At 39.1% G+C, this 230,686-nt stretch carries 174 protein-coding genes, 2 tRNA genes and 6 pseudogenes (1 of these 182 cut by a window edge); 90 read left to right on the top strand and 92 right to left on the bottom strand.

Annotated features, from left to right (window positions below; genetic code table 11):
• Positions 1-237 precede the first annotated feature (237 nt).
• The 3 genes from V7O67_RS11330 to V7O67_RS11320 all read left to right on the top strand — a co-directional run bounded on the left by V7O67_RS11330 (position 238) and on the right by V7O67_RS11320 (position 4,354).
• Positions 238-1,518, top strand: a complete 1,281-nt coding sequence (locus V7O67_RS11330; RefSeq protein WP_406670028.1) for a hypothetical protein — start codon at positions 238-240, stop codon at positions 1,516-1,518.
• A gap of 106 nt (positions 1,519-1,624) precedes the next feature.
• The gene (locus V7O67_RS11325) at positions 1,625-3,157 is read left to right on the top strand and encodes a hypothetical protein (protein ID WP_342304734.1); all 1,533 of its coding nucleotides are present in this window, start codon (positions 1,625-1,627) and stop codon (positions 3,155-3,157) included.
• A 15-nt stretch (positions 3,158-3,172) separates the two neighbouring features.
• On the top strand, positions 3,173-4,354 hold the full coding sequence (locus V7O67_RS11320) for a glycosyltransferase family 4 protein (RefSeq protein WP_342304735.1): 1,182 nt from the start codon (positions 3,173-3,175) through the stop codon (positions 4,352-4,354).
• Positions 4,355-4,541: 187 nt separating this feature from the next.
• On the opposite strand, the gene V7O67_RS11315 is transcribed toward V7O67_RS11320, so the two are convergent.
• From V7O67_RS11315 to rfbA, 8 genes are all read right to left on the bottom strand, one after another.
• Positions 4,542-5,729, bottom strand: coding sequence for a TDP-N-acetylfucosamine:lipid II N-acetylfucosaminyltransferase (locus tag V7O67_RS11315; RefSeq protein WP_342304736.1), 1,188 nt, complete (start codon positions 5,727-5,729; stop codon positions 4,542-4,544).
• A gap of 80 nt (positions 5,730-5,809) precedes the next feature.
• Complete coding sequence (locus tag V7O67_RS11310) at positions 5,810-7,261, bottom strand: lipopolysaccharide biosynthesis protein (protein WP_342304737.1); 1,452 nt, start codon at positions 7,259-7,261, stop codon at positions 5,810-5,812.
• 150 nt (positions 7,262-7,411) lie between these two features.
• Positions 7,412-8,668, bottom strand: coding sequence for a hypothetical protein (locus tag V7O67_RS11305; protein ID WP_342304738.1), 1,257 nt, complete (start codon positions 8,666-8,668; stop codon positions 7,412-7,414).
• 21 nt (positions 8,669-8,689) lie between these two features.
• The gene (locus V7O67_RS11300) at positions 8,690-9,547 is read right to left on the bottom strand and encodes a hypothetical protein (protein WP_342304739.1); all 858 of its coding nucleotides are present in this window, start codon (positions 9,545-9,547) and stop codon (positions 8,690-8,692) included.
• Between the two features lie 265 nt (positions 9,548-9,812).
• Positions 9,813-10,529: a WbqC family protein gene (locus V7O67_RS11295; protein ID WP_342304740.1), complete on the bottom strand. Its 717-nt coding sequence runs from the start codon at positions 10,527-10,529 to the stop codon at positions 9,813-9,815.
• Positions 10,526-11,599, bottom strand: a complete 1,074-nt coding sequence (locus V7O67_RS11290; protein WP_342304741.1) for a DegT/DnrJ/EryC1/StrS family aminotransferase — start codon at positions 11,597-11,599, stop codon at positions 10,526-10,528. The genes V7O67_RS11295 and V7O67_RS11290 overlap by 4 nt, the downstream gene beginning before the upstream one ends.
• Complete coding sequence (gene rfbB / locus V7O67_RS11285) at positions 11,568-12,653, bottom strand: dTDP-glucose 4,6-dehydratase (RefSeq protein ID WP_342304742.1); 1,086 nt, start codon at positions 12,651-12,653, stop codon at positions 11,568-11,570. The genes V7O67_RS11290 and rfbB overlap by 32 nt, the downstream gene beginning before the upstream one ends.
• Positions 12,643-13,512, bottom strand: a complete 870-nt coding sequence (gene rfbA, locus V7O67_RS11280; protein ID WP_342304743.1) for a glucose-1-phosphate thymidylyltransferase RfbA — start codon at positions 13,510-13,512, stop codon at positions 12,643-12,645. Before rfbA ends, rfbB begins: the two co-directional genes overlap by 11 nt.
• A gap of 326 nt (positions 13,513-13,838) precedes the next feature.
• Between rfbA and V7O67_RS11275 the strand changes: the two genes are divergently transcribed.
• On the top strand, positions 13,839-16,541 hold the full coding sequence (locus V7O67_RS11275) for a putative Ig domain-containing protein (protein WP_342304744.1): 2,703 nt from the start codon (positions 13,839-13,841) through the stop codon (positions 16,539-16,541).
• Positions 16,542-16,896: 355 nt separating this feature from the next.
• Here V7O67_RS11275 and V7O67_RS11270 read toward each other — a convergent pair whose 3' ends face one another.
• A complete protein-coding gene (locus V7O67_RS11270) occupies positions 16,897-17,877 on the bottom strand; it encodes a glycosyltransferase 4 family protein (protein ID WP_342304745.1) in 981 nt (326 codons plus the stop codon).
• Between the two features lie 335 nt (positions 17,878-18,212).
• Between V7O67_RS11270 and V7O67_RS11265 the strand changes: the two genes are divergently transcribed.
• The 3 genes from V7O67_RS11265 (at position 18,213) to V7O67_RS11255 (ending at position 20,025) form a co-directional block, all read left to right on the top strand.
• Positions 18,213-18,359, top strand: a complete 147-nt coding sequence (locus tag V7O67_RS11265; RefSeq protein ID WP_342304746.1) for a hypothetical protein — start codon at positions 18,213-18,215, stop codon at positions 18,357-18,359.
• Between the two features lie 120 nt (positions 18,360-18,479).
• The gene (locus tag V7O67_RS11260) at positions 18,480-19,379 is read left to right on the top strand and encodes an NAD-dependent epimerase/dehydratase family protein (protein WP_342304747.1); all 900 of its coding nucleotides are present in this window, start codon (positions 18,480-18,482) and stop codon (positions 19,377-19,379) included.
• Positions 19,380-19,428: 49 nt separating this feature from the next.
• The gene (locus V7O67_RS11255) at positions 19,429-20,025 is read left to right on the top strand and encodes a VanZ family protein (RefSeq protein ID WP_342304748.1); all 597 of its coding nucleotides are present in this window, start codon (positions 19,429-19,431) and stop codon (positions 20,023-20,025) included.
• 21 nt (positions 20,026-20,046) lie between these two features.
• Here the strand turns inward: V7O67_RS11255 and V7O67_RS11250 are convergent, their stop codons facing one another.
• From V7O67_RS11250 to V7O67_RS11215, 8 genes are all read right to left on the bottom strand, one after another.
• Complete coding sequence (locus V7O67_RS11250) at positions 20,047-21,480, bottom strand: nucleotide sugar dehydrogenase (RefSeq protein ID WP_406670026.1); 1,434 nt, start codon at positions 21,478-21,480, stop codon at positions 20,047-20,049.
• A gap of 5 nt (positions 21,481-21,485) precedes the next feature.
• Positions 21,486-22,424 (bottom strand): UDP-N-acetylglucosamine 3-dehydrogenase, encoded by a 939-nt coding sequence (locus V7O67_RS11245; protein ID WP_406670024.1) that lies wholly within the window; start codon positions 22,422-22,424, stop codon positions 21,486-21,488.
• On the bottom strand, positions 22,418-23,503 hold the full coding sequence (locus V7O67_RS11240; protein WP_342304751.1) for a DegT/DnrJ/EryC1/StrS family aminotransferase: 1,086 nt from the start codon (positions 23,501-23,503) through the stop codon (positions 22,418-22,420). The genes V7O67_RS11245 and V7O67_RS11240 overlap by 7 nt, the downstream gene beginning before the upstream one ends.
• 56 nt (positions 23,504-23,559) lie before the next feature.
• Positions 23,560-24,225 (bottom strand): DapH/DapD/GlmU-related protein, encoded by a 666-nt coding sequence (locus V7O67_RS11235; protein ID WP_342304752.1) that lies wholly within the window; start codon positions 24,223-24,225, stop codon positions 23,560-23,562.
• 130 nt (positions 24,226-24,355) lie between these two features.
• Positions 24,356-25,477, bottom strand: coding sequence for a response regulator (locus tag V7O67_RS11230; RefSeq protein ID WP_342304753.1), 1,122 nt, complete (start codon positions 25,475-25,477; stop codon positions 24,356-24,358).
• Positions 25,478-25,489: 12 nt separating this feature from the next.
• Complete coding sequence (locus V7O67_RS11225) at positions 25,490-28,522, bottom strand: PAS domain S-box protein (protein WP_342304754.1); 3,033 nt, start codon at positions 28,520-28,522, stop codon at positions 25,490-25,492.
• A 195-nt stretch (positions 28,523-28,717) separates the two neighbouring features.
• Entirely contained in the window at positions 28,718-29,245 is a 528-nt protein-coding gene (locus tag V7O67_RS11220) for a metal-dependent hydrolase (protein ID WP_342304755.1), read from the bottom strand.
• A gap of 93 nt (positions 29,246-29,338) precedes the next feature.
• Entirely contained in the window at positions 29,339-30,703 is a 1,365-nt protein-coding gene (locus V7O67_RS11215) for a transposase (protein WP_342304756.1), read from the bottom strand.
• 247 nt (positions 30,704-30,950) lie between these two features.
• Between V7O67_RS11215 and V7O67_RS11210 the strand changes: the two genes are divergently transcribed.
• Both V7O67_RS11210 and V7O67_RS11205 read left to right on the top strand, forming a co-directional pair.
• Positions 30,951-31,535, top strand: a complete 585-nt coding sequence (locus V7O67_RS11210) for a metal-dependent hydrolase (RefSeq protein ID WP_342304757.1) — start codon at positions 30,951-30,953, stop codon at positions 31,533-31,535.
• 919 nt (positions 31,536-32,454) lie between these two features.
• Entirely contained in the window at positions 32,455-32,988 is a 534-nt protein-coding gene (locus V7O67_RS11205) for a hypothetical protein (protein ID WP_342304758.1), read from the top strand.
• A 207-nt stretch (positions 32,989-33,195) separates the two neighbouring features.
• Here V7O67_RS11205 and V7O67_RS11200 read toward each other — a convergent pair whose 3' ends face one another.
• Positions 33,196-33,900 carry a DUF6293 family protein gene (locus V7O67_RS11200; RefSeq protein ID WP_342304759.1) on the bottom strand — a complete coding sequence of 235 codons (705 nt, stop codon included), beginning with the start codon at positions 33,898-33,900 and terminating at the stop codon, positions 33,196-33,198.
• 134 nt (positions 33,901-34,034) lie between these two features.
• Here V7O67_RS11200 and V7O67_RS11195 point away from each other — a divergent pair, with 134 nt between their 5' ends.
• Positions 34,035-35,186 (top strand): metallophosphoesterase, encoded by a 1,152-nt coding sequence (locus V7O67_RS11195; RefSeq protein ID WP_342304760.1) that lies wholly within the window; start codon positions 34,035-34,037, stop codon positions 35,184-35,186.
• A gap of 468 nt (positions 35,187-35,654) precedes the next feature.
• Here V7O67_RS11195 and V7O67_RS11190 read toward each other — a convergent pair whose 3' ends face one another.
• The 9 genes from V7O67_RS11190 to hdrA2 form a co-directional block, all read right to left on the bottom strand.
• Positions 35,655-37,058 carry an ATP-binding protein gene (locus V7O67_RS11190; protein WP_342304761.1) on the bottom strand — a complete coding sequence of 468 codons (1,404 nt, stop codon included), beginning with the start codon at positions 37,056-37,058 and terminating at the stop codon, positions 35,655-35,657.
• Between the two features lie 104 nt (positions 37,059-37,162).
• Positions 37,163-37,519, bottom strand: a complete 357-nt coding sequence (locus tag V7O67_RS11185; protein ID WP_342304762.1) for a hypothetical protein — start codon at positions 37,517-37,519, stop codon at positions 37,163-37,165.
• Positions 37,520-37,646: 127 nt separating this feature from the next.
• Positions 37,647-38,828: an argininosuccinate synthase gene (locus tag V7O67_RS11180; protein ID WP_406657215.1), complete on the bottom strand. Its 1,182-nt coding sequence runs from the start codon at positions 38,826-38,828 to the stop codon at positions 37,647-37,649.
• 23 nt (positions 38,829-38,851) lie between these two features.
• Complete coding sequence (carB, locus tag V7O67_RS11175) at positions 38,852-42,070, bottom strand: carbamoyl-phosphate synthase large subunit (protein WP_406670023.1); 3,219 nt, start codon at positions 42,068-42,070, stop codon at positions 38,852-38,854.
• Positions 42,070-43,167: a glutamine-hydrolyzing carbamoyl-phosphate synthase small subunit gene (gene carA / locus V7O67_RS11170; RefSeq protein ID WP_406670022.1), complete on the bottom strand. Its 1,098-nt coding sequence runs from the start codon at positions 43,165-43,167 to the stop codon at positions 42,070-42,072. The genes carB and carA overlap by 1 nt, the downstream gene beginning before the upstream one ends.
• Positions 43,168-43,261: 94 nt before the next feature.
• A complete protein-coding gene (locus tag V7O67_RS11165) occupies positions 43,262-44,335 on the bottom strand; it encodes a TolB family protein (protein WP_406670021.1) in 1,074 nt (357 codons plus the stop codon).
• Positions 44,336-44,345: 10 nt separating this feature from the next.
• Positions 44,346-46,247 carry a Glu-tRNA(Gln) amidotransferase subunit GatE gene (gatE, locus tag V7O67_RS11160; protein ID WP_406670020.1) on the bottom strand — a complete coding sequence of 634 codons (1,902 nt, stop codon included), beginning with the start codon at positions 46,245-46,247 and terminating at the stop codon, positions 44,346-44,348.
• 113 nt (positions 46,248-46,360) lie between these two features.
• Positions 46,361-47,695 carry a 4Fe-4S binding protein gene (locus V7O67_RS11155; protein ID WP_406670019.1) on the bottom strand — a complete coding sequence of 445 codons (1,335 nt, stop codon included), beginning with the start codon at positions 47,693-47,695 and terminating at the stop codon, positions 46,361-46,363.
• Positions 47,692-50,046, bottom strand: coding sequence for a CoB-CoM heterodisulfide reductase HdrA2 (gene hdrA2 / locus V7O67_RS11150; RefSeq protein ID WP_406670018.1), 2,355 nt, complete (start codon positions 50,044-50,046; stop codon positions 47,692-47,694). The genes V7O67_RS11155 and hdrA2 overlap by 4 nt, the downstream gene beginning before the upstream one ends.
• A gap of 690 nt (positions 50,047-50,736) precedes the next feature.
• On the opposite strand from hdrA2, the gene V7O67_RS11145 reads away from it, so the two are divergent.
• The 8 genes from V7O67_RS11145 to V7O67_RS11110 all read left to right on the top strand — a co-directional run bounded on the left by V7O67_RS11145 (position 50,737) and on the right by V7O67_RS11110 (position 57,261).
• On the top strand, positions 50,737-50,940 hold the full coding sequence (locus V7O67_RS11145) for a hypothetical protein (protein WP_406670017.1): 204 nt from the start codon (positions 50,737-50,739) through the stop codon (positions 50,938-50,940).
• A gap of 39 nt (positions 50,941-50,979) precedes the next feature.
• A complete protein-coding gene (locus V7O67_RS11140; protein WP_342304772.1) occupies positions 50,980-52,113 on the top strand; it encodes an Ig-like domain-containing protein in 1,134 nt (377 codons plus the stop codon).
• 343 nt (positions 52,114-52,456) lie between these two features.
• Positions 52,457-54,142 carry a hydroxylamine reductase gene (gene hcp / locus V7O67_RS11135; RefSeq protein WP_406657206.1) on the top strand — a complete coding sequence of 562 codons (1,686 nt, stop codon included), beginning with the start codon at positions 52,457-52,459 and terminating at the stop codon, positions 54,140-54,142.
• Positions 54,143-54,201: 59 nt separating this feature from the next.
• Positions 54,202-54,540, top strand: coding sequence for a cupin domain-containing protein (locus V7O67_RS11130; RefSeq protein WP_406657205.1), 339 nt, complete (start codon positions 54,202-54,204; stop codon positions 54,538-54,540).
• A 225-nt stretch (positions 54,541-54,765) separates the two neighbouring features.
• The gene (locus V7O67_RS11125) at positions 54,766-55,044 is read left to right on the top strand and encodes a ferredoxin-thioredoxin reductase catalytic domain-containing protein (RefSeq protein WP_406657203.1); all 279 of its coding nucleotides are present in this window, start codon (positions 54,766-54,768) and stop codon (positions 55,042-55,044) included.
• Between the two features lie 73 nt (positions 55,045-55,117).
• A complete protein-coding gene (locus tag V7O67_RS11120; RefSeq protein WP_406657202.1) occupies positions 55,118-55,579 on the top strand; it encodes a (Fe-S)-binding protein in 462 nt (153 codons plus the stop codon).
• 36 nt (positions 55,580-55,615) lie between these two features.
• On the top strand, positions 55,616-56,857 hold the full coding sequence (locus V7O67_RS11115) for a formylmethanofuran dehydrogenase subunit B (RefSeq protein WP_406670016.1): 1,242 nt from the start codon (positions 55,616-55,618) through the stop codon (positions 56,855-56,857).
• Positions 56,857-57,261: a molybdopterin dinucleotide binding domain-containing protein gene (locus V7O67_RS11110; RefSeq protein WP_406670014.1), complete on the top strand. Its 405-nt coding sequence runs from the start codon at positions 56,857-56,859 to the stop codon at positions 57,259-57,261. Before V7O67_RS11115 ends, V7O67_RS11110 begins: the two co-directional genes overlap by 1 nt.
• Positions 57,262-57,308: 47 nt before the next feature.
• On the opposite strand, the gene V7O67_RS11105 is transcribed toward V7O67_RS11110, so the two are convergent.
• Positions 57,309-57,515, bottom strand: coding sequence for a hypothetical protein (locus V7O67_RS11105; RefSeq protein ID WP_342304779.1), 207 nt, complete (start codon positions 57,513-57,515; stop codon positions 57,309-57,311).
• Between the two features lie 362 nt (positions 57,516-57,877).
• On the opposite strand from V7O67_RS11105, the gene V7O67_RS11100 reads away from it, so the two are divergent.
• On the top strand, positions 57,878-58,309 hold the full coding sequence (locus V7O67_RS11100; protein ID WP_342304780.1) for an SRPBCC domain-containing protein: 432 nt from the start codon (positions 57,878-57,880) through the stop codon (positions 58,307-58,309).
• Positions 58,310-58,322: 13 nt separating this feature from the next.
• On the opposite strand, the gene V7O67_RS11095 is transcribed toward V7O67_RS11100, so the two are convergent.
• Positions 58,323-59,420, bottom strand: a complete 1,098-nt coding sequence (locus tag V7O67_RS11095) for a citrate/2-methylcitrate synthase (protein WP_342304781.1) — start codon at positions 59,418-59,420, stop codon at positions 58,323-58,325.
• A 173-nt stretch (positions 59,421-59,593) separates the two neighbouring features.
• Complete coding sequence (gene acnA / locus V7O67_RS11090) at positions 59,594-62,377, bottom strand: aconitate hydratase AcnA (RefSeq protein WP_406670012.1); 2,784 nt, start codon at positions 62,375-62,377, stop codon at positions 59,594-59,596.
• A gap of 434 nt (positions 62,378-62,811) precedes the next feature.
• On the opposite strand from acnA, the gene V7O67_RS11085 reads away from it, so the two are divergent.
• The 4 genes from V7O67_RS11085 to V7O67_RS11070 all read left to right on the top strand — a co-directional run bounded on the left by V7O67_RS11085 (position 62,812) and on the right by V7O67_RS11070 (position 67,734).
• A complete protein-coding gene (locus V7O67_RS11085; RefSeq protein ID WP_342304783.1) occupies positions 62,812-63,249 on the top strand; it encodes a hypothetical protein in 438 nt (145 codons plus the stop codon).
• A gap of 165 nt (positions 63,250-63,414) precedes the next feature.
• Positions 63,415-63,870: a hypothetical protein gene (locus tag V7O67_RS11080; RefSeq protein ID WP_342304784.1), complete on the top strand. Its 456-nt coding sequence runs from the start codon at positions 63,415-63,417 to the stop codon at positions 63,868-63,870.
• 206 nt (positions 63,871-64,076) lie between these two features.
• Positions 64,077-66,092 (top strand): sodium-translocating pyrophosphatase, encoded by a 2,016-nt coding sequence (locus V7O67_RS11075; protein ID WP_406657604.1) that lies wholly within the window; start codon positions 64,077-64,079, stop codon positions 66,090-66,092.
• Between the two features lie 733 nt (positions 66,093-66,825).
• The gene (locus V7O67_RS11070; protein ID WP_342304786.1) at positions 66,826-67,734 is read left to right on the top strand and encodes a hypothetical protein; all 909 of its coding nucleotides are present in this window, start codon (positions 66,826-66,828) and stop codon (positions 67,732-67,734) included.
• On the opposite strand, the gene V7O67_RS11065 is transcribed toward V7O67_RS11070, so the two are convergent.
• Positions 67,728-68,648: a TIGR00269 family protein gene (locus V7O67_RS11065; RefSeq protein WP_406670011.1), complete on the bottom strand. Its 921-nt coding sequence runs from the start codon at positions 68,646-68,648 to the stop codon at positions 67,728-67,730. The genes V7O67_RS11070 and V7O67_RS11065 overlap by 7 nt on opposite strands.
• Before the next feature lie 294 nt (positions 68,649-68,942).
• Between V7O67_RS11065 and V7O67_RS11060 the strand changes: the two genes are divergently transcribed.
• Positions 68,943-69,020 (top strand) — tRNA-Glu (locus tag V7O67_RS11060).
• A gap of 238 nt (positions 69,021-69,258) precedes the next feature.
• Here V7O67_RS11060 and tnpC (V7O67_RS11055) read toward each other — a convergent pair.
• Complete coding sequence (gene tnpC, locus V7O67_RS11055) at positions 69,259-70,707, bottom strand: IS66 family transposase (RefSeq protein WP_406671457.1); 1,449 nt, start codon at positions 70,705-70,707, stop codon at positions 69,259-69,261.
• 291 nt (positions 70,708-70,998) lie between these two features.
• Between tnpC (V7O67_RS11055) and V7O67_RS11050 the strand changes: the two genes are divergently transcribed.
• Positions 70,999-72,225 (top strand): tripartite tricarboxylate transporter permease, encoded by a 1,227-nt coding sequence (locus V7O67_RS11050; protein ID WP_406671465.1) that lies wholly within the window; start codon positions 70,999-71,001, stop codon positions 72,223-72,225.
• A gap of 1 nt (position 72,226) precedes the next feature.
• Here V7O67_RS11050 and V7O67_RS11045 read toward each other — a convergent pair whose 3' ends face one another.
• From V7O67_RS11045 to V7O67_RS11035, 3 genes are read right to left on the bottom strand one after another with little or no spacing between them, the layout of a single operon-like run.
• Entirely contained in the window at positions 72,227-72,592 is a 366-nt protein-coding gene (locus tag V7O67_RS11045) for a cupin domain-containing protein (RefSeq protein WP_342304788.1), read from the bottom strand.
• Between the two features lie 13 nt (positions 72,593-72,605).
• Positions 72,606-73,376, bottom strand: a complete 771-nt coding sequence (locus tag V7O67_RS11040) for an AAA family ATPase (protein ID WP_406670010.1) — start codon at positions 73,374-73,376, stop codon at positions 72,606-72,608.
• A 46-nt stretch (positions 73,377-73,422) separates the two neighbouring features.
• Positions 73,423-74,139, bottom strand: coding sequence for a hypothetical protein (locus tag V7O67_RS11035; RefSeq protein WP_342304790.1), 717 nt, complete (start codon positions 74,137-74,139; stop codon positions 73,423-73,425).
• Between the two features lie 132 nt (positions 74,140-74,271).
• On the opposite strand from V7O67_RS11035, the gene V7O67_RS11030 reads away from it, so the two are divergent.
• Both V7O67_RS11030 and aroC read left to right on the top strand, forming a co-directional pair.
• Positions 74,272-75,153 (top strand): cation diffusion facilitator family transporter, encoded by an 882-nt coding sequence (locus V7O67_RS11030; protein ID WP_342304791.1) that lies wholly within the window; start codon positions 74,272-74,274, stop codon positions 75,151-75,153.
• A 25-nt stretch (positions 75,154-75,178) separates the two neighbouring features.
• Positions 75,179-76,276 (top strand): chorismate synthase, encoded by a 1,098-nt coding sequence (gene aroC, locus V7O67_RS11025; RefSeq protein ID WP_406670009.1) that lies wholly within the window; start codon positions 75,179-75,181, stop codon positions 76,274-76,276.
• A 153-nt stretch (positions 76,277-76,429) separates the two neighbouring features.
• Here aroC and V7O67_RS11020 read toward each other — a convergent pair whose 3' ends face one another.
• Entirely contained in the window at positions 76,430-77,587 is a 1,158-nt protein-coding gene (locus V7O67_RS11020) for an LL-diaminopimelate aminotransferase (RefSeq protein WP_342304793.1), read from the bottom strand.
• A gap of 185 nt (positions 77,588-77,772) precedes the next feature.
• Between V7O67_RS11020 and V7O67_RS11015 the strand changes: the two genes are divergently transcribed.
• Complete coding sequence (locus V7O67_RS11015; RefSeq protein WP_406670008.1) at positions 77,773-79,719, top strand: ATP-binding protein; 1,947 nt, start codon at positions 77,773-77,775, stop codon at positions 79,717-79,719.
• Here the strand turns inward: V7O67_RS11015 and budA are convergent.
• Both budA and V7O67_RS11005 read right to left on the bottom strand, forming a co-directional pair.
• Complete coding sequence (gene budA / locus V7O67_RS11010; protein ID WP_342304795.1) at positions 79,659-80,501, bottom strand: acetolactate decarboxylase; 843 nt, start codon at positions 80,499-80,501, stop codon at positions 79,659-79,661. The two genes, V7O67_RS11015 and budA, sit on opposite strands and share 61 nt — an antisense overlap.
• 248 nt (positions 80,502-80,749) lie before the next feature.
• Positions 80,750-81,223, bottom strand: coding sequence for a chemotaxis protein CheW (locus tag V7O67_RS11005; RefSeq protein WP_342304796.1), 474 nt, complete (start codon positions 81,221-81,223; stop codon positions 80,750-80,752).
• A gap of 106 nt (positions 81,224-81,329) precedes the next feature.
• On the opposite strand from V7O67_RS11005, the pseudogene V7O67_RS11000 reads away from it, so the two are divergent.
• The 7 genes and pseudogenes from V7O67_RS11000 to rpiA form a co-directional block, all read left to right on the top strand.
• Positions 81,330-81,570, top strand: a pseudogene (locus V7O67_RS11000) (ISNCY family transposase); the annotation flags it as partial.
• A gap of 201 nt (positions 81,571-81,771) precedes the next feature.
• Positions 81,772-82,710 (top strand): transporter substrate-binding domain-containing protein, encoded by a 939-nt coding sequence (locus tag V7O67_RS10995; RefSeq protein ID WP_406670007.1) that lies wholly within the window; start codon positions 81,772-81,774, stop codon positions 82,708-82,710.
• Positions 82,711-82,924: pseudogene (locus V7O67_RS10990) on the top strand (ISNCY family transposase); the annotation flags it as partial.
• A 158-nt stretch (positions 82,925-83,082) separates the two neighbouring features.
• Positions 83,083-84,567, top strand: a complete 1,485-nt coding sequence (gene argH / locus V7O67_RS10985; RefSeq protein ID WP_406670006.1) for an argininosuccinate lyase — start codon at positions 83,083-83,085, stop codon at positions 84,565-84,567.
• 25 nt (positions 84,568-84,592) lie between these two features.
• On the top strand, positions 84,593-85,879 hold the full coding sequence (gene gatD, locus V7O67_RS10980) for a Glu-tRNA(Gln) amidotransferase subunit GatD (protein WP_406670004.1): 1,287 nt from the start codon (positions 84,593-84,595) through the stop codon (positions 85,877-85,879).
• Positions 85,880-86,007: 128 nt separating this feature from the next.
• Positions 86,008-87,339 (top strand): aspartate--tRNA(Asn) ligase, encoded by a 1,332-nt coding sequence (gene aspS, locus V7O67_RS10975; RefSeq protein ID WP_406657498.1) that lies wholly within the window; start codon positions 86,008-86,010, stop codon positions 87,337-87,339.
• 22 nt (positions 87,340-87,361) lie between these two features.
• The gene (rpiA, locus tag V7O67_RS10970; protein ID WP_406657497.1) at positions 87,362-88,057 is read left to right on the top strand and encodes a ribose-5-phosphate isomerase RpiA; all 696 of its coding nucleotides are present in this window, start codon (positions 87,362-87,364) and stop codon (positions 88,055-88,057) included.
• A gap of 8 nt (positions 88,058-88,065) precedes the next feature.
• Here the strand turns inward: rpiA and V7O67_RS10965 are convergent, their stop codons facing one another.
• The 3 genes from V7O67_RS10965 to V7O67_RS10955 are packed head-to-tail and all read right to left on the bottom strand — an operon-like array spanning position 88,066 to position 90,516.
• Positions 88,066-89,283, bottom strand: a complete 1,218-nt coding sequence (locus tag V7O67_RS10965; RefSeq protein ID WP_406657496.1) for a potassium channel family protein — start codon at positions 89,281-89,283, stop codon at positions 88,066-88,068.
• A 55-nt stretch (positions 89,284-89,338) separates the two neighbouring features.
• Positions 89,339-89,896: a magnesium transporter gene (locus V7O67_RS10960; RefSeq protein ID WP_406657495.1), complete on the bottom strand. Its 558-nt coding sequence runs from the start codon at positions 89,894-89,896 to the stop codon at positions 89,339-89,341.
• Positions 89,893-90,516: a magnesium transporter gene (locus V7O67_RS10955; RefSeq protein WP_406670003.1), complete on the bottom strand. Its 624-nt coding sequence runs from the start codon at positions 90,514-90,516 to the stop codon at positions 89,893-89,895. The genes V7O67_RS10960 and V7O67_RS10955 overlap by 4 nt, the downstream gene beginning before the upstream one ends.
• Positions 90,517-90,644: 128 nt before the next feature.
• Between V7O67_RS10955 and V7O67_RS10950 the strand changes: the two genes are divergently transcribed.
• From V7O67_RS10950 to V7O67_RS10925, 6 genes are all read left to right on the top strand, one after another.
• A complete protein-coding gene (locus V7O67_RS10950; protein ID WP_406670002.1) occupies positions 90,645-90,947 on the top strand; it encodes a Dabb family protein in 303 nt (100 codons plus the stop codon).
• A 69-nt stretch (positions 90,948-91,016) separates the two neighbouring features.
• Positions 91,017-91,640: an NAD(P)H-dependent oxidoreductase gene (locus V7O67_RS10945; protein ID WP_342304806.1), complete on the top strand. Its 624-nt coding sequence runs from the start codon at positions 91,017-91,019 to the stop codon at positions 91,638-91,640.
• Positions 91,641-91,902: 262 nt separating this feature from the next.
• Positions 91,903-91,979 (top strand) — tRNA-Val (locus V7O67_RS10940).
• Positions 91,980-92,493: 514 nt separating this feature from the next.
• Positions 92,494-95,250 carry a DEAD/DEAH box helicase family protein gene (locus V7O67_RS10935; RefSeq protein ID WP_342304807.1) on the top strand — a complete coding sequence of 919 codons (2,757 nt, stop codon included), beginning with the start codon at positions 92,494-92,496 and terminating at the stop codon, positions 95,248-95,250.
• Positions 95,251-95,283: 33 nt separating this feature from the next.
• The gene (locus tag V7O67_RS10930) at positions 95,284-96,798 is read left to right on the top strand and encodes a restriction endonuclease subunit S (RefSeq protein ID WP_342304808.1); all 1,515 of its coding nucleotides are present in this window, start codon (positions 95,284-95,286) and stop codon (positions 96,796-96,798) included.
• Positions 96,799-96,881: 83 nt separating this feature from the next.
• Entirely contained in the window at positions 96,882-98,372 is a 1,491-nt protein-coding gene (locus tag V7O67_RS10925; RefSeq protein ID WP_342304809.1) for a class I SAM-dependent DNA methyltransferase, read from the top strand.
• 98 nt (positions 98,373-98,470) lie between these two features.
• Here V7O67_RS10925 and V7O67_RS10920 read toward each other — a convergent pair whose 3' ends face one another.
• The 5 genes from V7O67_RS10920 to V7O67_RS10900 all read right to left on the bottom strand — a co-directional run bounded on the left by V7O67_RS10920 (position 98,471) and on the right by V7O67_RS10900 (position 103,009).
• Positions 98,471-99,439 (bottom strand): GNAT family N-acetyltransferase, encoded by a 969-nt coding sequence (locus V7O67_RS10920; protein ID WP_342304810.1) that lies wholly within the window; start codon positions 99,437-99,439, stop codon positions 98,471-98,473.
• A 9-nt stretch (positions 99,440-99,448) separates the two neighbouring features.
• The gene (locus V7O67_RS10915) at positions 99,449-99,655 is read right to left on the bottom strand and encodes a hypothetical protein (RefSeq protein ID WP_342304811.1); all 207 of its coding nucleotides are present in this window, start codon (positions 99,653-99,655) and stop codon (positions 99,449-99,451) included.
• On the bottom strand, positions 99,652-99,927 hold the full coding sequence (locus V7O67_RS10910; protein WP_342304812.1) for a hypothetical protein: 276 nt from the start codon (positions 99,925-99,927) through the stop codon (positions 99,652-99,654). The genes V7O67_RS10915 and V7O67_RS10910 overlap by 4 nt, the downstream gene beginning before the upstream one ends.
• 107 nt (positions 99,928-100,034) lie before the next feature.
• A complete protein-coding gene (locus V7O67_RS10905) occupies positions 100,035-102,698 on the bottom strand; it encodes a phage/plasmid primase, P4 family (RefSeq protein WP_342304813.1) in 2,664 nt (887 codons plus the stop codon).
• Between the two features lie 101 nt (positions 102,699-102,799).
• Complete coding sequence (locus V7O67_RS10900; RefSeq protein WP_406670001.1) at positions 102,800-103,009, bottom strand: hypothetical protein; 210 nt, start codon at positions 103,007-103,009, stop codon at positions 102,800-102,802.
• A gap of 177 nt (positions 103,010-103,186) precedes the next feature.
• Here V7O67_RS10900 and V7O67_RS10895 point away from each other — a divergent pair, with 177 nt between their 5' ends.
• The 4 genes from V7O67_RS10895 (at position 103,187) to V7O67_RS10880 (ending at position 106,510) form a co-directional block, all read left to right on the top strand.
• The gene (locus V7O67_RS10895) at positions 103,187-103,813 is read left to right on the top strand and encodes a hypothetical protein (RefSeq protein WP_342304814.1); all 627 of its coding nucleotides are present in this window, start codon (positions 103,187-103,189) and stop codon (positions 103,811-103,813) included.
• 43 nt (positions 103,814-103,856) lie between these two features.
• Entirely contained in the window at positions 103,857-104,120 is a 264-nt protein-coding gene (locus V7O67_RS10890; RefSeq protein WP_342304815.1) for a hypothetical protein, read from the top strand.
• Positions 104,121-104,445: 325 nt separating this feature from the next.
• Positions 104,446-105,891: an AAA family ATPase gene (locus V7O67_RS10885; RefSeq protein ID WP_342304816.1), complete on the top strand. Its 1,446-nt coding sequence runs from the start codon at positions 104,446-104,448 to the stop codon at positions 105,889-105,891.
• Position 105,892: 1 nt separating this feature from the next.
• Positions 105,893-106,510: an HNH endonuclease gene (locus tag V7O67_RS10880; protein WP_342304817.1), complete on the top strand. Its 618-nt coding sequence runs from the start codon at positions 105,893-105,895 to the stop codon at positions 106,508-106,510.
• A gap of 261 nt (positions 106,511-106,771) precedes the next feature.
• Here the strand turns inward: V7O67_RS10880 and V7O67_RS10875 are convergent, their stop codons facing one another.
• The 7 genes and pseudogenes from V7O67_RS10875 to V7O67_RS10845 form a co-directional block, all read right to left on the bottom strand.
• Positions 106,772-107,599, bottom strand: coding sequence for an integrase (locus tag V7O67_RS10875; RefSeq protein WP_342304818.1), 828 nt, complete (start codon positions 107,597-107,599; stop codon positions 106,772-106,774).
• 312 nt (positions 107,600-107,911) lie between these two features.
• Positions 107,912-108,040: pseudogene (locus V7O67_RS10870) on the bottom strand (IS5/IS1182 family transposase); the annotation flags it as partial.
• Positions 108,041-108,139: 99 nt separating this feature from the next.
• A complete protein-coding gene (gene ltrA / locus V7O67_RS10865; protein ID WP_342304721.1) occupies positions 108,140-109,672 on the bottom strand; it encodes a group II intron reverse transcriptase/maturase in 1,533 nt (510 codons plus the stop codon).
• 211 nt (positions 109,673-109,883) lie between these two features.
• Positions 109,884-110,027 carry a hypothetical protein gene (locus V7O67_RS10860; protein WP_406669888.1) on the bottom strand — a complete coding sequence of 48 codons (144 nt, stop codon included), beginning with the start codon at positions 110,025-110,027 and terminating at the stop codon, positions 109,884-109,886.
• A 177-nt stretch (positions 110,028-110,204) separates the two neighbouring features.
• A pseudogene (locus V7O67_RS10855) lies at positions 110,205-110,990 on the bottom strand (IS5 family transposase); the annotation flags it as partial.
• Between the two features lie 348 nt (positions 110,991-111,338).
• A complete protein-coding gene (locus V7O67_RS10850; RefSeq protein WP_406669998.1) occupies positions 111,339-114,368 on the bottom strand; it encodes a lectin-like domain-containing protein in 3,030 nt (1,009 codons plus the stop codon).
• Between the two features lie 164 nt (positions 114,369-114,532).
• On the bottom strand, positions 114,533-115,672 hold the full coding sequence (locus tag V7O67_RS10845) for an integrase (RefSeq protein ID WP_342304820.1): 1,140 nt from the start codon (positions 115,670-115,672) through the stop codon (positions 114,533-114,535).
• Between the two features lie 253 nt (positions 115,673-115,925).
• On the opposite strand from V7O67_RS10845, the gene V7O67_RS10840 reads away from it, so the two are divergent.
• The 10 genes from V7O67_RS10840 (at position 115,926) to V7O67_RS10795 (ending at position 133,141) form a co-directional block, all read left to right on the top strand.
• The gene (locus V7O67_RS10840; protein ID WP_342304821.1) at positions 115,926-116,357 is read left to right on the top strand and encodes a DUF6326 family protein; all 432 of its coding nucleotides are present in this window, start codon (positions 115,926-115,928) and stop codon (positions 116,355-116,357) included.
• Between the two features lie 631 nt (positions 116,358-116,988).
• Positions 116,989-117,834, top strand: coding sequence for a DMT family transporter (locus tag V7O67_RS10835; RefSeq protein WP_342306495.1), 846 nt, complete (start codon positions 116,989-116,991; stop codon positions 117,832-117,834).
• Between the two features lie 1,229 nt (positions 117,835-119,063).
• Entirely contained in the window at positions 119,064-122,231 is a 3,168-nt protein-coding gene (locus V7O67_RS10830) for a PKD domain-containing protein (RefSeq protein ID WP_342304822.1), read from the top strand.
• 459 nt (positions 122,232-122,690) lie between these two features.
• Positions 122,691-122,834 carry a hypothetical protein gene (locus V7O67_RS10825; RefSeq protein ID WP_406669888.1) on the top strand — a complete coding sequence of 48 codons (144 nt, stop codon included), beginning with the start codon at positions 122,691-122,693 and terminating at the stop codon, positions 122,832-122,834.
• Positions 122,835-123,045: 211 nt separating this feature from the next.
• Positions 123,046-124,578, top strand: coding sequence for a group II intron reverse transcriptase/maturase (gene ltrA, locus V7O67_RS10820; RefSeq protein WP_342304721.1), 1,533 nt, complete (start codon positions 123,046-123,048; stop codon positions 124,576-124,578).
• Between the two features lie 18 nt (positions 124,579-124,596).
• Positions 124,597-124,809 carry a hypothetical protein gene (locus tag V7O67_RS10815; RefSeq protein WP_342306544.1) on the top strand — a complete coding sequence of 71 codons (213 nt, stop codon included), beginning with the start codon at positions 124,597-124,599 and terminating at the stop codon, positions 124,807-124,809.
• Positions 124,810-125,424: 615 nt separating this feature from the next.
• On the top strand, positions 125,425-126,714 hold the full coding sequence (locus tag V7O67_RS10810; RefSeq protein WP_406669997.1) for a M1 family aminopeptidase: 1,290 nt from the start codon (positions 125,425-125,427) through the stop codon (positions 126,712-126,714).
• A 421-nt stretch (positions 126,715-127,135) separates the two neighbouring features.
• The gene (locus V7O67_RS10805; RefSeq protein ID WP_342304825.1) at positions 127,136-129,688 is read left to right on the top strand and encodes a PAS domain-containing sensor histidine kinase; all 2,553 of its coding nucleotides are present in this window, start codon (positions 127,136-127,138) and stop codon (positions 129,686-129,688) included.
• A gap of 336 nt (positions 129,689-130,024) precedes the next feature.
• Complete coding sequence (gene tnpC / locus V7O67_RS10800) at positions 130,025-131,473, top strand: IS66 family transposase (RefSeq protein ID WP_406671410.1); 1,449 nt, start codon at positions 130,025-130,027, stop codon at positions 131,471-131,473.
• 255 nt (positions 131,474-131,728) lie between these two features.
• Positions 131,729-133,141 (top strand): PAS domain S-box protein, encoded by a 1,413-nt coding sequence (locus V7O67_RS10795; protein ID WP_342306496.1) that lies wholly within the window; start codon positions 131,729-131,731, stop codon positions 133,139-133,141.
• Positions 133,142-133,500: 359 nt separating this feature from the next.
• On the opposite strand, the gene V7O67_RS10790 is transcribed toward V7O67_RS10795, so the two are convergent.
• From V7O67_RS10790 to V7O67_RS10780, 3 genes are read right to left on the bottom strand one after another with little or no spacing between them, the layout of a single operon-like run.
• Entirely contained in the window at positions 133,501-134,607 is a 1,107-nt protein-coding gene (locus tag V7O67_RS10790) for a DUF3179 domain-containing protein (protein WP_406669996.1), read from the bottom strand.
• On the bottom strand, positions 134,604-135,305 hold the full coding sequence (locus V7O67_RS10785) for a cytochrome c biogenesis CcdA family protein (RefSeq protein WP_406656384.1): 702 nt from the start codon (positions 135,303-135,305) through the stop codon (positions 134,604-134,606). Before V7O67_RS10785 ends, V7O67_RS10790 begins: the two co-directional genes overlap by 4 nt.
• 1 nt (position 135,306) lies before the next feature.
• Positions 135,307-135,831 carry a TlpA family protein disulfide reductase gene (locus V7O67_RS10780; protein WP_406669995.1) on the bottom strand — a complete coding sequence of 175 codons (525 nt, stop codon included), beginning with the start codon at positions 135,829-135,831 and terminating at the stop codon, positions 135,307-135,309.
• Positions 135,832-136,111: 280 nt separating this feature from the next.
• Here V7O67_RS10780 and V7O67_RS10775 point away from each other — a divergent pair, with 280 nt between their 5' ends.
• Positions 136,112-138,199 (top strand): cache domain-containing protein, encoded by a 2,088-nt coding sequence (locus V7O67_RS10775; RefSeq protein WP_342304829.1) that lies wholly within the window; start codon positions 136,112-136,114, stop codon positions 138,197-138,199.
• An 85-nt stretch (positions 138,200-138,284) separates the two neighbouring features.
• Here V7O67_RS10775 and V7O67_RS10770 read toward each other — a convergent pair whose 3' ends face one another.
• A complete protein-coding gene (locus V7O67_RS10770) occupies positions 138,285-139,694 on the bottom strand; it encodes an ATP-binding protein (RefSeq protein WP_342304830.1) in 1,410 nt (469 codons plus the stop codon).
• A 355-nt stretch (positions 139,695-140,049) separates the two neighbouring features.
• Here V7O67_RS10770 and V7O67_RS10765 point away from each other — a divergent pair, with 355 nt between their 5' ends.
• Positions 140,050-140,505, top strand: coding sequence for a hypothetical protein (locus tag V7O67_RS10765; RefSeq protein WP_406669994.1), 456 nt, complete (start codon positions 140,050-140,052; stop codon positions 140,503-140,505).
• 128 nt (positions 140,506-140,633) lie between these two features.
• On the top strand, positions 140,634-143,702 hold the full coding sequence (locus V7O67_RS10760) for a PAS domain-containing sensor histidine kinase (protein ID WP_342304832.1): 3,069 nt from the start codon (positions 140,634-140,636) through the stop codon (positions 143,700-143,702).
• Between the two features lie 76 nt (positions 143,703-143,778).
• Here the strand turns inward: V7O67_RS10760 and V7O67_RS10755 are convergent, their stop codons facing one another.
• From V7O67_RS10755 to V7O67_RS10730, 6 genes are all read right to left on the bottom strand, one after another.
• Positions 143,779-144,549 carry a multiheme c-type cytochrome gene (locus V7O67_RS10755; protein ID WP_342304834.1) on the bottom strand — a complete coding sequence of 257 codons (771 nt, stop codon included), beginning with the start codon at positions 144,547-144,549 and terminating at the stop codon, positions 143,779-143,781.
• A gap of 174 nt (positions 144,550-144,723) precedes the next feature.
• Positions 144,724-146,043: a hypothetical protein gene (locus tag V7O67_RS10750; RefSeq protein WP_342304836.1), complete on the bottom strand. Its 1,320-nt coding sequence runs from the start codon at positions 146,041-146,043 to the stop codon at positions 144,724-144,726.
• A gap of 63 nt (positions 146,044-146,106) precedes the next feature.
• Complete coding sequence (locus tag V7O67_RS10745) at positions 146,107-146,739, bottom strand: CDP-alcohol phosphatidyltransferase family protein (protein ID WP_342304837.1); 633 nt, start codon at positions 146,737-146,739, stop codon at positions 146,107-146,109.
• Positions 146,736-147,854: an aminotransferase class I/II-fold pyridoxal phosphate-dependent enzyme gene (locus tag V7O67_RS10740; RefSeq protein ID WP_342304838.1), complete on the bottom strand. Its 1,119-nt coding sequence runs from the start codon at positions 147,852-147,854 to the stop codon at positions 146,736-146,738. Before V7O67_RS10740 ends, V7O67_RS10745 begins: the two co-directional genes overlap by 4 nt.
• Positions 147,826-148,782 carry a phosphocholine cytidylyltransferase family protein gene (locus V7O67_RS10735; RefSeq protein ID WP_406669993.1) on the bottom strand — a complete coding sequence of 319 codons (957 nt, stop codon included), beginning with the start codon at positions 148,780-148,782 and terminating at the stop codon, positions 147,826-147,828. The genes V7O67_RS10740 and V7O67_RS10735 overlap by 29 nt, the downstream gene beginning before the upstream one ends.
• A gap of 146 nt (positions 148,783-148,928) precedes the next feature.
• A complete protein-coding gene (locus tag V7O67_RS10730; protein WP_342304840.1) occupies positions 148,929-149,576 on the bottom strand; it encodes a metallophosphoesterase in 648 nt (215 codons plus the stop codon).
• A gap of 385 nt (positions 149,577-149,961) precedes the next feature.
• Between V7O67_RS10730 and V7O67_RS10725 the strand changes: the two genes are divergently transcribed.
• A complete protein-coding gene (locus V7O67_RS10725) occupies positions 149,962-150,858 on the top strand; it encodes an ISH3 family transposase (RefSeq protein WP_342306497.1) in 897 nt (298 codons plus the stop codon).
• 11 nt (positions 150,859-150,869) lie between these two features.
• On the opposite strand, the gene ltrA (V7O67_RS10720) is transcribed toward V7O67_RS10725, so the two are convergent.
• The 3 genes and pseudogenes from ltrA (V7O67_RS10720) to V7O67_RS10710 form a co-directional block, all read right to left on the bottom strand.
• Positions 150,870-152,402, bottom strand: a complete 1,533-nt coding sequence (gene ltrA, locus V7O67_RS10720) for a group II intron reverse transcriptase/maturase (protein ID WP_342304721.1) — start codon at positions 152,400-152,402, stop codon at positions 150,870-150,872.
• A gap of 211 nt (positions 152,403-152,613) precedes the next feature.
• Positions 152,614-152,757 carry a hypothetical protein gene (locus tag V7O67_RS10715; protein WP_406669888.1) on the bottom strand — a complete coding sequence of 48 codons (144 nt, stop codon included), beginning with the start codon at positions 152,755-152,757 and terminating at the stop codon, positions 152,614-152,616.
• Between the two features lie 178 nt (positions 152,758-152,935).
• Positions 152,936-153,755, bottom strand: a pseudogene (locus tag V7O67_RS10710) (IS5 family transposase); the annotation flags it as partial.
• 506 nt (positions 153,756-154,261) lie between these two features.
• On the opposite strand from V7O67_RS10710, the gene V7O67_RS10705 reads away from it, so the two are divergent.
• On the top strand, positions 154,262-155,470 hold the full coding sequence (locus V7O67_RS10705; protein WP_406669992.1) for an ABC transporter substrate-binding protein: 1,209 nt from the start codon (positions 154,262-154,264) through the stop codon (positions 155,468-155,470).
• Between the two features lie 595 nt (positions 155,471-156,065).
• On the opposite strand, the pseudogene V7O67_RS10700 reads toward V7O67_RS10705, so the two are convergent.
• Positions 156,066-156,747 (bottom strand): annotated as a pseudogene (locus V7O67_RS10700) (IS1 family transposase).
• Positions 156,748-157,001: 254 nt separating this feature from the next.
• Here V7O67_RS10700 and V7O67_RS10695 point away from each other — a divergent pair.
• From V7O67_RS10695 to V7O67_RS10675, 5 genes are all read left to right on the top strand, one after another.
• The gene (locus V7O67_RS10695) at positions 157,002-159,116 is read left to right on the top strand and encodes a methyl-accepting chemotaxis protein (RefSeq protein ID WP_406669991.1); all 2,115 of its coding nucleotides are present in this window, start codon (positions 157,002-157,004) and stop codon (positions 159,114-159,116) included.
• 17 nt (positions 159,117-159,133) lie between these two features.
• Entirely contained in the window at positions 159,134-159,646 is a 513-nt protein-coding gene (locus V7O67_RS10690) for a chemotaxis protein CheW (protein ID WP_406657469.1), read from the top strand.
• A gap of 168 nt (positions 159,647-159,814) precedes the next feature.
• The gene (locus tag V7O67_RS10685; RefSeq protein ID WP_342304844.1) at positions 159,815-165,937 is read left to right on the top strand and encodes a PAS domain S-box protein; all 6,123 of its coding nucleotides are present in this window, start codon (positions 159,815-159,817) and stop codon (positions 165,935-165,937) included.
• Between the two features lie 254 nt (positions 165,938-166,191).
• The gene (locus tag V7O67_RS10680) at positions 166,192-166,341 is read left to right on the top strand and encodes a hypothetical protein (RefSeq protein ID WP_342304845.1); all 150 of its coding nucleotides are present in this window, start codon (positions 166,192-166,194) and stop codon (positions 166,339-166,341) included.
• A gap of 124 nt (positions 166,342-166,465) precedes the next feature.
• The gene (locus V7O67_RS10675) at positions 166,466-169,942 is read left to right on the top strand and encodes a PAS domain S-box protein (RefSeq protein ID WP_342304846.1); all 3,477 of its coding nucleotides are present in this window, start codon (positions 166,466-166,468) and stop codon (positions 169,940-169,942) included.
• A gap of 1,410 nt (positions 169,943-171,352) precedes the next feature.
• Here V7O67_RS10675 and V7O67_RS10670 read toward each other — a convergent pair.
• Positions 171,353-171,484 (bottom strand): hypothetical protein, encoded by a 132-nt coding sequence (locus V7O67_RS10670; protein WP_406669990.1) that lies wholly within the window; start codon positions 171,482-171,484, stop codon positions 171,353-171,355.
• 519 nt (positions 171,485-172,003) lie between these two features.
• Between V7O67_RS10670 and V7O67_RS10665 the strand changes: the two genes are divergently transcribed.
• Complete coding sequence (locus tag V7O67_RS10665; RefSeq protein WP_406658323.1) at positions 172,004-173,305, top strand: phenylacetate--CoA ligase family protein; 1,302 nt, start codon at positions 172,004-172,006, stop codon at positions 173,303-173,305.
• A gap of 96 nt (positions 173,306-173,401) precedes the next feature.
• Here the strand turns inward: V7O67_RS10665 and V7O67_RS10660 are convergent, their stop codons facing one another.
• Positions 173,402-173,920: a PaaI family thioesterase gene (locus V7O67_RS10660; protein ID WP_342304848.1), complete on the bottom strand. Its 519-nt coding sequence runs from the start codon at positions 173,918-173,920 to the stop codon at positions 173,402-173,404.
• A 484-nt stretch (positions 173,921-174,404) separates the two neighbouring features.
• Positions 174,405-175,853: an IS66 family transposase gene (gene tnpC / locus V7O67_RS10655; protein WP_406671462.1), complete on the bottom strand. Its 1,449-nt coding sequence runs from the start codon at positions 175,851-175,853 to the stop codon at positions 174,405-174,407.
• A gap of 500 nt (positions 175,854-176,353) precedes the next feature.
• On the opposite strand from tnpC (V7O67_RS10655), the gene V7O67_RS10650 reads away from it, so the two are divergent.
• Positions 176,354-178,744, top strand: coding sequence for a PKD domain-containing protein (locus tag V7O67_RS10650; RefSeq protein WP_342304849.1), 2,391 nt, complete (start codon positions 176,354-176,356; stop codon positions 178,742-178,744).
• A 326-nt stretch (positions 178,745-179,070) separates the two neighbouring features.
• Here the strand turns inward: V7O67_RS10650 and V7O67_RS10645 are convergent, their stop codons facing one another.
• Positions 179,071-179,511, bottom strand: a complete 441-nt coding sequence (locus V7O67_RS10645) for a pyridoxamine 5'-phosphate oxidase family protein (RefSeq protein WP_342304850.1) — start codon at positions 179,509-179,511, stop codon at positions 179,071-179,073.
• 223 nt (positions 179,512-179,734) lie between these two features.
• Complete coding sequence (locus V7O67_RS10640) at positions 179,735-180,136, bottom strand: Mov34/MPN/PAD-1 family protein (protein WP_342304851.1); 402 nt, start codon at positions 180,134-180,136, stop codon at positions 179,735-179,737.
• A 98-nt stretch (positions 180,137-180,234) separates the two neighbouring features.
• Between V7O67_RS10640 and V7O67_RS10635 the strand changes: the two genes are divergently transcribed.
• Positions 180,235-181,467 (top strand): NADP-dependent malic enzyme, encoded by a 1,233-nt coding sequence (locus V7O67_RS10635; protein ID WP_342304852.1) that lies wholly within the window; start codon positions 180,235-180,237, stop codon positions 181,465-181,467.
• Positions 181,468-181,581: 114 nt separating this feature from the next.
• Here the strand turns inward: V7O67_RS10635 and V7O67_RS10630 are convergent, their stop codons facing one another.
• Positions 181,582-182,982: a TIGR00297 family protein gene (locus tag V7O67_RS10630; protein WP_342304854.1), complete on the bottom strand. Its 1,401-nt coding sequence runs from the start codon at positions 182,980-182,982 to the stop codon at positions 181,582-181,584.
• A gap of 335 nt (positions 182,983-183,317) precedes the next feature.
• On the opposite strand from V7O67_RS10630, the gene V7O67_RS10625 reads away from it, so the two are divergent.
• From V7O67_RS10625 to tnpC (V7O67_RS10590), 8 genes are all read left to right on the top strand, one after another.
• The gene (locus V7O67_RS10625; RefSeq protein ID WP_342304856.1) at positions 183,318-183,872 is read left to right on the top strand and encodes an XRE family transcriptional regulator; all 555 of its coding nucleotides are present in this window, start codon (positions 183,318-183,320) and stop codon (positions 183,870-183,872) included.
• Between the two features lie 9 nt (positions 183,873-183,881).
• Entirely contained in the window at positions 183,882-185,558 is a 1,677-nt protein-coding gene (locus tag V7O67_RS10620) for an AMP-binding protein (RefSeq protein WP_342304857.1), read from the top strand.
• A gap of 116 nt (positions 185,559-185,674) precedes the next feature.
• On the top strand, positions 185,675-185,905 hold the full coding sequence (locus V7O67_RS10615; RefSeq protein WP_342304858.1) for a ferredoxin family protein: 231 nt from the start codon (positions 185,675-185,677) through the stop codon (positions 185,903-185,905).
• Between the two features lie 20 nt (positions 185,906-185,925).
• Positions 185,926-186,987 carry a 3-methyl-2-oxobutanoate dehydrogenase subunit VorB gene (locus V7O67_RS10610; RefSeq protein ID WP_342304859.1) on the top strand — a complete coding sequence of 354 codons (1,062 nt, stop codon included), beginning with the start codon at positions 185,926-185,928 and terminating at the stop codon, positions 186,985-186,987.
• 2 nt (positions 186,988-186,989) lie between these two features.
• Entirely contained in the window at positions 186,990-188,411 is a 1,422-nt protein-coding gene (locus V7O67_RS10605) for a 2-oxoacid:acceptor oxidoreductase family protein (protein ID WP_342304860.1), read from the top strand.
• 112 nt (positions 188,412-188,523) lie between these two features.
• Positions 188,524-188,916 (top strand): thioredoxin domain-containing protein, encoded by a 393-nt coding sequence (locus V7O67_RS10600; protein ID WP_342304861.1) that lies wholly within the window; start codon positions 188,524-188,526, stop codon positions 188,914-188,916.
• Between the two features lie 196 nt (positions 188,917-189,112).
• Positions 189,113-190,561: an IS66 family transposase gene (gene tnpC / locus V7O67_RS10595; RefSeq protein WP_406671410.1), complete on the top strand. Its 1,449-nt coding sequence runs from the start codon at positions 189,113-189,115 to the stop codon at positions 190,559-190,561.
• Positions 190,562-190,700: 139 nt separating this feature from the next.
• Positions 190,701-192,149: an IS66 family transposase gene (gene tnpC / locus V7O67_RS10590; RefSeq protein WP_406671461.1), complete on the top strand. Its 1,449-nt coding sequence runs from the start codon at positions 190,701-190,703 to the stop codon at positions 192,147-192,149.
• 34 nt (positions 192,150-192,183) lie between these two features.
• Here tnpC (V7O67_RS10590) and V7O67_RS10585 read toward each other — a convergent pair whose 3' ends face one another.
• Positions 192,184-192,864 carry a 2,3-bisphosphoglycerate-dependent phosphoglycerate mutase gene (locus tag V7O67_RS10585; protein ID WP_342304862.1) on the bottom strand — a complete coding sequence of 227 codons (681 nt, stop codon included), beginning with the start codon at positions 192,862-192,864 and terminating at the stop codon, positions 192,184-192,186.
• 104 nt (positions 192,865-192,968) lie between these two features.
• Here V7O67_RS10585 and nudC point away from each other — a divergent pair, with 104 nt between their 5' ends.
• Positions 192,969-193,823, top strand: a complete 855-nt coding sequence (gene nudC / locus V7O67_RS10580; RefSeq protein WP_342304863.1) for an NAD(+) diphosphatase — start codon at positions 192,969-192,971, stop codon at positions 193,821-193,823.
• Between the two features lie 204 nt (positions 193,824-194,027).
• On the top strand, positions 194,028-195,968 hold the full coding sequence (locus V7O67_RS10575; RefSeq protein WP_342304864.1) for a DUF2341 domain-containing protein: 1,941 nt from the start codon (positions 194,028-194,030) through the stop codon (positions 195,966-195,968).
• A gap of 49 nt (positions 195,969-196,017) precedes the next feature.
• On the opposite strand, the gene V7O67_RS10570 is transcribed toward V7O67_RS10575, so the two are convergent.
• The 3 genes from V7O67_RS10570 to V7O67_RS10560 are packed head-to-tail and all read right to left on the bottom strand — an operon-like array spanning position 196,018 to position 198,681.
• Entirely contained in the window at positions 196,018-197,652 is a 1,635-nt protein-coding gene (locus V7O67_RS10570; RefSeq protein WP_342306501.1) for an AMP-binding protein, read from the bottom strand.
• Between the two features lie 19 nt (positions 197,653-197,671).
• Complete coding sequence (locus V7O67_RS10565; RefSeq protein WP_342304865.1) at positions 197,672-198,088, bottom strand: thioesterase family protein; 417 nt, start codon at positions 198,086-198,088, stop codon at positions 197,672-197,674.
• Positions 198,089-198,102: 14 nt separating this feature from the next.
• Complete coding sequence (locus V7O67_RS10560) at positions 198,103-198,681, bottom strand: cupin domain-containing protein (RefSeq protein WP_342304866.1); 579 nt, start codon at positions 198,679-198,681, stop codon at positions 198,103-198,105.
• 399 nt (positions 198,682-199,080) lie between these two features.
• Between V7O67_RS10560 and V7O67_RS10555 the strand changes: the two genes are divergently transcribed.
• The 4 genes from V7O67_RS10555 to V7O67_RS10540 all read left to right on the top strand — a co-directional run bounded on the left by V7O67_RS10555 (position 199,081) and on the right by V7O67_RS10540 (position 205,538).
• Positions 199,081-200,025 carry an IS5 family transposase gene (locus V7O67_RS10555; RefSeq protein ID WP_342303665.1) on the top strand — a complete coding sequence of 315 codons (945 nt, stop codon included), beginning with the start codon at positions 199,081-199,083 and terminating at the stop codon, positions 200,023-200,025.
• Positions 200,026-200,651: 626 nt separating this feature from the next.
• Positions 200,652-202,991: a hypothetical protein gene (locus V7O67_RS10550; protein WP_342304867.1), complete on the top strand. Its 2,340-nt coding sequence runs from the start codon at positions 200,652-200,654 to the stop codon at positions 202,989-202,991.
• Positions 202,992-203,048: 57 nt separating this feature from the next.
• On the top strand, positions 203,049-203,927 hold the full coding sequence (locus V7O67_RS10545; protein WP_342304868.1) for a hypothetical protein: 879 nt from the start codon (positions 203,049-203,051) through the stop codon (positions 203,925-203,927).
• Between the two features lie 21 nt (positions 203,928-203,948).
• Positions 203,949-205,538 (top strand): hypothetical protein, encoded by a 1,590-nt coding sequence (locus V7O67_RS10540; RefSeq protein ID WP_342304869.1) that lies wholly within the window; start codon positions 203,949-203,951, stop codon positions 205,536-205,538.
• A gap of 723 nt (positions 205,539-206,261) precedes the next feature.
• On the opposite strand, the gene V7O67_RS10535 is transcribed toward V7O67_RS10540, so the two are convergent.
• The 6 genes from V7O67_RS10535 to V7O67_RS10510 form a co-directional block, all read right to left on the bottom strand.
• Positions 206,262-206,912: a hypothetical protein gene (locus tag V7O67_RS10535; protein WP_342304871.1), complete on the bottom strand. Its 651-nt coding sequence runs from the start codon at positions 206,910-206,912 to the stop codon at positions 206,262-206,264.
• Positions 206,893-207,084: a DUF6884 domain-containing protein gene (locus V7O67_RS10530; RefSeq protein WP_342306502.1), complete on the bottom strand. Its 192-nt coding sequence runs from the start codon at positions 207,082-207,084 to the stop codon at positions 206,893-206,895. Before V7O67_RS10530 ends, V7O67_RS10535 begins: the two co-directional genes overlap by 20 nt.
• Before the next feature lie 330 nt (positions 207,085-207,414).
• Positions 207,415-209,754 (bottom strand): nitric oxide reductase activation protein NorD, encoded by a 2,340-nt coding sequence (locus tag V7O67_RS10525; protein ID WP_406669989.1) that lies wholly within the window; start codon positions 209,752-209,754, stop codon positions 207,415-207,417.
• Positions 209,755-209,763: 9 nt separating this feature from the next.
• A complete protein-coding gene (locus V7O67_RS10520) occupies positions 209,764-209,883 on the bottom strand; it encodes a CbbQ/NirQ/NorQ C-terminal domain-containing protein (protein WP_342304873.1) in 120 nt (39 codons plus the stop codon).
• Positions 209,884-209,979: 96 nt separating this feature from the next.
• A complete protein-coding gene (gene tnpC, locus V7O67_RS10515) occupies positions 209,980-211,428 on the bottom strand; it encodes an IS66 family transposase (RefSeq protein ID WP_406671409.1) in 1,449 nt (482 codons plus the stop codon).
• Between the two features lie 222 nt (positions 211,429-211,650).
• Positions 211,651-211,947 (bottom strand): hypothetical protein, encoded by a 297-nt coding sequence (locus V7O67_RS10510; protein WP_342304874.1) that lies wholly within the window; start codon positions 211,945-211,947, stop codon positions 211,651-211,653.
• 122 nt (positions 211,948-212,069) lie between these two features.
• On the opposite strand from V7O67_RS10510, the gene V7O67_RS10505 reads away from it, so the two are divergent.
• Positions 212,070-214,004 (top strand): hydantoinase/oxoprolinase family protein, encoded by a 1,935-nt coding sequence (locus V7O67_RS10505; protein ID WP_342304875.1) that lies wholly within the window; start codon positions 212,070-212,072, stop codon positions 214,002-214,004.
• Here V7O67_RS10505 and V7O67_RS10500 read toward each other — a convergent pair.
• Entirely contained in the window at positions 213,982-216,501 is a 2,520-nt protein-coding gene (locus tag V7O67_RS10500) for an ATP-binding protein (RefSeq protein ID WP_406669988.1), read from the bottom strand. The two genes, V7O67_RS10505 and V7O67_RS10500, sit on opposite strands and share 23 nt — an antisense overlap.
• Before the next feature lie 569 nt (positions 216,502-217,070).
• On the bottom strand, positions 217,071-218,015 hold the full coding sequence (locus V7O67_RS10495; protein ID WP_342303665.1) for an IS5 family transposase: 945 nt from the start codon (positions 218,013-218,015) through the stop codon (positions 217,071-217,073).
• Positions 218,016-218,200: 185 nt separating this feature from the next.
• Here V7O67_RS10495 and V7O67_RS10490 point away from each other — a divergent pair, with 185 nt between their 5' ends.
• Complete coding sequence (locus tag V7O67_RS10490; RefSeq protein WP_342304878.1) at positions 218,201-218,935, top strand: NAD-dependent protein deacylase; 735 nt, start codon at positions 218,201-218,203, stop codon at positions 218,933-218,935.
• On the opposite strand, the gene V7O67_RS10485 is transcribed toward V7O67_RS10490, so the two are convergent.
• The 3 genes from V7O67_RS10485 to V7O67_RS10475 form a co-directional block, all read right to left on the bottom strand.
• The gene (locus V7O67_RS10485; protein ID WP_342304879.1) at positions 218,917-219,171 is read right to left on the bottom strand and encodes a TfoX/Sxy family protein; all 255 of its coding nucleotides are present in this window, start codon (positions 219,169-219,171) and stop codon (positions 218,917-218,919) included. The genes V7O67_RS10490 and V7O67_RS10485 overlap by 19 nt on opposite strands.
• A gap of 14 nt (positions 219,172-219,185) precedes the next feature.
• Entirely contained in the window at positions 219,186-219,887 is a 702-nt protein-coding gene (locus V7O67_RS10480) for a pirin family protein (RefSeq protein ID WP_342304880.1), read from the bottom strand.
• A gap of 195 nt (positions 219,888-220,082) precedes the next feature.
• Positions 220,083-220,592, bottom strand: a complete 510-nt coding sequence (locus V7O67_RS10475) for a hypothetical protein (protein WP_342304881.1) — start codon at positions 220,590-220,592, stop codon at positions 220,083-220,085.
• A gap of 223 nt (positions 220,593-220,815) precedes the next feature.
• On the opposite strand from V7O67_RS10475, the gene lysA reads away from it, so the two are divergent.
• Together lysA and V7O67_RS10465 are read left to right on the top strand one after the other, a co-directional pair.
• Positions 220,816-222,075 carry a diaminopimelate decarboxylase gene (lysA, locus tag V7O67_RS10470; protein ID WP_406669987.1) on the top strand — a complete coding sequence of 420 codons (1,260 nt, stop codon included), beginning with the start codon at positions 220,816-220,818 and terminating at the stop codon, positions 222,073-222,075.
• Positions 222,076-222,599: 524 nt separating this feature from the next.
• Entirely contained in the window at positions 222,600-223,070 is a 471-nt protein-coding gene (locus V7O67_RS10465; protein WP_342304883.1) for a VTT domain-containing protein, read from the top strand.
• Positions 223,071-223,246: 176 nt separating this feature from the next.
• On the opposite strand, the gene V7O67_RS10460 is transcribed toward V7O67_RS10465, so the two are convergent.
• A protein-coding gene (locus V7O67_RS10460; protein WP_342303728.1) for an IS1 family transposase occupies positions 223,247-223,929 on the bottom strand; the annotation gives its coding sequence in 2 pieces (ribosomal slippage) (positions 223,247-223,600 and positions 223,603-223,929; 681 coding nt in all).
• An 86-nt stretch (positions 223,930-224,015) separates the two neighbouring features.
• Between V7O67_RS10460 and V7O67_RS10455 the strand changes: the two genes are divergently transcribed.
• Entirely contained in the window at positions 224,016-224,528 is a 513-nt protein-coding gene (locus V7O67_RS10455; protein WP_342304884.1) for a nitroreductase family protein, read from the top strand.
• A gap of 760 nt (positions 224,529-225,288) precedes the next feature.
• Positions 225,289-227,694, top strand: coding sequence for a CO dehydrogenase/acetyl-CoA synthase complex subunit alpha (gene cdhA / locus V7O67_RS10450; protein ID WP_406669986.1), 2,406 nt, complete (start codon positions 225,289-225,291; stop codon positions 227,692-227,694).
• A 552-nt stretch (positions 227,695-228,246) separates the two neighbouring features.
• Here the strand turns inward: cdhA and V7O67_RS10445 are convergent.
• Positions 228,247-228,447, bottom strand: a complete 201-nt coding sequence (locus V7O67_RS10445; RefSeq protein WP_342304886.1) for a transcriptional regulator — start codon at positions 228,445-228,447, stop codon at positions 228,247-228,249.
• Positions 228,448-228,533: 86 nt separating this feature from the next.
• Positions 228,534-228,950 (bottom strand): HIT family protein, encoded by a 417-nt coding sequence (locus V7O67_RS10440; protein ID WP_342304887.1) that lies wholly within the window; start codon positions 228,948-228,950, stop codon positions 228,534-228,536.
• A 589-nt stretch (positions 228,951-229,539) separates the two neighbouring features.
• Between V7O67_RS10440 and V7O67_RS10435 the strand changes: the two genes are divergently transcribed.
• Entirely contained in the window at positions 229,540-229,962 is a 423-nt protein-coding gene (locus V7O67_RS10435; protein ID WP_342304888.1) for a hypothetical protein, read from the top strand.
• 112 nt (positions 229,963-230,074) lie between these two features.
• Positions 230,075-230,443, top strand: a complete 369-nt coding sequence (locus V7O67_RS10430; RefSeq protein WP_406669985.1) for a transcriptional regulator FilR1 domain-containing protein — start codon at positions 230,075-230,077, stop codon at positions 230,441-230,443.
• Between the two features lie 68 nt (positions 230,444-230,511).
• On the opposite strand, the gene V7O67_RS10425 is transcribed toward V7O67_RS10430, so the two are convergent.
• Positions 230,512-230,686: the 3' portion of an EthD family reductase gene (locus V7O67_RS10425; RefSeq protein WP_342304890.1), read on the bottom strand. 134 nt of this gene lie beyond the right edge of the window; only the last 175 of its 309 coding nucleotides appear in the window; its start codon lies beyond the right edge, outside the window; it ends in the stop codon at positions 230,512-230,514.

The raw sequence follows: 230,686 nt of genomic DNA, 5'->3' as shown, positions 1-230,686 counted from the left end.
ATGTCAAAGTCGCAAAAAATTCTATTATTATTTTTGATTGTAGTTTTGAACATAGTTATTCGGCTTCAGGCAATTTCATTGGAAATAGGTATTGATTCATTTTTCATCCATTTGATGACAAATTCTCTTTCCGAATTTGGATCTGCTAAATGGTGGCTTCATCCATTGTCAGTCCCTGGATTATACCCGTATTCCTATACAAGTACTCTTCAATATCTGTTATCTGGTGTTCATCAGATGACAGATATGAGCATGAATAGTGTTATTTTACTATATGGGATGTCTGTTGGCTTACTTGGAATCTTTTCAGGTTACCTCATCGGCTTTGCTATTGATCCAGATGACGATTTATACAAAATATTATGTGCGTTTGCCTTTTCTTTTGCTCCGTCTGTAGTTGGTTATTCGACTTGGACAATACCTACTAGAGGTCTATTAATAGTATTTGGCCCACTCTTTTTTTATATGTTAGTAAAATCTCTTATAAGCAAGAAATATATCTTTCTAACATTAGTTATTTGTCTATTTCTTTTTGTAACACATCATTTATTTTATTTCCTTCTACCTCCTCTTTTAGGTTATGCTTTACTAAGAATTCTTAATTTGTACAGTAAATACAAAGGTGCAGTATTTATTGACGAGAGGTTTCATGCAGTTATTTATTTATTTGGTTTCATATTAATGTTTTCGATTCCTTTTGTCACAGGAAAGTTTGTTGAACAATCCCGATATATGTTTTTTGATGTTCATTATATTCGATATATCGGTGTCCCAATTATTTTTGTATTTGGTGGTATAGTTTCTTTGATTTTTAAACCAAATAAAAAGTTCACTGAAAAATTTTTATTACTATCGCTTGTGTTACTTACTTTCTTTATCTTTCAATTGACTTATATGAAAATGTTTGCTCCTGTTATTGCTATTCCTTTTGCAATACTTGGGCTAAATAATGCTTATAAGACAATTCCTAAAAAAAAGTATTCGGCCATATTGCTTGCTTTTTTCTTAATAAGCAGTACCATTTTTGTAGGATATTTCCAGTTCTTGCACGAATATAGTTTTTCTAGAAGGCAAATGGATGAGAACACGTATATCACTGGAACATGGATGAAAAATTATTGTAATGGATCAGCAATTTCAAACGATGATTTGTTAGGAATGAGGTTATTTACAGTTTCAGAACACGTACATTTTTTAGTTATGTCTTCAGTTATTGATCATATCTACGGGTTTATAGGCTCAAATGTTTCAGAGTTCAAGCGTTTCCCGTTAACTTCTGATAATTTTTGGCTTAATGGGTATGAAGGTCCTGATCCTGGTAATTATTTATGGGCAGATCTGAACAGAATGCAGAAAAATCCTATTGATTATAACATAAGTTATGTAGCTGAGAATGACCGTGCTTATGGACAAATTGTTTGGTCTCATAGCCCTAGAGCTTCCGATCTTATTGCTTACTCAGAAAATAACGCTGATAATATATATAGTAGTGGAGAAATTTCAATTTGGTACCTTTAAGGTAGGCTTCCTATTAAAAGTAACATTTGTTATTGCTTTTTAGTAAAGATGCTAAAATATAAATGAATTAATGGTGACATTATTTATTATTGTTCAATGGTGGAGTATGAATTACTTAAATATCTATGTAAAAAAATTAAGACGTAACATTTGTAGATATGTGCTTCGTTTCAACCTTAAAAGAAAGTCTCCACATTCTCTTAAAACAGGTTTCAACGGTAAGAACATTATAATACCTTTTCCAATGACTATCACAATTGATGATGTAGGCAGAAAAAAAAGCTGGAGGATGGACAATTCTGATCATATCTTAGATGATTATCTTAATCTTATTTTCATAGGGAAAAGTGTAGGTACTCGTTTAATGTGTGCATTTATGATTGCTCAATTTGATAAAAATAATAGCTGTGCTAAATATCCATCAACAACTATTGATGGAGATAATTGGGATAACGGTACAGAATTTACTTTTCAAGATCAAATAATGGATGTAGTTAAAAACAACAGTGCTTTTATTGAATATGGTTTGCATGGTGTTGACCATCGTATGTACTGGGATTCTGAATTGGTTCCAGATGGTCTGGGAGGTCCAAACAAAGATGCATTTGCACACTATGGTGAATGGTATGATGCAGGTGGATTAAAACCATGGAATAAAAAAGCTGTGAAGGAACATCTTAAGTGCTTTTATGAAATTTCGTCTGGGTACAATATTTCTTTTCCAATTAGTATGATTCCACCACATAATGCTTATTATTTCAACCCAAAAAGTGATGAATCTACTGGCTTCATGATGGCAGAATATGGTATTAAATACGCCACAACTGATTTTTTTAAAATTGCAAACCTACTTCCAAAAGAAGGTCTTTTAGATAGGGTTTTGCTTTTACATCGTGATTCGGGCAATATACCTCATGATGCAGTAGGTAAAGTTGCAGAAGAATTTGTAAATACTACTTCAATTATGACACATTTTGGAAATTTCTATTCAGAAGATTCTTTATCTAATAGACAAGTTGCAGAGGAATGGATTCAATGGTTTGATATTGTCAAGGGATCAAGCAGTCGATATATTCCAAAAAATACAAAACAACTGAATTCTCAATGGATATATTGTAAGTACGCTAAGTTAGACATACACAATAATTACATCATAATAGATACCTCTTCAGTTCCACAAATGTATTATGATGATGGTTTCGTGGGTAATTTGCTTCTGAAAATATGTCTGGATAAAGGGATGCATATTTCTGATGCACAAATCGATGACAATTTGATAGTTGGTTATTACGAAGAAAGGGGATACGCTCACATTATATTACCCCCATTAAATCGGGGAATTCATAAATTAAATTTAAAGTTTTCGAATGATTATCCTTCTATAGCTGTTTTGAATAATGGCACTTATAACGTTCTTTCCTTTACTTTTGGTAAAGAAGAATGTTCCTTTTGTTTGGAGACATATGGGACTCAAGATGTTACTATCAAAATTCCGCGAAGTCCAAAAGAAGTTATCTCATCAAATAAAAATGTTATAATTAATTCCTTTTTATATGATGAAGAGTTACAGCTTTTAACTATAAACATAACTGCAATTAATATTCAAGGGAATGAAGCTCTTGTAATTGTAAAATTATAAGTTGGATTTGATTATATGAAAATAGCATATTTAATTAATTATCAATTGTCTCTTGATCTGCCAAGAGGTGATGCAATTCACATCAATAATGTTGTTCGAAATATATCTTTCTATGGGAATGATGTTTTTATTGTCAAAAAAGATGTATCCTCTACTTCATATATTAGCAATCAAAAGAAAATCTATTATGTAGGTGCTGTTCCAGGATTTGGTTTATTTTCCCATTTATATTATAGCTTAAAGTTCTTTAGAGATTTTTTCTCGATAATCAGAGAAGAAAAGCCTGATGTCATTCATGAAAGAGAAGTTAGCTGGAGAACATATTTTAATTTAGGAGGATTAGCAGTTGCAGCTATCTGCAAAATTCCATATTTTGTGGAAGTAAATGCTCCTATATGTTATGAGAGGGGTATCCACCATTCAGCGATCTCACGGAAATTAGAAGGGCTTTCGGAAAAGTTCATTTTCAAATTAGCAGACAGGGTAATTGTAGTTTCAACGGTTTTAAAGAATTATATTGTTTCTTCTTATGGAATAAATGAAGAAAAGGTAGTTGTGGTTCCGAATGGATCGGATGAGAACATTTTCAATCCAAATATTGATGGAAATCACATACTAGATAAATATGGTCTCAAGAATAAAACAGTTGTTTGTTTTTCGGGCTCTCTTGAACAAGAATGGCAGGGGATTGATATTTTGTTGAAAGCTGCAGCTTCGATTGAAGCTATAGATCCTAACATTAAATTTTTGATAATAGGTGATTATTCTAATGTTATTGATTTAGTTGAAGTGGCACCAAAAAATGTTGTTTTCTCAGGAAGGATCAAGCATGCAGATATTAAATTTTACCTTGCTGCATCTGACATACTTTTGGCACCATATATATTGAAGAATGAATTTGCAAATGTTGGTTTCTATAATTCTCCAATCAAATTATTTGAATATATGGCAATGGGAAAGTCAATTATTAGTTCAAATATGGGACAGATAGCAGAAATCATTCAGCATGGTGAAAATGGTTTATTAATTGAACCTGGCGATTCCGCTCAATTAGCAGAATATATCCTTAAATTGGCAGATGATTCTGCTTTGAGATTCAAGCTGGGATATAATGCACGCATGGCGCTTGAAGATAAATATACCTGGAAAGTGAATGCTAAGACTATAATGAAATTGTACGAAGAAGTAAATTTATAAATAAATTTATGAAATAGACTGGTTAAGAAATTGTAGGATAATGTAATCTAAAGATAAATTCATTATTAAATCCTTTGATAAGTCTTTTCCAAGAATTGGTGTGATGAAAAGAATATTTCAATCGGATATTTTCTCTTTATTATCCTCCAATTCACGACCGATAAATCTGTTTTGTAAATGTAAAATATTAATAATCATTAGTGTTTTTTTGTGAAGATGACATTATACTAGTTATCAACTTTCCGGTTTTCTCAATTCCATGTTCTTCACGATACATTGACTTTATAACTCGCTTATTATTTTCAATATCCTTTTTCGATAAAGATAAGTCCAACAGCGAAGGATTATTATATAATTCATCGATAGTGAATAATACTGCTCCTTTTTCTTTATAGTGCATATATATTGGATTCATTTTGTTTAAATATATTTTAGCACCCATATACATCATAGCTGTAATGTTACCTAATGCCTGTTGTCTATGATGATTCATTATTACATTTGAGCATGAGCTTATTAAATGCATGTATTCTTCATATGGCATAAATTCTTCAACACTATAAAATTTTATCCCAAAGTAACATTTGCCTTTGTTTTTTAAGATAGTCGCATAAAAGCGATCACCATAACTTAATGGGCATATTATTTTTTTCCCTTTCAAATCTTGATTATTAAGAAAATCAAAGATTTCTATATGGTTATTTGTGGGTGTAGCACTATTTCCCACTAGTATATTGTTACTGTTTAGATTTATGTTTTCAATTTTACCTTCAATTAGTTTAGATGTACTTCCATAGTTCCACTCAATAAAAATTGGAAACTTGGAGTTAAAATTCTGGGCAACCATAAAATACTCATTTTTTAGAACAGGTGAAAAAAAAGCAATTTTGCTAATGACCTGTTTTTTACCCATATTCATATAAAGTTTATTTTTGACCCAGTGTTTAAACTTGAGAAAGATATCATCTTTTGTATTATCCATCTTGCTTATAATTAATTTTGTCTTCTCTTGATATAAGCTATCTTCGCTATCACATATAAGGTCATAATAATCATAACCCATTCCAATCCATAGAAATTTTAATTTAGGATTTGCATGTGCTACTAGTTCTTGGTTGTATTTGTTAAGGGAATGAAGAACGATAAAATTGTATTTTTCTAGTTTTTTCATGAAATAGGGATTTTTAAATGAAAAAGGATCGATAAAAGTAACCGGTGTTTTTTTGATATAATCTAATTTTTTCGTCCTTGATGGTAAAAAAAATGTGTTACAAGATGGAGCTACCAATTCAAAAAAATAGTATGCAGAATCTATGAATTTTTCATCTGGTACAAGATGAAGAATGCTAATATCATTGTATGCTTTAGTAACCATGTTCTAATCAAATTCCATATGGTTCGTGTTATAATATGTATGATTCTATACTATATTTATTATATCATTTAAATTGTATCCTATTTTCTATTTGATAATTTTAAATTTTGTTTAAATACTTGTTTGATTATTTTAAATGACTCAAATTTAAGAATACAACTGGCTGATAGGTATGTAATAATTGCCAGAGTCGATAGCAGTATTAGTTCAGCACATGCTGGTAGGATTGATAGGGATACAGCAAAATAAATACAAATGCTAATAGTAAAAGACAGTACCAATTCTGGGAGAAAATCAAAAATTTGTTCATTGATTGAATAGTTGATTAATTTGCCTGAATAGTAACTATTCGGGATATAGACTAAATATGAAGATATTACTTGGCCTATGAGAATTCCTATTACTCCATATTTTATACTTGGTAATAGAATTATTATAACAATTGCTTTTTTAACGAGTTCTATGTAAAGAAAAAGATCAGATCGCCCTTTCACTTTAAGAATATTTAAGTTTATTGAATGCAATGGATACATTACTCCTCCAATACAAAGGAGCTGTAAATAAGGTACTGCAGGCAACCATTGTTCATTCAATAATATTCTGAAAAGAGGTTCTGCTAAAGCTGCCATAAAAGTCATTAATGGAAATAAAAGATAAACAGTGCTTTTAATTATTTTCTTATATCCCATTTTCAATTTAAGCTCATCTTTTTGTAATGTTGACAAAGCAGGATATGTAACGGTTTGTATGGATCTAACAATCTGATTAAGAACTAATTCTCTTATCTTTTTGGCAAAGTAGTAGTATCCTGCAGTTGAAGCTAAAAATAATTTTGCAATTACAATTATGTACAAATTCTGAAATATAATATCAATTAAGCCAGATGCAAACAACTTTGATCCAAAACCAAACATTTCTTTAAATGAGTTTCTACTGACTTTTCTTGTTGGCTTCCAGAGCTTCAATGACCACAAAAAAAATGTCACTAAGAGTGAGTAAACTATCATCTGGGTAATCAATGCCCATACACCAAAACCCATTGCTGCCATAGTAATGGCAATTATTCCTGATATGATTGTTGCAGGTAAAGTTGCCTTAAGTTTCAATTTAAACTTAAAATCACGACTGAGGGCAGATATTTGAACGATTTGGAACGAATTTATAATTATTGTTATTCCTACTACACGAATGAGAGGAATAAGCCTTGCTTCTTCATAGAATGCAGCTACAAATGGGGCTGATGAGAACAAAAATATATAAGCCAATATACCCAGTAAGATATTTGCATAAAAGGCTGTATTAAAATCTTCTTGTGTGATATCCAACTTTCGAATAAGTGATTGATCAAACCCCGACTCCATTAATTGATTAGCTATGGCAATGAACACAGCCATCATTCCAACCAAACCATAATCATCGGGTGTCAAAAACCGAGCAAGAAGAAGAGTTATTACTACTCCAATTCCTCTTTTACTCATCTGTTCAGCAAAGTTCCAGATGACTCCGATTGTAGTTTTATTTGAGAGTGACATGTATAGTTATCTTAGTTTAAAACGTACTGTTGAATTATCTTGTACGAGAGGAATCTCACAGCTTCATGAAGAAATGTATAATTTTATCTATTTTTATGGAATCTTTTATTACTGATGCCAAATGTAGAATTATTTATAGAATGTTTTTGATTAAAATGAATATGGATTAAAAGGTTCAAGAAGCATATTTTCATTGTTTTCATCTTCAACTTTAATAGTTGAATTTATTAATTCAATGACTCTTGCTAAATCGTTTTTAGTTTTAGCTTTAATAAATATTCTACTAATTAGTTGATCGAGTGTTCCTATGTTATTAATAGTGTCTCCTTCAAGATGTACATGAGTTATGTCAAACACTTCCGGAATGTTTGCTATCTTATCAAACCCCTCGATATTTGATATTTTTCCATTTCGAGCAATTGGAGTCAGTTTGCAGGCCCACATATCAAACACTGGTTTCTCTAAATCTTTTATTTTCTGTCCTTTCATTTCTCCGGTAAGAGCATATCTTATCATCAATTCAACAGCATCAATTTCTGTCATTTCCTTTATAATTTTATGACCTTGAGCACCAGCAAATCTGAAACCAGGTTCATAAATATGTGCTCTTCCATTATGCATGAATGCTTGCAGAAACAGTACACCGTTGGTTATGTTCATCGATTTAATCAGATTTACCACTTTTTGGTGGTCCCCATTTATAAATGTGGATGAATATTTAGAAGGAAAAATATATGCTGTTGGAATTTGTGCGACTCCTCTTTGATTTTTATTAGTGTATCTGTCACACATTGCACACAAACCGATATGACCGTCTTGTATAATATAATACATAACAACTTCTTCAGTTGTCATGTACTCTTCAATAAGCACATTCTGACTTTTTGAAAAAGATAAGGATTCATGATAATTTTGTAGAAGTTCTTTTTCATTATAGCAGATAAATATACCCTTTGAACCTCCAGAATCAACAGGTTTAACAATAACAGGATATTGAATATCACCAATATCTCCATTATTCATTTCATACTCTTTAACTACCTTCAACCCATTTTGAGCACAGATATTTTTGAATTTATCTTTATGAGTCATAATATCAATTTGTTCTGCAGTTGCATAGAATGGAACATTGAGCTTTTCGCATACTTTCTGACAATAAGATAACATAGAATCCAGATATGCAGTGAACACACCATCAACTTTTAATTCATTAGCTAAATCTACCACTGCATCTACATCGGTTGTGCTAACAAGATAGCTTTCATCAGCTATTTTTTTTGCAGGAGAATCGATTAAATAATCTGTCACAATAACATAAACACCAAGTTCTTGTGCTCTCTTTATAACATTAATTGAATCTCTTACTCCACCCATCAACAATAGTTTTTTTCCTTTTAGATCAGACATATTCATCTCTCTATTAAGATTTTATTTTATTAAAGATATAAGTGCATTGTACATATAATCAATATCTTCCTTACAATACCTTTGATCACAAGGTAAAGGTAGTATATTCGCAGCATATTGGTACTCAACACTATTTTGTGGAGTGTTTTGTAGTACATTTGGCCACAATGTAGGTATATATATTTGCATTTCTGCTAATTCTTTGCGAAGTTCAATCCCATTATCAATATAAAGTGGATATGCAAAAGCCCCATTTGGAGCTACACACCTCAATCTGTTAATATGGTTTAGACTATGTTCAAGATATTTGTAATTATCATTCCTTATTTGTATAACTTTATTAAAGTCAATTGCTCCAATGATGTTTTTGCTGATTTTGGACATATTCTTTAGAGGCTCAACTTTATAAGATAACTCTGTTTTTTGGAAATCATTGTAATATTCAAAAGCATTTCCTTCAAAACGGCCGAGCAAGTGTTTCATCCGGTCTTTAGAGCTAGCAAAATCTAATTCTTCGTTAAGTAGTGTATCAGTGGATACATATGCTCCATCTGGAACTCCAAAAAATTTTCTACACGAATATATTGTATCTATATTTTTTAAAGGTCTCTGGAAAAAAGCCATAACATTATCCAAAATGATGTTTCTATATTTTTTCTTTAAATGGATAATTTTTTCATTTTCCAGTTGTCCAAAATAATTAACAATGTAAAGGTATTCATCCTCGTCTAACTCTTTATTAAAAATAGGAGTTAAATCAAGATTAATATTATAATACTCATATTCGTATCCGTTATTGCTTAACATAAAGCCGATTGAATCGCATAAATAGTAGGGGATATAGATTTTTTTAATTTTCTTTGCCTTGAGGATATACAATAATGCATTTCGAGCTGTATTTAAGGCTATTAAATCTTTATAGTATTCGTTACTTACAAGTTGCTCTAAGCTAAAATAGCCACCAATTTCTTTAGAATAAGAATTACTACTAAGAAATTTATACTTTATAGAATCACTACCTGAATAATATAGTTAATAATTAGCATAATATATTCACGTTCTTAGTTCTTTCAATTTTAGTCATACAATCTATAATGATATATCCAACCTCCTCATTTACCCTATCGGCGAAGAATTAAAAATATTACTTTTTAATTAACTGATTTGTTCCCTTTATTAGATTGTAACAGCTTAAGTAGCGCCTTATTACATCAGGGGAATTAAACATCATAACATCAATTATTGATAAATTTGGAATGAATACATTATTGAATTGAGAGTATTCAATTTGTTTTGAACGTATAAATTTAAGAATTATGCCATTTTCTTCAAATAAACTCTCTTGATAGAGTTTTTGACCACCTATTGAATTTATATAACATTTTGCTCCAGTTTTTTTGCATATATCAATAACTTTATCTTGTGATTTTAGATTATTATTTTTTTCAATATTACTTGAATAAACGAATTGAGTATCAATGCCTAAATAACTCGAAATTTCTTTTAATGAATAAGCTAAAAACACAGCTAAGTTTTTTTCATTATTTTTTAGGATATGCATTAATAGTGGGAAAACTTCTTCAAAATAAGGTGCTTTTGAATAAGCATATCTTATGGTTTTCATTAATTTTTGAGCATTATTTCCAACATTAATTTGGTTTATTAATTTATTTGAACTTGCTCCTATTACTTCTAAGGTAATACGTTTTTGTTCACTGCCTACTAATATAATATTTCTGTTTATGTATCCTTGCTTTATATATGCTACATCATCGTAAATAACAAAGCAATCAACAGCATTAATTAGTTGCCAATAGCCTAGATATGGAAATAAATATGGCTGCATAATGGCTAATTTCATAAGAATCTCCATATAATTTCAATTATTTTTTCCTGCTCTTTATCTTTCAAGTATGGATAAATGGGCAAACACAGAATTCTACTAGCAATATCTTGTGATATTTTTTTGTTCTGCTGCAACTGTAAATAATCAATTTTATCCAAAGATGGGTAAAAATACCTTTTTGGGTATATTTGATTTTTATTCATTGCATCCTTAACCATTGAAAGCATATGCTCAGTGGTAAATATTACTGGAAAATAGCTATAATTATTGCTAGCATTGCTATTAAGATGTTGCAGCTGCAAATGCCCAGTAAATGCATTTTTATATTGATTCCATATTTTAGAACGTTCTTCTATGATTAGGTCGATTTCATCAAGAACACACAATCCCATCGCTGCTTGGAATTCATTCATTTTAGCGTTTATACCCAATTCAACTATTGAATCTGATTCGTCAATGCCAAATTTAATCATTAACTTGGCTCTTTCATAATCTTTTTTATTCTTAAAGATAATTGCTCCGCCTTCAATTGTATGAAAAAGTTTGGTAGCATGAAAGCTTATTGTTGTTGCATCACCAAAAGATAAAATACTTTTTCCTTTATATTTTACTCCAAAAGCATGTGCACCATCATATATTACTTTTAAGTTGTGTTGGCGTGCGATAGTTTCAATTTTATCTATTTCGCAGGCATTCCCAAATACATGCGTGGGTACTATTGCTGTAGTTTGCGATGCTATGGACTCTTCTATCTTAGAAGGGTCAATACAGAATGTTTCAGGATCAATATCTATAAAAACGGGTTCAATTCCTTCCCATACTAGGGAGCTGGTAGTAGCTACAAAGCTGAAAGGAGTTGTTATTGCCTGACCACTTACTCCGAGAACCTTATATGCGATTTGCAAAGCTAATGTTCCATTAGCTACTAAAAGGAGGTTTTCAACACCTAGATAATTTTCTAATCTCTTTGTTAGTTCCTGCACCAAAGGGCCATTATTAGTTAACCGGGCTGTTTCATAGATTCTATTAATATATCTGTTCAGGTTACCTCTGTCAGGCAGGTAGGGTCTGGTTACATTTATCATTATTTGTGCCTTCGTATTCGTTCAGGTACCATTTTATGGTTTTCAATATACCGCTTTCAAAATTCTCTTCTGCTTTCCATCCAAGATCATTTTCTATTTTACTTGCATCGATAGCATATCTTCTGTCATGTCCTGCTCTGTCTTCGACGTATATGATCTGGTTCTTGTAACTTCCTTTTTGCTTTGGTTCAAGTTTATCTAATATCTGGCATATTTGCGTGGCAACATAATTATTATCTTTTTCATTTCTTCCACCTATATTATATGTATCACCAGCTTTTCCATTATGATAAACAAGATCAATTGCCTTACAGTGATCAAGTACATAGAGCCAATCGCGAACATTCTTACCATCGCCATATATTGGAATTGGACTACCCTTTATAGCATTACGAATTATATTAGGGATTAATTTTTCATCATGCTGTTTTGGTCCATAGTTGTTTGAACAATTTGTAATTACAGTATTCAATCCATAAGTATGATGGTAGCTTCTAACTATCATATCACTGCCTGCTTTGCTTGCACTGTATGGTGAGTTTGGGGCATATGGGCTTTTTTCAGTAAAAAAGCCTGTTGAACCTAATGTACCATATACCTCATCTGTTGATATATGGTGAAAACGTGGAATTTTAATTGATTGAACGTCAGATGATTCAGAGTTGGTGTATTTTTGTTTATATACAAATGGTTTTTTCATCCAGGTATTGTAAGCTACATCAGCAAGAGTATGTGTTCCGTTAATGTTTGTTTTAATAAAAATATCTGGTTGCTTAATAGAATTATCTACGTGAGATTCAGCAGCGAAATGGATTACACCATTAATTTCATATTCTTTGAATATGAACTCAACCAATTCACGATTACAGACATCCCCTTTTATGAATTTATATCTCGTGTTATTTTCGATATCTTTCAATTTTTCCAGATTACCAGCATATGTCAATAAATCAAGATTTATAAGGTTGTATTCTGGGTATTTTTCCAAAAAATATGGTATGAAGTTACTACCTATGAACCCTGCACCGCCTGTGAGTAAAATATTAGCTTTCATTCAGCACTCCTTCCAGATATGCACCATAATCTGTTTTTTTAAGTAAATCTGCAATCATGCGAACCTGTTCAGCGTTTATCCATCCATTATTATAGGCAATTTCTTCCAAACAAGCTATCTTATATCCTTGCCTTTGTTCAATAGTTTGCACAAAATGACTGGCTGCAATAAGACTATCATGTGTGCCGGTGTCAAGCCAGGCGAATCCACGTCCTAGAAGCTCAACTTTCAGTTTTTTTCTTTTTAGGTATTCTTGGTTTACAGATGTAATTTCAAGCTCACCTCTATCCGATGGCTTAACGTTTTTAGCAATTTCAATCACATCATTATCATAAAAGTACAAACCAGTCACAGCATAATGGGATTTTGGACTTTTTGGTTTCTCTTCTATACTAATAACATTTTTATCTTTGTCAAATGCTACCACTCCAAACCTTTCAGGATCTTTGACCTGGTATCCAAAAACGACCGCTCCTTCATCTATATTTGCTGATTTTTTTAATAAGGGAGAAAATCTTGGACCGTAAAATATGTTGTCACCAAGGATTAGACAAACACTGTCTTTCCCTATGAATTCTTCCCCTAGAATGAAGGCTTGGGCTAATCCGTCTGGGGTTGGTTGGGCTTTATACGATAAGTTCATTCCCCATTTAGAACCATTTCCAAAAAGTTTTTCAAATAATGGGAGGTCATTTGGTGTAGAAATAATTAGTATCTCTCTTATGCCTGCCAGCATAAGTACGGACAAGGGGTAATATATCATCGGTTTATCGTATATTGGCAAAAGCTGTTTGCATGTTGGTAAAGTAACTGGATAAAGCCGTGTCCCACTACCGCCCGCTAAGATCATACCTTTCATGTTTTTTCCCTATGTTCTTTTGTCCTCTTTAAACTTTCTATTTTTTGAATAGATTCTTTTTTTTGGATTGCAAAAGTAATAAAAATATTCTTAATAGAAAGTATATATATCATTATGTATATGAGAGTGCAAACTACAATTTTAATATTATTATTATTCGTTAGGATATTATATTGTTTTTCATTCATATAAAATTAACAAAATGGCGTAATAAGTTTGATGTGTATGTTGGGTGTCTGGAATTTAATTATGAACACATTTTCATTTGTTTATGAACATAGTACTTATTTGCTTGTACAATGAGTAAAACAGATTGAGGAATTAAAATGAATCAGCTTGAGAAAAACGGAAATTTTGCAAATAAGTTCTCTCTTAACTTTGATAGCAAAACTCGGCTTTTAAGAAACTTAAAAGTATTATTATTATTAGCTTTCACTTTATTCATACTAACATCGAGTACCTGTTATGCTTCTGAATATTATGTTGCAGATTGGGGCAGTGATGACAACGAGGGCAGTTTCGAAAATCCATGGGAGACACTTAATAAAGCGGCAGCCTATATGATTGCCGGTGACACTACCTATGTCATGGATGGTACTTATTATCCAGTTAATGATGTAGATTTCAGAAATAGTGGGACTCAATCAGAACCTATAACTTTAGTTGCTTTCAACGGTAGGCCAAAGGTTGTAGGGACGCAATCTATAATAGGGATGATTAATTTCAATGGACAACAGTTCATTAATGTTAGTGGGTTTGAAATAACTGGTGCAAAAAGGCAGATTCAAGTTATAGGTTCTAATAATACTCTACATAATTGTGTGGTGCATGGTTCTTATCAAGAAAATACTATTCATATATCTAGTGGATCATCTAATCTCCTCATTGATAATAATGTTTTTTACAATCAATCTGGTGGACATAATCTAATGGATATTTCAAGTAGTTATTCCTATGGACGTCCAATTCATGATGTTACGATTTCAAACAATGAATTTTATAATGTCACAGGTCACAATGTTATTAATATTAAAGATAGGGACAATTTGATAAACACCAAAACTATCTACAATCTCACGATTATAAACAACATAATTCATGATGTTGATAAGGATAATCCGAGTGCAAATTCGTTCCCAATAGCAACAAATCATATTAATCTTTATACAAGCAACATTTCTAATAATTTGATATATGATTGTGGTAAAGGTGTATCGTTATATCTAGTGGATAGTACTGTGAAAAATAATACGATGTATAATATTGCAAATGGTTTAGATTTAGGTACAAATGATAGAAAAATCTATAATACTACTTATGAAGGAAATAGTGCTACTTTAGTACTTTATGGTGAAGGTATTGTTGTAAAGAATCCCAGTTCAAGAAGTATTGTTGTCTCGGGTGAATCCTCAAGTGTAACTGTAAATGATATGGTGGGTGCAAAAAGAATTATTCTGAAATACAAAGGCTCAATCACTTTTGAAGGTGATAGTGGGCAGGAATTTGAAGTTCTAAAAATAAGTGGTTCTGATCAATTCGACTTATCTTCTAATACTCTGAAATTGAATGTAGATTCATCAACTATATTTTTGGTAACTCCGACTGATATTTCTGAAGAATCACCGGTCTCATCCGGCACAGGCCTTTCATTCACCCCATCTGCAACCTCACTCACAGCAAACACAGGTGAATCAACAACATTCACCGTAGACTCCGGTCAGGAATTCACCAGTGCTCTCTGGTATCTTGATGGCAGCCTTGTGGAAAGCGGCACAACAAACCATGTAGAAAACTGGGAAACCGCAGGTACACACACAGTTAAGTTTGACGGTATTGCTGCTGCAGGAACTATCTCAAGGACGTGGACCGCAGTAGTTTCCGAACCTGTGGAATCGGTATATTCATCCATCAGCATATCCCCATCCACTACAACAGTAGCACCTGGTGAATCATTCAGCCTTGACGTGTACATAGATCCGGCACAATCTCTCACAGGGTCACAGTTCGATCTTCACTACAGCCAGCTTGCAAGTATCTCTTCAGTGAATGAGGGTGGTCTGTTCTTGCCAGACATATTTGCTACAACCTTTGAGTATGGTAGTATTGACAATACATTTGGTATTCTAAGCCATGTGTACTCTGCAATAGTAGGTACAGGTACAATTTCACAAGCAGGGGTCATGGCCACAGTGGATATGGTTGCAGGTAGTGACTCTGGTATCCTTGAACTTGAATTAGCTAATGTTATATTGAGTGATGCCAGTTCAAACCCTGCAGCATACACAGTTTCTTCTGCTACAGTTCTGGTTGATACGGCTCCAGAGTTCACATCTATTTCTGCAAAGTCCGTGGATGAGGCACAGAGCCTCAGTTTCATAGTAAGTGCAATAGATGCTGACGGAGATGACCTTACATATACAGCCACTTCACTTCCTACAGGTGCATTCTTTGATACAGGAACAGCCACATTCAGCTGGACCCCATCAGAAGGGGATGCAGGAAGCTATGAAGCAGCTTTCGAGGTTACAGATGGTTATCTCACGGACACAGTAAGCGTAAGCATCATAGTAACTCCGCTGAACCATTTGCCTGTTATGACTCTCTTTGAACCTGCAGATAATTCTGTCTTTGAGGAAGGTTCCACAATCAATGTGAACGTGGTTGCAAGCGATGAGGACGGGCAGAGCCTTGGTTATATAATAAAGATCGATGGTTCACAGGTCAGCACAGCTTCAAGCTATGCATGGAACCTAGACTACGAGTCTGCAGGAACCCACACCATAGAGGTAATAGTAAGTGATGGTATCGATGAAGTAAGCTCTTCAAGCACTGTGACTATCACCGATCTGCAGCCAAGATGGGATGTCAATGAGGATGGTATCGTAAACGTACTTGACATCACTCTCATAGGCCAGAACTACGGTCAAAGCTACACCAGTGATCTGCCTCGCTGGGACGTGAACCAGGATAGTACTGTGAACATCCAGGATCTGTCAATAGTAGCAGGTCACTTTGGTGAAACAGTATAATCAGGAAACAACATGGCCCCTTTTCGAGGGGCTAAGCTCTTTTTTTGTTTTTCATTCGGGATTAATTCCCAAAATCAGATATCTACCACTTCTTTTCCTTGTTTCAGACGATGAAAGCTAAACGGTTCATGAACTAGAACTGATGCATCCACCCGCCGCAGGCGGCACATTGCATAAATATTAATAGAAATTATACGCTAAGCAATTAGTTACATAAACCCAAAGGCTTTTGTTTCTCCTTAATCCGTAGTTCTAAAAAGGTAAGTAATGAACAGATCTAATAGCACACACATGTATGTGGTTCACCATTCTACATTTACTCACCCATACTTCAAAAAAGTAAAGGAAAAGAATCTCACATCCTTCCAGGTAACAATATCCCAAGCACACAGAAGAGCCCTGTTAAAGCGTACATTGCCCATGTAGCCTGTCTCTCTGTGACCCTGTGATAGTAGGGCAGTATCCATTTAAGTGTAAGCGCATTAGGTACTTCCAGAGTACCATCTTCCCTTTCCTTCCCAAATTTTGCTTCCGGGAATTTCATAACTCTCCAGTAGACGTACATCAGGAAATTAACGGTGTGCGGAATCAGCATAATAAAACCACTGATTATGAACCCCTGTATAACGATCATAGTTCCTATTGCAGCCCCTATGGTAAGCGAACCAATATTACCCCAGAATATATTCGAAGGATACTTATCGTACATGTAGTAACCAAAGGTCGCTCCGGTTATGCTCACCACTGCAAAGATGTTGTCAACATCTCCTATGAGAACTGATTTTATAATGAGAGCTATAAGGACTATCACTGAAAGTCCTGAGGAAAGGCCATTGAAGCCGGAATGCATGTTCACTAGATTAGATGCTACCAGAACGTAAGTAGGTACTATGAACTGCAGATAAAGGATACCTAGTTCAATGTCACCTACACTGGGTAGTGTGAATGCAGTATGGGTTGCATATTGTATCAAAGGATAGGAACAGTAGTACATAAGAAGGAGTTTTGTAACCCTTCCGATGTCTATCATATCATCAAGTATACCAAACAGCCCGAACATGGCTATTACTATGAGGACAACATAGTTTGTTGTGGAAAATTTGAAGAACAGCGTGTTCAATGAAAAGCACACCATTGCAACCAGAAGAATGGCAATGCCTCCCCTCTCCGGGATCATGGTCACCTCTCTTTTGTAGTAGTCTCTGGCAATGACTCCTTTTTCTGTCAGTTTTTTTATGAAATACGGCATTGAAATAAAAGTCACTATAAATGGTGCCAAAAAGGTGCTTGCAAGAACTAAGGCCACTAACGTTGATGGTGCTTCCAAATCCAGCATAATTAAATCCTCTGTTATCTATAAAATAATTGTTAAAAATATATTCATTTAATGCTTTGACATTATATATGAATTTACCGCAAACACTAAGCATTTTCCTTTTTGATATCTTATCTGCTGTTTGCGATATGTTCCTTATCTATTATAATAAGCTTTTTCCTCTTGAGGATTTCTTATTTTCTAATCATCATAATGAGCATCACTAATTGCATCGAACATAAATTTATATAGTATTATTCATCTAAATAAAAATGACAATTGGGTTATTGTCACTATATACAATAGTTAATGCTTTGGTGTGGACACTATACATCGGGCATTTTAAGGTGGTACAAATGAAATTAGTAGAGAAAGAATGCGCAATGTGCGGTAGTCCTATATATGTTTATGAGAACGTTGTCCGTGAGGTAATGTTCTGCACTCTTCATTGTATGGAGCGTGCGACCTTTGTGAATGCTTCCGGGGGTTTAGTTTTAGGTTAAAAATGTTCTCCAGGTTCTGATATTTATTACTGAACTTGGACACATATCTTTTTTAGATAGTATCATATTGATTATTAAGTACAGGGTAGTTTAATATACTTATTTTACAGTCATAGACTCATGAAAAAAGTACTTATTACTGGCGGCATTGGCCAGGTTGGCAGTTATCTTGTCGACTTCATGCAAAATAATTATAAGGTCACAGTCCTCGATAACCTTTCCTCTGGCAAAGACCCTGAATTACCAGATCATGTACATTTCATAAAAGAAGATGTCAGATCCCCTACAGCAAAAGAATTAGCTGGTAAGCATGATATTATTATTCATACGGCAGCCCAGATAAGCGTGGCAAAGTCTATGGATGATCCGTTATTCGATGCTGACAATAATGTCTTCGGAACTCTCAATCTTCTTGAAGGTGCCCGTTCTGGAAATCCAGAGAGGTTCATTTACATCAGTTCAGCTGCTGTTTATGGCAATCCTGAGTATCTTCCTGTTGATGAGAAACATCCTCAGAATCCCATGTCACCATATGGTGCCAGCAAATTATGTGGTGAGAAGTATTGCAGTATGTATCACAAAGCCTACGGAATGCCAACGGTTTGTATAAGACCTTTTAACATATACAGCCCCAGACAGGACCCTTCAAATCCTTATTCAGGTGTCATATCTAAATTCATAGGTCGTGTAAGGGAAAATCTATCTCCTGTTATCTTCGGGGATGGTTCCAACACAAGAGATTTTGTTTCCGCACACGATGTAGTGAACATGATAATGCTGCTGGCCGGTGGTCGGGGAGACAATGGTGAGGTCTACAATGTAGGCACCGGCAGGGTCACACGCATAGACGAGCTTGCACAGATCGTCCTTGATATCTTTGGCAAGGAAATGGATATAGAGTTCAGAGACTCAATGCCGGGTGACATAAAGGACAGTTACGCTGACATTTCAAAGGCAAGGAATATAGGGTTTAAACCTGAAATTGACCTCTACAAAGGTCTCGAGGAGATAGTAGGCTGAAAGGCCGGATAGCTATTTTAACTTTGATTAGCATTATATTAATTGAAATATGAAAAACTTCAGCAAAAACAAATATGTCGCGTATCTGGCATTTTATGCTCTCTATTTTTTGCAGTTCTTACTTGATGTTTTCTCCCGTATACAGCATTTCGATTACAAGAGGAACAAGAAAAACATTTTGATCGCCCTTACAATACTATACGCAGGATTCATATTCTATCTGTCATCCCAATCCAATCTGAGTGTTCCTTCCTCAATGTTCAAGATACCTATCATGTATGAGCTGGCAACTCTTTTCAAAAGTCTGGGTCTTGATTTTATTGTTGATATTGCAGAATACGCGTATAGTAACATGGATAAAGTAGCCCACATGTTCCTGTACTTTGGACTTGGTATACTACTGCATCTTACGTTCAAAAACTCTGACAACACCATATTGAGTAAATATGCAGCCATCTTTGCGGTGCTGCTTGGTGTAATCTATGGAATTTCAGACGAATTTCACCAATCATTTGTACCAGGCCGTACATCCAGTTTGCATGATCTGTTGGCTGACGGGATCGGGGTGACAATTGCACAGATGATTTTCGTTATAGTGATAATTGTAAATCTGCAACGAAAAAAGAGAAAGGATGACCAAGAATAAACCTGGTTTTGCTTCAAATGTTTATTTTATGATCTCGTGACCATTCTTGTCACCACGTCCAATTCCCTTGTAGATGAAACCAGCTTCAATAAACTTATCCGGTTCTATTACGTTTCTTCCGTCAATGATCACAGTAGTTTTCATGCCGGTCATTTTCTTTATGACATCAGGTTTCAGATTAAAGTATTCTTTGTGGCCAGTAAAAATAACAACTGCGTCAGAGCCTGAAATTACTTCTTCCATACCCTTCAATATATCTACATCGGGATATTGGAGTACATGTGGATCATGGATAAGAATCTCCGCACCAGCATCAACAATCATATCCCTGTATGGCTCCGAAGGGGGATTGCGTGCGTCATCAGAATCATTGATAAAAGCCCAGCCCAGCATGGCTATTTTTGAGTCTTTGATATCCTTATTAATTCTCTGAAGGGCAGCTTGTGTCAGGTTATACATGTGTACTGGCATGAAGTCATTTACTCTCCTTGCAAGTACGTAGATAGATTCCGCATTTTCAGGGTAATCCAGGTTTTCATTTCCTAACTTTACTCCACGCTCAAGATGGTATGTATCCTTGGTAAGGCAGTGACCACCAACCCCTGCTCCGGGCCAGAGCATTGCTCTTGTTATGCCTTCACCTTTGAGGCTGTCAATACCTGTCCTTACGTCATATACGTTTATTCCCATAGACTCGCAGTAGAGTGCAAGCTGGTTCACAGCTGCTATTTGCAGATCACGGAATGTGTTTTCAGCAGTCTTTGTTACCTCTGCTGCAGTTGCTGTCATGGGAATGACATTTCCTTTTGTCAGAACAGGAGAGTACAACTCGACAGCTCTGTCGGTACTAGCTTCGTCGATACCACCAACAATACGGTCGTGTTCCTGAATATTACGCAGTAGTCTTCCAACCATCACCCTTTCAGGGGCATGGGCCAGTGCGAAGTCCTCTCCTGCCACAAGACCGGATTCTTCTTCCAGTATCTTCCTAGCCATGTCATCGGTTGTTCCAGGTGTGATAGTCGACTCAAGGACCACCAGCATACTCGGCTGAAGATACCTTCCTGCATTGCGGATGCCCTCCTTCAGCGCTCCAAAGTCCGGTTCAAGTGCTTTTGAGTCTGCAAAAGGCGTCTGGATAGCAAGGGTTACAGCATCGAGTTCCGCAATCCTTGAGAAATCAGGTGTGCATTCGAATTTACCTGCTTCAACAACCTTTTGCAGGAGTTCTTCAAGACCCGGTTCTTCTCCCTTAAGAGGACTCTCTCCCCGGTTCAGCATATCTATCTTATAACCGGATGATGGAGAATTCCTCTGGAATCCCAACACATGGTCAAATCTGTCCGAATCGGCAAAAAGTGCAGCAGCGGGAATTCCCACATAGCCCATACCTATGACACCTATCTTTTTTATAGGGCCTTTCTCTTTTAGTATGTCCTCAAGTTTTTGGCTCATGATAATCACTCTTTAATCTCTATTAATTTTTCATTTTTGTAGGACTCGATGGCAGCAAGGCTGACATTAAGTGCATGAATGCCATCCTCTCCGGCTGGTTCCGGTTGCCTCTTGTTATCTATACAATCAATAAAATGCTCAAGTTCGTTCCTGAGAGGCTCTTTTTGTTCAATCTTGGCTTTTCTCACCCAGCTATTGTCATGAAGCTCGACTGTCTGGTCTATATAATCAAGATAAGCAACACCTTTTACGCCTACAGCAGTAAGTTTCCTTACTTTGTGTGGTGTAAGCCAGTTGACTTCTACAAGTCCTGAAAATTCATGGTCAAAACGCATGTGTATGGTGGCGTGATCTTCCATGGAATGGATGTCGGCTCCGGCGACTGCATAAACCTGATTCACATGCCTGCCGTAGAGGAAAGATATGACATCGATATCATGAACGCCGATGTCGAGGATTACTCCTACATCCCTTATTCTCGGATTATATGGTCCGACTCTTGTTGTAGAGATGGATACGATTTTCCCGAGCAGGCCGGAATCTATTATTTCTTTAAGTCTCATGATCGCAGGATTAAACCTTTCGATATGTCCAACCATTACACAGCGGTCAACTTCCTTTGCCGTATTGAGAATCGTTTCTGCATTTTCAATACTGTCGGCAATTGGCTTTTCTACAAGTACATTTGCCCCTGCCCTTAAAGCATCGATCGCTACATCTTTATGCATTTTAGTAGGAACCACAATGCTCACAGCATCAAGTCCTTCCGCAAGCAATTCTTTATAGTCTGTGAAAGGTCGAGTATTATGCTGCTTCGCAAGTTCCTCTACAAGCTCGGCATCAATATCCGAAATACCCACAAGCTCTACACCTGGCATTTCGCTATAGATGCGTATGTGGTTTTTTCCCATTGATCCTGCGCCGATAACTCCAACTTTCAACATTTCAGATCACTCCAGTCTTTTATGGCATCACTTATAGTAACAATGTCTTCATCCGTAACTCCCGGGTGTACCGGCAAGGAGAGCACTTCCCTGGAAGCTTTCTCTGTCACCAGCAGATTATCGTTGTATCCAAGTTCCTTGTAATATGGCTGCTTATGAATGGGGATGGGATAGTAAATACCTGTCCCGATTCCTTTGTTCTTTAGGTGCTCCGCCAGTGAATCCCTGCTATGAGTGCGAATCGTGTACTGATGAAATACGTGTTTGTACTTATCGCGTATTGTGGGGCATTTTATTCCCTCTGTATCTCCGAGGCTTTCAGTAAGCAGTTTTGCATTGTGCTGCCTTCTGGATGTGTATTCTGGAAGCTTTTTGAGTTGTACCAGTCCGATGGCTGCTGAGATGTCCGTCATGCGCAGGTTGTACCCAAGTGTCTCATGCAGATACCGTTGTTTTGAACCATGCGAGCGTATCATACGTGCTCTGTCTGCCACATCCTTTTTGTTTGTGGTGATTATGCCACCCTCACTGGTAGTCATGTTTTTGGTGGGATAAAAACTGAAGGCTCCGGTACCAAAAGAACCAACTTTTTTGCCATTGTAAGCAGCCCCGTGTGCCTGACAGGCATCTTCTATCAGGACCAGATGATGGTCCTCTGCTATTTCTTTCATGAGTTTCATATATGCAGGATGACCGTAGAGGTGCACAGGCATAATAGCCTTTGTCGCAGGGGTTATGTTCTCCTCAATAAGCTGAGGATTAAGGTTGAATGTGTCGGCTTCGATATCTGCAAATACCGGCTTTGCACCAGTAAAAAGTATAGAATTTGCAGTGGCTATAAAACTAAAAGAACTGGTGATAACTTCGTCACCTTTGCCTATTCCATGGGCAAGTAAAGCAGCATGAAGGGCTGCAGTGCCGGAATTAACGGCAACGGCGTGTTCCATACCTGTGTATTCAGCGAAAGCCTGCTCAAACTCAGCTACTCGCTTCCCTTCAGCTATTATTCCTGAGCGTAGCACATCGCTGACTGCCTGTACCTCAGCATCATCGAGCTGTGGTTTTGCAATGGGTATCATGATAATACGGGTCTCCATTATTTAAAAAGTATAATTTTATATCCTATTTTTCGTGATCAGATGTTATTTAAAAATTCCAGTTTATCCGGGAGATCAACTATCTTTGCAGGACAACCGATTGCCAGTTTCCACGCAGGCACATCTTTTGTAACCAGAGCCCCGGCAGCCACCATTGCTCCCTCCCCAATCTCAACTCCTGGTATGAGGGTAGCATTTGCCCCGATGGATGCTCCTTTTCTAAGTATTGGTCCTTCCGGGTGGTACTCTCCTCTTATGGGGTATCTGTCATTGGCAAGCACGGCACAGGGTCCGATGAATGCATTATCCTCTATGGTCACATGTGTGGGAATATACACATTTCCCTGGATACTGACATTGTTTCCTATACTTACATTACCGTCAATGATAACATTGGTACCAATGAGTACATTGTCCCCTATTACAGTATTTTCCCGGATCATGGCATTATGTCCTGTCTTAAAATTATTCCCGGTCCGGACGTTGCTGAAGATCGTGCTTCCGGCTCTTATGAATGCATTGTTCCCTATAAATGATCCTGGAAAGTCATATTCATCTATTTCAATGCCGGCTTTTGTTATCTCCATCAGGATGCTATGCTGTGGATATCCCAGCATGACATTCTCAAGGACCACCGAGCTATCACCTATGCTACTGGAACCATAAAGGTTTACAGTTTTGTGAATGTATGTGCTGTTTTGCATGTTCCCACCCATATTCACATCATTTAAGAGTTTTAGTTTATATAAATTTATTCAGGTTTTATATTCTCATCATGATGATGGGATTGTGCGAATGTTTTATTATTTTGACGGATGCATAGGGAAATATGTATCAAAGGTTTAGAGACATATTTCGTTCTGTTTGTTCAAAGTAATCTCTCAGATAATCGATTTCAATTCTCATCTTTTCCAATAATCCGGTAGTACCTGTATGATCCATATCCGCTGCTTTTTCGAGTTCAACACAAAGGTTTGCCAGATAGTTGAAACCAATATTGAGAGCTGTACCTTTTGTGCGATGTGCGATACCCTTTATAGTATCCATATCATTTTCTGAAAAAGAATCCATGATATCTTTAAAATCACGAGTAAAAGATGCTATTGCCATGGATATAAGACGGTCATATAATTCTTTGCTGCCACCTACATTGTTCATGAGTCGTTCCCTGTCGAAATGAGAGTTTTTTCTTGTTTCAGAACATTTATACATAGTTTTTGAACTTTCAAATCCAGGCAGCCATTTATTCAAAATATGACGAATGTTGTCTGTTACTATTGGTTTAGTGACATAATCATCCATTCCTGCCTCAAAGCATCGCTCTTTTTCGCCCTTGAGAACGCCAGCATTCAGGGCAATAATAGGGGTATGTTCTCCGTCTCCTTTCTCAAGGTCCCTTATCATTAATGTAGCATCATATCCGCTTACTTCGGGCATCTGTATATCCATGACAATAAGATCAGGCTTTTTATCAGTGAACATACGGACTGCTTCCTTTCCGTCCTTTGCCTGTATTATCGTTGTTTTAGGTAAAAGATTGGAGATGATAGTTGATGCAAGAAGCATATTTGTTTCATTGTCCTCGGCAATGAGTATACTATACTGGTGGACATCAGGAGAATTAGATGAAACCGTTTTTTTGATTATGATGCTATTATTTTGCGGTCCTTTTGCAGAATCTATATAAGTAATCATTTCGAAAAGCTCTGTCATTCTGATCGGTTTCATGATACTGGCACAGTTCTTATGATCGTATTGTCTGTGTATTGGGGAAATGTCTGTAGAATCGTGTAACAGGATCACAGGGGTACTTTTTTGGGATATACTGTTCTCCTCACGTATGATGAGAACCATTTCATCTCCATCCATTGTAGGCATATTCTTATCGGCAATTATCAGATCGTAATCCCGGTCTTTGTGAAGCATGTCTATGGCTTTCATGCCGCTGGCTGCCATGTCAACTTTGAGTTACCTCGTCTGAAGCATGTTCTGTAAGATCAAGCGGTTAGTGCTGTTGTCATCTACAATGAGGACTTTTTTGATGTTTTCCAGACTATCAATAGTAATAGTTTCGCTCTGTTCTGCAGGAAGACTTACAGTAAAATAGAATCTGCTTCCTTCACCTTCTTTACTTTCAAGTTCGAGTCTGGAATCCATCTTCTCCAGCAATTCATTAGAGATACTAAGGCCAAGTCCCGTACCTCCATATTTTCGGGTAATTGATCCGTCAGCCTGTGCAAATGAATTGAATATCCTTGCTCTTTTATCTTCAGCAATGCCAATTCCCGTATCCCTTACAGAGAATGTGAAATCCATTTCACCGGGATGGCCGGCAGTAGCTTCAACTTTAAGTTCGATCTCTCCGGTTTCGGTAAACTTTGTTGCATTTCCTAAAAGATTGACCAATACCTGTCTTAATCTCACACGGTCCGCTATGGCATATTGTGGTAGATGAGGAGAGATGTTCAGCAACAGTTCAAGGCCTTTCTCATGGATCTTGTACTTTAGCATATCTGCGATCTGCTCACACAGTTCTACTAAGTCGCTAGTTTCTGTATCCAGTTCAAGTTTACCTGCTTCTATCTTTGAGATGTCCAGTACATCGTTGATGAGGTCAAGCAGTGAATTGGCAGATGCGTGTATCGTTTGCATGTGCTGCAATTGCTGCTCTTCGAGTTCTGAGTGCATCAGCAGGTCGGAAAAGCCAATGATGCCATTTAGTGGGGTGCGTATCTCATGGCTCATATTGGCAAGGAACTCAGATTTTGCCCTGCTGGCAGCTTTCGCTTTTTCTTCAGCTACCTTACTTTCATTGATGCTGATATGTGTGCCGTACATGTTGAGAGGAGTGCCTGCATCATCGTACCTTGCAATCCTGCCATGAGCGCGTACCCAGGTCCAGTGACCTTCTTTGTGTTGCATCCTGTACTCTGCTATATAACGTTGATCTTTACCGGTAATTGTATCCTGTAATTTTTGAGTTGCAGTCTCAATGTCATCGCTATGTATCATTTCGGACCACATTTCAAGGTTGAAATGAGAGAAGTCATTCGTGGAATATCCGGTGATCATTTTCCAGCTATCCAGCCCCTCTAATTGTATATTGCCAGTTGTAAGGTCAAGGTTCCATATTCCGGCACAGGTTGCTTCCAGTGCCAGGTCAAGTGTTTGTGTCCTGTTCTTCAGTTCTTCTTCAGAACGTTTCCTGTCGGAGATGTCCCTGCACATGCAAAAGACAAGTTCCTGTCCACCACAGATTGCGCTGCTGGTACTGATCTCAACATCTACAACGGTTCCATCCTTGCGCTTGTGCAATGTCTCAAAGTAATCTCCGGTCTCATGCATATTTTTGACCATATGCAGTAGTTGTTCATGTGTAAATTGTGTATCCCAGTCCCATATAGATAATTGTCTGATCTCTTCCAGTGAATAACCCAGCATGTCCGCGTAGCGCTGGTTAGCTTCGTAAACCTTACCAGTCGTATCGACCACTAATATCCCATCCATGGAATTTTCTATCAGTGCATGCTTCCAGACTTCCTCTTCGGCAAGCTTCTCTTCTGCTTCCTTACGCTCGGTGATGTCATGAAGAGTTCCTGTAACTACATTCCTTTCAGCATGATACTCGGCAACGGAGTAGATATGGCGAACAATACCGTCTTTTGGTTTTTTGATACTGAACTCCACGTCATAGGGATGATTTTCTTTAATGAGTCGGGAAAGTGCTTTATCGAGCATTGGGCGGTACTGCGGAAGTACGAGGCTCTGCACTTCCCGGATCGTTGTTTGTCTGTTTTCAACTCCGTATATTCTGCATGCTTCCTTAGAGGCATGAACCGTTCCCTGGTTCAGGTCAAACTCCCAGCTTCCTATGTGTCCGATCCTCTGGGCGTCATTGAGCTGCATCTCCCGTTTGAGTAATTCTTCTGTTTCATATTTCTTTTCAAATGCGCTGACTATTATTCCAGCTACGACTTTGAGAAGGGAGATTTGTTCTTCGGTCCACACATGCTTGTTTTTGACGGCATCAAATTCCATGAAGCCGATAACTTTTCCGTCTTTTGTAAGGGGTATGTCCAGAACAGATCGAATTAAATGTGTCTTGAAAACGTTCTTTTCAGTATCTGCTTCAGAGGGAAGTTTGTCAACATCAGGAACGTGTATGTGTCCTTTCTTTCGTATGTTCTCTTTAAACCATGGGTACTCGCTAAGGTTGAAATCCTGTATCCGGTCTATCTGGGGTTCGATTCCCTGTGCACACCATTCATTGGCAAAGCTCATATTTGTCCCGTTTTCTGAAAAAAGAAATATATAAGCCCTATCGATCTCAAACAGCATGGCACATTTCTTTAGCGCCTCATCAACTACGTGATCAAGTTCTTCATCAGGTACACTTACAAAACCAGCCGATATCTCAGAGACCATCTTCTGGAACCAGAACTGAAATTGAAGTTCTTCTTCTACTTTTTTACGGTCCAGTAAAAGACCTACCTGCCGGGTGTATACTTCAATGAGGTCTTCATTGGTCAGGATCTTTCCGGAATCCATTACTAATATAAAATAACCCAGGTTGACATTGTCTTTGAATATATTTGCTACAATTGTCTCTCCTGCACTGAGGGTCCTTTCCATAAGTATTGCAGTCTTTTCCGGGATCTGGTCTCCAGTTAGCTCATGAAAAGCAGAAAAACGGGTAATATTACTATTTTTAATTTTTCTTGCAAGATTGGGGTTCCTTTTCCATTCTTTGCCTTCAGGATTAAATCCCATCATTGAATATATTTTCTTTACATCGGTTAATGGGACTGAAACAGCTCTTGTAAAAAAGGAATTTGTTTTTTCTTCAAACAGATTGAAAACCGCATATTTGGCTTCAGATATATCCAGAAGAGCATCGGTTATTTTTTGGTAATTTATTTTATCAGCGGGGCTTTGGAAGAGTTCCTCTGAGTATATGACAAGTTTTTTGAGTTTTATGTTCTCTTCGATCTTCCTCTTCATTCTTCCTGCCGCTTGATCTGTTATATGCATTATAACCAGAGCAATGTGCCACTACAATTTATTGACCCTGATTTTATACTTTTGAATCACAATTGTTCATGAAGTATGTATGCAATGTGTTATATATTTTATATATTATTAACTTGCCTGTATAAATCCTTCTATTGTATTCTTAACTCTTCTTAGTGTTAATAACTAAATGACTTTTTTATGAACATTTTTAAGGTGGATGATTCCTGCAACAAACAGTATGATTATCCCTATGATCTCTGACAGGAATACATAATTTAGTGCCGGTGTGTATGCATTTCTAAAGATTCCCAGGAAATAGTCCAGTATGCCTGCTGAATAGTGGCCGTCAGGGAATTGCCAGCCCAGCAGTGGCCAGAACAGTGTCTGTGGTGTCATCCAGAGTCTGTCTTCCATAATATGCATGAAGCTGGCAGCAGGAATTACCAGCAGACGTTTGTCTCCTCTTTTTTTGTAGAGGTGAATTACGGTCAGCAGTAACAGCAGGCAGAAGAGCAGCGTGTGTCCGTATATCCTTCCGTTACCGATTGAGCTTGCGAAGATGACCTCTCCAAGGGGTTTGTCTATAAGGTCAGGGAGCATGGCCCCAAAGGCGACCACATACAGGGATGTGGGCATCTTTGAGAGTGCAGGATGCTGTTTTAGAAGGGTGAGTATTCCAAGGGTTATACCGATGTGGCCGAAGATGAACATTTGTTTTTAGTATTGCGAATGGGGTGATTTATTGTTTTTCCTGACTACTCCAACGACTAAAGTCGTTTGGTTCTTTTGAACCCCTAAGGAGCCTTAACCTTGTATTAGGTTAAGCAATTGCTGATTCGTTGTCGGTACTTGCAATCCAGTTAAGCAACTGGTTGTAGCGGTCCCAATTCCACAGCCGTTAATTCCCGTGAGCCCCACGGTATTTTTGTATGTTTTAGATTTCTTTAGTATATTGATACTAGCGTTGATATCCCTATCTAACGAAGAGTTACAATGGTCACATTCAAACACCTTATCTCCTTGCTGTACCTTTCGTTTCCTCTTTTTTCCACATACTGAGCAGGTCTGAGTTGTGTTCTTAGGATTGACTTTCTCAACAGTCTTTCCTTTCTCAGCAGCCTTGTATGTAGTATGCTGAACAAGTCTAGCCCAACTTGCATCGTGAATAGACTTGGCTAATCTTGAGTTCTTAACAAGGTTCTTTATTTTCAGGTCCTCAAAAACTACCAGGTCGTGTTTTGATACAAGCAACTTGCTTAGACAATGTGAAAAATGGTTCCTTGCTCCCTTAACTTTTCGGTGAATCCTGTTCACTCTTAGTTTCTGTTTAAGGTAGTTCTGGGAACCATATTCCATTTTAGCAAGTTTTTTTTGTTCGATAGCTAACCTGTTCTCTGCTTTCCTGAGCAACTTAGGTGGTTCAATAAGTTCTCCATCTGATGTTGCTATCAAAGCATTTAATCCAAGGTCGATACCTATCATAGTGATAGGTATTATTGGTTCTGGATATTCAGGAACTTCAATTGTTATGAATGCAAACCATTTCTTTCCTTCTTTTTTAATGGTACACGTTTTCAACTGATCAGTGAGGAGGTTGTTATTAACATCGATCTTGATCAAATTGTTCTTATCAGTTATCTTTGACAGGAACAAACTATTCTCTGTTAGTTTCCAACCATTTCCATGTTGCTTGTACGTGAAACTATGGTAGTCTTCTTTTCCTTTGAATCCAGGATGGCCTTTTGGAAGAATTCCATCATATTTGACGTACTTAGAGCCATGTTTACTTGAAAGAGAAGAAGGAGTATTTGCTGCAGGAACTTCCTTTTTTTTAACGAAAGTACCTCTTCTTGGTTTTCTTCCTTTAAGTCTACCATTCTTGATATCGTCTAAGAACTTGAAATATGCTTGTTGTTGTCTTTCGAATACATTGAGTCTTACCTGAGAATGTATGTTGTTGGCATACTCGAAGAACTTGAGTTGTTTCTCAAACATCGTAGAGTCAGGATATAATCCATATCTATCATATAGTTCAACTCTCGTTGATAAAAGGTCGTTCCATAATCTTCTGCAGGTTTCCATGGTTTCTTCCAGTTTTAGTTCCTGTTCTGGACTTGGATGGATGAGAAACCTAAGATTCCTGCACTTCTGACCTTCTTTGCGGACCATAATATCACTCGAAAAAACAACAACATTATATTGTTTTCTTATTATTTTAATGTTGTTTTAAACGTTTGCTTTTTTTAGGAGATGGAATACGATTTTAATGTTGTTACGATGAGTTGATCAACAGCCAGCGGGGTACGATTCATCCTACGACTAAAGTCGTAGGCTTTCTCTACCCCTACACCCCGATAATCGTAAGATGGCAGGTGTGGACATCATATTTATATATATTTGATTTGTATACTAGTATATGCCATATCCAGCGTTCCACTTTGCATTCTTCATATTCTGTGTCTCCCTTGTAGGGATCTTTGCAATTGCAGGCAGTGGTTTTCGCAAGGAGATGAGCTTTAAGGATGTGAAACACCTGAGTTTATTGTTTGTTGTCGGCAGTGTGGGTTCGGTGTTCCCTGACGTGCCTGCGGTGTGGAACTTTATACTTCACGGCAACCTGGGTCATACAATGATAGGTTCGGTTCCGACCCATTCGCTTCTTTTTGGCTTGGTTGCCTTTGTGCTTGCATTTATGCTGGGGTACGTATTATACAGGAACATATCAAAAGCTTCATCACTTGGCATATTTGCAGAAGCGGCTTTCCTGTCCCACCTACTTCTGGATGACATCGCTGATGGTGGCCTTACTTACCTGTATCCGTTCTATAATGAACCACTGAGCATATTTGCTGTTATGAATGTCAGGCTCTCAGGCGTGGACTTCTTCTATTATAATTTTGCCTGTTTTGTGTCGGTGTTCTTCATCTTCTGTGTGATGTTCATGGCACTTCTGGCTCTGAAGGACCTTGGGTTTGGTTTTAGTTATGAGCCTTTGGAGTGAAAGGTAGATTTTTGGGTTTTTTTTGATGTGAGTTGTTAGTTATGTCCACTAACAATGGATGTGATTGGGGGTGGAGGTAGTTCTTGCGTATCTTTTTTTCATCAGTGGTAATGGACCGTGCTGCCTTCGGCGGGATAGTTGTATCGTATTCCTGATAATTCATTCGCGATGCCATAGACCTATTCTGATATATGTCGCATATTATTGTTTAAACAATAATTGTTACGACAATATAGTTTAAATTAACAGGTTGAAAAGGTAAATTTGCTACCTTCTTAAAATGCGAACCGATGAGAAGTTCGAATATTGGAGATTTCTACAGAGCTGTTTTTGGCAGGAATTATTTAAGCGTGCGTGATATAGTGAATATAAATGGTTCTAAATACTCCTCCATGTTCTAAAACGAAAAGATCTTGTTCTACAACTACTGATGTTGACTCTATGCCTTTGAGCTTAAAGACTATTAAACGCATCGAGGAAGCAGAAATGACAGAACAGTATTATAAAACGTTCGTTTTGTTTTTCTTCATCCAAAAAATATAATTTAATAACATGTGACTGTTTAGGGTCAAGGTAAAAATAATAGATATGAACCACGATTCTGGTGACCTATTAGCTAAACCAGCGCATCAAAAAGGTTATTTAACTAGGATTTGAAAGTACTTTTATAGGTTGAATTATTATACTTATATCTCACTCTGTTCAGCAGTACATATGATGTTCTTTGTCGCTTAAGGATTCATCAGGACTAGAACAAAAGGCCACCGTTTATAGAATAAACTTCAAATTATCAATCTTTGAGCCTTCACCCCCACTCAAGCGTAGCGCTCTCACTCTCACTACAACTGCCCTTGCAAGCAAGGGGCAGTATCGCTGCAATGCACTAAGCAGTAAAAAAAATAACAGGTGCCGTTGTAATATGGAAAATGAATGCCTATCATGCGGTTTTGATAAAGAATACCCAGAACATCCCATATGCAGATATTGCTACTATCGAGGTACTGTAGGAGCTGCGAAATTCTTATTATTTCAAACTATGAGGGATAATGGAAATAAATACTTGACCGTCGATGAACTTACTGAGCTTGTAAATCAAAACCCCTACAAAAAACATAAGGTAACAAGAAGTGCCGTATATAAGATACTTCATCGTTATTCCCGCTATTATGAAGAAGCCAAGAGAAGAAGGCGAGGATATCTTGTACTAAAAAAGGAGATTCCACGAAAGAAAGGCCAGAGGGGAAGACCGCAGATTAAATATAAGTTGAGTTCTCGTCTATCAAAAAGGGTTGATTATTATGCTATGCGATGGAAAATGGGTTTTCCGATCAACAAGCGTGTTAACAAAGGGAAAAATTTCAGGATGACTCAGGAATATTCTAGGAGGGCAAGAGGGATTGACGTTAAGTTGAAAAAAAGAGAATATGAGCTCTATACATATCTTCTGGTCTAGACCATCACGTTCATGAAGGAATTTAATCGTCTTTTGGTATTTCCTAAACCATGATCTATTTTTAGATTTTGCAATTCGTCTAATGTTTGAAGGTTTGTATTCAAACAATGAACTTTTGCTTAAGTGTAAGGAATTTATAGATTTTAGAGAAGGAATATTTTCTAAAAGTTCTAATGGCGAAGTTGATCACGTTAACTCGTCGAGCCGTTAAGTAATTAACTTGATATCTCTGCCCTTCATATAGATCACAGCCAACTTACTTTTTTTAATTACAAGATTCTTACTTACCTTTTCGGTTTCAATGAATCCTGCGTTACTTAACTTCTTAATATGATGGCTGAGACGTGATCTTTCGTTGCCAAAATCAGTTGTTCCTTTTTCAAGTTCCGGCTTTAATCTGGAGATAAGATCATCAACAGATTCAACTCCATCTTCCAGCTTCTCAAGTATGCTCATCTGTTCTTTGGCAAGGTCTTTGATAGGGAAAAGTGGGATGTCAATAATGCCTTTTAGATGATATTTCTCTTTATCTGTGTATTCAGGAATATCACTATAGATCGGAACATTGCTTACAAGTGAAACAATATATGCTGATATGCCAATGTTCCTCAGGCCGCCTGATACATTTATCTTAACTGTGCTTCCTGCTTTTACCTCAGTTTCAATAATATCCAGCATCTCAAGAGATGATTCTAAAATGTTCTCTCTTTCTATTATTCTGTTCTCTACTTCAAAACCTTTGAAAGCTTTCTTGATGCTTTTTACTGCGGATTGTACCATTTCCTGTTCTTCGTCACCTTTGTGTGTCAGGATAATGATCTTATGAACTGGGAACTGTTTGATACTTTCTATCAGTTTGTCAGGGGAGAAACCAACCGGTACCAGATGCGTGAACATCTTTGCTTTTTCCATGATTGAACATTATATTTAATTCAATATATGTGTTTTTATTAATTTGACATTATTTACTTAAACAATAATTTTAAGTATAACCATGTAATATCATTATATGTTTGTATGTAGATCTAACTTTTAGGTGGGATTTTGTGGAAAAAACATTATTTTGTGAGCTTAACAATAAAGTATCATCTTTGTTTGAATCTGAAGCAGCTGTTGTTCACGTGGATTATTCCTCAGTCATTATTGTAGGCGATCTTCATGGCAATCTTGAAGCATTGGATTTCATATTAGAGAAAGGAGAGGAACTTGATTGTAGCAATTATATCTTTCTTGGAGATTATGTTGATAGAGGTGATCATTCTATAGAGGTGCTCTGTCGACTTTTCAAATTAAAACTTGAGGATCCGGATGGTGTCATCCTGCTTCGTGGTAATCATGAAACTGCAGGAACAAATGCTAACTATGGACTTTATGATGAACTGGATAAAAACGATGAGTTATTTTCTCTTGTCAACAGGACATTTGAAAAGATGCCTATTGCTGCAGTTTTAAACATAAAATCGCTGTTAAGGACCTCTCATGTATTTTGTGTCCATGGAGGTATAGGAGAGCCAGTAACTCTTGATCAAATTAAAAAAGAAGATCATCATCCTTACCTGTGGAACGATCCACAGGAAGAAAAGGGGCTGGAAGACTCTCCACAGAGGTGTGGGACACAGGTATTTGGCCCGGATATCTGTAAGAAATTCCGAACATTGAATGATATTGACATAATAATAAGGGCTCACTCGGAATTAAAGGACGGTTACAAGTGGTGGTTTGATGGAAGGTTATTATCCCTATTCTCAACACCTGACTACAGTGGATTAGACGATGATGGAGCATTTGTATTCATAGAGCATGATGAATGGAAAATGCTGCAGGACAAACTAAATACATTTGTTTTTGGCAGATCACAAAGGTCAAAAGATGATTCATATTCTTTGTTGAATATTACAAGCCATAATTCTGAAAGATTTGAATTCTATGATTCTGAAACTGCTAGTACTATAACAATACTATTCCGTTTTTTTAAAGAAAATAATATTCTGGTTATTAGTTATAATCACGGAGAAGAAAGTCCATTATGGGAGGGAGTAGTAATTGCAGATGAATATACCTTCACTGAACCAAATGCTATTGATAAAGTGATTCTTGAATGCAGATCTATCGAAACATTGGATGATCTATATCCTTTGCTTGCCAAGCATTCTCTTGAATGGAAAAGGCTTTTGGATTTTGATGAGAATGATCTGTAGCTTTTACGAGTTATGAATTAGATTTTAAAAAGAGATTCTAAATCACTTTTTATGGCTCAATTGCTATATGTTCCTGATCTTTCAAATACTTCCCACAAACAAATAATGGGTAATTATTTCCATTCGTAATAATATCTATCATTTAGAAAAGAAGGAATGATGGCATGAGAGAATTCACAGTGGTCATTGAACAGGATGAGGATGGGATATATGTGGCTTCTGTACCAGAGCTTAATGGATGCCATACTTAGGCGGAAACACTGGATGGACTTAACCAGCGTATCAAAGAAGCCATCGAGCTTTATCTTGAAGTTACATCCGACAAAGAACTAGATCACCTTGATCTTGTAGGCATACAGAAGATCCGGGTTGATGCATGAGCAAAATACTACTAATTTCTGCAATAAGTGATATATTATCCAAAGTAGACTGATCACCACAATTTCTAAAAATAAAAAATATGTGACCTTACAGGAGATCCTCCAGTTCCCATACAAGAAATCCTTCATCTTCAATCAACTTCCTGTCCTCTATCTTTCTTGCAACGATCCCTACATTGAAATTCATGCCAGATACATCGGGAATCAGTTCTATTTTCTCTGAAGTAGAGTTGAGGATGCGTCTTGCTTCATCCCTGGTAAGCTCCTTATTCTTTATCTCAATTGCCATAACCTCACTTTTTTCACGGTTTATTGCCAGTATATCTATCTCATCTCCTTTCCTGTTCCACCAGCTTCCAATTTCAGGATATTCGGAAATTAGCCTGCTACTTATCAGCTCTCGGATCATATCCTCAAATAATTTCCCGGTGTAGCTCTGCCACTGCTGTAGAACATTTTCCATTATAGGGTCATATTTACCACCCATGTACTGGCTCAATGCAGAATATATGAAACGGCCATAGAACCTGAAAAAATTATCCTTGAGGAAATATCTCCCTCTCTTACTCTTTTTTGGGCTGTCTGTAACGGGTATCCTATACTCAACTATCCCGAGCAGGTCCGCAAGGTCATAGAAATAATGTGAAAGAGAGTTTGAAGATACGTGTGTCATCTCCGATATTTCGCTTTTGGAACATTTACCTTGAGATATAGCAGATATTATCTCATAATAGGTAGAGTGTTCCTTGCCGAATTCTTCGATAAGGATATCCCTAACCTCATCTTTGAGCGGTGCAAATTCGTTGAACACGAGCTTTTCGAGTGCATCAAGGAACCCGGTACACTGATATTTTTCAAAAAGGCGGTAATAGTAGATCGTTCCTCCAAAAAGGAAATACAGGTCCAGTTTTTCCTGCATATCCGTGATCCCTATTTCATCAAGCATTGCAAAGGTCTCGCGAACCGTGAAAGGTCGCAGGGTCAGTATGTTGTCCGCCCGCTTGAAGAGCGGCGCCTGCTCCTCGATGAATATCTTTCTTATCATACCGATGGAAGAACCTGATACAATGAGAAAGACCCTGCAATTATCTGCCTTCATATCCCAGTATCGCTGGAGTTGGGTAATAAAGGAAGGATATATCTTAAGGAATCTCTGGAATTCGTCGATGGCTATCACAATATCCTTGTCGTAGGATGTGATGAACTTGAGGAAATTCTCAGGCTCCTTAACATTAACATAATCCGGCAGTTCAAGCTCTTCCCTGAGCATCCTGTCGAACTCATCCATGAGTATATCAATGCTCTTGTTACTGTCAACAAAGAGGTAGAGTGCTTTCCTGTCCCTGCTGAACTGTTTTATTAGCTCGGTCTTCCCGACTCTTCTTTTGCCGGTAATCACGAGGAAAGATGGCTTACTCTTGTCGAGGAGTTTCATTAAGGCAAGTTCCTTCTCACGGTTGTAGAATTGCACAATGGTTATTTTTGTAATCATTATATTTATAATCATTGTTTATGGTGACAATGCGAAAGTAATCCAGAATCCATAGCTAAAATAATAAGATAAGATAAAATGCAACTAGATCCAATTTACACCATTCAGTTTTTTGTGTATTTCCCATAGCCATAAATGGCAATTCCCAATAATTCAAAAATACCACCAATAGTCGTAAAATTGCAGCCTCCTTCTTTTGAACAAGCTATCATGTTTTCGTTGAACCATTTCCTTTCAAATCGACCTTCATTTATTAGTTGCTGATAAGCCTGCTCAAATTCGGTTATTGTAACACCTTTTTCGTAAGGTTTACTCGGATTAGTATGACTTGGAATGTAGTAAATTAAAGCTGTTTCACCTCTTCGAATACCCCATCCCTTAACTTTAAACGGTTGCTTTGCATTTGGTTTCGGAATTGTTAAACCTTCTTCAATTTCATTACTTATCCTCTCAGCTATCATAAAATTCACCTTTCAGTTGAAGTGATTTTTGAAAGAAACAATATAAATCTTCCGAAAAGAAGTTGATACTAATATTAAATCAAAAACAGAAAAAAAATCGTATGCCAACCGGCATACAATTTAAAATTTACTTCTCAACAACCCTCTTAAACATCCTCGCCTGGAAGCCATGATACTTAGCAAAGCCTTCGGCGTCTTTCTGGTCGATAGTTGCACTGTCAAAGGAAACAAGATCTTCTGAGTACAATGCATACGGGGATGTCCTTGCGAGTATGATAACGCTGCCCTTGTGAAGTTTCACGGTAACGGTACCTGTGACACGCTCCTGGGTCTTATCAACAAAAGCATTGAGGTCTGTATAGAGTGGTTCGTCCACAAGGCCGTAGTAGGCAAGTTCGGACCACTGCTCATCCACACTTTTCTTGAACTTGAGCTCTGCTCTTGTGAGTACCAGCTTCTCAAGGTCTTTGTGGGCTGTCAGGAGTACTGTAGCTGCAGGGTGCTCGTAGTTTTCACGAGCTTTGAGTCCGAGCACACGGTCCTCGATCATGTCTGTCCTGCCGACGCCGTGTGAGCCTGCAAGCTCATTGAGCTTCTCGATAAGCTCCACACCGTCCATTTTCTCACCATCAAGTGATACAGGAACACCATTCTCAAAACCAATCACAAGAGTCTGGCCTTCAGGTGCAGCTTCCGGGGAAACAGTCCACTGGTAGATCTCCTCTGGAGGAATGAATCCAGGGTCTTCAAGTTTGCCACCTTCAATACTGCGGCTCCAGATGTTTTCATCCACACTCCAAGGCTTTGCAGTCGTAACACCAACTGGAATGCCGTGCTTCTTCGCATACTCGATCTCCCATTCACGGGTGAGGTTCATATCCCTCATGGGTGCAATGACCTCCATATCGGTGAGGCGGAACACTGCCTCGAAGCGAAGCTGGTCGTTACCCTTGCCGGTACATCCGTGTGCAAGCGCAACAGCACCTTCCTGTTCTGCGATCTCGACAACCTTCTTGGCGATTAACGGGCGGGCGATGGATGTTCCCATCACGTAGCCCTCATAGTCACCATTTGCCTTGATAAGGGGGAAGATATAATCGTTGACAAACTCCTCACGCACATCAAGAGTGAAGTGCTTGTCACTGATCTTCTGTGCCTTCTCCTCGGCCTGGTCAACGTCCTCTCTTGGCTGGCCCACATCAACTGCGACAGTTATGACCTCATCACAGCCATACTCTTCCTTGAGCAGCGGGATACACACAGAAGTGTCAAGCCCGCCTGAATAAGCAAGTACAACTTTCTTTGACATAATATCTGATCCTGATAGGAGATCTATGCGATTTCCCTGTGATATTCATTAATGGACTTTACTCCACCTTCACCCTTCTTCATAGAGGCAATCGCGTTGGATGCAGCAATAGCCGCCTGGATTGTGGTAATATACGGAACCTTGAAATCTACAGCAGCACGGCGTATCTTAGAGCTGTCCTCACGGGCTTTCTTGTCCTGAGGAGTATTTATGACAAGGTCAACCTCATAACGGCGCATCATGTCAATAACATTCGGACTGCCATCATGGACTTTTTTCACGATTCCCATCTCAATACCACGCTCAGCAAGGTAATCTGCCGTACCCTTAGTACCCAGCAACTCGATTCCGGAATCCACAAGCTTACGGGCAACATCAACCAGTTGCTCCTGGTCTTCAGCCCTTACTGAAAGGAAAACCTTGCCTGTAAGTGGCAGCAGATTGTCAGCACTAAGCTGCGCCTTGAAAAACGCCCTGCCATAATCCGGGTCTACACCCATGACCTCACCGGTACTCTTCATCTCAGGACCAAGTAGAGGGTCAGCTCCTGGCAATTTATCGAATGGTAGTAGTACTTCCTTGACAGACACATGCTCGACTTTAGGTTCATTAGCAGACGCATAGCCAAGGTCTTCCAGACTCTCTCCCATAATAACCCTTGCAGCAATCTTAGCAAGGGGCAGGCCAACAGCCTTGGAAACAAACGGTATGGTCCTGCTTGAACGCGGATTGGCTTCAAGGACATATATCTTATCGCCTCTTTTGGCCATCTGGATATTAACAAGTCCCTTCACATTCAGCGCAAGTGCAATCTTACGAGTATAATCACGCACTGTCTCAAGGACTTCCTCGGAAAGTGACTGTGGCGGGATAACACAGGCAGAGTCACCTGAGTGTACACCGGCTTCCTCTATGTGCTCCATAATAGCGCCGATGAGCACATCCTTGCCATCGGATACGGCATCCACATCAATTTCCACGGCTCCCTCAAGGAAGTCATCAATAAGAATCGGATGTTCCGGAGATACCTTCACTGCCTCACGCATATAGCGCTCGAGGTCGGTCTGGTCATAGACAATCTCCATTGCACGGCCACCAAGTACATAGGATGGCCTTACAAGCACCGGATAACCTATCCTGTTGGCGATCTCAATTGCCTGCTCCTGTGAAGTTGCATAACCTGCATCTGGCTGGTTGATCTCCAGCTTGCTCATCATCAGATTGAACTTCTCCCTGTTCTCTGCAACATCAATGTCAGATGGAGATGTTCCAAGAATCTCAGTCTTTAAGTCGCTACGCCTCTTGAGTTCCTTTTCAAGAGGAAGTGCCAGGTTCACGGAAGTCTGTCCTCCGAACTGCACAAGCACACCGTCGGGATTCTCCTTCTCAATAACATTCATGACATCTTCCAGTGTCAGAGGTTCGAAGAAGAGTTTGTCCGAGGTGTCATAGTCAGTTGAGACTGTTTCAGGATTGTTATTAATGATATGTGTCTCAATACCCGCTTCACGAATGGCTGCCACCGCATGCACGGTACAGTAGTCAAACTCTATACCCTGTCCTATGCGTATCGGGCCGGAACCAAGTATCAGTATCTTCTTACGGTCAGATGGTTCTGCTTCGCACATCTGCTCGTAGCATGAGTAATAATACGGAGTCGCTGCAGCAAATTCTGCCGCACAGGTATCTACCATCTTATAGGTGGAAATAACACCTTTCTCACGTCTCAGGTCATTGATCTCTTCACGGGTCTTGCCTGCAAGTTCTGCAATACGAGCATCGGTCAGTCCAAGGCGTTTTGCACTACGCAGCAGCTCACCTGACAGGTTGTCAGATACTTCCTTTATATTAGACTCCATGTCAATGATGTTCTTCATCTTCCTCATGAAGAAGACATCAATACCTGTCAACTCGCATACTTCCTCAATTGAAAAACCATTGGAAAGTGCATGGTAAATAACAAACAGACGCTCACTCGTAGGAGTCTTAAGCAGCATCTTGACTTCACTTGGGGACCACTCGTCAGAACCAAAGTCCATATTGATATCCAGGGAACGTACTGCCTTTAAGAGGGATTCCTCAATTGTACGTCCGATGGCCATAACCTCACCGGTACTCTTCATTGCAGTTGTAAGTGTGTTATCGGCTGTTACGAATTTATCAAATGGCCACCTTGGGATCTTGGTCACAATATAATCGATAGTAGGTTCAAAGGATGCAGGAGTTTTCTTTGTAATATCGTTAAGAATCTCATCAAGTGCCATTCCAATGGCTATCTTGGCTGTTACCCTTGCAATTGGGTATCCTGTTGCCTTTGAAGCAAGTGCGGATGAGCGGGAAACACGTGGATTTACTTCCACAATACGATACTCACCATCTTTTGCTGCGAACTGGATATTACATCCACCCTCGATTCCGAGTGAACGGATGATCTTGATAGCAGCACTCCTCAATACCTGATGCTCCTCATCGTTAAGGGTCTGGGATGGTGTCACAACAATGGATTCACCTGTGTGAACACCCATCGGGTCAAGGTTTTCCATGTTACAGATAACAATACATGTATCATTTGCATCACGCATAACCTCATACTCGAATTCTTTCCATCCGAGTACACTTTCCTCAATGAGTACCTGATTGATACGACTGCGCCTCAAACCTCTTTCACTGATCTCCAGAAGCTGTTCTTTGGAGTAAGCGATGCCTCCACCGGAACCACCAAGTGTGTATGCCGGGCGGATGATAAGTGGGAGACCGAGTTCATCAATAAGTGCTTCTGCTTCCTTGAGTGATGATACTGCTTTACTGCGTGGCACTTTTTCTCCGATATTCTCCATTGCCTGTTTGAAGAGTTCACGGTCTTCGGTGTTCTTGATAGCTTCAAGAGAAGTTCCCAGAAGCTTTACATCATACTTCTCGAAAACACCATTTTCAGCGAGTTCACTTGTAATGTTAAGTCCGGTCTGGCCGCCGATACCTGCAATCAATCCGTCAGGCCTTTCCTTTGCTATAATCTTCTCGATTGCCCTGGCATCTATTGGCTCTATATATACAGCGTCAGCCATCTCAGGGTCAGTCATTATGGTTGCAGGGTTTGAGTTTACAAGCACAACCTCTATCCCCTCTTCCCTGAGGGACCTGCATGCCTGGCTGCCGGAGAAATCGAATTCTGCAGCCTGTCCGATCATAATAGGTCCGGAACCTATCAGGAGTACTTTCTTTATGTCGTCACGTTTTGGCATTATTTCTTACCTCCTGCAAGTTTCAAAACCTTTTCAAAAAAGATATTCTCAGTATCTAGTGGACCAGGATGTGCATCAGGATGGTACTGTACACTGAATATGTCCAGATTCTTGTGGGCAATTCCCTCAACCGTCTTGTCATTGGCATTTATCTGGGTGACATTCACCTCTGCCTCTTCAAAAGAACCTTCATCCACAGCAAAACCATGATTCTGGGATGTGATATGAACTATACCGCTTTCAAAGTCCTTCACCGGCTGGTTTGCACCCCTGTGACCGAACTTCAGTTTATATGTATCCGCACCCAGTGCACGGGATATTATCTGGTGTCCCAGGCAGATACCTACTATAGGCAACTCTCCTGTAAAATGGTTGACCGCTGAGATGGCATCCTGTGCCTGCAATGGGTCTCCTGGACCGTTTGAGAAGAACAGGAGGTCCGGATCGTAGGACTCTATTGTTGAGATAGATGCGTTACCCGGTACAACGGTTACATCCATACCTCTTGCCATCAGACTCCTTTCAATGCTTAGCTTACGACCGCAGTCCACAAGAACCACATTGAGTGGGTTATTTGGATCCCTTGTCGGGCTTTCCAGTTTAAAGGGCTGCGGGCAAGTCACCTGTGATATAAAATCGATATCTGAAATGCTCTTTTGTGCACGGGCGATCCTTACGGCCTCTTCCCCGTCAGCGCTGCCATTGATAAGGGCTGCACGCATTGTTCCGTGCTCACGTGTCTTGATAGTGAGCATACGTGTGTCAATCCCTGCGATACCGGGCTTACCTGCATCCTCCATCAGCTTGAAAATAGTCTTCTTTGAAAGGTGGTGGGATGGCTCGGGACATGCCTCCCTCACAACAAGACCTTCAGCTTTTACGCCGTCAGATTCAAAACAATTATTACTGACACCATAATTACCGATGAGAGGATAAGTGAACATAAGGATCTGACCCTTATAGGAGGGGTCGGTCAGAGCCTCCTCATAACCAGTATATTGAGTGGTAAAAACAAGTTCCCCGGAAACGATACCTTCGGCGCCGAAACCGGTGCCTTTTATAATAGTCCCATCTTCTAATCCTAATACTGCATTCATTGTACGAACCTGCGTCTACATGTAAGGAATAGGCTATAAGGATTACGATGGAATTCTCTATTTTTTTTGCAGGAACTTATGTAAAAAAGAATGATTATGAGATCTTTCGCATAAAAGATCCCACGATGAACACAACAAATACGAAGGAAAACAAAAGTACTATACCTATGAACTCCCGGGGTTCCTTTATCGCATACTCGCGTAGTTTTATGAGTTGGGTATTGTTGATCTGATTTTCTTCAATGTCCACAGTTTTTTCCGTGAGCTCAAATTCGATCTCCTCGTCTCCAAATGTCATTAACCAGATATTATAATCCCCACCCTCATTGGAGACATAGGCTATTTTATTGCCATCCGGACTCCATGAAGGAGCTTTTTCAGAAGAGAGGTCACTGGTCAGTTTAACCTGTGAGCTGCCAGTGGGGTTCATCAGCCACAGATCATAGTCTCCGCCGACATCAGAAGCATATGCTATGGTCTCGCCATCCGGGCTATATGCAGGTTCAACATTGTTGTATGTGTCCTGTATTAGTCCAATTGGTCTCACTGCATCGATGTCTATTATAAATATATCTCCGGAAGAAGAATAAACGATCGTGTTTCCTTCTGGATTCCATGAGGATGAAGTTTCATCTCCGTCTCCATCAGTAAGCCGGATATTATCTGTTCCATTGCTTGCCATGGTCCATATATCATAATTTCCTGAGGCGCGTGATGCATATGCCAGTCTGCTTCCATCAGGATTTACGGAAGGTTCTCTTGAATCGGCGCTTTCGGTCAGTTTCAGGCCATTGCTGCCGTCAGCATTCATCATGTGGATACTAATATAACGTGCAGAATAGGCTTTTTTACTTTCAGCTGCAAAATATATCTCTGTACCGTCATCATTGAATACCGGGTCCCCTTCCCAGGCCATTCCATCATATAGTTTCTTTTGCCCGGAACCATCACTGTTCATGACCCATATTGCCTGGTTAGCAGCATATACGATCATTTTCCCATCCGGACTCCATGAAGGGTGATCAGCATTTGTGATATTGGTTAGTTTCTCATCGTTTTCTATGACTACAGAAGCAGATACAGCTGATACAAATAAAATCAGAAAAGCAAGCAGAAAAAACCCTCTGCTCACTATTTTTCCAAACCGGATACTAAGATACAAGTACATCGGAAATATATTATGAGTTTATATATTTATTAATCTTTTGTTTTAGGACATCGCTTATCACTTTTCCGTCGACTTTTCCCCTGAATTCAGCCATTACCGGACCCATGAGAGGACCTACCGCTCCAAGCCCTTTTTCCCTGACAAAATCCTGACGTTGATCTATGATCTTATCTACCATGTTCTCGACCTCAGATATGTCAAGGTTTCCAAGTCCCATCTTTGCTGCCGCATCCTTTGCGCATAGTCCTGTATCACCTGCAATTGCACGGATCAGACCATCAATGGCTTCTTTTGCAACGCCACCTTCGGCAAGGAACCTGAAAACATCTATGAAATGACTGTCTTCAAGCCTGTCAACTTCCACACCGTCTCTCTTAAGCTCCGGGAGTGTTCCGGTAAGCGTTCTTACTACAAGCGTTGCAGTGATATTCGGGTTCCCATTAAACAGTTGCATTATTTCTTCAAAAAGAGGCAGATAAGTAGAGTAAGCGATTTTCCCGGCAAGTTCTTTGTGAAGCCCGAAATCCGATTCAAAACGCTTTGCCCTTTCAGTTAGCAGTTCTGGTATTTCTATAGCATCAAAGTAATCACCGGAGATATTCACCTGGGGTACATCGGTTTCAGGATACATCCTTGCAGCTCCCGGAAGAGGCCTGAGGTATGAGCTATTACCGTCTGGTAAGGCCCGGCGGGTTTCTTCAGGAACTCCTTCAAGTGCCTCACCTGCCCTGGCTATAACACTTTCCATGGCACCTCTTGCACGCTTCTCAAGATCAGCAACCATGACAACCGCATCATTTTCGCCGGCACCAACCGTCTCGCGAAGAGCCCGAACCTCATCATCAGTTATTCCGTAATTCGGAAGCTCATCGGTGTGGAAAATACCACCTACGCCGGAAGTCTTGGCGCGGTCGGAAAACTCGGTACCAAGTCTTCTGCCAGGCTGGACTTCCCTGCCTACAAAACCTGAAAAACCCGAAAGCAGCACAGCAAGAACTTTTCCCTTTTTAAGTGCTTTCTTAACGACCTTGGACTTTGTGTCTTTGAAAAGGTCGGTTACATCGAAAATAGTATCACAAACCGAAGCGTCTCGTTTCAGGAGTTCATCCCTGAAGGCAAGCAGATTGACCTGACGTTCCACTTCACGTTCAACAATTGTCTCAATCATGTCCAGTGCCTGAACACCCTTAAGCTCCACACGTGCACCCTTTGCAATGGAAATGTTTACATCCTGGCGTATAGTCCCCAGACCTCGCTTTACCTTTCCGGTGGAACGCAGCAGCATGCCTATTTGTCGTGCTGTCTCCTTTGCGTGTTCCGGGGAGATAATATCAGGATCAGTACCAATCTCGACAAGCGGAATACCAAGCCTGTCCAGTGAATAGATGATGGAATCACCCTGATCCTCGATCTTCTGGCATGCTTCTTCTTCAAGGCAGAGTACACCAACACCAACCGGTCCTATTGATGTGTCAAGGTAGCCGTCCTTTGCAAGGAAGGCAGTCCTCTGAAAACCCGAGGTATTGGAACCGTCCACAACTATCTTGCGCATTACGTGAACCTGGTCCACAGGCTTCATGTTAAGAAGTTTTGTTATGCTAAGTGCAATATCAAGGGATTCCCGGTCCAGCTTCTTTGGAGGTTCATCATCGTTCTCCACGAGACAGGTGCTATCATAGCCCTTGTAAACGTATTTGCGCTTCAGCTTAGACTGTTCCAGAGCAGCCCTGTCAGTCTCTCCCATTTCACTTGCAGTAGGACGCAGGTAGCGGAAGAACTCGTAAGTCGATTCACCGGTTTCCCTGATCTGTGTAGGGCATCTGCAAAAGAGCTTCTGCTTTGAGTTAAGCTGCTGATGTATCTCAAGACCACATTTCAAGCCGAGTCCGGCATAATCGAATTTGTCACTCATGGAAAGTCTCACCAATATTAATGAATAATTTGAATTGATCGTAATTAATTGATTGTAATTTAGTAAGCAATATGTGGATATCTACACAACAAAACGCACACGCATGTATATAGTTATTGTTTGGACTTATTGCTTGTATCTGTTCCTATCTTTTTGCGGAACTCTTCCTTCTGTTCTTCAGAAGGGCTATCCTCAAGCATCTTCCTTATTTTCACATTGTCAAGCAAGGGCTTTGCTTTCTCAATACGTTCTTTTGCGAGTTTGAGGAGTGAGCCATCAATCTGTGGCAGTTCCACTTCCACATGTTCCTTCTGTTCTTCCTTCTCCACAACAAGGGTCCTGGAAATGTCCGGATGCTCTCTCTTTCCGGTAACCATGGAATCCACTGCATTTCTCCACTGTTCTGCCCATGGTGATTCAGGGATCTCAGTGTGGTGAACCTTCGTACGAGTGACTTTCATTACATCTTTCGGACATGCATTGACACAGGCTCCACAATATATACAGTAGTCTTCCTTTATGGCGATCTTAGCATCGCCGTCCTCGGGAACATACCAGAGATGGGAAGGACATACATTGAAACAGCCATGACAACCCTGCGGATCACATTTATCGACATTCACATCCACCAGCCTGAGTTCTCCCTCAAAAGGCTTTTTGAGATCAACTGCCTCATACGGACAGACGACCTGGCACCAGGTGCAGCGAGTACATTTTTCATCGTCCACTGTGACATTGCCTTCTATTTGAGGAGCTTCACCTCTTTTCTCCCCTTTTACGCTTATAGCATCCTCAGGGCAGAGATCCTGGCAAAGCACACAGTAATCACATTTATCCTCATCTACAAGCAGGAGCTCAAAGGGAGTCGGGTCTGTTGGTGTTTTCTCTTTTTCAATCAGAAGGAAGGCTTCGCAGAATTCCGCACAAAGACCGCAGAAATTGCATTTGTCCGTATCAATTTCGATTTCACCTTCAACACCTTCTTTGAAAGGTGCGATTTCTTCCTTTTTCTGGAAAGTAAACTCGACATCAATGGCATCTTCGGGACAGGCTGCTTTGCAGAGAGTGCATGGCAGGCATTTCTCGTTCATCCTGACATAGGAATCAAACTCAGGAAACTTTCCATGCTCTGGAAAATCACCCTCGGCAGTCATCCTGAACGCATGCACCGGACAAAAGTTTGCGCACATGGAACAAAAAGTACACTTTTCGAGGTCCAGTGTCACGGGAGGAGCATCCAGGCCAGTTGATATCTCCTGCATAGGTCCCAGTTCCAGAGCCCTGGTCGGACAGAGGTTAACACAGATACCGCAGCCGACACAACGTTTGTAATCATAATCAAGGAATTTCACAGATTGGTTGCTTATCTGGCGATAGATGAAATGGGAACCGTCTATGTCCATGTCTTTCTCGACACAGAGCGAACTTTCCCTGCATTCTTCGGTCATTGTGGTTCCTCCAGGAGTTCGGAACCTATCGGACCTATCTTTTCCAGATATTCTACCATTTCCTCAATGGTGTTCGCAAATCTCTCGCCTTCTGCAGCGGATATCCATTCAACCTTCAGTCTGGCCGGATCAATGCCTATATCCTTAAGTACTTCCTGAAGAGCTTCCATCCTGTGTTTTGCATTGTAGTTGGCAAAGATGTAATGGCACTCACCAAGCCTGCATCCTGCAACAAGTACGCCGTCAGCGCCTCGTTCAAATGCTTCGAGCACGAAAGCCGGGTCTACACGCCCGGCACACATGACCCTGATGGTCCTGATGTTACTCGGATATTGTATCCTGGATGTACCTGCAAGATCGGCACAGGTATAGCTGCACCAATTACACAGGAAAGCAATTATCAACGGGAACTGGGACTTGACATCGGTGGCTGCATGGATCTGTGATATTATCTGCTCGTCAGTGCTATTCCGCATGGATATCGCATCCGCAGGACAGGAAGCACTGCATGCACCACAGCCCATGCAGGATAATTCATCGACCACAGCTTTATTGTCGATCATGGTTATCTTGTTGAATTTGCATACATCGGCACATATCGCACATCCGATACATGTATCCGGGTTCACATGGGCACTGAGCGGATCGCTTTCCAGTTCTCCTTTTGAAAGTAGTTGCATTACCTTGGAAGCTGCTGCACTGCCCTGGGCTATAGATACTTGTATCTCTTTCGGTCCCGATGCACAGCCAGCTATGTAGATACCTTTGACATGGGAGTCCACAGGCCGCATCTTGGGATGGGCTATGGAAAAGAAACGGTCACTGCGTCTTGTAAGGTTCAATACCCTGGATATCCTGTCAGCATCTTTGACATTTTCCATACCTGTTGCAAGGACAACAAGGTCTGAGGATTCCTCGTAAATTTTGCCACTAAGAGTATCTTCATAACGCAGGTTCATTTTTCCCAGTCCGTCCTGCAGGATCTCACCCACTTTACCGCGAACGAAATTGATGCCCATAGACTGGGTCCTTGTGTAGTATTCCTCGTACATCTCACCGGATGCACGGATGTCAATATAATGAATGGTAATATCTATCTCAGGATAGCGTTCCTTGAGCAGCTGTGCATTTTTCATGCTGGACATACAGCATACTTTGGAACAGTAGGGATTGTCTACTTTCTCATCCCTGGAACCCACACATTGGATGAAAGCAACCTTTTGGGGAACTTTTCCTGTTGAAGGTGTAAGCACTTTTCCTCTTGTAGGACCCGAAGCATTGAGCAGGCGTTCGAGTTCCATATTTGTGATGACGTCAGGATAGAGACCATACCCGTACTCCGGCTTACGGGTGGCATCAAACAGCTTGTAACCGGTTGCAAGGACAATGGCTCCCACGGTGAACTGCAATGTTTCCTCTGTCTGTTCATAGTCTATGGCATCTGCGGGACAGGCCTGTTTACACAGCCCACAGCCCACGCAATACTTGCTGTCTATGTAGACTACCTGGGGTACTGCCTGGGGTATTGGCATATTGACGGCCTTGGTTTTGCCAAGCCCGAAATCAAATGGATTGGAAATCTCTACAGGACACACTCCACCGCACTCTTCTACGCAGCCTTTGCATTTGTCCTCATCCACATATCTTGGCCTGCGTTTTACTGTGACATTGAAATTGCCCACCAGTCCACTGACCTCGCTGACTTCTGCCAATGTGATAAGGTCTATATTGGGATGATTCTGTACATCGGTCATCTTGGGTGCCAGTACGCAGATAGAGCAGTCGTTTGTGGGAAAAACCTCATTGAGCAGGGCCATCTTGCCACCAATGGTCGGCTCTTTCTCAACCATAATAACGTGATAACCCGAATCAGCAAGAGTCAGTGCAGCCTCGATGCCGGCAACACCTCCTCCGATTACAAGAACATCCTTTGTAACGGACACTTTCTTTACCTGCAACGGATCGAGCAGCTTTAGCCTGGCGATTCCCATTCTTACAAGATCGAAAGCTTTCTGGGTTGCCATCTGCGGCTCTTCCTGATGAACCCATGAGCACTGCTCCCGGATGTTGACCATTTCCAGCAGGAACGGATTCAGGCCAGCCTTTGTGAGTACCCTCTTAAACGTCGGCTCATGCAGGTGAGGAGAACATGCAGCTACAAGCACACGGTCGAGCTTGTTCTCTTCAATGTCCTTGATAATGGATTCCTGCCCGGAATCGGAACACATGAACTGTATATCCCTGACGAGTGCAACGTCTCCAAGGTTGTTGACTTTCTCCTGAAGAGAGTTGACGTTGATAGTATGGGCTATGTTCAGTCCGCAGTGACAGATGTATACTCCAATCCGCATTTTGGTAGCTCCTTTTTGCAGGAAAAAATGACTTTGGGGATGATATAGTTTTGGATGATTGATGAAAAACCATTTAATTATACTTTGCAGGGTTCATATCTGTCAATCGCTGATGAACTTCATCTATATTTGCATCATTATTGGCTAATATTTAGTATATTCTAAAGGTCAAATAACATACTGATATGTCGTTTCATTGCACAGAATAATTAATTTAGATATGTTGTGTTTTTGACTCATTATTCATTATAAGCCTGTACAATCGTATATTTTCCATAATTTCGAGAATATAAACTTTGTGTTTTCTGTTTCCAGACAGGTTCATAGGCACTCTGAAAGTATCTACTTGCAAAATCTCTAATTTAGCAAAACACCTTAAAAACGCACTTATCAATCTTTATTCGACTGTCAATGGGTTGCTTGTATCTCATTATTATTATTATTATTATTATTATCATTATTATTATTATTATTATTATTATTATTATTATTATTATTATTATTATTATTATTATTATGATTTCGTGCCACTCAATTATTTAAAACAGTAAATAAAAAATATATTTATATATTAACTGTGCATATGTTCATATAGACTTGCTTGTTTACTTGAGAAAGTACAGAAGTTATTTTATGATAGCAAAAAAACAAATTAAAAATATAATGACTTTTTTCGTGTGTTTTGCTGTTTTGTCATCAGCTTTTATGATGGCAGCAAGCGCAGCTGAAACAACACCTGGTACAGTTGAAGAAACAACATTCAAGACAGCATCAGTGGCACCAATGACCCTGGCTGTACCTGCACTTACAAGCCTTTCTCCGATGGTCACAGAGACCGGAAAGATCAGCCTTTCAGTTGATGGACTTGGAACAGAAGGAATTGGCATTATTTAGGTAGAAAAACCTGCAGGTGCAACCGTAAGATCAGCATACATGATTGGTGCATCTCTTTGGGGTGCTAGCCCAATAGTAGATGGTCAGGTTAAGATTGATGGTCAGGACGTTAACTGGACCTCCTCTGTTCACAAATATACTTACAATCACTGGGCAGATGTTACACCTCTTGTAAAGACAAAGATTGACAATGCTCCAACAGGAAGAGTAGACTTCACAATAACCGAGGATAATGCACATTATATTGATGGAACCGTGTTGGTAGTCATTTTCGATGACCCAAATCAAGTAGATGACAACACTATCGTCCTTCTCTTTGGTGCACAGAGCACTGGCGGAGACACATTCAATATTTTGCTTGCAGAACCTATAGACACAAGTAGTCCTGATATGAGTTTTGATATGGGACTTGGTATGGGACTTGGTATATCTTACAGTTACCAGTCAGGTGACAGTCAATACAGTATAGTCAATGTAAATGGACAGGGACTTACTTCTGCAGCAGGTGGGGAAGATGACGGTTACTCTGGAAATGGAGGTCTTCTCACAGTAGGTGGCTTGGATGACAGCAATGCAAACCCTGCAATTCCAACGCAGACTGCTTACTCAGACCCTCGTCTGGATGATGAATTGTACAACATTCTTCCATTGGTAAAGGATGGAGACAGCACAATTACTGTGTACACAGAAAATCCTTCAGATGATGATAACATATTCTTTGCATACTTCGACCTCAAATCAACTGTAGCTGTAGTAGGAGAAGGAATTGTCCTCAGCCCGGCATCAGCAACAAACCCTGTAGGAACTTATCACACAGTAACAGCAACTGTTCAGGATGATGATGGTAACCCTGTGGAATCAAAACAAGTCACTTTTGAGGTAGTAGTAGGACCACACGCAGGACTTACTAATTCAGCATACACTGGCAGCAATGGTGAAGCAACTTTCACATACCTCGGTACTCTTGAAGGAACTGATACCATTATCGCAAGCTTTGTTGACAGCCAGCAGGAAATCGTTACCTCCAACAAGGTTGTAAAAATCTGGGAAATTGAAGTAACTGATGAACCTGATGAACCATCTGAGCAGATCCCTGAGTTCCCAACCGTTGCTCTTCCAATAGCAGCGATAATAGGACTTGCCTTTATCATCAACAGGCGAAAAGAGGAGTAACACTCCTCTAATTTTTCTATTTTGAATTCCGGTTTTTTAGTAGCATTCTTTTTTCAGGTTTTTACGGGTCAATATCGGCGAATATCATAAAACCCAATTGTCGTACAAGATAGGTTTATAAAGTCCCGGTCACTAATTATTGAATTGGGTAAATATGGGGAATGGACTGTGATATCTGCACTTCTAAAGAGTAGGTATGAGTGACAACGATAGGAACGCAGTCGTTGTAAATCATACTTTATTTTTTCGAGCACGGGTATCCAACCGGAAACTCTCCCGTTTATATGTTAGTATACCCAATATACCAGTATCCTAAAGATATTAGGCAATAAATGGTGAAAATATGTTCTGCTATCAATGTGAAGAAAGTCTTAATGGAACCGGCTGTACGAAAAACGGAGTCTGTGGAAAGAAAGGTAATGTTGCAGACCTCCAGGACGACCTAATGTATCTCCTGAAGAGCATTGCATTCTACAACTCAAAGGCAAGAGCAAACAAGCTCAATGATGCAAAGACCGACGAGTTCATGCTTGACGGACTCTTCGCAACGGTTACCAATACCAACTTCAGTAAATCAGATCTTGAAAGACTTATCAGTGAAGGTTTTGAGATTAAAGATGGAATAAAGAAAAAGCTGGTCAATGCCAAGGTAATTGATGAAAAGTCCAAATCATCATTCCCAGGCTGGATCAGAGAAAAGCTTCTGGGAGGAAGCCCGAATGCAGGTGAAGAGCTGCCACTCATGGCAAAGGTCACACCTGAAAGCCTGGCTAACATAGATACTGGAATCCTTGCTACCGAGAACGAGGATATACGCTCCCTCAGGGAACTGCTCATCTACGGACTCAAAGGCATGGCCGCTTATGCCCACCACGCAAACATCCTCGGATACAAGGATGATGAAGTCATGGACTTTACCGAGAAAGCCCTGCTGGCCACAATGGACGACAGCATGGGAGTCAACGAACTGGTCCCAATGGTACTGGAATGCGGTTCAAAGGGTGTTACCACACTTGCACTCCTTGACAAGGCAAATACCACCACCTACGGAAACCCGGAGCCCACAGCTGTTAACATCGGAGTTCGCGGCAACCCTGCAATACTAATAAGCGGTCACGATCTGCGCGACATGGAACAGCTCCTTGAACAGACACAGGGAACAGGTGTCGATGTCTACACACACGGTGAGATGCTTCCTGCGAACTCCTACCCGGCATTCAAGAAATATGACAACTTCGTTGGGAACTATGGAGGTTCATGGTGGGAACAGAAGGACGAATTCGAAAAGTTCAACGGTCCCATACTCATGACCACGAACTGTATTGTCCCCCCGAAGGATAGCTACCTCAACAGGATCTATACTACCGGAGTAGTAGGATTTGATGGTGTAACTCACATCAACGCCGGGGATAACGGTGGCAAGGACTTCTCAGCCATCATCGAGCAGGCAAAAACATGCAAGGCCCCTGAACAACTCGAGGAAGGTACCATCATGGGAGGTTTCGCACACGTATCCGCGCTCTCTGTTGCCGACAAAATCATCGAAGCTGTTAAAGGCGGGCAGATCAAGAAATTTGTTGTCATGGCAGGATGTGACGGCAGGCATAAGGAAAGGGATTACTACACAGATTTCGCAAACGCTCTTCCTGATGATACTGTCATCCTTACAGCAGGTTGTGCAAAATACCGCTACAACAAGCTTGATCTCGGAGACATCGGCGGAATTCCAAGAGTCATCGATGCAGGCCAGTGTAATGACTCCTATTCACTGGTGGTCATAGCACAGGCACTTGCAGAAGCTTTCGGAATCGAGGATATCAATGATCTGCCAGTATCATACAACATCGCATGGTACGAGCAGAAGGCTGTCCTGGTCCTTCTCGCCCTGCTGAGCCTTGGTGTCAAGAACATTATGCTTGGTCCAACACTGCCGGCATTCGTTTCACCCAACGTGCTTAATGTACTGGTCGAGCAGTTCAACATCAGACCAAACTCAACTGTTGAAGAAGACCTCAAGGTCCTTCTGTAAATTCCTAAGGGATATTTAAAATATCCCTTGCCCTCTTTTAGTTTAAGGAAGTGGACAATATGAAGATAGTAAGTTACAGGAATGCAGAGAAGAAAGATAATCCACACGGTGTAACCGTACACAAGTTATATGACACCGAGCATGCCCAGGCCATGCACATAGAACTAAAACCCGGAGAGGCTCTAAGGAAGCACTCAACACCTGTTGATGTGTTCTTTTACATTCTCGAAGGAGAGGGTATCGTAGAAATAGGAGATGAACAGGAAAACGTTACAAGGGATATGCTTGTGGAAAGTCCTGCAAAAATACCCCATAGGTTAATGAACGAGAGCGAGGGCATCTTCCGTTTTCTCGTAGTCAAAGCTCCACGCCAGACAGAACAAACGAAAATGATGTAAGCCGGGAGATTTCCGGTATTCTACCTTTTTCTTTTTTAGCGCTTAAAAACGTGGTATCATCCAGAGGGTTAAGCTTGGGTCAGATATGTCCTGTCCTGATAGACAGCATTTGTATTTTGTATAAGGTTTAATTTTCGTATAATTATTACAAATACCGAAGTAAATAAATAATGATATCCAGAATATACCTTTCATACTTTTGATCTGTAATATCGGAGATTATCTATGACCGACCTTGGACCAATAATGGAAAAAACTCACGAATGGGCATCAAAATATGCAAGTAGGAAAGGTTTCATCCTCAACCCGAATGAAGAGATGCTCCGTATGGTCATCGAAGGGCTTTCCAGGAACAAACATGAACATGGAAAACAGTATTGTCCTTGCAGGCTACGCACCGGTGACGATTCAGAAGATCGCAAGATAGTCTGTCCCTGTGTCTATCATGAAGACGAGATCGAAAACGGCGGAAGTTGCCATTGCTCTTTGTTCTTTAAGGTTTGAAGTTATTCTGAAGAAAAAACGGTTGTTACAGTAAGTGGCATAATACTTAACTTAGTTCCAAAAGCTGACGATCATGGCAAATGTAATGGAAATATATCAATTGCTCCCGAAAACGAACTGCAAGGAATGCGGAAAATCTACTTGCATGGCATTTGCTGTTGACCTTCTTGCACGTAAATTCAAGGTAGAGGATTGCCAGCCACTCGTAAGGGAAGAGAAATACAAAGCGAACTACCAGAAGCTCTCGGAGATGATAACTCCTGTAGGTGGTGTTACCGAGACAGGGCTAATCGTGCATGAGGAAAAGTGCATAGGCTGCGGGAACTGTGTGGTTGCATGTCCTGTAGACGTTGCTACTGACCCGCTTGGTGCCGGTAGCGGAAAAGCTCCAACTTCCGATAAAGTGATTTTCAAAGTAGAAGATGGTATTGTAAAGGCAAAGAACGTTCAGGAATGCCGACGTTTCGGCGAGAACAAAATACTCTGTGTTGCCTGCATAGACACCTGTCCTACAAAAGCTATTGAGTTCGTTTAATTTGTCTTTATTCTTATTTTTAAGTGTGGTGATGATTTGAGTGAATATTATGTTTGTACGGGTTGCGCTCTTCTCTGTGATGATATCGGAGTTGAAACAGAAGGCAATAAGTTGACCAAGGTACATGCTGCCTGCCTTAAAGGTGTTGCACGCATGAAAGGTTGCAGTGATCCTATGGAGTGCACAGTGGGCGGCGAGAAAGCTGATATTGATTCGGCTATTACAAAAGCTGCTGCTATACTCAAAAGTGCGAAGAACCCGCTCATATTCGGTCATGGCAATTCGAGTTCTCAAGCGCAAAAAATATCCATCGGGCTTGCAAAGAAAACCAGCGCATACCTCGACGATACCTCTTCATTTTGCCAGGGTCCGATCATCGAAGCCATCCTGCAGGATAAACTGAAGACCTGTACCCTTGATGATGTTAGGCATAAAGCCGATGTTGTCGTTTTTTGGGGAGCTGATCCTTCAAGCTCACATCCCAGGCATCTGTCCCGCTATTCTTATTTTCCCAGGGGAAAAGAGCGCCAGAGAGGCTGGGAAGAAGACCGTACTGCGATATGTATCGATGTCAGAAAGTCAGACACTGCTGAAATATGCGGAGATAACGGTACTTACCTGATTCCGTCCCAAGCAGATGCCGAATTCATGGATGCGCTTGTTAGCGGACTTTCCAACAAGGTCCCAAAAACCTCTTTCGATTTTGATAAAAAACGCATATTGGAACTTACGAATATCCTGAAAAAAGCAAAATTCGGAGTAATATTTGTAGGCCTTGGATTTGTTTACTCCCTTGATGAGCTTGAGCCATTGTTCAGGCTCATGGACAAGCTCAACTCCGTTTCAAATTTCCATCTCATACCTATGGTGGGACAGTACAATATGAGAGGTTTCAACCACAACCTGTTCGAAGAGACCGGATATATCAACAGGGTGAAATTTGATGACGAAATATCTCACGGTCCCGAGTATTCAGTTGTCGAGGCATTGAAACAAAAATCTGTTGATGCCGCACTTGTTATCGGTTCCGATCCGCTCTCAAGCCTGCCGCTTTCTGTCGCCCGCTATCTTACCGAGATACCACTAATAACCATTGACCCTTGCCAGACGCTTACATCTGCAAAGTCGGACGTTACCATCCCCTGCGCACTTGGAGGAGTTGAGTCCGGTGGCACGGCCATACGCATGGATGGGGTAGAAATAGAACTTAAAAAGATCATCGAAACCGACCGCCTGTCGGACGAAGATTTACTCACACGTATAATGGAGGCACTATAATGGGATTCGGACAATTTCTTGCATCACCGGAGCTAAAGTTGAAAGTGATTACCTACAGGGATGTATTCCAGGACTCTGCAAAAGAATCTTCAAGATTCGGTGAAGAGTACGAAAGGCTCTCTGCAATTATCCGGCTTGATCCAAAGGATATCTCAAAGCTTGCTATCAAGGAAGGCGAAACTGTTATCGTGAAAAACAATTTTGGGAAAGTGGTCGTCAAAGCACAGAGGTCGGTTTATGAAGAAGAACATCCCGGGATTGCCTATATGGTAAACAGCCCATGGTCCAATGCTCTTGTTCCTGATGAGACCGGTGGCACTGGTGTTCCTAAATTCAAGGAGTTTGAAGCAACTGCTCAGGGTGCAAAGAGTGAGAAGGTTACGGGAATAAAAGATATATTTTAGATTATCTCTTTTTATTGAAAAATAAAAGGGGATATTTCTATCCCGTGTTAATTATTATAAGCATCATATATCTGCCATATCCAGACAATGGCTCCCAATAGGTAACCTATGAGGATGAATTGTAATATAAGACAAATAACCAGAACTACCCATATACCAATTGCCTTGAATAATTCGCCTTTAATGATCTGTCCCAGTCCCGGTATGAAAAATGATAATAGTGCCGGAATGCCGTGTTTTTGGTTGCTGCCCATAATAGTACCTTTGTGTTGGATTAATAACTGCAGTCTATAATGAATCTGGACGTATAAAAACACTTACCTGAATTTCTTTTTGCCTTAAAGATTCATGTATGTTCTATAGTGAAGAGTAAAACTTTTAATCCATGTAAACCTTAGGCAGATATAGGCGACGATATAAATGCTTACAACTAAACAATTTACTTATCTTTTTCCGATTTGCAGGTGATCTTGTTCTTTATGCTTCCTATTTTCATACCATCTATAATTATATATTTAATGAACGCTAAAGAGTTGCATAGAAAAGCAGGGAATTAGTGTGAACAATATATCCTTTTTTTCTTCCAACTTCCTTTTTATCGGAGGTTTACCTCACAATGCATAAGATTTGTACTGATATCATAATTGAAGCTCCTATTAATGAGGTCTGGGACCTCCTAACAGATTTTGAAGGTTTTGATCGCTGGAATCCATTTATCACAAGTATAAAAGGAAAACTTGAACCTGGTTCAAAGCTAGATGTTTATATGCAGCCACCTGGCATGAAAGCTATTAACTTAACTCCTGTTCTAACAAAAGTAGAGCCTGTGCATGAGTACAGGTGGATGGGCAATTTGTGGGTCAAAGGGATATTTGACGGTGAACATGTCTTTAGGATCGAAGAACTTGAAAATGATAGGACACGATTCATACAGTGTGAAAGGTTTAGAGGTATCCTTGCAAATTTCATACTACATTTTATTGGTGAAAAAACCCGAATGGGTTTTGAAAATATGAACAATAACCTGAAAAATGAATGTGAGAAATAAAAGAGAACAAGTCTCAGACAAAATTTGCCCTTGGCCTGATAACCTTGTTATCTGCATATTGTTCCATGCAGTGGGCCATCCATCCTGAAACCCTTCCGATTGCGAATATAGAAGTTGCAAGTTCAGCAGGGATGTCCAAATATTTATACACAACAGCCGAATAGAAATCTACATTAGGGTAGATTGTTTTTCCCCGAAGTTCTATGAATTCATGGTAAAGAATATGCTCTATTCTTTCTGCCATATCAAACCAGGAAGAATCACCATTTTCGATGGCCAATCTTTTGGCTACATCCTTGTATATCCTTGCTCTTGGATCATATGTCTTGTAGACACGGTGACCAAAACCCATTATCTTCTCTTTATTTTCAAGTTTTTCAAGAACGTAACTCTGTGCGTTCTCTATACTGCCAACTTCATCAAGCATATCCATCACACCCTTTCTGGCACCACCATGTAAAGGTCCTTTTAGGGTACAAAGGCCGCATATAACAGCCGAATAGAGGTCTGAGAGGGTTGATGCTGCAATTCTCAAAGCGAACGTCGAGGGGTTCAATTCATGCTCTGCACTCAGTATAAGGTCCTTTTCCATTGCTTCAGCTTCAAGTTCTGTTGGAATCTTGCCTGTGAGCATGTAAAGGAAGTTAGCACCATGGGACAGTTCCTCATTTGGTTCAATGGGTTTTTCGCCATAACTTGCACGGTGTAAAGCTGCAACAATAGTAGGGAATTTTGCAACAAGTCTTATTGATTTGTTCTTATTTGCATCAGTTGAATGATGATTATTCTCAAGATCAAAGTGAGCTGTACAGGAAATCGCAGTCCTCAAACCGTCAAGAGCCTCAATTCCGAAATCAAATTCCTTGAGTACTTCTATTTGTTTTCCATTGATATGGCGGTTTTTTTTAAGTTCCTGGGAATATTCGAATAACTCGTTTTCATTGGGGACATTTCCATTGATCAGTAAATAGGAAACTGTATCATAAGAGAGATCTACCAAATCCTCTATTTTAATCCCCCTGTACTTCAGAATTCCCTGAATACCATCAATAAAGGATATTTTGGTATCCAAAGCTATTACGCCTTCCAGGCCTTTTTTCATCTTTTCCATTTAAAAATCCCCCAATGGATCGAAGTATACGTTTTGGTAAAATATGGTCAATATTATCTTTTTGTTGTCCATATATAAAGTTTACTGGATTTATATTGTTTTTATATATTATTCAAATAAACCATTCTAATTAAATAAAAATATTAAAATTTGATAAAGGGGGAATGAACAGGTCATTCTCCCTTTATGCCGTCTCTCAGGAATTTATGAAGTATGCCGCCATTCATATAGTACTCTATTTCGATATCAGAGTTCAGGCGCACAAAGGCATCAAAGGTCTTGTCTTCACCTGTTTCGGATCTAGCGATCACTGTGACTTCACCGAACGGTTTAAGCGCATCGATACCTTTGATATCGAATGTTTCTTTACCTGTCAGACCAAGGCTTTGCACGTTCTCACCGTCCGTGAACTTAAGCGGCAATACACCCATTCCGACAAGATTGCTGCGATGAATTCTCTCAAAAGACTCTGCTATAACTGCCTTTACACCTAAAAGCTGAGTGCCCTTTGCAGCCCAATCACGAGAGCTGCCGGTTCCATATTCCTTACCTGCAAGAATAATCAGGGGAATGTCATTCTCAACATATTTCATTGCCGCAGGATATATGTGCATTTCCTCATCAGTAGGTACGTGTCTTGTCCATGAGCCTTCTTTGCCCGGAACAAGCTGGTTCTTCAGGCGTACATTACCGAATGTGCCTCTCATCATGACTTCATGATTTCCACGCCTGGAACCATATGAATTGAAGTTCTTATCGTCTACACCCTTTGAGAGCAGATACTGACCAGCCGGATAGTCTGTGCGTATGGAGCCTGCAGGTGATATGTGGTCGGTAGTGATACTGTCGCTTACAAGGACAAGCACATGTGCATTTTTAATATCCTTCATATCTTCCGTTTCCATCGGGAAATCCTTGAAGAAAGGAGGCTCCTGTATGTAGGTTGAATCAGCATCCCAATCATAAAGAAGACCGGAAGGAGCATCAAGTCCTCTCCAGAGTTCTGTTCCCTCAAATATATTAGAATACTGTTTTTCGAACATCTCAGGTCTGACAAATTCTTTTGTCACTTCATCGATCTCTTCCTTTCCGGGCCATATGTCTTTCAGATAAACAGGCTGTCCGTTAGGATCACATGCAACAGGCTCTGTTGTCAGGTCAATATCAACTGTCCCTGCAAGAGCGTAAGCAACAACAAGCATAGGAGAGGCAAGGTAGTTGGCCTTCACCTGTGCATTAATCCTGCCCTCAAAGTTCCTGTTACCGCTGAGAACGGCAGCAACTGTGAGGTCCTTGTTTTCAATCTCCTGGGAAACCGCCTCCTTCAATGGTCCACTATTACCGATACAGGTCATACAGCCATAACCTACAAGGTGGAAACCAAGTGCATCAAGATAAGGTGTTAATCCAGCCTCATCAAAATAGTCTGTAATGACACGTGATCCGGGTGCAAGGCTGGTCTTTACGAAAGGCTTTACCTTCAGACCACGCTCAACGGCATTCCTTGCCAGCAGACCCGCTCCAATCATCAAAGAAGGACTGGAGGTGTTGGTACACGATGTGATAGAAGCAATAACAACGGAACCATGTGTCACATGAATATCATCATCGGCGCATTTAATTTTCTCTATTCCGGTGTGATGCGGATGAGTTATTTCTGCGATGCTGTAGCCGCCTTCTTCCAGCCAGCGGCTGTAATCTCCATTGGACGGACTCAGTTCCTTTCCATTCTTTTCAGCAAAGACATCTTTCATAGTCTGGTGGAAACTACTTGACATATCCTGAACAGGAATACGATCCTGTGGTCTCTTTGGTCCTGCAAGGCTTGCCTCCACAGTACTCATGTCAAGTTCCAGTGTGGAAGTGAATTCCGGGTCTGCCATTCCTTCTTCAAGGAACAGGTTCTGTTCCTTGCAGTATTGTCTTACTCTGTCAACATGTTCTTTTTCCCTGCCTGTCAGGGTCATATAACCAAGGGTGACTTCATCAACCGGACAGAATCCCATAGTTGCACCGTATTCAGGACCCATATTAGCAAGTACCGCCCTGTCAGCAAGCTCAAGCGTCTTGTAACCGGGACCATAGAATTCAACGAATTTTCCTACAACACCATGTTCCCTTAACATCTGTACAACCTTAAGCACAAGATCGGTTGCTGTGACACCATCCTTCATTTCACCCGTGAGCTTGAAACCGACTACTTCGGGAATAGGCATGTAATATGGCTGACCCAGCATCACTGCCTCGGCTTCTATTCCGCCGACACCCCATCCAAGCACACCAAGACCGTTTATCATCGTTGTATGGGAATCAGTACCCACAATTGTATCAGGATAAGCTACGAGTTCACCATCCTTTTCTCTCAGGTGTACAACAGACGCCAGATTCTCAAGGTTTACCTGGTGAATGATACCACTTGCAGGAGGAACAACCTTCATGTTGTCGAAAGCTTTCTGTGCCCAGTGGAGAACCTCGTAACGCTCCTTGTTGCGATGGAACTCATACTTTTCGTTGCAGTTGCGTGCATAGGAAGTACCATAATAATCAACCTGTACGGAATGGTCAATTACAAGATCTGCAGGAATTACAGGATTTATCTTATTAGGGTCGCCACCCAGTCTTTCCATGGCAGACCTGATAGCTGCAAGGTCCACAACCGCAGGCACACCTGTGAAGTCCTGAAGAATAACTCTTGAAGGAATGAAGGGAATGTCTGAAGAAGATACTTCCTCCGGGCTCCAGCTTGCAAGGCTTTTTACTTCATCTTCGGTAATTACCTTTCCATCCACGTTCCTCAATAATGCTTCAAGCAAGACCCGAATCGAGTAAGGTAACCTGGAAATGTTGGCTATTCCAGCCTCTTCCAGTTTTTTCAAGCTATAGATCGTTACCTCTTTACCATCTATATCGATGGTCTGTTTGGATCCGAAAGGGTCTTTAAAATCATCACATGTCATAATGTCACCTATTCAAATGTAATTTTTAATTATGATATTCATATAAGTTCAAAGCCGACTTTCTGTCGGAATTGTTTAGTACCTGTGCCTTATGGCACTCCTATCCATTCACATATATTCCCTGTCTATAATAGTAACTTGTATGCAGGGTGATGAGACTAGGGAATAAAAACCTGCATTGGAATAAATAAGTTTGCCCTCATGAAACGTGATTCATGAATTTTTCTTATGTTCAGGAGATAGTTCAAAAATATGAATTATATAAGTTGAAAGATGTTGGCATCATATTCCATATATTTTAGAGTAAGCTAGCAATGGATAACTTTTTACTTACTTTTTGAATAGCAAGGAGAATATTTCTAATCGAATCCAGGACACCTAAGCAACAATATGAAATGAAATGGATGTATTGTTTTCATAAAGGGGAATGAGTAATGGAAAAAGGTCTTTCTTTAGTATTATTGATTGTTGCTGCCGGTATTATAATAGGGGCCGGTGCAAACATGTGGTCATGCGGAATTGTTCCTGTGGAGGGTTTGTTTCTTGTCGATGGTTCATCTTCGATCGGTTCTTCCGATGGCAATAATTCCAGCAATCTTTACAAATACAATTTTACCCTTTTCAACAGCGGCCCTGATATTTATGTAACTACTGTTGAGCCTGTGCCTGCACAAAGTCCTTATATTGTCTCATCACCGGCTTCTCTTCGCCAGCAACTAGATAAACTCGTGGTATCGGGGTCTTCTATTACAATTGAGGGAACCATTGAGCTTTACACTGAAAACGGTTCAAAGGAAGAAATAATGAATTTGGAACCTATTGTTTATGTAAATGTTTCATCCACGCAAACAATACCCTATTTTGACCAGTGAGATTTACAGGTCAATTGCGGTGCACAAGATACAGGTTTCATAATCTGGCATATGATCAGGTTATGCATGTCATTTTTCCCCGGTTATTATGGCACCTCATTTTTTGGATGATCGCAGATATATAATTAAATGTTATAAGATTCATTATAGGGAGCAGGTGTTAAAATGAAGCTTGAACAAAAAGATAAGGATGGGATAGTAGCAATAGTTGCATCCCGCTATTTCTCCGAACAGGGATGGAAGTGGATAGACCTGAATACTGAGGCATCAAAGATACATAAGGCATATGATGACTTAATGGATCAGTATGCTGCTTACCCTTATATGAGCAGGGATTGGTATGTAAGCAACTCTGCCACCAAAAGTATTCATATGTGTGAGAACTGGGATGAGTTGAGTGAACTTGTGGAGTTTCTCAATGCTTACGGTCAGCATTTTGATTTCCTTGTAAAGGATACTAAAAAATCATTATGTGTAGCAAGCACGGATGGATATCTGACGCCTGATGAGAAAGCCTCTATCTCCTTTGCACGCAGGTCCCGGTATAATGTCTTTGTTTTCAGGGTGGATGTACCTGATGATATTGACTTTGAGCTCATGCATATAGGAGGCGGGGTATAACCAATGCCCTTTCAATCGACAGATTCATATTGGGGATTTCCTATTTCAGCCTACATTTATATATTATATTATTCATTATAGCCGAGTTGTAAAAAATTATGTAACAGGTCATTCTGTCAATGACCTGCTGCTTTATGAATATTTATAAAAGTAAAGTTGATTAAAATTTAATATTTAAAATAAACTATATTAAGAGGAGTTTTAATATGGAAGCTTTAATTTATCTCGCCCCTCTTGCTGGTCTTATCAGTTTGCTATTTGCCGGTTTCTTTGCACGCACTGTCCTCAAAGAGGACCCTGGTTCAGAGAAAATGCAGGAAATAGCAGGTGCTATCCAGGAAGGTGCGATGGCATACTTGAATCGTCAGTACAAAACAATAGCAATAGTGGCTGTAATTCTTGCAGTACTCATCTTCGCTCTCCTTGAGGATGGCAGCAAGATTGCAATAGGTTTCCTTGTTGGTGCAATCAGTTCAGCAGCAGCAGGATACGTAGGTATGAATGTCTCTGTCAGGGCAAACGTCAGAACTGCACATGCAGCCTCAAAGGGTTTGCAGAAGGCAATGTCTGTTGCTTTCCGTGGTGGAGCGGTAACCGGTCTTGCTGTTGTAGGTCTTGCACTTCTTGGTACAAGCGGTTTCTACATCCTCTATGGTGATGTGGACCTTGTAGTCGGGTTTGGTTTCGGTGCAAGTCTTATCAGTCTCTTTGCAAGGGTCGGAGGCGGAATCTTTACCAAGGCAGCGGATGTAGGTGCGGACCTTGTCGGTAAAGTCGAGGCAGGGATTCCTGAAGATGATCCACGCAATGCTGGTGTGATTGCTGACAACGTAGGTGACAATGTAGGTGACTGTGCCGGAATGGGCGCTGATCTCTTTGAGACCTATGTGGTAACGGTTCTCGCATCAATGCTTCTTGGTTCACTTATCCTTGATTCATATTCAAATGCAATTCTTTATCCACTCATCCTTGGTGCAGTGGCAATTTTCGCTTCCATCATTTCCGTATTCTTCGTAAAAGTCGGTAGTGATGGTAAGATCATGAAAGCGTTATACAAAGGAGTAGCAGTTTCAGCAGTTCTTTCTCTTATCGCTTTCTACTTCGTAACAACTTCCCTCATGGGTGACATGAGATTCTACTATGCAGCTTTAGTAGGTATTGTTATCATGGTTCTCATGGTGGTTATCACGGAATATTATACCTCAACATCTTACCGCCCGGTAAAGACAATTGCCGCAGCTTCCGAAACAGGAGCAGGTACAAACGTAATTTCGGGTCTTGCGATCGGATTTGAGAGTACTGCACTTCCGGTAATCATCATCATTCTCGGTATCCTGTCCTCCTTCTTCGTTGTGGGTGGTGCAACAGATCCTTCAATCGGACTTTATGGTATTGCGATAGCAGCAGCAGCAATGCTTTCAACAACCGGAATGATTGTAGCACTTGATTCATACGGACCTATCACTGACAATGCAGGCGGTATCGCAGAAATGGCTGGCATGCCATCAAATGTACGTAAGATCACCGATGCACTTGATGCAGTAGGTAACACTACAAAAGCTGTCACAAAAGGATATGCTATAGGTTCTGCGGCCCTGGGTGCTCTGGCTCTTTTTGCAGATTACACCCACAAGGTCGATCTGACCGAGACTGCTCTTAGTCTTAATAGCCCTACTGTTCTTGTAGGTCTTTTTATTGGTGGACTGCTACCCTTTATATTCAGTGCTGTTACAATGCAGGCTGTAGGAAAGGCAGCATTCAAGATCGTTAACGAGGTTCGCCGCCAGTTCCGCGAGATTCCAGGTATCATGGAAGGAACCGCAAAACCGGAATACGGTAAATGTGTGGACATCGTTACCGCAGCAGCAATCCGTGAAATGGCCATACCCGGTGCACTTGCTATCTTCACACCACTGATAGTCGGAGTTGTACTTGGTCCTGCAGCTCTTGGCGGTCTGCTGATCGGTATCATTGTCTGTGGTCTTTTGCTTGCACTCACAATGGACAATGGTGGCGGTGCATGGGATAATGCAAAGAAACTAATTGAAGATGGAAAGCATGGTGGAAAAGGCTCAGAGGCTCACAAGGCAGCTGTTGTCGGTGACACCGTCGGTGATCCTTTCAAGGATACATCCGGACCTGCACTTAACGCCCTGATTAAGGTAGTTAACATGGTTGCAATCCTGTTCTCAACACTGTTCATTGGCGCAGGTATTTTCTAAATCAAAGAACTTAATTTCCGGCATTAGCCGGAAACATTTATTTTTTTGATTTACTTCATCCTGTTATTTTTGCTATCAAGTAGAAGCAACGTACTTTTTTATATTCTGGTCGTTAAATTATGGAAACAAATAACCTCACAAATAGATCAAATCTCTCAATCAAGAAAAGTTAAGGGATAAAAAACTTGGTAAAATAAAACGAGTATTTTGTCAATAGGTGCTTATTTTTCCTACAGAATGCCAGACCAATCGATCCTCACATGTTATAATGATATTAATCCATTTTACACTCAGGTGAATGCCTGATTTGACCTATAATATTTTGATCTGGCAGTTTGTACTGTCTTTTCTTGAGCAGAAGTCTCAAACCCACAGGTATTTTTTATAAAATGATATTAAAAAATCTTAATTGCAGGAATCGTTTTTTTCAAATCCTCTTGCTTTCCATGCAGTAACAACATAATAATTTTTATGTAGATAAACAAAGAACCCATTTTGCACGGGTGGGGTTTAATGTATTTGGGGAGTGGGGTTTAGTGTGGGAGTGGGTTTTATGTATGAAAAGAGCCACCCGTGCAATAACAATCATGAAAAGTCATTATGGTATTTAAGGTTTATGATTTGATTGTACATTTTTAATTTACTCATCTTTGTATATACAATTTGTCTGTTTTTCCTATGGGATGCAACTAAATATTAGTGATACATAGAAACTCCCTCTGGAGTTATACTAATGGTTGAGGACATTGGAACGGTTATTAGCAAAGGTTTTGGTACCTGGACAAAGAATCTTAACATCTGTGTCCCTTTTATACTTGAAATGATGACAGCAATTGCATTCTTTATTTTTTCATTGATTATTTTTACACTGATGTTTATCGTTCCGGTTGTTTCACAGCAGAATATTGACCCTGGAAGTATATCACCGGAAGAAATGCTGAGCATGTTTTCGGACGTATTTTCAGAAAACATGTGGTTGCTGATTTTTGTGGGAATTATAATTTTCTTGCTTTACATGTTGGTGCAGTCCTTTTTTGCAGCTGGAGCTATAGGGATGGCAAGGGCAGCTTCTGAAAAAGGCAATACCAATCTTGGTGATATGTTCAACGCAGGCCGGGAAAACTTCCTTAACCTTTTCCTTGTAAATATACTTGTTTCCTTGCTCGCCATTGCAGGCCTGGTATTCCTTGTTCCGGGCATCATCTCATTAGGTGATATTAGCATTTTCCTTGCAAATCCTGATAGTGCAGTTGCAGGTGTTACAATACTGACGATCGGCATGTTGGCATGGGTTCTATACATAATTAGCCTGAGTCTTATTTTTTTCCTTGTGGATTATGCTCTTGTTATTGATGGCCTTGATCCTATCGGTGCAATTGAACACGGAATCTCTGTCTTCAGAAACAATATATTTTCTGTTTTTCTAATGTGGCTTTGGGTAGTTGGAATAACTGTGGCTCTAACTCTGGTAGGAGAAGCAACGTCTTATGTGGATGTAGTAGCCCAGCTATGGTCGTTTGCAGAAATCATCCTCAGCACCATCGTAATACAGCCTCTGATTGTCGTATGGCTTACACGTTTCTACCTTAACAGGACAGAGAAGAAACTCTATTCCTTTGAGGATTATATGATGGACTACTGATCTCTTTTAAGAAGTTTGCATGCCTGGCAGATATCTGCTGTACAGGCTTGCCCGCAAATACTGCAATTAGACAGTCCTTCCTGTGGGAATTCCCTGCCAAGTATGCCTGATATCTTATCGAATCCGCTAAGGAGGGCATATTTCGTACCAGGATGCCGAACTTCGAAATCATTCAGTAAAGTCCTTATTTCCTTTCTCATGGCTTCATGTGCATAGGGACATCCTCCAAAACCCAGTGGCAGGTCATGAAGATACGCATACAGAGCGACTTCTTTCTCGGGTATCTGCCTTAGAGGCTTCATACGTAGGACAAGTCCTTCAAGTTCCTTTGGTGGTGCCAGCCTGACCATACGCGATACATCGCCCTTAAGGTGGTTAAGGAGAATAGTCTGAGCTTCATCATCAAGGTTATGTCCTATGGCAAGTCGCGTAGCACCAATCTCAAGTGCGGTTTTGTTAAGCAATGATTTCCTGAGGACACCACAGTAACTGCATGCACCTTTTTCTCTCTGCATAGGTGCTATATCATCCATTGTTTTACCGTATTCTTCCCTGAATGACTTTACAATTAGCTCGATACCCAGTTCATCGGTAAGTTTCTTCGCCGATTCAATGGTTTGAGGTCTGTATCCTTCAATTCCTTCATCTATGGAAATACCAACAAGTTTGATATCCGGTCTCATGCCGAATATCCTGTGTAGTATGTAGAGTGTCGTACTGCTGTCCTTGCCACCGCTCAGGCCTACAGCAATAGTCTCATTCCTTTTTATGCTGTAATGCTTCCTGATGGTCAGTTTTATCTTGCGCTCAACATCCTCGATAAAATGTTTCCTGCACAGGTGCATGCCTGAGTATTTTTGGTAGATAATGGCATCCTTATTGCATTTACTGCATTTGATCATTTCGGTATCCATTACTTTTAGGACATGGAATCTTATTATATAAACATTAGTGACCAGAATTTTATGGTGTCAGGCTGGGTGAAGAAGCTGTGTCAGGTGAGCAATACCAAGATCATAGCACATCAGTTTTGTGTCGGCATCGTTCTGTTGACGCGAATAACATTCATTTTTTCTCACAAGGTACTAACTATTCGACTGTATATGTGTTGTTTTTGTGAAAATCAATTGAAATTCAATTTATAGATGCATAGGTTTAATAACTATGTCTGTTATGTTGGAGTCGCTTCACTAAAGCAAAATCAACGTGCTCCGGTAGTGTAGTCCGGCCAATCATTCCAGCCTTTCGAGCTGAAAACTCGGGTTCGAATCCCGGCCGGAGCACCATACTATTTTTCAAATAATTCTTTGAAGTCGATTAAACCATACTTTCTGCACCATCAGACTCTGGCCGTATGGGAATTGTTCGGTGCTTTTTACTTCCAAGTTATTCTATGTTTTGTTACAGGGTCATAGATCACTGCGTTGAAATTATTAAGTGACATTTATTTTAAAACAAAACAGTAAAAATTAAGTAACTATTCAGCCTAGCTCACTTCCACCAAGCTGATTTCTTCATCCACGATCAATTCTGCAACTTTGGAACAAATGAATTGCCATAAAATATTGCACTAATTGCATCGATAACAGATTCAGAATTCTTATTAACAGTAGACACGTATCCTCTTATACGGCAGAAATTTTTTGCACCCTGTTCACTGCGGAAAGTACCTGATATCTTCTGCTGTACTTTCGTCATTCTGATCTCTCTTTCAGCCTGATTGTTATCAAACGGAACGTTTTGGTCGTACATAAATCGCAAGATATCCTCTTTATGGCCAATAAACCTATCCAGCAAATTCTTTACCGTGGTCTGCTTCTTACGTCCTCGTTTTTTAGACCGCACATTTGATTCCGGATCAGGAGGATTTTCATTCACTCCTAAACAAGTTATGTGATCATAATCCTCACTGAACCTTTGAATTAGCTCAGTATCTAAAAGATCATTATCAACATGATGTTTAATGCATATCAAGAGATCACTCATTATCTTTGGCCACTGTTGATCCCTGTTTTCGGAAGCTCCAGTTAACTCTCGTAATAAATGTGCATTACATAATGAATGTTGACATTCATATTTGTTGTACGGTTTCCAAAAATCATGTGTTGCAACACCAGTGTAACCTGGTAATATGCCCATAGCATCCATTGCTTCTGAGCCCCTTTTACGATGTGCAAAATAATAGGTCAGTTTGTCTGTACCTGCCACATGAAGCCAATTACGAACTGCATTTATTCTCATTCCTGTTTCATCCAGATTGATGACAGGAGATTCTTTCAGGAGATGTTTCACTGTATTTTCAAAAGCTCCAAGCTTCTCAAAACAACTACGTTCCGTGTTCACCAAAGTAGCAGGACTTATCTTGCATCCCAAAATATCAGAGAACAACTTGGTAACACGCTGATAAGGAAGTAATTGGTAAGTGTGCAAATAAACTGCAAATGACTTAACTCGATGACCGTATTGAGTCGGCTGAGTTACACCATCTGGAAAAAGAGCTTTGTTTACATGAGAACATTTGGGACATGTTTTAATCTCGCAACGATGTTCAATGCAATTGATAGTTATAGGAGGAATGTCAAAGACCTGTCTTCTTTCATAGTCAGAGGGAACAGAAGCTAACGATCTCCCACAATTGACGCATTGATTAACAGGATGAACAATAACTTCATCCGGATCATCATTTATTCTTAATGTAGTACCAGGATGACCGTTTTGACCACCTACATGCTTATTGGTCTTTTTTCTTTGACTTTTAACGGTTGGTTTATTCCGTGCATAAGAATCAGTAGAAGGTGGTTTGCTACTGTTGCGACTATTCTTTTCAAGCATTTCTTCCAAATGCCTGACACGCTCTTCAAGTTGTGCAATTTGGAGAGATTGATGTTCAATTATCCCAAGTAATCGAGTTACAAGTTCTACTACTGCTTCTGGACCAGCTTCATAAACTGCAAGTATTTCTTCGCGGTCTATACAAATCCCCTCAGATTGATAGACGTTTTTTATGATATTTTACTGAATATTTTTTAACACATAGAATGAAGCCATAGTATATTGTTTTTTGCATCATTAAAACAGTCAGGCTGAATAGTTACAAAATTAAGTACTAATCAAATATTCCTGAACAAAACGTAAAGGAAAACGATGATGAGTATGCTGACAGATGTCCCCCCTGTGGGCATTTCTGGTATCTGTGATTACAGGTTACCTTTTAGGTGTGATTTCAGGGCTTGTGCCAGGTATCCATACCAATAATTTTGCACTATACTGCTTGCATTTTCTCCGTTTCTTTCAGAATATGGATTTCCGGTCATCTGCATTGCAGCCATGATACTGTCAAATGCAATATCACATACGTTTCATGATATTATTCCATCGATCTTTCTTGGAGCACCTGGTGAGGACACGGCACTAGCAGTGCTTCCAGGTCATACCTTATTGCTTGAGGGTCAGGGTGCACAGGCTATTCGTCTCTCAGCACTGGGAAGTGCGGGTTCAGTGGTGTTTTCCATGTTTACTGTGATCCCTCTTTCACTTCTGTTTGTGAAAAGTTATAGTCTCATTCAGGAAAATATGGCCTTCATACTAATTTTCGTAGTATTTGTAATGGTCATGACTGAAAAAGATGAGTATTATCATGGTGAAGGAAGGCAAAAGGTCTGGAGAAAAAGAGTCTATGCCCTTTTGCTCTTTGGCATGAGCGGTCTTTTAGGGGTATTTGCATTCAGGATGGATTATCTTGCCGTTCCTGTAATTGACTGGGGTCAGGGTTCAATATTACTTCCACTACTAAGCGGACTCTTTGGAGCATCCCAGCTTATAGTAAGCTTGTTCTCAGATCCAGTTATCCCGACACAATATGACTCAAAGCCGGAACTGGAAACCGGAAAGATCGTCAGGGGTATGGTTACTGGCAGTATCTTCGGTTCCATTGTTGCGTGGTTGCCGGGAATATCTTCATCTATAGCAACAGTATTTGCACGTCTTTTTGTTAAGCAGGAAGAAAAGAGTTCCAATTCCGGATATGGGAATAATGAGGCTTTCCTTAGTTCTTCAAAAGAGTTTATTGTATCCATTTCTGGTGTCAATACAAGTAACGCAATTTTCGGTTTGATGGCACTTGCATTTGTTGGAAAGACAAGAAGTGGAGCTATGGTAGCTATAAACGAACTGATAGGCGGTGTATCTCTTGAACTCTCATTGGTGGTGCTTTTTCTATGTGCAATACTGCTGACATCATTACTATCATACTTTTCCACGATCTATCTTGGTGATAACATCCACCATGTACTGGAAAAAGTCGACTACCCGAAACTTTGTTATGGGATTATTTTCTTCCTTGCAGTAATGGTATTGCTGTCTACAGGGTTATTCGGATTGCTGGTGTTTGTGATAGCAATTCCAATAGGAATGCTTGCACCATTTCTGGGAGTAAAAAAAAGCCATGTAATGGGAGTAATACTTTTGCCTGTGATCCTATATTTTATTTAGCTTATTCAAGTATCTCAGTATCATCGTGTGAATAGGCAGGAGAACAGCAACACAGTAATCTGAGTTCTCTTTCTCCTGTATTTTTGATATTATGGGGAGTTCCGGGGTGAATGCAGACCGAGTCTCCTTCATCGACTAAAATTGATTCATCCCCAAGTGTCATCAGACCACAGCCCGACAGAATATGGTATATCTCTTCTGCAACATTGTGGCGATGCAAAAGTGTTGTACTTCCTGCTGGTACCGTAGCCTCAGCGAGACTCTGGGCTGAGTTACCATGCGCAAGAGGATGCATCAGTTCCCTGATGGATGAACCATCTTTTGTGATGTAAGCTTCTGTCGTCTTGCAGGAAGTTTTGACCATCATGGAGATCACAAATCTATTCTTCTGTCTCAAAACCTGCTATCATTTCAAGCATGCTGTTTTTGATATCAGTGACTGCATCCACCCATTTACCTCCTACGTCGATGGGAGCCAGGCCCTGGAAGTCAGCTTCCACGAGTTCAGTGTCATATGGTATCTCTCCCAGGACAGGAATGCCAAGTTCTTCGAGACGAGGCTTAATGTTTGCAGAAGTCCCTTTGTTAATAACTGCAGCAAGGTTCTTGACATCAATGCCTTCTGAGAGTTCCTTGATACGCTGGGCAGTCTCAATAGATCTCATTCCAGGCTCAACCACAATTATCATGAGGTCTATACCACGAGTGGTGCCTCTGCCCAGATGTTCGATGCCTGCTTCCATGTCCAGTATAACTGCACTGGTATCTTTCAGGACAGCATGACGCAAAAAGGCTCTCAGGAAGGCTGATGCAGGACACATGCATCCACTGCCTCCTTTTTCAACTGTACCCATGACAAGCATTTTCACATTATCCGGCCCTACTACACCGAATTTATCGACGATGTCATCGACCTTTGGATTGAACTTGAACATGCCGCCTTTTTCCCCGGCTCTTTCTTCGATGAGATCCTTATAATCAGTAAGTGGCTGGGGAGGGTTTTTAACGCCAAGGGATGAAGCAAGGTTCATGTCGGCATCTGCATCGATTGCAAGCACATCATACCCTTCTCTTGCAAGCATCCTTGCAAGGGTGCCTGAAAGTGTGGTCTTGCCAACTCCCCCTTTTCCAGTAATTGCGATCTTTACCATGCTTTTCAACTCGGAACTTATCCGAATTATATTTTCCGGTTGCATTTCATTCGATGGTACTTACAAGTTCCAGCATTTCATCCAGTTCGCTGTTTCCGTCAATTGAAAATAGTGTGCCATTTACTATTCCGGCATCAATATTGTACTCTCCATTCGGTACAACTCCAATAACAATGGTGCTTGTATCGCCATTTTCAAATGCAGTTACAAAACCTAACATTCTCATTCCGGAATCTGTTGAATTGCCAGCTGCAGAGAATATCTTTACAATGGTTTCCGTCCCATCATCAAGTATAAGTTTTTTTGTGCTTGTTTCCTCTACGTTGGTAACGTCATTGTTTGCTTCCATTTCATCGATCTTGCTCTCCATTATTTTGGAAACAAGTTCTGTAGGTAATTTTGCTCCGGAAGGCAAAGAAAGACGATATGTGATTATCTGGGCGCTCAAACTCTCAGGTATGTCTATGGAAACCGGCAGGTTATTGGATTCCTTAAAATCAAGAACTTGTTCATTGATATCTGCTGTAAGCCTGTCATTATGATATTTTACAGTCGTGGAATTGAGAATTATGCTTGTTGAATCGGTAATTGTTTGTTCCAATGAGTTTTCCTCAATGGATAATTGTGACCATCCGTAGGCCAGTAGTGCATTCTCATCGATAGCTGCAGGAGTTGCCTGAGGAGTTTCAAGACATCCTGAGCTCAGGGAAATTATGAGTAGTAATGAAATCAGTAAATGAGTTTTCTTTATATTCAGGACCAAAAAAATCACCTGAATATCTAATGTATTTATTAATATATTAAAGCACTTGGTGTTAACGATTGTTGGCTACCCTTCTTTTTTTAGACATAAAAATCATATACTTTATATTGTTGATGTTCAATATTCTTATTGATGCACGACATTGACTCACGTTTCAGACAAATACGAAAAGTGCTGGTCTATGTGCTTTTCCTGAATCTGGTTGTTTCATTTGCCAAGATCGTCTATGGCTTTTATACAAATGTGCTCAGTATGCAGTCAGATGGTTTTCATTCTCTTTTTGACGGTGTTTCAAACATTGTGGGTCTTATAGGGATACAAATAGCAGCCAAACCTCCTGATAAAGAACATCCTTACGGGCATCGTAAGTTCGAGACACTGGCTTCTGTAATGATCGCTGTGATATTGGCCATTGTTGCTTTTGAAATAGTCCATTCGGCATTTAACCGGTTTGGAAATGGCAGTCATCCGGAGGTAACTGCAATAAGTTTTGCAGTGATGCTTGGAACAATGTTAGTCAATTATTCAGTGACCACATATGAAAGCAAAAAAGGTAAAGAATTAAACAGCGAGTTACTCCTTGCTGATTCTGCTCATACTAGAAGTGACATATACGTTTCACTTTCTGTCATTATAGGCCTGATAGCTATCCGGCTCGGTTATCCTGTCATTGATCCTGCAGTTTCGATATTAATAGCCCTGGTTATACTTCATGCAGGTGCAGAAATTATATTCCATAGTATATCTATCCTGATCGATGAATCCCAGATAGATCCGGAAGATATCTCTCAGGTAGTCCATAATATAGAAGGTGTGGTTGGTTGCCATAATATACGCACACGTGGACCTCCGGGAAGTGTCTACGTGGACCTCCATGTTGAAGTAGACCCTGATATGAGCACTTATAAATCTCACACTATCTCTCATATTGTTCAGTACCGGATCAAGGAAAGTTTTGACGGAATAGAGGATGTCCTCGTGCACATAGAACCAGCTCACACACGGTCGATATAAATAGAATCAGCACTTTTTTAGGACTATGCCAGGAAACACCTTTGGTCATTCATTCAGGATTACAACATGGGGAGAATCTCACGGTTCAGCCGTGGGTGTAGTCGTTGATGGAGTTCCTGCAGGGCTTAAACTCTCCGAGTCAGATGTGCAGAAGGAACTGGATAGAAGACGTCCGGGTCAGAGTGAGGTATCGACTCCACGTTCGGAGTCTGATACTGTCGAAATACTTTCCGGTGTTTTTGAGGGCATAACTACTGGAACTCCCATATCCATGCTTGTGCGCAACAGGAATGCTAATCCGGGAGCATATGATTATATCAGGAACATTCCACGTCCTGGACATGCGGACCTTTTCTACACGGAAAAATATGGTTTCCGTGACCACAGAGGAGGTGGAAGATCTTCAGGTAGGGAAACTATAGGAAGGGTTGCAGGCGGCGCGATAGCAAAAAAACTGCTTATGAGCTTCGGAATTGAAGTCTTTGCACATGTAATTGAACTGGGTGGTGTAAAGGCAGGCCCTGTCACAGTTGAGGATATCCTTAATAATGTCGAGAAAACCGTGGTGAGGTGTGCAGACCTGAATGCAGCTGAACTGATGCTTGAGAAGGTGAGGCTTGCACGCGATGAAGGTGACAGTATTGGTGGCATTGTTGAGATAATTGCGACAGGTGTGCCTGCAGGACTGGGTGAGCCGGTGTTCGGTAAACTAGATGCCGATATCGCCGGAGGACTTATGAGTATCGGTGCTGTCAAAGGTGTGGAGATTGGTGCAGGTTTTGAGTGTGCACGTATGAAAGGAAGCCAGATGAATGATGCTTTTGTGATGAAGGATGGTCAGGTCGTTCCTGGAAGCAACAATGCAGGTGGTGTTATAGGTGGTCTTTCTACAGGTTTGCCATTGACCTGTCGTATTGCGGTGAAGCCAACGCCCTCTATATCAAAATCACAGAAGAGTGTGGATATGGCTGCAATGGGAGAAATCGATATAGAGATACATGGACGTCATGATCCGACAATCCCTCCGAGAATGGTGCCGGTGGCTGAGTCAATGCTGGCGCTGGTGCTGGCAGATCATATGGTAAAGAGTGGGCGTATAGGTCCTGATTCATTGCTAGGATGACTGTTTCCTTAATTCATATTTTTTTATATTTCTACTACTACGTGTTTCAGTTGATTGAATAAATAACATAGAACCATCTCTATGGTTATGAAAATAACAATTTATTATGATAGCGTAAAAATAAAAAAAAGATAGAAGAAAAGGTAAGCAATATCAGATATTTAATTTGCTCATCCTTTCTACTGCTTCATTGATTCTTTCAACGGAGCGTGTAAGTGCAAACCTGATGTAACCTTCACCGTAAGTTCCAAAGCCAACACCTGGTGTTGCCACGATTCCTGCGGTCTCAAGCAGCAATTTTGCAAATCCTACTGAATCATAACCATCAGGGACAGGTGTCCAGACGTAGAATGTTGCTTTAGGTGGCTTGACATCAAGTCCCAGTTCGCGAAGTCCTTTTAACAGTGCATCTCTTCTTTGTTCGTAAATGCGGTTCATATCTGAAACACATTGCTGGGAGCTGCTAAGCGCGGTAATGCCTGCCATCTGGATAGCATCGAAGGCTCCGGAGTCCACATTGGACTTAACCTTACCGATACCGGATATTATTTGTTTGTTACCAACTGCAAAGGCAAGTCTCCATCCTGTCATATTATATGTCTTGGAAAGGGAGTAGACCTCAATTCCCACGTCCATTGCGCCGTCAACGCTTAAGAAACTTGGAGCTTTGTAATTGTCGTATGTCATTTCAGAGTAGGCGTTGTCATGTATGACCACGATTTCATTTTCACGTGCAAACTGTACAACCTCTTCAAAGAACTTTTTATCAGCAACGGCAGCTGTTGGGTTATTTGGATAGTTCAGGAACATTAACTTTGCTTTTTCAAGCTTGTCCTTTGGAATCGCATCCAGATCAGGCAGGAAGTCATTTTCTTCGAGAAGCGGCATAATATGGGCTTCTCCACCTGCGAATTCTGTTCCTATTTTGTATACGGGGTATGCGGGGTCCGGGCAAAGTGCTATATCACCTGGGTTGATAAAAGCAAGTGGTATATGTGCAATACCTTCTTTTGATCCTATAAAAGTAAGGGCTTCAGTTGCAGGATCTAAATCCAATCCTCTGCTTTCTTTACACCAGTCAGCAGCAGCTTTCCTGAAAGCAGGCATTCCTGCGTAGGAAGGGTACTTGTGTGTTTCAGGCTTACGTACTGCTTCGCACATTGAATCAACAATATGGGCAGGTGTTGGCTGATCCGGGTCACCGACTCCCAGGTCTATAACATCTACTCCTTTTGCTTTCATAGCTGCCTTAGACTCGTCTATTGTTGCAAACAAATATGGGGGCAATGAGTTTATCCTATCAGAATACATTTATTCACCTATTATCCAAGCATTTTTGTGCCATATGGCATTTATGGAACTCATTTATGGATTCCTATCTATTTAATAGCATAGTATAAGCAATTTTTTTCCGGGCAGTTGAAAAGTTATGTCCAAACAAAATCTATTAATATTAATAATATAAATTATAATATTATATTTTTAATCAATATGTGGTGTGGATCATTACTTTCGAAGAAAAACTGGACACTATGAAAAAGAGGGAAAGGGAGCTTGAATGTATCTATAGTATATCAGATCTGTTCGATCTGCATGTACCGCTTAAGTCCCTTCTAAAAGGTATAATACAAAGGCTGCCATCAGCTTTTATTTATCCTGAACTTGCTGAGTCGTGTATAGTTCTGGATGGGGAACTATACCAAACAGGCATGTTTGAAAAGAACAAACAATCCTTGTCCAGCAATATTATAGTTCATGGCAATAAACATGGTTTTCTTAGTGTATCTTACCGTGAGGAATGCCCTTTGCATGATATTGGCCCATTCCTGGAAGATGAGCAACGGTTGCTGGATGTAATTACATCACGTCTCTGTAAAGTTATAGAAAAAAAACATGTAGAAGAGGCTCTTCTTAATTCTGAGAAAAGATACAGGATGATATTCGATGTTTCTCCCCTTGGAATATTTATGGATCAAAATGGAACCATAAGTCATTGCAACAGAAGTTTTCTCAACATCTTTGGAGTTTCAAAAAACGATGTTGTAGGTGCAGAGATTTTTGAGTTTGTAAATGATGACCGTTTAAATCAGCTTTTTGCCGGATATTTAGAGTCTTCATGTCCATTTTATGAAAATGAATACTCTGCACGAATATCGGGCAGGGATATATATCTGAAATCTTACTATGTTCCTTTGAGGTCAAAGGACAATATTATCGATGGTGGTATTGGTCTTATTGCTGATATAACCTCAAACAAGAATTCAGAAGAAGAATTACAAAACCAGAAAGAACTTCTAACAAGTACTTTCAATGCCTTGCAGGATCTTATTGTTGTTGTGGACAGAGAAATGAAGATAGTTACCAGTAATTGGAAAAGTGACATGATATCTCCTCCGCAGAATGAAGGATCACATCCGCAGATGTATGATTGTTTTACTCATAATCTGATGCCTTGTGACCCCTGTCCTGTAAAGGATGTTTTCTCAACAGGCAACATGAAAGAATTCGAGCATATTGACTCAGTTGACAACAAAGTGAGGGATTTCCGTATATTCCCTGTCTATGATACAAAAGGTGATGTAATAATGGCGGTAAGCCACATACGTGACATTACCGAGCGCAAGGAAACAGAAGAGGCCTTAAAGCAGTCAACAAGTGAACTAGAACGGGCATATGAAGAGTTAAAGTCTCTTGACCAGCTCAAGGATGAATTCCTTTCTAACCTGAGACATGAACTTAACACACCGCTTACTTCCATAAAAGGATTCAGCGAGCTTTTGTATGATGGTACTCTCGGTTCACTGAATGATGGGCAAATGGATGCAATAGGGCGTGTTGTGACAAAATCAGGCAAGCTGCAGAATTTGATTGATTCCCTGCTTTTTGTAAGTACTAACCAGAACGGGACTATAAGATACAATTTTGAGCAAATCGAGCTTTCTTCTCTTCTTACTAATATTGTGAACCTTTTCTTTGATACGATCAAAGAGAAAAACATGCATATTCACACAGATGTTGATTTCGAAACATGTTTAATTGATGCTGACAGGACATATCTTCCTCAGGTATTCACCAGTTTGGTGGATAACGCAATAAAATTCACATCCGACCATGGGACAATCCATCTCTCGGCATTTAAAGAGGACAAAGAAGTCCATGTGATAATAGAAGATACCGGCATTGGTATTTCTGAAAAGGATCTTCAAAATCTGTTCCAGAAATTCTATCAGATAGATAGTTCATCAACCAGGAATTACGGTGGTAATGGTCTTGGGCTTTACATAAGTAAAGTGATCGTAGAAAACCACGATGGAAAAATATGGATAGAAAGTGAAGAAGGGAAAGGGACAAAAGTCCATGTACGTGTCCCCTTAAGGCAAAATCAATTTTCAGCTTCTTCCAGTTCACCTTCTATATCCTGTGAAAGACCTTTGCTAAGATAATTATTGTTTGTTGGTAGCTCCAGGTAGAAATTATCTGTACTGTCTATTTCTACAGTTCCTGAACTAATTGTATAGTCCAGTATATGTCCGCCTCCTGTCCTGTCCTGTGTGATGAAGTGCAGGTGGTAACCCGGTACATTTATGCCGTCAACATATTCAGGCATCCAATATCCGACTATTGTACCTTCAGTATCATTAAACTCAAAAACAGACTGATCCTTGGTTACTTCAACAAGTCTGGGATAAGGTTTTTCCTGTCCTGCTACACTACGTGTTTTCATGTAGTCGAATTTGCCTGTTATCTTTACAGCATACATTACATTCTGACTTGGAAGAAGTGCTGTAATGTGTTCTGCCAACTGCTGGCTGTTCATTTGTTCATCTATTATATTTTCGATGTCAGTCTCAAAGAAAGTGACAGCTGCAAATGGTGATGTTACGGAATCTTCGACTTCATATATCTGGCCATCTGCTTTGACCTGATAGATTATGCCATCAAGTTCCAGCATTTCCCCGTCAAGGTTGTCAAATGTTCCGAGTCCGAAGTCACCTTTACTTTTCAGTTCCCCGCAGCTGATCTCACCGTCATAAACACCTTCAAGGAGAGCATCTATTATGGAAAACTGGTATATTATGTCGGTTTCGGCATTCAATACTTGATTGGCGGTAGCTATGCTCTTATCTACGGAGTCTATGCTTTCGGTGTTTTCACTGACGCACCCTCCTGCTAAGATTGAAAGGATAACAAGCAGAGTGATAAGATAAAAGTTTCTTTTTTTCATTTTCTTCCCTCTTTTTTATTGTTTCAGTTATTTACTTATTATATATTTATTTATTATATTTAGAACGTACAGCTTTAGCTATTTGTCTTTCATGTATGCTGCATAAATGAACTATGAATGAGCTCTTTGCCATTTGTGTGTGTACATACAGAAGGTCTGACAAAAAGCAAAGTAAAGAAAAACAAAGGCTTCAGGCGTCTTTTAATTGTTAGCCCTTAAAAATCAAAAAATAAGAATATTGAATATGCTTACATTGCAGTTTCGCTTAGGATATTCTCAAGGTCAAGAAGGATGAGTAATCTGTCTTCTAGTTTGCCAACACCTTTCAGGTATTCTGCATTTATCTTCTGTGTGATGATCTCAGGTGTCTGGTCAATGTTCGATCCCTGCAGACGTATGACTTCACTGACAGAATCTACAACCAGTCCGATGACAGTGCCCTCTATGTCCACAACAACAACACGGGACTCATCAGTCATATCTTTTTGAGACATTCCAAAGCGTTTGTCAAGATCCATGACAACTATTATCTTACCTCTAAGATTGATCACTCCTTTTACGTAATCAGGAGACCTTGGAATCCTTGTAATTTCAGGCATTCGGATTATTTCCTGTACCTGCATTATGTCCACACCAAATTCTTCCAAACCCAGACTAAAAACTACAAGTTGATGGAGGTCCTCGTCAATATTATCCTGAAATGTTTCATTCACATTCGCCATTTTTTTACCTCAATGAATACGGAACTGTATTAGCGCACAACACACTGCACATAAATATCTAAACTACTATTATATTGTAAATAGTATAAATAGATTCTCTTAGGTGAAACTTCGTTTCCTTTATGAAAATGGTAGAGAAAAACAAATTGGTATGCACTTACGAAACAAAAACATCGAAGTGATGAATTTGATGACGGATATTCACACAGGGGATAATGTGAAAGAGTGCACATGAACACAAAATGGACAGTTAAATTTGATATTAGGGGATGAAAAATCGAAGCAAAAAACTGTGTTCGATTATGAATTTTATAGCATATCAATTGCTTGTAACTACAAATTTGTAAAATGGGGTGAAAGAAACGAACTCATTTGCAAATTATGTGTGAAGAAAATATCATCAAATTAGAATGGGAGGATTTATAAGCTAATTATTTAAAGATAAAAAAATATATAAATAAAGATTCATAAGTTGCAATAATACAATTTAGGACGGATTCGACCATGACAATTTCAATTGGAAATAAGATATTAGGGGATAGAAAGGTATGTCACATCGAGATAGGATCATTGATAATATGATCAAAGCACACAGGATAGGGGCAATGTGTATCTTTACACTATTGTTAATTACCATCGCTAGCATGCCTGCTCTTGCAGCAGAAGAAACAATCAAAATAGGAATTGAAGAATATAACCCAATTACATTCGTGGAAGATGGAGTTGTAAAAGGATTCAACGTAGATATTATTGAATACATCTCCGAAAAAGAAGATTGGGAGATAGAATATGTACCAAGTACGTGGTCAGAATGTATCGAGAATCTTGAAAGTGGCGAGATAGACCTGATAATGACAATGGTCTACACAGAAGAAAGGGATAAAAAATACGATTACGCATCTGAACCATTCATCAATGATTGGGCACAGGTCTTCATAAGAAGTGATACGAAGATCCATTCCATAACAGACCTTGAAGGAACGACAATAATAGGGATCACAGGTGAGCAAACCACGACATGGTTTAAAGAACATGCTGAAATGTACGAACTCGAGTATGAGCTGATAGAGGCTCAATCGATCAGCAGCTCATTGGAAATTATGGATGCGGAGGCTGCAACTGCAGTATTACTTTCTAGGATTTCAGGTAATGCTATGTCAGCAGAATATGAGATAGTGGGCACACCTATAGAATCGCCACCTATCAAGATACATGCAGTTGCTTTAAAAGGAAATGATCAGGAAGTGCTATCGACCATTGGAAAGCATCTGGAGGTCATGAAAGAGGATAAAAACTCTTTTTACTACACTACGTATGACAAATGGTTCCCAACTCTCACATCAAATGTGATCCCAAGCAGCATTATAATAATTCTAAAAATAATTACCGTATTGGCAGTCATTTTTCTAACAATAAATCTGATCCTTCGCAAAACTATCCAGAAAAAGAGAGATGAAATCGAACAGACAGAAGAAAAGTACATCTGAAATGATGGATTTGATGAAGAATATTCACACAGGGGAGAATTTGAAAGAGTGCACAAGAACATAAAATGGACAGTTAAATTTGACATTAGGGGGAATGAAAAATCGAAGCAAAAAACTGTGTTCGATTATGAATTTTATAGCATATCAATTGATTGTAACTACAAATTTGCAAAATGAGGTGAAAGAAACGAATTCATTTGCAAATTATGTGTGAAGGAAATATCGTCAAATTAGAATGGGAGGATTTATGAGCTAATTTGATAATCTCAATTCGGCAACTTTCCAAAACCGATTCTTATTTATGTATTCAGGCCATACCTCGCTACAAAATCAAGGTCACTTTTAATAATATATTTAAAACAGAGGATTCACATGAGCGATATTTTACGCCGGGGACGCCTGTCTTCCACTCCTGACGAGGATATACTGAATTTTACTTCATCGATGTCTGCTGATAAATGGATCTTCGAGGCCGACGTCCTTGTTGACCTGGCACATACGGTCATGCTCAAAGAGCAGGGTATAATCAGGGAGCAGGATTGCAGTAAGATCCTGCAGGGTCTTTTGAAGATAAAGGAAGAAGGAATTGAAAGCCTTGACTATTCCTATGAGGACATACACATCTCGCTTGAATCCAGACTTATCGACATGGTCGGTGAGGATGTAGGCGGCAGGATGCATTCAGGCCGCTCCCGCAACGATGAGGTTGCAACCTGTATCAGAATACGCTTAAGGGATGAGATGCTCTCTCTTATGGAGGAACTTACCGGATTGCGTAACGTACTCATTGACAGGGCTTCCGGGAACGTAGATACCCTGATGCCGGGATTTACTCACCTGCAACACGCCCAGCCCACAACATTTGCCCATCACCTGCTGGCACATGCAGATGCACTTTCAAGGGACTCTGGACGCGTAAAGGATGCATTTTCAAGAATAAACAAAAGTCCTCTGGGTGCAGCAGCTTTTGCTTCTACCGGATTCAACTTGAACAGGGAAAGAACCTGTTCCCTGCTTGGATTCGAAAGCCTTATGGAAAACTCAATGGACGCTGTCAGTAGCAGAGATTTTCTTATAGAAACTGCTTCAGTTCTCGCAAACATTATGATCAACCTCAGCAAGATGGCCGAGGAGATAGTAATCTGGTCCAGTACTGAATTCAGCTTCATAGAACTGGATGACATGTATGCATCGACATCATCAATAATGCCCCAGAAAAAGAATCCTGACACAGCAGAACTGATGCGTGGGAAATCAGGCGTGGCAACAGGCTCACTGATGTCTCTCCTGACAATATGCAAGGGGCTGCCTTTAAGCTATAACCGTGACCTTCAGGAGGCAACTCCGAACATCTGGCGCTCTGTGGAAACCACCCGCAGTGCAGTGAGGATAATGAAAGGCATGATCGAAACCATGAAGGTCAATGGGGATGCGATGTACCGTCAGTCAACCACCGGCTTTACAACTGCAACGGAGCTTGCTGACACAATGGTAAGGCTAGCTGACATCCCGTTCAGGACAGCTCACCAGATAGTTGGTGTCCTGGCACGTGGAGACGGGAATCCGTCACTTGCCGAGATTGATGAAGTCGCACAGGATGTTCTTGGTGGAAGTCTAAGTTCCAGAGGTCTGACTGCAGAGATGATCACAGAAGCTCTTGATCCAATACTGAATATTAATAAGAGGAACGTGACTGGTGGGCCAGCTCCAGATGAGATCAGCAGGGCAATCGCTGCACGTGAAGACACTCTTGAAGAAGAAAAGTTTGCAATAGCTGAGTTGAACATAAGGATTGAGAATTCTCTTAGCCGATTATTTGCAGCAGCGCAGGAATGTATTGATCAGCAGGGAAAATAATTATCGTTATTATTGAAGGGATATCATGTCAAAGAATTGTATGTTGCATAGCAGAACATTTGATGAGGGTGACAGAGTAAAGATTGAAAAAGACGGTGTTGCTTATGAAGGCATAGTCATGCCAAGCACTACCGGGCATATAGTAATAAAAATGAACAGTGGTTACAATGCTGGTATTGACCCACGAGGTGCTACTGTTTCCGTGATCCAGCTAAAAGAGGATATGGAAGTTTCCGTTAAACCAGCTCAAAAAACGGAGATAGAAACAAAGGGAAAATCCAAGCTTCCGAAAGTATCTATTTTATCCACTGGCGGTACTATTGCCAGTAAAATCGACTACAGGACCGGTGCTGTGACTGCCCAGTTCTCAGCAAACGATATATTGCAGGCGATCCCTGAACTTACGGAAATTGCGGATTTCAGCGGAAAAGCCATTTACAATATCCTTTCCGAGAACATGAAAGCCGAATACTGGCAGGAACTTGCAAGGGCAATAGTCAAAGAGATTGAAGATGGTGCCCAGGGTATCATTGTTGCCCATGGAACTGATACCATGATGTACTCCGCGGCAGCATTGTCTTTTATGATAAAGACACCTGTGCCGATAGTCTTTGTAGGCTCACAGCGCAGTGCAGACAGGCCAAGCAGCGACAATGCCATGAATGCCATTTGTGCAGCCAAAGTGGCAGTCAGTGACATTGCAGAAGTTACCGTTGTCATGCACAGTGACGAATCAGATGACAGATGCGATATCCACAGGGGAACAAAGGTCAGGAAATTGCACACATCCAGAAGGGATGCTTTCAGGTCTGTCAATTCAGCTCCCATCGGCTATGTCGATTATGGCACCCTTGAAATCAATACGTCACTGGACTATGTAAAGAGAGGTAGCAGGGAGTTAAAAATCAGTGATTCTCTTGAAACCAGGTGTGCCATTGTGAAGTTCACACCCGGAGCAAGTCCTGATATCCTCGCCTATTACATAGATGCAGGTTATCGCGGCCTTGTTATCGAAGGCACAGGTCTGGGACATGTTTCAACAGACTGGATTCCACAGGTCGAAAGGGCCACAAAGGCAGGAATCCCTGTGGTAATGACTTCCCAGTGCCTAAACGGCAGGGTATGCGACAGGGTTTATGATACCGGCAGGGACATACTCAGGGCAGGTGCAATCGAGGGTGAGAATATGATGCCTGAAGTTGCTCTTGCGAAGATGATGTGGGCTCTTGGCCAGTCAGATAGTTATGACACTGCAATGGATATGTTGAAAGATAATATCAGGTCCGAGATAAATGAAAGAAGCTGTGATTGAATCTTAATATTTGTTCCTGACGGGAGCAAATCACTATAATTTTTAATAATTAGGTTTATAACGAAGTAATAAGTATTGATGCCGAAAGGCAGTTATTGATAATAATTTCAGTTAAATCAGGTGAATGCATGTCATTAGCAAATCTCAGAACACATTATGCATCAGAGATCAACCCGGAAGAGCTGGGCGATGAAAAAGTAACCATCGCCGGCTGGGTTCACGAGGTCCGTGACCTTGGAGGAATTTGTTTTGTTGTTGTCAGGGATCGCACAGGAAGGTCTCAGGTGACACTTGTGAAAAAGAAAACAGACCCTGAACTTCTGGACAAGGCAAGAAAGCTTGTCAGGGAATCTGTAGTATCTATTAAAGGTAGTGTCAAACCGGAAGGAAAAGCTCCAAATGGCTATGAGCTTATCCCAGATGAAATTTCACTTCTGAACGAAGCTGAATCACCACTTCCAATGGACACTACCGGAAAGGTTGAGGCAGAACTTGACACACGTCTTGATTCAAGATTTATTGACCTTAGAAGGGAGAAAACCACAGCTATCTTCAGGATAAGACATGAAGTACTCAGTGCTGTCAGGACTTTCCTTACAGACAATGGTTTCATCGAAACCTCCAGTCCCAAAGTCGTTGCAACAGCAACCGAGGGTGGAACATCTCTTTTCCCGATCACATACTTTGACAGGGAAGCCTTCCTTAACCAGAGTCCCCAGCTATTCAAGCAGATACTGATGTCCGGCGGACTTGACAGGGTATTTGAGATAGGTCCTATTTTCAGGGCAGAGGAACACGACACCCGCAGGCACCTCAACGAAGCAACATCAATTGACATTGAGGCAAGTTTCTGTGATCACTTCGATGTCATGGAAGTCCTCGAAGAGATGGTTGCCTACATCTATGAGCAGGTAATCGAGAATGCATCCGAATCACTTGCAGTACTCGATGTTGAGTTAAAAGTACCGGCAGTCCCGTTCAAGAGAGTTACCTATGATGAAGCCATCGAGATTGTCAACGCAAACACTGACGAGATGCTCAACTGGGGAGATGATCTTGGTACTGCTGCCGAACATGCGATCGGTGAATATGTATTCAAGGAAACCGGTGAATCACACTATTTCATTATCGACTGGCCAACAGAAATCAAGCCATTCTACGCAATGCCTTATGAGGACAACCCGGTCCTTTCAAAGGGATTTGACATGATGCACAGGACAATGGAACTCTCATCCGGTGCACAGCGTATCCACATTCCAGAGCTTCTCATAAGCAGGATTGAGTCACAGGGTCTTGACCCCGAAGGTTTCGAATTCTACCTTAAGGCTTTTAGATACGGTATGCCACCACATGCAGGATGGGGTATTGGCTGTGAAAGGCTTGTAATGACCATGCTGGGTGTTGAGAACATCCGTGATGTAGTACTCTTCCCAAGGGACAGGCGCAGACTTTCCCCGTAATTGAACTTAAGGATGAGTCCTGATGAAAGAAAGGAATCCTGCCGGGGAAAGCCCGGAAAAGAAAGCTGCAGGTATCGCGGCTGCTGAGCTTGTAAAGGATGGCATGGTAGTTGGTCTTGGAACCGGTTCCACCACTGCCTATACGATAGCTGAGCTGGGAAGGCGTGTTGATGAAGGTCTTGACATCATTGCAGTTGTAACATCATACCAGTCAGAGATGCTTGCCATACAGGCAGGTATTACCCTTACATCACTGGCTGAACATCCTGAACTGGATATTGCCATTGATGGTGCTGACCAGATAGATTCGGCATTGAATGTTATCAAGGGCGGTGGTGCAGCTCACACACGTGAGAAGGTTGTTTCACGTTCTGCCGAGCGTTTTGTGATAGTTGCTGACGAGTCAAAATACAGCAAAGAACTGAATCATTTTGTGCCACTGGAAGTTCTTCCTTATGCAAAGGAACTTGTTTCAAAACACATAAGGAAGATTGGCGGCAATCCTGAGCTTCGTCTCGCATCAAGAAAAGATGGTCCGGTAATAACCGATAATGGTAATTTCATTATCGATGCAAGTTTTGGCGTAATTGAAAACCCTATGGTTATGTCCACTCTTCTTTCACAGGTTGCCGGAATTGTTGAGCATGGTATATTCACCAATGCGGATGATGTCTATATCGGCAAAAAAAATGGTTCCGTAGAAATAATGAAATCCTGATCTTTCGGTCAGGAATTTTCTTCATTTTCTTCTTCAAAAGGACAGGCACACATCTCAAACAGTGCATCTTCTCCGGTTCTTGATCCTCTTGCAATAAGGATATCTCCTGCCTGAACGACACTCCTTTTGTTTGGACGGTATACCCATCTATCATCTCTTTTGATTGCCATCACGTGTAATCCGGTTTCTGTCTCGAGTTTGAGCTGTCCGAAAGTCTTCCCTACAATGGGTGAGCAACCCTGGACAGTGAGTCTTGTTATGACCTCATCCGATTGCCTGACAGCCAGAGTCACCACAGGATGCAGTTCAATATCCCTGAGAACAGTATCTGCAATGGTGTATGCTGCGTCTGAAATGGCTTCGGCAGCATTAGCAAGATGCAATAGCCCCCTGAGCTGGTTAACATCAGGCACATGTTTTGCAGTTTCAAGAACCCAGTGCTGGAGTTCATATTTCATTGCATCCATTTCCACTTCAAGTGCTTTGACTTCAAGAGCTATATCCTCATTGTCGAAGAGCAGGGCTGAGTATGCCAGACCAACGGAAAGTTCGCCCATATTCTTCATTTCAACAATAATATCTACGGCTCTTTCAAGGTCAATGAGGAAGCGCTCATGCTGGCCCTCTCTTGGAACATACTTGTGTCCTGTTACAAGTTCCATAAAAATGGGAACTCCTTCATCGTGTCCTCGTGCAAAAAGCACGTCGTCGGCACGTATCCTTGATGCGTGATTGGGATCGTATATCCATTCATTGTGCCGACGGATAGCAATAATCCACATTCCTGTCTCTGTGTCGAGTTCGATGTCTTCAAGTGTACGTCCTGCAACAGGGGAATCTTCACTGACCGTTGCCCTGGTGATTGTTTCTTCGGCTTCCCTCATTGCTACTTTAAGTTCCATGGGTATGCCCATTTCCATGACGATGATCTTTGCAATATCTCCTGCTGCATTGGATATATTCTCTGATGCACGGGCAACCTGCAGGACACCGGACATCTCTTCGGCTTCTTCAACACGTCTTGCACTTAGCATGGCAGCTATTTTCATGTGGTAATCAAGAGTGTCCATTTTCTCTTCAAGGTTTATGACTTCATCAGCAATGTCTTCGTCATCGTAGATCATTGCGGAATAAGCAAGGTCCACCATTAGTTCCGATGTGTTCTTCGTTTCTATCAGGAGATCTTTGAGATTACGTGGAATGTACTTTATTTCCTTTGGGCTCATAATTTTTCTACCAGTTTAATCTTTTCATTTTTCTTATTTCCTTATTAATTCTGTGCTAGATGATATTCAATAAGTGCATGGTGGAAAATATTCCTATAACACCGATGAGGTCTCCAAGGGTGGCTATTATGGGAATCACCGTGTCATCGGGGTCTACTCCGAAACGATGTGATGCAAATGCGATTGCAACAGTGGTTGAATAGACGGCCAGAAGCTCAAAAAAGCCTGAGATAAGGCAGAGTGCCATGAGGGTTGAAAATGCTACCCCTATTCCAAGTACTATACCGGTGATCCATACGACAATTCCAAGGAAAGTAAAGGCGCACATGCCTACAATAAAGGCTGCGAGTACACTGTTGCGTACAACCGGATTGCGATATATGTTACCTCCCAGACCCATATGCAGTGCAGAGGAGAGGCGTGCTCCCAGCATACTTCCCGTATCGCCGCCAATTTTGATGAGTGCAGGTATAAGTATAAGGATTATTGGCATTGAGACAAGATTCTCTATCTCGAAATTGAGTATTTGTCCTGTGAAAATACCAATTACGGATGTGAAAAGGATAATTGGAAAACTTCTTCCGACAATTCCTCTGATTGTATAATAAGTCACAGCAAGAGCACCACCCTTGCAGCTATGAAGATCATTATCATTGAAACTATATCGCCAATCGTGGCAATTGCAGGTGTAACTACGTTATCGGGGTCAAAACCGAATCTGAACATACCCAGGGCAAGCAATACAGCTACAAATGCAAGTATAAGACCGGAAGAGACTCCTGCAAGAACAGCAATCAATGTCAAGGTGAATGCTCCTGCACTTTGCAGGCCAAGGCCCACGGTTATAAGATGACCTACTATTCCAAGTATAAAAGACATCGTCAGACTCAATAAGAGGGATCCTGAAACATTGTTTATAAGTTCCGGATTTCTTTCTATCTTTGTAATCAGTCCCATGTGGATAGCACTGCCAAGACGGGACCCAAGTGTGGATGAAACATTGCCGCGCATACCCAGTACCGCAGGAGCTATGACTATTAGTCCCGGTATCATCTGCAGTTCATCGGTCATGCCTGACAGGATAATGCCTGCTGCAACACCTCCGAATGTTGCTACTAGTTGAAAAGGTAAAGCCTCACCTACAATGGACCGGATACTACCGTAATCACCAATGTACTCCTCGACGAGTTCTATCTCGTAGTCTTCGTCTTCGTCACTTGAATCGTAAGGCATTATTGCCCTATTTCACTTTGTTAGTATTTAAATACATATCAGCACTCTTTTTCAGGATATCGTATCCTTCATGGTGAAACATAAAAGACATAAGACATGTCAACATTTGTAGAAAAGAGGAAAATATCATGTTAAAACATATTGTTATGTGGAAATTAAGGGAGCAGGCTGAAGGAAATACCAATATCAAGAATGCTCTGTTCATGAAGGAAATGCTTGAGACTCTCAAGAATTCGATACCTGAGATTGGGATGATCGAGGTGGGAATTAATATCAATTCTTCGGCTGTTGCTTACGATGTTGTTCTTTATTCCGAGTTTAAAAATGAGGAGGCATTTAAGATTTACCAGGACCATCCTGAGCACCTGAAGGTTGCCGAATTTGTTGGCAAGATCAATGAGGGCAGGGTTGTTGTGGACTATCTGGATTGAGTTCCTTCAAACTTTCATTTTTGAGATATATGTATGGATAAATAGGTGCCATTGGAAAGGTGGATGTGCATGAAGGTTTCTGTTATACTCGGTCATCCTTATGAAGGGAGCTTCAATCATGCTATTGCAAATACTGTAGTTAGTACTCTGGATTCTAACGGACATGATGGTTGTTTCCATGATTTGCATAAGGAAGGTTTCAATCCACTTCTCCAGGGTAAGGAGTTGGTAACTGACCAATCAGATGATCCACTTGTTCAATCACATTGTTCTGAGATCAGGGAGGCTGATGGAATTGTTATCATCCATCCAAACTGGTGGGGGCAGCCTCCGGCCATGCTGAAAGGATGGGTGGATCGTGTACTAAGAGAAAAGATAGCATACACGTTTGCAGAGGATGATGATGGCTCGGGTCTCCCCATCGGTCTTCTGAAAGCAAAGGCTGCTGTCGTATTCAATACTTCTAATACACTAGAGGAAAGGGAGAACACCGTTTTTGGCGATCCGCTGGAGAGGATATGGAAGGACTGTGTTTTTGATTTCTGCGGGGTCACTAATTTTCATCGCAGGATTTTTAGGACTATTGCGGGCAGTTCCGCGGAAGAGCGACAGGAGTGGCTTGCTGAGGTGGAAAATATGGTAAACATTAATTTCCCGCAAGATGATATTTGTTTAAACGGAGGAATGTCATGAGAATACCTGGGAAAAGTAACTCTCATATACGAATGCATTATGGATAAAGTTGCAATTAGCAGGAGTGAAATCACTGAAATGACTGGTAAATTTTTAGGATACTAGTAGTCTGCATGCCTGTTATCTTAGCTAAAAAGGGCAGAAACAAAAGTTTTAGTTCATTTTTCCCGTTTCCATCAATAAAGGTTATATACAACTAGTTACATTAAGGAGTTGCTCGAGGGCGAAACCGTCACCGAACAACTTTATTCGCAAACAATGTGGGCCCGTGGTCTAGCTGGTTATGACATCGCCTTTACACGGCGAGGATCATGAGTTCGAATCTCATCGGGCCCACCAATAAAATCTCTTTTTACTGATATTGATTCTTGTAATAGTGATAGCTGTTTTTCTAGTGATTCTACTCTTAATTCAAGGTCTGAGTTACTACTGGGTTGTACAACTTGCAGTTCACCATCGAATTCTTCATCTAATGATATAATAAACAAAGTCTTGCCATTGCATTCGGTTTTGAATATGTGGGCAGTTTCACCAATTAAATCTGTGTATGATTGTGGCAATCTGATCAATGGATATGTAATATTCTTTTTAGGGCTGAGCCTTGTGATTTTGGATTTACCTATGGATTTCATTAACTATTACCTTCTTAATAAGAGGTTGTTATATAATATTTATATAACCAGTGATTGATTATGATTCCAAAAATCATCAATATCTACACAAAATAAGAAAATATTATATGCCATTGAAAAATATTAGTGAGCTAATATGCATTAATCACCATCAATTTACTGGCCCTGCATAACCCCACGAAAAATAACACACATTAGATAAACACAGTGGATAAAATCATATGAGTACCAATCAGAGTCCAGAGCAGAAGGCCAGAGATATCATCGATAGAAAACTTAATTCCTCTGGCTGGGCAGTGCAAGAAAGAGATAAAATCAATTGGAATGAATCCTCAGGCATTGCTATCAAAGAATACTGGACCGATGTGGGACCGGCTGATTATGTGCTTTTTGTAGAAAAATCACCTGTTGGAATCATAGAAGCAAAAAGAGAGGAAGAAGGCCATCATTTGACTGCCGTTGAAGGGCAATCTTCTGAATATGCAGCGAGCAAGCTGAAGTACCTGAATAATGATCCCCTGCCTTTTGTATATGAGAGCACGGGGGGAGTGACGAGATTCACAGATTACCGTGACCCTAAGCCAAGGTCAAGGTCTGTTTTTTCATTTCATCGACCTGAAACATTCAGAGAATATCTCAAAAAAGGACATTCTTTAAGGGAAAGGCTGCTTTCAATACCGGAGTTAAGAATTGAAGGATTACGCGATTGTCAGATTATGGCAATTAACAACCTCGAGAATTCTTTCAAGGATAATCATCCAAGGGCTTTGGTCCAGATGGCCACAGGTTCCGGGAAAACCTATACTGCTATTACTTTCATTTACCGCTTGCTAAAGTATGCGGATGCTAAGAAAATACTGTTCCTTGTTGATACCAGAAACCTTGGCGAGCAGGCAGAGCAGGAATTTATGGCTTATTTGCCAAATGATGATAATCGCAAATTCACTGAGTTGTACAATGTGCAGCGCTTGCGTTCAAAATTTATTTCTTCGGACAGCCAGGTATGCATTTCCACTATCCAGCGTCTGTATTCCATTCTTAAAGATGAGGAACTGGATGAAGAATCTGAAATTGAGAATCCTGCCGAGAAGAAATGGCAGCCAAAGGAACCTCTTCCTGTAGTCTATAATGAGAAAATTCCTATTGAAGAATTTGATTTTATCGTGGTTGATGAGTGCCATCGTTCCATATACAACCTGTGGCAGCAGGTAATTGATTATTTCGATTCTTTTTTGATAGGTCTGACAGCCACCCCGGATAAACGGACTTTTGGTTTTTTCAATGAGAATGTTGTGAGCGAGTACGGTCATGAGGAAGCGGTGGCTGATGGTGTGAATGTTGGATATGATGTTTACACTATTGAAACGGAGATCACAAAGAACGGAGCAAAGATCGACGCAAAGGAATTCGTAGACAGGCGGGAGAAACTGACCCGCAGGAAAAGATGGCAACAACTGGATGAGGACTTCAAATATAATGGTAAGCAACTGGACAGGGATGTGGTTAACCTCAGCCAGATAAGAAATATTATACGGACTTTCAGGGATAAGCTGCCTGAAATATTCTCGGGAAGGGAAGAGGTTCCAAAAACACTGATCTTTGCCAAGACCGATAGCCATGCGGATGATATTATCCAGACCGTCCGAGAAGAGTTCGGGGAAGGTAATGATTTCTGCAAGAAGGTTACCTACAAGGTTGAAGAAGATCCGAAGTCTGTGCTGTCGCAGTTCCGTAATGATTACAATCCAAGAATTGCTGTGACGGTGGATATGATAGCCACAGGTACGGATGTTAAGCCGCTGGAATGCTTATTGTTCATGAGGGATGTGAAGAGCAAGAACTATTTCGAGCAGATGAAAGGACGTGGAACCCGGACAATGGGATTCGATGACCTGAAGAAAGTGACACCTTCGGCGGTTTCGGCTAAGACTCATTTTGTGGTAGTGGATGCTGTGGGAGTCACTAAGTCCCTGAAGACCGATAGCAGACCGCTGGAGCGCAAGAAAGGCATTGCTTTAAAAGACCTGCTGGCAGCTGTGACCTTTGGTGCTCAGGACGAAGACCTTTACATTTCACTTGCAAGCAGGCTGGCAAGACTGAACAAGCAAATCAGCGATGAAGAGAGAGAGACATTTGCTGAAAAATCTGGTGGAAAGGATATCACTGTGGCTATCAGAGACCTGTTCAGTGCCTACAATCCTGATATCATAGATGCCACAGCTGCCGGTATTAAGCAGCAGCAACCCCAAATGACCTTAGACGTGGCACAGAAACATGCACAACAGGAATTGATAGATGTTGCAAGGTCAACATTTAACGGAAAACTGAATGATTATATCGAGAATGTACGCAGGGAGCATGAGCAGATCATTGATACGGTGAACATCGACAGTGTGACAACAGCCGAATGGGATAAGGATGCTGTGGCAAAAGCGGATGAACTTATCATTGACTTCAAAGCCTATCTTGAAGCCAACAGGGATGAGATAACAGCACTCAGTATATTCTACAACCAGCCCTACCAGCGCAGGGATGTCACCTTTACCATGATAAAAGAGCTGCTGGATAAGCTGAAGATGGAAAAACCCTATTTTGCACCCCAGAGGGTCTGGAAGGCTTTCGAGCAGCTTGAAAAAGTTAATGGAAAATCCCCAAAAAGCGAGCTTACAGCTCTGGTATCCCTTATCCGCAGGGTCACCGAGATAGACCCCATCCTCTCAGCCTACGACCTGACCGTGAACCGCAACTTCCAGGAATGGGTTTTCAGCAAACAGGCCGGAACCCTGAAGTTCAATGAAGACCAGATGAACTGGCTGCGCATGATAAAGGATTACGTTACCAATAGTTTCCATCTGGAAATAGACGATCTGGATTACACACCCTTCGATGCAATGGGTGGACGTGGCATGATGTACCAGCTTTTTGGCAATGAGATGAAAGGGATTATCAGCGAAATGAATGAAGCATTGGCGGCGTGAAGATGGAATAAAGAGTTGTAATAAACGATTATTATGGAAACAAAAGTAATTTTGACATCTGAAAAAACCAATCCCTATCAAGAAAAAAAAGGATGGGAAAAAGTGAAATTAGGTGATATCTGCAAACTCAAAAATGGTTTTGCATTCAAAAGTTCAGAATACAAAACAGAAGGAGTTCCTGTTATCAGGATTTCAGATATAAAAGAGGCTTCTGCTACTTGTAAAAGTGCAGTTAATGTACACCCTAAATCTGAATATGAAGACTACCTGATTGAAAATGGAGACATTTTAATAGCGATGTCTGGTGCAACCACTGGGAAGTTTGGAATTTTTAAGGATAAAGTTAAAGCATATCAAAACCAGCGTGTAGGCAATTTCAAATTGATTGATAATAACTTATTGTACAAATCCTTTCTTTTTTATCAATTACACAGTCTAAAGCGAAGAATTGAGAAGGATGCTTATGGAGGAGCACAACCTAATATCTCTTCTAAAAAAATAGAAGAAATGGAAATTATCATTGCCTCTCTCCCCGAACAACGAGCCATAGTCTCCAAAATCGAGCTTCTCTTCAGCGAACTGGACAATGGCATCGCCAATCTCAAACTGGCACAGGAGCAGCTCAAGGTGTACAGGCAGGCAGTGCTGAAGAAGGCGTTTGTGGGAGATCTTACAAGAAAATGGCGGGAGCAGCAGGTGGGTTTGCCAAGTGCATGTGAGCTACTGGAGGAGATTCGAAGGGAGAGGGAAGAAAGTATAAAATCTACAAACAGAAGAATGAAATCTGTAGTAAAACTCAATGAAGAAGAGATTGTAGATTTACCCAAGATTCCAGTTGGGTGGAAATGGGTCAAATTACAGGAATTATGCAATCTCAGAGGTGGAGTGACTAAAGGTCGAAAGTTAGAAGGGAAGAAAAAAATATCTTTGCCTTATTTGAGGGTTGCAAACGTTCAAGATGGCTATTTAGACCTTTCTGAAATAAAATATATTGATGTTTTGGAAGGAGATTTAGAGAAATATCGCCTAATTAAAGGAGATATATTATACACTGAAGGTGGAGACAAAGACAAACTTGGAAGAGGAACCATCTGGAAAGAACAAATCGAAGATTGTATCCATCAAAATCATGTTTTTCGTGCAAGACCATATTCAAAAAACCTTGTATCTGCATACATCGGCTATTTTTCACAAACACAAACAGCCAAGAGATATTTCTTTAAAAATGCAAAACAAACAGTCAATCTTGCTTCAATAAATCTTACAGTACTTTCAAATCTACCTTTCCCTTTCTGCCTCCTCCCCGAGCAACAAGCCATCGTCAGTGAAATCGAAACGCGCCTTTCGGTCTGCGATAAAATGGAACAGGACATTGCGGAGAATCTGGAAAAGGCCGAGGCTCTTAGGCAGAGTATCTTGAAAAGGGCGTTTGAGGGGAAACTGCTCAATGAGAGGGAGTTGGAGGAAGTGAGGAATGCGCCTGATTGGGAACCGGCTAATCTTTTGTTGGAGAGAGTGAAGACTGAGAAAGCAGAAAGTGGGAAGTAAACGAGCAAATTAATTACATCCATTAACTATCGACTTTGCGAAAAAGCATCAAATATATCAGTTTATTATCAAGGGTCCAAAAAATGTCTGAAAATACATCATCCATCGTATCCAAAGTGTGGAGCTTCTGTCATGTACTGCGTGACGGGGGAGTGAGCTATGGTGACTATCTGGAACAGCTGACTTTTCTCATATTCCTGAAGATGGCAGAGGAGTACAGGAAGCCTCCTTATGGCCGGGATATTGGAATCCCTGAAGAATATACATGGGATGTCTTGAAGCAGAAGCGGGGTGCTGAGCTTGACACCCATTACAAGAACCTGCTGGAGGAGCTTGGCAAGAAGCCGGGGATGCTCGGGCAAGTTTTCCTCAAGGCCCAGAACAAGATAAGCGACCCTGCAATGCTGTACAAGGTCATCGATATGATCGACAAGGAAAGCTGGGTCATGATGGGTGTTGACACCAAGGGCGAGATATACGAAGGACTCTTGCAGAAGAATGCAGAGGATACAAAAAGTGGAGCCGGGCAGTATTTCACACCCCGCCCTCTCATCAAGACCATGGTGGAGTGTCTGCAACCGCAGCCCATGAAGACAATAGGTGACCCCTGCTGTGGTACAGGCGGGTTCTTTTTGGCAGCCTATGATTTCCTTACATCACATGAGCAACTGGATCGGGAGCAGAGCAGGTTTTTGAAGAACAAGACCTTTGGAGGCAACGAGATAGTAGCCGGAACACGAAGGTTGGCACTGATGAACCTCTTCCTGCATAACATCGGAGAGATTGACGGGCAGCCCATGATATCCAATTCCGATGCACTCATAGCCGATTCAGGGGAGCGCTATGATTACATCTTCACCAATCCACCCTTTGGTAAAAAGAGCAGCATGACCTTCACCAACGAAGAAGGAGGACTGGAAAAAGAGGATCTGACCTACAACCGTCAGGACTTTTGGGTCACCACCAGCAACAAACAACTCAACTTTGTGCAGCACATCCACACCATCCTCAAAACCGGTGGCCAGGCAGCAGTTGTATTGCCGGACAACGTACTGTTCGAGGGTGGAGCCGGGGAGACCATACGCAAGAAACTCCTTGAGACCACCGACCTGCACACCATACTGCGCCTTCCAACTGGCATATTCTACGCCCATGGAGTGAAGGCTAACGTCTTATTCTTCGAAGCAAAGGAAGCAGCTAAAGACCCTTGGACAAAGGAGGTCTGGATATATGACTACCGTACCAATGTCCATCACACGCTGAAAAAGAGTCCGCTGAAGTTCTCAGACCTTGAAGATTTCATCCAGTGCTATAATCCGAAGGACCGCCACAAGCGTGTTGAAAGCTGGAGCGAGGACACCCCAGAGGGAAGGTTCCGCAAGTTCAGCTACGATGAAATCATTGCAAGGGACAAGACCAATCTGGATATATTCTGGCTCAAGGACAAGAGCCTTGCAGACTTGGATAACCTGCCAGATCCAGATGTGCTTGCAAATGAGATAATAGAGAACATCGAAGCATCACTGGAAAGTTTCAAGGAAATCATGGAGACCATTAATTCAAATGGGGAATGAAAAAGTCATGCAGATGAACCTGCATGATTTCTAGTCCAGTTTGATGTAAGTATATGGTCAGTATTTTATAATTACAAATGAACTGCTTTCCAACGTGGTCAATTACAAAAACTGCAGCGAACGCCAACATGCATATTTCCCTCTTCTTTTATATACCCCAAATTCAATAATATTTTGGATGTTATTTCATTTGGGGATTCAATAACAAACTTAGTATTTTCAGATTCAATTTCAAATGTTTTCTCAATTAACTGTGTTCCCAGGCCACCTTTTCTGAATTCTTTTCTTATGAATATTTGCCTCAAACATCTTTTTTTATCATTGAAATCATTCCAAAAGATATATCCAGCAGGTATTTTTTCATCTGTAATTATATATAATTCGGCATTTTTTACATGGAGGTCTAGTTTTCGAAATGACGTATCTTCTGTTTTTGCTATAACATTAAGCTGGCCTAGTAACATTTGATTTTTATTCAAATCGATCCTATGAACGGCTATACTTTCTGAAATAATAAAATATTCTTCACTTTGAAACGCTTTATTAATAACGTCCTCCACAAAATATGTCATATGATCATTTTTATTGGGACACATGACAATATTCTTTCCGCATAAAAGTGTAGAAACCACGCTATTCTCTTTACAGTTTTCAACTTCTTCACCACAAACCGGACATATAAAATAACCTTTGTATGGTTCAATATGTAAATCGAAAAATAAGCAAGACGATAAATGCCAATTGGGAGATATATGGTAACAAAAATAAGGATTTAATGCATGCGATGCCTCTAAGTGATTGATTATATCATTCTGAACTTTTAAACCAGTTTTCTTTATTGATTCATTTGGATACTGACCGTAGTTTGAATATTCCATAGAAAACTTCATACTCGGTTCATCCATATTCATGACAAAATCTAAGTTTAATTCTGGGTTCAAACGATGATTTTCATTGAATCCGGCCTCCGCTATATCCTTAATTTTACATATTAAGTTTCTTAAAAAATGTTTGTTGCTTCTGCCGTATATTTTTTCCCCTGCAAATAAAATATTCCCCTCTTCCATGTTAATCACTTACTCCCCTTTATCGTAAATGTCGTCATCTTTGTCATTTGGAGCAACTACATTGATGATTACAATTTTATGGTGTGGATGCTCCTGCTTGTACTGTTCTATTTCTTCATCCAGCTCATGGTCAATATTCACAAATGCTTTGAATTTTCCTCGACTATGTTTCTGTTCGATTGCTCCCATCCTTTTTTTGATATCTGCAAAAGTCATGTACTACCATCCTGTCCTGCTGATTCGAGCACATCCAATCTTACCTTGATTTCTTCCAGTTCCTGGTCCTTCAGGACTGAGTTATGTGCCTGTATAGCCTGAACCAGTGCTCGAACATATTGCAGTTTCACATTGTCTCCGTCACGTACTTTGAACCTGGCAACATCCAGCCTCATTCGAAGAGATTCCACTAGCCAGGAAGATATATCCATTAATTGTGCACGATCAATATTTTTACGAATTACAGTTGTATTATCACTTGTTTCAGACATTATACCTCGCTCCTCTTTTCTTTTGATTATGCTATGTCTCTTATCTGTTGGAAAAATTACCACATCGTGGTTAATTGTTGATTATGATCGCTTGGGAGTGTTCAGTATCACCCCCTGATATCTTTATTATTGGAATTCTTGGCCTGACGTTCTTTCCACAATCGAGAATAACACAATATGCAGATGTGCTTGCATCCAGTATTATCGTGTATCGCCACGAACCCCCATTTTTTCTCGCCACATTCTTGACATGTGCGATATTTGGTCACAACAGAATCTTCTTGGTCATATGAAGGACACAAGGATTTATTTTCATTATCGTAATCAATGCCTTCATTTTTTTCGTTGATCACATTGGTCATATCATTTTGCACTATTTTTTCTACTATACCACTACTAACACAATTACTACTATCTTGTCTCGGATTATTAATTATTAAAGATTTGTTATGACCAGAATGCTCAATTGTATCATCAGTATCGGGAAAAACAGATTTTTTTTTTATGACCGGGTCCTGACCGCCTCCTCTTTTGATGTGACCATTCTCACGGGAATTTTCGTATGCTTCTATTTCCTGCTCAGCATTGAGGCCATGCCACCCGTTCTTCAATTCATATCCTTTATAGCATGTTAGGCGGACCTTGTTCACATATGGTCTTGTGGATATTATCTCGCCCTTGTATAACCCTCTGAATTTCTTGCCGAACACTCTTCTATCTATAACTGTGATATTGTTCAGTCGGCAGTACCGAATGTTAGCTGCATAGACTTCATCTATTGGTACTTCATTATCCTCACTCAGATGGCCACATTCATCTGCAAAAGCAGCTATTGGATTGGATCTCTCTTGTGTATACGTCCGTGTTTTGCGAATACCCATAGAACACGAAAAATCACCCCTTTCCAAAAGAGCAGGCAAAACTTCCATGCACCTATTGAATATGCCTGACAGCTCCTCTGGGGTCGTCAATTTCTTGTAATAATCAAGTTCCGTGCATTCGTTACCAACTACACGCCTTTTAAACGGTATTAAAAGAAATCGCCTGTACCAGCTATCACTGTTATCCAGCGATTCAGGTATATAGTTCATGGAGAATACCATCTTTGAACGGTTGATAAATTTGAACGGTTTCCCATATATTTTCCTTGCAGTGACCTCATCCCCGCCGGTTAGTGATTTCACTGTACTGGTATCCTTAAGCTGCTGGTTTGACATATCGCCACATACATTCATAAGTTTTCCAAACAGCTCAGCTTTGGAATAACGATCATTTTCTATGTCCTGCATAGAAAGTGAAGACACGTTTTTTGACCCATACATGGCAGTGTTCACCTGAAGGTACACACCTTTACCATTACCACCATCTCCGTGCAGGTACAGAAACTTCTGAATCGGATATCCCGGAACAAAGCCATAAGCAATCCATTCGTATGCCGTGGCAATATACTCTGGCTCCAGCACTTCATTCAGAAAAGTATCGAATTGCGGACATGTTGCATTCCTATCATATGGGAATGGCAAAACATATGTAAATCTGTCCTCATGGCTGTGTGCACGGAAGTCGCGAGAGTATATATTATAGACACCGTTCTGGAGATTGATTTCTCCTGTTTGCTTGTCAAATACACTACGTTCTTCCAGAGTATCGTTTTTGATGTAAAACAGGGTTTCAGCAACCCTATGCTTTGTACTATCTTTCCCCAGCAATTCCTGTGCACGAGCCATTATCAGGTTGTCAGCACCTTCTTGGTAATATCTGCCATTCCAGTACACAGATGCACGGTCATCGTTAAAGGTGACTATATTCATCTCCTTCATGAGCGCCTTGGCCAACTCGGAAGGGAGGAATTTTCCTTTCTCACCGAAGAGTACACATCCTCCAGCACCATCTTGATTTTGCATACAAGGATTGTATACTTCTGTTAAACCGCCGATGGATGTTTGTATAGTCCTGCCCCTGTAATCACTGCGTTCCCACTTTGACCTGTATAGCTTCGATTTTCTGAACAGTCGATCTATCTGTGCGGAATTCTGGGTATAGAAAGCTAGAATAGTGCATAATGCCAAATCTGCCCTACTATCATCATTTTCGTGGCCTGATGTGCTACCATCCCATAATTCTTCGAATTTGTTGGCATTCTTTGCTCCCATGCATAGTGAAAAGATTTCTTCGTCTGTAAGCGGAGGAGATACCTTTCTGCCACCCACAGGTTTACTTGTTTCCATTTTCTCCTTTTCATCTGGAGCAATTTTGTGGTATATGGATTTTAGAACTTCAGATGATGCGGGTTTTATTTCGAATGGCGTATTTTCAAGGTGATTCCCCGTCATCACGAAGAAACGTTCCTTATCGTACATTTCCCTGCAACCAGACCTACAGCGTTCCCCTGGTTTCTTTCCTACAGTTATAACATGCAGTCCCGTACCACTCTGTGATATTTCCGCATAGCTGTCCAAGTCACGGATCTCTTGTATAACCTCAGGGTCAATATCTCCTGTTTCAGGATCCCTGACATTATCCCAGTCAACACCTATGTAGTCATCATCTTCTGAGAAAACAAATCCTATCCCATGATACAATCCAGTCTCAAGTGCTTCGATACAATTATCAAACATGTTCCATGTATCTGAATCAGTAGCACTGGCTCGAATATTATCAACCGTATACGGAATCTTTGAAGGCTTAGCCTGCTCAGGTCTATACTCCAGTTTCCACATTACCCATTGTGGAAGCTCATTTAATTCAGGAGGAAAATTGTTGAAATTCATACCAACCTCTCCATAAAAAAGCAGTTAATGGCTCACTTATAGCCTTGACAAAGCTCTTATTTCGATAAAAGAGCGAAGATTCTATAATATGAGAGGTTGTATTATTCATTGGCACTCCTCTTGGGATGTGTCTGAACTCCAGTTACCTTTTGATCTTGGCGGGTCGAGGTAACTGGTGTCATAACAATTTTGTTCTCATTCAATTCAATGTCCATAACAGTTCCTTTTTCAATCCCCATTAATGCACACAAATGTGCGGGAATTGTTACAAGGTGACTATCTTTTATTTGTTGTACATTTCGTCTCAACATATGTATATCTCCATATAGAGATTGGTGTACAGGTATATAAATGTAAAAAAGTTAAAAAATGGTGCTATACAATGGTATTGGTTTAGTTAAAAATATAAACAATGTTATGAAAGACTGGAAAATTATAACATCTCCCACACAGAAGAAATTAAGTTAGATTCTTGCAGTAGACTTTGCTTGGAGGTTGATTCAACTGAAAATATTGGAGATCTAATTATTGATGGTATAAAAGATTGTGATAGTCCAATTTTGTATACTTGTTTGGTTGATTTACTATATGAAAAGTGTACGGTTAAAATTCATGGAGACAATGACCCTGAAAGCTTGAAGAAAAAGGTTAAGAGCCAGCTAAAAAATTTACTCAACTGTTTTGATGATCCAAACGGCTTTTTGGAATACAATGATGGTTCAAATTCAAAAGATAACAGTCCTGGATATAATTCTGAAAAATACCTCCAAGAAATCCTTGATAATCCTTCATCTAACATAATAATTATTAATCAACCTGAAGACAACTTGGGTAATAAGTTCATAGCAGAAAAATTGGTGAATTTTATTAGAGAACTAAAGTTTGAAAAACAGCTATTTCTAGTGACACACAACCCTGCAATTGTTGTTTATGGAGATGCTGAATCAATTATTTGTGCTCAAAATGATAACAACATGATTTCGTACAAACAAATAAAGCTTGAAGATGTATCCTCTCAAAAAGAAATTTGTAGTATATTGGATGGTGGCGAATACATATTTGATAACAGGGCGAGAAAATACAACATTCAAAAATTATTATACAAAGGTGAATGACATGGATACAATCACAATTAGTGCGTCTATCGAAGATTAAGATTTGATTCTTTCTTTTGAACCTAAAAGTGAAAGAAAAGAAAAAATAAAAATTAAAACAGGTGGAGATGTTGATTTTTCAGAATATGTAGAAGAGTTGACTTATCTTATTGCTGAGAAACCGAAGCTAATTTTTGATTCTTGTGACACTGATGATTCAAAGTTTACTCTTGTACAAGATACAATAAGTGATATTGTCAAATCGTTTAATGAAAGTATTGATGGAGAAGATGAACAAATCGGTGATGAAAATTCATTCAATGATTAGAGTATCTCTTTAAATGTTTTAGTATTTTATGACGTAAACATGTAATCTTAAACAAAAATAGTTGTAATTATGGGTTTAAATACAAAATTCCCACAACTCACCTGCACCCTCAAATCATATCTAAAATTGAATCATCGCTACATTTGAATACACCTGGATGAGGAGGGATATATATAACGTGAAAATTGTATGTCATAACAAGGTTAATTAATTGAGAATCTAATCTTTATCATACCTTTAAGAATCCGATTGTATGGTGTACTAATAATTATAGGCAACTAATAATGTTTTTTATAATATTAAAGAAGTTATGATTAGTGATAAAATGAAAAATGAATCTTTTAGATTAATTAAACTTGAAATCGAAAATCATCAATTTCTTAATAAAATAAGTATTGATTTTATTGAAGATAAAAAATATTCTAATCACTTGAACAATCCATTTACTACTCTTATCATCGGATCAAATGGTACCGGAAAAAGTCAGATATTAAGGATAATTATTGACATATTTAAAGAATTGGAATCACATAAGTATCCTGACAAAGAATTACGAACACGTCGTATACCAAAATATAATTATGAACTAAAATATCAAATAAATGATAATGTTTACGTTGTTGCAAGCAGAGGGAAGGCTAATAAAAAATGCTTAAAGAACTATGAAGTCATTAAAATTGATAATTTAGAGTTGCCAAACAGACTATTAGCTTCTTCTTTTATGGTTAACGATAAACACTTGTACAGTAATAATGATTTTTATAAGTACCTTGGGATTAGATCGGTAGAAAATGCAGCATTTACAAAAGGTTTTGCAAAAAATGTAGCAAACGAAATTTTGGAAGCTACAGATAGATCTACATTTATTTGTAACCTAAAGAAAACATTAGAGTTTTTAGGATATGATCATTTTTTAAAAATAACATATAAGTTAAGAATCCCAAAGAGATTACGCGAAGAAGCAAGTATAGAAAACCTCCATTCCTATTTAGAAACAAAATCTAATAGTCAAGCACCTCTGTCTACAATATATAAAAGTTTGACAAATGAAGAAATACAGAATATTATAAGGTTGCTTAATAATCGTGCAAATGATAAATTTATTGAATACAACATATTATCTGAAAATGGATTTAATAAAAATCATCAAAAAGAGCATGAATTACTGCAGGTTCTACAGAAATTAAGGCTGGTTTCGTCCCCAGTTATCGAAGTAAAAAAAGGACAGACATTTGGTTTAACTGATGCTAGTTCAGGTGAATCACATTTTATCTTTTCAATGTTTAGAATAATAGCAAACATAAAAGATAATTCATTAGTTTTAATTGATGAACCTGAAATCAGTTTACATCCAAACTGGCAAATGAAATATATATATGCTTTAAACAATATTTTTTCAAACTATTCATCCTGCCACTTTATTTTGGCAACACATTCTCATTTTATGATATCAGATCTTGAAAAGGATTCATCTTCAATAATTACATTGAGATTTGAATCGGATAAAGGAATTCAAGCTATCACTCATAAAGAGAATACATATGGTTGGACCGCAGAAGACATTCTATATAATGTCTTTAAAGTGCCAACAATAAGAAATTACTATTTAGCAAATGAAGTGGGAGAAATACTCTCAGCGATAAGTCAAAAAAATAGAGATATTGATGAAATTGAAAAAAGAGTTAGGAAGCTAAAAGAAATCAATACCAACTTAAAAGAAATCGATCCTATGAAGAGAATTATTGATAAGATTATTGGGAAGTTTGATTGAAATGGTTCTTATTAAAACTCCCTATTCTTATACAAAAACTGATTTAAAAACATTGAGTATGGTTCATCCAGATAATTATCGGAATTGGAAAAAAAAAGAGTATAAGAATGTTAAAAAAAATATTAAACATTATTTGTACTCTGAACAAAAAGGTATTTGCCCCTTTTGCCGATCCAAATTAAATATCAAAGATAAAGAAAATACAACAATTGAACATATTGCACCAAAATCAAAGCATCCTAAATTTATGTTCGAACCAAGGAATTTAGCCGTCTGTTGTTATAAGTGCAACAACAGTAAAAAAAATGAAGATACATTAAAAGATGGGTGTACCACAAATACTTACCCTAAAGAAAGTCAATGTTTTACTATTATCCATCCTCATTATGATATTTACTCTGATCATGTCAGAATTGAAGATGATATTTTTTTGCGGTTAGTTACTTCAAAAGCTGAAAAAACTTTTGAGATATATGATCTGAATTTGTTACAAATAACAGAAGAAATGATAGTCAATTCATCAATTCAAAATCAACCTGACGAATATGTAAAATGGTCAATGCAATTAGCAAAAAATGAAAATAATGATGTTCCCGATTCAATATTCAATTTATTCTAAAATACTGTTGCATTTTTCAATAAAAAAGGTATGCTTTTTGCCAATTCCAAAGTTATTAGCATACTCCTCATAGTCGCAGATACATTGACAGGCATTATAAATATACGGAATAAACAATACTTGCTAAGTACACAGAGATAGAATTCAGGGTATGATTCTACCTTTATACTAATACCATGATTTGATAAGATAATGCATTGTACTACTCATATTATGAATCACACTTTGTAGGTATGAAATGTTCCAGCTGTTCTATGTGTTCTAATTCTCTTCTCCATGAGTATTTCCTAGCTTGAAGTTAATTTGTCCAGATTGATCATCAACTATAAACTTCCCCACAATCCTCCTGTATTCTTCCTTCGCTCTTTTTACCTTATTCAAATAATGAGCACTGCCCACAGTCACAGGTGCCCTACCCTGAATAAAATCAGCAATACTCTCAGTCACACCTTCAGCTACCATCAAGTTAAGATGCCATTTACGAATGGTCTTTGAAGAAACACGATCATGCTTTGTCTTCTTCAGCAAGGAATCATAAGAATATAGATTATTGAATTCTCTGAGCTCAGGGACAAAAGATGTTGGAAAGAATATCTGGAATGTTCGCTTTGTGCCACTTGAAAAGGAAGATGTTGGATAATGGGCAATATCACCATCAATTACTATGTTGCGTTCATTGAAGTTTTCCAGCATAGCATGAATGTGGCTAAGTCGATTACCTGAGTATATCAGTAATTTTAAGATCGGTTTAACATCCTCTGCACACGCATTGTATGCTTCCTGTACCTCTTCATCTGTAACATAGATTTCAACCACACCAGATTGCTTGATCTTGATGAATCTTCTCCATTTCTCAATGCTGTAGTTAGCCACATCATCGATATCTTCTTCTTCAAAGTAGTTCAAGAGATTTCGAAGTCCACGCTCTGCCTTATCGCCAAGTTGCTTTGTACGAAAGTCCTGTGGTCTGTGGACAATTGTAGTGTCGAAGAATTTGATTAGGGATCTGTAATAGTCTTTTTTGGTTCTTTCAGAGATACTTCTTGAATATAGCCAATCCTTGAAAGAATCTCTATGGTGGGCCCACATATCATTTAATAAAGCAGGTTGCAGTTTTTCCCCCGCAGTAGGTTGATTTCTGCCTTGACATTCGAGGGAATATACCTCGGAATCGCTATCAATGGCCTTCTTTACACGGCGAGGATCATGAGTTCGAATCTCATCGGGCCCACCATACTTCTTTTCCGATTCTAAGCTCTTAGAGAGTTTCTTTTCGTCAATCTCACAATGCGTAATGGAGTGGATATGGGCGTCTAGATGAGGCGGGGTTTGAATATGACTGGATTCAGCGTTAATAGTATTGTCTTTGGATACTAATTTTATTTAATTAATATGTTGAGTTTATATTAAATACTCAAAACATGGCTCTGTAGAAATCCTCATTTGAATAATAAAAATAACCTTGACATACCTGTCAAGGTTATGGACTAATATCTTGAATTTGACTTCTTTCACTTGATTCCAATACTTGTCGAATAAGAAAGAGCGATTACTCGCCCTCCCTCTTCTAAGAACCGTACGTGAAAATTTCTCTTCATACGGCTCAAGCATTCTATAACCCTTTAAGTATCAGGCAGTTGTTAGACTTTCCATGATATTTTGCTTCGACGCCACTAGTTTCTGTTTTCTCAGATAGCTTATTCTCCATTTAAAGTATTCTTTGTCTACATATGGGTTCTTATCCATTTTTATGCGTGGATGTCTTACAATCTTTGTATGTGCAAAAGATTTGAGTTTAAGCCCTTCTGTGGAGAATACCCATTTCCTTGACCCTACCCTATGCCAATATCTATCTACTATCCAGTGGTGTGATTTATCTGGATGCCGCCTTTTAGCCCACGTCCATAGCATATCCCATAATCTGGAATCAAGCTTACTGAACGTATTTTTAGAGACAACTGAACGGTGATATTCGCTCCATCCAGTGATAATAGGGTTGAGTTCCTTAATGAGAGAACTCTGAGACCGAGCTTTACCTTTCTTAATCACGTTGCTAATGCTTTTTGTGATATTCTCAATAGATTTGTTCGAGGGCTTGGTTAGAAGTTTACCATTATATTTCCGGAAATTCCATCCCAAGAAGTCAAATCCATCGTCTATGTGTGAAACAAGAGTTTTCTCACGAGATAGTTCTAAACCCCTATCTTTCAAGAATAGTCTGATAACCTCAGCAATATCTTTAGCCACTTCCTCTGAATCAGCAGTGACGATAAAGTCATCTGCGTATCTCACAAAATTGACTTTATGGGAATTATAACTTTTTTTGTTAATAGTTCCCTTCCTGTTTGTATGATATTTGCATGCTATTGCATTTTTCATACCGTCCAATGTGATGTTTGCCAGTACTGGAGATATTATTCCACCTTGAGCAGTACCTGCTTTGGTGGGATTCAGATGTCTATTATACACAAAACCAGCTTTAAGGAATTGCTTTAGTATTGACCGGTCCATAGGAATATTGTTCAAGAGCCATTCGTGATTTATATGATCAAAGCATCCTTTTATGTCGCCTTCCAAAATCCATTGAGCAGAGTTTCTTTTACTCAGACATGCGAACAATTGAGCTTCTGCATCTTTTGAACTTCGATATTTACGGAATCCAAATGATGTTCTGTCTGCTGTGGTTTCTGCTATTGGGCTTAAAGCAAAAGCATATAATGCCTGCATTGCTCTATCGTACATTGTAGGAATGCTTAATGGTCGTTTTTTCTTCTTTCCTTGTTTCTCAATATAGATTCTTCTCAATGGTTTAGCTTTGTAGCTCTTACCAGACAGTTCTAGAACGGCTTTCATCTTAGATTTGGATGTTGTCCATTTTTCTCCATCGATTCCAGCTGTTCTTTTACCTTTGTTCTGTGTTACTTTCTTTACTGCCAATAATTTGGCATGAAAAGAATTGGTAAGCAGGTATTGTAGTCGTTTAACTAAATGCCACTTCTTTTGTCTAACCGCTTTTACAATTCGGGCTTGCAGCTCATTAACGTTCCCTTCGACTGTTTTCCAGTCGATGTCCTCCCACTTGAATGGGATTGAATTGTCTGCAAGCCTCTCACCTGATGGTGTAGTCGAGTATCTTGCATTCATAAGTTTGCCTCCTTTCATGTAATAGAACACCTACGGTAAGTCTGCTCCCTTTCGGGACAAGGCAAATTTTGAACCTCTATGCACTCCATTACAGACTGCCATTTGCTTTCTACCGTTTCCTTTATCCCCTGTGCTATTGTTCATTCTCACGAATTAACTACCTTTTTTTTTTTTTTACAGGAGCACATGGGACTTACCAAGTTCTATAATATGAATAATCACGGAAACCTTAGAAGCCATCTATAGGCCGGGAATCTGTGTCCATTCTCCATAATGTGCAAAAAACCATTATGGCCTGATTCCATACCTTTTGGTCTAAGCGTATCATTCCATTTCGCTTATCAATCATAACGACCCTTACGATGATTTGCATTATACTCTTCATAGTTTCCTTATCCTAGCAGATAGTCAAGGATTGGAATTCCTTGCTTTCCACATTGTCCTGTGAGCTTAACACAATGATGTTACCATTCTATGCATCCCACAGTAGGATTATCCCGAATGGAAGGAATAGCTGTTAAGCAATTCATATTGTAACTTCTTGTCACACTTTAGCCCTGATATCTTCACTATATTTTCTTTTCAAAACAGAAAACATCGTTTCTACCAAATTTCTGTTATGATACAATGCTTTGTCAAATTCCCATACCATTTTTTTGCGATATTTGCCTCTGATTCTCTTCCTTTTTCTTTGTCTCAAAGGAATCATAGCTATCGAATCTAGTTGCTCTCTTGTTAGTGAATGTATGTCTTCTGAATCGTAACCTTTGTCCATCACATAGTACTTTGATTTGCGAGTTTTATGGCATTGCTTCAGTAATTTCATTGCATGTTTTGCATCATGCACAGGTTTACCTGATATTTTAAAACCAGTGACAATGAACTTTGCAGTATCAATAGAGATACTTGTTTTCAGGAAAGATCTTCGTTTCTTTCCTGTTCTCCAGGAATAATAGTAACTACAGTGGCCACTAGTAAACCCACTTGAATCAATAGCAGTAATCTCTATCTGCTCTCCGCGTGAATAGAATAGTTTTAGTGTTTGCTGCAATAATCCAGTGAAGTAGATAGATTTAATTCTTGTAATGAATTTATGCAGTGTAGTAAAATGTGGAACTTCTTTTAATCCAATTCTTGCTTTAACTTTATCCATCACTTCTACAAGTTCAACAATATCTCTATAATCTTCATCAAGATATTCTTTTAACAAAACCAATGTCAATAGCTGGTGCTGAGTATATTTTCTTTTAGAATATTTACAACTGTAAATCTGAAGGTGTGAGTTTCCTGATACAGCTAGCGCTGTATCAACAAACTTTAAGTACTTGTTAGGCAAAACACAATCATCCCCTTTTGTGTTTCTATCGCAAGTAATAATCAGGGGATTTATCCTTTTTAAATTATTATGCTAAAATAAAATGTGAAGTAGGTTTTCTACAGAGCCCAAAACATGGCTCTGTAGAAATCCTCGATATTTGGTCGATGATTTGAGTATTCAATAATTTGAAATGTATTACTCAATTGTGGTAATAACTACCTAGTTTGCCCTGTTGATATTGATAGTTTTTCTACAGAGCCATCACAAGCATATTTCAAATAACTTAGTTTATATCAAAAAAGAAAGGTATGGTCTTAAGGTTCCTCTTAGGACCATTCTTCATATTTGCTCTGTTAAGGCTGAATCTTATAATTTTTCCCTTCCATTAATCTTTTTCCAGAACATACCTAGCAATGCGGCCACTAGGAGAACAAATATAATTCCGAAGAACTTCCATTTATTGTCACCATCTGTAGGTATCTCAATATCTTCTCCTTCTAATACCATATTTTCTTCAGTTGCTTCAATGACAGCATCAGCATCTTCGGCGATGGTAGTTTCATCAGAATCACTACTTATAATCGTTTCATATTCTACAGCCGTTTCTGTATCTTTTGAGTCATCTCCAAATAGCAGATTCTTCAGGTAGACTGACATTCCATCGTCTCTTGAAGAAATAGGAGTGGAGGTGCTATACTGGTAATCACATGTAATTGCGAATGGTGAAAAACCTGATATGTTCTTGACAATAAAGTAGGAGCATGTATCATCATTTCCGGTGAGATCAGGAGTGTATGATTCCCATTCTGGATTGTCCCAGTGTCTGAGACGTACTGTACTAACGATCAGCGTACCTCCGTTCTTATCGTTGAGAACCCTAAACGCAATGCTGCGATTGTTGCTTCCATCATTGGCTAGAGTCAAATTATTAAAACTAATATCAAGGTATTGATAGACGGAGTCAGCCAAGAAATTGATGCTCGACTCGTTCATTAAAGAAGTGTTTAACACTTCTAGCTTTATCTGTATTCCATCGGTGTTGTTGGTTGTATTGAAAGATGCTCCTATAATACTGCATGGAATTCCATTGCTGTCCTCATCTTCATTGTTGGTAGTATTGAAATTCACACTCTTATTGCTTCCAACAACAGTTATCTGCGGAGTCTTATTTATCATTAGCTCTATATCTTCAATATCAGTTGCAGAGGATTCTGTAACGGTCCATTCCCATGAGAAAGTGTCCGTCCTTCCAATCGTATTATTACTGGCATTTACAGATACATTGTAGATGCCCATGAAGAAATCAGTCTGGTTGATGTATTCACTGCTGTTTATGAGACAATATGACAGCTTTGATGAATCATTTGTATTGTTGTATAATGTGACACCACTACCGTTTATAGGATTACCGTCAATGAACCATTCGTAACTTGCGAAAAGAGTGCTTTCAATGCTGAAATTTGCTTCATCTCCATATATCGATGTAGTCTCCTCATCCTCCGGTGACAATATGTATGTAGGCTCAGCAGCGCATCTGACGTTTAGGTAGTCTGTAGATGTGCCATTACTGTTCTCAACAGTGAGACTTACTGTGAAGTTACCTTCTCCAAACACGTTTGTCGGGCTCTGCTCTGTGGAGGTGTTTCCGTCACCAAAGTTCCACAACCAGCTAGCGACAAGTCCTGATGAATTATCAGTAAAAGCAACTCCTAACGGTTGTGTTCCTCTCGTCATATTTGCGGAAAAGTCAGCTATAGGTAGAATACTGACATTGATTATTTCATTTCCTGTATTGTTTAGGTTACCCAACGTATCGCCAAAGGTACAATTATAAGCTATAGAACTTACAAGTGTGCCGGAATCACTTGCAGGGATTGAAATGTTCCATGAGAAGTTTCCGGATTCTTCATTCATCTGGTACTCGTCGCCGTCGACTGTTATGTTGCACCAGTCAACACCTGCATTGTCTGTAACATTAATCAGGACAGTAACATTCTCGCCTGTGCTGGCGTTAAGGACCTTTTCTATCCAGCTGTATGCAGGACCGTTTGAGTCTATTGAAAATGTTACATCCTTAGCAGAGGAATTGCTTATTGTATCATTTGCATAAACACGGAACACAGCATCATTAGTATTGTCTTCCGGCAAAGTGAATGAACTGGTATTAATGCTCAGCATATCTCCTATCTTCATCCATGTGCCATTAAAGAACCAAAGATCATATTTGATTGCATCGTTTTCGGGGTCTGTTGATGTTCCCCATCTTGCAGTAAGTGTCTCCCCGCCTTTGATTATCTGAGTGCCTGTAGGCGAGATAAATTCTCCGGGAGTGGAAGGTGCCTCATTTACGGTCTTTAATAGATATTCTTCGTATGCTCCTCCCTCTGATGTTGCCTTTATTTGTATTGTAGTTATATCATCTCCAGGATATGAGAAGGCAACAGTGACATTTCCTTCTGAATCCGTGGTTCCTGTGCTTGGGGTTAAGGTTGCGTTAGTTGCTGTGAAAGTGACCGGCCAGTTTGATACGGTATTCCCATCTGAGTTTCTTACAGTAGCTGTCACATTACAATTAGTTGTATAATTGCCGGGATTAAGTGCCATAAGCACCTGTGTTGGTGCCTCTGTATATGAATATTCATTCACATCTATTGGATCATGTTCATTTGAGAAATACCAGGAAAGAATATCATGTTGTTCATATGCCCAACCTGTTGAGGATGTAAACCCAATATAGGTCTCATTACCATCTATTATGTCACGCAGATCCTGTTCTCCAAAATCATAAACAAGTTCTGGAGTAGATGGCCTTACACTTGTTGTATTGACCCTTACTTCTATTATGCTAGTACTTGAATTGTAATCTACCCATGCATGTTTGGTTGTTGTGGTGGCAAGGTCAAGATCGCCTACAAGGGGTGTGCTGTTTAAGGAGGTCACATTACCATTCTTATCGATTCCAACATGGCTTCCTGAGATATCCAGAGTATCAGGTTCATTATTCTTCCAGGTATCGAACTCTATGCCTATACTATTGTCTATATTGCCATATCCTATACCCCTTCCAACGCTGCCCTGGTCGTTCGAATTTGGTTGGATCACAAAAACAAACCCGTCTGCACCATCGTTTGCAGTATTACTTATCTGGAAGGAAAAATAAGTACTAAATGAACTATCTTCTCCAATGCCAATCTTCTTCTCAAGAAATGCGCTTCCGTAAATGCTTTCTGAACTGGGGGTCAAACGCAGTACATTACTTTGCTGAGATGCTTGTCCATTCAATTGGAATCTGGATACATCTGAAAAGTTATCATACACTGCCGTAATTGTTTTAGTTGATTCAGCTCCTACAGTATGTGTAAAAGATATTACTATAAAAATGCTCAATAGTACCATAATTATTTTTCTGTTCAGGTTCAAAATAATCCTTCCTTCATGCATGACATTCTAATAATTTATAGATACTCTTGTGCATGTCTATATATATTAACATTTCTATTAAATTATCGGAAGTAACATTTCGATATCTCAACAAGAATCCCTTAGAATATGTTTAATTTTTACGAAATCATAAACTTTCTCACAATCCTCCTGTACTCCTCCTTTGCCCGTTTAACCTTATTCAAATAATGAGCACTTCCCACAGTTACAGGTGCTCTACCTTGAATAAAGTCAGCAATGCTTTCGGTCACACCTTCAGCTACCATAAGATTCAGGTGCCATTTACGAATGGTCTTTGAAGAAACACGACCATGCTTTGTCTTCTTCAGCAAAGAATCATAAGAATACAGATTATTGAAAGCTTTGAGTTCAGGGATGAACGATGCTGGGAAAAATATCTGGAATGTTCGCTTTGTACCACTTGAAAAGGAAGATGTTGGGTAATGAGCAATATCGCCATCAACTACAATGTTATTCTCATCGAAGTTTTCCAGCATGGCATGTATGTGGCTAAGCCGATTACCTGAGTATATCAGCAGTTTCAATATGGGCTTAATATCTTCTGCACAAGCATCATAAGCTGCCTGTATTTCCTCATCTGTAACATATATCTCAACCACACCTGACTGTTTAATCTTAATGAATCGCCTCCATTTCTCAATGCTGTAATTGGCTACATCATCGATATCTTCTTCTTCAAAGTAGTTCAGCAGGTTTCGAAGTCCACGTTCTACCTTATCACCAAGCTGCATTGTATGGAAGTCTTGTGGTCTGTGGACAATTGCATTATCAAAAAATTTGATTAGGGATCTGTAATAGTCTTTTTTGGTTCTTTCAGAGATACTTCTTGCATATAACCACTCTTTGAAAGAGTCTCTATGGTGAACCCACATATCATTTAATAAAACAGGTTGCAGTTTTTCCTCAGCAATAGGTTGATTTTTGCCTTGACATTCGAGGTGATTTACCTCAGAATCGCTATCAATGGCCTTTACACGGCGAGGATCATGAGTTCGAATCTCATCGGGCCCACCATTTACAATTATCTTTTCTGATGCTGGTTTTTGCTTATTAACTATGTTCTTCTCGTTATCATTGTGGTGCTGAGTGTAGCGATACACTTCGATTCGCGCTTCCGAAGCGTCATCGGAGTTGTGAATCTCATCGGGCCCACCATTCACATTTATCTTTTCTGATGCTGGTTTTTGCTTATTAACTATGTTTTTCTTGTTATCATCACAATGCTGAGTGGAGCGCATGTGTTCATTTTGTATGCCTGGGGAGGCGGGGTTTATACACCACATAATTTCAGAATTTGGTATTTGTCTATTTCCAACACATTCTATAATTTTCACTCAAAAAAGAGTATATGAAATAACGTCCAAATATTTAATAGGCAGGGACATGAAATGATATTCTCTTATCTGAATCAGCCGTAAACTGGATGCGGGGTTTCAGCTGTAATTAATTAAATCAACAGAATATAGGTGAATTAAAAGGAATGGGGACAAGATGGATTCAATTAAAAAGACCACAGGAATCTTAGAAGATGTGAAGATAAATGTGAAGTTAAAGCTTTCAGCATTATGGGTTGCTGTGATGGGTTTATATGTATATGTAGATATTTTCGATTTATATAGGCCTGGAGAAATGGAGCATATAATAGCGGGAAATATGGGACCTTTCCCAACTACTCAAGTATCGTTATTGTTAGCTATGGTACTAATGATGATTCCAAGCCTTATGATTTTCCTATCCATGGCATTACCGGCTAAAGCGAATCGCTGGACAAACATCATCGTGGGTATATTATCTATTGTTGTTGTGATAGGAAACGTGATAGGAGAATCCTGGGTATTTTATATATTTGGCTCAATTGTAGAATTTGTGCTTCTTTCACTAATTGTCGAATATGCATGGAAGTGGCCTAAACAGGAATTATGAGTCACTTTCATCTGTTTTTAACTGTTTAGAGGAAAAGAAGTCATAATTGTGGAGCATACTAACAAAACCTAACAATAAATTCTTATATGTGTCTCCACTTTTCCAAGCATTCTCTTGTAGCTTGTTTTTGAAGAGTAATTACTTTTTTTGTTATTATTGCAACTCAAAGGCCCGGTTTGTGCTTCATCTGAGTCGTAGATGATGTCAGAATTGTATTTGTTTTCAACAATTTGACCATGAATTTGTGCCTGAATACCAAGAATCTCTATAAACCCAAAAAGAACTATAACTATAAACTCATGTGGCATACAGGCTAAATAATTACAAAATCGTGTAACTATTCAGCCTGGCACGATTTGCCTATTGGTACTGATTTCATCGAAATAGAGATGTCTGCTCACTAACAATCTAACAATCAAAAAAGCAATCAATAGCAACAATCAAAATAAATGATCCTAATGAAATTTACGTTTCAACTTTTTGTCAAGATTGTTATTGATAGCGTTTTTATCAGGCTGAATAGTTACAAAATCGTTTCACATGGTCACTACTTCAAGCTATTATCTGAAAAAGAATACAAAACAAACGTATTTTAAAAAAGTGCTTGATTTTAAATTACCGGAGATATAGTGTGCTACCTACCGAAAATCTCGCGATTATTTTAGGACTTGCATCTGCCTTATCATGGGGTGCAGGGGATTTTGCAGGGGGGTATGCTGCCAAACGGACGAGTGCTTACACTGTGGTCCTGGTCACACAGATCATAGGTATTATTATATTCCCAATTCTTGCATTTGTATTTTCAGAGAGCCTGCCTCCACTGAACAACCTGATGTGGGGTGCTCTTGCAGGATTTTTTGGAGCTGCAGGGTTGATAGCACTATATATGGGTATGGCCAAAGGAAAAATAAGTATAGTTGCTACTCTGGCTGCAGTAATAGCGGTGATCATACCTGTAATATATTCAGCTTTAAATGAAGGTATTCCTTCCATTTTTAAAATCACGGGTTTCATTTTTGCATTTATTGGAATCTGGTCTATTGTTCGTATGAATGCCGGACCCAATTTAAAAGCAAAAGATCTGGAATATTCACTAATTGCGGGTATATTATTTGGCTTGTTTTTTATATCCATTGATAATTTCAGTGCCACTGCAATTTACTGGCCATTAACAGTTTCACGAATTTTAGCATTTATCCTGCTCACAGGATTCATAATGTTAACAAAAACTGCCAATAAACCCACGTCCGATGCAATTCTGGTAGTTATACTTGCAGGATTATTTAATACAGGAGGAGCTGCCTTATTTGCTCTGGCTTCTGAAGCTGGAAGATTGGATATTGCCACAATTCTCTCATCATTAAGTCCTGCAGTTACAGTATTGTTGGCATGTATATTATTAAAAGAACAACTTGCTCCGCGTCAATGGGTAGGAGTTATAGCCGCTTTGTCCGCTATAATCCTTATATCGATCTGACAGTCCGCACGTACAAAGCAATAATTAAATAATTTTAATGCTAACTTTTTTACATTTCTTTGGTGAGGATGGGCTAGATGATGGAAGAAAAGTAAGGTATGTGCCTCTATATTTTCAAATGAAGATTTCTACAGAGCAAATAATTAGGTTCTGTGAAATCCTATAAAAATCAAATATATGAACTGTTATTTGGAAATATCCCACAACTATGTATATTTTTCACATTTTTGCAAATTGTATTAGCACCCCCAATTTTGACAATGTTTCTTTTCTTGTAACTATTCAGCCTACCACAATTAGCCTATTGATACTAATTTAGTAACTATTCAGCCTGGCACGATTTGCCTATTGGTACTGATTTCATCGAAATAGAGATGTCTACTCACTAACAATCTAACAATCAAAAAAGCAATCAATAGCAACAATCAAAATAAATGATCCTAATGAAATTTACGTTTCAACTTTTTGTCAAGATTGTTATTGATAGCGTTTTTATCAGGCTGAATAGTTACCTAATTTGTAACTATTCAGCCTACCACAATTAGCCTATTGATACTGATTTAATCAAAACGGAGATGTTTGCTCACTAACAACCTAAGAATCAAAAAAGCAATCAATGGCAACAATCAAAATTAATGATCCTAATAAAATGTAGGTCTCAACTTTTTGTCAAGATTGCTAGTAACTATTCAGCCTACCACAATTAGCCTATTGATACTGATTTAATCAAAACGGAGATGTTTGCTCACTAACAACCTAAGAATCAAAAAAGCAATCAATGGCAACAATCAAAATTAATGATCCTAATAAAATGTAGGTCTCAACTTTTTGTCAAGATTGCTATTGATAGTGTTTTTATCAGGCTGAATAGTTACGATTGCTATTGATAGTGTTTTTATCAGGCTGAATAGTTACCCTAATTTAATCAAAACGGAGATGTTTGCTCACTAACAACCTAAGAATCAAAAAAGCAATCAATGGCAACAATCAATGGCAACAATCAAAATTAATGATCCTAATAAAATGTAGGTCTCAACTTTTTGTCAAGATTGCTATTGATAGTGTTTTTATCAGGCTGAATAGTTACCTTTTCTTTACATCACAATGGTAGAATGTATATCAATAGCCTTTATTTCATATCACATCTTTTACTATTTATGGTTTATTTTATATAATATAAGTAAATATTTGCTGAATAATATAATCATGTTCGCATTGAGGTTGTTCAAATGGTTTTGAAAGGATTGCAAATATTGAGATATTCTATCTTATTGTTATTTTTGCTATCGTGTGTAGGTGTTGTATCTTCAACTGGGCTTACACCGGTGGTTACTGAATATGGAAAAATCAACGTGTCAGTGGATGGTCTTGGAACTGCAGACACCGGAGTAATCCAGGTTGAAAAACCAGTTAATGCAACTGTAAGGGGAGCTTATCTTTTGGCAACGGGTACTCCTAGTGCTCAAATCGCAAATGGAACCATTAAATTTGAAGGCAACGGCATTAATTGGGATAGTATTATTTTATCAGATCAGAGTTCGAATGATTGGTATAATTATTGGGCGGATGTAACTTCAATTGTCCAGCCAATTGTAGATTCTGCTCCTGCAGGAAGAGTAAATTTCAATATTGTAGAATCAATTAACTCTGGTCAAATAGATGGAGAAGTTCTTGCAGTAATATTTGATGATCCAAATCAGGCTGAAGACAATACAGTAATACTCTTATTTGGTGGACAGGACCCTACAGGAGATTCATTTGAAATTGGTTTATCAGATTCAATCAACAAAAGTAATTCTAATTTAGCTATTGACATGGGACTGGCTATATCCTACAGTTATCAAGGTAGTCAGGTAAGTTTAATAGATGTTAATGGTCAGCGTTTAACATCTTCTGCAGGAGGTCAGGATGATGGAGCAGGTTCTAATGGCCAGCTTATAACTGTTGGGGGTCTGGATGATAGCAACTCCAACCCTGTAGACCCTTCACTAACTTCTCCTCCTAACACTCGATATGATGATGAACTTTACAATCTTCTACCCTTAGTCTCTAACGGGGACACAGATATATCAGTTTTTACGCAGAATCCTTCAAACGACGATAACATCTTCTTTTCATATTTCTTCATGAAATCAACCACTGCAATTGTGGGTGAAGGAATAATCCTGTCTCCTTCAAATGCTACAGTTTACAAGAATACTCAGCATACTCTCACAGCAAGCTTACAGGATGACAGCGGTGACCCCCTTGCAAATAAAGATGTCACGTTCACGGTAATTTCAGGTCCTCATAATGGAACAACGTTTACCAATACTACAGATTCCAATGGTCAAACGACATTTTCCTATACGGGAACTTCAGGTGGATTAGATACTGTCAAAGCAACCTTTGTTGGTGACAGTGATGAGACAATTACTTCTAATTTAGTAAATGTGGGATGGACATCCCAGTACAGTGCTTTTATTGAGTTCAGTGAAAATGGGAACAGTACATATGCGACATCTCATGGCACTATTGTAAATGTCACAAATAGTTCAGCCTATAATCAAAGTCTTCAGTATTCATGGATTCAAAACAGCAGTATAGGTGCAGTTGGATCGTGGACTTCATTCAACAATGGGGATCTTCTTACAAAAAATTCAGTAAATGGTGATTGGTATCTTCATATAAAAGCCCTTAATGATGCAAGTAACGTTAATTATTCTATATCAAGTGCATTTAAACTTGATAATGAGCTGCCTGTTTACAATTGGGTGCAAAAGATTCTGACTGCAAACACGGGTGAAAATATCACAATAGAGCTCAATGCAACTGACAATATCGAAATTGCTTTTGGTAATATTAGTGTGGATGGTCAAAATTACGAGATGGTGCAGAATTCATCCAATTATTTATGGAACATTTCCATTCCAGCAAGTAACTCAGGAACACTTGTCAGTTCAATAGTTTATAATTGTACCTTTATTGACCTTGCAGGGAATATCAACACAACTGAGGATATCAATATTAATGTATCCATTCTTCCAATTGCAAATTTTTCAGTTAATGCAACAAGAGGTGTTTCCCCGCTGAGCGTATACTTCCAGGACAATTCATCAGGGCTTGTAGAAAACTGGCATTGGGACTTTGGAGATGGAAATACTTCCACTGACCAAAATCCAATACATGACTTCGGATCTGGCAATTTCACCGTAAACCTGACCGTATCAAATGGTAACGGAACTTCCATGAAGTACCTCAACATAAGGGCAGCACAAGACCCAGTTTACTCATTGTCACCGGAAGACAGTGAAATACTCTCTATTTATGGTGATGAGTTTAATTTTAGTGTAAACACTACTTTATTCTCTAGCTATGAATGGTTCATTGATGGCACTACAATTAATGGATCAGGTGTTGATTTGTATGCTAATCTAATGGACTCATCAAAGAACTCATACTGCAACATAAACACGAGTCAGTATATAGATCAGAATGATTTCTTCATGGAAGTATACAACGTTTCAGTGAATGTCAGTAATGAGAGCATTGGAAGAACAGATATTTTCTCATGGGAATGGACTGTTACAAATTCATCTGCAAACGATGAAAATGAAATTGATTTTCTGGTTAACAAAACTCCTGAAATAGTTGTTTTGGGAAACGAATCAAATGTTCATTTCAATAGTACAGATAATAACAGAACAGATTCTAACAGCATTCCGTTTAGTCTTCAGAATGTTTCATTTAACACTTCAGGTAACACAAGTGGAGTTATGTTAAAAGTGGAGGTAATGAATGTATCTTCATTAAATGAGTCTATGTTAGATTTCCCAATAGATTCTGTTTATCAATACTTTGACATTGGCTTCAATAATGAAACTCTGGTAAACAATGAAAGTAGTAATCAAACTCTCGAATTCAGGGTTTTGAATGAACTTAACAGTGGCACATTGATCATAAACACCGTTTACCTTAAGCATTGGACCAGTCTGACATGGGAATCTTATACTCCAGAACTTATTGGTAACGATGGAACATATTCTTATTTCATTGTCCGGAACATTTCAGGTTTTTCACCATTTGCAGTAGTCTGTGATTATAGTCATTCTTCAGATTCAGTGTCAATTTCGGGAGATAGTCTTCCTGCTTACATAAAGTGGTTGATGTTCCAGGAAAAAGCAGAAGGGCTTGAAGAAACTGAGACTAATGAAATATCTGAAAGTTTTGATGGATATAACCAGCAAACAGAAACTGGCACTGAAGGTAGTGCCTCTCAAGAAACAGCTAACGTAGAGGTACATAATACAACAGATGATAGTAATTCTGGCTATTTCTATTGGATTATGGGAATAGGGCTTGTTCTGATACTTGGAATAGTTGTTACAAAAAAGCAGAAGGGTGGAGGAGGGCTTTAAGCCTTCCATTTATCTTATATTTTTAACTGTGGTGAACCTACAAGTTCAGTAGTTCTCTAATTTCATCACCTTTGCCTTTTCCTTTAATTGATCTACCTTAAACACTGCACAACTAACTGAATCCTTAGCTTTCTTCTAAGCCATTCTCCAACAAACAGGATAAATCTATCAAATCTGAATTTGTCCTCATCAATTATCTGAGGGCCTTGTTTTACAATCGTAAAATGCTTTTTCTGAAGATGGAGCCAAATGTTTCTAAGCATAAATGATATCAATGCGAAAGTGTGACAAGAAGTTACAATATGAATTGCTTAACAGCTATTCCTTCCATTCGGGATAATCCTACTGTGGGATGCATAGAATGGTAACATCATTGTGTTAAGCTCACAGGACAATGTGGAAAGCAAGGAATTCCAATCCTTGACTATCTGCTAGGATAAGGAAACTATGAAGAGTATAATGCAAATCATCGTAAGGGTCGTTATGATTGATAAGCGAAATGGAATGATACGCTTAGACCAAAAGGTATGGAATCAGGCCATAATGGTTTTTTGCACATTATGGAGAATGGACACAGATTCCCGGCCTATAGATGGCTTCTAAGGTTTCCGTGATTATTCATATTATAGAACTTGGTAAGTCCCATGTGCTCCTGTAAAAAAAAAAAAAAGGTAGTTAATTCGTGAGAATGAACAATAGCACAGGGGATAAAGGAAACGGTAGAAAGCAAATGGCAGTCTGTAATGGAGTGCATAGAGGTTCAAAATTTGCCTTGTCCCGAAAGGGAGCAGACTTACCGTAGGTGTTCTATTACATGAAAGGAGGCAAACTTATGAATGCAAGATACTCGACTACACCATCAGGTGAGAGGCTTGCAGACAATTCAATCCCATTCAAGTGGGAGGACATCGACTGGAAAACAGTCGAAGGGAACGTTAATGAGCTGCAAGCCCGAATTGTAAAAGCGGTTAGACAAAAGAAGTGGCATTTAGTTAAACGACTACAATACCTGCTTACCAATTCTTTTCATGCCAAATTATTGGCAGTAAAGAAAGTAACACAGAACAAAGGTAAAAGAACAGCTGGAATCGATGGAGAAAAATGGACAACATCCAAATCTAAGATGAAAGCCGTTCTAGAACTGTCTGGTAAGAGCTACAAAGCTAAACCATTGAGAAGAATCTATATTGAGAAACAAGGAAAGAAGAAAAAACGACCATTAAGCATTCCTACAATGTACGATAGAGCAATGCAGGCATTATATGCTTTTGCTTTAAGCCCAATAGCAGAAACCACAGCAGACAGAACATCATTTGGATTCCGTAAATATCGAAGTTCAAAAGATGCAGAAGCTCAATTGTTCGCATGTCTGAGTAAAAGAAACTCTGCTCAATGGATTTTGGAAGGCGACATAAAAGGATGCTTTGATCATATAAATCACGAATGGCTCTTGAACAATATTCCTATGGACCGGTCAATACTAAAGCAATTCCTTAAAGCTGGTTTTGTGTATAATAGACATCTGAATCCCACCAAAGCAGGTACTGCTCAAGGTGGAATAATATCTCCAGTACTGGCAAACATCACATTGGACGGTATGAAAAATGCAATAGCATGCAAATATCATACAAACAGGAAGGGAACTATTAACAAAAAAAGTTATAATTCCCATAAAGTCAATTTTGTGAGATACGCAGATGACTTTATCGTCACTGCTGATTCAGAGGAAGTGGCTAAAGATATTGCTGAGGTTATCAGACTATTCTTGAAAGATAGGGGTTTAGAACTATCTCGTGAGAAAACTCTTGTTTCACACATAGACGATGGATTTGACTTCTTGGGATGGAATTTCCGGAAATATAATGGTAAACTTCTAACCAAGCCCTCGAACAAATCTATTGAGAATATCACAAAAAGCATTAGCAACGTGATTAAGAAAGGTAAAGCTCGGTCTCAGAGTTCTCTCATTAAGGAACTCAACCCTATTATCACTGGATGGAGCGAATATCACCGTTCAGTTGTCTCTAAAAATACGTTCAGTAAGCTTGATTCCAGATTATGGGATATGCTATGGACGTGGGCTAAAAGGCGGCATCCAGATAAATCACACCACTGGATAGTAGATAGATATTGGCATAGGGTAGGGTCAAGGAAATGGGTATTCTCCACAGAAGGGCTTAAACTCAAATCTTTTGCACATACAAAGATTGTAAGACATCCACGCATAAAAATGGATAAGAACCCATATGTAGACAAAGAATACTTTAAATGGAGAATAAGCTATCTGAGAAAACAGAAACTAGTGGCGTCGAAGCAAAATATCATGGAAAGTCTAACAACTGCCTGATACTTAAAGGGTTATAGAATGCTTGAGCCGTATGAAGAGAAATTTTCACGTACGGTTCTTAGAAGAGGGAGGGCGAGTAATCGCTCTTTCTTATTCGACAGGTATTGGAATCAACTGAAAGAAGTCAAATTCAAGCTACTTGTGCATAACCTTGACAGGTATGTCAAGGTTATACTTGTTGTCAAAATGAGGATTTCTACAGAGCCGAAAGAAGGAAAATGGATAAATTAAATCGACGAAATAACGAAATTAATGCAATATATTTATCTCTCAAATACCCAACTAAATTAATTTTTGCCCTTACCCAGTACCTTGGTCGAAAAATCCTATGTTTGAGGGATCTATTTTTCGTCAGTTTCTCCTTCTTTTTTGGTGGCGGCCCATAACGAAATACTTTTCTAACCTCTTTGTGTAGTATCAGATGAGATAGGTTCGACTGAACCTTGTAGATAAGGAACGAATGTGACTGGTATATTGGTGCGTTGGAGTGAGTGAAGTTGAGTCTGTAGTATAATTGCCTGGTTGAAATAGACGTAATAAGTATTGGATTAAAACGAAACGTGTGAGATAATATTTTAAATATAATATTAAACTAATATTTGATTTTGAGGAAACACTCTTTAAATGGTTTGCTATTGTGGCACATGGTAACAAGGATAAAATATAAAACAAGGCAGCCGTAAATTATATTTGTACATGTATATTTAATAGTGAGTACATAAATTAATAATTTAGACTGAATTTTAATGAATTTGTGACCATACTATTAAATTATATGCACATAATTGAGATTTTCATGACATAACAGTTTAAACGATGTACACACAGTCCTCTCATTAGATTGTGATGGGGCATATTCAAAAACGTCGGATACTTGTAGGAACAATTTGTTTAATCTTGCTCCTGTTTACCATTCATACAACAGTAGCCAATAGCAATGATATTTCCACTGATATCGTATCCAGTTACAAATTACTTCCTGAAGAAGGGATTGTGAAAGTTTCCAAAGATATCACATTTTTTAATAACAACACTGATACAAAATACTGGAGAGGCTACTACTCCAACTACAATTATTATCTGCCGGAAGGGGCAATGAATATAAAAGCCCGCGACAATGAAAATCCAATTGTTTTCAAGATATCTCCTGACGGTTATTATGTGTTCAATTTCAACCAGAAGGTCTGGTATGAGGAAAATTACACATTCAATATAGATTATGAACTTGAGATAAACAGGAATACGGCTGTTTTTTCCTTAAACGAATATGGAGACAACATAGAGGTCACACTTGAAGTGCCATCGGATTTTGATACGCAAATAGGTAGAGATGATTACAAAATAGAAGATAAAAAATATTCAAGTGTGTATATATTCGAGAAAGGGCAAAAATGGGACAAGTCCTGCATTGTCAATTCCGTAAGAGTATCGCCACGTCTGACATTAAAAGATACAGCTCATCTTACAGAAAGAGATGTGGATGTAGAAGTCAGATATTGGGAAGGCGAAGAGGAGTGGGCACAGGACATCATGCAAACAACCGTTGAGAGTTTAACGTTGCTTGAAGACAAATGGGGAATTGCATATCCTGCAAAATACAACGTCACGATCACACAGGCAAATCTAACTGAAACCGGCGGATATGGCGGATATAACCAGGGAAGGAACGGAATATGGTTATTATATACTTCCAACCATGGAATACTCATACATGAACTTGCACATTACTGGACACGCGCTTGCAACTTTGACCAATTGTGGATGGATGAAGGTTATGCAGACCTGTATTCGTATTTGATCCTAAGTGAAATAGAACCAGAAGAAGCTGTCTCAAGACGTAATAGATTCCTTGACAAATACAATAATCTGAAATATCAATATGATTACCCATTATCCGATTGGGATACACCTGAAAGTATCGATGGTTCTACGGAAGAATATGTAGATTTCGGATACAAAAAAGCATTTTCCCTTACCCTTACATTATATGAAACAACAGGCATTGACACATTGCAGGAAATGAACCAACTATTTGTAAATTACGGAGACGATATTGATAACTTGGATTATCTTAAAATCGTTGATTCAGTTTCAAATCAGGATACAAGCTTTATTAAAACTTTTATCTATGCCTAAAATACACCTAGTCTGCATCAATATGTTTTCGTAACTATTCAGCCTGATAAAAACGCTATCAATAACAATCTTGACAAAAAGTTGAAACGTAAATTTCATTAGGATCATTTATTTTGATTGTTGCTATTGATTGCTTTTTTGATTGTTAGATTGTTAGTGAGCAGACATCTCTATTTCGATGAAATCAGTACCAATAGGCAAATCGTGCCAGGCTGAATAGTTACATGTTTTCAAATGATTAAAATAGAATACTTTTATAAAATATACTTCTGGCGAATATATTTATAACTTAACGAAGCATAAAGGAAATGAGTAGTGTAGAAGACCATGCACTATTGTGACTTTAAAAAATCACATGCCGTTTATTCACTTATGGGGTAAGTGGGAAATGAATGGGTATTTTAAAAACAATGAAAACACTATGGAAAATTTAGTTGACGTACTTGATGATATATTAAATCAGGTATCAATTGAAGAATTATTGAAGATACTTGTAGACAGGATACCATCTTTATTTTCAGAATCTGGAAACGTATCCGCTAAAGTGTCCTGGCTGGATAAGCATTGCCAGTCCCAATCCTTCGTTGAATCTGGTGTTCTTCTTACCAGTGACATCATGATACACGGAAAAAAAGAAGGTTTTATTGAAATCATAATCGCAGGCAAGAATACAGAAGTCGAAAATAATGCATACCATATCCCTGATTATGAAAAATTGCTACACCTTATCTCCAGAATGATTTCTATCTTTTTTGAAAAAAGGAAAGAAATTACGAAACTAGAAAAAATGGAAAAAAAGGTGAGGAACTATTACGACAAACTTGAAGATTATATATTTGTAGTTGATTTGAATGGAAATATACTTGATTTCAACAAATGTTTCGAAAACTGCACAGGATATACTGCCAAAGAACTCCTTCAAACGAACATTAAGGACATACTCACCCAATGCACTGGTGACTTTGGAGAATCCTCTCTGATAAAAGATGCTGTCACGCAGGGAATCTCGACATTTGAGTTTGAGCATAGATGCAAGAATGGAGATTGCGTACCTTTGAGCATCACCTGCAAACCACTTGAAAATGATGAAGATAACACCTTTATCTGTGTTGGAAAAAATATATCAGATACAAAAAAGGCTGAGTATGAACTGCAGGAATCTGAAAGAAAGTATTCAACTATCGTCGAAAAAAGTAATGATGGGATTATTATCGTTCAGGAAGGAGCAATCAGGTTTGCAAATTCAAGAATGTTAGATATTACCGGATATGCATATGAAGAGATCATTGATGAAAATTACCTGAAACTTATTCCTATAAGTGAACATAAAAATTTTAGTGAGTGGCTCCACCAATATAACAGCAAAGTGGATAATAAAATAATATCCCATATCAACCTGCTTACAAAAAACAACGAAGAGATACCTGTTGAGATCACCAGCTCGGAAATTAATTATGAAGGGAAAGAAGCAAAACTTCTTATTATAAGGGATATCAGCAAAAGGAAAAATATCGAAGTACTTCTTAAAAATGAAAGGGATAAAATTGAGAATTATCTGGATGTTGCCGGTTCTATAATAGGAATAGTTGGCACAGATACAAATATCATGTTTGTTAACAAAAAAGGAGCAGAAGTTCTTGGTTACGATAAAGATGAGATTATAGGCAAGAACTGGTTTGATAATTTCCTTCCTGAAAGCGTAAGGGAAATGACCCGGGATAATTTTATTAAAGTAATTAACGGTGAAATCGATCCACCTCAATATTTCGAAAATTTGGTTCTTACAAAAAATGGTGAAGAGAGACTAATATTCTGGCACGATGTACCCTTTGAAGACGAAAATGGTCAGCGTATTGGAGTGATCAGTTCAGGAGAAGATATTACCGAGAGCAGAAAAATGGAAGCAATGCTCATAGAATCGAAAAAGAATCTTCAAACAATATTTGACCATATTGATGATCTGATATCTATTCATGAACCCCATGGAAAATTTATAGATGTCAACAGGGCTGTACTCTCTTCCACCGGATATACAAAGGATGAAATGCTTGAAATGCGTCCAAAAGACATGGTATGGGTGGGAATGAAACCTCTTATGGATGGATATACCGAACGCATATTAAGAGAAAAAAATGTTATTTTTGAGATATATAACGTTCACAAGGACGGAACCTTACTGCCTCATGAAGTAAATTCGAGGCTAATTGAATACAAAGGGGAAAAGGCAATAATCTCAGTCGCAAGAGACATAACTGAGAGGAAGAAAGCTGAAGAGAGGCTTAAAAGATATGCAGGCGAACTCAAGCAGTCAAACGAACTAAAAGATCTTTTCACAGACATCATCAGACATGATCTCCTAACGCCTGCCAGTGTTGTCAAGGGTTATACAGAAGAATTAATCCTTAGCATTACTGATGAGGAATCACTCAAACTTGCAGAAAAAGTAAGGGAGAATAACAACAGACTCATCGAGCTTCTTGAAACTGCTACTAAACTGGCTAAACTACAAAATAAAGAAGACATTACTTTTGAAAATATGGATATTCTTCCTGTTTTCAAAATGGTATTGGACAGTTTCAAAGCCCAGATAGAAATGAAAGAGCATGAAATTATCTTTACAGGAAACGGACCTTACCCGTCAATGGTCAATACGGTTATTGAAGAGGTTTTTGCAAACCTCCTTTCCAATGCTATTAAGTACAGTCCTCCAAAAAGTGCGATAGAAATAGCTTTTACCGATGAAGAGGACATGTGGAAGATAAGTGTTGCTGACTTTGGAATTGGCATTCCCAATCAAGATAAACCGCTTCTTTTCACCCGTTTCCACCGCGCTGACAAAAAAGGAATAAAGGGAACAGGACTTGGCCTTGCTATAGTTAAAAGGATAATAGAACTACATAGTGGCAAATATGGAGTGGAAGATAATCCAAAAGGAAAAGGCAGTGTTTTCTGGGTAATGTTGAAGAAAGGATAACATTATAATAATGAATCTTTACGGCATGAAAACTCGGCGATTATAGGATCGATCTTTGTCATAATCATTCTTTAATTCTCCCGAATCCTCACAAAGCTTGTTTCCCTGGTAAGTTATAGTAGCACTTTGAAACGACATTCTTTATCTCCGGCAAGAATTGTTTTCTCCATTAAAACATTTACATCCCTGCCCAGACCAATTTTAAATTTCTTTGTAACTATTCAGCCTGACTGTTTTAATGATGCAAAAAACAATATACTATGGCTTCATTCTATGTGTTAAAAAAATATTCAGTAAAATATCATAAAAAACGTCTATCAATCTGAGGGGATTTGTATAGACCGCGAAGAAATACTTGCAGTTTATGAAGCTGGTCCAGAAGCAGTAGTAGAACTTGTAACTCGATTACTTGGGATAATTGAACATCAATCTCTCCAAATTGCACAACTTGAAGAGCGTGTCAGGCATTTGGAAGAAATGCTTGAAAAGAATAGTCGCAACAGTAGCAAACCACCTTCTACTGATTCTTATGCACGGAATAAACCAACCGTTAAAAGTCAAAGAAAAAAGACCAATAAGCATGTAGGTGGTCAAAACGGTCATCCTGGTACTACATTAAGAATAAATGATGATCCGGATGAAGTTATTGTTCATCCTGTTAATCAATGCGTCAATTGTGGGAGATCGTTAGCTTCTGTTCCCTCTGACTATGAAAGAAGACAGGTCTTTGACATTCCTCCTATAACTATCAATTGCATTGAACATCGTTGCGAGATTAAAACATGTCCCAAATGTTCTCATGTAAACAAAGCTCTTTTTCCAGATGGTGTAACTCAGCCGACTCAATACGGTCATCGAGTTAAGTCATTTGCAGTTTATTTGCACACTTACCAATTACTTCCTTATCAGCGTGTTACCAAGTTGTTCTCTGATATTTTGGGATGCAAGATAAGTCCTGCTACTTTGGTGAACACGGAACGTAGTTGTTTTGAGAAGCTTGGAGCTTTTGAAAATACAGTGAAACATCTCCTGAAAGAATCTCCTGTCATCAATCTGGATGAAACAGGAATGAGAATAAATGCAGTTCGTAATTGGCTTCATGTGGCAGGTACAGACAAACTGACCTATTATTTTGCACATCGCAAAAGGGGCTCAGAAGCAATGGATGCTATGGGCATATTACCAGGTTACACTGGTGTTGCAACACATGATTTTTGGAAACCGTACAACAAATATGAATGTCAACATTCATTATGTAATGCACATTTATTACGAGAGTTAACTGGAGCTTCCGAAAACAGGGATCAACAGTGGCCAAAGATAATGAGTGATCTCTTGATATGCATTAAACATCATGTTGATAATGATCTTTTAGATACTGAGCTAATTCAAAGGTTCAGTGAGGATTATGATCACATAACTTGTTTAGGAGTGAATGAAAATCCTCCTGATCCGGAATCAAATGTGCGGTCTAAAAAACGAGGACGTAAGAAGCAGACCACGGTAAAGAATTTGCTGGATAGGTTTATTGGCCATAAAGAGGATATCTTACGATTTATGTACGACCAAAACGTTCCGTTTGATAACAATCAGGCTGAAAGAGATATCAGAATGACGAAAGTACAGCAGAAGATATCAGGTACTTTCCGCAGTGAACAGGGTGCAAAAAATTTCTGCCGTATAAGAGGATACGTGTCTACTGTTAATAAGAATTCTGAATCTGTTATCGATGCAATTAGTGCAATATTTTATGGCAATTCATTTGTTCCAAAGTTGCAGAATTGATCGTGGATGAAGAAATCAGCTTGGTGGAAGTGAGCTAGGCTGAATAGTTACCATCGAAATAGAGATGTCTGCTCACTAACAATCTAACAATCAAAAAAGCAATCAATAGCAACAATCAAAATAAATGATTCTAATGAAATTTACGTTTCAACTTTTTGTCAAGATTGTTATTGATAGCGTTTTTATCAGGCTGAATAGTTACTTTCGATGAAATCAGTACCAATAGGCAAATCGTGCCAGGCTGAATAGTTACATATCTTTTATGTCAACAAGGCTGCCTGTTCCCATCTTGGATATTCAGAGAAAGAGCTCTTGAACATGAGGGTGATGGATATTGATCATGCTTTCACGGATGAATTATGGGATGAGCATTGGAATAAACTGAAGCAGAGAAAAAAAGTCATTTTCCAGTCCATTAATATCTCCAAAGAAGGAAAAGTCTGTCCTGTAGAAGTCACAGCTAACTATATGAATTACGAAGGAAAGGAATACAATTGTGCCTTCATAAAGGACATATCCGAACGCAAAATGAGCGAAAAAACTCTGGACGAAGAGGTTCAATGGCGTCGCAGCCTCATGGACCAATCGAGAGATGGGATTGTAATTCTTGGTATAGATGGTGAAGTATTCGAAGCAAACCCTGCCTATGCCCAAATGCTTGGTTACTCTCAGGAGGAAATACAGACATTACATGTATGGGATTGGGATAGTTACTATACAAAAGAACAACTGCTGGAAATGATTCAGAGAAATGATAGTAAAGGAATTCATTTAGAGACACGACAGCGTCGTAAGGATGCTAGCTTCATTGATGTAGAGATCAATTCAAATGCTGTCACATTTAATGACAGAAAATTGATTATTTGTATATGCAGAGACATAACTGAACATAAACAAGATGAAGAGGAGTTACTTAGAGCTAAATTGACTGCAGAGGAAGCCAGCATGATCAAGAATGAATTCCTTGCCACAATGAGCCACGAGTTGAGGACTCCATTAAATTCAATAATTGGTTTTTCAGATATTCTACTTGATGAATCTTTCGGAAAATTGAACAAATTACAATCTGAGTACATTTATTATATTTTAAAGAGTGGTAAGCATCTTCTAGCTATAATCAATGATATTCTTGACCTATCAAAAGTTGAAGCCGGAAAAATGGAACTCTATTACGAACAATTCCAGGCCTCACTTATCATTGATGAAATTAAGATGATGCTAGCTCCGCTTGCAATTAAGAAAAATGTCCATATGGGTGTGAAAATCAATTCCGATATTGGTACGATCACTGCAGATAAAACCAAATTAAAACAGATACTCTATAACCTTGCGAGTAATGCAATTAAGTTTACACCTGAAAATGGTTTTGTGACTATTGAAGCAAAGAATTCGGGCAATTTTATCCATTTCACCATACAGGATACAGGAATAGGAATTGACAAAAAAGATATGGATAAACTGTTCCAGCCGTTCAAACAACTGAAAACATGTATAAATCGCGAATACGAAGGAACCGGACTTGGCCTTGCCATTGCTAAAAAATTCATCGAAATGCATGGTGGAAATATCCGGGTTATGAGTGTAGTTGGAGAGGGCAGTAGTTTTATTTTTATGATACCTGTTGAACCAATGGACAAAAAAGATAGTAATTTTTATCAGCTAACATAAAGGTAATTGTTTTGATTAAACATGGAGCTTACCCGATATTGCATTTGTAAAGAAGTTTACAGAAATTCATGATGGGAATGAGCTGGTCAAGAGGATACGCGATATAACCAACCTGTTGGAGACATACAAAGTGACACCTCTATTGCCGGGAATGAAAGTGAACAAAAATCCGCTGATCAAACCAAAAGCACTCCCGGATTTAGTGTTGGATTGATTGCAACAATTGTGTCGTTTACAGCTTTGGTTTTGAGGAAAAGGAATTGAAGTTTCAATTCCCTGTTCTTTATTTCAAGCTTTTAAGAGCAGTTGCGTAGCATTTTATGATCAGCCATAAACGCATAAAACAACCGCTTTTATGCTTAATACCGTTTCCTGAAGAACACAAAGAACGCCATGAAGATGGAAATTGGTGTTAATATGTGGCCCAATGGTGCTGATGGCTCAGTTTCTTCTTCAAAGGGTTCAAGGGTAGCATCTTCCGGAAGATAGAGCTCGGTTTCGGGGTGGAAAGCGTACCATGCGAACCAGAAGTCACGTTCTTTAACTATTTCCTCGCCCGTATCAAGATTGGTTATGGTAACAATCCCGCCTTCATCTCTTTCAACCTTGACATCCGTTCCTGCGACATTATCCTCGATTTCACCCATTTCGATCAGGTCTTCCTCGCGGTAGGCTTTGAATGTATCATTAATCTCTACACCGAAAACAACGGTCTTTGGATGTATCCTGTTGTCTGATTCCTCAACCGGGAATAGCACGAAACTGTCCTCGTAATAGCTTCCGTAAGGGTCTCTTCCGTAGGGCCTGTCAAAACCAGTATCCTGGCTCAATACCTCTGAATCAGGATGTGTTGCTTTCCACTCCCTCCAGGGCACCGTGTCTATGGATAGAGGAGTCAGTTCCATACCGGTAAGCTCACCTACAATAGCCTGCCCTCCTATCTGGGTCCAGTACGAGTTCGTCTTCCGGTCATACATCACAAGATTTGAATTATACAGCTTTCCGGACGTTCCAAACTCGACCGGCTCACCGTCAATTGTCCTCTCGTATGCAATTCCCGAACCACACAACGGACAATAAGTAATTAGAATCGGTTCTCCATTTATCTCTTCATTGACGATCTCGTGCCACACCATAATCTGAAGGGGATAGACTCTCTTCGTGCCATTGTGGATGAAACCGAGCACCAGCTCCTCATCCTCAATCCATTCATCCGCTTCCTCAACCGTAACAAACTTTGGGTCGTCTATAGACGGAATCCCATCCACAGGAGGACCCCCTGATGTGAGATCTTCAGGATTAACTATGTACTTGACACCTCTTTCAGTAACCATTATTCCCTGCTCTTCTTCCATCTCCGTAAGTTCAGGTATCTTTTCAATAGACCCGTTTTCCTGTGCATACCCACTTACCACAAACATGCAGATAACAAGAAATACTCCTAATGCTATCCGTGAAACCTTCATATAATCCTCTCCTGTATTCTGAAAACGAAAACGAGATAATAGACTGAAATTACAAGCATGGTTATACCCGCAAAAAGATTGATCTTCCTTTTATTCAGTACAAGAAAAGTTATGATTTTCATACTCTTTGCAGATGAAAGCACCGAAAAAAGAAGTAAAGGAAAACTTATCCCCAACCCAAAGGCTATGAAGTTTAGCATATTTCCCGCAAAATCTATCGTTGTCAGGGTCTTTGCAAAAAGAGCAGCAATAAATCCCGGATTGCAGGGAACAACTATAGCACCGAAAAAAAAACCATATAAAAAAGCCGTAATCAAAGGATTGCTGGCATCCGAGATGTTTTTTTGTGGAATATATTTTCCAAGATCAACATCGATTATCAGAAGTATACTGAGGATAAACAGTATTCCGAATGCTATCGGTGAAACTATTCCTATAACCCTTGTCAAGGACACCTGAAGTATCGTTGTGAAAACAAGCCCCAGTAAAATCATGAAAATTATGACTCCCGCACTTATGAGAAGTCCGAAGAGTATTGGAAGCCTACTGTTTTCTTCTCTTCCGGACATCTGGCCGGAAAGATATGCAAGAAAGGCAGGATAGAGTGGTAATACACATACAGCCGTAAGAGGAGTGAGTAAACCAAGTATAAAGGATGTGAAAAGATCAGCAAGAAATATCAGGGGAGAACTTGCCATTTCAACACCCTTTTTCCACCTCTTCTTTCAACTGCTCTGCAGTTTTCACACCACTTGGCAGAAGCCTGGCACTCTGGTTTTCACACACAAGTACCACAGGAGCACTTGGAGCCACCACAACTTCCTGACCAAACTCATCTATCATATCACGTGTCATTTCAGGAGGGGCAATCGCGAAATACCATTCAAAACCATTCCTGCTTAAATGCTCCCTTACTTGCTCCTGATCTTCATTGGGATCTGTGTCCAGAGATATGTGTATTATCGCATCACCTTCACTGGATTCAAGCTTTTGGACCTCTTTTTGCTGTTCCAGACAGGTTGGACACCAGACGGCAAAGCTTTCAACCAGAACCGGAGTTCCCTCAAAATCACTTATCCTGAAAGTCTCACCCGTTTCAACATCAGTTAGTTCCGTGTCCCGCCAATCAACTAAGGTATCTTCTGTAGTCTGTTCAACGCATCCCACAACCAATATTACTGAAATTATGAAAGAAAAAACAAAAATATTCTTTAAAATATGCATGTATGACCCCCATTAAATCTAGGATGCGATTTCAAATAAAGATTGTGTTGTCAAATTTTCAAAATGTTATTACTGCAATTTATACTCATCAACAAAAGCAATATTGGATTATTACTGAGCAAGTGGCATTTCCATAGCCTTGTTTATATAATACTGCATATATTAGTTAAGTGATACTATTTGCCTTATTGTTCAAAGTATAACATATCTAGTTGCAAAAAGAGGTGACGAATTGCCCACCCATAGTAATAATTATAAAAAATTAATATCAACAGTAGCATTGATAACATTGATCGTAAGCTTTTTTGCGGTCGTTGGTTTTGGACACAACCTTGTTTATTCTACAGATAAGATGTTGGAAACATCAATCGATTCCGCCAGGCTTGAAGCACAGAGCTCCGCAGAACAGGTTTCATTAAACCTGATGGTTCTTTCAGATGTATCCCAATCAATTGCTTCTGATCTGAGTTCCGGGGAATTGAAAGAAGAACAGGTAGAAGAAAGACTCTATGAAGCTATCGATTCCGAATCAGATATCTTTGGAGTGGGCGTAGCATACGAAAAAGATGCAGCCCTAATATATGGAAACGATTCACTATCAAAACATCCCTATGCTCCAACATATTCCAGAAAAAATGGTGAACCACAATTTATCCAATTAGCCTACGATTATACTGTTATACCCGATGAAACTGGTGAAGGTCAAAATACAGAATGGTATCATCGAGCTTTAGCCCAGGGTAGCGGATGGAATGAGCCATATTTTGAATTACAGAGTGACAAGTTCATTCTTGAATATTCAATTCCTTTTACATCTGAATATGCCGATCAGAAAAAAATAGACCCTGCAGGAGTTGTCTATGCAAGTTATTCCCTTGAAGAATTGAGGAATACTATAAGTTCACTGGAACTGGGAAAAACAGGATACGGGTTTATAGTCTCAAAGGACGGAGATGTCATATCCCATCCCATAAAAAATTATGTCTGCAATAATATTGTCAATATTTCAAAAACTGATGATGTGTTCAGACAGATAACCAGCGATATAGCCCCAGGCAGTATCAATACTGTTTATGAAGTTGAAAGTGGAAATAAGCTATGGGTATTCTATGAAGAGATTCCCTCAACAGATTGGGTCCTTGGTATCGTCCTAAAAGATGAAGAAGTCCTGTATCAAATGAATCAGGATCAATATTATCAGAAGATATATTTTTCATTGGCAATTACAGCATTTTTAGTATCCATTTTCATTCTGAGTTTTATAAGAAATCCAATCAGCACACGCTCCTTGTGGAAAATTGCGATAATATTCTCCATCCTATGTTTTATTGAGACAGGTTTCATTTGGAATCTTGCCCTGAACAACACGGTTTCTGAAAATATAGATGACATTATCATCTATGACAAAACCAGCCTTGACAGTTCTTTGGAGAAAATATACCTCACCGAACTGGACAACATGGATGAGGATTACGCTGATTCAATAATCAAGATCCCAACTGGAATATTCATCCAATCTCTTGAATTCTCAACGGGAAGTAATGTGATAGTTACTGGTTATGTCTGGCAGAAGCATACAGAAGGTGTTAACGATGATTACGTTTCGGGAGTTATTTTTCCAGAGTCGGACCATACTGTAATCAATAAAACCTATGAAAAGGATGATGTTACAGGATGGCATTTCAGAACAACACTGCGTGAACAATTTGATTATATAACTTATCCTTTTGATATGGAAACTGTCTGGATCAGATTATGGAGTGACAGTTTTGAAAGCAACGTAATCCTGGTTCCGGACTTGGAGTCATATGACCTGATAGTTCCGGAAGCAAAACCTGGCATTGAAAAGGACTTTGTCCTTGAGGGCTGGGAAGCTGAGAAAAGTTATTTTTCTTATAGGATTAACGAATATGATACAAATTTTGGAATCGACGGCTACAAGCATCAGGGAAACCCAGATCTCTATTTCAATATAGAGCTGAAAAGGGATATTGTGATGCCGTTCATCACATACATGGTTCCTTTACTATTAATAGCGCTATTGATATTTATTGCCCTCTTCACAGAAGTGAAAGCAGATTCTGATCCCTCGGAGATACTAAAATACAGCGCTTCATTGATGCTAGTATTGATGGTAGCACATGTTTCTCTACGAGACAACCTTACAGCTTCCGGTATTATTTACCTTGAGTACTTCTATATCATCATGTATTTGGTGGTGCTGGGTGTTTCTTTAAATGCTCTCCTATTTGCATCAGACAAACAAATACCTGTGATAGATTATAAGGACAATATCTTTGCAAAACTGATCTACTGGCCTGCCGTTATGACATTGGTCCTGTTAGTGACAATTAGAACATTTTGCTAAGTCAACATGTGAGAACAGGACCAGTGTATAACCACTGCTCCTTTCTGTTTTTATTCTAATAAAAAAAAACTGTAACAGATTTACTTTAGTGATCGTATAAAGATATCAGACTTTGGTCCGGACAACGCAAAGGAATACTAAAACCAAAAATACTGTAGTTACCATACTCACTTCTGACCCAAACTTTGCCTCCGTGAAGTTCAACTAATTCTTTTACAAGCGAAAGACCCAACCCAGTCCCCCTATATCCTTTGTTGGAAGAAAGGTCAACTTGTGAAAATGGTTTGAATAATTTATCAATATCCTGTTCTTTTATTCCTATACCATTATCTTCAACTTCAAATTGCATCATATCTTCAACTATTACACACCGTATAGTTATGTTTCCACCATCATTGACAAACTTAATCGCATTCCCCACAAGATTGTACAGTATTTGTTTCAATTTACCTGCATCAACTTCCAGCGTGGACACATCTGATCCTATATTGGTGTGGATAGATATATTTCTTGGATTAGTGGATGGTTTCATACTTTCAACTATATCACTAATAGTGGAAGTAACTAACATGATGTCATATTGAAGATCCATTTTTCCGGCTTCTGCCTTTGATAGATCCAGTAAGTCATTGATAAGATCCAGCAGGTGATGGCCACTTTTAGATATGTTCTGAGCATACCGTCTTTGCGGTTCACTTAACTTTTCAGATTCATCATCTGTAAGAATATCAGAAAATCCTATAATAGAATTAAGAGGTGTTCGAATCTCGTGACTCATGCTTGCCAAGAATTTGCTCTTGGCGTTGTTTGAAGCCACAGCAAGTTCTTTTGCCACCTTGAGATCCCTGTCCATTCTTTTTCTTTCTGTCAGGTCAATCTCCATAGAAAATATATCCAGCTGATTCTCGGCTATCGGGACTGTAGAATAACTGGAAAATACAGGGATCTTGGTGCCATCTTTAGCCAGGAAAGTTGTTTCAAACGCATTGGTATAATTGTTTTCATTCTGTGTAGAAGCTATTATCTCTTCAAACTCATCTTTACTTTCAGCCGAAACTATTAATTCAGTCATTTTTTTCCCAACGGCTTCCTTTTTAGAGTAACCATACATTTTTTCACTTGCAAGATTCCAATAATTTACTGTACTATCAGGAGCAAAACCCTGAACAGCAACATCAGGTACATTATCAATAAAATTCTGGAATTTCATTTCGTACAAGTTGAGTTTGGTTTCCTGATCCTGCACGGTTCTTGAAAGAGCTACTTGTCTGCTAAGAACCATATGTATTATATTTGCAGTCAGAAGGATCAGGATAAATGTGAGAGCCTTGATGAAGGTCACATCCCCCGGAACAAGACCGTTGGCAAGAACATTCTCAAGCCAGTTAGCAATATAGAGCCAGGCACGATAAAGTACCAGAACAAATATCAAAAGAGTAGTGACTGTAACCGAGTACGGTCTTTTGAACCATTCTTTGATCCGAAACGGATCCATATCCCTCTGATCACTTTTAATATTGTGCCTCCTTTACCTGAAATCCAATATTTCTGAAACAGCAACAACTGACATAAATATGCAGAATGGTTTATCGCCCCATAACTATATTAGATAAGAAAGTATTGTATAAAAAAAGTGCTATATATATATAGATATAAGTTCATGACTACACTCCTCTAAGGACTAAAATCAGCACATTATCCCCCCAATAAAACGAGAAAACATCATGCTTGATATAGATTCATTTTCTAGATACTTGAATATTTTCCTGTTCCTTGTACTAGTTAATTCACTCTTATCAAGATTTGCACTGATCAATTCCCCAATATCACCTGCACCGGGAGTTTCCAGCATGTATTTTGCTGTTGCATTCATGATAATATTTGCCCTATGGTATGGAATATGGGGTGCTTTTTCTGCATATCTTGGATGCATGATAGGAGCTGGTATCCTTGCAGATATGCCTTTTTCGGTGAATGTGATATGGTCACTTGCTGACCTGTGGCAGGTACTCATACCTCTGGCTGCTTTTGCATATTTCAAAGTGAACATCAGAATGCGAACAAAAAAAGATATTGCTGTTTTTGTCATTTTTGCCTGCCTGCTAAACAATCTGGTTGGCGCTCTATGGGGCGCATTTATGCTGGCATTCAATGGCATTATCCAATGGACAGAGTTTTTTGTGACATTTGAAGGATGGTTTATAGGTAATTTGGTAACTACCCTGATAATCGTACCTTTGTTACTCCGATTTGTAACCCCATATGTCCAACAAACGAAGTCTTATGTACGCGGATACTGGATTTGAATTCCCATAATCCATATATTACTGCAAAATGCCTGCAATTTTAAACATTTCTAAGACATCATGCAGTCAACATATACTATAAATATTAGTACTATAATAATAAAAATATAAATTCAGCAGGACATACCATGTCTTCAAAAAACAATAATCCTTATGCTTTTAACCTTGAAACGGATTCAATGGACCTTTGGGAAGATGGTATCATTGTATTATCACCAGATGAAACCATTTCTTATACAAATAAAAGCTGGAAAGACTTTGTACACAATAATGATCTTAATTCCTTTAAACGCACTGATAAAGCTAATTATCTTCCATTTTTAGATGAAATTACAGCTGAAAGACCGGATAATGCAATTAATCCAGCAACAGGAATAAGAGATATCATTAATGGCAAAATGAATATATTCAAGCTCGAATATCCCCTCCAGGCTCCTGATGGAAAACACTGGTATTTGATAAAAGTTCAGCCACTTTCTATAAATTATCCCACTGCTGTCATTTTGCAACATATCGATATAAGTAAAAGAAAAAATGTAGAATTCGATCTGCTTGAATCTAAAAAACAGATTCGTAACGTCCTTAATAACACACAACTTGTCGAGATAATGCTAGACCCAAAGGGAAATATCATTTACTGCAATGATTTTTTACTTGAACTAACCGGATGGGATAAAGAACATGTGTTTAACAAAAACTGGTTTGACATGTTCCTACCTTCAGAGATTGTCCCTGAGATCAAGGCAGTTTTTTCAAAGACCATCAAAGAAGGCAGTCTGCCTTCATATAACAAGAATGAAATTGTTACAAAAGACGGAATCGAAAGAGCAATTGTCTGGAACAATACTGTCATTAAGGACATAGAGGGCAAGATCAGAAGTATAGTTTGCATTGGTGAAGACATAACAGATCATCAACTTACAGAGAAGTCACTGCTTAATAGCAGAGGACAATTACGCACATTAGTAAATACAATTCCAGATCTGGTCTGGCTAAAAGATGTTAATGGTACTTACCTGAGATGTAATACTAAATTCGAGCGCTTCTTTGGCGCAAAGGAAGAAGAAATTGCCGGGAAGACGGACTATGACTTTGTGGACAAAGAACTGGCAGACCTTTTCACACAGAAAGACAAAGAAGCAATGCAAGCAGGTAAACCCTCCATAAATGAAGAGGAAATCACTTATGCTGATGATGGGCACAAGGAATATCTTGAAACTATCAAATGTCCGATGTATAATTCGAATGGACAATTGATAGGAATACTGGGTGTTGGTAGGGATATAACTCAGCGCAAGTATGCAGATGAAGAATTGAAAAGAAGAGAATTGCAACTACAGACAGCACAGGAAATTGGGCGCTTTGGAAGTTGGGAGTTTGATTTCACTTCAGGGAAGATGGATATTTCAGAGGAAGCCGCCAAGATATATGGTCTGGTAAGTAAACATTGCACTATCAGAGAAATACAAGAAATAGCTTTACCGGAATACCGACCGATCTTGGATAAAGCACTAAAAGCTCTACTGGAAAAAAAATTGCCATATGATGTACAGTTCAGGATTAACAGGCAAAATGATGATGATATTCGGGATATACATTCAGTGGCAGAATTCTTCGCTGAACGAAATGTAGTTATTGGAACGATCCAGGATATTACCGAACGAAAACAAGCAGAGGAAAAACTGCGCGAAAACGATGCTCTTCTGAATGAAGTTGGCAGTATTGCAAAGGTTGGTGGTTGGGAGTTTTATGTACCATCCGGCGAGGGTACATGGACATCCGAAGTTGCAAGAATCCATGAAGTAGATCCCAATGATCCTACAAGTATTGATCTTGGGTTGAGCTTTTATCTTCCCGGCTCAAGAGAGCTTGTTGAAAAAGCTGTCCAGAATGCTGTGGAAAAGGCTGAACCATATGATCTTGAATTGGAATTAATCTCGGCGAAAGGAAAGCATAAATGGATTCGGACAATTGGTCATCCTATAATAAAAAATGATAAAGTTGTAAAAGTAGTTGGTTCATTTCAGGACATTACAGAACGTAAGCAGACTGAACTGAAAATGGCTGAAGAAGCCATTAGAAGACGTATCTTTATTGAGCAATCCAGCGATGGGATAGTTGTCCTTGACCAAAATTGCAAGGTTTACGAGGTGAACCAGAAATATGCGGATATGCTTGGTTATTCACATGAGGAAGCTCTTCAGTTACACCTTTGGGATTGGGACACTCAATGGACACGTGACGACTTAATTGAAATGTTCAATAATGTTGATAACACAGGTGACCATTTTGAAACGCTCCACCGTCGCAAGGACGGCACTTTCATTGATGTTGAAGTTAGTTCAAATGGAGCTATGTTTGGGGAGCAGAAACTGGTTTTTTGCGTGTGCAGAGATATTACCGAAAGAAAACATGCTGAAGATACACTACTACATGCTAAAATAATAGCTGAAGCAGCTAACAGAACAAAATCAGAATTCCTTGCTAATATGAGCCATGAACTACGTACACCACTTAATTCAATTTACGGTTTTTCACAATTATTGAACGAGAAAATTCCAGGTGAATTGAACGAGAAACAAAACAATTATGTATCCAATGTTCTCAAAAGCAGTAAACATCTAATAGAGCTTATTAACGATATTCTTGACCTTTCAAAGGTTGAAGCCGGGAAGATGGAACTTGAATGTGAATATTTTAAAATCGCAAACATACTAGATGAAATTGTGACATCCATGCAACCGATTGCAAGAAAGAAATACATCACCATCAGAACTATAATTGAAATTGATGACATGGAAATATATGCTGATAAGAAGAAAATAAAAGATGTTATGTACAATCTACTGTCCAATGCTGTCAAATTTACATCGGAAAATGGAAAAATCCATGTCAATGCAAGTTGTCACGATGATAAATTACAGATTTTCGTTGCAGATGATGGCATTGGTATTTCAAAAGATGAAATACAAGAAATATTCAAACCCTTTAAACAGGTTGATAGCTTCTTAACTCGCGAATTCGAAGGAACTGGCCTGGGTCTTGCAATTACAAAGAAATATGTGGAAATGCACGGAGGCAATATCTATGTTGAAAGCAAACCTAAGCAGGGCAGTACTTTTACTTTTATGATACCTGTTGAAATGAAAGGTCAGATTATGCAAACATCAAGACAAAACACACTAAAATCATTCTAATGAAATCGCCACCAAGTGTTTATATTTAATCTGATCTTGCAAATTATTTAATTCATACAGTACTTAAGAGGAGGGATTAAACCCTCCTTCTCAAAGATACGAATACTGCACCAAACATGCATATAATTGCAAGCAGAACCTCAAATCCCGGCACACTGGAATCCGAACCTTTTTCTTCTATTCCAGACTGAGATTGGACCGCAGCATTGGACCTTATCTGTTCTGCCATTTCTTTGAGTTCAGCTTCATCCTTGAGCATCTCATAGAAGCCATGCCACTGGACAAAATCCGGACCTAACATGAATGCACCCATTCTTGCACGCCTGCCCTCATGATGCCATACCTCATATATTTTGAATTCTATGGGCTCATCAAAGTTCTGCTTGGTCAATAATCCATCTTCTCTAAGTTGGTCAACTATCAATTTTGAATCTGTATATTTCTGGTTGTATAATGCGACAGTATTGTCTGCATTTACGTAGTAGTTTCTGATCCAGTCATCTGAGTGGCACTGGGCACACACTGAATACATCCTTTCACGCTTTTCCTGCCATGTAAAACCATCACTTATGGGAGTTACAAATACGTTTGCCGTGTTGTCAGTACGTCTGGATATCGGTGGTTCAAGTTCCCATGAAAGACGTAAACTTACATCGTGCGTAGGTTCCAGCTCATCCGTCCCAGACATGTGACATACAGTACAGGTCGGCGTCCTGTAGTCCTCTCCTGCTACCCATTCATCAGAACTCCAGTTCCATTGATCTCCTTCAGTATTATAGATGCTTCCGTGCTTTGATTCAGAGAATATCTCGGTCTGAGGATGATCCGGTCCAAGTTTGAAGCGCAAGAGCTAGAAATACAATCAATGTCCACACTGATAAGTATGCAATCTTCATGTTCCACCCCATGTTTACAATAATTCTGTAAAATTATATGATTGTCTCCCCTATAAAATAATAGACTGAGCTTTGATAAAAAGGTCTGCTGGGTAAAGAAATAACGTAGCAACTATCCAAGAGCGTTATCTCGATGATTCAAAGCATGAAGAATTCTCAGTACACATATCCAGACAATCCCTTTTAACGCCCATTTCTTTTAATGATTCTTCCATGTTATATATCTCATCCATATTCTCGGCTAAGATTATAACAGCAAAATCACCGGACGATGGTAATGTATCACAACTAAAAGGAAATACAGAATTTAATTTTTTGCCGTCATAAAGTACTGGTTCAATACGTTCAGTGAGCTCAAGAAATGAACATGCTGCGGTCTTTATCTTTATCAATTTCCAGTATGGAATGGAGGGGATAAATTCTTCAATGTTATCTACGATCATGCCCGCATAAGAGGAAATATTAAAACGAGCGTTATTTTCAACAGGAAATATACCATCATCAGATACAATATAATCAATGCCGACTACACCCCGATACCCGAATTCAGCCATATTATTGACAATTTTTGCAGATGATTTTGCAATGTAATTTAAAATGTCTGGTGAGGGATTTTCTCCTTTGAGTGTACCAATGTGTACCATGCCTCTTTCGCATATTTGATCCCGCATCCCAAGAGAGTTTATATTACCATCTCTGCTGATTGCCCACTGATCATTCGGAGAAGACGAGACATTCAGAAAAGGCTCAATGATAACATGTTTTTCGCCGCTAATTGCAATTTCGTGATATATTTCAGAAATATCAGTGCCTTTGGTTTTATATAACGACATACCAGTTTCACCCAGAGTACCGCGAATAATAACAGTTTCGCAGGTTGACAGATATCCGTTAATAATGTTTTTCATATCTATACAATTTGCATTGTCTTCAGGATGCATTTCAAATAAACTGCCTTCAACGACAGACACGCCTAATTCTTGACATACAGTCTTGAAAGCTGACTTATCATTATATTTTAATGTTGCAGTTTCAGTTGCTCCGAAAAGATCAGCTCCAAGGGCTTTTGCAGCTTCAGTTTCCATATGCCCTGAAAACCATGGCACATATACAGGTTTTTTTCCTATCTGCCTGATAATTTTTTTAACTGTTTCCGGATCATTAACAATAAGTTCCGAGAGAGTCATCTCTCTTGAATGAACATTATATTCAACAATATGATCCGACCCAAGACCATGAGAGCGAAGCCATTTATGGTACTCAAAATCCAGCTTTCCACGTAGAACTACCAGATCATCCCGGCGTGCTACCGGAAGCGCTCTGTCACATTTTGAATTGACAGATACATCACGGTTTGGGAACTGAGAGAAAGAATCAGCCCCGTAAATTATTAACTCATTGTCATTGTTTGAGATACATTTCCTTAGCGGTTGGTAATCGTACATATACTGCACCTCCTTTTTTCAATTATGTTCAATTGAAATTTGTTGGTATTTGTTCCAGAATATTCATATATAAATAGCTGTCAATACCATGGCGTAAATCAGGAGACTATAAAACCACCTGCTGGAAAACTTAGGGGTTCGGATTGGTGCTACATTAAAGGCAGCTATGATCATTAACAGTGCATATATAGCAATTGCAAAGGTCGGCTGGCTGAAATAACTGTTAAATAGAAAGAGAAAGGCAAGAATAAGGACATTGTTGTCAAGTGCTAATCCCATATATGTCGAATCATCAACAAGACCGAAAACATTGAAGTAACTCAATCTTATTACACCAACAGCAACAATTACGAAAGCGCCGGGCAGGAACCATGGACTGAATTCTCCATAGCTCAAAAGAAATACAGCGGGACAAATGCCAAAACTTACTATATCTATCAATGAGTCAAGTTGCCCACCAAAAGCTCGATATTCATCAGTTCGCCCTTTCATCCGACGAGCAATGATTCCGTCCCCCCAGTCAAAAACAACAGCCCAAAGCATCCCAATGATCGCAAGTGACAAATCGCCTAATATACCATAGTATATACTAAGGACTGCACACAACAGTCCTGCAAGCGAACAGATATTTGGGAGATCACGGGCGAAAGCAAGCATTCCTGTCTGATGTGATCGTTGATGGTCTTGATCACTCATCGGGATCCCTCCACTTTATTTGAGTCAATAACATCTATCAACGCTTCAACTAATTTGCAATTTTCTGTTTCAGTACGACTGGCGATACGAACATAACGGCTAGAGTCAGGTAGAGTTTTGTCCTGACAGTGTTTTATGTACATGTTATGCTCAATGAACAATCGCCGTGTGACTTCAGGACCACTTTGTGTGTGATCTGGCAGGCGGCAGAAAATAAAGTTTGCATCCGGTTTATAAGCAGTCATTCCCGGGATAGCGCACAAGCTTTTATACAGATTATCCCGGTCAATCCGTACCTGGTTGCAACTTTCGACAAATTCCTGTCTATAATCAGGCAGTATCCGCAGAAACTCTTCGGCAAATCCGTTAATATTCCAGATATGTACGCCTTTCCTTACAGATTCAGCAAATGCTAAATTTGCAGTTAGCATATAACCGATCCTAAGGCCGCAGATACCATAGGCTTTACTCATGCTTTTAAGGATCGCCATATTTGGATACTGTTCTAGTTCATGTTCCAGAGTTGTCTTATCAGGATCATGCACAAAATCCATGAAGGATTCATCGATAATCAGCATACAGTCATGGTTTGCAAGTTTTTGTGCAAGAGATATCAGATCGGACTTGGGAACCATTAGGGATGTTGGATTATTAGGTGTTACCACAACAGCAACATCTGCTTTAACCTTGATCGCTTCAGCAGCAAATTTGTCTACATCCAGTTGAAATGATGGAAATTCAAGAGGAAATTCAACTACCTGACCTGCAGGCGCTGCATTCGCATATTCATTAAAAGATGGCACTGGAACGATTAACTTACCAGATATGTGACCGGAGATTATTTTGATAAGTTCAGCAGCACCATTTCCTACAACAATTCTTTCAGCAGGTTGATGGATCAGATCACCTATAAGACCGGCAAGAGCATCCTGTGCAATTGGATAGTTAAGGACAATGTCGTGAATTTGATCTTTAAAGTTTGTAAAAACTGCTTCTGGCGGAAAATATAGATTGTAAAGATAAGCATGATCAATAAATTCATGGCGATAGTAACCACCATGCTGCCTGGAAATGAAATCATATTTTTCAGTTTGAGTCTTGTAATTGTGTTGCATCAGGTATTATTTCTCTTAAATGATGTTGATGTGGCACTTCATTTTTTAAAGTCTTAGCTTGATAAATTGACTTTAATTTCAAAGGATTAGACTGGGTCAATGGCCTTAAGCCAGAAAGTGAACGAGTAACCACTTTTTCTCCCTGTTTTTTGCTTGTTAAAAAAAATGGCTTTAGTATTCCAGAAATCTTTGATGTGGTATTGTAAGGAATGATTGTCTCATATTTGTCTTCTGAAAATAATCTCTTAGCCTTTTCAAGATCTGAGACTGTATCTATTTCGTACCATCGCTTGCTGTCAAATGAGACTGTTTCAAGAGAGAGACTGCCATCAGACACCATTTCCGCAAAGACAGTTTCATAATAGTCATTTACTTTGCCAGCTGAAATGTACTGACCCAGCCTTTCTTTAATGCTATTCCACGAAGGAAGTGAAAAACTGTAAATATTGACAGTCTTGTACCTTATCTCATCAAGAGGTCCGGCAATACCGCTTTGGAATTTCTTAACATGATGGGAGCCACTGGCTGTAACAGTGGAACCATTCATCCATGGTTGCATGCATCCAACGGCAATTCGGTCAGGAGAGCACATGCCATCCAGAAGAGCTACGTCAAAAATGAGATCACTTTCAATAAGCAAGAAAGGCTCATTAATAATATCCCGCGCCATCCAGAGTGAATAGATGTTATTGGTGGTCGCGTAAAGAGGACTGGAAATATAATCAATTGTCATACCACATGAACGCGTTTCTAAAAAATCACGAATACATTTTTCCTGGTATCCCGTGACAACGACAAGACGTTTGAAGCCTTGCTTTTTCAAATTGATGACAAGTCGCTCAAGTATAGAAGCCTCATGAACCATTGTAAGGCACTTAGGTGTGTCGCGTGTTAGAGGGTACAGACGACTGCCCTTACCAGCTGCCAATAATAATGCGGTGGTTATATTTCCATTATCACTATTGCTGTGGTCCAAACTCATTGTAAATCCAATTGTTTGGTATTCATCGCATATATAAAGGGTGTCAACTGTGTTAAAGGAACTTGTAAAAGAATTATTACTAAAATTCTCTCCTAAAAGACTGTTTCCTGTTTGAAATGTACCTTCCCCATCTCTAAAAAGATCCGTATCAGATGCAGATGCATATCTTTACTGCCCACATTTTCATAATACAAGAACATGTTGTCATCGTTTGGATAATTGCTAGATGATAAACTGCCACACATAGACTGAGTAAAGGAATAATCTTGATATAAATCATTGACTCGCATAATTTCCAGTTCGTGAGTATAGCCACAAAAAACGTATTCTATTTTATATTTTTGTATAAAATCAATTAATGCTGCAGAATTTTTTAGAGGTAGCTCATCAGTACCCAAAACAGAATAATGAGTAATCAACAAAGGCATGTCATATTCTATCTGTTCAATTTCTTTCGAAACTGCATTTAGAATCTCTTTTTCAACATACTCATCATCACTATATAGTTCAGTTGTGTCTATGCTGAGAATTAATACTTTTTTTCCATTTATCGAAATGGATTTGATGAAATTCAGATCGGTAAAATTCTCATTAACTCTGGTGATTTCCCGGTTTAAAAAAAGGTTTTTCTTTCTTGTTTTCGTTGCTTCGGAGATGGTGATTATCTCGGAATTATCAATATATTTCCGAAATAGTTCATGGGAGCGCGAATAGAGGTGCAGAGCTACGCTCAGCGCCACAATAATAACAAGAAAACATAAATGTGAATGGTGGGCTCGATGAAATTCGAACTCATGACCCTCGCCGTGTAAATGAGTGGCATGATAGTGTTTTAGGGGTACGTACCATCGAATACCACGGAAACATTGCAAACGGTTCTACAAAACAACTTCAGTAGTTCTCTAATTTTAACCACTTAAATTTAGGAAGGTCATACGATAGCTTTATATGCGGCGTGAACGCCGCCATATGTCATTTATAGCGTTCAATTCGAGCACCTATTCCAAAGTTGAATTAAGACCAAAACAATGTATTGATGCTGTTCTAAAACCTCTTACTGATAATATCACCATTAATATCAATGGTTCACTTACCTGTAAAGACCAGTTTTATGCTGCCATATGCATGGCAGTAGAGAATAGTTCAGTCCACTCCATGTCAAAACACTATCAAAAGATTCCTTGTGAAACATCTACAAGATATCATCTCAAGAAACTTGATCTTGAAGAACTTATCAGATTAAATACAAAAATTCTACTTCAAGGTCCTATTAATGCTCTGAAATCTAAGAAAAAGTATGAGTTTGCTATCGATTTCACAAATGATCCATATTATGGAGGAACGAATTCGTCCAATGAAAACTATGTGATACGTAGCCTAGCTAAGAAGTCAACAAACTCTTTTTATTCATACGTTTCATTATCTATCATAAACAAGAACGAGAGATTCACTATCTCCGTTCTTCCTGTAGAGAAAAATAAAACAAAGGTCTATTACCTCACCTATTTTATAGATCTGATCAATAAACTAAACATCAAAATCAAAGTCCTTTGTTTAGATAGGGAGTTCTATTCGGTAGACGTGTTTGAGTTCTTACAAAATGAAGATATTCCCCATATTACTCCAGTAGTAAAAAGAGGAAAAAAGATTAAGCAACTACTTATTGGGAGAAAGGCTAGGTATGCGGAATATGTTATGAAGAATCCTCAGAAAAAGGAGATTCGGTTGAATATTGTCATTGACGTGAAGTATCTGAAAGGCAAAAGGAACAAAAATGGATGTGAAAACCTTGGGTTTGTAGTTTATGGAATAAACTTGTCTCCCCGAAAAGTTAGTACTGTATATCGAAGACGATTTGCAATTGAATCAACATACAGAATGAGAAATATAGTTAAACCCAAAACATCGACAAGAGACGTTACATTCAGATACTTGTCGAATAAGAAAGAGCGATTACTCGCCCTCCCTCTTCTAAGAACCGTACGTGAAAATTTCTCTTCATACGGCTCAAGCATTCTATAACCCTTTAAGTATCAGGCAGTTGTTAGACTTTCCATGATATTTTGCTTCGACGCCACTAGTTTCTGTTTTCTCAGATAGCTTATTCTCCATTTAAAGTATTCTTTGTCTACATATGGGTTCTTATCCATTTTTATGCGTGGATGTCTTACAATCTTTGTATGTGCAAAAGATTTGAGTTTAAGCCCTTCTGTGGAGAATACCCATTTCCTTGACCCTACCCTATGCCAATATCTATCTACTATCCAGTGGTGTGATTTATCTGGATGCCGCCTTTTAGCCCACGTCCATAGCATATCCCATAATCTGGAATCAAGCTTACTGAACGTATTTTTAGAGACAACTGAACGGTGATATTCGCTCCATCCAGTGATAATAGGGTTGAGTTCCTTAATGAGAGAACTCTGAGACCGAGCTTTACCTTTCTTAATCACGTTGCTAATGCTTTTTGTGATATTCTCAATAGATTTGTTCGAGGGCTTGGTTAGAAGTTTACCATTATATTTCCGGAAATTCCATCCCAAGAAGTCAAATCCATCGTCTATGTGTGAAACAAGAGTTTTCTCACGAGATAGTTCTAAACCCCTATCTTTCAAGAATAGTCTGATAACCTCAGCAATATCTTTAGCCACTTCCTCTGAATCAGCAGTGACGATAAAGTCATCTGCGTATCTCACAAAATTGACTTTATGGGAATTATAACTTTTTTTGTTAATAGTTCCCTTCCTGTTTGTATGATATTTGCATGCTATTGCATTTTTCATACCGTCCAATGTGATGTTTGCCAGTACTGGAGATATTATTCCACCTTGAGCAGTACCTGCTTTGGTGGGATTCAGATGTCTATTATACACAAAACCAGCTTTAAGGAATTGCTTTAGTATTGACCGGTCCATAGGAATATTGTTCAAGAGCCATTCGTGATTTATATGATCAAAGCATCCTTTTATGTCGCCTTCCAAAATCCATTGAGCAGAGTTTCTTTTACTCAGACATGCGAACAATTGAGCTTCTGCATCTTTTGAACTTCGATATTTACGGAATCCAAATGATGTTCTGTCTGCTGTGGTTTCTGCTATTGGGCTTAAAGCAAAAGCATATAATGCCTGCATTGCTCTATCGTACATTGTAGGAATGCTTAATGGTCGTTTTTTCTTCTTTCCTTGTTTCTCAATATAGATTCTTCTCAATGGTTTAGCTTTGTAGCTCTTACCAGACAGTTCTAGAACGGCTTTCATCTTAGATTTGGATGTTGTCCATTTTTCTCCATCGATTCCAGCTGTTCTTTTACCTTTGTTCTGTGTTACTTTCTTTACTGCCAATAATTTGGCATGAAAAGAATTGGTAAGCAGGTATTGTAGTCGTTTAACTAAATGCCACTTCTTTTGTCTAACCGCTTTTACAATTCGGGCTTGCAGCTCATTAACGTTCCCTTCGACTGTTTTCCAGTCGATGTCCTCCCACTTGAATGGGATTGAATTGTCTGCAAGCCTCTCACCTGATGGTGTAGTCGAGTATCTTGCATTCATAAGTTTGCCTCCTTTCATGTAATAGAACACCTACGGTAAGTCTGCTCCCTTTCGGGACAAGGCAAATTTTGAACCTCTATGCACTCCATTACAGACTGCCATTTGCTTTCTACCGTTTCCTTTATCCCCTGTGCTATTGTTCATTCTCACGAATTAACTACCTTTTTTTTTTTTTTACAGGAGCACATGGGACTTACCAAGTTCTATAATATGAATAATCACGGAAACCTTAGAAGCCATCTATAGGCCGGGAATCTGTGTCCATTCTCCATAATGTGCAAAAAACCATTATGGCCTGATTCCATACCTTTTGGTCTAAGCGTATCATTCCATTTCGCTTATCAATCATAACGACCCTTACGATGATTTGCATTATACTCTTCATAGTTTCCTTATCCTAGCAGATAGTCAAGGATTGGAATTCCTTGCTTTCCACATTGTCCTGTGAGCTTAACACAATGATGTTACCATTCTATGCATCCCACAGTAGGATTATCCCGAATGGAAGGAATAGCTGTTAAGCAATTCATATTGTAACTTCTTGTCACACTTTTGCCCTTAATTTCCTCACCATATTTCCTTTTGAGGATGGAGAACATAGTTTCAACCAGATTTCTGCTATGATAAAGCTCTTCATCAAACTCCTGTACCATTTTTCTGCGGAACTTACCTTTTATCCTTTTTCTCATCCTGTTCCGTAAAGGAATCATAGCTATTGCTTCTAACTCTTCTCTTGTCAGTGAATGTATGGCCTCTGAATCGTATCCTTTATCCATCACATAGTATTTTGATCTTCGAGCTTTATGACATTGCTTCAAATGTCATTGCATGTTTTGCATCATGAGCAGGTTTTCCTGAAATCTTAAAACCAGTGACAATGAGCTTAGTAGTATCAACAGAAATGCTTACTTTCAGGAAAGATCTACGTTTTTTCTTTGTCCTGAGTGAATAATAGTAGCTACAATGACCACTTGTAAAACCACTTGAATCAATAGCAGTAGTTTCTATCCTCTCTCCACGAGAATAAAACAGTTTTAGTGTTTGCTGCAACAATCCACTAAAATAGATTGAATTCAATCTTGTAATGAATTTATGAAGAGTAGTAAAATGTGGAACCTGTTTTAGTCCAATTCTTTGTTTGACTTTATCCATTAATTCTACTATTTCAACTATATCTCGACAATCCTCATTGAGGTATTCTTTCAGTAAAACAAGTGTCAGTAACTGGTGCTGGGTGTATTTTCTTTTAGAATATTTACAGCTATATATCTGAAGGTGTGAGTTTCCTGATACAGCTAACGCTGTATCAACAAACTTTAAGTACTTATTAGACAAAACACAATCATCCCCTATGTGTTTTCGGTAGCAGATAATGCTAAGGGGATTTATTCTTTTTAAATTAATAGGTAAAAATAAAATTTAAAGTAGGTTTTCTACAGAGCCGTTATTTCATCTTATTTATAACTTGTTTTATTTCTGTTCTGTTTGCTTTCATAGCATGTCTGCTAATGGTTTGAGCTTTGTATGTGTTTAGTATTGAATGAAGAAAAAATTGTAACATTGGCATACACTATCAATATAAATCAAAATATATAAATAGTGTAAATGGGTTGTATTATCAACAGGTGATTATATTATAAAAAAAACGTAACTATTCAGCCTGGCACGATTTGCCTATTGGTACTGATTTCATCGAAATAGAGATGTCTGCTCACTAACAATCTAACAATCAAAAAAGCAATCAATAGCAACAATCAAAATAAATGATTCTAATGAAATTTACGTTTCAACTTTTTGTCAAGATTGTTATTGATAGCGTTTTTATCAGGCTGAATAGTTACAAAAAAACAACCGGCATTTTAATTACTATTATACTTATGGCAATTCTTGGAATAGGATGCGTTGAATCGACTAAAGAAACATTAGTTGAATCTGATGATATTACTATCGGGGCTCTTTTGCCACTTACGGGTAACCTTGACTCTATCGGTGAATCAAGCCAGACTGCACTGGAATTATCAAGCGAGGATATTAATGACTATTTAGCAGGACTTGGTTCTGAAAAAAATATAAAACTAATAATAAAGGACACTGAGAGTAATCCGGAAAAAGCTCTGGAACAACTCAAGAACCTTGATGAACTAGGAATAAAGATTGTTATTGGTCCGCAAGCAAGCAATGAAGCAGAAGCTGTACTGCAATATGCAACTGAAAATGGTATTACTCTCATGAGTACTGCATCAACTGCATCTTCTTTAGCAATTCCTGATGACAATCTATTCAGGTTTGTACCAGATGATACAAATCAGGGAAAGGTACTGGCTACGCTCATGAATAAAGAGGAAATCAATGCTGTAGTTCCTATATACAGGAATGATGTATGGGGCAATGGACTCTCAGATGAAGCAAAAAAGAGTTTTGAAATTCTCGGTGGTACAGTATTGGAAGGTGTTACATATGAAACTAATAATGAAGACCTTTTCACAGAAGTAGAATTACTTAATGAAAAAGTAATTGCAGCCACTTCTGAATACGATGAAAGCTCTGTAGCTGTGCTTCTTTGTTCTTATGGAGAAGCGAAACAGGTATTAACTTTAGCCCAAACATATCCTGCACTGACAACGATTAACTGGTATGGAAGTGATGGCATAGCACTAAACAAGGAACTTGTTAACGATAATGATGTAGCTAGTTTTGCTGCAGCAGTTAACATCAAGTCACCAATATATGGATATGAGGAAGAGAATGACGAATATCAAGTGATTGAATCCAGAATTGAAGAACAGCTTGGAAGAGTGCCTGAAACCTATGCATTATCTGCATATGATGCTCTTTGGATAGCTACATTTGTAGATACTGATGCCGTAACAGATAATGATGAGAGTATAAAGATGGCAATTAGTGCGCTTACGAATAAGTACTTCGGTATCACAGGATGGGCAAAACTTGATGAAAATGGTGACAGGGTACATTGGGATTATGATGTATGGACCATCAACAAGGTGAATGAAGATTACCAATGGAAACTTGTTGCAAGATACCAAGTTGATCCGGGAGATGATGGTAAATTAATATTTGTTGAATAAATAGTGGTGAATCTCACACCACAATTTATTTTTTTATTTTCAATTGTCTTGCTAGTCTCTTGGAGTCATATTATAATTTTTGTATTTGTTTATCTCCTACTCTGCAAAAATCATATTATTAACTAATTGTGAACCACAGATGTACGAAGATATTATGTTATTTGTGTTATCTACTAAACGAATATTTGGCAGGTACTTACCCCGGTACAGGAGATGAATTTATCTGTAATTTATTTGGATGAAGGGAATTTCTACAGAGCCAAATATCAATTGATGCTGACATATCCAGATTGTTGTTCTTTGCACGACCCCCACAATCTCTTCAACCTGTAAGTTTGAAGATATCCCCTTGCTTTTTTATCAATTACTTGCGATTTTTGTTGTGGGATACCTGATGTGTGCAACAGCACAGTTACCATGCAATGTTCTAGCTCTTTATTTACTTGTTATCTTTTTGTGTAACAGTATTATTTTTTCATATAACTAAAAATATTATTATATGTATATGTGACTATGGATTGTCACAGAACTACCAAATAAACTAACTTTATTAGATCTTCTTAGTTGGTGGTACCTATAATTTTTTTAGGCATTGTTAATTAAACATAGCTAGTTCTTTATTCCTATATTTCATCAAGAGCAAAACGGAGATTTTTAGCATTTCAAGACTTTTAGTATAACACTTTGACTTTTTCCTTAGTCTTGCCAGGAAATGCCTAAATATGCTGTTGTATCCTTCAACAGTATATGTTTCTGCTTTTGATCGAGTATGGATGTTTCTGGGACAAACTTGGCATATGCTCTCCAATAATCCGTCATTACTTCTCCAATCTCTTTTGTCTTTAATTTTTTCCAGAGTTTTTGTCCTGTTTTTGTTCCTCTGCTGCCAAAAGAGCAATCGATGAATTTATTCCCATATCTATCAACAGCAATCCATATCCAGCAGTAGTTTTTTTATTCCCAATATAAGTATGCATCTCGTCCAATTCCACAACAGAAATCTCATTTTCACTTTTTAGATCCTCTAATTCACTACCAAATTTTCGAATCCATTTTTGAACAGAAACATGACTAACGCCCAAAAAACGTCCAATTGAACGAAATCCCAACCCCTCCAGATAGAGTTGTAAAGCCTGTCGCTTAACAGATACGGGGCTAGCGGTGGATTTTATATCTACTGAATAGTTGTATCCACAATCATGGCATTTGTAGCGTTGTCGACCATCAATCCTACCGTTCTTCTTATGACTGGAACTCTTACACTTTGGACAATTCATATATAAAAAGAGGCCATCATATTATATAACGATGTTTAATTACCAAAGCCTTTTTTTATTCCATATTAGAAAATGTGGGGCTCAATACGAAATGATACTATGACAAAATACCCACATATTTATATATAGTATATTTTTATATATTAACTGCTTATATTATCAACAAATGAATAGTTGCTAATAGAATTATTAAATAATTGTGTTAAATTAATTGAAAATCAAAATAATAATTTGTTACCTGGAGTGTTCAAGGTATGTTTGAAGATGTAAAAATTAAAAATTTACTAATAGGAAGTTTTGCAATAATATTGCTACTCACTGCTATTGTGGGATATAGCGGTTACGATGGAATGAAAAATATTGATGACAGGGTAGTTAAGGCAGACGACATGAACCGTCTGGTCAAATACATGAAAGATGCAAATAATGCACAGGCAGAGTATCAATTAAATAAGGATGCAAGTTCTGTTGCAGAGGTTGAAGATTCTGTGGATAAATTGATAGCTCAGGCAGAGTCATCAAAAGAGATATTTGAAGACCCTGTAAATGATAAACAGATGGATGATGTTCTATCAGCTGTCAATTCCTTTGATGCTAGTTTTAATAACTATGTAAGTCTTGAAGCTAATAAGGAAGAAGCTGAACAATCAATGATACAAAATGGTTTAATGTTCAGTGACTCAATTACTGAGATTTTAGTTAAACAGGAAAATGATTATAAGACTGCGCTTGTACAAAATGCTGACAAAAGTATTCTTGAAGAGGAAGTAGAAAATGTAAAGAATGCGAATCTGCTTCTTCAGTTGGTTTTAGATTGTCGTGGTGAAAGACTTCGTTTTATGATGCACGGTGAGCAAAAATATGCAGATAACGTAAACGAGCTTACAAATAATATTATTGAAATCGCAACGCAGATGGAGAGTAGTTTCCATGATCAAAATGACAAAACGACTGCTCGAAATGTAATTGTGGGAGCAAATGCATACCTGACTGATTTCAATCAGTATGCTTCATATGTACAACAACAGCAAGTTGCACATGAAGATATTCTCCTATCCGTTGCAAGCGTGGAATCTATTACTGAAGATGCTCGTGCTGATCAGAAAGAAAAGATGGAGCAGGAAATGGCTAGTTCTATCCAGACAATGATTATCATGGTTGTTCTGGCTTTGATCGCAGGTGCTATAATGGCTTTCTTCATCTCAAATATGATATCAAAGCCTGTTAATGAAATGCTAGATGCAGCAAATAAAGTTGCTGCCGGTGATCTTACAGTCGAACTGGATAACAAGTCTTCCAATGAACTCGGACAACTTTCCGGTGCCCTAAAAATAATGGTGGGAAACTTGTGTGGTCTTATTTCAGACGTTCAGATGGGTTCTTCTAAAGTAGCTTCAACTTCACAGGAAATTTCAGCATCGTCTGAAGAAATGACAGCGGCTTCTAGTCAGGTCTCTGCAACAGTAACTCAGATTTCAAGTGGCGCACACTCACAATCATCAAAAGCACAGGAGGTTTCCCGGGCAATGAGTGATATGACTCAAAGTGTTCAGGAAATTGCAACAAATGCACAAAATGCTGCTCAAAATTCAACCTTAGCAAGTGAGACTATTAGAGATATTGGCAAAGGGTCTGAAGAGCTTCTTGTTCAGATGGATGAAATACAGGATGCTGTATCAGAATCCGCCGGTGTCATTCGTGATCTTGACGAAAAATCCAAACAGATAGGGGAGATCGTTAATCTCATAACAAGTATCGCTGACCAGACAAATCTGCTTGCACTCAATGCAGCAATCGAGGCTGCCCGTGCAGGTGAGCACGGCCGTGGGTTTGCCGTAGTTGCGGATGAAGTCAGAAAACTTGCAGAAAATTCAAGCAGTGCAGCTAAAGAAATAGCTGTGCTTATTCAGGATGTGCAAAACGGTAGTCATGAAGCCGTAGATGCTATGGAGATAGGTACAAATAAAGTTTTAACTGGTTCAGAAACCCTCAGGAAAACGGTCGATTCTGTAGTATCTACTGTTCAAAGTAGCGAGGAAATTGCAAAGATGGCGCAGGATATTGCTGCTGCAGCTGAGGAACAAGCTGCCAGTATTGAAGAAGTTACAGCTTCCGTAGAGGAGGTATCTGCAATATCTGAACAGTCTGCTGCCGGTACAGAACAGGCAGCTGCATCGGTGCAGGAACAGACAGCTTCCATGGAGGAACTCTCATCATCTGCCCAGGAGCTTGCAGATCTTGCCAATGTCCTATTGCAGGGAGCTGCGAAATTCACGATCAATGAGGACAATAGTGGAACAAGAAATATGACCAATAACAAAAAAGAAGAGTTACAATTAGCTAAAGTAGAGCAACAAGTACTTGTCTAATTGAACGAGGTTTCTAAATGTCAGAATTAACAATAAATGATAACAGTTCTACAGAAGAACTGCTTCAACTTGTCGTTTGCCAGCTTGCAGAGGAAGAATATGGTGTGAAAATTTCCAGCGTCAAGGAAATTATTCGAATACCTGATATTACTAAAATACCACAGATTCCTGACTATGTGGAAGGAGTCATTAACCTTCGAAATAAAATCATTCCGGTAATTAGTCTTGCAGGCAAATTCAATCTTCCACAAAGTGAAACAAATGACCAGTCCCGGATAGTTATTGTGGAAATCGGGAACATTGTTGCCGGGATGATTGTAGATGCTGTGACTGAAGTTTTACGAATACCTGTCGGAAACATCGAGTCAGCACCTGAAATAATCACCTCGAAGATTAGTGAAAAATACATAGAAGGTGTTGGCAAAATCGATGAAAGACTGCTCATACTGCTTGATATTGACCATATCTTTACCGAAGAGCAAAAAATGAACATCAGCAATCTGGCAGATGCAGGATCTATTCCTGCATAATTTCCTTTTTTAATTATTAATTGTTTTTACAAACCAAAGCAATTTCTTTTTTAATTTGGAAAGGACCTCATCATGCAAAAGTACATTCTTAAACAAAATTCAATGAACAAAATGTAAAACGATTCTATTTTATAAGCAAAACAGAACATAGTTATCAATAGAGGGCAAATGATGTACAATAACGAGGAAGAACAGTCCGAAAATAATAAAAAGACAGGAGATTTAAATTTAAAGAATACAGGAACCTCCTCTTTTGAAATTGATATTTTTCAGAATCTTCCTATGGGAGCCATCATTGTTGACCCATCAACACATGTTATAGAAAGAGCTAATGAATACGCAGCAAATATGCTTGGAGCTGCTGAAAATGAGATTGTAGGGCATACATGCCACTCATTCCTATGCCCCGCGTGTGAAGGCTCCTGTCCGATATATGATTTAGGGCAGGTAGTTGATAATTCTGAGACGATTATGTTGCGTGCTGATGGTAGTGCTGCAACTGTAATGATATCTATAAAAAAGATCATCTTAAATGGCCAGGAAAAATTACTTGAATGTTTTGTGGATGTATCTGTTCTCAAGAAGCTTGACGAAACTTTGAAAGAGAGTGAAGCAAGATACAAATCATTATTTAATGATAGTTATTCTGTAATGTTGTTAATTGATCCTAAAAGTTTGGATATTGTTGATGCTAATAATGCTGCCTGCAAATACTACGGTTGGACACACGATGACATTACCAACAAAAATATCGGTGAAATAAATATTTTGCCAAAAAAAGAACTAATTGGTGATATAAAAAAGGCAAATTATGAAGACGCAAAACATTTTATCTTTAAACATCAATTGGCAAATGGTGAAATTCGTGACGTTGAAGTACATAGTGGACCCATTTCAATTGAAGGACAAAATTTGCTATATTCTATTATTCATGATATCACAGCAGAAAAAAATATTGAAGCTGAATTGCATCTAAATGAAGCTAGATTAAAGAGTATCATTGCTATTCTACAATCAAAACATGCTTCCATTCAGGAGTTACTTGATTTTGCACTTAATGAAGCTATTAAACTCACAGGAAGCAAAATAGGTTACATATACTATTATAGTGAGAAAAAAAAGGAATTCACTCTGAATACATGGTCCAAAGATGTAATGAAGGATTGTGAAATTGTCGAACCTCAGACTATTTACAATCTAGAGGACACAGGAATCTGGGGAGATGCAGTTAGACAGCGTAAAACTATAATCCTGAATTATTTCAATACTTCAAATGCATTGAAGAAAGGTTACCCTGAAGGACACGTTATACTTGATAACTTTATGACTGTACCGATTTTCAGGAACAATAAAATTGTTGCTGTTGTAGGGGTTGCAAATAAAGAATCAAATTATGTGGAGAATGATAAGCTCCAACTTACTTTACTCATGGATTCTGTATGGGGTATTATAGGACAAATTGGCGCTGAAAAAGCATTGAAAGATAGTGAAAGCAAGTATCGCGGTCTGTTTGAAAATTCCGTAAGTGGTGTGGCTATCCATCAGATTATTCGGGATGAGCAAGGCAATCCAGTAGACTACGTATTCCTTGAAGCAAATGATACATTTGAAGAGCAGACCGGATTGAAAGTAGAGGAAGTTCTGGGAAGGCGCGCAACTGAAGTTCTTCCCGGTATTGAAAATTCATCCTTGATAGAAACATATGGAAATGTGGTACTTATTGGTATTCCTGTTAATTTTGAAGAGTTCTCAGAACCATTGCAGCGACACTATAGCATCAGTGCTTATCAGGTAGATAAGGATATCTTTGCTACTGTGTTCCGTGACATCACAGAACGCAAGAATGCAGAAAAGAAACTAACTGAAAGCGAGCAACGCTTCAGAAGATTAGCTGAAAATGCTGATGATCTGATATATCGCTATGAATTTGCACCTAAAAGAGGATTCACGTACGTTAGTCCTGCAGCCACTAAGATCACAGGTTACACGCCAGAGGAACATTATGAAGATCCAGACCTGGGTTTTAAACTTGTGCACCCCGATGATCGCTACTTGCTAGAAGATATGTCAAAAGGAGAACACAAAGATCGACATATTATAACGCTTCGCTGGGTACAAAAAGATGGTACAATTATCTGGATCGAGCAAAAAAACATTTGTATTTATGATGAAAATAATAATCTGGTTGCACTGGAAGGAATAGCCAGAGACATCACGCAGCACAAACTAATGGAACAAGCATTGCTTAAAAGTCAGGAAAAGTACCGTTTGCTCTCAGATGTGACCTTTGAGGGTATCGTTGTTCATGATAATGGTATGATTCTGGAAGTTAATGAAGCTCTAAGCCGAATTACCGGTTACCCTAAGGATGAACTTTTGGGCAAGAACATCCTGGAATTACTTGTTCATCCAGAGGATATTAATTGCGTAAGGCATCAGATGTCTAAAAGCAATGCAAAACCCTATGAAATTCGTGCTGTGAAAAAAGACGGAACTGTATTTCCAGTTGAAATAGAAGCCTATGATATCGCATATTCTGGCTCAAAGGTTCGCGTGGCAGCATTCAGGGATATAACTGATCGAAAGCTGGCAGAAGATAAACTTGAAAAAAAAAGGTCTTTGCTAACAGGTCTTCTTGATTCGATACCCGATATGATATTTTTCAAAGATCGTCATGGAGTATATCTTGGCTGCAATCCCGAATTTTCAAAATTTGTTGGTAGGAACAGGGACCAGATAATTGGTAGTACAGATTATGATCTGTTTAATAAAGAAGTTGCTGATATTTTCAGAATGAACGATAAACTAATGCTGGAAGAAGGTAAAGCCAGACACAACGAAGAATGGGTAACATATCCAGATGGTAAAAGAATATTGCTTGACACGATAAAATCACTTTTGTATAATTCTACAGGTAAAACTATAGGATTGGTGGGTGTAGGTCGCGATATCACTGATAACTGGTATGCAGAGCAAACCATTAAAGAATTAAACACTTTGAACCAATCCACATTGGATTCCTTAGAGGCGAATATTTGCGTGTTGGATGAGAACGGCAATATCATAAAAACGAATAAATCATGGAATGATTTTGCCATTGCTAATTCAGCAGATACTGAAAAAGTGAGTGAAGGAACAAATTATATTACAATTGCAAAAAGTTCAAAGGGTAAAGACTCAGACCTCGGATTACAATTTGCTAAAGGTATTGAAGATGTGATGACGGGAACGAAGGAGTATTTTGAGCTTGAGTATTCATGTCATTCTCCGGAAAAAGAAAGATGGTTCATAGGTAAGGTCCGACCTTTTGAAAGCTCTGATACTTTTCCATGTAAAGTTGTTATTTCTCATATAAATATTACTGAACGTAAACTTGCAGAACAAAAACTGCAGATGTACGCAGATGAGCTTGAAGAAAGCCAGGAACAATTCTTGCTGGCAGTGAATGGTTCACAGGATGGCATATGGGATTGGGATCTGCGTGATAACGCTTTATACCTATCTCCCAGGTGGAAAGAGATGATTGGTTATAAAGATTCAGAGCTACCTAATGAATATTCAACATTTGAGGGAGGAATTCACCCTGATGACAGACCTGGGGTGATGGAATATTTAGAACAATATCTGAAAGGTGATATCTCTGAATTTCATATTGAATTCCGCTTAAAGCACAAAGATGGCAGCCACATATGGATTCTATCAAGAGGAGAAGCATTGAAGGATGAAAATGGAATACCTTACAGGATGGCAGGTTCCCACACTGATATAACACCACGCAAACAGGCAGATTTGAACTTGAGACGGTCATTGACCAACTCACTGCAAAAAGAAACAGAGATTGCCGAACTTTTGAATGCAACTCAGGCCATCCTTGAAACAAATGATTTTAACGCAGTATCAAGGCATATATTTGATGCGTGTGCACGGGTCATCGGGGCAAAAGCCGGGTATGTAGCACTTTTATCAGGATCTGGGCAGGAGAATGAATTACTGTTTTTAGAAGATGGAGGTATGCCATGTTCCGTGAATCCTGATCTTCCTATGCCTTTAAGAGGACTGCGTGCTGAAGCGTACGCTACCGGGCAGGTAGTGTATAACAATGATTTCATGAAGAGCAAATGGGTGGAATATATGCCAAAAGGACACATGGTCCTACCTAATGTCCTGTTTTCTCCTTTGAACATAGAAGGCGAAACAAAAGGAATAATGGGTTTTTCCCATAAAGATGGTGATTTCAACGAAAACGATGCCAAACTTGCTAAAACATTTGGTGAATACGCTGCCATATCTCTGAAGAACAGCAGAAACTATAGTGCTTTGGAGAAAAGCAAAATTTCAGCAGAGGCTGCAAACAAAGCAAAGTCTGAGTTTCTGGCCAATATGTCCCATGAGATCCGTACACCAATGAATGGCATCATTGGTATGACTGGTCTCCTTCTGGATACTGAACTAAATGAAGAACAAAGGCATTATACTGATACTGTACAGACCAGTAGTGAGACGTTGCTTGAACTTATCAACGATATATTGGATTTCTCTAAAATAGAGGCTGGTAGATTGGAACTTGAAGATATTGAGTTCGATCTGCAAAATCTCCTTGATGAATTAGCTACCATGCTATCTGTAAAAGCTCACGATAAAGGACTGGAGTTCATATATGAGGCTGATCCGGATGTACCTTTGTACATCAAAGGCGATTCAACTCGCCTAAAACAGGTAATGACAAATCTGATCAGTAATGCAGTTAAGTTCACAAAACAGGGTGAGGTAGTTGTACGAGTAACTCTTGATTCTGAGACAGACTCAAAATCCAGGTTGCGTTTCTCGGTAAGGGACACAGGAATTGGTATACCTTATAATAAAAAGAACCTTCTTTTTGATAAGTTCAGCCAGGTGGATACATCCATAACACGTCAGTATGGTGGCACAGGACTTGGTCTTGCTATTTCCAAACAGCTTGTGGAGATGATGGGGGGTGAGATTGGTGTTCAGAGTACGGAAGGAAAGGGTTCTGAGTTTTGGTTCACTGCCAGTTTTATGAGGCAAACAGGAAGTGGATGCAAGAATAATTTATTTTCTGATATAGGGGGAGCGCATGTACTTGTTGTCGATGATAATGCTACCAATCGTGAATTACTCGTTACAAAACTCTCTTCATGGGGCATAAAAGCAGAGATGGTGGAAGATGGTCCTATGGCTCTCCAGGCCCTTTATAAAGCACATGATTCAGGTGAACCTTTCCAGATAGCACTATTAGATATGCAGATGCCAGGAATGGATGGCGAATCCCTTGCACGTGTCATTAAATCTGACAAGAAACTCAAAGATATCAGCCTAATAATGCTAAGTTCTCTGGGATGTGATTCAAGTTTTCACTCACAGGACAAAACAAATTTCAGAGCTTATCTCACCAAACCAGTAAGACCATCTGAGCTGCACAAAATATTATGTGATGTACTTAGCATGAGCAGACCGGTTCATAATCCACAGCCCTACGTAAAATCTCATGACAGTAACGAAATGCATAGTAGTGATTTGAAGATTTTGCTGGTGGAAGATAACATAGTGAACCAGAATGTAGCCCAAAGCATGCTACAAAAAATAGGTTTTAGCGCAGACATTGCAACGAACGGTGCAGAAGCAATAAAGGTTCTTGAAATAATTTCATACGACCTGGTGTTAATGGATGTGCAGATGCCCCTAATGGATGGGCTTGAAGCTACCCGGCACATAAGAGACCCTCTATCAGCAGTACTTGATCATGATATTCCTATCATAGCAATGACTGCACATGCCATGGCAGATGATAAAAAACGTTGCTTTGAAGCTGGCATGGATGATTATGTCTCAAAACCGTTTTCATTGCAATCGTTGATTGACCTGATAAAAAAATGGTCAAAGGCAGTGCAGGAAAATGAGCATGTGGACCATACTATGGGGGCAATTAAGAATCCGGCAGACCCACTGATATTCAATAAACATGCTTTTATGGAAAGAATGTCGGATGACATTGATCTGGCCAGACGTTTAATAGGGATTTTCCTGAAAGATGCGCCGAAGCAGATGAATGAATTAAAAAAAGTAATGGAGAAAAAAGAAATAAGTGAGATTATCCAGTGTGCTCATAAGATTAGGGGTTCCTCTGGAAACATGGGTGGTGAAGTTCTAAGCAAAATTACAGCAGATATGGAGAAATTTGCCTATGCAAATGAAATCAATGAAGTTGTGATTTTGGTGCCTGAACTGGAAATACAATTGGAATTGCTAGTCACACGTTTAAAGGAGTTTTAAAATGAAAAAAGGACAGATTCAGATGTTCACTTCTCATAAGCAATGTTAAATGTTTTGTTTTAAAATGGAGCATGTAAATCAGTTAGCTAACTGATAAGCATGATTTCATTTAAGAGCATATATATATTATGCTGATGGATGTATAAAAGTGAATTCATTTTCAAATATCCTCATTTTTAGTATGTTATAGTAATAATTTCGTCATTCAAAAGAATGCTACACAATAATTAAATCTATTGGGGTTATGAAAAGTTATGACAAATAATTCAGTATGCACACAAGAGGAACTTTACAGAACCATCATTGAAAATGCTATTGATGGTTACTTGTATCGTAACTATTCAGCCTGGCACGATTTGCCTATTGGTACTGATTTCATCGAAATAGAGATGTCTGCTCACTAACAATCTAACAATCAAAAAAGCAATCAATAGCAACAATCAAAATAAATGATCCTAATGAAATTTACGTTTCAACTTTTTGTCAAGATTGTTATTGATAGCGTTTTTATCAGGCTGAATAGTTACCTTGTATCTTAATAAAGATGGGAAAATCTTTGAAGTGAACAAGGCATACTGCACCCTCAGTGGTTATACACGCGAAGAACTACTTGATAAAAGATTATCTGATCTGGAAGCTAGCAAGAGTTCAGGGCAGACTACAATCTACCTTCTTAAAGTGATGGAAAAAGGAAATGATTGTTTCGAGACAAAACACCGCATAAAAGATGGCAGCATACTGGATATAAAAATCAGTATGACATACTCGGAAAAAGCAGGTTCGGGTTTTATTTGTTTCCTGAAAGATATCAGCAAAGAGAAACTTGCAGAAGCCGAACGTGAGATAACTACTGATCTGCTCAGTCTTTTAAAGTATGCCAACGACCAGGATAAACTCATTCCATCCACGATCGAGCTGTTGCAGAAGTGGTCAGGCTGTGAAGCTGTCGGTATCAGATTAAAGGAAGGAGAAGACTACCCTTACTATCAGACAAAAGGCTTCCCTGAGAGCTTTGTGCTTCTGGAGAATTCACTTTGTTCCAAATATCGCAATGGGAACATCATCAGGGATGAGATCGGAAACCCTATACTTGAATGCATGTGCGGGAATGTCATTCACGGTCGCTTCAACCCTGACATGCCTTTTTTCACTGCTCATGGAAGCTTCTGGACTAATTCCAGCACTGAGCTTCTGGCCAGCACAGATGAATCGGACAGGCTGACACGTACGCGCAACCGTTGCAATGGAGAAGGATATGAATCGGTTGCATTGATACCGCTTCGTAGCCAGGGGGAAGCTCTGGGATTGATCCAGTTGAACGACTCATGTAAAGAAATGTTCACGGCTGAGATGATAGCTCTGTTCGAACGCCTTGCCGACAGAATTGCTCTTGCGATATCGAAACAAAAAGCACAGAACTTGATACAACAAAATGAAGAACGATTGGATAGTATCTTCAAAGCCGCACCAGTTGGGATCGGTGTTGTTATTGATCGTGTTATTGTAGATATTAACCCACGTATGTCTGCAATTGTAGGTTATACTCCTGATGAGCTTCTTGGTTGCCCTGCAAGTATGTTGTATCCTACTCAGGAAGATTTTGATTATGTAGGTAATGAAAAGTACAGACAGATCAAAAAAAAAGGAACAGGGACAGTGGAGACTCGATTAAAAAGAAAAGACGGTACTATTATTGATGTTATTTTGTCCTCAACACCTATAGATAGTTCTGATATGACAAAGGGTGTTACTTTTACTGTATTGGATATCACTAAACACAAAGAAACTGAAATTGAACTCAGGGAAAGCGAGGAACGGTTCAAAGTACTGCATAACGCATCTTTCGGCGGAATTTCCATCCACGACAAGGGAATGATCCTTGATTGCAACCGAGGTCTTTCTGAAATAACCGGCTACTCATATGAAGAAATGGTAGGAATGGATGGACTGCTGCTCATTGCAGAATCATTCAGAAGCACTGTAATGGACAATATCTTCCAGGGTTATGAAAAGCCATATGAAGTAATGGGACTTCGCAAAGATGGTAGTGTATATCCTCTCCGACTGGAAGCAAAGAGTATCCCTCATAAAGGGAAACAGGTAAGGGTTGTTGAGTTCAGGAACATTACCGAACAAAAGAAGACAGAAAAAGCTCTTAAAGATAGTGAAGAAAAGCAGAGCGCAATGATTGCTAACATATCTGATGTGATAGCAATCGTTGATAAAGATGGTATCAATAAGTACAAAAGTCCAAATATAGAGAAATGGTTCGGATGGCTGCCAGAAGAAGTTGTAGGTGTTTCAACATGGGAAAATATACATCCTGATGACCTAGACCATACGCAGGAAGTCTTCGCAACTGTTATTAGTAGGCCATATACCACAGTAAATACAGAATCCCGGTACCGTTGCAAAGATGGCAGTTACAAATGGATTGAATTCACAGCCATTAATCTCTTGCATGAACCAATCATCAATGGAATACTGTTGAATTACCATGACATCACTGAACGTAAAGAAGTTGAAGAAAAACTAAGAGAAAGTGAAGCACTCCTGAATGAAGTAGGAAGGATTGGAAAAATTGGTGGATGGGAGCTAGACCTGATAACCGGTGAGGCTACATGGACACCGGAAACCGCTAGAATTCATGAACTCGACAACGATGCAGCTATCGGTGTTGAAAATGGTTTGTCCTTCTTCCCACTCGAATCAAGGGAGATCATTGAAAATGCAATCAATAACGCTATTGAAAAAGGTGAACCATATGACCATGAACTGGAATTCATCACTGCAAAAGGAAATCATAAATGGGTCAGGACAAGTGGCCGTCCTAAAATTACAGATGGTAAACTCGTAAAAGTAACTGGTGTACTGCAAGACATAACAGAGCGTAAAAAAGCAGAAGACGAATTGAAATTTAGGGAAGAAAAATACAGATCACTTTTCGAACAGGCCAGTGATAGCATAATAATCCATGATTTCGATGGAAAGATAGTTGATGTTAACAAAACGGTTTGTGAAATGTTTGGGTATACTGAAGAAGAGCTAAAACAAAAATCAATTCTTGAATTGATCGTTTCAGATGAAAGAGAAGAAATGATCGAAAAAGTGATCGAACTTCGATTGAAAGGCTCTTTACGTAACGAAACAAGAATGTTAAGATCAGATGGGGATATTTTTTACATAGATGTAAGTGCTTCAGTAGTACATACACAAAAGAATCTCATTCAGGCTGTGGGAAGAGACATAAGTGATAGGATAAAAGCTGAAGCTGCCATGCTCAATGCGAAGATTGAGGCTGAAACCGCAAGTCGTACTAAGAGCGAGTTCATTGCCAATATAAGTCATGAACTGCGTACGCCACTTAATTCAATAATCGGTTTTTCAGATATTATGCTTGATGGAATAGCAGGTGAACTTGTACCCCAACAGGAAGGTTTTATGCACCATATTTCCAACAGTGGACATCATCTGCTAACTCTCATCAACGATATCCTTGACGTTTCAAAAATAGAAGCGGGAAAAATGAATCTACGTTTTGATATGGTAGATGTAAAAACAATTATTGATGAAATTGTAACTATGACGCAGACTCTTACGTCAGAGAAGAAAATAACTGTAGGTATAGAGTTACCTGAGAATATGCCAAAAATACTGGCAGACAAATCAAAGCTTAAACAGATATTGTACAATCTGATTGGTAATGCAATAAAATTTACAGATAATTGTGGTAAGATTATCATCCGTACAGAAGTAGATGACGGGATAATCCGTATCTCTGTAATAGATACCGGAATCGGAATTTCTAGGAATGATCTGAAAAAGCTTTTCAAACCCTTTATCCAGATCGATTCATCCATCTCACGAAAATATGAAGGTACCGGACTTGGACTTGCCCTTGTAAAGGAGCTTGTAGAGCTGCATAGCGGGAAGATATGGGTTGAAAGTGAACTTGGAAATGGCAGTACTTTTATATTTGAAATTCCAGTTAAAGATGGAAAGTGAAGTACTATAAGTCATGTTTTAATCGCAGATGATGATATTTTAACTTCTAAATTACTTATGCACGTAGTTGAGTCTAAAGGTCATAATGTAGTTCACGTGAAAACGGTTTAATTGCATTAGAAACCACAGAAAAGTTTCACTTTGATCTTATATTTATGGACATATAAATGCTAGGAATGGACGGTCTTGATGCACTACGGAGATTAAAAAAACTCATCAACTTCAGACATACCAGTGATAGCAATTACTGCTTCAATTATGGGAAAGAATGACGAGGAGTTTTACTTGAACTCTGGTTTTTCAGAATATATATTTAAACCTGTATATGTAGATAGTTTAAAAGAGATTATAAGACGATATTTGGAATAGTCAATTATTTCATTTAATGTAGTCCTGTGAATTCATAAGGAACATATGTGACTGACATTTAATGCGGTGCGTATGTGAGGATTTTTTTAGAACTGCAAATGATAGTGTTCCCTTGGCCATGCAGCCAGTGTGAACCGGACGAAAGATGGTTTTTGGGTAAAATCGTATCAAGTCCGGGTAAATATATGAGAGGGGGAGCTTCTCAAATACCTCTTTTGTTTATAGCCTGAACATGACAGTTTATAAAAATTAATGCTAATTTCAGTAGTATTTTACTTCTTACCCACCAATGTTTGCTTGATATGCAATTAAAATAAGGGCTCTGTAGAAACCCTATTAAAATCAGTATCATTTGGCTTAATTAGAGTAATTGTACCAGTATTAGCAAGTACAAACTAAGTAATCGTGTACAGTTATTCGCCCCATAATTTAGAGGATTTCTACAGAGTCCTTTTTTTATAATCTCATAGTTTCCCGATAATTTTGGTTTTTAGTATTTTTGGGATTTCTTCTTTTGCCCGAACACTTTCATGTGAAACAATAAGTTGTCGGAATTTTCGTTTTTCTTCCTCCTGTGCTATCTCTCAGGAACTTTTTGGTACTGAGATATCAGAGATATGTTACCTTTGCACGAGAGGCTTTTTTTGCTAGGAGTTGGAATGCGCTGGGTGATGGTGTGATCGATTGCGAGTAGTGGAAATTATGGATTAATTGTGACAGGATGCCGAAGGATGAAGATATTTTGTGTTCAAGTTGGATGGAATCTGTCCTAGTGATTGCCGTGAGATTGTTCCCTTGCCCCACTCATTTTATGATTTTGAAGTGTTTGGGTGGAGGTAATTGGATTTTTTCCTTTTGCCCAGCTACTAGGGAATTAAGAAGTGTCTGGGACAAGGTGATTTTATTAATTAACCTTCACCAGTATCATTTTTTAGCTAAAAGAAATAATTCAGAAAAAAGTCTTTACCCAGACATTATGCTATTTGGAAGTGTTTGGGTAAAGGGGATGATATTTATCTTTTTGCCCAGGTACTTGGACAATTAAGAAGTGTTTGGGAAGGGTAGTTCCTTTCGAATGGAAAGGAAGGGCAACAGTTTCATATATTTCTTTTTCAGGAATTCTGGGTCCAGATCATCGTATGCATTTTTCACATCACCTAATGTATGTCCCATGAAATACTCAACATAATCATACCGTGTTCCATTGTTCTTAAGGGTGGAATTGAAGAATTTACACATATTGTGCTACTTGATGGTGTTGAACTCGCCTTTTTGGGGACTCGAGTCCTGTATTATCAGACAATCTATTGTATAATTTTGTAATAGCTATTGGTTTTAATCTTTGAAGTGCCTCGTCACAGGCTTTTATGCAAAGTTTTCTATCCTCTTTGTGTTTTATCACTGACACGGTTCAATTAAACCTAAATTGATACTACTACAAGCAAATATAGCATCCTTAATATTTTTAATTTGAACTATGATTTTAGGCATCATAAGTCTATACTGACCATTATATTCATGTAGTATTCATGTCATGTTATCGCATACCTCAATGAATAAAATCATTGTTCATAATAGTGCTATCTTGGTGTCTAATTTGCGTCATTTATTTGACGAAAAAATATGTATTTACAAAAAGGGTTAAACACTTAAAGATGTACTCATATGAGAGGTGCTTGTGGAGATGCTCTTATGAAATACTGGCAGCCAAAGTATGAAACAATGAAAAAGGATGAATTAGTGGCATTGCAATCAAAACGTTTGAAAAAGACGGCTGCATCTGTTTATAATAATGTGCCATTTTACAGAGAAAAGTTCAGGCAGCTTGGAATAAAACCGGATGACATCAGGTCGGTTGCTGACATAAGTAAACTTCCAACTACCCGGAAAACAGATCTCCGCGACAATTATCCTTTTGGGCTTTTTGCTGTTCCTAGAAAAGATATTATACGTATCCACGCCTCTTCAGGAACAAGTGGAAAAGCAACTGTTGTCGGATACACAAGACAGGATATAGAGACCTGGTCCGACCTTATGGCAAGAAACCTTACAATGGTGGGACTTGGTGAGGATGATGTGTTCCAGAATGCCGTAAACTATGGTTTATTCACAGGTGGCCTGGGCTTCCATTATGGTGTTGAGAGAGTCGGTGCAATGACAGTGCCAAGCGGCACAGGTAACACGTCCCGCCAGCTTGAAATGATGATAGACTTTGGTGTTACAGCTCTGCATTGTACTCCTTCTTATGCTCTTTATCTTGCGGAGACTGCACAGGAAATGGATATTGTTGACAAACTTTCATTGAGGGTAGGATGCTTCGGTGCGGAACCCTGGTCCGCAAATACCCGAAAACAACTTGAAAGTGCTCTTAACATAAAGGCATATGATTCTTACGGATTATCCGAGCTCATGGGACCCGGCGTGGCTTTTGAATGTGAACATCAGGACGGTTTGCATTTGTGGAGTGACCATTTCCTTGTTGAGGTGCTTGATGAGGAAGGAGAACAGGTTGCTGAAGGTGAAAAAGGTGAACTTGTATTGACATCTCTAACAAAAGAGGCTCTGCCAATCATTAGATACCGGACAGGTGACATTACACGGCTTCTTGAAAGTGAGTGCGGATGTGGCAGAACGACAACACGTATATCCAGGCTGCTTGGAAGAGCCGATGATATGCTTATTGTAAGGGGTATCAATGTATTTCCATCGCAGGTCGAGGATGTCATAGCAAAAGTGCCTGAAGTCACGGAACATTTCCAGGTCTTACTCGACAGGAATCAGAAAATGCTGGATGAGCTGACAGTAAAAGTCGAACTCGAAGAAAATGCGTTCACCGGCGAACTGAAAGACTTGGCTTCAGTAAAAAGACATGTTGAGAATGAATTAAAAAGTGTCCTGAACATAAGGACTAATGTCGAACTTGTTGAAAAGGGAACTATCCCGAGGACTGAAGGTAAGTCAAAAAAGGTCATAGACAGAAGGAACGCTCTTTGAGCAGGTAACCAAAAGAGCTGGTTTGATAATCCAGCTTTTTTAATTATTTTTTATCATTTTTTATCATTCTTACCGTAATTAATTAGAAAATTACTTTTATTCTTCAGGAATCTCAAGTTTATTCTTCTTCCTGTAAGCCATTCCGTTGAATATGGCAACAGTGTCTCCTTCTTCATCAGTTACATTTACTACATACGTTGATATTTTTGGGTTTATTGATGTTTCTTTAGCTTCAGCAAAAAGGGTGCCTTTGATTGCAGCTTTTACGTAGGCTATATCTACATTAATAGCAACTGCTACATTTCCGTGGGAATTGGATGCTGCTGCAAACACCATATCTGCTAATGTGAAAATAGCTCCTCCGTGGACACTGCCCAGGATATTAAGGTGTTTTTTTTCAATTTTCATCTCTGCTTTTGCATATCCTTTTGAGACAAAGGTCAGATCCATGCCTGAATTTGATGCAAAGCATTCCTGCGAAAAATATCTCTTTATATCATTCATGTTTTCTTGAGTTTCCATATTTTCCCTCATCTGAAGAAAATCTAATCTCCTCTGTTTTTCTTGTACGTATTTATTGTTAACCTTAATTATATGGATTGTTCGTAGTGTCACAAATAAAATGATTAATCATGACAAATAAAAGAAAACTTTATATAGAATTGAACTAATCACTATCATGATAAATCATGACAGAATACAACGTTAGCTATAATTCGTACAGTTTTGGAACACTGTTTGTTTCACTTATGATCGCACTGCTGACATACTACTCATTCCTCAGCTACCATGGTGTAGTCTGAGATTTTAATTTGTACCACACAAAAAAGAAGTCTATATCGGGGTTTAATGTAGAAAAGAGCAAATGGGTAGATTCTATCTATTTGTGATCTTTTCATTGAGCGATGAGTTCTATTGTGATATCGATGTGTTAACATTTTTGGAATAAGTTTGGCATCCATTCTTATCTTTTATCATAGTTAAGTTCTAAATGGATAGAGAAACGCATAGTTCTGAAACTTTATGTTGAAAATGAGTTAGTTAAAACGTAACTATTCAGCCTAGCTCACTTCCACCAAGCTGATTTCTTCATCCACGATCAATTCTGCAACTTTGGAACAAATGAATTGCCATAAAATATTGCACTAATTGCATCGATAACAGATTCAGAATTCTTATTAACAGTAGACACGTATCCTCTTATACGGCAGAAATTTTTTGCACCCTGTTCACTGCGGAAAGTACCTGATATCTTCTGCTGTACTTTCGTCATTCTGATATCTCTTTCAGCCTGATTGTTATCAAACGGAACGTTTTGGTCGTACATAAATCGCAAGATATCCTCTTTATGGCCAATAAACCTATCCAGCAAATTCTTTACCGTGGTCTGCTTCTTACGTCCTCGTTTTTTAGACCGCACATTTGATTCCGGATCAGGAGGATTTTCATTCACTCCTAAACAAGTTATGTGATCATAATCCTCACTGAACCTTTGAATTAGCTCAGTATCTAAAAGATCATTATCAACATGATGTTTAATGCATATCAAGAGATCACTCATTATCTTTGGCCACTGTTGATCCCTGTTTTCGGAAGCTCCAGTTAACTCTCGTAATAAATGTGCATTACATAATGAATGTTGACATTCATATTTGTTGTACGGTTTCCAAAAATCATGTGTTGCAACACCAGTGTAACCTGGTAATATGCCCATAGCATCCATTGCTTCTGAGCCCCCTTTACGATGTGCAAAATAATAGGTCAGTTTGTCTGTACCTGCCACATGAAGCCAATTACGAACTGCATTTATTCTCATTCCTGTTTCATCCAGATTGATGACAGGAGATTCTTTCAGGAGATGTTTCACTGTATTTTCAAAAGCTCCAAGCTTCTCAAAACAACTACGTTCCGTGTTCACCAAAGTAGCAGGACTTATCTTGCATCCCAAAATATCAGAGAACAACTTGGTAACACGCTGATAAGGAAGTAATTGGTAAGTGTGCAAATAAACTGCAAATGACTTAACTCGATGACCGTATTGAGTCGGCTGAGTTACACCATCTGGAAAAAGAGCTTTGTTTACATGAGAACATTTGGGACATGTTTTAATCTCGCAACGATGTTCAATGCAATTGATAGTTATAGGAGGAATGTCAAAGACCTGTCTTCTTTCATAGTCAGAGGGAACAGAAGCTAACGATCTCCCACAATTGACGCATTGATTAACAGGATGAACAATAACTTCATCCGGATCATCATTTATTCTTAATGTAGTACCAGGATGACCGTTTTGACCACCTACATGCTTATTGGTCTTTTTTCTTTGACTTTTAACGGTTGGTTTATTCCGTGCATAAGAATCAGTAGAAGGTGGTTTGCTACTGTTGCGACTATTCTTTTCAAGCATTTCTTCCAAATGCCTGACACGCTCTTCAAGTTGTGCAATTTGGAGAGATTGATGTTCAATTATCCCAAGTAATCGAGTTACAAGTTCTACTACTGCTTCTGGACCAGCTTCATAAACTGCAAGTATTTCTTCGCGGTCTATACAAATCCCCTCAGATTGATAGACGTTTTTTATGATATTTTACTGAATATTTTTTAACACATAGAATGAAGCCATAGTATATTGTTTTTTGCATCATTAAAACAGTCAGGCTGAATAGTTACGTTAAAACAAACATAATTTCCTGAATCTGATTTTAATTTCCTGCTTACAATGAATTGAACGCTGATGTAAAAGTAGTTTATAAGTTCGTACAATCTATGGGATTGTATCTTTTCTATGATTTTTACAGTTGTTTCGGTGACGTAAGTTTCATATACTTGCCTATTATATAAATATTAATATATAAAATTGCTTCATTATTTCTGATTATAATATTTTACCATAATGTATAGGAGAGAACTTTTTGAAAAAAGTGTCACATTTTAATCAGTTGCACGAGAAATTAATGCTACTTATCAGTTTCAGTGTTGCTTTATACCCAGATGTATCGCAGTTAACCACATCAGAAGCTATAAAAAGTATCGGCAGGGTGATATGAAATGAAATATATCATTCTTGTAATTGTTATTCTTGCTATATTTGTATCCCCTGCCTGCGCTACGTACTATGCTGAAGGGATACATGTGTCGTCTCTGGATAGTGTGGATGATAGAGCTTCCGAAACCTTGAATATAAGTTTTGAATTTCCATATTACAATATAAACCATACACAATTTAACGTAACTAGTAACGGTGTTGTCAGTTTTACTGGTAAATCTAGTACTTTCGGTAATATGAATCTGCCAACAACAAACTATAATTGTCCTGCCGTTTTCCCATTCTGGGACGATTTAATTTCATCTGATGGATATATCCTGTATGAATCAATTGCATCAGGAGATAAGGGTAACCCCTATGGAACTGATGCATTGGTAGTACAATGGACAAATTATGGATTTTTTAGCTCAGAACTCGTAATGGGTACTTTCCAAGTCCATTTGGTATCAGATGGGAATATCACATTCAATTACAATGATCTTATATCCCCTACCCGTTCTTATGGGCAGAGTGCAACCATTGGTATTCAGGAGAATGGCACTGGTAATTATGTACAGCATTCCATCAATGCGGATGCCGGGATAAGAAGCGGCTATGCAATAACTTTTGCATATGACGATGGGGTCAATTATACTAAGTCTGGAGCAAGTACAGATGATTTCTGGGACATTTTGCTCTACAAGAACGGTAGTGTCCAGCCACCAACAAAACCGTATGCTCCAAATCCGTCTGTTGGTGCTACAACATCTACAAGTCCTACTCTGAGTTGGAGTTCTGAAAATGCTACTAATTACACCGTCAGGGTTTCAGTAAACTCTGATTTGAGTAGCCCAATATACTCTAATTCCACATTTACTGAATCACCATTATCTCTTTCAAGTCTATCTGCAAATACAACTTACTACTGGCATATAATAGCCCAAAATAATGGAGGAGAAGCTCACTCAGACCTGTGGAATTTCACAACAAGCTCTGTTCCTGTTGCCAGCTTCACATCTAATGTTACTAATGGAGCTGTTCCTCTGACTATAAATTTCACCGATATTTCCATCAATACACCCATTTCATGGTCTTGGGATTTCGGTGACGGTAATACTTCGACTGACCAGAATGCGACACATACCTATGTAGCTGCAGGTACGTATAATGTCAGCCTTAATGCAACAAATGCTGATGGGAGTAACATTAAAACTCAGATCAACTACATTACAGCGGCCGTAGCACCTGTTGCCAGCTTCACATCTAATGTCACATCAGGCGCAATTCCATTTTCTGTTAACTTCACCGATCTCTCTACCAATGCTCCTAATTCATGGTCCTGGGATTTCGGTGACGGTAATACTTCAACTGCCCAGAACCCTACGCATAGCTATGTGTCTACTGGTACCTATAATGTCAGCCTGAATGCAACAAATGTTGGTGGCAGCAATGTCAGCACTCAGTTATCATACATCAGCGTTGCTGCAACTCCTGTTGCCAATTTTACGGCTGATGTTACATCAGGAACGGCACCGCTGGCAGTTTCATTTACCGATTTCTCCAACAATACTCCTACTTCATGGGCATGGAACTTTGGTGACGGAGTTACATCGACTGATAAGAATGCGACACATACCTATACAACTGCAGGAACCTATACTGTTGTTCTGAATGCAACAAACGTGGGTGGCAGCAACACCAGTATTCAGACAGGTTACATCACTGTAACTGCCGTCAGTTCAAGCAGTAGCTCCGATTCCAGCTATCGTGCATCTGTCGGCCCAAGTCAGCCACCTGAGACTGTAACATTCACCGATACATCTGTTCAGCATGTAATGGGTGGTACAGCTGTAGATTTTGACTTGTCTGAGGGGGATGATCCTGTTCTTGGAATCAGCTTTGATGCAAAGGACAATGAGGGTCTTGTTGTCACTAAAGTTCAGGTTCTCAAAGGTGAACCTTCTGATATTCCTGCTCCAGCCGGCAATTCTTATTCAGTAATGAGTATCGATGTTGGAAGTGAGGGAACTATTTCGGAACATAATGCTGACAACATAATGATTCGTTTCAAGGTTAGCTGGGAATGGATTAACGAGAACAGCATTGATACTGAAACAATCCGCATGACGCGTTTCCATGGTGAGCAGTGGGAAGATCTTCCAAGTAATAAGATCAGTGATGATGGTGAATTCCTTTATTTCGATGCTCAGACACCTGGATTTTCCATATTCTCTGTCATAGGTGATAGCGTAGGTGCTGAGGTTGTTGAAAGTGAACCAGAATCGATTATCTCTGAAGAGGAAGAATTGAGTGAGCCAGACATTGAAGAACCAAAAGACACACCTGGGTTTACAGGAATGTTGTCATTGGTCTTTGTAACTCTTGCATTCCTTTTATTCAGAAAGAATGAGTAATGACAGGATACGTGTCCTGTCATCATTTTTTATTTTATTGTAACTATTCAGCCTGGCACGATTTGCCTATTGGTACTGATTTCATCGAAATAGAGATGTCTGCTCACTAACAATCTAACAATCAAAAAATCAATCAATAGCAACAATCAAAATAAATGATCCTAATGAAATTTACGTTTCAACTTTTTGTCAAGATTGTTATTGATAGCGTTTTTATCAGGCTGAATAGTTACATTTTATTTTTGATAATTCCGGTCTTTCATTGAGTTGAAAAAAGAATGAGTATTGGCTCAACTCGTTGTGATGCTCATACAATAATAGAACTTTTAATAGCTAACCATATCCCTGTAACCAAGTCCTTTGGTGTAGTCCAGGTAGTAAGCTGTTGCCGGTTCCACTTTAACCAGTATCTCATCATTAGCCACAGGCATGTCGGCAACAAAGGGGAACTTTTCGAGCATTAACTGGAATGCTTTTCCCGCTTCTGCTTCATCAGTAACAATAGATGCCTTTCCTTCCATCTGGATGCCTGTAATTTCCATTAACTGCAATTCATCATCATCTACTGTGTAGGCCACATTACTGTTGTTAAGCATATTAACAGCTTTACGCGTGTCCTTTCCGGTCCCAAAATAAACCACTGCACCATCAGACACATACATCATGGTATGAACTATCGGATTTCCATTTTTATCCACAGTTCCAAGGTTCAGCCAATTATGGCTAGCTAAGTAATCAATTATTTTCTGTTTGATTTCATCTGACAATTTCTCACACTCCATATATTTGCATTAAATATGAGTTGGTCTGTAAGTTAAAAAGATGTTGTTAGTTATTGACATTCACTAACATTTTTGCTCTTTAGAAAACCTACTTTGGATTTTATTTTGGCATAACAACTCAACTGAGGAATCTTATAATTATTGCTTGGCATAGAAATTATAAAGAGGATGGCAGGACAGTTTTAAGAATGATCTGTAAGAATCCATATCAAAGAATTTCATCATCTTCTATCTCGACATCCAATACATCCAGTATGATCTCTTCACCGCTCCCATTAAAGCATTTCCAGTTTTCAGGGCCAAATGGATGACCAACTATAATATGGTGGTTGCCGGTTTTGCTGAAAAGTCTCAGGTCTGCCTTTGAAGGTCTGATTACAGAGCTTGGGTGGCTGTGTACCGAGCCGACTGCTGAGATATTTGGCATCATAAAAAGCTTGAGAACTGCGTTGATCTCACTTGATTCAGTACCAGGGAGAAATAAAATATCGGTTATGATACCATCCTTTACCTGCAAGAGACCTGCAAATTCATTCGGGTATGTGGATTTGCTGACCTCAAGTGCGAAGTTTAGTGTTTCTTTTGCAATGCCCTTTATTTCTGTACTCATTCTATATTCCTAGGATATGGGAACATATAACTTTTTTGAAGACATCTATAATTCAGAATATTAAAACGAATTTATGTACTGTTTGGGAAGTAATAAAAATGGATGAACATTTTAAGTTTTTCACGTGCAAGGAAGGTGACAATAGTCTGGGGGAGCGGTCTTTGGAAATACATGAAAATGCAGGTGGAGTTATTGGTATTAGTGGCAAGGTTCCTCTCAATAATATGGAGGATCTCAGTCTTGCCTATACTCCCGGAGTTGCCGAACCATGCAAAAAAATAGCAGAAAACGTAGATAACGTTTATAGATACACCACGAAAAAGAACTCGGTAGCAATAATTACAGATGGTTCTGCTGTCCTTGGTCTTGGAAACATTGGTCCGTATGCTGCTTTACCTGTAATGGAGGGTAAAGCTCTGATATTCAAAGAACTTGCAGACATCGATGCGTTTCCTGTTTGTCTGGACACGACCGATACTGAGGAGATAATCCGCACAGTTAAACATATAGCACCTGCTTTTGGTGGTATTAACCTGGAAGATATCAGTGCTCCCCGGTGTTTTGAGATAGAGGAACGATTGCGTAATGAACTTTCTATACCCGTGTTCCATGATGATCAGCATGGAACAGCAGTTGTGGTCATTGCTGGTTTGATCAATGCCTTGAGGGTCATTGGTAAAGAAATACCAAACATTAAAGTGGTCATATCGGGAGCCGGGGCTGCAGGAAAAGCGATAGCTTTCAAATTGCTACACGCTGGTATCAATCCTGAAAGGCTTATTGTATGTGATAGTCGTGGATCTATTTACAAAGGACGCATAGAAGGTATGAATCCTGAAAAAGAGGAAATTGCCATGGCGACAAACAAACAAAATATAAAAGGGACACTTGCAAACGTGCTGGTTAATGCTGACGTTTTTATCGGTGTTTCAGCACCCGGGATAGTAAACAGTGAAATGGTTTCATCCATGGCATCGGATGCAATTGTTTTTGCAATGGCCAATCCTGTTCCTGAGATAATGCCGAACATTGCAAAAGAAGCAGGTGCCAGAGTCATTGCAACGGGTCGATCTGATTGTCCTAACCAGATAAACAATTGTCTTGGTTTTCCAGGTATATTCCGTGGTGCTCTGGACACGCGTGCCAGTGATATAACCCCGGAAATGGAGCTGGCGGCAGTGTATGCACTTGCAGGTATCGTTACAGATGATAAGCTCAGCGAGAATTACATAATCCCCGGTTCGCTTGATAAAAAAGTTGTGGAAACTGTAGCATCAGCTGTTGCAGAAGCGGCTGTTAGAAGTGGCGTTTCAAAGATTAACGCTCTTTAGGACCCATTATGTTGGTTTTTTCCCTTGGAGCAGTCTTATATGCTCCTTTATACAGGAGAATTACTAAAAGCATTAAAAACACTAAAAATGGTTGTAAGTTGTTAAAAACAGCTATTATACCAGCAAAAGATAGAGTGCTCCTGATATAATGGCACCTGCAAAGGTAGCTACAAAATTGACACCACTGTTTGAGAGTATTCCCTGTTTCTGGAGAGTTGCACCAAGAAGACTATCTACATTCGTTCCCAAAAACCCACCTGCAGTTGTAACAGTTATGGCAAGGAACGTATCATCCACTCTTCCAAAGAGGACCGGAAGCAAGCCTATGACCATTGAGCCCAGGAGTGCTGCTATTTCTCCAAGTATTGTTACTGCACCATCAACTCCCGCATGCGTGCGTTTTAGGGTGGTTATCATTATTGGTTGTGACTGGGCTGTCGTTCCAATCTCACTTGCAAGTGTATCACCTGTTGCTGTTGCGACAGTGCCAAGATAAGCAAAGATTATCAGGTCTGCATGTTGCGGATATATCCCGTAGCATATGGCAAGTACAAGAGCTGCTGTGCTGTTACTGAAAACATTTTCATAACTGCGCATTCCACCCTTTGATTGTGCAAGACCGATTGATTCCTTGTACTTATACTTGAATTTGGTGAAAGCTCCTCCCAGAATAAAGAATGTTAGCAGGAGTATGAACCAGAAGAGTTCAGTGAAAACAATGATTAGCACCCCAAGCAGGGCCGCACTGAAAAGTGCTGAAAGATCAGCTATTTTTGTCCTATAGGCCAGATAACCCAGGACCAATGAAAAAACAAGTGCAACGAACATCTGTTGAGGTGGTACTGAGTATCCGAAAGAGCTGAACAGCCACATCGACATCCCAGAACCAAGAGGAACAGAGAGATTGTTATCTATACGTGAAGGAATTGATTCAAAAAGAGCACCTGTTGTAGAACCAATGACAACCAGGAAAAATAGCATATTCGGGTTGACATCTATTTTATGCCAGTGCATGAGCCATGTTCCGGCAATGTATGCTGTTATTATTCCCACACCAAGGAGTACGATACTTGAGGGTAACAGATGAGATTCGCGGCCATCAATATTTTTCGGATCATAGCGAAGAGATTGCAGCTTTTTTCTGTGCCGTATGAAATTCGCAGCACTGGTACCAAAAGTGGATATTGCTATTGCGCCTGCAATAACATATAGTGGAAGCTGATACGATGTGAATTCTAATAATGAGCTTATTAGCATCAGGATAAATACTGCAATGGCTAGGTTCTTTGCACTTTTCAATCCCTCATTGATGCTATCAGTGAGCATTTCCCTTGAGCCTGGAAGTGGTTTTTTGTATAGGTATCTGTTTATTGCTGAATCTTCTGGAAGAAAAGTCATTCCAATTATAACCAAAAAACTCAATAGCAGCAGTACCTCGGGTCCGATAAATGGGAAAAGCAGTATCAAAAGACCGAAGGCAGCATGAAGTAATTGCCTTCTGTATTCATGCTCCATTTTTTCAAACAATCCCCAAATGCCGTCCATGTTAATCGATTGTGTTTTAGTAATATGATAGATACCACTAAAGTATATATTGATAATGATAAATTCCTTATTATTTTATTAATATATTTCCTTCAATAAGATCAAATCTGTTCTTTTTTCATTTTCTCAAAAATCAGCATATAAATCCATGTCATGTCTAAGCATAGCATTATTTGAACAAATATATTAAAATAATAGTAACCCTTAAAATCACGAACCAATCTGGAGGAATCAGGGTAAAAGAACCCATTTTGACACACATTTCTCTTATTGTATCCACATGATGATTTTGTGAAGGTATTTCTATGCAGGAAAAGATCAAAGAAATTGCAGCTCGTGTAAAGGAATTACGTGATATTTCGGATATTTCCGTTGAGGAGATGGCTGAAAAGCTAACATTGCCTGTTGAAACATACGCCAGGTATGAGAATGCAGAAGAGGACGTTCCGGCAAGCATTTTATTTGAGATTGCCCAGAACCTCGATGTTGATCTATCTGTGCTGCTTACAGGTGAAGTTCCAAGGATGCATGTGTTCTCTGTAACCCGAAAGGACAAAGGAGTCAGTGCCGAGCGTCGTAAAGATTACAAGTACCAGAACATTGCTGCTAATTTTTCTCACAAGAAAGCTGAACCTTTTGTTGTCAAGGTAGTCCCGAAACCGGAAGGAACACCTGTATCAACTAACTTTCATCCCGGACAGGAATTCGATTACGTCCTTGAAGGTACCCTGAAAGTAACTATTCATCATAACGAGATAGTTCTTGAAGAAGGAGATTCCATTTTTTTTGATTCCAATTATGCACACGGAATGCAGGCAATGGGTGGAAAACCTGCAAAATTCCTGGCTGTTATTTTATGAGGAGGCAGTATGACTTCATTACTTGACAGATATATTTCACGTGTTGAATATGATTCCTATGAAGATTTTAAGGAAAACTTCAAAATAAACGTTCCTGATAATTTTAACTTTGCCTACGATGTAGTTGATGTTTATGCTGTGCAAGAGCCTGATAAAAAAGCTCTCGTCTGGTGCGATGACAACGACAACGAAAAGATACTCACTTTCAAGGATCTTGAGTATTATAGTAACAAGACTGCCAGTATGCTTAATGATCTTGGCGTCAAAAAAGGCGATAGCGTAATGCTCATGCTAAAGAGCAGGTATGAGTTCTGGTTCTGTCTGCTTGCACTTCACAGAATAGGTGCCACTGCAGTTCCTGCCACACATATGCTTACAAGGAAGGATATCGTCTACAGGGTAGAGCGTGCAGTTATCAACACTGTCATCTGCGCACCTGATGAAGGTGTCCTCAGTTATGTGGATGAGGCTTACGAAGAGATAAGCAGCATACTGAAAAATCGTCTGGTCATTGGAATTGAAAAGGAAGGCTGGCTTGATTTCACAGCAGAAATGGAAAAGGCATCTGAGGATTTTGTCCGTCCAACCGGTGAGGATGCAACTTCAAACAATGATATTTTGCTGAATTACTTCTCATCAGGTACAACAGGTTTCCCTAAGATGGTGCAACATAATTTTGTTTATCCTCTTGCACATATTATAACTGCAAAATACTGGCAGAATGTCACAGATGAAGGTCTCCACTACACTGTTGCCGACTCAGGTTGGGCAAAATGCGTATGGGGTAAGATTTATGGCCAGTGGCTCTCTGGCAGTTCTGTTTTTGTCTATGATTATGAAAAATTCAGTGCAGACAGGATGCTTGAGAACGCCATTAAGTATGGTGTAACTACATTCTGCGCTCCGCCAACCATATACAGGTTCCTAATCAGGGAAGACCTTAGTAACTATGATTTCAGCAGTCTCAAGTACTGTGTAACAGCAGGAGAACCGTTGAATCCTGAAGTCTATGAACAGTTCTACCGCATAACAGGCATGAAGCTCATGGAAGGATTCGGACAGACAGAAACCGTTGTTTCCGTTGCAACTTACCCATGGCTAGAACCAAAACCAGGTTCTATGGGCAAACCTTCTCCTGAATATGATATCATTCTCCTTAACAGCGAAGGCAAACCATGTGAGGTTGGTGAGGAAGGCGAGATCGTCATCGACACAAGTTTCGGAAACCCACCTGGCATATTCGCTGGATACCGCTCTGATGAGCAAATGACTTCCAGGGTCTGGCATGATGGATATTACCACACAGGTGATATGGCATGGAAGGACGAAGATGGTTACTATTGGTTTGTTGGCAGAGCCGATGATATCATTAAGACATCCGGTTACCGTGTAGGTCCTTTTGAAGTAGAGAGTGCTCTTATAGAACACCCTGCTGTTCTTGAGTGTGCCATCACAGGTGTGCCTGATCCTGTAAGGGGGCAGGTCATCAAAGCAACTATTGTTCTTACAAAGGATTACACTGCAGGCGATGAACTGAAAAAAGAGCTTCAGAATCATGTAAAGAAGGTCACTGCACCTTATAAGTACCCACGTGTGGTCGAGTTCGTACCTGAACTTCCAAAGACCATCAGCGGAAAGATAAGACGTGTAGAAATACGCGACCACGACAAGGAAAGTGATAAGTAACTTTTCCGGTTATGCTAAACATCCCGGACCATAAAGTAAATAGATGTTTATTGTGTCTATGGATTATTCCCGGTTCCGGGATATTATTTTTATAGATTAAAATGAGGAATTGTATTATGTCAGGCAAGAAAGAACCTTACCCGGTTATTAATATCATTGAGTGTAAAGCCTGCGGACGTTGTATTGTTGCATGTCCTAAAAGTGTCCTGAAAATGAGTGAGAAGCTCAACGAGAGGGGATACTACTATGTAGAGTATGCAGGTGAGGGCTGTACAGGTTGTGCCAATTGCTACTATACCTGTCCTGAGCCGCTTGCTATAGAGATACACATTCCGCTTAAAGATTAATGAGCTAAAGGTGAGAATACATGGCAACACAATTAGTAAAAGGTAACACAGCAGCTGTCATTGGCGCATTATACGCTGGCTGTGACTGTTATTTTGGTTATCCTATTACCCCTGCAAGTGAGATATTGCAGGAGGCTTCAAAATATTTCCCCATGATGGGAAGGAAATTCGTACAGGCTGAATCAGAAGAGGCTGCCATTAATATGGTCTATGGTGCAGCATCCACCGGTCACAGGGTCATGACCGCATCTTCAGGTCCAGGTATAAGTCTGAAGCAGGAAGGAGTTTCCTATCTTGCTGGTGCTGAACTTCCCTGTGTCATAGTTGATATTATGAGAGCAGGTCCAGGGCTTGGTAATATAGGTCCTGAACAGGGTGATTACAGTCAGGTTGTAAAGGGCGGCGGACACGGTAATTACAAGAGTATAGTATTGGCTCCCAACTCCGTACAGGAAATGTGCGACATGGTCATCAAAGGCTTTGAACTTGCTTTCAAGTACCGTACCCCTGTCTATGTGCTGGCTGACGGAGTACTTGGCCAGATGGTTGAGTCCCTGCAGTTCCCGGAGGTTTCTGTCAGATCGGAAATTGACACATCATGGGCTGTAAGCGGAACAGCTGATACCAAAGAGAATCTTGTTACATCTATATTCCTTGATTTCAACCAGTTGGAAGAGTTCAACTATGAGATCCAGGAGAAATACGACACCATAAAAGAACAAGAGGCCGATTTCGAAGATTACATGGCAACGGATGCATCCATAATCCTTGTTTCCTATGGAATCAGCAGTCGTATATGCAGGTCAGCAGTCGACCTGGCAAGAAAGGAAGGTATCAAAGTCGGTCTTTTCAGACCAAAGACACTCTTCCCGTTCCCTGAAAAAGAATTAAAGGAAATTGCAGATTCAAGGGAATGCACATTTGTCTCCGTTGAAATGAGTAACGGACAAATGCTTGAGGATATCAAACTTGCTATTGAGTGCAGCAGACCCACAGAACTTGTATATCGCATGGGTGGAAACCTGATAACAATGGACCAGGTGCTGGAAAGTATCAGGAAAATAGCTGCAAAGGAGGAATAAAGATGGCAGAAAAAGTTATCAAAAGCGCAGGTTTGTATCCTGAATTCTCCCGTAAGGGTGGTGCAGCACCGACTGCAACTCACTATTGTCCAGGATGTGGTCACGGTATTATTCACAAGCTCATTGGTGAAGCAATGTTCGATCTGGAGATACAGGACCGCAGTGTCATGATAAGTCCTGTAGGCTGTGCTGTTTTCGCTTATTATTACTTTGATTGTGGAAATCTCCAGGTAGCTCATGGTCGTGCACCAGCTGTTGGAACCGGTGTTTCAAGAGCGCAGGATAATGCGGTGGTTGTCGCTTACCAGGGTGATGGTGACCTTGCATCTATAGGTTTGAATGAGACTCTGCAGGCAGCTAACCGTGGTGAGAAGATAGCAGTATTCTTTGTCAATAACACGGTTTATGGTATGACGGGAGGTCAGATGGCACCAACCACTCTTATTGGGGAGAAGACCGTTACCTGTCCTGATGGAAGAGACCCACGGTTTGCAGGTTATCCTCTGCACATGTGTGAGCTTCTCGACAATCTGAAAGCCCCTGTATTTATTGAAAGGGTCTCGATCTCAGATATATCCCATATCCGCAAGGCACGCAAGGCTATCCGCAAAGCTCTTGAGATACAGCGTGATGGCAAAGGATATGCATTTGTTGAGATACTTTCAAATTGTCCTACAAATCTGAGGCAGAACTCTGAACAGAGCACTAAGTTTGTGAACGAGCAAATGGAACAGGAGTTCCCATTGGGCAATTTAAGGGACCTGTCAGCTGAGACGGAACCACTTCTCAGGGAAAATAGTGTTTTTGATAAAGAGGCAATTGATGCCCTCTTCAATCTTGAGACTGAGTCATCTGCTGATGCAATCCTGAATCCTTCGCTCCCGGAAGTCCAGATAAAGGCAGCAGGATTTGGAGGTCAGGGTGTACTTAGTATGGGATTGACCCTTGCACACGCAGGTTGTGATGGGCAGCGTTTCGTTTCATGGTATCCGTCATACGGTCCTGAACAAAGAGGTGGCACATCCAACTGTTCAGTGGTTGTTTCAGGTGAATCTATTGGTTCTCCTGTGGTCTACACTCCTGATGTTCTTGTTGCAATGAACCGTCCTTCGCTGGAAAAATTCGCTGTTGATGTCAAAGAAGGTGGTTACATACTCTACGACTCGACCATAGGCGAATGTGATATCCCCGAAGGTGTCACTGGTGTGGCTGTACCGGCAATTAAGATCGCAGGTGATGCCGGTTCAGAGAAAGCTGCAAATACGGTCATGCTCGGAGTTATCATGGCTCTTGGAATAACAGGTCTTGGTGAGGACAATTTCAAAGCTGCTCTGGCTGAAACTTTCTCCAAGAAACCAAAACTCATTCCGCTCAATCATGCTGTTCTGGATGCAGCAGCAGCCTGGACAAAAGAGAATATCTGATACAGATATTTACCAAAATTAATCGATGCAGGCTTTTATGCCTGTTACATTTCTTTTTTTGAAGATACATTTTAATATTTGTACGTTTTTATTTAATATGGGAGCGGTAAAAATGACTGAAAATAATGTGATCGAAGTTAATGATTCTAACTGGGATGAATTAATTGGAAATCAGGAGAAGCCCATGGTAGTTATGTTCTATCTTCCTACCTGTGTTCATTGCAAGGAAATAGAACCTTATTTCAGGGAATATTCAAGTGAATTCCATGATTCATGTACTTTTGTCAGGATGAACGGACTTGAGAGCCCTATGACTGCAAGGAAATATGGTATAAGAGGAACTCCAACTTTTAAGTTCTTCTGCAAGGGACGTGCTATTAAAGAAGAAGTTGGTCTGGTCTATCCTTCCATACTAAGAAAATCCATTGAAGAACTTGTAAATCATGGCGATGAATGTGTCTTGCACACCTCTCCCCTGGCAGATGAAATTTCACCATATGAGTGAACTTCATCTTTTTTGCTATTTTTTATTCTTTCGTAACTATTCAGCCTGACTGTTTTAATGATGCAAAAAACAATGTAACTATTCAGCCTGACTGTTTTAATGATGCAAAAAACAATATACTATGGCTTCATTCTATGTGTTAAAAAATATTCAGTAAAATATCATAAAAAACGTCTATCAATCTGAGGGGATTTGTATAGACCGCGAAGAAATACTTGCAGTTTATGAAGCTGGTCCAGAAGCAGTAGTAGAACTTGTAACTCGATTACTTGGGATAATTGAACATCAATCTCTCCAAATTGCACAACTTGAAGAGCGTGTCAGGCATTTGGAAGAAATGCTTGAAAAGAATAGTCGCAACAGTAGCAAACCACCTTCTACTGATTCTTATGCACGGAATAAACCAACCGTTAAAAGTCAAAGAAAAAAGACCAATAAGCATGTAGGTGGTCAAAACGGTCATCCTGGTACTACATTAAGAATAAATGATGATCCGGATGAAGTTATTGTTCATCCTGTTAATCAATGCGTCAATTGTGGGAGATCGTTAGCTTCTGTTCCCTCTGACTATGAAAGAAGACAGGTCTTTGACATTCCTCCTATAACTATCAATTGCATTGAACATCGTTGCGAGATTAAAACATGTCCCAAATGTTCTCATGTAAACAAAGCTCTTTTTCCAGATGGTGTAACTCAGCCGACTCAATACGGTCATCGAGTTAAGTCATTTGCAGTTTATTTGCACACTTACCAATTACTTCCTTATCAGCGTGTTACCAAGTTGTTCTCTGATATTTTGGGATGCAAGATAAGTCCTGCTACTTTGGTGAACACGGAACGTAGTTGTTTTGAGAAGCTTGGAGCTTTTGAAAATACAGTGAAACATCTCCTGAAAGAATCTCCTGTCATCAATCTGGATGAAACAGGAATGAGAATAAATGCAGTTCGTAATTGGCTTCATGTGGCAGGTACAGACAAACTGACCTATTATTTTGCACATCGCAAAAGGGGCTCAGAAGCAATGGATGCTATGGGCATATTACCAGGTTACACTGGTGTTGCAACACATGATTTTTGGAAACCGTACAACAAATATGAATGTCAACATTCATTATGTAATGCACATTTATTACGAGAGTTAACTGGAGCTTCCGAAAACAGGGATCAACAGTGGCCAAAGATAATGAGTGATCTCTTGATATGCATTAAACATCATGTTGATAATGATCTTTTAGATACTGAGCTAATTCAAAGGTTCAGTGAGGATTATGATCACATAACTTGTTTAGGAGTGAATGAAAATCCTCCTGATCCGGAATCAAATGTGCGGTCTAAAAAACGAGGACGTAAGAAGCAGACCACGGTAAAGAATTTGCTGGATAGGTTTATTGGCCATAAAGAGGATATCTTGCGATTTATGTACGACCAAAACGTTCCGTTTGATAACAATCAGGCTGAAAGAGATATCAGAATGACGAAAGTACAGCAGAAGATATCAGGTACTTTCCGCAGTGAACAGGGTGCAAAAAATTTCTGCCGTATAAGAGGATACGTGTCTACTGTTAATAAGAATTCTGAATCTGTTATCGATGCAATTAGTGCAATATTTTATGGCAATTCATTTGTTCCAAAGTTGCAGAATTGATCGTGGATGAAGAAATCAGCTTGGTGGAAGTGAGCTAGGCTGAATAGTTACAAAACAATATACTATGGCTTCATTCTATGTGTTAAAAAATATTCAGTAAAATATCATAAAAAACGTCTATCAATCTGAGGGGATTTGTATAGACCGCGAAGAAATACTTGCAGTTTATGAAGCTGGTCCAGAAGCAGTAGTAGAACTTGTAACTCGATTACTTGGGATAATTGAACATCAATCTCTCCAAATTGCACAACTTGAAGAGCGTGTCAGGCATTTGGAAGAAATGCTTGAAAAGAATAGTCGCAACAGTAGCAAACCACCTTCTACTGATTCTTATGCACGGAATAAACCAACCGTTAAAAGTCAAAGAAAAAAGACCAATAAGCATGTAGGTGGTCAAAACGGTCATCCTGGTACTACATTAAGAATAAATGATGATCCGGATGAAGTTATTGTTCATCCTGTTAATCAATGCGTCAATTGTGGGAGATCGTTAGCTTCTGTTCCCTCTGACTATGAAAGAAGACAGGTCTTTGACATTCCTCCTATAACTATCAATTGCATTGAACATCGTTGCGAGATTAAAACATGTCCCAAATGTTCTCATGTAAACAAAGCTCTTTTTCCAGATGGTGTAACTCAGCCGACTCAATACGGTCATCGAGTTAAGTCATTTGCAGTTTATTTGCACACTTACCAATTACTTCCTTATCAGCGTGTTACCAAGTTGTTCTCTGATATTTTGGGATGCAAGATAAGTCCTGCTACTTTGGTGAACACGGAACGTAGTTGTTTTGAGAAGCTTGGAGCTTTTGAAAATACAGTGAAACATCTCCTGAAAGAATCTCCTGTCATCAATCTGGATGAAACAGGAATGAGAATAAATGCAGTTCGTAATTGGCTTCATGTGGCAGGTACAGACAAACTGACCTATTATTTTGCACATCGCAAAAGGGGCTCAGAAGCAATGGATGCTATGGGCATATTACCAGGTTACACTGGTGTTGCAACACATGATTTTTGGAAACCGTACAACAAATATGAATGTCAACATTCATTATGTAATGCACATTTATTACGAGAGTTAACTGGAGCTTCCGAAAACAGGGATCAACAGTGGCCAAAGATAATGAGTGATCTCTTGATATGCATTAAACATCATGTTGATAATGATCTTTTAGATACTGAGCTAATTCAAAGGTTCAGTGAGGATTATGATCACATAACTTGTTTAGGAGTGAATGAAAATCCTCCTGATCCGGAATCAAATGTGCGGTCTAAAAAACGAGGACGTAAGAAGCAGACCACGGTAAAGAATTTGCTGGATAGGTTTATTGGCCATAAAGAGGATATCTTGCGATTTATGTACGACCAAAACGTTCCGTTTGATAACAATCAGGCTGAAAGAGATATCAGAATGACGAAAGTACAGCAGAAGATATCAGGTACTTTCCGCAGTGAACAGGGTGCAAAAAATTTCTGCCGTATAAGAGGATACGTGTCTACTGTTAATAAGAATTCTGAATCTGTTATCGATGCAATTAGTGCAATATTTTATGGCAATTCATTTGTTTCAAAGTTGCAGAATTGATCGTGGATGAAGAAATCAGCTTGGTGGAAGTGAGCTAGGCTGAATAGTTACATTCTTTCTTTATTAATTTGCCTTTCACGAACTGGTAATATAATGGCTTTCCAGTTGCGATCTCCAATTTGGTTATGTCCCCATCACTGATATTCTCAATGTACTTGACCACGGAGCGCAGGCTGTTTCCGTGTGCAGCAACAATGACATTTTTCCCCTCTTCAAGCTGAGGGAGAATATGTTCCTTAAAATAAGGGATCGTGCGCTCATAAGTATCCTTGAGACTTTCACCACCCGGAGGCTGTATGTCATAGCTTCTTCTCCAGATGAAAACTTGTTCTTCCCCATAAACTTCTTTTGCTTCCTGTTTGTTCTGGCCTTGCAGGTTTCCGTAGAATCTTTCGTTAAGGGAATCGCTTGAATATATCGGTATCTCAGAATTATCGAATCTTGAAGGATGATGTGACCATTTGTCCCTTTTTTTGTTCTCATGCAGAAAAACGCCCGTTTTCTTCTGTTTTGCAAGTATCAGAAACAGTGTCTCCTGTGCTCTGGATAATTTAGATGTAAAGGCAACACCCAGTTCTACGTTTGCAAGTTCTTCGGCACAATCCATTGCTTCACGAATGCCTTTTTCACTCAGGGGTACATCGACCCACCCTGCAAACCTGTTCTCAAGATTCCATCTTGATTGCCCGTGTCTTACCAGTATCAGATAGTTCATCAATTATCCCCACTAAACCGAATACTAGTTTGATTGCAGATTATTAAAACTTAAGGTTTTCTAAGGTAACTTTGATAAACGTACCCAGACATTGTTCTTCAGCTATGAACACAGAAGACAGATTATGGGAATCGGATTTCCTGCCGTTGATTCATCCCCCGCAAAAAAAAGACAGTAATCAAACTTATTGTTTTGCATTTAAGAACCGTGAGTTATTGCTGCTGAATGAGAATGACAGTTTAAGGCTGCCTTCTTTTGAAGAGATCGAGAATATGGGTCTCGATGTTCTGGGGACCCAGTATCTGGGTGAACTCAGGGATATTTCCTGCTTTTCAGCGGAGCTTGATAGTTCAAATGCTGCTGGGCCGATCGGTGAGAATGGCAGCTTTGTAGGTATTAGGGAGCTGACCGGAATTCTGGAAGAAAGTCTTGCTTATCTTGCGGGAAAAGCTGTTCATATCATGGAGTGGGACAAAAATACTTTATTCTGCGGCAGGTGTGGTTCCGGGACATCGCTTAGAGAGAATGAACGAGCAAAAGAATGTCCTGAATGTGGATTTCTTGCATTTCCCAAGATTTCCCCCGCTATCATTGTGCTTATAGAAAAGGATGACAGGGTACTGCTTGCTCGCTCTCCACATTTTAAGCCAGGACTTTATAGTATCTTAGCAGGTTTTGTGGAACCCGGTGAGTCAATAGAAGAGGCAGTTGTGAGAGAGGTCAGGGAGGAAGTAGGAATCTCAATAAAGAACGTCAGATATTTTGGCAGTCAGCCATGGCCTTATCCGGATTCGCTTATGATCGGATTTACCGCAGAGTTTGCAGAAGGGGAAATAGAAGTTGACGGTGTTGAAATAGAGGAAGCCGGATGGTTTAGAAAAGATGAGATTCCTGTTATTCCGAGGAATACTAGTATATCGGGATGGTTGATAGAACATTTCATTAGCAAGCATTCATAATTTACAAATCCTTTTTTTTTTTTTTTGTATTTTGATAGAAAGGCACTATATTTTGTTTATCTTATTAATATATTATTCTCAATATGTATTATTCTTAATAAACAGAAAGAATAATATGCACAACACTTATACTCTCTGATTACAAATTATTAGTAAGAAATACGGCGTAAATAAAGTTCAGATTATTTTAAAGAGGTGTGAGGATTGCTATTAAAAAGAATTATTTATGCAACATTATTACTGCTTATCTGTATCGTACTTGTGCAAACATGTGCTGCGTTAACATATTCAGGTGGAGGAGTATGGAATTTTTCAGAAGAGATAACTATTAAAGAAAACTCCGGGAATAACCTGATAAATTACCAGATACCCATTGTTCTTGATAGTTCCAACTTTGATTTTTCAATTGCACGTTCAGAAGGGGAAGACATTCGTTTTTCCTCCGGTGATAAGCAGCTTCAGCACTGGATAGAAGAATGGGATGTTTCAATGGAAGAAGCGGTCGTATGGGTTAAAGTTCCATCCATTGCGGCTAATGGCAGTGCTAAAATAACAATGCAGTATGGGAATCCTGATGCAGTCGATGTAAGCAGCGGTTCTTCTACTTTTGAGTTATATGATGATTTCAGTGGCTCCAGCTTATTTGGCAATTGGGAATCGTACACGACAGGTGGCAGTGAGCTAAAAGTTTCTAATGGTGTATCCAATCTCATAGTTCCAAAATTCCATCCGGAGGATGTTGTAAGTATCAAATCCAAGGATGAGTTCCCGATAAATTCCATGTTCGTGGTCAAAAGGAAAAAAGTGACCACAGGTACCGACAGTCGCGGTCCTATCATAGCACAGGGATTTGTAGACCCCCAAAGGGAAACAAAAAATCAGGTATTAACATCCACCGAACTTGAGAATGAGACCAAGGTGACCTGGATTCTTAAAAATTCCAAAAGTGATGCCCGTTATTTCCCCGCAGATATTACAAGTGTTAATGTAGCCGAAGGTGACTGGTACACAGTAGGCGTTGCATGGTATATGGGGGATGAATTTGGAAAGATAGCCTGGTTCAAGAATGGTGTCAGGGACAGCAGAATGGACCTTACGGCAACAGAAGAGAACAATTATATTCCTCTTACGGACATGAAGGTCTATCTGTTTGCAAGCACCTATTCCGATGTTTCAGATAACACCGGATATGCATCTTTTGATTATGCCTACGTGCGCAATTTTGTTTCTGAAGAGCCAACTGTAATGTTCGCAGGTAACATAGCACAAGAAGAGACAATTACAGAAGTTGAACCTGCAAGGATAAATATAACTCCTGCAAGTGGTCTTATGAGTGCGATCCGAATCTTTGGCACAGAAGGTTATGATGATGCCACTATAGTAGATCTCAAAGATAGCGGGATCAATACTGTAATGTTGCTTACAGATGGTGATGACGTCTGGAACCTGGAAAGATTCGTAAAACAGGCTCGTGACAACGACATGCAGGTATATGCAATGATATTCAATGATCCGAAGAGTGATTCTGATGAAGACAATTCTGTGTACGTCAAAAATGTACTGGAAAAAGTCATTGATTATAACAACAAGTCACTTTCAGCTTTTGATGGTGTTGATATTGCACTTGATCCATGCAGTGATGACCCTGAGGAAGCCTGCACTCTGAATCTGCTTCTTCTTGAGGATGTCCGTGAGATAGTAGGAGACGAACTTGCTGTGGCTATTGATATTCCGGCATCATATGCTCTGGCAGATATTCCTGAGGTTTCAGCAAGTGCTGACCTTATAGTCCTTCAGACATATTCTCTGGATGATAATTATCCCCAAACCAAAGATGCGATCATAGATTCTATAGCACCAAAGATGGGTGAAATAAGGATATCCGAATCAAAAGCTATCATTGGAATCGCAGTAAATGAAGGCTTCATGACCGATACTGGTGTCCAGAGCTTACTGGAAGAGCTTCAGGATTACTATGCCAACGATACTGCATTCATGGGTACTTCAATAGTCGTCTACGAAGATTATGATGAGTACAGTATGATACCTGAAACAACAGAAGAAAGTAGGGGAATACCAGGATTTACTGTATTGTTCGCTGCTGCCGGGTTGCTGGCAGTCTCATACAGACAAAAAAGAAGATGATGTGATAATCACATCATCTGATTCTATTTTTCAAATTTTGTTCTTTATTTTATTTTTTCAAAAGCTCAACTGCCAGGTCCCTGAGTTTGAACTTCTGCACTTTTCCACTTGCAGTAAGTGGATAATCATCCACGAAGAAAACATGTTTCGGAACTTTGTAGCGTGCTATTTTTGAGCGACTATAATCCCTTACATCCTCTTCGGTGAGTTCATTTCCGTCCTTGGGGACCACAAAGGCTCCTACTATCTCACCGTATTTCTCATCAGGTATACCAACGACCTGTGCACTCTTGACACCTGGTACTGTGAACAGGAATTCTTCGATCTCCCTTGGATAGATATTCTCACCGCCACGGATTATCATATCCTTTATACGACCAGTGATGCGGTAATATCCGGCTTCATCAACTGTTGCAAGGTCTCCGCTGTGCAGCCATCCTTCCTTGTCAATTGCTATCTCTGTCATTTCAGGCATCTTGTAGTATCCTTTCATGACATTGTAACCACGGCAGCATATCTCACCCTGAACATCCGGTCCCACATTTTCTCCTGTTTCCGGATCGACTATCTTCACCTCTATCTCAGGCAAGGAAGTTCCAACTGTACTGACACGGCGCTCGATAGGATCATCTGTGCTGGTCTGGGTAAATACAGGTGATGCTTCTGTAAGTCCGTAGGCAATGGTAATGTCCTTGCAGTTCATTTCATTGATAACCTTTTTCATAGCTTCAATAGGACATGGAGAACCTGCCATGATACCTGTTCTAAGTGAGGAAAGGTCGAACATTTTGAACATCGGGTGGCTGAACTCTGCAATGAACATTGTTGGCACACCGTAGAGGGCTGTACATTTTTCTTTCTGGACTGCAGCCAGCACCATGAGCGGGTCGAATAACTCGATTATCACAAGTGTACCACCATGGGTTAGAGTTGCAAGTACACCGAGCACAATTCCAAAACAGTGGAAGAGCGGTACGGGCAGGCAGACTATATCTTTTTCAGTGAATTTCTGCCTTTCTCCGATATAGTATCCGTTGTTTAGGATATTGTAATGGGTCAGCATGACACCTTTCGGGAAACCCGTTGTTCCTGATGTATACTGCATATTGATGACATCATGTGTGTCGAGTGTTTTCATGATCTTGTGAATCTCTTCATCATTGCCATGATTTCCCAAAAGGAATAACTCACGGGTGCTGTACATTCCCCTGTGTTTTTCCTGACCGATGAAAATAACACTTTTCAGACAAGGGAACTTCTCGCTCTTAAGATTTCCACGGCTCTGTGTCTTCAGTTCAGGAACCAGTTCATTGATCGTGTCAATATAACTTACGTCCCTGAAACCGTCGATAATGGCAATGGCTTTCAGGTCAGCCTGTTTCATTACATACTCGACTTCATGGATCTTGTATGCGGTATTGACTGTAACTAGAACAGCACCGATCTTTGATGTTGCGAACATGAAGGTCAGCCAGTCAGGCACGTTCGTTGCCCATATACCAACTTTGTCACCTTTGCCTATACCAAGCTCTATTAGTCCCTTGGCCAGCATATTGACACGCTCGTCGAATTCTTTATAGGTGAATCTCAGATCCCTGTCGGGATAGATCATAAATTCCCTGTCCGGGTCATTCATGACCTGTTTCTCGAAAAAACCACCAATTGTATCATTTGTAAAAGGCATGATTAATTTCTCCTTGATATCATTTACAACTATCACTTTCTTCCTGCAGGTGCTCTTCAAGGTCTTTCCTTCTGTCATCAGGTATAGGAACCGATTTCTTATTGATGAAATCGTAGTGAACAATTGTAGATCTGCCTATTGCACCAATTTTCCCGTTTTGCCATGCTTCCTGGGTTACTGTGAATGATGAGTTACCTATCCTTGAGATGTAGGTGAGTATATCGACGTCTGCTCCATAGAACATTTCACCTACGTAATTGTACTCTGTCCTTGCCATGATAAGTTTCCAGTTCTCATAGCTCAGGTCAAGGTCAGGAGTAAACAGTCTGAATACAGGATTACGAGCCTGTTCGAACCATATGGCAATGGCAATATTATTGGCGTGTTTTAATCCGTCAATATCACCGAATCTGGGAGTAACAGTTGTTTTGAACATATTGATCTTCTTTATTAGTAAGGAGCGTATACGACTGCCAGTATCTTTGCATCTTCATTACCCATTGCATGGACATAGTGAGGAACTATAGAATCGTAATAGATACTGTCACCGCTTGAGAGCTTGAAGCTGTCCTTTCCGTAAAGGATCTCTATCTGGCCATTGAGTACGTAAATGAACTCTTCTCCTTCATGTGAAGATTGTTTTGCCTCACCTGATCCAGGAGGATGAACATCAATTATGAATGGTTCCATATGCCTGTCAGCCTTGTCACTAGCAAGTGAAAAGAAGTCTAGTGTGCTTTTTTCACATGTGTCGCAGTTACCGGAGAACTTTACGATATTTTTTGAAGCGCCGCTTTTAGTAACCACAGGTTCGTTGTGAGGAGCATCATCAAGGAAAGTGCCCAAACGAACTCCAAGAGCCCTTGCGATTTGCATCAGGGGAGTCAATGAAGGAACAAGTGCACCATTTTCAAGTTGTTCGATGAGTTCACTGTTTGTATTGCTACTTTTTGCCAGTTCTTCCACAGACATTTTCTGCATTTCACGTATCTGGCGTATTTTATCGCCCAATTGGTTCTTTTCAGCCATTGTGTATTCCTCTTATTGTTTTTGTCAAAATCGTGTTCTAATGCTTATGATATTTTGAGTTATAACATTTACCTTATTGTAGTATTTCAGCATATTATAGTGGAATTTTATGAACGTTAGTGAAACAAAAAACGACACGGCTATTATTAAATTGTTCGCTTTGATTAATACATCCGATAGCACTAAATTGGATTTTTTGATGGCATTTAAACATTGTAGCGAGTTTGCAGGAATATCACCAAGTGAACTAATTGTAGTTCTGGAATAGGGGCTCTGTATAAATCCTTATTTGAAAAATAAAAACAATCTTGAAATACTCATAAGAGGATTTCGATAAACTACCATCAATACTCATACAATTTAATAAAATTTAAATAATAGCAAAGCAAATTTACTATTATGGATTCTTTTACTGATTTTGCCTTAAATGAAGAATATAAGCGTCTCCAATCTGTCGGAGATAAGCTTGCTGAAATTGAATATTTAGTAGATTGGAAGCCTTTTCGCCCTATTCTGGAGTCAATGTACATAAACAGAACAGCTTCAGGCGGACGGCCTGAAGCTGATGTTATTGTAATGTTCAAGATGCTTGTTCTGCAACAATGGCATGGTCTTTCTGATGCTGAGCTTGAAAAGCAGTGTATTGACAGGATATCCTTTAGGAAATTCCTGGGATTTCCTGAATATGTACCAGACAGTACAACTGTCTGGTCATTCAGGAAGAGAATTATCGACAATGGTAAAGAAAAAGCGGTGTGGGATGAAATGCAGAATCAGCTTGATGCTCTTGGTTTGAAGATTAAAAAAGGAATGATCCAGGATGCAACTTTTATTCACTCAGATCCAGGACATGCAAAAGCAGATGTACTCAGAGGAAAAGATGCGAAAACAAGAAGAAGCAAAGATGGAACCTGGACTAAGAAAAATGGTAAATCTCACTTTGGATACAAACTTCATACAATTATTGATAAGGATTATGAACTAATCAGAAGATTTGAGACAACAACTGCATCACTTCACGATTCACAGGTTGATCTGTCTGAAAAGGGTGAAGTGGTGTATAGAGATAAAGGATATTTTGGAGCAATAGCAAAAGGTTTTGCAGCAACAATGCAACGAGCTGTAAGAGGACATCCTTTAGGAATAATGGATATCCTCAGAAATGAAAGAATAAGTGTGAAAAGAGTCCCTTGCGAAAGAGTGTATGCAGTGACAAAAGAAATATTTAAAACCAGAAAGGTTCTTGTTACAACTGTAGAAAGAGTGAATGCAAAAATGTTGATGACAGCTTTTTGTTTTAATCTGCATCAATTGAGGACACTAAAAACCAAAGGAGTAATTTAGGATAGCGGAAGCTATACTAAAAATAAGGATTAATGAAGAGAAATAAACAAAATGATAAAAAATGAGAGGATATAATTGAGTTTGAATACTTTAATGATCTAAAATGAGGGAATATCGAAATCCTCATAAGTTTTTCCCCTCTCCCCCAAACTCCCTCACCCCTTTTTTTTATAAACAGGAGTCCTTATAGTAGGCGTTTTATCATCCTTATTCCATGTAATACAAAATTACACTTAGAGAATCCATCATCTTTCAATCAGAATATAATCAATCAGGAAAAATTGAAAAATATCTTTAATATCGGATAGTATATTTTCAATGATCATTAGCTTTCATTCTCGCCTGAATACCGAGGATTTCTACAGAGTCGGAATGGGAGCAACTGAAATAGCGAGTTTAACAGTAAGCCAATTTAAATGACAAATTATAGTTTCACATTCATAAATAATAAATATATACTGTGGTGTGGATGTTGCTATATACTTTAACATCCAAACTAATATGGGGTTAATTATACATGCACAGTTTATTATAATTAATGGGGTGGGCTATGACAACTCTTTTTAATGATTGTTAACTGTGTTAATTTTTCATGTAATAAATTTATTTTATGGGGAAATTAATTTATGACAGATGAAAGGTTCCAAGGCACGGGAGAAAAGGAGACCAGTGTTTCCAGAGATGAAGCTTTTAATGTAGTTGATTTAATTGAAACCGAAATTAACAAACGCGTTGAGCAGCTCGAAAATCACTATGAAAGCCGGGTAGGTAAAACAGGAATAGATGAAGAAACAATATTATCATCAATCGATAAGAACCTATCAATCAGTGATTCAATTCAAACCAAAATAAATGAACGTATTTCAATGCATGTGGCTAAGTCCAGGGTGTATGAAGAAAAAGCAGAAGTTGCCTTTAAAAATTTCATTCCATCAAAAGTATCGGAGGAATTGCGTAAAGATACGACTTACATTTCCTCGGACGATAACCAACAGACAGCTCAGGAAACGATTATCAAAGCCGACCTCGCCCAAACGGCGGAAGTGAAATGGAAAAAAGGTATTACTCTAAGCCTATCAGATAAGGATTTGAGTGAACTTGGAATTCAAAAAGTTGATGACGGGTCTACCGGGAATGTCCAACCAGACAAACTGATGGCCTATATTGAAAAACGAACATTGCAGACTGAATTGTTTGCCAGAACAGATTTGCTTACCAATTGTAAAGTAAGCAAAGTTGCTGAACAGGTCCTTGAAGATATGATCTTTTCTGAACCTGTTGAATCCACAGATACAACTCAATCGGATATCTTTGAGCAAAATACTGACAGTGAAGGAAGTGAATTAACAGTAGATTCTTTGGTGAAAGACCAAGTTGCCTTGCAAATGAAGCATACCACTTCCCCGGAGGCTAAGTTGAAATTTGGAATTTCGGATCGCGCAAGTCAAAAGGATATTGAGCTGGATACGAAAGGATTCAACATAAGCGGTGGTCCGGCAGATGTGGCTGCTTATCATGATTTTTATGATCTTCAGATTGCTTTCCGTCATATATGGACTGAATTGTTCGATCAAGAGTTGGCTAAAAAAGGAAAAGAGCTTTATGAGGAAGCTCTCAAAGAAAAAGAGTATAAAGGTATAAAAATACCGAAAGACACGGTCACCTCAGTTGAGGAGCTTAAACAGTTTAAGGACTACTTGCGTCACACCAAAGAAAAAATCGCTGGTGATGATCCAAGATTTAAAGAAGTAAAAACCTATCTTTTGCCGGAAATAACGGCTTTTCAATGGAGTTGTTTGGACGAGCCAACACAAGATGCAATATATGGTCTAATGCTTAGTTTGAAGGCAAGTTCCTCTACATCTGGTTATGCTCCAGGTGCCGCCGAAAAGGTGGTATTTCAGGAACAAACAGATGCTCGTAAAATACTTGTTACTGCCCTTAATAAAAAAAGCAGAATTGAAAATCTATTTGAAGATCTGGAAGAACGTTTGAAGGGAAAATACTCATTCGATGTTTTTGCAAAAAACGCCATCAACTTTGGTATCCTTGTTAACTATAGGCAAAAGTGGAACCCGCTGAATTATCAAGTCGGTGAACTTGTATCTACTATACCAATGGCTCCAAAGGAAGTACGCCGATATACAAAGAAAAAAGTCGTAAAAAAGAGTAGGGCCATCAAAGAAATAGAGAATGCACTACAAATCAAAAAAATGGATTCTTCTGATACCTATCGTTCACATGCCGAGATTATTCGCCGTGCCACGAACAAAACAAATTTCAATCATACGGCTGAAGGAGGGGTTAATTTTGCTGTTTGGAACGCAAAAGGAAACCACAGTATGACAATTGATGCTGCCAAACACTCCTCTCAAACAAAAAAGGAATTTCGCGAAGCCGTATTAAAGGCAGCACAAGAATACAAAAATGAATATAAGCTGGAGATAAATACGACTACTAGTGAAGAATATGAAGAGGCAACATCAGGCGAAATCAGTAACCCAAATGACGAAATTTCGGTTACGTACTTATTTTATGAACTTCAGCGTCGTTATGAAGTGAGCGAAAAAATCCATAAACTGACTCCGGTGGTATTAGTAGCCAATGAAGTACCTCGTCCAGATGAAATTGATGAAGATTGGCTGCTGGCCCATGATTGGATTTTAAGACGAGTAATCCTCGATGATTCTTTTGTTACCGGTTTAGATTACTTATCTGATAAGTTTGTTGGGGATGAGCTGTCAGTGGATGTACTTCAAAATAATCTAGATATACAGCTGAAAATTGTTGATAAGGTAACACAACAAGTAACTATGACCTCCAAAGCCCTTGAGAAAACCCAAGAGGCTCTTGATATAGCCATGGACAAATATGCTCAGAGTTTAACCAGCAAGAATGAAGGGTTCTTGTCCGATGTTAATACCTTTTTATTTGGCGGAGCATCAGATACGTCAGAAACGATCTAGGCCCGGGCAGAAGCAGCCAAGGAAACATTCCAACGTGCCGAGCGGAAAGAAAAAGAGATGCGCACACGCCTTCAACACGAAGTAACGGCACTGGAGTCTGCGACCAGTAAATACTCTCAAGCTCTTGAAGAACAATTTAATCGCAGAACTGAGATTCTGAGACTTCGAGTGCATGTGAAAGATAATATCCTTTATTATATACAGGCTATTTGGGACCAGGAACCACCAGACCAGCGCTTTTTTAGACTCTACCAACTTAAAGTCCCAGACATTAAGTATACTCCTGGAATTAAATCCGCACCTAGTGAAATAGATGTTTGGGTGGGCGGTAAAAAAAAGCAATTCATAATCGATTTAAGTATTCCTGCACAAATTGACGTTAATTATAAGAGCTTAATAGAAGTCGCAGACCTTGACAACTTGCTTGGTTACAAAGGAAATTACATGATCTTTCCACTTAAACGAAATAATCCCGTGACCCTCTATATGATGCAGGACTATATGGACCTGCAAGAAACAGCACAGCTATGGGATCCAGATGAAGCAGGCAATTACACTATAGATGAATTAAAACAATTAATTCGATGTTATTTTGAGATAAATCCAGGTGCTTTTACAGAGGACGTAAGGAACAAATATAGGGATTTGCTAATTAAGCGCCTCATGGACCCCCATCGTGACAAAGAAATCGTTATCGCACCGACAGATTCCCTATATATCGAGGCGTTACCAGGCAAGCATCCAATTCTCGAGGATTTCAAGCTTATCCATCGGGTCGTTGATGTTAAAAAGGCACAATCTGAAGTGCGTCACGAAGAACTGGAGAATATTCGTCTGGCAGCCAGGGTAGTTAAAGGTGAATTTGATGACCCGGACGTGGAGAAGAAGATTGTTATTGAAAAGGATACAGACGTTAGTGTCTCGACGGAGTCCTAAGTTGAATATGGATGGTTTTCCATGGCAAATCCTCCAAACTATTCACAGTTGAGTTCTCGTGGTACTGCAACCACGAGTACGACTCCGAATTCACGATTAAATGTACGTCCTCATACAGTATTTCGTTATCGGGGTATGAAAAGGGAGTCGGTACAGCGACTTGACAGTTATGCAGCCTCCCTGCGGCAAGGGATGCAAGCCAGCGTAAGAACAATGTCCAATAGCCAACTTTTGGACGAAGCTAAGCTGCTGAACACTCGTCTTTTTGAATCAAAAGAAGAAATTGGTCCACAGGAAAAAGAAGCTATTGCAGAAACCTTGATATTAATGCGACAAGAGCTTGCGTATCGTATTCAAAAGGCTGCAGAACACCAAAAAACGACTCAACCGGTCCTTGAGCATATTAAATGGGAGGGTAAAGGCGGGCATGTCAATGATATCTACCCATTTTTCATGGTTGATTATTGGTCGACCTTTGTAAAAACAAAGTCGCAGTCCAAGTTCATCCTTCCGAAGTCTGCTGAAATCGCCAAATGGACGAATACAAAACTAATAGAAGAAGCAGAAGGACTCAATAATATTTTTCTGAAGTATCTAACGGCGAAAGAAAAAACGAAAAAGGATATAGGGCCGATTGCGGATACATTAATCGTCATGCACAATGATATGGATCGGCGGATTGGGGAGGCAACGAGAAAGCAAATGAAGTTCCTCCCCATTCTCAGAGGAGTTACCTGGCTTAGCGAAAATCTTGCAGGAATTGCAGAAGGGGTTTCCCCGTTTTCAATGATCGATATCTGGAGCTTGTACAAAAGTCCCAAGCAACGACCGAAAAGTCTTGTGAAACGATATGCTTTTGGAGATGAAGTAATAGAGGGGGATGTCCCTCCAAAACCAAAGAAATGTATAGTCCCTACAAGAATTACAGAGAAGAAGGCGGCAGATAGAGCGCGAAAAGCAATTGATATTGCTACTCTCCCGGTGAACTTCAAGGGTGAACTGTGGTATTATTGCATACTATATCGGATGAATAAACGCAATGCTGATATGTGGTGGATGGACCAAAATGCGTTTTTTGCAGCAGGCATTTTTGAAAAAAATTTGTTGATAGACTTGAAGTTAAGGATTGAAAAAGATGCAACAGTTAAGATTACTAAGATAGGGAGTTATACACTTTCAAATAAGCAGATAACAAAACTGAACAAAATTGATAAAGATTGGGCACGAAAAATTGTATACCCTGAAGAATTCGGCATGACTAAGCATAAAGCCGATTTGGAGTGTATAAAGCTTGCAAAAGTGTTAGCTAAACCTGAACTGGACAAATATTGGGTCCGGCATTTGAAAAATAGAAACGCCACTAGAGAATTACTAAAAATAATAAGAGACTCATGGTGCGATGACAGGATTATCTTGACTAAATTAAGTGAACTTCGCAAGAAAATAGATGATGCATTTTCACAGATGAAGACAATTGAAAATAGTGTGCCTAATTGTGATACTTCATCTACGGCGCCCTATCTTACAAGGAAAATTTGTAGTAGATGGAAAAAAGCGGTAGATGATAATAATTCCTTTCTCAACTGTAAAAAAAAATATGGGGATAAATGATAAGGAGCATATGTCGTGGCTAATCGGGTAGTGGGAGTATTTCTACCCGACTACTTTTAACCCGAATTTGAGTTGCGAAAGCTGGTGTGAAGGATCAGAGATTTAAGCGAAAGTATCTTTTACTGATTTCGTAGCTGAGAAAAAGATTCAGGGTGAAACATGGGAAAGGCCTGAAATGTCTATTGTCTGGCAAATTCAGTCGATGATAATTGGATTAGCAAAGGCCATATTGCATCTTGTCTGAATATTGATGATTTGCACAAAGCCGGAAATTTTATTCTTCAATGGCATTGCCATGTCAATAAATTTCCTATTCATTCTCTTGGTTATACTATGCGAAATACCCCTTGCCGGTATCAGTCCAATTTCATGCACATACGGGAAAATATAAACAATATTCATCCCGCATGTACAATTCAGAGTGCTGTGCATATACGCCATATTCAGCACGAACACACCGAACATCAGTCACTTAGAATCAGCCAATTGTTTTATGTCTTTTATTGGTAACTATTCAGCCTGATAAAAACGCTATCAATAACAATCTTGACAAAAAGTTGAAACGTAAATTTCATTAGAATCATTTATTTTGATTGTTGCTATTGATTGCTTTTTTGATTGTTAGATTGTTAGTGAGCAGACATCTCTATTTCGATGAAATCAGTACCAATAGGCAAATCGTGCCAGGCTGAATAGTTACCTTTTATTTAAAATTTCTCACAATCATTCGCAATTCCTCACAATCATTCGCAATTCCTCAAAATCAGTTTCAGAAAGAGGATCCTTGTTCAATTTTTGTTCATTCCAAAGTCCACTCAGTTTTATTTTTTCCTTGGGAGAATGATTGCCTAACCAGTTCACAGAGGGTTTGCATTCAGTACAGAGTGAGAGCGTAGAGATTAACTTTGACTCTAACTCCATTCGTTTGTCTTTATCTGTAACTTCAAATACCACAAAGGAGAAGTTATCCCGGATATATTGGGCAACTTTTTTTTCGGTACTGGCTAGTTTAGCGAAATCGATGCGGTCAGAATGTTTAGCCTTATCCTTTTTTGTTTTGAGCTTGATGTACCATTGTTCAAGAAATGGATCATTATCCTTATTCAAGAGTGCTCTACCGATATGCCCCTGAAATATACTATCATCTTTATTCTCTTTAATAAAATGCTGTCTGAGCCTTATTCTTAGTCTATCATCACCGTTATGTGTGCCTACACGAACTATCCTGTCTGTATTATGTCCAAGCTCACCTTTTTCAAACAGTATATAAATCCCGTTATTCGGAATCCTGTTTATATCAAAGGGGTAACTAATTCTTTCAAGCTCACCAAATAACTGGTGTAGCCTGCCACATTCATCGTTTATTGTTGACATGTTCTTTTAGATATTGTAACTGTTCGCTTATTCTCATCCCTTCTAAGGGAATCTCATACTTTGATATTTGAGGCAACTGGTATTTCCTGTATTTGTCACCTGTAAGAAGCACAAAATCATCATTCTTGATTGCAGTAGTCTTTTTCAATTGAGATAAAACACTTTTGCCCAGTTTTTGATTTCACCCGTACCCATGTTGTTCAAGTTATGATTATAAGACCCTATCTCATCTTCAAGATTCAACAGGCAATGCCTGGCAGACTAAATGAATATCTGGTCTGCATTCATGGACACGGCATACTACAGATTGTATTTGAAAAGGTGTTTACACACAAATCTTCAGGCCTTGCCTATGTTCCAGCTTTTTGCTGACGCATGATATGAGTATATTCTTTGCCATTTTCAACAGTCCATATAATGATCCAATCCAAAAATATTTTTTAAATATTATTGTAACAATTGGTGATATTTGAATAAATACTACTAAAACAGTACTGTAGAATCAGGTAGTTATCCTCTTATACAACAAAGGAAGACGCTCAGGAAGCGATCTTGCATCATCTATTATCGTATAACCCACATCAGAGAATATATTATCAAGATACTTTCCAGGATTGGAATCCACTGTAATGCAGAAGAAATTTATTCCCTGGGCATTTCCTTCCCTTATTGCAATTCTGGTGTCTTCTTCGGCAACACTTCCTTTGTAAGCACTTTCTCCTCTTGAAGTGTCGAAGGGTTCACCATCTGAAAGCAGTATAAGCATCTTTGTTTTAGCGTCGATTTTTTCCAGTTTTTTTATAGAATGACGAATGGCGGGACCAAGTCTTGTGTTGGATACCGGCTCCAGAAGACTTATCCTGCGTGCAACGTTTTCAGATAGTTCCTCCTCAAATTCCTTTATTACAAAGTATTCAACATCATCCCTTGTCTGGCCGGAAAATGCGTAGATTGCGTACTTGTCACCAATGCTTTCAAGGGCTTGTATCATAATTGTAAGTGAGTCCTTTTCCACATCTATAATACTCTTTCCTTCATACCCCACCATTTTTCGGGTAGAATAACTGACGTCTATAAGAAAAAGAGTTGCAACGTCCCTTTCGTGCTTGTCCCATCTGAGGTAAAGCCTGTCATCGGGATTAATCCCGCACTTTTTCTGTATCAGGGCATCGATGAAAGCATCGATGTCAATCTCAGTACCGTCTGTCTGCTCCTTCATCCTGCGGAATGTCTCCGGTTTCATCCTGTTGAATGCACGCTTAATCAGGGCTATCTCATTCCTATAATGCTGTGATGCATTTTCATAATAATCACTGGACATACCACTTGGCTCTATCTCATTTACCGTACACCAGTCAGCTTTATAATCATTAATAACGGCATCCCATTCGTCATAACTGTAACTGCCGAGTAGCTTCCAGTTCTTGTCCGTAACATAAGTAGACTGGCGTTTGACTTTTTCCTCTTTTGGTCTTTCCTGTTCTGCAGTCAGTTCCACTTCACTTTCAGGAATGAAATTCTTGATAATATTCTCGTGTGACCTGGAAGAAAGAGGATCCTTCTTCCCATATGCTCCGATACCCACTCCACGATAGTCGATATTCTTCAGTATTTCATACTCTATTTGGCTTAGTGGGCCCAGTTGCTCATCAAGCATGATATATATCTTGAAAGTAATATCAAGGGAATCAAGAATAGTCGATCTTTTTCGGAATATCCTGTTTTTCAGCAGAGTCCTTGTCCTGTCTAGCAGGCTCTCTATATCTGCATTTATACTATAAACAGGCTCATGGCCGGTTGAGATCCACAAAAGTATTTCCATAAACTCTTCAAGTTTTCCGTTTTGGACAGGTCTGGCCAGAAGCATCTGGTGTCTTATTCTCTCAAGATCCGAGCGAACTCCCCTATAATGCTCCATTATCCTGTACTCGACTCTTGCATCTTCCAGGATTCCCAGTATGGTGCCTGCCAGTGCTTCGTTGGGATAAAGGGCTATAATATCGGATATATCAACGATGCCTTCGGGTTGCAATCCTGAAAGATAAGTTCCCTTCTTTCTGGTCGTATATCTTCTTTTTATATCTGCTATCATTCCGGCTGCATCTTCAAGGCTTATAGCATGGGAACTAAACTGTACGTGACCGACTTCATGCATAATGCTCAGCTTGTATACCTTGAAGTTATCCTCAAAATCACCGTATTTCTTTATCCGGGGTGTAAGGTAGATAGTCTTACCTGCGACCACGGGATTGATTGCATCGGGTTCTTCATCCATCTGTATCATTTGTCGGGAAAGGATATTGAAATTAACACCTGATAATCCAAGAGCATAATATCTGAGGACACTGGCAACCTCATTGAGTGCTGCTGACCCTGTCAGTTTTTCAATAAATTCTTTTGAGCTTTTGGACTTAAGGGAAAAGTAAGGTCTTCCAAGTGGAGGATTATCTTCAAAGATACCTATACCGTTCAAGGCCCACTCTTCAAGCTCACTGACTTCCAGATTCTTTAGGAGAGGGGCCGAATAGGTAAAATAATCGATTGCCAGGTCCTTATCCTGGTCATAAATCTTAATTCCGGTACCTGCCCATTTCCTTATATTTTCAGATTCTGTATTCTTGGTTGCGTCGGGAAGATTTTCAAAAAATATACCTGCAAGCAGCCAGTCTTTATCAAGCAGCATACGTGCTGTTCTGAGAAGTTCGCCATGATATGTTGAACTGCTCTTTTTAAGAAAACTGAGAAAATTATTGTGATAATTTCTTTCAAAGAACCTGGATTCTATAAGTTCAAGCAGCTCTTCTTCTGTGGGATCGGTCTGTTCTGCTATATCCTTTGACAAGATGTTTCTTCACTCCACGATGGCATTGATTATTTCTTCGATACTTTTCTGCAAGTCAAGATTATCCGTAATCGCCCTTGTAATGGCTATCCAGCAGGCTTCTCTTAATAAAGAACATTTAGCTATCATGCCGTTGATCCCCCTGCTTATACTGATAAAATTTGTTCTTACTTCGTAACTATTCAGCCTAGCTCACTTCCACCAAGCTGATTTCTTCATCCACGATCAATTCTGCAACTTTGGAACAAATGAATTGCCATAAAATATTGCACTAATTGCATCGATAACAGATTCAGAATTCTTATTAACAGTAGACACGTATCCTCTTATACGGCAGAAATTTTTTGCACCCTGTTTACTGCGGAAAGTACCTGATATCTTCTGCTGTACTTTCGTCATTCTGATATCTCTTTCAGCCTGATTGTTATCAAACGGAACGTTTTGGTCGTACATAAATCGCAAGATATCCTCTTTATGGCCAATAAACCTATCCAGCAAATTCTTTACCGTGGTCTGCTTCTTACGTCCTCGTTTTTTAGACCGCACATTTGATTCCGGATCAGGAGGATTTTCATTCACTCCTAAACAAGTTATGTGATCATAATCCTCACTGAACCTTTGAATTAGCTCAGTATCTAAAAGATCATTATCAACATGATGTTTAATGCATATCAAGAGATCACTCATTATCTTTGGCCACTGTTGATCCCTGTTTTCGGAAGCTCCAGTTAACTCTCGTAATAAATGTGCATTACATAATGAATGTTGACATTCATATTTGTTGTACGGTTTCCAAAAATCATGTGTTGCAACACCAGTGTAACCTGGTAATATGCCCATAGCATCCATTGCTTCTGAGCCCCTTTTGCGATGTGCAAAATAATAGGTCAGTTTGTCTGTACCTGCCACATGAAGCCAATTACGAACTGCATTTATTCTCATTCCTGTTTCATCCAGATTGATGACAGGAGATTCTTTCAGGAGATGTTTCACTGTATTTTCAAAAGCTCCAAGCTTCTCAAAACAACTACGTTCCGTGTTCACCAAAGTAGCAGGACTTATCTTGCATCCCAAAATATCAGAGAACAACTTGGTAACACGCTGATAAGGAAGTAATTGGTAAGTGTGCAAATAAACTGCAAATGACTTAACTCGATGACCGTATTGAGTCGGCTGAGTTACACCATCTGGAAAAAGAGCTTTGTTTACATGAGAACATTTGGGACATGTTTTAATCTCGCAACGATGTTCAATGCAATTGATAGTTATAGGAGGAATGTCAAAGACCTGTCTTCTTTCATAGTCAGAGGGAACAGAAGCTAACGATCTCCCACAATTGACGCATTGATTAACAGGATGAACAATAACTTCATCCGGATCATCATTTATTCTTAATGTAGTACCAGGATGACCGTTTTGACCACCTACATGCTTATTGGTCTTTTTTCTTTGACTTTTAACGGTTGGTTTATTCCGTGCATAAGAATCAGTAGAAGGTGGTTTGCTACTGTTGCGACTATTCTTTTCAAGCATTTCTTCCAAATGCCTGACACGCTCTTCAAGTTGTGCAATTTGGAGAGATTGATGTTCAATTATCCCAAGTAATCGAGTTACAAGTTCTACTACTGCTTCTGGACCAGCTTCATAAACTGCAAGTATTTCTTCGCGGTCTATACAAATCCCCTCAGATTGATAGACGTTTTTTATGATATTTTACTGAATATTTTTTAACACATAGAATGAAGCCATAGTATATTGTTTTTTGCATCATTAAAACAGTTAGGCTGAATAGTTACCTTACTTCTTTATATAACTGTGCAGGGAGAAAAACAAAAAAGAATGGAAGAGTAGGTTCTAACTTAATTTGTTCGACATGTTATTTGGAATGAAATTTGTCTAGAAGTCCCCTGAGATTATTGCTTTGTGATAAGCCATTGCCAGATTCCTATTAACAAAATCAATAGCTTCCTGTTCAGAATCAACCATTCTCACCGTGACCTGTCCATTTTGGAAAAAATTCATTTCTCTGAGTCCGATCTTTACCACTACCAGTCCAAGATTCTCTGAATATTTTCCATCAAGATATTTTGCTATCAAAGGAAGGTCCGGTTTTTCATCAAGATGTGCGATGATTCTCAATTTCCATGAATCTGCTATGCATGGAAGAACTTTCTCGATATGTTCGACTCTCATTTTTTGTCCTTCTTCCTGTCAATGACAAGGTATTTTAAAATTTATTGAAACGATTATACTTAAATATCTCGCAACCATTGTAGAAAAGGCAGTTCAGTTTATTATAAAAAAGGTGATAGGAAATGCACTTTGGTCTTGGTATCGATGCCGGTGGAACATATACAGATGCAGTACTTCTTAGAGGCTCAGACGGGACTATTGTGGATTCAAAAAAGGCTTTTACAACGTATCCTGATCTGCAGAAAGGTATAAAGAACGTTCTTGATTCACTTGACCAGGAACTTCTGAAGGATGTGAATCTGGTGTCCGTTTCGACCACTCTTTCAACCAATTCCCTTCTTGAAGGTACGGGAAAGGCTGTTGGTCTTATAATTGTAGGAGAGGAACCGGCACAAACAGAATTTCCATCGCAGTATATTCTATGTGCTTCCGGGGGACATGATACCAGAGGCGATGAAGTCTGTGAACTCGATCTTTCTTCAATAGAGGAATTTATTCTCAGTACAAAGACAAAGGTTTCAGCATATGCTGTTTCAGCTTATTTCGGTGTTCGTAATCCTGATCATGAGATTAAAGTTAAAGAACTCATCACGAAAATGACCGGAATGCCGGTTGTCTGTGGGTATGAACTCTCTCAGGAACTGGGTGCTTATGAGCGAGCTGTGACTGCTGTACTGAATGCACAGTTGATACCTATCACATACCAGTTCGTTAACTCGGTTATCAGGGATATCCGTGCAAGAGGTATCGATGCCCGCCTTCTGATGCTCAAGTGTGACGGTTCTGTCTATAATATCGAAGATGCTCTTGAACGACCGATTGAGACTATTTTTTCCGGACCTGCTGCAAGTCTTTTAGGTGCTTCTTATCTCTCAAAGATGGACACATGTGCGGTAATTGATATCGGAGGAACCAGTACCGATGTTTCCATGCTGTATAATGGTGTACCTGAAATAAGTACATCGGGAGCTGTTGTTGGTGGCTGGAAGACCCGTGTAAGAGCTATGAAGATGGAAACATCTGCAACCGGAGGAGACAGTCATATCTGGGTTACGGACGGACGGGTAAGAATAGGTCCCAGAAGAGTGATTCCACTTTGTGTTGCATCAAAGACATATCCTGATCTTATTAGCAAACTTAAAAGGAGCAGGATTATTTCAAGAGGTATCATGGATGAGAATTTCCAGCCGACCAAATTCTTTGTCAGGACTGGTTACGAAGCTTTGGATATTGATAATGATGAAAGAGCAGTGCTTGATCTTATGAGATCAGAGCCTGTTTCAGCACTTGAGATGTCAGATGTACTGAACAGGAACACATCCACAAAAGTGCTCGACTCACTTGTAAAAAAGCGTCTTATACAGGGAATTGGTTTCACTCCGACTGATGCACTGCATGTTCTTGGTGTATACACAAAATGGGGTGTGAATGCTGCGGAGATCGGAGCACTTAATCTCTCAAGATATGTTCAGAAGGGTAAATATGATTTCTGTGCCTATGTAAGGGAACTCATAGCGAAGAACATAGCAGCTGATCTTATGTCCTATATACTGCCACACCATCCGGATGAAGTGATAGCAGACCTGCTGAGTCATGAATATCCTGCAAAATTCAAGGTAGAGTTGCCAGTGGTATTGCTGGGGGGTCCTGCACAGGCATACGACAGTGAACTCAGATCCCTTATCGAAGCAGATGTGGCGGTTCCTGAGTTTGCAGATGTTGGAAATGCAGTTGGTGCTCTTGCAGGTAAAGGCGTGAAGAGAATCGAAATTTCGATTATGCCGGCTTCCATTGAGAATCCGGATGAGGATTTCCTGCTTTTCTCTCCGGTTGGCAGGGAACGTTTCCAGAGATATGCTGATGCAGTGGAATTCGCAACGAAGCTTGGAACCGAACTTGTGCTGGATTATGAGATGCGGTGTGGTATACTAAAAGAAGATACAAAGATCACTGTTTCTAAAAAGACTGTCTCACCCGAAAACTGGTCCCATCCTCCTCTGGAGACAAGGGTAATAGTTGTGGGCATAGGAAATCCTATGATGATTCTGAAAGACTAGGCGATAGTGCACTTTTTACTACGGGAAGTGTGATGTGCACTTTTGTTCCCACGTTTTCCATACTCTCTATCCACAGTTTTCCACCATGATCCTCGACTATTCTTTTACATATGTTCAATCCAATACCTGCTCCACCATATCTACGGGACAGGGAGCCATCAAGCTGATAAAAACTATCAAAGGTTTTCATTACCTTGGTTTGTGGTATTCCTATTCCGGTGTCTTCTATAACAATGTGGATGTCGCTTTTCTTCTTTGAGCCATAAATGGATATTCTTCCTTCAGATGGTGTGAATTTGAAAGCATTATCTATCAGGTGGATGAACAATTCGCTAAGGTAGTTCGAATCACCATTTACGAGATACAGTTCATCAGGTAACTTGTTCTCTATAATGAGGTTCTTATCCGTATTTTCTACAGAAATAACTGACAGGGCCTTCTCTATAATTGGTTTAATAGAAATATTACTGAAATCGTAAATATAATTTTTAGGCTCCAGTGCACTCATGAAAAGTAATGATTCTATCAAACGTTTCAATTGTCCGGAATTACTGCTAACTACATTCATTGCTTTCTTTTGTTCTTTATTAAGTGAACCCAGGCTTTCATCTCCAACCAGCTCACTGAATCCCATTATGGAAATGAGTGGTGTCTTAAGTTCATGGCTTATAGTCGAAAGGAAATTGCTCTTTAGTTCATCGAGGGAATGTAGTTCATCATTTGCCTTGCTAAGTTTAGAATTTATATCCCTTAGCTTCTGATTGTATGTTTTAAGTTCATCTTCTGATCTTTTGAGTAATATCATTCTGCCCATCATCTGAGTAATAAGGACAAACTGCCTGAGATCTGAAGCGGTGTATTCTCCTTCCTTGTTTGCAACAGCTGCAAATCCCACAACTTCATTTTCATTAAGTATTGGCACGGTAAGGTAAGACTCAATTGAAAGCTTTCTGCATAATGTAAATTCCGGTGAATTAATGTCATGTGAGGACCGGTTTAGTATCACTGGTTTTTTCACTTCAAGCAACATTGGCAAGAAACCCGTACTTTCAAGTAAAGAAACGAATATTTCCTTGTTGATATTATTCAGGAACAATATATCTTCAGGGTATGTATCTGTAGTATATTTTTCATTCTCTCCATCAAAAAGTACAACCATACCCATCTTGCTTTGTGTTAGTTTAATTCCTTCCTCAAGTGCAAAAGATTTTATCTCGTCAATCGAGGAGATGTTCATCAGGCTTAGTTCATGTAAAGTTTCAAGGCACGATTCGTCGAGCAATAAGGCTTCTTCAGTTCTTTTCAAGTTGGTCAGGTCATTGAGGATAAAAATAGCATTATTATTTGTTTTTGTAAAATAGAATGCAATCTGTCTTTCTGTTCCATCTTTGCAAGATACAATCCATTCGCCACTCATGCCTGTTTCCTGCTTTTTGGAAATCATCTCCCAATTATTACGAACAGTTTTCCGGTATTCACTATCTGGATAAACAGTTTCCCACCACTTATTCATGGTAGGTATGTCTTCTATTGTGTATCCCAGTATTTCTGTCAGTCTTTTATTTGCGTATTCAAAATATTCATTTGAATCCATTATAGCTATTGGCAAAGGAGAATTATCAATTATTTTCTTAAAATTATCTTCATTTTCTTTTAGAGCTCTTTCAGCATCCTTTATTTTTGTGATGTCGTGAGTTAATTCCAAGCGGACATCACGTCCATCCGGCCATTTAATGATTCTGTCAGAAATTATGTAATCTCTGCACGTAATGGGGTTATAATATTCCCATTGATGTGACTTGTTCTTATTTTCGAGTATTATCGGGTTTGTGCAGAAATTACATGGCTCTTCAAGTCTCTGGAGTTCTTTATAGCATTTCTTTCCAATAGGATTCTTATCCAATATTTCATTCAGGTATTTATTGACATAAAGTATTTCGTGAGTGTATGGGTCAGAAACATAGATTGGATTTTCGATACTATCAAAAACCGAAAGCAATTGTTTTCTTTCCATATCAAGATCTTTGGATATGGCTCTTTTTCGGAAGGCCATTCCCAGTATATTTGTGAAAGTTTTAAGGGTTTCAATATCTTTTTCGTCCCATTCTCCGGTTTCTTTTACATTATCAAAACCAATAAAACCTGCAAGTTCACCTTCTATTTTGAAAGGTAAAACAATAAGTGATTTAATGTCCTGTTCTTCGAGAAGTGCTTTTTCAGCTTTTGCTTCAGGAGGAAGTTCATTCAAGTCCCTGATGTGGATCGCTTCACCATTGCTGAGCTTAGCCATCCACCATGAGTATATTGATATTGGAAGTTCCTGAAGTATATCTTTCTGAGGCTTTACTCCGCTGGCGCACCATTCGTGTGTGTTACTAATTAGTTCAGAGTTTAGCTGTTGTTTAAATATGTAGGCACGGTCTGCATTACATAATTCTCCAAGCATTGACAGTGATTCTTCTATCTTCTCATCGAGTTTCTCTGAAAAAGTAAGCATGGAAGTAATTTGCAATAACGTGTTTTCAATTCCGTATTTGGTTAGAAGTATTCCATAAGAGTCTTTATTTTTTTTTATCTCAATTTCAAGCTTCCGTTCTAGCCCTGTTACTTTCATGCTGTGAACTATCATAGAACTAATCAGTAGTGAAAGGAAGGCGAACCATGCAATTTTGTCTTCTGATTCAAGTGTGTTTATATGAAACAACACTATGCCAATTAATATTAATATAAAAAAAGACACTAACAATATTTTCTTTTGAACTTTGTTGTTCATTTTATCACAATCATCAAATACTTAAATACAAATGCAGCTCCGACATTCTAATTATTTTATAAAATTCTTTTTCTTCTAGTATATAAGATTACTCAATTGGGAATCATATAATTTTGTTCTCATTTAATCATTATAAATTATTTGTATTCAACAAAGTCAATTTTTATAGAGGATTTCGATATTCCCTCATTTTAGATCATTAAAGTATTCAAACTCAATTATATCCTCTCATTTTTTATCATTTTGTTTATTTCTCTTCATTAATCCTTATTTTTAGTATAGCTCCCGCTATCCTAAATTACTCCTTTGGTTTTTAGTGTCCTCAATTGATGCAGATTAAAACAAAAAGCTGTCATCAACATTTTTGCATTCACTCTTTCTACAGTTGTAACAAGAACCTTTCTGGTTTTAAATATTTCTTTTGTCACTGCATACACTCTTTCGCAAGGGACTCTTTTCACACTTATTCTTTCATTTCTGAGGATATCCATTATTCCTAAAGGATGTCCTCTTACAGCTCGTTGCATTGTTGCTGCAAAACCTTTTGCTATTGCTCCAAAATATCCTTTATCTCTATACACCACTTCACCCTTTTCAGACAGATCAACCTGTGAATCGTGAAGTGATGCAGTTGTTGTCTCAAATCTTCTGATTAGTTCATAATCCTTATCAATAATTGTATGAAGTTTGTATCCAAAGTGAGATTTACCATTTTTCTTAGTCCAGGTTCCATCTTTGCTTCTTCTTGTTTTCGCATCTTTTCCTCTGAGTACATCTGCTTTTGCATGTCCTGGATCTGAGTGAATAAAAGTTGCATCCTGGATCATTCCTTTTTTAATCTTCAAACCAAGAGCATCAAGCTGATTCTGCATTTCATCCCACACCGCTTTTTCTTTACCATTGTCGATAATTCTCTTCCTGAATGACCAGACAGTTGTACTGTCTGGTACATATTCAGGAAATCCCAGGAATTTCCTAAAGGATATCCTGTCAATACACTGCTTTTCAAGCTCAGCATCAGAAAGACCATGCCATTGTTGCAGAACAAGCATCTTGAACATTACAATAACATCAGCTTCAGGCCGTCCGCCTGAAGCTGTTCTGTTTATGTACATTGACTCCAGAATAGGGCGAAAAGGCTTCCAATCTACTAAATATTCAATTTCAGCAAGCTTATCTCCGACAGATTGGAGACGCTTATATTCTTCATTTAAGGCAAAATCAGTAAAAGAATCCATAATAGTAAATTTGCTTTGCTATTATTTATATTTTATTAAATTGTATGGGTATTGATGGTAGTTTATCGAAATCCTCTATATTTTACTGAACTTCTACCGTTATCTTTTTATTCTGAATTGTGCAACATCGCGCCTTTTCACTTAAAAGAAAAAGGATATATAATCCTGAAGTGTAAAATATAATCATGCATAGATTGGCTGAACTTCTGGAAACCTCAAAGAACTGTGTTTTTTTGAGTGGAGCTGGTATTTCAACCTTTTCAGGGATTCCAGACTTCAGGGGTAGTAATGGTCTGTACGCAAAATATGATGCAAATAAGGTATTCGACCTTGAATATTTCCGGGATGACCCTGTTTATTTTTACACACATGCAAAGGATTTTATCTACAATCTTGATACTAAAGAGCCAAACATAATTCATGATACTTTGGCTTCTCTGGAAAAAGAAGGACACGTTCAGGCTGTTATTACTCAGAATATTGATCTGCTTCACCAGAAAGCAGGTTCCATTAATGTTTTAGAAGTTCATGGTTCACCTGCAAATCACAGGTGTCTTGCATGCAACAGGAATTATTCTTATGATGAAGTCTGTGAGCAATTAAAAAACAATGAAGTTCCATATTGTAGTGAATGTGCGGGTCTGATCAAGCCGGATATCACATTTTTCGGGGAAATGCTTGACCAGGATATATTTACAAGAGCTATTGATGCAAGTTCCAATGCCGACCTTTTTGTGGTCATTGGTTCATCACTTGTAGTCCAGCCAGCGGCCAGTCTTCCATTGTGTTCATTGAAAGCCGGGGGCAAACTTGTGATCGTCAATAATATGGAAACGCCTCTGGATGGATATGCATATCTTAAGTACGATGAGCTTGGAGATGTTTTCAATTATCTCTCTGATCATTTCAAGGAAAGGTAATGCTCTTTCAGGGCTTTTTTCTCATCTTCTGGCAGATGATGGTTGCATACTCCCCGAATAGCTCCTTCAAGTGCGTAGAGCTTGTTTTTGCATGAATTCTCATCGACTATCATTATTCTCTCAAATGCTTTCCTGCTTCCAAGTTCTTTGAGTTTGGCCGGAGTTTTCACTCCAACCTGTTCAAGCTGTTCTTCGAGCTTTTTGCCGATATTCGGAAGTTTGGCAAGATCACCCATATATTTTCCTTTTTTCAGTACTTGCCAGTTGCATCCACAAGAATGAAAAAGGCATCTTCTTCCGCTTTGATAACTAATGGCTCATTCTGGTTGATACGAGCCTGATCATGAGTTTCAAGTTTTTCCCCGCAGACATCAAGCTTTCCTTCAATTACATAAATAAAAACATATCTGGCAATATCAGTCAGAAGATCGAACATTTCTCCTTTTTCCAGCTTTGTAATGGATACAGTTACATTGGCACGTATTTTGAGAGCACCAGAGTACCCCTGTCCAGCGACATGAATGAGCTCGTTCTTCCGTGCGACCACATCAAAGTTCTTTTTATTCGTTGCAGGTGCCATGTTCTGTCTTAATGGATTTATCCACATCCTGCAAAGGCGTGTGTCTCCGTCTGTGAGATTCATTCCTGAAAAAGATATGCCTTCGCCAGCAGACATTACCTGCACATCACCTGCTTTCAAGACATCTTTTGCTCCTGTGCTGTCCTCATGGGTCAATTCTCCTTTAAGAACTATCGTGATTATTTCCTTGTTGTTAACGGATTCTGGCTTGAATGTTTTTCCTGCAAGCAAAATGTCATCGTTAAAAACCTTAAGGTCGCCAAAATGTGTATTTTTCATATCCAGATAATCTGAATAGGAAAATAGCCAGTAACTTCGTGATGATTCTGTATCCACTAGATGTCTTTCGTTTGATCTTACAATCTTTATCATGATGATTATTCCTGATTTTCTGTCTAATCTGACATTAGTGTTTAAGTATTTGACTGTCAGGTATGTTTCAGTATGTCTTCGGAAGTGTTCAACGCCGAAGCTAAGTGAAAAATAATCGGGAATAGAATAGAAGCATTCAAAATGGTAGGATCGAATTAAAAAAGAATTAAAAGACCAGAATATAAAAAATGCCGCTTATTCTGTAGCAGCAGCATTTTCAAACGCAAGTTCGAGTACACCGTTCTTGTAGCATACTGCCATGCTTGCCGGATCTACATTGCAGGGAAGGTCTATGACTCTGGAATAACCTGTACCGCTGGTAATTACAGTTATTTCCACATGCGATTCATAAGCGTGATATTCCACACAATCTTCTTCAACCCCGAGGTCTGCCAGCAGGAATACTTTATTTTCTGCTTCAAAGATATCTATGAAAGGTTCCTGGTTGAATATGTAGAAATCCCCTTCGCTCTCATCTTCATCTTCGTAGTCGAAAGGTTCAGCCCCGGTTTGACCCTTAAAGCCAAATATTGTTGGTTTTTTCCCTGGCTGGTTGATTATTGTAAAACCATGTATCACAGGCTTAGTATTATTTTCATTGAGACTGGCGGAGAACAATTTCATTATGTGCTCTATCAGTTCATCAATACTTGTGATCTTATCATGCGAGTCGTCATCACTGGCGTAATGATCCTTGTCATTCATTCCTATATCCTCTTTTCTACAATCTCAGGTATTCGTAAACTGTCCTTTTCGAATCGGTCCGAAACCATATAACCCCTAATTGTTTTATTATATGCGAACAAGTCATATAAATATTCTGCGTTCTAAAAAAGACAGGAATGTAATACCATTTTGATACTTTTCCAATCAACTATTTATTTGTGGACCGAGTTTTAAGGAACCAGACAATTAAAGAGGGAGACCAATGGTGTCAAAACAAGTTCCATTCACAAAGGAAAAGATTACAGAGGTAATTGAAAAGTATCCTACTCCTTTCCATATATATGATGAGAAGGGAATAATTGATAATGCAAGAAAAATGAAGGAAGCTTTTAGCATAGTCAACGGTTTCAGGGAATATTTTGCAGTGAAAGCCTTACCGAATCCTTATATCATGAAAATCCTTAAAAAGGAAGGCTTTGGAGCTGACTGTAGTTCCATGGCGGAACTCCTGCTGGCAGAAAAAACGGGCATTACCGGTGAAAATATAATGTTCAGTTCCAATGATACTCCTGCTGAAGAATTTGTCAAGGCAAAAAAACTTGGTGCTATTATAAATCTTGATGATATCAGTCATATTGAGTACCTTGAAGAAGTTGCAGGTCTGCCTGAGCTTGTATGTTGTCGGTATAATCCTGGTTCTCTTAAGAAGGGAAATACTATTATTGGCAATCCTGAGGAAGCAAAGTATGGTTTTACACGAGAGCAATTATTTGAAGGCTACAAAATAATGAAGGAAAAGGGTGTCAAAAGGTTCGGACTTCATACAATGGTTGCATCCAATGAACTTGAGCCTGAATACTTTGTTGAAACTGCCAGAATACTATTCGAGCTGGTCGCTGAGCTTTCAAATGAGCTTGACATACGTTTTGAGTTTGTGAATCTTGGTGGTGGCATCGGTATTCCATACAGGCCGGAACAGGAACCTGTACCCTATGAAAAGATAGCAACAGGGGTCAGGGATGCATATGATGAAAATATCAGAGCTAATGGGCTGCATCCGCTTAAGATATATCTTGAATGCGGAAGAGTGATAACCGGACCTTACGGATATCTTGTGACTACTGTAAGGCACCTTAAGCAAATCTATAAGGATTATGTAGGTACGGATGCCAGTATGGCTAATTTGATGCGTCCGGGTATGTACGAAGCCTACCATCACATAACTGTGCTTGGTAAAGAAAATGAAGAGTTGACTCATCTATACGATGTTACCGGTTCTCTTTGTGAGAACAATGACAAGTTCGCTATTGACAGGCTACTTCCGGAAGTTGAGAGGGGTGACATTATTGTGATTCACGATACCGGGGCTCATGGTCATGCAATGGGCTTCAACTATAACGGCAAACTAAGATCTGCTGAGATACTGTTGAATGAAGACGGCAGTTTCATGCAAATCAGAAGAGCTGAAACAATTGATGACTATTTTGCAACACTGGATTTTAAGGATCTGAATGACTTTTAATAATACTCCGGTATTCATTTGTTCTCTATTTTTTAACTTTGTGTTTTTCTCAGATCTTTTCTGATCATATGATAGGTATGCAAATTGAGACTTCCTGGGCTTCAAGGACACTTCGGCAACGACATGATTTATTTACCAGTAGCTGTTCAATTTATTACGAGGTCAAATGACGATAAAAAGTAAAAAAATGTTCCCAGCAAAAAGAAACGATTGTGAAATGGGAAAATGCTCTAGTTCTAATGATAAAAGAAATATTAAGATCATTGGGTCAATTATCCTATTCGTAGTCTTATGGTCGATTCTTCTTTTGTAACTATTCAGCCTGGCACGATTTGCCTATTGGTACTGATTTCATCGAAATAGAGATGTCTGCTCACTAACAATCTAACAATCAAAAAAGCAATCAATAGCAACAATCAAAATAAATGATCCTAATGAAATTTACGTTTCAACTTTTTGTCAAGATTGTTATTGATAGCGTTTTTATCAGGCTGAATAGTTACCTTCTTTTTTATTATCCTCCCGTGGAAATCGTTGAAAGACTGGGAGTTCGTAATGTTTACATTTTTATCTTCCTAATGTCTCTGATAGGTGGTGTTTCCACATTTACCTCTACCACATTTTACACGGCACTTATCGCGATTTCTTTTGGTGGAGTTAATTCTTTGTGGTTCTCTTTAGTTGCAAGTGCAGGTCTTACTTTTGGAGATATGTTGTTCTATTATCTGGGTATAAAGTGTAAAAAATGCATTAAGGGTAAGTCTGAGGTTTACGTTTCCCACCTGACAAAGCGCATGAAAAAGTTAGATGACAGGATAATCATGCTGCTCATATTCTTTTACTCATTATCTCCTCTTCCAAGTGATATAATTGCAATAGCACTTGCAATAGTGGGGTTTCCATTCAAAAAAATGATAATTCCATTGTTTATGGGAAATTTTGCACTTATTCTTATGATTCTGGAAATTTCAAAATTGGGATATAGTCTCATCTGATGCTATTGAAATATTATCTTCATTTTTCACTCCGAAATTGTATTAGCAATCTGAAAATATTTTCAGAACACATTGCTGATCCATATATTCATTGTCCCACTGGCAAAGAGCACTTGAATCAAAGTTTTTGAGTGAAACTTTAAGTAGTTTTACATCAAATTCTTTTTTGGGCATTGTTAATTAAACATAGCTAGTTCTTTATTCCTATATTTCATCAAGAGCAAAACGGAGATTTTTAGCATTTCAAGACTTTTAGTATAACACTTTGACTTTCTCCTTAGTCTTGCCAGGAAATGCCTAAATATGCTGTTGTATCCTTCAACAGTATATGTTTCTGCTTTTGATCGAGTATGGATGTTTCTGGGGACTAACTTGGCATATGCCCTCCAATAATCCGTCATTACTTCCCCAACCTCTTTTGTCTTTAACTTTTTCCAGAGTTTTTGTCCTGTTTTTGTTCCTCTGCTGCCAAAAGAGCAATCGATGAATTTCTTCCCATATCTATCAACAGCAATCCATATCCAGCAGTAGTTTTTTTATTCCCAATATAAGTATGCATCTCGTCCAATTCCACAACAGAAATCTCATTTTCACTTTTTAGATCCTCTAATTCACTACCAAATTTTCGAATCCATTTTTGAACAGAAACATGACTAACGCCCAAAAAACGTCCAATTGAACGAAATCCCAACCCCTCCAGATAGAGTTGTAAAGCCTGTCGCTTAACAGATACGGGGCTAGCGGTGGATTTTATATCTACTGAATAGTTGTATCCACAATCATGGCATTTGTAGCGTTGTCGACCATCAATCCTACCGTTCTTCTTATGACTGGAACTCTTACACTTTGGACAATTCATATATAAAAAGAGGCCATCATATTATATAACGATGTTTAATTACCAAAGCCCTTTTTTGTTATATTTTAATTGGAATGGGATTTAACATGGAAGTTTTAGAAGCTATTCACACACGTAGAAGTATCAGGAAGTACACAGAAGAACCTGTATCTGATGAAATGGTAAAGAAATTGCTGTCTGCCGCTATGAATGCGCCTTCAGCAATTAACGAACAGGCCTGGGCATTTGTGGTGATAGATGACAGAAAACTGCTCGATGAGATCCCTGAATATAGTCCCTACGCAGCTATGTGCCGTGGGGCTCCCCTTGCAATCCTTGTATGTGGGGACACGAGTCAGGAAAAGGCTCCTGGATTCTGGGTACAGGATTGTTCGGCAGCCATACAGAACATTTTGCTTGCTGCTCATGCACTGGGACTTGGTGCTGTCTGGACAGGTTCCTATCCAATGGAAGATCGTGTAGAAGGTTTCAGAAAAGCTTTCGCACTACCAGAAAAAGTAATTCCTCTGGGACTGGTTGTTATTGGTCATCCAGCTCAGGAAGTAGCTCCTGCGGACAGGTACATTGAGAGTAAAGTTTACTATAACAGGTATGGGTAAACCTAAACATAAAGTTATAAATATGGAATAATAAATGTAACTATTCAGCCTGATAAAAACACTATCAATAGCAATCTTGACAAAAAGTTGAGACCTACATTTTATTAGGATCATTAATTTTGATTGTTGCCATTGATTGCTTTTTTGATTCTTAGGTTGTTAGTGAGCAAACATCTCCGTTTTGATTAAATCAGTATCAATAGGCTAATTGTGGTAGGCTGAATAGTTACTAATAAATTTCCATTTTTTCTTTACATCATTTTTAATTGTTTGAAACTTACATTTTCATGAGTATCATGGAACTCCGGGCTGATTATTAGATAAGAGTTCAGCATTTCATAGGCTGACTCAAATGCAGACGTTGAATTATTATTGAGCAGTAGTCTTCCATAAATGTTCCTGAATATATCAAATTCTTTTTTAGTAAGTATCAAATCAAGTGAATCATCGTTTTACCTTTTCATACTGCAACATCCACGACCTCTGGCATAATGTTGTTGAATTGTAATTGAGCAGGAGGATGAATTATGACTTGTATATCGTAATCATGTCCTGTAGTATATAGGTAAAAGCATACTACATGAATAATCATTATAAACAGCAGTAATGTTATATGCGATGACTGTTTGGTTATATATGAGGTCTTCATAGTAGTGCAAATGACCTAGACATAAACAGCTATTGATACGTTTTTAATATTTCATAACACTGATTTTTGGCCTAACCAATAAACCACTGGGAGAATAAGGGGTAAGGAATAATGAGTAAGCTAACTTCAGGTAAGATTTCCATCGAAGACTTGGAAAACGTTCAGATCAATGTTAGTAACATTGTAGGAGCTATCGAAAAGGAGATTGAAGATAAAGGAGAGGGTGGACCAACACCAAAACCCGGAATAGCAGCATTGAGAGCCTGGGATTTTAAACTGCTTGATCGGTACGAACCTGTGTATACACCGACCTCCGACCAATGCAGCTACTGTACATTCGGTACATGTGATCTGACTGGTAATAAAGAAGGAGCTTGTGGCATCAATCTGGAAGGTCAGACCGCGCGGGAGTTCCTGTTTAGTACGATAGTAGGAGCCGCGGCCCACTCTGCACACGGACGTCACCTTCTTCATTATTTGATTGAAAAATTCGGCAGGGATTATCCCATTGATGTGGGGCTATCTAACATCAAAGCACCTAACACCCAGACTGTCACAGGATACAAACCAGAAACAATCGGTGATCTTGAAGCGGTGCTGGTGTATGTAGAAGAACAGCTAACTCAGCTTATAGCAACAATCCATATGGGCCAGGAAGGTGAAGCTATCGATTTCGAGTCAAAAGCCCTACACGCCGGGATGCTCGACCATGTGGGAATGGAAGTATCTGATATCGCACAGATCTCATGTCTGGGATTCCCAAAGGGAGAGCCTGAAACACCTCTTGCAGAGATAGGGATGGGAACTATCGATTCCACAAAACCTGTCCTGATAGTTATAGGGCACAATATGGCGGGTGTTTCCAATATAATTGATTACATGGAAGATCATGATATTCTTGATAAGATAGAACTTGGTGGACTGTGCTGTACCGCCCTTGACATGACCCGCTATAAGACAGAGGGCGGGAAAGCCCCAAAAGCAAAGATAGTCAGTACCCTTGCCAAACAGCTGAAGATGATACGTTCAGGTGTTCCGGATGTCGTTGTTGTTGATGAGCAGTGTGTGCGTGCCGATGTCCTCAGAGAGGCACAGAAGCTCATGATTCCTGTGATCACCACCAATGCAAAAATAATGTATGGCCTTCCGGACAGGTCAGATGACAGTGTAGATGAAGTCCTTAATGATCTGGCCAGTGGAAAGGAGCCGGGTGCGCTCATGCTTGACTTTGATAAGCTTGGAGAGCTGGCACCACGTCTTGTGCAAAAGATGGCGACCATACGCGACGAAAAGGGCATAAGGGGCCTCCCAACCGAAGACGAGTTCAAAGAACTTACGTCAAGATGTGTCCACTGCCTGGCATGTGAGCTTGCGTGTCCGACTAATCTGCCGATCAGCGATGCAATGACTGCTGCAGAAGGTGGAGATCTGGAACCATTTGAGCTACTCCGTGACAAATGTATAGGGTGTGGCAGATGCGACAATTCATGCCCAAAAGATATTCCTGTACTGAATGTGATCGAGAAGGCGGCACAGAAGATCATACGGGCAGAGATCGGAAAAGTAAGGGTTGGAAGAGGACAGATCAGTGACCCAGAGATCCGTGAAGAGGGTGTAAACCTCGTACTTGGAACAACACCAGGAATAATTGCAATGGTAGGATGTTCCAATTATCCTGACGGTACAAAAGACCTGTACACAGTTGCAGATGAAATGCTCAAGAGGAATTACATAGTCGTAATGTCCGGATGCTCTGCAATGGACCTTGGAATGTACAAGAATGAAGATGGAGAAACACTTTATGAGAAGTATCCGGCAAAGTTCCTTGCAGGTAACCTGATCAATGTAGGTTCATGCGTCTCCAACTCACACATCACAGGAACAACCATCAAGGTTGCCGCTATCTTTGCCCAGAGGCAGGTATCCGGTAACTACGAAGAGATCGCCGACTACATCACAAATCGTATCGGTGCTGTTGGTGTCGCATGGGGAGCATACTCCCAGAAGGCCATATCTATCGGTTCCGGATGTAACAGGCTTGGAATTCCCGTAGTTGTCGGACCACACGGCTCGAAATTCCGCAGGGCAATAATCGGTAAACCATATGATACGGACAAATGGAAAGTATACGATGCACGTAATGGTGAAGTGATGCCAATACCGCCTGCGCCTGAATACCTGCTGACAACGGTGGAGACTATTGAAGAGCTAATGCCAATGCTTGCCAAGAGCTGCATACGTCCGAGTGATAATAATATGGGTAGGATGATCAAACTCACTCATTATATTGAACTCAGCCAGAAGTATCTTGGAATAATGCCTGATGACTGGCATACTTTTGTCAGGACCGAAACAGACCTGCCTCTTGCAAAGCGTGGAGAACTTCTTAAGATGCTTGAAGAAGAACATGGATGGGAGATCGACTGGGACAAGAAGAAGATTCTCTCAGGTCCGTCTATGAAACTGGATGTTTCAGCCCAACCGACTAATCTAAAAAGACTTTGTAAGGAAGCATAATCTCCGGCTTACGGTACAATAAATATTCAGTATCCACAAAATATGGTGTAAAAAGCTTAGAGCCAACCTAGCTAAAGGTAGTTGCAAAACTGATGACCCAGAATTCCACATACACCGGATAATGGACTCAGTCGCTCCACTAAAAAACATTTGATAGACCTAAGAAGATGCCGATATTTTGAAGAATTTACGCAAATTGTGGCTTCGGAAGGTGTTGAATGAGCCCTTCGTCGTACTCATGCCTGCATTTTCATAAATCCTACTATAAGCTTTGAAATAGCGCCTGCTGAATATCTTCCATCTTAATCTTCTTCGTATTTTCTTTAAGGGGTATCACCTTATTTTTTGACCTTGGTAATTTTGGGATCTCAATGTAAAACGATTTGTAGAATGTACCAATGGTACTGATATATTTATCAAGTGTTCCCGGTGTAAGAGTTTTTTCAACATTACTTGGCTATTGAAATAACCATATTAAGCCAGGGATGATGGTTGAAAAATAAAAGTGGAATAAATCAATGTAAAAAATAGAATAAAAAGAGTAAAAAGGTTTTATTCACTTGGTTTTTCGTAGTCAGCATGTGCATAGAAGCATCTTTTAGGAGTACAGACCGCATCTGTGCTCTTGAGTTTCTTGAGTATTTTGCTGACCTCTTTGCTTTCAAGACCGGTTGCTTCTGCAATGTCACCAGGTCTGAGTGGTTTTGCTGCATCTTTAAGTGCATCAAGTACTTTCTGTTCATCGTCTGCCATATTTTATACTCCTGTAGTTGATCGTAATAAATGCAATAAATGTGATAGCTTTGATAGATACTAATGTAATAGGTAGAACGGTTATATTAATCGAATGACCTGCTTATTGTTTCAGCCAGTTCTGCAATGTTATCTGTTGAAGGATGCAACTCTACAATGGTATGCATGTTTCCTTCGCTATCTCCTGCACGTCTGGGTATTATATGAACATGCACATGTGGTACAGTTTGTCCTGCAATCTCCCCGTTGTTGATGCCTATGTTCATTCCTTCCAGTCCAAGCGTTCTTTCTACGGTCTTTGCAACCTTGTTCACCGAAGTGAACAACGAAGCTGCATCTTTCTCCTCCATGTCCGTGAACCTATCAAAGTGCTGTTTCGGAAGAACAATTGTATGGCCTTCAGAACTGGGAAATATATCCAGGAAAGCATAAACAAATTCATCTTCATAAACCTTATTCGAAGGAATCTCGCCAGCAACGATCTTACAGAATAAACAATCCATATGTATCACCCTCTTTCTTTGATTGTTAGAATATTTAATTATTGTTGTTGAGATGGTTGAATGAACCTCAAAATGTACTTTGGACTCTGTAGAATTCCTCATTTTAACAATAAACACAATCTTGAAATAACCATAAGCTTTTCCCCTCTCCCCCAAACCCCCTCACCCTTTTTTTTTATTTACGGGAGCCTCCATGGTAACGACTTCCCCCTCCCTCATCATTTTACTCTATGATGTAAATTAAAGTTAGAGAACCCGCCCTTTTTTAATCAGAATAAAAAACGGGGTATATTTTGTTTTTTTTAAAAATGTTATTGGACTTTGTGTAAATTTGCATTATATAGAAAATAATGCTAAGGCTGGTCAACCATTTTGACTATTCTCGTCGGTGAATAGTGGAAAATTAGAGAAGTAGAGGCAAAACTTTATGCATAACAACTTAATATTAACATTCTAGCTTCACATAGTTCTAAAAACACACACATTTTGAACAGGATTTAGTGCACATAAAAAAAGTTTACTTGATATCGTTTTTAAGTCCGATAAAAGAAAGAATGTGCTCCTATTGTTACAAAATGAGCCCCAGAAAATGGAGATACTTCTTAAGTCTTTAAAAACAACCAGACAGGCTTTACTTCCGCAGACAAAAATTCTGGAAGAACAGCACCTCGTTTTTCATTACGATGATACTTATGAATTGACAAACATCGGAAAGCTGGTAGTTGACGAAATGGTTCCATTATTAGGGACAATTGAGGTTTTCGATAAAGACATTGTCTACTGGGGAAATCACAACGTTGACTTTATTCCGCCTCATCTGCTCAAAAGGATAAGTAAGATGAGAAATCATGAGATAATTAATCCTTCCCTGGCAGACATGTATACTGTTCATGAAAAGTTTAATGACAATTCCAGTCCGACAAAGTCTGTCTATGTGGTTACCGCACTTCTATATCCAGATTATCATAAAATAATCTCTGGATCGATTGAAAAAAAGATAGATTTTTTGTAACTATTCAGCCTGGCACGATTTGCCTATTGGTACTGATTTCATCGAAATAGAGATGTCTGCTCACTAACAATCTAACAATCAAAAAAGCAATCAATAGCAACAATCAAAATAAATGATCCTAATGAAATTTACGTTTCAACTTTTTGTCAAGATTGTTATTGATAGCGTTTTTATCAGGCTGAATAGTTACGATTTTTTTATGATTGTCTCAAAAGAGTTACTCGAAAAGATAAAACTACATCACTCTGTAGATTTTAAGAAATTCATTGAAAATGAGTATTTCAATTTTTATGTTTACACCAAAAAAATGGAGTTCTCGTTCTTTACATTTGATAATCACCACATACTTGCAAGTTTACAGACGAAAAACGGTGAGTTTGACAACAAACATATTCTATGTTCTACCAAAGATTCACTCAAATGGGGAAAAGAGCTCTTTGAGTACTGTTTGAAGGATTCTGTGTTGGTAAGTGAGCTGTGAATATTGTTTTAACGAATTTCATTTAAAAACTATATTAAAAAATACACTCTAAGTCTTGCTCACTATTGTTAACAAGGGAGAGTTTGTGTTATTGGCAAGAGTTTCACTTTATCTTCTGGAACGAATTTTAGTACATCATCAATCACGTTTTTCATTTCAGAAGAATTCATCACGGTGTCGAAGTCTGTACCCGATTTGAATTCTACTATACTAAATTGATAAAACACCCCGTCATCTAACTTT

This window comes from Methanolobus sp. ZRKC4 (assembly GCF_045291305.1).
In the GTDB taxonomy this organism is placed as follows: Archaea; Halobacteriota; Methanosarcinia; order Methanosarcinales; family Methanosarcinaceae; genus Methanolobus.
The sequence above is the reverse complement of the archived record's forward strand: the minus strand, read 5'-3'. Positions and strand labels throughout refer to the sequence as shown.

Bases quoted from the DNA above. Each gene is read 5' to 3' on its own strand.
- V7O67_RS10965 (WP_406657496.1), bottom strand. From the start codon at position 89,283: ATGAGCCCAAAGGAAATAAAGTACATTCCACGTAATCTCAAAGATCTC.
- V7O67_RS11260 (WP_342304747.1), top strand. From the start codon at position 18,480: ATGAAAAAAGTACTTATTACTGGCGGCATTGGCCAGGTTGGCAGTTAT.
- V7O67_RS11215 (WP_342304756.1), bottom strand. From the start codon at position 30,703: ATGGTCCGCAAAGAAGGTCAGAAGTGCAGGAATCTTAGGTTTCTCATC.
- V7O67_RS10560 (WP_342304866.1), bottom strand. From the start codon at position 198,681: ATGGCTGAAAAGAACCAATTGGGCGATAAAATACGCCAGATACGTGAA.
- V7O67_RS11190 (WP_342304761.1), bottom strand. From the start codon at position 37,058: ATGATTACAAAAATAACCATTGTGCAATTCTACAACCGTGAGAAGGAA.
- V7O67_RS11180 (WP_406657215.1), bottom strand. From the start codon at position 38,828: ATGTCAAAGAAAGTTGTACTTGCTTATTCAGGCGGGCTTGACACTTCT.
- V7O67_RS11045 (WP_342304788.1), bottom strand. From the start codon at position 72,592: ATGATGGTCAAAACTTCCTGCAAGACGACAGAAGCTTACATCACAAAA.
- V7O67_RS11040 (WP_406670010.1), bottom strand. From the start codon at position 73,376: ATGGTAAAGATCGCAATTACTGGAAAAGGGGGAGTTGGCAAGACCACA.
- V7O67_RS10440 (WP_342304887.1), bottom strand. From the start codon at position 228,950: ATGGATTGTTTATTCTGTAAGATCGTTGCTGGCGAGATTCCTTCGAAT.
- rfbB (WP_342304742.1), bottom strand. From the start codon at position 12,653: ATGAAAGCTAATATTTTACTCACAGGCGGTGCAGGGTTCATAGGTAGT.
- V7O67_RS10830 (WP_342304822.1), top strand. From the start codon at position 119,064: ATGGTTTTGAAAGGATTGCAAATATTGAGATATTCTATCTTATTGTTA.
- V7O67_RS11020 (WP_342304793.1), bottom strand. From the start codon at position 77,587: ATGTATTCTGATAGGATAAACTCATTGCCCCCATATTTGTTTGCAACA.
- V7O67_RS11155 (WP_406670019.1), bottom strand. From the start codon at position 47,695: ATGACCGAAGAATGCAGGGAAAGTTCGCTCTGTGTCGAGAAAGACATG.
- V7O67_RS10850 (WP_406669998.1), bottom strand. From the start codon at position 114,368: ATGGTACTATTGAGCATTTTTATAGTAATATCTTTTACACATACTGTA.
- V7O67_RS11075 (WP_406657604.1), top strand. From the start codon at position 64,077: ATGGAAGCTTTAATTTATCTCGCCCCTCTTGCTGGTCTTATCAGTTTG.
- V7O67_RS10915 (WP_342304811.1), bottom strand. From the start codon at position 99,655: ATGACTTTTGCAGATATCAAAAAAAGGATGGGAGCAATCGAACAGAAA.
- ltrA (WP_342304721.1), bottom strand. From the start codon at position 152,402: ATGAAAGGAGGCAAACTTATGAATGCAAGATACTCGACTACACCATCA.
- V7O67_RS10750 (WP_342304836.1), bottom strand. From the start codon at position 146,043: ATGTACGATTACCAACCGCTAAGGAAATGTATCTCAAACAATGACAAT.
- V7O67_RS10670 (WP_406669990.1), bottom strand. From the start codon at position 171,484: ATGGGACATACATTAGGTGATGTGAAAAATGCATACGATGATCTGGAC.
- V7O67_RS11200 (WP_342304759.1), bottom strand. From the start codon at position 33,900: ATGGAAAAAGCAAAGATGTTCACGCATCTGGTACCGGTTGGTTTCTCC.
- gatE (WP_406670020.1), bottom strand. From the start codon at position 46,247: ATGAGTGACAAATTCGATTATGCCGGACTCGGCTTGAAATGTGGTCTT.
- V7O67_RS10620 (WP_342304857.1), top strand. From the start codon at position 183,882: ATGACTTCATTACTTGACAGATATATTTCACGTGTTGAATATGATTCC.
- V7O67_RS11120 (WP_406657202.1), top strand. From the start codon at position 55,118: ATGGCAAATGTAATGGAAATATATCAATTGCTCCCGAAAACGAACTGC.
- V7O67_RS10480 (WP_342304880.1), bottom strand. From the start codon at position 219,887: ATGATAAAGATTGTAAGATCAAACGAAAGACATCTAGTGGATACAGAA.
- V7O67_RS10610 (WP_342304859.1), top strand. From the start codon at position 185,926: ATGGCAACACAATTAGTAAAAGGTAACACAGCAGCTGTCATTGGCGCA.
- V7O67_RS10455 (WP_342304884.1), top strand. From the start codon at position 224,016: ATGGAAGTTTTAGAAGCTATTCACACACGTAGAAGTATCAGGAAGTAC.
- gatD (WP_406670004.1), top strand. From the start codon at position 84,593: ATGTCAAAGAATTGTATGTTGCATAGCAGAACATTTGATGAGGGTGAC.
- V7O67_RS10955 (WP_406670003.1), bottom strand. From the start codon at position 90,516: ATGCCTTACGATTCAAGTGACGAAGACGAAGACTACGAGATAGAACTC.
- V7O67_RS11005 (WP_342304796.1), bottom strand. From the start codon at position 81,223: ATGGCGAATGTGAATGAAACATTTCAGGATAATATTGACGAGGACCTC.
- V7O67_RS10805 (WP_342304825.1), top strand. From the start codon at position 127,136: ATGGAAAATTTAGTTGACGTACTTGATGATATATTAAATCAGGTATCA.
- V7O67_RS10790 (WP_406669996.1), bottom strand. From the start codon at position 134,607: ATGAAGGTTTCACGGATAGCATTAGGAGTATTTCTTGTTATCTGCATG.
- V7O67_RS11065 (WP_406670011.1), bottom strand. From the start codon at position 68,648: ATGGATACCGAAATGATCAAATGCAGTAAATGCAATAAGGATGCCATT.
- V7O67_RS11105 (WP_342304779.1), bottom strand. From the start codon at position 57,515: ATGGGCAGCAACCAAAAACACGGCATTCCGGCACTATTATCATTTTTC.
- V7O67_RS10535 (WP_342304871.1), bottom strand. From the start codon at position 206,912: ATGTCAACAATAAACGATGAATGTGGCAGGCTACACCAGTTATTTGGT.
- V7O67_RS11130 (WP_406657205.1), top strand. From the start codon at position 54,202: ATGAAGATAGTAAGTTACAGGAATGCAGAGAAGAAAGATAATCCACAC.
- V7O67_RS11320 (WP_342304735.1), top strand. From the start codon at position 3,173: ATGAAAATAGCATATTTAATTAATTATCAATTGTCTCTTGATCTGCCA.
- V7O67_RS10565 (WP_342304865.1), bottom strand. From the start codon at position 198,088: ATGTTCAAAACAACTGTTACTCCCAGATTCGGTGATATTGACGGATTA.
- V7O67_RS10765 (WP_406669994.1), top strand. From the start codon at position 140,050: ATGTATTTTGCTGTTGCATTCATGATAATATTTGCCCTATGGTATGGA.
- V7O67_RS11230 (WP_342304753.1), bottom strand. From the start codon at position 25,477: ATGGCAGCCAGCGGCATGAAAGCCATAGACATGCTTCACAAAGACCGG.
- V7O67_RS10725 (WP_342306497.1), top strand. From the start codon at position 149,962: ATGGCAGTAGAGAATAGTTCAGTCCACTCCATGTCAAAACACTATCAA.
- V7O67_RS10630 (WP_342304854.1), bottom strand. From the start codon at position 182,982: ATGGAGCATGAATACAGAAGGCAATTACTTCATGCTGCCTTCGGTCTT.
- V7O67_RS10445 (WP_342304886.1), bottom strand. From the start codon at position 228,447: ATGGCAGACGATGAACAGAAAGTACTTGATGCACTTAAAGATGCAGCA.
- V7O67_RS10520 (WP_342304873.1), bottom strand. From the start codon at position 209,883: ATGATAGCTAAATGTTCTTTATTAAGAGAAGCCTGCTGGATAGCCATT.
- V7O67_RS10875 (WP_342304818.1), bottom strand. From the start codon at position 107,599: ATGTGGGCCCACCATAGAGATTCTTTCAAGGATTGGCTATATTCAAGA.
- hdrA2 (WP_406670018.1), bottom strand. From the start codon at position 50,046: ATGCGGATTGGAGTATACATCTGTCACTGCGGACTGAACATAGCCCAT.
- V7O67_RS11185 (WP_342304762.1), bottom strand. From the start codon at position 37,519: ATGATAGCTGAGAGGATAAGTAATGAAATTGAAGAAGGTTTAACAATT.
- V7O67_RS11140 (WP_342304772.1), top strand. From the start codon at position 50,980: ATGATTGGTGCATCTCTTTGGGGTGCTAGCCCAATAGTAGATGGTCAG.
- V7O67_RS10920 (WP_342304810.1), bottom strand. From the start codon at position 99,439: ATGGAAGAGGGGAATATTTTATTTGCAGGGGAAAAAATATACGGCAGA.
- V7O67_RS10925 (WP_342304809.1), top strand. From the start codon at position 96,882: ATGTCTGAAAATACATCATCCATCGTATCCAAAGTGTGGAGCTTCTGT.
- V7O67_RS10815 (WP_342306544.1), top strand. From the start codon at position 124,597: ATGCTTGAGCCGTATGAAGAGAAATTTTCACGTACGGTTCTTAGAAGA.
- V7O67_RS10510 (WP_342304874.1), bottom strand. From the start codon at position 211,947: ATGAGAGTCGAACATATCGAGAAAGTTCTTCCATGCATAGCAGATTCA.
- hcp (WP_406657206.1), top strand. From the start codon at position 52,457: ATGTTCTGCTATCAATGTGAAGAAAGTCTTAATGGAACCGGCTGTACG.
- V7O67_RS11255 (WP_342304748.1), top strand. From the start codon at position 19,429: ATGAAAAACTTCAGCAAAAACAAATATGTCGCGTATCTGGCATTTTAT.
- V7O67_RS10570 (WP_342306501.1), bottom strand. From the start codon at position 197,652: ATGCCTTTTACAAATGATACAATTGGTGGTTTTTTCGAGAAACAGGTC.
- V7O67_RS11295 (WP_342304740.1), bottom strand. From the start codon at position 10,529: ATGAAATTAGCCATTATGCAGCCATATTTATTTCCATATCTAGGCTAT.
- acnA (WP_406670012.1), bottom strand. From the start codon at position 62,377: ATGACATGTGATGATTTTAAAGACCCTTTCGGATCCAAACAGACCATC.
- V7O67_RS11225 (WP_342304754.1), bottom strand. From the start codon at position 28,522: ATGAAGAGGAAGATCGAAGAGAACATAAAACTCAAAAAACTTGTCATA.
- V7O67_RS10635 (WP_342304852.1), top strand. From the start codon at position 180,235: ATGGATGAACATTTTAAGTTTTTCACGTGCAAGGAAGGTGACAATAGT.
- V7O67_RS10760 (WP_342304832.1), top strand. From the start codon at position 140,634: ATGTCTTCAAAAAACAATAATCCTTATGCTTTTAACCTTGAAACGGAT.
- carB (WP_406670023.1), bottom strand. From the start codon at position 42,070: ATGCCAAAACGTGACGACATAAAGAAAGTACTCCTGATAGGTTCCGGA.
- V7O67_RS10495 (WP_342303665.1), bottom strand. From the start codon at position 218,015: ATGGATTCTTTTACTGATTTTGCCTTAAATGAAGAATATAAGCGTCTC.
- V7O67_RS11250 (WP_406670026.1), bottom strand. From the start codon at position 21,480: ATGAGCCAAAAACTTGAGGACATACTAAAAGAGAAAGGCCCTATAAAA.
- V7O67_RS10545 (WP_342304868.1), top strand. From the start codon at position 203,049: ATGCGCACACGCCTTCAACACGAAGTAACGGCACTGGAGTCTGCGACC.
- V7O67_RS10810 (WP_406669997.1), top strand. From the start codon at position 125,425: ATGGGGCATATTCAAAAACGTCGGATACTTGTAGGAACAATTTGTTTA.
- V7O67_RS10600 (WP_342304861.1), top strand. From the start codon at position 188,524: ATGACTGAAAATAATGTGATCGAAGTTAATGATTCTAACTGGGATGAA.
- V7O67_RS10625 (WP_342304856.1), top strand. From the start codon at position 183,318: ATGCAGGAAAAGATCAAAGAAATTGCAGCTCGTGTAAAGGAATTACGT.
- lysA (WP_406669987.1), top strand. From the start codon at position 220,816: ATGGTGTCAAAACAAGTTCCATTCACAAAGGAAAAGATTACAGAGGTA.
- V7O67_RS11125 (WP_406657203.1), top strand. From the start codon at position 54,766: ATGACCGACCTTGGACCAATAATGGAAAAAACTCACGAATGGGCATCA.
- V7O67_RS10640 (WP_342304851.1), bottom strand. From the start codon at position 180,136: ATGAGTACAGAAATAAAGGGCATTGCAAAAGAAACACTAAACTTCGCA.
- V7O67_RS11080 (WP_342304784.1), top strand. From the start codon at position 63,415: ATGAAGCTTGAACAAAAAGATAAGGATGGGATAGTAGCAATAGTTGCA.
- V7O67_RS10780 (WP_406669995.1), bottom strand. From the start codon at position 135,831: ATGCATATTTTAAAGAATATTTTTGTTTTTTCTTTCATAATTTCAGTA.
- V7O67_RS10490 (WP_342304878.1), top strand. From the start codon at position 218,201: ATGCATAGATTGGCTGAACTTCTGGAAACCTCAAAGAACTGTGTTTTT.
- V7O67_RS10485 (WP_342304879.1), bottom strand. From the start codon at position 219,171: ATGGGTGATCTTGCCAAACTTCCGAATATCGGCAAAAAGCTCGAAGAA.
- V7O67_RS11330 (WP_406670028.1), top strand. From the start codon at position 238: ATGACAGATATGAGCATGAATAGTGTTATTTTACTATATGGGATGTCT.
- aspS (WP_406657498.1), top strand. From the start codon at position 86,008: ATGTCATTAGCAAATCTCAGAACACATTATGCATCAGAGATCAACCCG.
- V7O67_RS10705 (WP_406669992.1), top strand. From the start codon at position 154,262: ATGGCAATTCTTGGAATAGGATGCGTTGAATCGACTAAAGAAACATTA.
- V7O67_RS11315 (WP_342304736.1), bottom strand. From the start codon at position 5,729: ATGGTTACTAAAGCATACAATGATATTAGCATTCTTCATCTTGTACCA.
- V7O67_RS10950 (WP_406670002.1), top strand. From the start codon at position 90,645: ATGTTAAAACATATTGTTATGTGGAAATTAAGGGAGCAGGCTGAAGGA.
- rfbA (WP_342304743.1), bottom strand. From the start codon at position 13,512: ATGAAAGGTATGATCTTAGCGGGCGGTAGTGGGACACGGCTTTATCCA.
- cdhA (WP_406669986.1), top strand. From the start codon at position 225,289: ATGAGTAAGCTAACTTCAGGTAAGATTTCCATCGAAGACTTGGAAAAC.
- V7O67_RS11270 (WP_342304745.1), bottom strand. From the start codon at position 17,877: ATGCTGGATTTGGAAGCACCATCAACGTTAGTGGCCTTAGTTCTTGCA.
- V7O67_RS11100 (WP_342304780.1), top strand. From the start codon at position 57,878: ATGCATAAGATTTGTACTGATATCATAATTGAAGCTCCTATTAATGAG.
- V7O67_RS10935 (WP_342304807.1), top strand. From the start codon at position 92,494: ATGAGTACCAATCAGAGTCCAGAGCAGAAGGCCAGAGATATCATCGAT.
- V7O67_RS11110 (WP_406670014.1), top strand. From the start codon at position 56,857: ATGGGATTCGGACAATTTCTTGCATCACCGGAGCTAAAGTTGAAAGTG.
- V7O67_RS11275 (WP_342304744.1), top strand. From the start codon at position 13,839: ATGAATCAGCTTGAGAAAAACGGAAATTTTGCAAATAAGTTCTCTCTT.
- V7O67_RS10615 (WP_342304858.1), top strand. From the start codon at position 185,675: ATGTCAGGCAAGAAAGAACCTTACCCGGTTATTAATATCATTGAGTGT.
- V7O67_RS10900 (WP_406670001.1), bottom strand. From the start codon at position 103,009: ATGTTGAGACGAAATGTACAACAAATAAAAGATAGTCACCTTGTAACA.
- carA (WP_406670022.1), bottom strand. From the start codon at position 43,167: ATGAATGCAGTATTAGGATTAGAAGATGGGACTATTATAAAAGGCACC.
- V7O67_RS11095 (WP_342304781.1), bottom strand. From the start codon at position 59,420: ATGGAAAAGATGAAAAAAGGCCTGGAAGGCGTAATAGCTTTGGATACC.
- V7O67_RS11165 (WP_406670021.1), bottom strand. From the start codon at position 44,335: ATGTACTTGTATCTTAGTATCCGGTTTGGAAAAATAGTGAGCAGAGGG.
- V7O67_RS10860 (WP_406669888.1), bottom strand. From the start codon at position 110,027: ATGCAAATCATCGTAAGGGTCGTTATGATTGATAAGCGAAATGGAATG.
- V7O67_RS10785 (WP_406656384.1), bottom strand. From the start codon at position 135,305: ATGGCAAGTTCTCCCCTGATATTTCTTGCTGATCTTTTCACATCCTTT.
- V7O67_RS10880 (WP_342304817.1), top strand. From the start codon at position 105,893: ATGGTTCTTATTAAAACTCCCTATTCTTATACAAAAACTGATTTAAAA.
- V7O67_RS10505 (WP_342304875.1), top strand. From the start codon at position 212,070: ATGCACTTTGGTCTTGGTATCGATGCCGGTGGAACATATACAGATGCA.
- ltrA (WP_342304721.1), top strand. From the start codon at position 123,046: ATGAAAGGAGGCAAACTTATGAATGCAAGATACTCGACTACACCATCA.
- V7O67_RS10740 (WP_342304838.1), bottom strand. From the start codon at position 147,854: ATGCAACACAATTACAAGACTCAAACTGAAAAATATGATTTCATTTCC.
- V7O67_RS10665 (WP_406658323.1), top strand. From the start codon at position 172,004: ATGAAATACTGGCAGCCAAAGTATGAAACAATGAAAAAGGATGAATTA.
- V7O67_RS10695 (WP_406669991.1), top strand. From the start codon at position 157,002: ATGTTTGAAGATGTAAAAATTAAAAATTTACTAATAGGAAGTTTTGCA.
- V7O67_RS10945 (WP_342304806.1), top strand. From the start codon at position 91,017: ATGAAGGTTTCTGTTATACTCGGTCATCCTTATGAAGGGAGCTTCAAT.
- V7O67_RS10435 (WP_342304888.1), top strand. From the start codon at position 229,540: ATGGAGATACTTCTTAAGTCTTTAAAAACAACCAGACAGGCTTTACTT.
- V7O67_RS10475 (WP_342304881.1), bottom strand. From the start codon at position 220,592: ATGAATGACAAGGATCATTACGCCAGTGATGACGACTCGCATGATAAG.
- V7O67_RS11325 (WP_342304734.1), top strand. From the start codon at position 1,625: ATGAATTACTTAAATATCTATGTAAAAAAATTAAGACGTAACATTTGT.
- V7O67_RS10555 (WP_342303665.1), top strand. From the start codon at position 199,081: ATGGATTCTTTTACTGATTTTGCCTTAAATGAAGAATATAAGCGTCTC.
- V7O67_RS10685 (WP_342304844.1), top strand. From the start codon at position 159,815: ATGATGTACAATAACGAGGAAGAACAGTCCGAAAATAATAAAAAGACA.
- V7O67_RS10885 (WP_342304816.1), top strand. From the start codon at position 104,446: ATGAAAAATGAATCTTTTAGATTAATTAAACTTGAAATCGAAAATCAT.
- V7O67_RS10550 (WP_342304867.1), top strand. From the start codon at position 200,652: ATGACAGATGAAAGGTTCCAAGGCACGGGAGAAAAGGAGACCAGTGTT.
- V7O67_RS11085 (WP_342304783.1), top strand. From the start codon at position 62,812: ATGGAAAAAGGTCTTTCTTTAGTATTATTGATTGTTGCTGCCGGTATT.
- V7O67_RS10715 (WP_406669888.1), bottom strand. From the start codon at position 152,757: ATGCAAATCATCGTAAGGGTCGTTATGATTGATAAGCGAAATGGAATG.
- nudC (WP_342304863.1), top strand. From the start codon at position 192,969: ATGAACACAGAAGACAGATTATGGGAATCGGATTTCCTGCCGTTGATT.
- V7O67_RS10845 (WP_342304820.1), bottom strand. From the start codon at position 115,672: ATGCGCTCCACTCAGCATTGTGATGATAACAAGAAAAACATAGTTAAT.
- V7O67_RS11220 (WP_342304755.1), bottom strand. From the start codon at position 29,245: ATGTTCATCTTCGGCCACATCGGTATAACCCTTGGAATACTCACCCTT.
- V7O67_RS10690 (WP_406657469.1), top strand. From the start codon at position 159,134: ATGTCAGAATTAACAATAAATGATAACAGTTCTACAGAAGAACTGCTT.
- V7O67_RS10540 (WP_342304869.1), top strand. From the start codon at position 203,949: ATGGCAAATCCTCCAAACTATTCACAGTTGAGTTCTCGTGGTACTGCA.
- budA (WP_342304795.1), bottom strand. From the start codon at position 80,501: ATGAAAAAAAGAAACTTTTATCTTATCACTCTGCTTGTTATCCTTTCA.
- V7O67_RS11240 (WP_342304751.1), bottom strand. From the start codon at position 23,503: ATGATACCCATTGCAAAACCACAGCTCGATGATGCTGAGGTACAGGCA.
- V7O67_RS11290 (WP_342304741.1), bottom strand. From the start codon at position 11,599: ATGATAAATGTAACCAGACCCTACCTGCCTGACAGAGGTAACCTGAAC.
- V7O67_RS10910 (WP_342304812.1), bottom strand. From the start codon at position 99,927: ATGTCTGAAACAAGTGATAATACAACTGTAATTCGTAAAAATATTGAT.
- V7O67_RS11265 (WP_342304746.1), top strand. From the start codon at position 18,213: ATGAAATTAGTAGAGAAAGAATGCGCAATGTGCGGTAGTCCTATATAT.
- aroC (WP_406670009.1), top strand. From the start codon at position 75,179: ATGCCAGGAAACACCTTTGGTCATTCATTCAGGATTACAACATGGGGA.
- V7O67_RS10430 (WP_406669985.1), top strand. From the start codon at position 230,075: ATGATCCTAATGAAATTTACGTTTCAACTTTTTGTCAAGATTGTTATT.
- V7O67_RS10500 (WP_406669988.1), bottom strand. From the start codon at position 216,501: ATGCTTACTTTTTCAGAGAAACTCGATGAGAAGATAGAAGAATCACTG.
- V7O67_RS10930 (WP_342304808.1), top strand. From the start codon at position 95,284: ATGGAAACAAAAGTAATTTTGACATCTGAAAAAACCAATCCCTATCAA.
- V7O67_RS10745 (WP_342304837.1), bottom strand. From the start codon at position 146,739: ATGAGTGATCAAGACCATCAACGATCACATCAGACAGGAATGCTTGCT.
- V7O67_RS10585 (WP_342304862.1), bottom strand. From the start codon at position 192,864: ATGAACTATCTGATACTGGTAAGACACGGGCAATCAAGATGGAATCTT.
- V7O67_RS11070 (WP_342304786.1), top strand. From the start codon at position 66,826: ATGGTTGAGGACATTGGAACGGTTATTAGCAAAGGTTTTGGTACCTGG.
- argH (WP_406670006.1), top strand. From the start codon at position 83,083: ATGAGCGATATTTTACGCCGGGGACGCCTGTCTTCCACTCCTGACGAG.
- V7O67_RS10905 (WP_342304813.1), bottom strand. From the start codon at position 102,698: ATGAATTTCAACAATTTTCCTCCTGAATTAAATGAGCTTCCACAATGG.
- ltrA (WP_342304721.1), bottom strand. From the start codon at position 109,672: ATGAAAGGAGGCAAACTTATGAATGCAAGATACTCGACTACACCATCA.
- V7O67_RS11030 (WP_342304791.1), top strand. From the start codon at position 74,272: ATGCACGACATTGACTCACGTTTCAGACAAATACGAAAAGTGCTGGTC.
- V7O67_RS10680 (WP_342304845.1), top strand. From the start codon at position 166,192: ATGACAAATAATTCAGTATGCACACAAGAGGAACTTTACAGAACCATC.
- V7O67_RS10995 (WP_406670007.1), top strand. From the start codon at position 81,772: ATGTCACATCGAGATAGGATCATTGATAATATGATCAAAGCACACAGG.
- V7O67_RS10825 (WP_406669888.1), top strand. From the start codon at position 122,691: ATGCAAATCATCGTAAGGGTCGTTATGATTGATAAGCGAAATGGAATG.
- V7O67_RS11310 (WP_342304737.1), bottom strand. From the start codon at position 7,261: ATGTCACTCTCAAATAAAACTACAATCGGAGTCATCTGGAACTTTGCT.
- V7O67_RS11205 (WP_342304758.1), top strand. From the start codon at position 32,455: ATGGAAAATGAATGCCTATCATGCGGTTTTGATAAAGAATACCCAGAA.
- V7O67_RS11235 (WP_342304752.1), bottom strand. From the start codon at position 24,225: ATGCAAAACAGCACATACATTCACAAAACTGTAAACCTTTATGGTTCC.
- V7O67_RS10605 (WP_342304860.1), top strand. From the start codon at position 186,990: ATGGCAGAAAAAGTTATCAAAAGCGCAGGTTTGTATCCTGAATTCTCC.
- V7O67_RS11210 (WP_342304757.1), top strand. From the start codon at position 30,951: ATGCCATATCCAGCGTTCCACTTTGCATTCTTCATATTCTGTGTCTCC.
- V7O67_RS11305 (WP_342304738.1), bottom strand. From the start codon at position 8,668: ATGTCTGATCTAAAAGGAAAAAAACTATTGTTGATGGGTGGAGTAAGA.
- rpiA (WP_406657497.1), top strand. From the start codon at position 87,362: ATGAAAGAAAGGAATCCTGCCGGGGAAAGCCCGGAAAAGAAAGCTGCA.
- V7O67_RS11245 (WP_406670024.1), bottom strand. From the start codon at position 22,424: ATGTTGAAAGTTGGAGTTATCGGCGCAGGATCAATGGGAAAAAACCAC.
- V7O67_RS10650 (WP_342304849.1), top strand. From the start codon at position 176,354: ATGAAATATATCATTCTTGTAATTGTTATTCTTGCTATATTTGTATCC.
- V7O67_RS10770 (WP_342304830.1), bottom strand. From the start codon at position 139,694: ATGGATCCGTTTCGGATCAAAGAATGGTTCAAAAGACCGTACTCGGTT.
- V7O67_RS10840 (WP_342304821.1), top strand. From the start codon at position 115,926: ATGGATTCAATTAAAAAGACCACAGGAATCTTAGAAGATGTGAAGATA.